This window comes from Streptomyces sp. B8-7, assembly GCF_058833805.1.
Window position 1 is genome coordinate 1,031,964 of record NZ_JBYRRL010000002.1, and the last position, 230,686, is coordinate 1,262,649.

Sequence of the window (230,686 nt, forward strand, 5' to 3'; positions counted from 1 at the left end):
TGTATAATGTCCACGTGCAGGAGCACGGTAAGGCATCCATGCCCGAGGGTCAACGAGGCGGCGGGCTTTCCCGGCTACCCCTCGGTCCGACCCGTACTGCCGAGCCGGCAAGGTCCACCGATGGTGAAGTCCTCCTGCGCCGCACCCATGACCTGGCCGCGGCCCGGGCCCGCGGCATCGTCCAGGCCTGCCCGGCCCGGCGGATCCTCGTCCTGGCGGACCGCGTGTCGTCGGCCGGCGCGATGAAGTCCCGCTCGTTCACGGTGCGGCACTCACCCTTGCCTGCAGGGTAGGTCCGCAGGTGACGGCATGGCCTGGGTCCGGGAATCTGGCCGGCCTGGCGATCAGCCCGGGCGGCGCCCACTCACGGTCACGACACCGGGCCCCTGGATCTTGATCCAGAGGTCTGCGCGTTGGTCCCCAACTGCAGCGGCAGGGTCGCCGCCATCGTCAAACGAACGTCGGGCCGGCACATGGCGGTCGAGCGGCGCGCGGCGTTCGGCGTTCGGCGTTCGGCGTTCGGCGGGCGGCCTACTCGAGGCAAGCGTCTAGTTCATGTACATAAACTTTGTTCGCAGTCTTGTTGTTGTGGAGAGGTTGTGCGTAGGGTCCGGTCACCTTGCCCCGCATGGACTGATCGGAGTCACCCGTGTCGAAGTCAATCCGGAAGTCGAGATGGGGGCGGCGCGTCGCCGTTCTCTTCGCAGCCTTTTCCGTAGCCGCTGCCGCTGGATGCTCCTCCGCTGGCGCAGGCAAGCAGGACGCGTCCAAGCCGCTGGAGATCTGGATCCGTCAGGATGCCGGAAGCCCGTCCGCGGAGTCGGCGGAAGCGCTCACCAAGGCGTTCACCAAGGCGAGCGGTATCAAGGCGAAGCTCGTCGCTGTCGGTGTGACGGACTTTGAGACCAAGCTTCAGCAGCGCGCCGCGCAGAAGGATCTGCCGGACATCGTCATCAACGACACCGGCCAGCTGGGCGGCCTGGTAACGCAGGGGCTGGTCCGTGAGGTCGACCGCAAGGGGGTGGTTGGAGGGACCGATCTCGCCGAGCGTGCCTGGAAGGCAGCGCAGGGCTTCGACGGCAAGTACTACGGCGTGCCCTTCAACTCGCAGGCCTTCGCGCTGCTGGTCCGCAAGGACTGGCGCCAGAAGGTGGGCGCGGGAGTACCCAGGACCTGGGATGACCTCACGAAGCTTGCCGCGAAGTTCACCACGGATGACCCGGACGGCAACGGAAGGGACGACACCGCCGGCATGGTGATCCCGGGCACCACCACCCGCGGCTATCTGGCATGGTGGTTCTCCACCATGCTGTGGGCGGAGGGCGGCGACTTCGTCAAGCAGGAGGGCGACGGCTTCGTCCCTGCCATCGACGAACCGGCGTCGGTCAAGGCCGTCCAGAAGCTGCAGGCGATGTTCTGCGACTCCAAGGTCGCCCAGCCGGGAGCCAGTACTGCCGACACTGCCACCACGCACACGGTCTTCGAGAGCGGCAAGGGCGGTATCTATCTGACAGGCCCGTACATGCTGGCGCGCTTCGACGGCTCGCTCGGCAAGGACAAGTACGAGGTCATCGCCCCACCGTCCGGCGTCGGCGGCAGAGCGGCTCTGGCGGAGGGCGAGAACGTCTACCTGATGGCCGGCTCAACCCATGAGGAGGGCCAGCAGAAGTTCGCCGAGTTCGCCGCCTCCCCGCCCGGCCAGAAGATCGGCATGGGCATCGACAACGGCGGCATCATCGTTCGGCTGCCGGTCAACACCAAGGTCGACGGAGCCGCCGAGCGGAAGGACCCGCGCTGGGACGTCTTCCAGGAGACCTATGACCAGGTCGGCCGCAATGTGCCGAACCTGCCCAACTGGACCAACTTCCGCCAGATCTCCTCTGAGGGCCTCAACGGCGTCATCTCCGACTGCTCACGCAATGCGGGTGAGGCAATGGAGGAGCTGGCGGGCGAGTTCGACACGGAACTCGCGAAGCAGGGAGCCAAGCCGTAATGACGGTGACCGAGGCGAGGATGCCACCCGGTCGGGAGGCCCGCTTCCGGGGACGCCCAGCCCCGCCGAAGCAGCGGCTATGGCGCAGGACCGCGACACCGTGGCTGTTCCTGGCACCTGCCCTGCTGCTCTTCCTCTTCTTCAAGTTCATCCCGATGTTCGACGCCGTGCGGATGAGCTTCCAGGACGTCCAGCCGTTTCTCGGCGACACCTATGCCGGGGGCGCGAACTACGCCGAGATCATCGACAGTCCCGACTTCCGGGCGGCAGTATGGCACACGGTGGCGCTGGCCATCGCGCAGACCGCGGGATCCATCCTGCTCGGGCTAGCGCTGGCTCTACTGCTGGAGGGGCAGACACGGGTCCTGTGGTTCATCCGGTCGGCGATCTTCCTGCCGGTGGTGACGGCCATGGCGGTGGTCGCCGAGGTGTGGCGGGTCATGTACTACCCGGCCGGGGATGGGGCGCTCAACTCCGTGCTCTCCGTCCTCGGGCTGGGGCCGAGCGAGTTCCTGAACTCCCCGGACACCTCGCTGGCGTCCATAGCGGCAGTGGGGATCTGGAGAGGCGCCCCGTACGACATGATGATCTTCCTGGCGGGGCTGGCCAGTGTGGATCGGACGCTGTACGAGGCGTCGGCGGTCGACGGCGCGTCACGGTTCCGCAGGGTCTGGCATGTCACGCTGCCCGGGTTGCGCCCGGTCTTCGCGATCCTGCTGACCCTCGCGGCGATCCGGGGCCTGCGAGTCTTCACCGAGGTGTTCCTGCTCACCAACGGCGGGCCCGACGGCTCGACGGAAGTCCTGCTGACCCTCACCTACAAGCTCGGGCTGGAACGCAACGAACTAGGGGTGGCGGCGGCCGGCACCGTCCTGTTGTTCATGGTGCTGCTGCTCCTGACGGTCACGACGCGGCTGCGACGACGGGAGGTCCGATGAGAAACCAGACGGCGCTCGGCTTGCACGAGGCGCGCGGGCCGTGGGCCCGGGTGCTGCGGTTCACCCTGTACACCGTCCTCTTCGCCACCTTCGCGGGGCCGCTGTTGGCGCTGATGGTCGGCGCCTTCACGCCTACGGTGGACCCGACGCAGTTCACCCTGGTCCCCGACCGCCTGTCCCTGGACAACCTGGAGCGAGCGGTCGATCGCAATGTCCTGGGCTACCTTCTCAACTCCTTCGTCGTCGTCGGCGGAGGACTGATCCTGCAGGTCCTGGTCAGTGTCTTCGCAGGCTATGCCCTAGCCCGCAAACGCTTCCGCGGTTCGGCCACAGTCCTGGTGCTCTTCCTGACGACGATGATGCTGCCGGAGGAGGTGTTGGCCGTGCCGCTGGCTGTGCTGCTGGCAGACCTGCCGGTACTGCACATCAGCCTGGTCGGCTCACTGGCCGGGATGATCGTACCGGTGGCGGCGTGGGGCTTCTCGATCCTGGTGATGACCGAGTTCATGAAGGAGATCCCCAGAGAACTGGAGGAGTCCGCACAGCTGGACGGTGCTGGCGAGCTGCGCATCTTCTGGCAGGTCATCCTCCCGCTCTGCCGCCCGGCCCTCGGTGTGATCGGCATCTTCGGCTTCGTGATGATCTGGGACCAGTACATGCTGCCGCTGCTGGTCGCCACGGACCCCGACCAGTACACCCTGTCACTGGCCCTGCGCACCTTGCGCTCAGACGACCAGGTGGGCATCGGCGTGCTGCTGGCGGGCGCGTTCTTGGCGATGCTGCCGTCGACGCTCGCCTTCCTGGCGCTGCAGCGATCGTTCGTCCGAGGGCTGACCTCGGGGGCGGTCAAGGGATAGAGCAGGAGACACAAGGGCTGTTGATCCAGCCGGTTGCGGACGTCTCGACTCCTGCCGACGGTGTCAGTGGGGTGAAGCCGCACCCGTCTGTGAGCAGGACGGGACTCTTCGACTTCCATCGTGCAAGCCGGACCTGCGGCTACGCATCGCGAGGGGGAGAACCGGAACACTCTTGTCACACGCTGGTCCGATCCACTTGAGGAGAGACCCCAGATGCCCACTCCCCACACCGTCCTGCTTACCGGCGCTGCCGGCGGCCTCGGAACCCTGATGCGCGAGCGCCTTGAGACGTACGGGTATGAGTTGCGCCTGTTCGATCTCACTCCTGTCGAAGGCGAGCCCACCGCGATCACCGCGGACCTGGCGGATACGGACGCCCTTCGGGAGGCCGTGCGCGGCACGGACGCCATCATCCATCTCGCTGCCATCTCCCTGGAATCCACGTTCGACATGATCTTGCGCGCGAACATCCTGGGCACTTACCACCTGTACGAGGCGGCACGATCCGAGGGCGTACGCCGGATTGTCTTCGCCTCCAGCAATCACGCCGTTGGCTTCACTCCGCGGCCCGAGGGCAGCCCCACGCCTCGCGCATCGCTCATTCCGGTCACCACCCCGCACCGCCCCGACACCTTCTACGGCCTCTCCAAGTGCTTCGGTGAGGACTTGGCGTCGCTCTATTGGGACCGCCACGGCCTCGAGACCGTCTCCATCCGCATCGGCTCCTGCAAGCCCGAGCCCACCTCCGTCCGCATGCTGTCGGTCTGGCTGAGCCCCGACGACTGCGCCCGGCTGGTGCACGCCGCGCTTACCGCCGAGAACGTGGGCCACACCGTCGTCTTCGGAAGCTCGGCAAACACCCGGCTGTGGTGGGACCTGTCCGGCGCGTGCGCACTCGGATACCAACCGCTTGACGATTCGGAGCCGTATGCCGCGCGCCTCATCGCGGAGCAGGGCGAGCCGGACCCGGACCACCCCGACCACGCCCACCTTGGAGGTCACTTCTGCACCAGAGCCCCCATGTGGCCACACTGACCCCCAGGCGACGAAGCCACAGAGCAGTGCCGCCCACCGGGAAGGGTGCACCCCAGGACAGCCGTGCCCTCGACCTCGCACCGCGCGCCGATGTGACGAGGCCGAAGCACTCACCCCATAGGTGCACTCGGCGACGACCACGGGCTTCGGCCATCCGAACTCGCCGTGACGGTGACCGCTGAACCGCTTGCCGCATGCACGGCGTATTCCGTATGTTGAATCGCGTCCCTGATGAAATCTCTGAATCCTTTCGGGGGTCTATTTTGGGTCGAATGAAAGGATCAAAAGCGATGCTGGTTGGGGAGTCCGGGGGATCCCAGGTCAAGTCGGCGGTTCGGACCGTGGAGTTGCTGGAGTTCTTCGCAGGGCGGCCGGGCATGCACAGCCTGTCCGCCGTCCAAGAAGCTGTCGGCTACCCGAAATCCAGCCTCTACATGCTGCTGCGCACGCTGGTGGATCTGGGCTGGGTGGAGTGCGACGCGACCGGCACGCGCTACGGCATCGGCGTTCGCGCTCTGCTCGTCGGCACCTCGTACATCGACGGGGACGAGGCCGTGACCGCCGCCCGGGCGACGATGGACCGGCTCTCGGCCGACACTTCGGAGACCATCCACCTCGCCCGCCTCGACGGCACCAACGTCGTCTACCTCGCCACCCGGCAATCGCAGCACTACCTCCGCCCGTTCACCCGCATCGGCCGCCGTCTCCCGGCCCACTCGACCGCCCTGGGCAAGGCGTTGCTGGCGACCCACTCCGACGAGCACGTGCGCACGCTGCTCCCGGAAACGCTCGACTCGCTGACTGAGAACACCTACACCGACCGCGAGAAGCTCATCGAGGAACTGCACGTGATCCGCGAGCGGGGCTACGCGGTGGACCGCGAGGAGAACACTCTCGGCCTGCGTTGCTTCGGCATCGCGATCGGCTACCGGACGCCGGCGCGGGACGCAATCAGCTGCTCGGTGCCGGTGGCCAGGCTGACCCCTGTTCACGAACAGACGATCAAGGACGCATTGTTCGACGCCCGGGACCGGCTCGTGCTGGAGACCCGCCACCTCTGAGCTCGACTCTGTCCGGGAGTGTGTCCTGAACCCCTGTACGCCGTCCTGGACCGGGGCTGGCTGGAGCCGGTGCGGCTGCGCCGCGTGCTGACCGGTCTGCCCGTGCCGAGGGCGGCCGACGGGCGGATCGTGCTCGCCGTGGACGTGTCCCACTGGCTGCGCCCGGACGCGCCGACCAGCGACGCGCGGCTGTTCCGTCACGTCTACGGACGTGGGGACCGCAGCCGTGACCAGTCCGTGCCGGGCTGGCCGTACTCCTTCGTCGCCGCCCCGGAGGCGGGCCGCACCTCCTGGGTCGCTCTCCTGGACGCGGTCCGCCTGGGCCGGGCGGACGACGCCCCCCAGATCACGACCCGCCGACTCCGCGACGTGGTGCACCGGTTGGTGGCGGCCGGACGCTGGCAGCCGGGCGATCCCGAGCTCCTCATAGCTCAGCAGGGACAAACGCCGAGCTCAGCCTGTCGAGCGCAGGTAGGACCGGTATGCGTACCGGCCCAGCGCGGTGCAGCAGGAACCCACCGAAACGGCCGGACGACCGTGGGAGGAATCCCCGGCCTCCAGGCCGGGGAGCGGAAGTCAAAGGACCCCGTCGTCCTCGACGAGCCCCAGTTCCGCCCAGATCGTCTTGCCCTCGGCCGTGTGCCTGCTGCCCCAGCGCTGGGTGAGCTGGGCGACCAGCAGCAGCCCCCGGCCGCCCTCGTCCCAGGTCTTGGCGCGGCGCAGGTGCGGCGCCGTGTGGCTGGTGTCGGAGACCTCGCAGATGAGGGTGCCGGTGTCGTGGATGAGGCGCAGCCGGATCGGCCGGGCGCCGTAGCGGATCGCGTTGGTGACGAGTTCGCTGACGACCAGCTCCGCCGTGAACGAGGCCTCGTCCAGCCGCCAGGTGGCGAGCTGCTCGACGACCTGCTTGCGGATCGGCGCGACCAGCGCCGGATCGGCCGGGATGTCCCAGGTCGCCACCCGGTCCGCGGCCAGCCCCCGGGTGCCGGCCAGCAGCAGGGCCACGTCGTCGGCGATGCCGTCCGGCGGCAGCAGCGAGGCGAGGACCCGGTCGCAGGTGTCCTCCAGCGACCGGCCGTGCCGGTTGAGCGCCTCCCGCAGCGCCCCGCGGGAGTCCTCGGCGTCCCGCTCCCGGGACCAGACCAGGCCGTCCGTGTAGAACGCCAGCACCGTCCCCTCGGGCAGGTACAGTTCGGCCGACTCGAACGGCAGCCCGCCCAGGCCGAGCGGCGGCCCCGCGGGCACCTCCACCTCGTGCGCGGTGCCGCCCGGCGGCAGCATCACCGGCGCGGGGTGCCCGGCGCGGGCCACGGTGCACTTCCGGGAGACCGGGTCGTACACCGCGTACACGCAGGTGGCGCCGACCTCGCCGGGCCGGGCCGCCTCGCTGCCGTTGTCCTCGGAGAGCCGTACGACGAGGTCGTCGAGGTGCGTCAGGAGTTCGTCGGGGGCCAGGTCGATGTCGGCGAGGGTGCGCACGGCGGTGCGCAGCCGGCCCATGGTGGCCGAGGCCTGCACACCGTGCCCGACGACGTCGCCGACCACCATCGCCACCCGCATGCCCGACAGCGGGATCACGTCGAACCAGTCGCCGCCCACCCCCGCCCGGGCCGCCGGGAGATAGCGGGAGGCCGCCGTCACGGCGGCCGTGCGGGGCAGGCGGCGCGGCAGCAGACTGCGCTGCAGGGCCAGGGCGGTCTGCCGTTCGCGGGAGAAGCGGCGGGCGTTGTCGATGCACACCGCGGCGCGCGCGGTGACCTCCTCGGCGAGCAGGACGTCGTCCGCGGTGAACGGGTCGGGCCGCCGGAAACGCGTGAGCACCGCCACGCCCAGGGTGATGCCGCGGGCCCGGATGGGCACCGACATCGTGGCGTGGATGCCGTACTCCACGACCCGCTGGCGGCGCGCCCGGGACTTGGCCAGCCACGGTTCGAGGTCCCCGGAGGCCACCGAGGCCACCGTGGCCCGGCCCGCGACCAGCGAGTCGGCCTGCGGCGACGCGGCCGGGTAGAAGTCGAACTCCCCCGGCTGGACGACCGCCTCGGGGTTGCCCGGGTTGACGGACTGGTGCGCGATGCGGCGCAGACCGACCGGCAGGTCGATCCGCGCGGGCGGGTCGCCGCTCGGCTCGTCCGCCTCCAGCAGGTCGACGCTGACGAAGTCGGCGAGGGCGGGCACACACACGTCGGCCAGTTCCTGGGCGGTGCGCGTGACGTCGAGAGTGGTGCCGATCCGCACGCTCGCCTCGTTGACCAACTGCAGCCGCTCGCGGGCGAGATAGCTGTCGGTGAAGTCGTGGGCCGCCAGGTAGACGCCGCGCGCCCGGCCGTCCGGCCCCGTCACGGGCGTCATCCGGATCAGCCAGGCGTGCGCGCTGTCCTCGCCGCCCGTGCGCAGATACGTCTGCACGTCGCGCGCCCGGCCGCTGGAGAGCACCTCCAGCAGGTTCTCCTCCAGTTGCTCGCTCTGCGGCTTGCCGCCGATCTCCGACAGTCTCAGGCCCCGGATCTGCTCCCGGGGCAGCCCCAGCGTGCGGGCCATCGCGTCGTTGACCGAGTGCAGCCGCAGCCGCTCGTCGTACACGGCCAGCGCACACGGCGTCTGGGCCAGCGCCGACACCTCCAGCGGATCGCCGGGCGGCCGGTCGGCGGGGCGCTCCAGCGGGGAAACCACCAGCCAGTGCCCGGGTCCGCCGCCGGACGGCCACTGGTGGTGGGCGAGCAGCCACACCCCGACCGTACGGCCGTCCCGGTGCCGCAGGGTGAGGGAGCCGTACCAGCGGTCGCCGCGCACCTCGGGCCTGGTGCCCTCGACGAAGTGCGCCGCCGGGCGGCCCAGGACCTCCGCCGCGGTCCAGCCCAGCAGCCGCCGCGCGCCGTCGTTCCACGAGGTCAGTGTGCCGTCCTCGGCGATGACGGCGCGGGCCGTCGCGGCCTCGTCGAAGGGGTAGGCCAGGCTCATTGTCCCTGCTCCATCGCGCACACTCATCGTCAACGGGTGCGTCTCGTCCGTTCCAGACTAGTGGTTCCGCCGGTTCCGGCGAACGGGAGACGGGGCCGCAGGCGCCGGAAACCGCCGGTCAGCCGCGCGACCCCGGGCCGTCCCGGGCCGTCCCGGGGCCCCGGCGCCGGTCTCGCGAGCCCGCCCGGCCGCGGGGCCCGGGCCGGGCGGGCGGAACCGGGGGGCCCGCCCGGCGGGTCGCCGCCGCCCGCCGGGGGCGGCCGGCCGCACCGCACGGCCGGTACCGGAGCCGGTTGCCTGTGACCTGGTGCTATTTACGCTCAAGTACCCGAGCGGTACCGTAGCGTCATGCCAGCCCTCAACGTGGAGTTCAGTGAGCGCGAGCTGGAGGACCTGCGGCAGATCGCCAAGGAGCGCGGTACGTCGATGAAGGCCCTCGTCCGGGAGGCGGCCGCCGCCGACATCGCCCGGCACCGTGCGCTCAAGGAAGGGGCGGAGGCGTTCCGTCGCTTCTTCTCCGCCCACGCCGACGAATTCGCCGCGGCCTTCCCCGAGGACGAGACGCCCGCCAGAGGCGAGAGGCGGGTCGTCTGACACCATGACGCCCGTCGTCCACATCGACGTGCCCTGGCTGCTCCAGCGGCACGAGGAAGTGCTGCCCGGGCAGCCCACGATCAACGACTTCTCCGCGCTGGTCGCCGCCGTCGCCCGGCACCGCGTCGACCTGCCCCGGCTGGGCGTCGACTCCGACCCCGCCTGGCGGGCCGCCGCCCTGCTGCACACCCTCGCCCTGCTGCGGCCGCTGCCGTCGGCCAACGCGCGCTTCGCCTGCGCCACCGCGGTGGCCTACATGTTCGTCAGCGGCGTCGGCATCGACCCGCCGTACGGTGCGCTGGTGGACCTCGCCCGCGACCTGATCGACGGCCGGACGGACGTCTACGGCGTCGCCGACCGGCTGCGGTCCTGGCAGATATAGCTCCCGGCCGGCGACTGCCCGGCCGCGACGGGGGACGGCGTCGACGCGTGCCCTGCGCCGGGGACCGCGGGGCCGCCGGTCCCGCGGCCGACCGCCGTCCGGCCGGACGCTCGGGGCCGCCGGCCGAGGGCGGGAGGAACGGGGCCGGCGGCCGGTTTCGCGCGGGAGAGCCGCCGTCCCGCGCGGGGCCTGCCGAGGAGGCCGGTCCCCAGTCCACTACGCGCCCGCGGACGCCGGGAGCGTGCGGGACGGGCCGGTCGGTGCGCGCCTTTCACACGGGGCGCCCGGCGGGGCGAATAGCCGTGCGAATCACCGGCCCGTGTAAGGCCGGCGTAAGCCGGTGGGAAAACCCCTCTTGACTCACTTTCAGTAACGGCGAGGTTGCCCAAGTGCCTTGTTGGTCTTGAGCACGCTGTGCAAGGGTGAAGCGCCCGGTGCCCCGGGCTCCCCTTTTTATCCGCCGGCCGAACTCCTGTGTGTCGCATACGCGTGGGAAGGAATCCGTTCAGTGCCACCCACCCCCCACCCGTCCCGCCCGCCCTACCCGCCGCCAGGCGCCTTTCCCGGAGAATCCGACGAACTGCTCGCCGCCCGCCTGCGCAGCGGTGCGGACGGCGAGGTGTCCCGTTCCACCGCGCTGCTGCTCATACGTCACTGGCAGTCGGCGCACGAGTACGCGGTCATCTGCCTCGCGGACTCCGGGCCGGCCGCCGCCATGGTCACCGGCGCCGCCGTCCACCAGCTCCTGGACCGCCTGAAGCTCGGCGAACCGGGTGTCGCGCTGCGCCCCCGGCTGCTGGCCGCCGTGCGGGACACCGTGCGCCTGTGGTCCGCCGAGGACCGCCTGGCCGAGGCGGTGCCCGGGCTGCGCAAGCCCGCCGGCGGCCGAGGCATGCGGGCCGCGTCCGCCGAGACACCGGAAAACCGCCGGATCATCGAGCGCGCATTCCTCACCCTGCCCCGGGTCGACCAGTGCCTGCTGTGGCACACCGAGGCCGAGGCGGAACCGGTTTCCGTTCCGGCGGCGCTGCTCGGCATGGACGCCGAACTCGCCGAGGCGGCCGTCGAACAAGCGCGTGAAAAACTCCGGGAAGGCTGCGTCCGCGCCCACCGGGAACTCGCCCCGAGCAGTGAATGCCGTTTCCACAACCGACTTCTGGACATCCCCATCCGGCGTGGCGGGGCGCTGCTTCCCGACGTCCGCCGGCATCTGGCGGAGTGCCGTTACTGTCGTGCCGCGGCCGAACAACTCAGCGATTTCGACCGGAGGTTGGGGGAGTTGCTGGCCGAGGCGGTACTCGGCTGGGGCGCCCGGCGCTATGTCGAGTCCCGGCCGGGGAACACCGAAGGAGCCCGTCCGCGCAGCTCCGCCCGGCAGGGCCCGGGCCGCGGCGGCGGATCCCGCCGCCGCGGCCGGCCGCGCGGCCGGCCCCTCGCCCGCGGGTCCGCCCTGATCCGCGGCTCCGTGCTGGTCCGCCTGGTGCCGGGCGAGGTCCGCCCGCCCCGGGCCCTGCTCACCGGGGCCGGGCTGGTCTTCGTGGGGCTGTTCGCGTTCGTTCTGGGCGCCGGCCTGTGGGACGGCGGCGGCGCGTCCGAACCGATGGCGTCCACGGGCGGCCGGGCGCCCTCGCCCGGGGACGACTCCCAGGGCCCGTCCACGGCGCCGACCGGCAGCGCCGGACTGCGGGCGCCCGGCGGAACCGGGCTGCTCAACGCGGGCGCGGGCCTGTGCCTGGACATCGACGGCGAGCCTCGCCCGGGTGCCGGCACCCTGCTTGCCCGGTGTGCGGACACCGGCACCCGGACGTGGTCGTACGCGGCCGACGGCCTGCTGCGCAGCGTGGCCGCCCCCGGACTGTGCCTGGACTCGCACATGGACGCGGGCGTGGTCGTCCTCGCGACCTGTGCCGCGGCGGACGCGCCGCGCGGGGACGACGTGCGCTACACGCTGACCGACACCGGAGAGCTGCTGCCCCGCTGGGACGAACAGCTGGCCCTGGCGGTCACCGACGGCGGACCGCGCGCTGACATCGTCGTCAAGGTCCGGGACGGCTCGCCGGCCCAGCGCTGGGTGCCGGCACCGCGGCAGAGCGCCCCGGCCGGCGCCTCCGTGCGGTCGGCCCACGTGCCGGGCTGACGCGACGGCCCGGGGCGTGCGGCCGTCCGGCCCTCGGCGGCCGGGCCGCCGCGCGTTCCGGGCGCCCCGTGCCGGGCGGCCCCCGCTCCCGGACCCGTCACGCCCCCCGCTCCCGGACCCGTCACGCCCTGGAGCGCCGGCGCGCCTCGACCGGACGTGCCGGGCCGCGCTCAGCCGGTCCCGGGGCCGCGGTCCCTGACCTCCTGGACGTGCTCCAGGGAGTCCCGCAGCTCGGCGAGCCAGTCGTCGGTGTGCCGGTGCACCAGCCGGACGCACCAGGCGAGGGCCTCGCTGCGGCTGCGGGCGACCCCGGAGGCGACGAGAGTGTCCAGCACCTGCCGCTCGCTCTGCCGCAGCCGTGTCATCACCGGGGCGGCGACATGGGTGAACAGCGCGCGGTCCGTCCCGCACTCGACACCCCAGGACACCTTCCGGCGGAAGCGGTGCTCGGCCTCGCGGGCGACCGCCGTCCGGTCCTGCCTGGTGCGCTCCCGGAACTCCTCGATCCGGCTCCGTACGGCCGCCTCCCGCTCGGCGGGCGGCGCGTCCCGGTCCGCGGCCGGCTCGGCGATGCGGCCGATGACGATGATCTCCTCGCGGTCGGCGGCGACCTCGACCAGCTCCTCGAAGAGGCCGTCGGGCAGCCGTCCGGCGAACCAGCCGCGCAACTCCTCCTGCTGCTGCTTCGTCATCATGTAATGACGATTACGCGCTCCCCTCATGAACACAAGGGGTCGCGCAGGGGCGCCCGGGGCGCTGATTCGGAATGTTTCCGGCCGATTACGCAGCGTGATAAATGCGGCCATTCGGCCACCCCGGATGATCAACGAGCGGACGAATCGGGGTCTGGAACGGTCGCTTCTGTGACTTCACGCCACTGCTTCAATACGCAAGGTTACCGAAACCCGTGGGTTCGATGTGAATTCCGGCGAGGTTCTCGGCAGACTCGCGCTCGCCGGTCCGGCTCCCGAACCCGGGACACCGCCGGCACTCCGGAATCAAGCGGAAGGATGCACACAATGCGGATCACCGCGCGCTGGGCGGCCACCCTCGGCCTCACCGCCGGCGCCCTCTGCGGACCGATGACCGGGGCGGGCCACGCCGCCCCCGGCAGCGCGCCGGCGTCCCTGTACGCCCCGTCCGCCCTGGTACTCACCGTGGGACACGGTGAGACCGCGGCCGACGCCACCCCGGAACGGGCCGTCACGCTGAACTGCGCGCCGACGCCCTCCGGCACCCACCCCGCCGCCTCCTCGGCCTGCGCCGACCTGCGCGCCGTCGACGGCGACATCCGGGTGCTCGACACCCGCTCGGGGATCATGTGCACCCGGCAGTGGGACCCGGTGGTGGTGACCGTCCAGGGCGTCTGGCAGGGGCAGCGACTCTCCTACGAGCGCACGTTCGGCAATGACTGCGAGAAGGCCGCCTACGGCTCGGGCGTCTTCTCGTTCTGAGACGGGGCCGCAGGGAACGCGTGAACGCGGCCGGACCCGCGGATGGGGAGTGCGGGCACGGTCGCGGGGTTCCCCGCGGTACCCCAGCCGGGGACCGGCCGGGCGGAGTGGGGCCGCCCGGCCGGACCCCGGCATCATGCGCCGGGAGCCCGGCGTCACGCTTCGAGGTGGTGTACGTACGACCGCGGCGCGGGAGACATGGGGCATCGCACGGCTCCCAAGGAGTGATCCCGCATGCCCGCCGACCTCACCGGAACCTTCCTCGCCCTGGACGACGGCCGCCCCGCCGTCGTCCTCGACCGCGTCTACGCCCGGCCCGCCGAAGACGTCTGGTCCCTCGTGACCGACCCCGGCCGGCTCGCCCACTGGTTTCCCGCCCGGGCCGAGTTCGACCTCAGTCCGGGCGGCACGGCCCGGTTCAGCGGCGACCCGCACCAGCCCGACTCCACCGGCCTCGTCCTGGCCGTGGACCCGCCCCGCCATCTGGCGTTCGAGTGGGGCGGCGACGAGATCCGTCTGGACGTGGCCGGGGAAGAGGCCGGCCGCACCCGGCTCACCCTCACCGACGTCCTCGCCGACCCGGAGGCCGCCGCGCGCAACGCGGCCGGCTGGGAGGTGTGCCTGACCGCGCTGGACGCCCTGGCCCGCGACGAGACCCGCACCGGACCGCACGACGACGCGGGCGGCGCGCACTGGCGGGACGCCTACGAGGGCTACGTCCAGGCCGGCTTCCCCGCCGGAGCCCCGGTGCCCGGACACCCCTGACCCGCCCGGACGGCGGGCGACGGCCCCGCCGTCCGCCGGTGCCGGTCCGCGCCGGGCGGACGGACCGGCACCGGCCAAGCCGACCCCCTGTCGCCTCCGCCCCGTCCCGGACGCCCTCCTGACCCGTGCCGTGGTCCGTCCCGGCCGGGGTCCTGTCCTGTCCTGTGCCATGGTCCGTCCCGGGCCGGGGCCTTGTCCTGTCCTGTCCTGTGGTGTGGTCCGTCGTGTCCGGTGTGGCGTCCGGGTCCTGTGGTGTGGTCCGTCGTGTCCGGTGTGACCTCCCGGACCTGTGCGGCGGTCCGTCCCGTCCGGGACGCCCTCCCGGCTCGTGCGGCGGTGCGGCGCGGGCGGGCGGCGCGCACCGGCCGCCTGCCCGGCCCTGCGCCAGTGCCCCCGCTCCCGGCCGCCCGGCCCGCTCGTGCGGCCGTCCGTGCGGATCCGCGGCGCTTCCCGACCCGCCCCGGCCGGGTACGCCGTCCGTCCGGCGATCCCGAAGGCGCGCCCGCCCCACCTCGGTGGTGACGACCCGCCGGCCACCTCGTGCCGCTTGCGAGCGCCCTGTGCGGAGTGGGCGCATCGAGAACGGCGGCCTGCACAGGTGGACTTGTGCGCCACCGTCCCGGCGGCCCGCCCGACTCGGCACCCGCCGGGCCCGGTTGGCGCGGGGCCGGCCTCCCGGCCCGCCGCGGAACTGAACGCTCCGGGTGCCCGCCGCGTACCAGAGGCCATCCAGGTGCCCCCGACGCGGCTGCCGGCCGGCGGCCCAGACTTCGTCCCCAGGAGGTCGAGTAGGTTGAGTCACAAGCGAATGCCGAAGCGCAAGGCCGCGATCGCGGCGGGCAGCGTGGCGGCGCTCGGTGCGGCGGTCCTGCTGCTGCCCCACGCCAACGCCTCCCAGGACGGCGCGGCGGACGCGGCAGCTCCCCGGACTCTGAAGGCGGTGGACGCCCCCTCCCTCGCGGAGCAGATCGCCGCCGAGCTCGGCGACGCCTTCGCCGGCTCCTACTACGACGCGGGCCGGCAGCAGCTCGTCGTCAACGTGGCCGGTGACGACAACCAGCTCGTGGCCCGGGCGCAGCGGGCCGGCGCCGCCGTGCGCCAGGTCGACAACAGCACCGCCGAACTGGAGGCCGCCGCACGGACCCTGAGGTCCCAGGCGTCCGTGCCCGGCACCGCCTGGGCCGTCGACCCGCGCACCAACAAGGTCCTCGTCACCGCCGACCGCACCGTCACCGGCGACCGCTGGGACACCGTGGAGGCCACCGTGGAGCGTCTCGGCTCCGGGATGGCCGACCTGCGCCGCTCCAAGGGCACCTTCCGGACCTTCGTCTCCGGCGGCGACGCCATCTTCGGGGGCGGCTCGCGCTGCTCCCTCGGCTTCAACGTGACCGCGGCCGACGGCAGTCCGGCCTTCCTCACGGCCGGGCACTGCGGTGTCGCGGCCGCCCGGTGGTCGGACGCGCAGGGCGGTGCCCCCGTCGCCACCGTCGACCAGGCGGTGTTCCCCGGCGCGGGAGACTTCGCCCTCGTCAAGTACGACGACCCGGCGACCGCGGCGCCCAGCGACGTGAACATAGGCAACGGGCAGACGGTCGCCATCGGCGGGGCGGGGGACGCGACCGTCGGGGCGCAGGTCTTCCGCATGGGCAGCACCACCGGTCTGCGCGACGGCCGCGTCATCGGCCTGAACGCCACGGTCAACTACCCCGAGGGCACCGTCTCCGGCCTCATCCAGACCGACGTCTGCGCCGAACCCGGCGACAGCGGCGGCTCCCTGTTCACCCGCGACGGAACCGCGATCGGCCTCACTTCCGGCGGCAGCGGCGACTGCACCAACGGCGGCGAGACCTTCTTCCAGCCGGTCACCACCGCGCTGCAGGCGGTCGGCGCGTCCCTCGGCGGTGACACCGGCGCCGGAGAGCAGCAGGGCGGAGCGGCCGGTGACGGCGCCGTCGACGGCGCGGACGGCAACGGTGCGCAGGGCGACGGCGGTGCCGCCGACGGAGCCGGAGCCGGTAGCGGTGACGCGGCCGGAGACGGACACGGAGCCGGAGACGGCAACGCCGACGGAAGCGCCGACGGAAGCGCCGACGGAAGCGCCGACGGAGACGGACACGGAGCCGGAGACGGCCTCCGCACCGGCCGTGAGCACTCCTCGTCCGGGACCCGCTGACGGCTCCTCACCCCATCCGACCCCCCTGCCCGTCTCCACCAGCGGGCAGGGGCCGCGGCCCGGTCCCCCGGCGGGAGGACCGGGCCGCTCCGTGTCCGTGGAGCCCCGACCGTTCGTCCGGGGTCCTGCGCCACCGGCCCCGTCGCCACCCCCGCCCCTCCGCCGTCCGGCGGAGCCTCAGCGCCGCATCCGCAGCAGCATCAACGCCACGTCGTCCAGCCGCTCCTCCGCCGTCGCCAGCTGCCCCACCAGCGCGTCGGCGATCCGGTCCAGCGGACGGTCCCGGGCCTGGGCGAGCCGGCGGCTCAGGGAGACCAGCGCGTCCTCGATGTCGACGCCGGGTGATTCGATGAGGCCGTCGGTGTACAGGACGAGCACCGAGCCGGGCGGCAGCGCGACCTCCGTGGAGGGATAGCCGCCCGAGGCCTCGATGCCCAGGAGGGGGCCGCCCGCCAGGTCCAGCACCCTGACCCGTCCGTCCGCGCGCAGCAGCAGCGGAGGCGGGTGCCCGGCCCGGGCCATCACCGCCCGCCCGTGCGCCGGGTCCAGCCGCAGGTACAGGCAGCTGGCGAAGAGTTCGGAGCCGAGGTCGATGAGCAGCTGGTTGGTGCTGGCCATCACCTGCTCCGGCTCCTGGCCGACCGTCGTGTAGGCCCGTACCGCCGTGCGCAGCTGCCCCATCAGCCCGGCCGCCGTCACGTTGTGGCCCTGCACGTCCCCGATCACCGCGGCCGCCCCGCCCGCGGTCGGCACCAGGTCGTAGAAGTCGCCGCCGATGTCCATGCCACGGGTGCCGGGCAGATAGCGGGTCACGGCCGTCACCCCCCGCAGCGGGGGCAGCGAGTGCGGCAGCAGTGCCGCCTGCAGCCCGTGTGCGAGCTGGTGCTTGGCGTCGTACAGCCGGGCCCGTTCCAGGGCCTGCGCGATCAGCCCGCCCAGACTCATCAGCACGGCCCGCTCCTCGGTGGGGAACAGGCGCGCCTCCCCGTAGGCGACGACGCAGGTGCCGACCGGACGGCCGGACGCGATCAGCGGCAGGTACGCCCACGCGGCGAAGCCGTCCGGTGCCTCGTGGCGCGCCGGGTAGAGGCGTTCCAGCTGCTCACGCGACTCGAAGAACGCGGGCACCCCGCGGGTCAGCGCGTGCACGCCCGGAGTCGCCGAGTCGAGCGGTGCCCCGTCGAAGCGCTCCACGGCGTGCGGGTCGGGATAGCCGCGGTGGCCGAGCACGTGCAGCCGGCCGCCGAGCGAGCCGAGCAGGGCGACGGCGTGGCCGCCGACCGCCGGCACCACCTCGTCGGCCACCAGCTGCACCACGTCCTGCACCCCCACCGCCTCGGTGAGCGAACCGGCGAGGCTGAGCACCTGGGAGATCGTCACCAGCCGGGACGGCGCGTCCCCGCCGGCGGCGGTGTCCCCGGTGTCCCCGGTGTCCCCGATGTCCCCGGTGACCACGGCGGCCGCGGTGCCCGGGGCCTGCGGTCCGGCCCGGCCCGTCCGCGCGGCCGCACGGGCCCGGGTGATCCGCACGCTGAGCCCGGACGTGCTCGGGTACATCCGGAACGACAGCCAGTCCCCGGGCGGACGCAGCGCCACGAACGAGGTGACCTGCTGACTGAGCAGCGCGGCACGGTAGCGGTCCTCGTACACCGGGTCGTTGAGCCACGGCACCGACGCCCACGGCTGGGTGCCCAGGAGCCGGCTGACGGGGACGCCGACCAGCTCGGCCGCGGCCGCGTTGGCGAAGACGACCTGGCCGTGCAGATCGAGGGACCACAGTCCGTACGGCAGGCGGGCCACCATGCGCGCCGCCTCCACGGTGCCGAGGGTGGCCGCGGCGCCGCCCACGGGCGCGGTACCCACCAGGTCCGGTTCGGGGGCGAGCGGCAGGCTCAGTTCCGCGGCCCGCTCCAGGCGCACCGCGAGCCGGTGGCAGGCCGCCGTCAGATGCTCGTGCTCGTGCTCCGACAGCTCCGGCGGATGCGTGCCCGGCCAGGTCACGAAGACCGCGCCGTACACCGTGCGCTCCGTGGCCACCGGCAGCGCGGCCAGCGCGAACGGGTACGGCAGCACGACCGCGATGCGCGGAAACAGCCGTGCCATCTCCTCCTCGCCGCCCACCCACACCAGCCGCCGCTCGCGGGCCGCCTCGGCGACCGGGATCGGCGCGCTCAGCCCCACCCGCTCCCACGGCGCCGCGAACGCCCGCGGCAGCCCCGCCATCACCGCCATCTCCAGCACCGTCTGGTCGGGCTGGAGCAGATAGACCGCGCCGGAGTGCGCGTTCACCTCGTCCATCATCGAGGCGAGCGCCAGGGACAGCACCGGCCGGCCGACCGGCGCCCCAGGGGTCGCCGGCGCCTGCCCGTCGGACACGCCGACCACCTCCTCGCCCGACCGCGGAGCCCCGCGTTCCGCGAGGTCCGACACTCAAATCTCCCTCCACCCCGCCCGCGGCGCACGGCGAGCGCCCGCCCCGCCCGGTCCCGCCCGCCCCGCCCGCCCCGCGCCGCCCGGTCCCGCTCGGTCCCGCCCGCCCCGCCCCGCCCCGCCCCGCCCGGTCCCGCCCGGTCCCGTCCGGTCACTGCCCCGGGCCGGAACCTTTCGCCGGGCCGTCCGCCCCCCGTCCCGCCCACGGTGTGGGCCCGGTGCGCCGGATGACGCGCGGGCGCCGGTTTCCGGTAGCCGCGCCGGCCTTCTGCTCCCTCGTGCGACCGGATGCGCCGCACCCCTCCCACCAGCGGCGGGACCCTCCGGACGGCCGGCGCCGCGGAGCCGGCCGCCGGCCCGGGCGCAGCGGCCGCCACTGCGCGCGTTCCGGCCGAGTCGGTGCACGCGCGGGAGCGTGTCCGCCGCATACGCGCCCCCATGCCTCTCCGTGGCCGGTTTCTTCACGCGGCCGAACGGCTGTAATGCCCAAGAATGGGCACGCAATCAACACGTGGCGGCCGGCGGGGCGGTGGGGTGGGCCGAACGGTGAGCCAAGGGGGTGGCAGTGATCCGGGTACTTCTCGTGCACGACGTGTGTCTGGTCCGGTCGGTTCTCGCCGACTGGTTACGTCGGGCCCCCGATCTGCGGGTGGACGACACCGTGTGGCGCGCGGCGCCCGGCCGGGTGCGTGCGGTGCGGCCGGACGTGTGCGCGGTGGACCTGGAGTGCGACACCACCTACGGGCTGCCGCCGCTCGGCGAGCTGTGCCCCCGCGGGGCCGCTCCGGGCGGGCCGCGGCTGCTCGTGCTCGCCGCCGCGAACAGACCGGGCCTGCTGCGCCGCGCGCTGGAGGCGGGAGCGACGGGCTACGTCGACAAGTCGGGCTCACCGCAGCGCCTGATGGACGGCATAAGACGAGTCGCCGAGGGGGAACGATTCGTCGACGACTCCCTGGGTTTCGGCTTCCTCAAGGCCTCCCAGATGCCGCTGACCCGGCGCGAGCTGAGCGTGCTCGCCCTCGCCGCGCAGGGCTCCTCACTCGCCGAGATCGCCGGACGCCTGCACCTGTCCCTCGGCACCGTGCGCAACTACATGGCCGCCATCACCCGCAAGACCGGCGCCCGCAACCGCATCGACGCCATCCGCATCTCACAGGGGGAGGGCTGGCTGTGACGGGCCCCAGCCGTCGACCGGACGCCGGCGGAGCGGCGAGCCGGCCGGCAGTTCCCCGTGCGTGCCGTACGCGGTGCGCGGCCCGTCCACGACTGGCACCCGGTCCGCGCGGCGCGCCGAGCTGATCCGGTGTGCGACCACGACCGGCGTGCCGCCGGACCTCCCGGCGAACGCCCGCTCCGCCCGCTCCTCCGCCGCCGCGTCGAGATGGCAGGTGGCCTCGTCGAGCAGGGCCGGCGGGGCGGGCGACAGACAGGGGTCGTGCCCCGCGAAGTGGTGTAGGGGATCAAGCGCTCCGCGTTCCGGTTCGAGGCCCACGGTGATCTCCGTGGAGACGGCAACCCACGAAGCCCCGCTGAAGCGGGTTGAACGTCCGAGTCACCGTCTCCGACCTGCGGATTCCGCTGCCTTGATCCCCTACACCACCCGGCGGGACACCATCCAGACAGGCCCGGGTGAGCGCCACCGGCCGTCGCCCGCCGACAGCGCGGCCGGATCGACCTCGGCCCGCCCGGCACCTCCAGGAGTCCCGTCATGCCGGCCGCTTCGGCCGCCGCGAGGAGTTCCGCCTCGGGGACCGGCCCGGAGCGCAGCAGACCGAGGTTCTCGGCGAGCGAACCGGTGCGGACGTACGTCTCCTGCGGCACCAGGACCCGCCGGGCGGCCGCCTCCGGGCCGGGTACCGGGTGTCCGCAGACCCGGATGCCGCCTCCGCCCGGCCGGCAGCATCTCGGCGACCACCCGGCGACCACCCGGCGACCAGCGCGGTCAGCGTGGACTTCCCCACCCCGCTGGGACCCACGACTGCGAGGTGCCCGCCCGCCGGGACGACCGGGCCGAAGCGGTCGAGAACGGGCGTGGCGACGGCACCGTGGGCGAAGGAGAGCGTGGTGAGGGCGAGCGCGGGCGGCGGGGCACCGGCCGGCCCGCGCCCGTCGGGCGGGTGTACGGCGGCGTCCACGGCGGTAGGTGGTGGTGCGGCAGGTGGTGGTGCGGATGGTGGTGGTGCGGATGGTGGTGGTGCGGATGGTGCGGCATCCCCTGCAGGGTCCGCCGCGGCGGAGGGCACGGTCGGGCCGGGCGGCGCGGCGGCGGCACCGGGGACCTCCGCCCACCCTCCCGAGCAGGACCGGCCCGCGGCACCGGGCGGCGCCCACGCCGGGACCGCCGCCGCGTCCGGGCCCGGCCCTCCGGCGGACACACCCGCCCGCACACCGTGTGTGCCGGTGCGGCTCGACGCGCGGCTCACGGCCGTCCGCCCAGGGCGGCCGTGAGCCGCGCGTCGAGCCGCAGGTCATTCGGGGCGGCTGAAGCGCCGGGTGGCGTAGAGCAGGGCGAGGACGCCGGCGGTGAGGAGGACTGCGGCTTCCAGGAGGAGCGGGGGCCGGTGGCCGAACCATTCGATGCCGACCGTGGTCGTCTGGTGGGGCACGCACAGGCTGATGGAGCGGCGTAGCAGGTCCACGCCGTAGGCGAGGGGGTTCAGGGCGGCCAGCCCGCGTGCCCAGCCGGGGAGGCTGTCGAGAGGGAAGAAGCCGCCGGAGAGGAAGAGCAGCGGCATCATCACCAGGCCGAGGAGCATGTGGAAGAGCTCGGCGCGGCCGAGGCTGACGGCAAGGGCGAGCGCGAGAGCGGTGATGGTGAAGGAGGCCAGGATCAGGCCGGTGAGGAGCAGGGCCAGCAGCAGCGGGTCGTAGGGCAGGCCGACCGCGCCGGCCAGGGCGAGGAGGACGGCGCCCTGGACGGTGGCGACCACGGTGCCGCCCGCGCAGTTGCCCAGGAGCAGGGTGGCGCGGCTGACCGGGGCCATCAGGAGTTCCCGCAGGTATCCGGTCTGCTTGTCGGTGATGAGGCGGATGCCCACCATGATGGCGGGGCTCTGGACGGTCATCATCAGCATGCCGGGGAAGAGGTACAGCTGGTAGCCCACGCCGAGCGTGGCGGTGGGGATCAGGGCGGCCAGGCCGCCTCCGAGGATGAAGAGGTAGAGCACCGGCTGGATCAGCATCAGTGCGGTGTGGGTGCGCTGCAAGGACAGGCGCATCAGGTCGCGGTGGACCAGGGCATGGACCGCGCGCAGTTCCCGGCGCAGGCGGGCCGGGGGGGCCGGACGCGGGTCGGCGTGGCCGTCGGGGTTTCCCGGTGTGGTGACGGCGGGGGCGGTCACCGGCATTCACCCGCCGTCTGCGGTCCTGCGGTGTGGATGCTGCGGCCGGTGTGGTGGAAGAAGACGTCGTCGAGGGTTGGCGGGGTCGCGGAGGCGGCCCGGACGGGGATGCCCTCCGCGGCGAGAGCCGCGCACAGGCGGGGGATCCAGGAGCTGCCGTCGGGCAGGCGCAGACCGATCCCGTCGGAGCCGAGGGCGGTACGGGTGCCCGGCGGGGCGGCGCGGCGCACGACGCGGTCGGCGGCAGGGTCGTCGTGGGTGCGCAGGACCACCCAGTCGTTGCCGATGGCGGCCTTGAGGGCGACGGGTGCCCCCTGCGCGACCAGACGGCCGCCGTCGATGATGGCGAGGCGGTCGCAGTTCTCGGCCTCGTCCAGGTAGTGGGTGGTGATGAAGAGGGTGGTTCCCTGACGTTCGCGCAACTGGCGCAGGTAGTCCCAGACCTGGGCGCGCGCGTGGGGGTCGAGTCCGGTGGTGGGCTCGTCGAGGAAGAGGACCCGCGGCTCGTGGAGCAGGCCGCGGGCGAGTTCGAGCCGGCGGCGCATGCCGCCGGAGAGGGTGCGGACCGGGGCCCGCCGCCGGTCGCCGAGGCCGATGGCATCGAGGGTCTCGGTGGTACGCCGCCGGGCGTCGCGGCGGCTCATGCCGTACAGCCGGGCGTGGACACGCAGGTTCTGCTGCACCGTCAGTTCCATGTCGAGTGCGCTGTGCTGGAAGAGCATGCCGACCTGGCGGCGGACCTGGCCCGGGTGGGTGAGGACGTCGACGCCTGCCACCGTGGCCGTTCCGGCGGTGGGGCGGGCCAGGGCGCACAGGAGGGAGATCGTGGTGGACTTCCCCGCGCCGTTGGGGCCGAGGAACGCGAAGGTCTCGCCCTGGTGCACGTCGAGGTCGAGGCCGCGCACGGCGCAGGTGACGGTGCCGTCCGGGCCGGGGTAGCTCTTGACTAGACCGCGGGTGCTGATGGCGTACGGCCCCCGCGCTTCGGGCCGGGCGCCGTCCGGGGCCGTGGCGGAGGGCGGCAGGGGCGCCCGTGTGGGGGCATCAGCACCGGCGTGCGGCTGCATGGTCACTCAGGTCCTCGTCTGCTGGGTGTCGTCCACGGACTTGGGCGCGCTAGGGCGTGTTTCGAAAGTAGCGTCGTCTGCCCGAAGGGCAGGCCTGGCGGCGTCTGGTGCGTGCGATCGCAAGGCGGAGGGTCGCCCCGATACTGGATGTATCGGGGCGAGCCCGACAACGCGGCGAGCGTGCGTGCGTGCCAGACGCCGCCAGGCAGGCGGGACTTTCGAAACACGCCCTAGGTCGAAGGGGCGGTGTGGTGCCCGGGGGCGGGTGCTTCGGGCCCCGCGGAGGCGGGGGACGGACGCTCCGGCCGGTGGCTGCCTCGGGGGCGGCCACCGGCCGGAGGTCGGCCGGTTCCCTCGTGCTGCCCTGATCCGCTGCGGACGCGGGTGCACTGGGTGTTGCCGGCCTTACGGGTGTCCGCCGTTCAGTGCCTCGTCAACAGCAGAGCGGTCGACGGGGCCGCCGGCGGTGTCGGATCCGCGTGGGCTGTGGCCTGGTCAGGCGCAGCTGATGCCGATGCAGACGGTGTTGAGGAGGGTGAGCAGGCCGACGCACGCACACGTGTCGGCGAACGCGGCTCCTTCGGCGCCGATCGGGTCGGTCTCCGGAAGGGCGTGCAGGTGAGCCAGCAGTTCGAGGTCGCGGTTCTCCATGGCCATCTCCTTCTCTTGGTGGTGTCGACAGGGGTTCCTGTCAGCCCGGCTGCTGGATCATCCAGAGCCGGGAGTCCGTGTGGCGGGTCCGCAGGAGGAACGCCAGGATTCCTGCGGACCCGTCGCTCCAGCCCGTCGAGACGTCCCCGTACTCGTTGGGGAACACGACGTGGCCGTTGCGGTGGATCTGTTCGGCGGTGATGAGGCGGGCCAGGGCCTCAGCCGACGCGGCGTGGGCGGGAGCCCCCGTGGCGGCGGCCATGTCGAGGAGGAAGTCGCCGTTGCCCGCAAGGCCGTGGCACTGCGCGAGGGGGGCGCGGGAGGCGCGCTCCACGACGGCCCTCGCCGCACCCAGGGCGAGGTCGCCGTACCGGTCGTCGCCGGTGGCCTGCCAGAGCCGGAGCAGGAAGGAGCCGATTCCTGCCGAACCGTGGCACCAGTACGGGGCGGTGGGCACGTCACCGGCCCAGGACGGCCACTGTGCCGCCTCGCCGACCGTCAGGGAGGCGGCCACCAGTGCGTCTCCCGCGGCCAGGGCCAGGTCCCGGTATTCCTGACGGCCCGTGACGGCTGAAGCGGCGAGCAGGAAGCATCCGATGCCGGCCGTCCCGTGGGCGAAGCCGAGATAGCGTTCACCGGCGCTCCCGGTGACCACTTCGGGAGGCGAGGGCCAGCTGACACCGGACGGCTCGGGCGTCGCAGCGGCGGCCAGCGCGTCGGCCGCCTCGATGACGCGTTCGACGAAACGCTGGTCCCCGGTGCGGTACCAGAGGTGGGCGGCGGCCAGTCCGCTTCCCGCCCGGCCGTGGGTGATGTCGTGGTGGGGTGCCGGTTCCTGGGGGGCCAGGGCCAGGGCCGTCGCGTGCTCGATGAGCACGCGGTCGTCGAGGACACGGCCTGCTTCGTACATCGCCCACGCGGTCCCCCGCCCGCCGAAATGCAGGCCGGCCCGCGTGGAGCGGGTGTCCGTCCGCGCCGCCATCCAGTGCCCCGCGGTGGAGAGCACCTCCGGCAGGCGCTGGTCGCCGGTCAACTCGAAGTACCGGGTCAGGACCGCGAGGACACCGGCGGCGCCCTGCTGCACCGTGCAGGGATCGGTCTCCCCCGCCATGGTGGACACCGGCCACAGGCGGCGTTCGTCCTGCGGGGTCATCGAGCCGATGAGGTGGTCCACGATCCCCGCCACCGCGCCCTGCGTCGCGTCGGACTGCAGGGTCGAGTCGGCCGGGACCGCGCCGGACCGGCCCGGAAGTCCCCGCACCGCCCGGCGAAGGGCCGCGCGGGCCCGCGCGGGGTCCCAGCGCTCGGCGGGATCGCCACTCATCAGCCCGAGGATCATCTCGGTCAGGCCCTCGGGCAGCCGCAGTACGCCGTCGCAGGCGGCCAGCCACCCGGCGAGCCGCTCGTGCGGGGTCCTGGTCGCGGGCTCCTCGGCCAGCAGGCTGGGGACCTTTCCGGTGAGGACGAAGCACACGGCGGCACCCAGGCTGTAGTAGTCGGCCGTCGGCGAGACCGGCGCGCCCGTCAACCGCTCGGGGGCACTGAAGCCGGGGGTCCCCACCGTGGTCGGAAGCGGGACGTCGTCCTTGAGGACGGCGAGCTCGAGGTCGATGAGGCGCAGTTCACCGTCGGGCCGGACCATGATGTTGCCGGGCGTGAAGTCCCGCAGGACGCAGCCCTGGGCATGGGCCTCGGCGAGGAGGTCCACCAGACGCCCCGCCTGGGCAAGGGCTTCGGCGCGATAGCGCTCGCCGCCGACGTCGCGGAAGCGCTCGGCGACCCAGTTGCGCAGCGGGACGCCCTGGATCTCCTCCTCGGCCAGGAAGAGGTGTCCGCCGTGCTCGAACATCGCCAGGAGCCGCGGGGCCAGCCCCGTGCCGTCGAGGAACTCCAGTACCCGGGCCTCGACGCGCAACCAGTCCCGCACATCGGATCCGGAGGCGTCGGCTTCCACATGCGGCCGGGCCTCCTTGATGACCACCGGCACGTCCGCAGTGACGTCCGTGCCCCGGTAGACACCGCCCTTGTTCGTGTGGCGGATCGCCTCCCGTACCGAGAAGCGGCCGCCCAGCAGTACCGGGCCCGTCGTGGCCCGCTCCGCGGCCGGCGGGGCCGGCACGGAGGCCGGGAACGGGCTCACCGCCCAGGCCGGCGGGGAGTAGCGGCCGGTGCGGACGTCTTCCACGGGGTTGCCGTCCGGGTCCTCCATGTACCACACCAGCAGGCCGGACTCGGAGAGCCGTTGACGGCCGGCGAACGCCCCGTAGCGGTAGTGCACCAGGCTGTTCACGGCGTAGGGCTGGTCCGACAGGATCCGCGGGCCGGCGAGTCCCTGTGTGGCCCGGTGGAGCTCCTGCGCGATCGCGGCCGCCTCGGCGTCGGAGCGAGGGTAGACGGTGATGAACTTGCCCGAGTTGCCCCTCGGCGTGGCACGGGAGTTGAGCGCGCTCACCTGCTCCAGGGACCGGGCGAACTTGAACACGGATTCCTGGAGCAGCAGCACCTCCAGGGAACGCGCGAGCACCGCGGGAGCGGAAGCGGACGTAGCCGACACGTGCAGCTTCCAGCCCTGCTTGCGCTGCGCCGGGGAGGCGGGTACGAGGCGGCACCACATCGCGTCCGTGTCCACGGTCCACCGCGCGGCCTGTCCCGTGGCCTCCAGCGACCGGCTCAGCAGATCCTGGAGTTCGACTTCGCTTGCCTGGCTCGTCATGCCCATCCCTCTCCACCGCGAGGACCGCAGATTGGACTATGCCTTCGGAACATGTAGACCGTGCGTGCCCGACGTCCCCCGGCGCAGCGAGCGCACGGTGCCGTCAACGGTGCCGAACGGTCTCGGCCGGCGCGGAGAACGGACTGCAAGGGGGCGCATCCGGGCTCGAATCCCAGGTTCTCCGGATGGCCTTGCTCCAGGGCCTGCCGCTCCCGCTCCAGCCGGGCGACCGCGTCCGCGCCGTCGGCCGCCGGCCCGGCGTGCGGGCGGGCCTCCTTCGGCACCACCCGCAGCACCACCCGGCGCCCGTCGCGGGTGCCGGTGCCCGTGTACACCCCGCCGCCGTCGGAGAAGTGCGGCGCCCTGTCGATCCGGCACGGCAGCTCGCCCACGGTCGTGGTGTTGCGGGCGTCGAGGTGGGGCTGCAGGAAGGCGGGCAGGGTCACCGACCTGAACGGGATGCGCCGGGGCACGCAGTGGTCCCACACGAGAGCCGCGATCCGCTCGGTGTTCGCCCAGGTGGCCGAGGAGTGGACCTTCCAGCCCTGTGCGGGGGCCGGCGCCGGCCGGCCGTCCGTGCCGAGCGGCGTCAGCGCCGGCCAGTCGCCGGTCCGCGCGGCCTCCCCGCCCTCCGGCGCCTCCCGGCGCGCCGCCTCGTACAGCGGGGCCGGCCCGGCCGCCGACAGCCGGTCGGGCGTGTCGTAGGAGTGCTCGTCCGCCAGCGCGTACACCTCGTACCGCTTGTCCATTCGCCCCCCTCGGTCGCCGCACGACGACCATGCCAGCGGCCGCGAGGCCCCGGACAGTCGCACCTGTCACGAGACCACCGTGCGGAACCCACGGGTCAAGACCAGTTCGGAGCTTTTCGAGCCCCGCCACCCCCAGCACCCACCCGCAGCACCCACCCGCAGCACCCACCCGCAGCACCCACCCGCAGCACCCACCCGCAGCACCCACCCCCACCGCACCCCCGCCCCGGCCGGGAGGGCGCTCCGGCGGGCCGCCATGTGCGTGCCGGGGCTGCGTCGCCGCGGCATCCGCGCTGTAATACGGACGTGGTCAGTGCGGGCACCCAGGGACGGGGCGGCAGGGCGCAGCGCGTCGCGACCGCCCTGAAAGCGCTCGCCACCGTGCCCGACTCACCCGAACGGCTGCGCCGGCTGCTCGAACAGGCCCTGGTCTTCACCCCCGCGACCTGCGGCGCCGTCTACACCCGGCCGACCGGGCAGGACCTGCTCACGCTGGTGGAGTCGGCGGGCGTCCCGCCCGTGCTGTACGGGCTGCGCGACGCCTACCCGGTCGCCGGGCCGTCCGCCGCGGCCGACGCCCACCGCACGGCCCGTCCGGTCTGGCGCGGCCCCGAACCCCGGACCGGGGCCGCACCCCGCGCGGGCGCCGTGCCCCCCGCAGCGCCCCCCGCAGCGCCCCCCGAAGTGCCCCCCGCAGCGCCCCCCGAAGTGTCCCCCGAAGGCCCCCGGCCGGCCGCGGAGGCCGCACCGCCGGCCGCCCCCGACACGCAGGCCGGGGCGGACGGGGAGCGCGCCACGCCCGCGGGCGCCCTGTGGACGGCGGCGCTGCCCACCGGACACGACCGGCGGGACGGCTGCCTCGTCGCCGTCACCGAGCACCCCGGCGGCTTCGACACCGAGGACCGCGCCTGTCTGGAGCTGATCGCCGACGCCGTGGCCCGCCCCGCTCCGGCCGGGGCCGCCGAGGCCGCCGAGGGCGTCGCCCCCGGCCCCGGGGCGTTCACGCTGTCCACGGACACCGGACGGGTCCAGGTCGGCGCGGGCATCCTGGAACTGTTCGGCCTGGCCCGCGACGACTTCGACGGCACCATGGAGAGCCTGCTCGGCCACACCGTCCCCGAGGACCTGCCCGCGCTGATGAGCGCCACCGAGGCCGGGCACACGTCCGTCGGCGAGCGGGAACTGGAGTTCCGGGTGCTGAGGCCCTCCGGCGCGCCCCGCTGGCTCCGGCTGCGCGGCCGGCTGCTGCCCGGCTCCGGAGGCCGGGCCACCCGTCTGGTCGGGACCGTCGCCGACGCCTCCACCCTGCGGCCCGACGTCACCGACGTCGCCCGGGTGCAGCGGCTGGCCGCCGACCTCGCCACCGCGGGCACGGTCCGCGACGTCAGCCAGGCCGTCGTCGACGCCCTGCGCGCACCGCTGCACGCCGACCGCATCGCCCTGGCCGAACTGGAGGGCGACCGGCTCGTCGTCACCGTCCTCGACCCGCCCGACCCCGCGTCCTGGCCCGCGCTGTGGCGACAGGAGTGGCGCACCGAATGGCCCGACGCGCCCGTGCGGGCGATGCCCACCCTGGCCGCCGCGCTCGACGAGGGCCGGGCCCGCGTCTGGCCCGCCGGCAGCCCCCTGGAGCCGGCGCTCGCCGACGTCGGGCCCGGCGCCCTCGCCGTGCTGCCGCTGCCCGCGGGCACCCGCATGGCCGGTGCCTGCCTGATCGGCTGGGACACCCCGCACGACTTCGGCCCCGACGAGCGCGCCCTGCTCACCGCCTCCGCCGGCCTCGCCGGACAGGCCCTGGCCCGCGCCCGCGCCTTCGACGCCGAGCACGAACTGGTCGGCATGCTCCAGCGCCAGCTGCTGCCCCGACGGCTGCCCAGACTGCCCGGCGCGGAGGCCGTCGCCCGCTACCTGCCCACCACCGCCGGGCTGGAGGTCGGCGGCGACTGGTACGACGTGATCCCGCTGCCCGACCACCACGTCGCCCTCGTCATCGGCGACGTCCAGGGCCACAGCGCGGCCGCCGCCACCCTCATGGGCCAGATGCGCACCGCGCTGCGCGCCTACGCCGTCGAGGGACATCCGCCCGACGTCGTCGTCGCCCATGCCAACCGGCTCCTGGTCGACCTGGAGACCGACCTCTTCGCCACCTGCTGCTACGTCGACGTCGACATCGAGGAGGGCTCCGCCTGGAGCGTGCGCGCCGGACATGTGCCGCCCGTGCTGCGCCGGCCCGACGGCCGGACCGAGATCGCCGAGGCGGAGGGCGGGCCGCCGCTGGGTGTCGACCGGCAGGCCGACTTCCCCATGAGCCCGCTGAGGCTGCTGCCCGGAACCGTGCTCGCCCTCACCACCGACGGCCTGGTGGAGTCCGCCGAGTCCGACATCGACACCGGCCTCGCCCGGTTCGCCGCCGCCCTCGCCGACAGCGACCCCGCCCGCCTCGGCCCGGTCGCCGACGCCCTCCTCGGCGACGCCCACCGCGGCGACGACGTGGCCCTGCTGCTGATGCGCTACGACGGGATGGCGGTGCTCCCGCGCCGGGAGAGCTGGACGGTGTGGCGGCTGCCCGAGGCGGTGCGGCACGCCCGCCGCTTCACCCTGCGCACCCTGCGCGTCTGGGGCGTCGTCGCGGTCGCCGACACCGCCCTGCTGATCGTCTCCGAACTCGTCACCAACGCCCTCGTCCACACCGACGGGCCGGTCCGCCTCGACCTCACCCTGCTCGACGGCCGGCTCCGCATCGCCGTCGCCGACGTCTCGCCCCGTACGCCCGTGAAGCCCACCAGCATCGGCTGGGAGGCCACCGGCGGACGCGGGCTGCTCCTGGTGGAGGCCGTGTCCGACACCTGGGGCACCCTGCCGGTCAGCGGCGGCAAACAGGTCTGGAGCGAGATCGCGACGCCCCGGTGACCCGCACCGCCTCCTTCCGGGTGACACGCCTCAGCCCCTCGCCCGTTCACCCGTACGGGTGGCAGATGCGAACAGTGGGGCGGGCCGGCCGCGGCGGGTCGGCCGGGAGGGGCGCGCCCCGGGGGCCCCGCCTTCCCGTCCGCGCGCCGCCGGCGTGCGGCCGGACGGGGCGGCGAGGCCGTACGCGGGGCGCCGGAACGGCGGCGTCCGCCGCGCCCGCGCCGCTCGTCCGGCGGCTACCGTCACACAGATGAAGGCACTCGTGCTGTCCGGCGGCGCCGGAACCCGGTTGAGGCCGATCACCCACACCTCGGCCAAGCAACTCGTTCCGGTCGCGAACAAGGCCGTGCTGTTCTACGGCCTGGAGTCGATCGCCGAAGCGGGGATCACCGAGGTGGGGGTCGTCGTCGGCGACACCGCCGAGGAGATCCAGGAAGCGGTCGGCGACGGATCCAAGTTCGGCCTCGACATCACCTACATCCCCCAGGAACGGCCGCTCGGCCTCGCCCACGCGGTGCTGATCGCCCGCGACTACCTCGGCGACGACGACTTCGTCATGTATCTCGGCGACAACTTCATCGTCGGCGGCATCACCGGCCTCGTCGACGAGTTCCGCCACCGCCGCCCCGACGCCCAGATCCTGCTCACCCACGTCCCCGACCCGCGTGCCTTCGGCGTCGCCGAGCTCGGGGCCGACGGCCAGGTGGTGAGCCTGGAGGAGAAGCCGGAGCGGCCCAAGAGCGACCTCGCCCTGGTCGGCGTGTACCTGTTCACCCCGGCCGTCCACGGGGCCGTCCGCGCCATCGGCCCGTCCTGGCGCGGCGAACTGGAGATCACCCACGCCATCCAGCACCTGCTCGACGCCGGCGCCGACGTCCGCTCCACCGTCATCCACGGCTACTGGAAGGACACCGGCAACGTCGTCGACATGCTGGAGGTCAACCGCACGGTACTGGAGGGCCTGGACCGACGCATCGACGGCGAGGTCGACGAAGGCTCCGAGGCCGTCGGCCGGGTCGTCGTGGAGGAGGGCGCCCGGGTGGTCAACTCCCGTGTCGTCGGGCCCGCCGTGATCGGCTCGGGCACCGTCGTCACCGACTCCTACGTCGGCCCGTTCACCTCCGTCGCGGAGAACTGCCGCATCAAGGACAGCGAGCTGGAGTTCTCCATCGTGCTGCGCGACTCCTCCATCGACGGGGTCGGCCGCATCGAGAACTCCCTCATCGGACGTCATGTCGAGGTCACCCCGGCGCCCAGCGTGCCGAGCGCCCACCGCCTCGTCCTCGGCGACCACAGCAAGGTCCAGATCCACACCTGAAGGGGCGCGCCGCCCCGCCCGGGGCGCCGCCCGCGGGGGCAGCGCCCGCGACCGGGGCGACACCCCCGCAGGGCACCCGTACCGAGCAACGCAGGCCCTCCGAGCGAAGCGCAGATTGGTCCATGAACCTCCTCGTCACCGGCGCCGCCGGGTTCATCGGCTCGACGTACGTCCGCATGCTGCTGGCGGACGACGGACCGGACACCCCCTCCATCACGGTGCTGGACAAACTCACCTACGCCGGCACCCTCACCAACCTGCCCACCGGCCACCCCCGGCTGCGGTTCGTGCGCGGCGACATCTGCGACGGCCCGCTCGTGGACGAACTGACCGGTGAGAGCGACCAGATCGTCCACTTCGCCGCCGAGTCCCACGTGGACCGCTCCATCGACGGCGCAGCCGAGTTCGTCCGCACCAACGTCCTCGGCACCCAGACCCTGCTGGACGCCGCCCACCGGCACGGCGTCGGCCCGTTCGTGCACATCTCCACCGACGAGGTCTACGGCTCCATCGAGACGGGCTCCTGGCCCGAGACGCACCCCCTCGCCCCCAACTCGCCCTACTCCGCCGCAAAGGCCTCCTCCGACCTGCTGGCCCTGGCCTACCACCGCACCCACGGCCTCGACGTGCGGGTCACCCGCTGCTCCAACAACTACGGCCCGCACCAGTTCCCCGAGAAGGTCGTCCCGCTGTTCGTCACCCACCTCCTCGACGGCCGGAAGGTCCCGCTGTACGGAGAGGGCCTCAACGTCCGCGACTGGCTGCACGTCGAGGACCACTGCCGGGCCGTCGACCTGGTCCGGACCCAGGGCCGCCCCGGCGAGGTCTACAACATCGGCGGCGGCACCGAGCTCACCAACCGGCAGCTCACCGAGCGCCTCCTTCAGGCCTGCGGCGCGGACTGGGACATGGTCGAGCACGTCCCCGACCGCAAGGGCCACGACCTGCGCTACAGCGTCGACTGGACCAAGGCCCGCACGGAGCTCGGCTACACCCCCCGCCACGACTTCGCCGCCGGACTGGCCGCGACCGTCGACTGGTACCGCGAGCACCGCGCCTGGTGGGAACCGCTCAAGGAGCGCCGATGAACTGGCTGGTCACCGGGGCGTCCGGGATGCTCGGCCGGGACACCGTCGACGCCCTGACCCGGCGCGGCCACCAGGTGACGGGCCTGGACCACGCCGCCCTCGACATCACCCGCCCCGGTCCGGTCGCCGAGGCGTTCGCCGCGTACCGCCCCGACATCGTGGTCAACTGCGCCGCCTACACCGCCGTGGACGACGCCGAGGGCGACGAGGAGCGGGCCCGGCGCGTCAACGCGGACGGACCCCGCCGGCTGGCCCACGCCTGCGCCGCCCGCGGCGCGCGTCTGCTGCACGTCTCCACCGACTACGTCTTCTCCGGCGAGGCCCGAACCACCCCCTACCCGGAGGACCACCCGCCCGCCCCGCGCACCGCGTACGGCCGCACCAAGCTCGCCGGCGAGGAAGGCGTCCGCACCGAACTGCCAAGGGCCTCCGCGATCGTGCGCACCGCCTGGCTGTACGGCGTGCACGGCGGCAGCTTCGTCCGTACCCTGCTCGGCCTGGAGGCCTCCCGCGACACCGTCGACGTCGTCGAGGACCAGCGCGGCCAGCCCACCTGGAGCGCCGACGTCGCCGAACGGCTCGCCGACCTCGGGCCCCTCGTCGGGCCCCGCCTGCACGGCGTCTTCCACGCCACCTCGGCCGGCGAGACCACCTGGTACGGGCTGGCCCGCGCGGTCTTCGAGGGCGTCGGGGCCGACCCCGCCAGGGTACGCCCCACCAGCACCGCCGCCTTCCCCCGGCCGGCGCCCCGTCCCGCCTACAGCGTCCTCGCGCACGGCCGCTGGCGGGAGGCCGGCCTCGCCCCGCCGCGCCCCTGGCGCGACGCCCTGCACGAGGCACTTCCCCTGATCCGCAAGGAGTCCCGCCCGTGAAACGCCACGAGTTCCTGCGCGGCCTGCACCAGGCCACCGCGAACCGCAACTACCTGGAGATCGGCGTCAACGACGGCCGCAGCCTGCGGCTGTCGCGGGTGCCCAGCATCGCCGTCGACCCCGCGTTCAAGGTGGTCACCGAGATCCGCTGCGACGTCCACCTGGTGAAGGCCACCAGCGACGACTTCTTCGCCCGTGACAACCCCCTCGCACACCTGAGGGGCGGCCGCCACCCGCTGCGCAACCTGGCCCGCGGCCGGCACCCGTTCGGCCGCTGGCGGCGCACCACGCTCGACCTGGCGTTCATCGACGGCATGCACCTGTTCGAGTACGCGCTGCGCGACTTCGTCAACATCGAGCGGCACTCGGACTGGGCCTCCGTCGTCGTCTTCGACGACATGCTGCCGCGCACCGTCGACGAGGCCGCCCGCGACCGGCACACCGACGCCTGGACCGGCGACGTGTACAAACTCGTCGAGATCCTCCGCCGCCACCGGCCCGACCTGGTCACCGTCCTGGTGGACACCGAGCCGACCGGGCAGCTCGTCGTCTTCGGCGCGGATCCGGCGAGCACCGTCCTCGCCGACCGGTACGACGAGATCGTCGCCGAGTTCGACGTGCCCGACCCGCAGAAGGTGCCCGAGGCGATCCTGGACCGGGTGCAGGCGGTGCGGCCCGAGACGCTGCTGTCGGCCCCGTTCTGGCGGACGCTGGTGCGGGCCCGCAACCTCGGCGCCCGGCGCTCGCGCGGCTGGCCGCCCCTGCGCCGGGCCCTGGAGGAGCTGACCGCCGGGGTCTGATCGCCCGGCCCCGCAGCCGTGTGCCGCCGGGACGGCCGCCGCCGGGCCGCCGCCCGGCCCGGCGGCACACGCCCTGTCAGCCGCCCGGCGGGCGGTCGCCGTCCCGCCGCCGGGCGTACCAGGCCCGGCACGCCGCGTACTCCGGCAGGAGTCCCTCGGCGCGGGCCCGCGCCAGGGTCGGCGCCTCGGCGTCCTTCGGCGACAGCACCGGCTCGATCCCCCGCGGCCACGCGACGGCCAGCTCCGCATCCAGCGGGTGCACGCCGTGTTCCCGCCCCGGGGCGTACCCGGTGGAGCACAGGTACACGACGGTCGCGTCGTCGGACAGGGCCATGAAGGCGTGCCCGAGCCCTTCGCAGAGGAACACCGCGTGCCGGGTGTCCTCGTCCAGCCGCACCGCCTCCCACCGCCCGAACGAGGGCGATCCGACCCGCAGGTCGACGACCACGTCCAGCACCGCACCGCGCACACAGGTGACGTACTTGGCCTGGCCGGGCGGTGTGTCCGCGAAGTGCACCCCGCGCAGCACACCGCGGCGGGAGACCGAGCAGTTGGCCTGGGCGAGGGCCAGGTCGTACCCGGTGGCCTCCCGGAACTCCGCGCCCCGGTACCACTCGTGGAAGCTGCCCCGGTCGTCCGGGAACACCTTGGGTTCGAGCACCCAGGCGCCGTCGATGTCCAGCGGCCGCATGCCGCCTACCTCCCCGCCCGGGACGGCGCGCCCCCGAGCAGCCGCCGCACCCGGCGCACCACGCGCCTGAGCGGACCGGGCCGGGGCGGGCGGACCAGCTCGACCCGGCCGGCGCCGGAGCGCAGGTCCAGCGGCAGCTCGTGCCGGGCGGGCCGGCCCGGCACCGGGGCCAGCGCCGCCCGCCAGGTGCCCGCCGGGAGCCGCCCGCCGGGCAGCTCGGCCGTGAGCAGCGAGCCGGTGCCGGACGGCGCGGGCGCCAGGGTGCCGGGCACCTCGACGGGGGTGGCGGACGCCGGGGAGGTCAGCCGCAGCGCGACCTCGGTGTCGCCCGGCACGTACCAGGGCAGCGGTGCGCTCAGCCGGTCCCGTTCGAGCACGACCCGGTCCCGGGGGACGCGGGAGAGGCCGAGCCGCGGGCCGGCCCTGTCGACGTCGAGGGAGAGGTTGCGGTGCGTGTCCGTCCAGTAGGGCAGCACCATGTGCCCGGCGACCAGTCCGGCGGGCGGCAGCGGGCGGCCGCCGGACGGGGCGGGTCCGAGGCGGACCTCCTTGGTCCAGCCGCCCGTCCTGAGCCGGGCGACGGCGTCCCACAGACCGGCCGTGAGCGGGCCGCCGCCGGCCCCGGCCGCCGGGTCGACGTCCGCCGTGGCCCGCAGCACCAGGCGCACCCGGCCCGGACCGGCCGCCACGGCCTCGCGGGTGACCCGCACCGGCTGGAAGTGCGGGGCGGCGCTGGAGCGCTCCTTGAGCACCAGGTCCAGGGTGGCCCGGTCGAACGCGGCCGCCGTGTGTGCGCGCAGCCAGTCGGCGGCCTCCTCGACGCTCTCCGGTGGCTCGGCCCCCGGCGCGGCGGCGTCGGCGGGGAACGTCATGGGCTCCCCGCGCAGGGCGAGTTCGGCGGTGAAGCCGACCCGCAGGGTGCCGTCCCGCCACTCGGCGTGCTCGAAGCCGGCCGTGACCCCGAGTGCCGCCTCCCACTCGGCGAACCGCAGCGTCTCCTCGTACCGGCCCTGTCCGGCCAGGGCGGCGACGTAGCGCTGGGCCGGGGGGAGTCCCGCCGCGACACCCGGCGCGAACCGCTCGCCGACGACCTTGTGGATCTCCTGGAAGAGGTCCTTGCGGAAGTCCTCGGGCGCGTTCAGGAAGCGTCGGCCGCGCAGCCGTTCGACCATCTCGTTGCGCAGCCAGCGCCGGTGCAGGCGGTCCCGCAGCGGGCCCGGCTCGGTGTACCGGTCGACGACGTCCAGCGCCTCGCGCAGGTTGCCGAAGTAGCCGGCCGGGTCGAAGGCCCGGAACCCGGCGTTGGAGGCGTCGTCGCGGCGCACGTGGTAGTAGCAGACGTAGTCGCTGAGCACCGCGACGCCGTCGGCGCGCAGATACGCCTCGGTGACGAAGACATGGTCCTCCAGGCGGCGCCGGCCCTCCGGGAAGCGCAGACCGGTCCGGTCCAGGAAGTCCTTGCGGACCATCTTGTGCGGGGTGAGGCTGTCGATGAGGGGGGCGTTCTCGACGGTGGCACGCGGGTGACTGCGCCGGAACAGCTCCACCGGCACACCGCGGTTCTTGCCGGCCATCTTCCCCACGACCACGTCCGCCCCGTTGGCGACGCCGTAGTCGTACATCCGCTCCAGCGCCTCGTCGCCGAGGTAGTCGTCGTTGTCGACGAACATCACGTACTCGCCCTTGGCGGCGTCGATGCCGACGTTGCGCGGTCTGCCCGACCAGCCGGAGTTCTCCTGGTGGATGACGCGCACCTGAGGGTGTTCGGCGGCGAGGGCGTCGAGCCGGGCCGGGGTGCCGTCGGTGGAGCCGTCGTCGACGAAGATCACTTCGTAGGCGTCGCGGGGGAGTGACTGGCGCAGAAGCGACTCGACGCAGTCGTCGATGTAGCGTCCGGGGTTGTACACCGGAACGATGACGCTGACCTTCACCGGCTTGGCCTCCTGGCCCTGGGTCTTTAGTCGGTCGTGTGGGGGATTGCTCCGCGTTGCCCGATCCTATGCCCTCACCCGCCTCGCCGGACGCCGCGCGCCCCGGAGGTCCCGGCGGCCCCGCCGCTGCCGCTGTACCGTCAACGTCCTTTCCCGCAAGAGGTGTTGGCGTGCCGGCACCGTGCCGGGGCCGGTGGGCGCCGTCGCCGGGGCGGACGCGGGCACCGGTCCGACGCGCCGTCGGTTCCGCCCGGAGAGCGACCCTTTCGAGTGACGTCCGCACGGTCGTGGTGACGCCCGCACGGTCGTGGCCGCCTCACGCGGGCGCCGGAGGGTGGACGTCCCCTCGCGTGTCCGTCAGGGGCACGCCGCTGCCGCCCCACCGCAGGGCGACGATCTCCGCCGCCACGGACACCGCCACCTCCTCGGGCGTGCGCGCCCCCAGGTCCAGCCCGACCGGGGAACGCAGCCGGGACAGCTCCCGCTCGCCCAGCCCGGCCGCCGCCAGGCGCTCGCGCCGCTGCCGGTGGGTGCGGCGGCTGCCCATGGCACCGATGTAGGCGGCCGGACGGCGCAGCGCCTCCCGCAGCAGCGGTACGTCGAACTTGGGGTCGTGGGTGAGCACGCAGATCACCGTGCGCTCGTCGGTCGCGGTGTCCCGCAGGTAGCGGTGCGGCCAGTCCACGACCACGTCCACGCCCGGCGGGAAGCGGCGCGGCGTGGCGAAGACCGGCCGGGCGTCGCAGACCGTCACCCGGTAGCCGAGGAAGTCGCCCACGCGCGCGACCGCGGCTGCGTAGTCGATCGCCCCGAACACCAGCATCCGCGGCGGCGGCGCGAAGGAGTGCAGGAACACGGAGACGGCGTCCTCGCGGCGCTCCCCACCGGGTCCGTAGTGCCGTACGTCCGTGACGCCCAGGGCCAGTTCGCCGCGGGCGTCGGCGGTGACCGCGGCATCCAGGCCGGGCGCGCCCAGGGTGCCCCGGACCTCGTCCGGCCACACCGCGAGGACGGCGCCGAGCGGCGCGGGACCGCCGGTCACCGAGGCCGTGGCCACGGGGTGGTGCGCCGCCACCGAGGCGGCCACCGCGCCGAACGCGGGGTCCCGCGCGGGGGTCACCGGACGCACCAGCACGGTGATCTCGCCGCCGCAGGTCAGCCCGACCGCGAACGCGTCGTCGTCGCTGTAGCCGAAGGTCTCCAGACGGGCCTCGCCGCTCGCCACGGCCTCCCGGGCGAGTTCCAGCACGGCGCCCTCCACGCAGCCGCCGGACACGCTGCCGACCACCTCGTCGTCCGGGCCGACGGCCATCGCCGCACCCGGGCCGCGCGGCGCGCTGCGGGTCACCGCGACCACGGTGGCCAGTCCGAACGGCCGGCCCGCGGACCACCATCCGCCGAGCACCGGCAGGATCTCACGCACCGCGGGCTCCTCTGTTCCGCGGCCGCCGCCTGCCGCGCTTCCTCCCGGCTTCCTGTGCTGCCTGCACTGCCTGTACTGCCTGTACTGCCTGTACTGCCTGCACAGAGTCCATCCTGCCCCCGTCGCGCCGGGGCGCATCCCCGGCGCCGGGCGGCGCGGGACGGCGGCCGGGGCGAGCGGGGACCGCGGAGGCCGCCGGGTCAGCCGCCGAGCCGTGCCAGCGCCGCCGGCACCGGAGCCACCCCGTCCTCGGCGCGCACCCGCGCCGAGCGTCCGGGCGCGGTCCCGGTACGACGGCTCCGTCACGGCCTGCACCAGCGCCTCGAAGCGCCCGTGCGTCACCAGGGTCACCTCGTGTCCGGCCCGCACGAGCCCGTGCCCGAGGCCGGCGAAGGGGGCCACGTCCGCCCGTGACCCCGCCGCGCCCGTGACCCCGCCGTCATGATCGTGACGCGCACACCCCGAGTGTCCCGCGCTGACGCGCCCCCAGGGGGCGCGGGGAGCGCGCGGCCGGCCACGACGGTGCCGAGGCCGAGGTCCGTTCCGGCGCGGGCGGGGCCTGCCGCCCTTGCGTTCGCGGCCGGCCCGGGCATGCCTGACGGGGGCGCGGGAGCCGCGTGATCAGCGACGACGGTGCAGCCGGGGCCGGGCCTCCCGCAGCAGAGACCGCACGGCGGCCACCGCCACCTGCTGCCGCGCCACCGCCACCGGCCCGGCCCGCCGGGACCACCCGGTCCGGCCGACCCGGCCGGACCGCAGCCCCGCGCGGACCGAGAACCTCCAGTTCATCCGGGTGTCCACCCGGACGAACGGCCGCCGCTTCGCTACTCGTCCCATGCCTGGATCATGGTCTGCTCGACGATCTTTCCGTCCCGCAGCGTCACCATCGACTCGGACAGGACCCGTACCCCGTCCGAGTACAGACAGGACTCGCTGAACGCGGCCCGGTCGCCCTCCACGATGCAGCCCTCCATCGTGTGGGTCATGTCCCGGTTGTAGACGTCCTGGAGCAGCGTCCCGATCTGGTCGCGGCCGTGCATGACCAGGGGACTGCTGGGCTGGGTGTTGCGGTCGACGATCCGCAGCTCCGCGTCGTCGGCGTAGAGCGACAGAAGTCCGTCCGCCGACTCGGCCTCCAGACCCCGGCGCAGGGTGTCGGCGCTGAAGGCGGGGCTCGTACTGGTGCCCATGATGACCTCCTCCTCCTGCGAGGCACGGTCGCCCGGCGGTCGGCGGCGGGTCACCGAGGCCTCCCTACGAGCGTCCTCCGCCCGGGCGGGCACGGCAAGCGCGGGGGCGGCTCTCCGCCTGACGGGTGAGTGGCGGCCCGGGGCCGTGTCCGCCGCGGGCCGGGCGGCGTTGCTGAGGGCATGATCTCCACTCGTCGTATCCTCGCCGCCGCGTGTCTCGCCGCCGGGGTCACCGCCATCGCCGCGCCCGCGGCGAGCGCGGCGGACGCGGTCGCCCAGCCCGACGGCAAGCTGAGCCCGCTCGCCACCCTGGACTCGCTCGCCGCCGGCGACGTCCCGCAGCCGTACCGGGAGGCCCTGCCGCGGCCGTCCGACCAGCTGCGCCAGCTCAGCCGGCTCAACGACCTCGGCCAGCTGCACCAGCTGACCGACCTGGCCGCGCCGGTCGCCGGGCTGCTCCCCGCCATCGAGACCTGACCCGGCCCGGCTCCTGCCCCTGTGCCCGGCCCGTCCCCGTCCCGGACGCGGCCGGGCGCGCTCGTGTCCGAGGCTCCGAGGGGCCGCGGGTTGGAAGGTCCGCGCCCGGCGCGGGTGATCGCGCGTAGGGTCGGCACAGGGACACAACTGCCGCCGACGGAAGGGATCCAGCAGCCATGGCGCAGGAAGTACGCGGCGTGATCGCGCCCGGCAGGGACGAGCCGGTGCGGGTCGAGACGATCGTCGTACCCGATCCGGGTCCGGGGGAGGCCGTGGTGCGGATCCAGGCCTGCGGCGTCTGCCACACGGACCTGCACTACCAACAGGGCGGCATCGGCGACGACTTCCCGTACCTGCTCGGCCACGAGGCCGCCGGAGTGGTGGAGTCGGTGGGCGAGGGCGTCGACGAGGTGGCGCCGGGCGACTTCGTCGTCCTCAACTGGCGTGCCGTGTGCGGGCGGTGCCGGGCCTGTCGGCGCGGCCGCCCCTGGTACTGCTTCGACACCCACAACGCGCGACAGCCCCTGACGCTCGCCGGCAGCGGCCGTGAGCTGTCCCCGGCACTCGGCATCGGCGCGTTCGCCGAGAAGACCCTGGTCGCCGCGGGCCAGTGCACCAAGGTCGACCCGGACGTCTCCCCGGCGGTCGCCGGACTGCTGGGCTGCGGGGTGATGGCGGGCCTCGGCGCCGCCCTGAACACCGGCGGTGTGGGCCGCGGCGACTCCGTCGCGGTGATCGGCTGCGGCGGGGTCGGCTGCGCGGCCGTCGCGGGCGCGCAGCTGGCCGGGGCGACCCGGATCATCGCCGTCGACATCGACGACCGCAAGCTGGACAAGGCCCGTGCCCTGGGCGCCACCCACACCGTCGACTCCCGTACGGCCGACCCGGTCGAGGCGGTCCGGGAACTGACCGGAGGGTTCGGCGCCGACGTGGTGATCGACGCGGTGGGCCGCCCGGAGACCTACCGGCAGGCCTTCTACGCCCGCGACCTCGCGGGCACGCTCGTCCTGGTCGGGGTGCCCACCCCCGAGATGCGGCTCGAACTGCCGTTGCTGGACGTCTTCGGCCGGGGCGGAGCCCTGAAGTCCTCCTGGTACGGCGACTGCCTGCCCTCCCGCGACTTCCCCATGCTGATCGAACTGCACCGGCGGGGACGCCTGGACCTGGGCGCGTTCGTGTCCGAGACGATCCGGCTCGACGAGGTGGAGGAGGCCTTCGCGCGGATGGGCCGGGGCGACGTGCTGCGCTCGGTGGTGGTGCTGTGACGAGCGGCCCGCGCATCGAACGCCTCGTCACCTCGGGCCGGTTCACGCTGGACGGCGGCACCTGGGAGGTGGACAACAACGTGTGGCTGGTCGGCGACGACCACGAGGTCCTCGTCGTCGACGCCGCGCACGACGCCGACGCCGTCCTCGAAGCGGTCGGTCCGCGCCGCCTGACGGCCGTCGTGTGCACCCACGCCCACAACGACCACATCGACGCGGCGCCCGCCCTCGCCGACCGCACCGGCGCCACGGTGTGGCTGCACCCGGACGACCTGCCGCTGTGGAAGCAGACCCACCCCGACCGCGACCCGGACGCCTGGCTGCGCGACGGCCAGGTCATCGAGGCCGCCGGCGCCGGTCTCAGGGTGCTGCACACGCCGGGGCACGCGCCGGGCGCGGTGTGTCTGTACGCCCCCGGCCTCGGGGTGGTGTTCACCGGCGACACCCTGTTCTCCGGCGGGCCGGGCGCCACCGGGCGGTCCTGGTCCCACTTCCCCACGATCATCGGCTCCATCCGGGACCGGCTGCTCACCCTGCCGCCGGAGACCAGGGTGCTCACCGGTCACGGCGACCCGACGACCATCGGTGCCGAGGCCCCGCACCTGCAGGAGTGGATCGACCGCGGTCACTGACGGCGCCGGCCCCGCCGCCGTCCCGGCGCGACCGGGTGGAACCGGACGTGCCGCAGGCGTCGCGCCGGACCCTGCCGTCGGGCCGGCCGCGGCGGGACGCGTCCCGCCGGTCCGCCGCCGTGGGGCGCGTCCCGCCGGAAAAGGCGACAGGAGGTGTCCGGAACGGCAGGCATGCTCAAGGGCACCGGGAGAACGCACGAGCAGGAGAGGCCGGACAGCATGGACAAGCCGTTGCAGGGCAGGGTGGCGCTGGTCGCGGGCGCGACCCGCGGCGCGGGCCGCGGGATCGCCGTCGAACTGGGGGCGGCGGGCGCCACGGTGTACGTCACCGGGCGCAGCACCCGCGGACACCGCTCCGAGTACGACCGTCCCGAGACCATCGAGGACACGGCCGACCTGGTCACCGAGGCGGGCGGCGAGGGGATCGCCGTACCCGCCGACCACCTCGACCCCGAGCAGGTGCGCGCCCTCGTCGCGCGGATCGACGCCGGGCACGGCCGCCTGGACGTCCTGGTCAACGACATCTGGGGCGGCGAGCACCTCTTCGCCTGGGAGTCACCGGTCTGGGAGCACGACCTCGACGACGGGCTCAGGCTGCTCCGGCTGGCCGTGGACACCCACGCGATCACCAGCCACCACGCGCTGCCCCTGCTGCTGCGCCGGCCGGGCGGGCTGGTCGTGGAGATGACCGACGGCACGGCGGAGTACAACGGCCGGACCTACCGCAACTCGTTCTTCTACGACCTGGCGAAGACGGCCGTCCTGCGCATGGGCTTCGTGCTCGGGCACGAGCTGGGCCCGCGCGGCGCCACCGCGGTCGCCCTCACCCCGGGATTCATGCGCTCGGAGATGATGCTGGACCACTTCGGGGTGCGTGAGGACAACTGGCGCGACGCGGTCGCCGAGGACCCGCACTTCGCGATCTCCGAGACCCCGCGCTACGTCGGCCGGGCCGTCGCCGCGCTGGCCGCCGACCCGGAGGTGGCCCGGCACAACGGCAGGTCCCTGTCCAGCGGCGGCCTGGCGGCGGAGTACGGCTTCACCGACCTCGACGGCAGCCGCCCGGACGCATGGCGCTACCTGACCGAGGTCGTCGCCGCGGGCCGGCCCGCGGACACCGACGGCTACCGCTGACCGGCCCGGGAGCCCGGCCGGGACGCCCTGACTCCGCCCCGGTGCCGCGCTCCTTGGGCGGGCGCGTGTCACCGTTCTGTCGCGAAGCGGCCGACCGGACAACCCCGGCCCGCGCGAGCCGGTCTACTGCTGTGGCCACAAGGGCGCACCGGGCCTCGCGGGCCGGTGACCCCTGCCGGCCGCAGGACCGGTGGACAGACGTCGCACGGCTCGCGTGCGCGGGAGACGGGAAGGTCGGGACCACTCATGGGGGACATCCGCAGGAGAGGGGCCGCCGTCGTGGGGGCGGGCGCGCTGCTGGCACCGCTCGCCCTCGGCGTAGGTGCCGCACCGGCACAGGCGGCCGGCTGCACCACACAGGCCGGCCCCTACCAGAAGAAGGTCGAGAAGTTCCTCGGCCGTCCGGTCGACGGCAGGCAGTCGGCGGCCGACTGCCAGAAGATCAAGGCCTTCCAGGACCGGCACGGCATCCGGCCGGACGTCGGCTACGCCGGCCCGGTCACCTGGGGCGTGATGGATCTCATGCTCAAGCAGCGGGCCGTGGGCAAGAAGCCGAACAAGGCGGGCAAGTGCCCCACGGACAAGGGCCGGATCGCCTGCGTCGACCTCACCCTGCAGCTCAGCTGGATCCAGGACGGCGGCCGGCTGGTGTACGGCCCGGTGCCGGTGCGCACCGGCCGCGACGGCTACGAGACCCGGACCGGCCTGAAGAAGATCTACTGGCGGCACATCGACCACGTCTCGACCATCTACGACGTGCCGATGCCCTACAGCCAGTTCTTCGACGGCGGACAGGCCTTCCACTCGGTGAACGTGAGCATGTGGAACCCGCCGGGCTCGCACGGGTGCGTCAATATGACACCCGCCACAGCCAAGAAGTACTGGTCGCTGCTGAAGAAGGGCGACGAGGTGTTCGTGTACGGCCGCAAGCCCGGCACCTGAGCGGCGAACCGGCAGGCCGGAGCCCCGAACAGGGGCTTCGGCAGGCCCGGTCCGGCCTTCCGGGACCCGAACTGCGCCTGCGTCGCGGGCGGATGGCACGTGATCAGCAACACGGTCCGATATGTCCGATTTGCACGTCTTTACTCACGCGGCCCTCACCCCCCGCGCCGTATGCTTGACGGCATGTCCACCACTGTTGAACCCGTCACCGAGCGATCGGCCGCGGAGGTCAACGAGGAGATCCGGGAGCTGTGGCGCCGGTCCGGCGGGACACTGACCATCGAGCAGCGCGAGGAGTACCAGCGGCTCGTGATGGAGTGGGCCGCCGCCACCCCGCAGCAGGCGCGGGCGGCCTGAGCGCCGCCCGGCCGCTCAGTTCCAGGTCGCCGAGTAGAACCTGCGATAGGCCTGCCGGTCCTGTTCCACGCGGATGAACCGCGTGGCGACCAGTGCCACCAGGCTTCCCGCGACGATCAGCAGCCCCGGCCCCACGTTCCGCGGGTCCGCCAGCCGCGACAGCAGCGTCGCGACCTGCTCCCCGTTCACCGGGGCCGACGCGCCCGGCGAGGTGTCGCCCGGTGCGGCCCCGCCCGCGGACCCCGTCGCGGACGGCTGCGGCGCCGCCGCGCCGGCCGGCTGCCCCGCCGTGATCAGTTTCACCCCGAGCGCCCTGAGCGCCCCGGTCACCGGTTCGAAGTACGTCGTACCGCCCGACGTACAGTCGCCGCTGCCGCCCGAGGTGATCCCCAGCGCGATGCCCTCGGAGAACAACGGCCCGCCGCTGTCCCCGGGTTCGGCGCACACGTCGGTCTCGATGAGGCCGCTCACACTGCCCTCGGGATAGTTCACCGTCATGTCCACCGCCCGCACCACGCCGTCGCGCAGCCCGCTCGTGCTGCCGCTGCGGAACACCCGCTGACCGACGGAGGGTTCGGACACGCCCGTGATCCGCACACCGCGTCCGCCGCCCACGTCCACCACGTCGGCGCCCTCGCCCGCCCGGCCGCCCGCATAGCTCACCAGCGCGTAGTCGTCCCCCGGGAAGCTGCCGCGCACCGTGCGGCCGAGCTCCCGGCCGCCCCCGGAGCCGGTGAACCACACCGTCCCGGCCGGCCCGCAGTGCCCGGCCGTCAGAATGAAGTCGGAGCGGCCGTCCGTGACGTTGAACCCGGCCGAGCAGCGCCCCGCCGTCGACAGGATCGGCCGCGCCCCGTTGAGCCGGGTGGTGAACGCGTCCCGGGTGCGCTCCATGCGGACCGGCGCGCCCAGACCGGCCGCCAGTTCCTTCAGACCGGCCCACCGCGCCGCGGAGACCGTGGGATCGCCCCGCAGCACCACCTCGTTGGCGCGGTAGTCCACGCCCCACGCCGTTCCCGCCACGCGCGGCGCCGCCCGCAGGGCCGCGGTGGCCGACCTGAGGTCGTCCAGACTGTGCTCCACGACCTTCGCCGTGGCCCCCGCCCGCCGCACCTCGGCCGCGGCCCGTCCGTCGGTGACCGCGACCACCGGCCGCCCCTCACCGTCGATCCAGCTGCCCGCCGTGCGCGCGGCACCGAGCCGCTCCACGAGGCCGGCGCCGGCCGACCCGGCCGCCGCGGCGGGACGGGGCGCGGCACCGGCCGGCCCGGCCGGCTCGCCGGCCACCGCCCGGCCGACCAGGGTGCTGCCCAGCAGCAGACCGCCGACGGCAGCCAGCCGTGTCACCCGCCGGGTGATCCGTCGTCGTGCGTGCCCCATGCATGGCTCCCCAACCCCGTAGGCCGCGGCACCGACACCACGGGGGCGCCCCCGCAGCCGAGCGCCCGACCCTCCATACGCGCCCCGCCCGCGGGGCGTTCAGCCCGCCCCCCGCCCGGCCCCCGCCGAGCCCCTACACTTCCGCCATGGACACCACCGCACTGGCCCGGCTCGCCGCGGGCAAGTACCTGCTGCTGACCAGTTTCCGCAAGAACGGCACACCGGTCGCCACCCCGGTGTGGGTGGTGCGCGACGGCGACGCGCTCGGCGTGTGGACCGCCGCCGACTCCTACAAGGTCAAGCGCATCCGCAACCGCGCCGACGTCCTGGCCGGACCCTGCGACATGCGGGGCAACCCCACCGGAGAGCAGGTACCCGCCACTGCGGTGATCTGCGACGAGGCCACCAGCGACCGCTACCGCACGCTCGTCGCCCGCAAGTACGGCGTCCTCGGCCGGCTCACTCTGCTCGGCAGCCGGCTGCGCCGCGGCACCGGAGGCACCGTCGGCATCCGCGTGACCCTCACCTCCGGCACGTCCGCCGCGTCCGGCTGAGGCGCCGCCCCGTCACGTCCAGGCGCGGAAGGGCTCGTCGACGAGCTGGAACACCGGTTCCCCGCGCACCGGGTCCTCGGCCGCCGAGAGCCGGACGCGGTCGCCGCTGTGGATGCCGATCGGCGGTCCCGTCACGCGGCCGCGGACCACGAACCCCTCGGCCATCTCGATCAGCGACACATTGCGCGCCACGGGCGTGTTGCGGTGCACCACCGTGCAGTGGCGGACCGTGCCCACACCCGCGCTGCGCTCCGTCCTGAGGTCGCTGCCCTGGCACACCGGGCACAGCAGCCGGTGGTACATCGCCGTGCCGCACCAGGTGCAGCGCTGGAAGACCAGGGCCTGGGGCGCCGCCTCCGCGGTCCGGTCGGCGGGCCGGTCGCCCAGCACACCCGGCCCGGCCCCCTGCTGCGCGGTGCTTCCTGAGTGGTGGTACACGCTGGTCAACTCCCTGCGCTCGGCCGGAATCCCGCGTGCGACAGGCCGCGCACGCCCGTGCGCGGCGGGCGTGCCACCGTGCACGGCCTCAGCGTATGGCACTGAGTGCCAGCGGTAAAGGTACTGGGTTCCCCTCAGTTCCCGGGACCGGCGGCCGGGGGCTGCCCGGGCCGGGGCCCGGTACCCGCGGACAGGGTCGTCTCGATCTCCTGCACGACCCGCCACAGCGGCGCACCGCGCCGGGACACGACCACCACGACGTCCTCGGGCTGCTCCGGCGGCGGTGCGGCGGACTGCGGCCCGGCCGGGCCGAACGCCGAGCTCACCAGGCCGAGGGCGTGGCCGACCGCGGCCTCCGGATCGCTCTCGCCGTCCGAACGCAGCCAGGAGCGCAGCGCGTTGTTGTGCGCGGCGACCACCGCGGCGGCGATCACGTCGGCCCGCAGCCCGCCGTCCGGCCGGTCCGACAGCCGGCGGCGCAGGTAGTCGGCGAGCGCCCGCTCGTAGCGCCACACGACCGACAGCTCGTAGGCGCGCAGGCCGGGCACCTGCCGGGTGAGCCGGTAGCGCTGCACCGAGAAGTCCGGGTTCTCCGCGTACATCAGCAGCACCAGCCGGGCCGCGTCGCACACCCGGCGCACCGGCTCCTCCGTGCCGTCGCCGGAGGCGAGGAAGGCCGTCATGTCGGCCAGGCAGCGCTCGTGGTCGGGGAAGACCACGTCCTCCTTGGACGGGAAGTAGCGGAAGAAGGACCGGCGTCCGACGCCGGCGAGCGCCACGATGTCGTCGACCGTGGTCTGTTCGTACCCCCGCTCCACGAACAGCCGGAACGCCGCGGCCACCAGCGCCTGGCGCATGGGCGGCCTCCCGGCGGCGCCGGGCCTGTTCTCGCGCCGGGGCGCCGTACTGCTGGGGCTCATGAACCGGAACGTAGCACCCGGAGGCACCTCATGGCACTCAGTGCTCTCATGAGAGGGAACTGAGTTCCCTGAAACGAGGGGGAGCCGCTCCACCTGCGTGAACGCGCCGGAAGGACCGGAAGGACCGGAAGGACCGGAAGGACCGGAAGGAGAGGAGGGGACCCGCTGTCCGGTCCGGGGCCGGTGACCTCCGGGGCCCGCACCCGCGCGGAGCCGGGCGGCCGGGGCCCGGCCGCCCGGCCGGTCAGCGTCCGGCGGTGCGGTCGGCGAGCGCCTCGCTCACGGCCCGTACACTGCGCGCGATGTGCTGCAACTGCAGCACCTCGGCGGCGTACAGCTTGATGGTGTGCTCGATGACCGACTCCGGCATGCCGAGCCGCGGCAGGTCGGCGCGGGCGGTCTGCAGCGCGGTACGGGCCACCCGGACCTCCTGCTGGACCTGGATCTGGGCGTGCCGGGCCAGCAGTACGGGGTGACGCATCAGGGCGGGATAGCTCGCGTAGCGCGCCGGCACCAGCTCGCGCAGCCACCTGGCCGCCGAGCGTTCCCAGTCGTAGCTGCCGGGAGTCTTGACCTGGCACGGCCAGTCGGGACCTGTGCGCGTCGTCGTCAGAGGCATGATCATCGCTTCCGGGTCGTGCGGCGTCGTGGGGACTCGACGGGTCGTGGGCGGCTCCGGCCTAGGGGATGACCGGGGCCGCCCACGGGGGCTCGCCAAGGCGATGCCCGACCGACAACCGGATGCCGACGCGGGTAGGTGACGGCCGGTCCGGGTGTCCGCGACAGTATTTATATATACCCCCCGGTATGCAACAAGCATGAAAAAATTCATGCGGCGCCAGGGGTGCACAGACCGGGAGAACCCTTCTGCGGACTCAGTCCTTGAGGAAAAACTGATGCTGCTCGGAGATCTGCTCGTACTCCTCCAGCCGTCCGTGCGTCCGCTCGGGGTCGGCGTCCGTCATCGCCTGCAGCAGCGCCGAGGCCATCAGCCCGGGGGCCGCGTAGGAGTCGAACACCAGCCGGGAACCGGTTCCGGTGGCGAACACGACGTCCGCCTCGTCGGCCAGCGGCCCGAGCGCCAGGTCGGTGACCAGCGCCACCCGCAGACCGGCACCGCGTGCCACCCGCACCGCCGACAGCGTCTCCTGGGCGTGCCGCGGCATCGAGAACGCCAGCACCCAGGCCCCGCCGGCCTCGCGGGACTGCAGCAGCGCGTCGTAGGCGGTGCTGCCGCCGCGCGTCACCAGCCGCACGTCGGGGTGGATACGGCGCGCGGCGTAGGCGAAGTACTCGGCGAGCGCGCCCGAGATGCGCAGCCCCAGGACCGTCAGCGGGTTCGACTCCGACAGCCGGCGGCCGACGTCGACCACCTGACCGGGGTCGGCGAAGTCGCGCCGCAGGTTCTCCAGGTTCTCGATCTCCGCGTCGACGGCCGCCTGCAGTTCGTTGCCGCTCTCCTCCGAGACGCCGGGCCCTCCGATGGTGCCCAGGGCGATCGCCTGGAGCTTCTCGCGGAGCGCCGGATACCCGCTGAAGCCCAGCGCCGCCGCGAACCGCGTCACCGACGGCTGGCTCACCCCCGCCCGGTCCGCGAGGTCGGTGATCGACAGGAAGGCGGCCTCGGTGAGATGGTCGATCAGGTACTGGGCGATGCGGCGCTGACCGGGCGACAGGCGCGGCCGGTCGAAGAGGGTTCTGAGCTGGGAGGCCGGCGCGGCCTCCGCCTCCGGTGCGGCCTTCCCCGAGGCGGCCGCCCGGCCCGAGGTGATCGCGGACGCCTGTGCGCGTGCCTGCTGTTGCGATGGCACCGGTGCGCCTCCTTCACTGCCCACGGGGGTTCAACATAGCTCACCGGTCGCTCTGACCAGGCCAGGTCCGGTGCGGGCCAGGTGAAACCCGCCTCGGTCCGGACGGGCTCCGCCCCGGGCCGAGGCGGCCCGCCGCCTCGGGTCCGGGCCCGCCCGGCGCTCCGCAGCGCCCCACCGCGCGCGGCGGCGGAGGCGGTGCCGCTGCCGTCGTCCGGCCGACAGCACCGGGTGACCACCCGCCGGGCGGGCCCGTCGCGTCCGTCCCCGCCCGGTCCGTTCCTGTCACGTCTCGCCCCGTCGCGTCCGTCCCCGTCACGTCTCGCCCCGTCGCGTCCCGCCCCGCCGCGTCCGTGCCGGTCGCCGAGCCGCGGGGTCGCCGGCCCCGCCCGCCCCCGGACGTCAGGCGGCGGGGCCCGGGCCCGCAGGCCCGCCAGCGGTGCCGCTCGCGGCGCGGCGGGAGCACGGCGGCGCCGTGAGGCGGCGCAGCCACGCCGTCTCGGTCACGCCGTCTCGGTCACGCCGTCTCGGTCACGCCGTCTCGGTCACGCCGTCTCGGGTACGCCGTCTCGGCCGCGGCGGCGCGGGGCGACGGCCCGGTGCCGGCAGCGCGGTACCGGTGGCACGGCAGCGTCAGCGCGGAACCGGCGCCCCTGTGCCGACCGCTCGAAACCGGCCACGGCGCCCCGGCGGCGCGGAGGAGACGGTGGGGCGGCGGCGTCAGGCCGGTGGCATCGCCGTCAACGGCACCACCAGGTCGGCCCGCTGACGGGTCGTCGCCACCAGGTCCGCGTTGCGCAGGTCGGTGCCCCGCACCCAGGCCTCCGCCGCCGCGCGTGCCTTGCCGAACCGCATGTGCCGGGCCACCAGCCGGCGCGTCCGCTCGGCCTCCGGCAGTTCGCAGAACCACACCTCGTCCAGCTCGGCCCGCACCCGTGCCCAGGCCCCCGACTCCACCAGCAGGTAGTTGCCCTCCGTGACCACCAGCCGGGCCCCGGGCGGCACCGGCACCGCGCCCGCCAGCGGCTGCTCCAGGACCCGCTCGAACCCCGGCGCGTACACCGTGTCGGGGCCGTCCGCCTCCACCCGCAGCCGGTGCAGCAGCGCGGCGTAACCGGCCGCGTCGAAGGTGTCGGGGGCGCCCTTGCGGTCCCGTCGGCCCAGCCGGTCGAGTTCGGCGTCGGCGAGGTGGAAACCGTCCATCGGCACCTGAGCCGCCCACGGCACGCCGTCCGCGTTCAACGCGCCGACCAGCCGTGCGGCCAGCGTCGTCTTGCCGGCGCCGGGTGCCCCCGCGATGCCCAGCAGGGCCCGCCGGCCGCCCGCGGTCAGGGCGCGGGCCCGGGTGAGGAGGTCGTCGAAGGTCACTGCCACACCGAGGAGTGTGGCAGCCGCCCCGTGCCGTCCGGAACGCGTGTCCCGGCGCCCGTCCGGCCGTGTGCTCCACCCGCGCCCGCCCCGCCGCAGGCCCGCGCGCACGCAGTCGGCCCCGCGCGGACGCAGCCGGCCGGCCCCGCATCCCGGTGAGTCCCGTACCGCCGTACTCCCTTACGTCGAAAAGTCGTTCACAAGGATCGCGCCGATCGGGGAAGGATCACCCCTATGAAGGATCTCGGTCTCCCCGAAGGAATCCGCGCCTGCCTGTTCGACCTCGACGGGGTCGTGACGAAGACGGCCGTGGTGCACGCGGCGGCCTGGAAGGAGATGTTCGACGCCTTCCTGCACGACCGTGAAGGCCCCGGCTTCCGTCCGTTCGACGCCCACGCGTACGACGAGTACGTCGACGGGCGCCCGCGCGCCGACGGCGTGCGCACCTTCCTCGCCGCCCGCGGCATCCGCCTGCCCGAAGGCGACCCGGACGACCCGCCCGAGGCGCAGACCGTGCACGGCCTCGGCAACCGCAAGAACCTGCTCCTCCTGGAGCGCATCCGCGCCGGCGGCGTCGAGGCCTACGACGGAACCCTGGCCTACCTGGAGGCCGTGCGTGCCCGGGGTCTCGGCACGGCGGTCGTCTCCGCCAGCGCCAACTGCCGCGACGTGCTGCGCGCCGTGCAAGCCGAGCACCTGTTCGACGTCCGGATCGACGGGCTCGTGGCCGCCGAGCGGGGGCTGCCCGGCAAACCCCGCCCGGACACCTTCCTCGCCGCCGCCCGCGAGCTGGGCGTGACGGCCCGGCAGGCGGCGGTGTTCGAGGACGCGCTGGCCGGGATGGACGCCGGCCGCTCCGGCGGGTTCGGCTACGTCGTCGGCGTCGACCGCGCCGGCCGCCGCGACGCGCTCCACGCGCACGGCGCGGACGTCGTCGTGTCCGACCTGGCAGACCTGGCAGACCTGGCAGACCTGGCGGACCTGGGCGAGCCGGCCGACCTGGGAGGCGGGCAGTGATCAACCAGCGGGCCTACAGCGTCGAGCCCTGGGCCGTGCGCGAGACGTCGCTCGACCTCGACGTGCTGGCGCAGAGCGAGTCCGTGTTCGCCCTGTCCAACGGCCATGTCGGCTGGCGCGGAAACCTCGACGAGGGCGAACCCCACGGACTGCCCGGCTCCTACCTCAACGGCGTCCACGAAGTGCACCCGCTGCCCTACGCCGAGGCGGGCTACGGCTATCCCGAGAGCGGGCAGACCGTCCTCAACGTCACCAACGGCAAGGTGCTGCGCCTCCTCGTCGACGACGAGCCCTTCGACCTGCGCCACGGCCGCGTCGTCCGCCACGAGCGCACCCTGGACCTGCGCCGCGGCGTCCTGGAGCGGGACTGCGAGTGGACGTCCCCGGCCGGAACGACCGTACGGGTGCGCTCCACCCGGCTGGTCTCCCTCACCCAGCGGGCCGTGGCCGCCGTCGCCTACGAGGTGGAGCCGGTCGGCCGCGAGGCCCGGGTGGTGATCCAGTCCGAGCTGGTCGCCAACGAGTCCCTGCCGGACCCCGACGGCGACCCGCGCGCGGCCGCGGCCCTGAAGTCGCCGCTGGAGCCCGAGGAGCCGTTCGCCGACGGCTGCCGGCTGCGCCTGGTGCACCGCACCCGTCGCAGCGGCCTGCGGGTCGCGGTCGCCGCCGATCACACCGTCGTCGGACCGGACGGCACACTGACCGGGGCCGGCAGCGACCCGGACGTGGCCAGGCTGACCGTCACCTCCGTGCTGCGGCCCGGACAGCGGCTGCGGGTGGAGAAGTTCGTCGCGCACGGCTGGTCCGGCAACCGCTCCCGGCCGGCGATGAGCGACCAGGTCGACGCGGCCCTGGCCGCCGCGGCACACAGCGGCTGGGCCGGTCTGCTCCGCGAGCAGCGAGCTCACCTGGACGACTTCTGGGCCCGCGCCGACGTGGAGGTGGGCGGCGACGAGGAGATCCAGCAGGCGGTGCGCTTCGCCCTGTTCCACGTGCTGCAGGCCGGGGCCCGCGCCGAACAGCGCGCCATCCCCGCCAAGGGCCTGACCGGCTCGGGCTACGACGGGCACGCCTTCTGGGACTCCGAGACGTTCGTGCTGCCGCTGCTCACCTACACCTCGCCCGACGCCGTGGCCGAGGCGCTGCGCTGGCGGCAGAGCACCCTGCCCGCCGCCCGCGCCCGCGCCGTCCAGCTCGGCCTGCGGGGCGCGGCCTTCCCGTGGCGGACCATCGACGGCTCCGAGGGCTCGGCGTACTGGCCCGCCGGCACCGCGGCCTTCCACGTCAACGCCGCCATCGCGCAGGCCGTACGCCGGTACGTCGCCGCCACCGGCGACACCCGCTTCGAGCGGGACACCGGGGTGGAACTGCTGGTGGAGACGGCCCGGCTGTGGCGTTCCCTCGGCCACCACGACCCGCACGGCACCTTCCACATCGACGGCGTCACCGGCCCCGACGAGTACAGCGCGGTCGCGGACGACAACACGTACACCAACCTCATGGCCCGCGCGAACCTGCTCGCCGCCGCCGACGCCGCCGAACGCCACCCGGAGCAGGCCGCGCGGCTCGGAGTGGACGAGGAGGAGAGCGCCGGCTGGCGGGACGCCGCCGAGTCCGTGCACATCCCCTACAACCGCGAACTCGGGGTCCACGAGCAGCACGCCGGCTTCACCCGCTACCAGCGCTGGGACTTCGCGGGCACCCGCCCCGAGCAGTACCCGCTGCTGCTGAACTTCCCGTACTTCGACCTGTACCGGAAACAGGTCGTCAAACAGGCCGACCTCGTGCTCGCCATGTACACCTGCGCCGAGCACTTCGACGACGAGCACATCGCCCGCAACTTCGCCTACTACGAGCCGCTCACGGTGCGGGACTCCTCGCTGTCGGCCTGCTGCCAGGCCGTCATCGCCGCCCAGGCGGGCCATCTCGGGCTGGCCCTCGACTACACCGCCGAGACCGCCCTGATGGACCTGGCGGACCTGGAGCACAACACCCGCGACGGCCTGCACATCGCGTCCCTGGCCGGCACCTGGACGGCCCTGGTCGCCGGGTTCGGCGGCATGCGCCAGGACGCCGACGGGCTGCGTTTCGCGCCCCGCCTGCCCGAACGGCTCAACCGGCTCGCGTTCAGCGTGCAGTTCCGGGGCCGTCGGCTCCAGGTGGAGATCACCCAGGACAAGGCCGTGTACACGCTGCTCGCCGGGCGGCCGCTGCGGATCCGCCACCACGGTGCGGCCTGCACCGTCACCGCGGACGGCCCGGCCGTCCGCACGGTGCCCGCCGCGCGGGCCCGGCCCGCCCCGCAGCAGCCCCCGCACCGCGAGCCGAAGACCCGCTGACCGCACCGCGCACCGGACACCGCGCACCGGACACCCGCCGACCGCGGAGCCGGGGAAGCCGCCGACCGCGGAGCCGCTGCCCGCCCTGCCCGGAGAGACCCGCCGACCGCACCCCCCGAGGCCCCGCGGGCCCTCCCCACTGGGGGCCGCGGGGCCTCGTCGGGCCCGGCGGCCCGGCCGGGTCAGGCAGTTGGCCGTACGGGGCGCTGCACCCCCGGACACAGTGGGTTAGTTTTTCCTTGTTTTCCCCGACATCGGCCGGCCGTCCGGCCGCGTGTGCCGGCGCCCCGCCCGGACGACGGTCTCCGGCCGGGCGACGCGTCCGGCCGGTGCGGGGACTCACGGTGCGGGAGGGCAGGGCCGTATGACGTCACCTCAGTCCACCGCCGCCGTCCCCGCCCGCAGACGGGCCTGCCGGCACACCCTCGTCCCGCTCGGCGTGCTGGCGGCCGCCGGGTACCTCGCCCACCGGCACTGGCGGGTGCTGGAGAACGGGGCGCTGCGGCTGGCCGCCGCCGACCGGGGCTGGCTCCTGGCGGGGGCCGCGGCGACGCTGCTGACCTGGGGCTGCGCGGCGCTCGCCCAGCAGGGCGCGGTGGTCCGGCCGCTGCCCGGACGGCGGCTGGTGGCCGCGCAGTTCGCCGCCTCCGCCGCCAACCACTTCCTTCCCGCGGGCCTCGGGGCGGGCGCCGTCAACCTGCGCTTCCTGGTGCGCTGCGGGATGCCGGCCGCGCGGGCGGCGACCGCGCTCGGGGTGAAGGCCGCCGCGAGCGTCCTGGTGCGCGGCACCCTCATCGCGCTGCTCGTCCTCGGCTGCCCGGGGGTGATCCGGGCGCCGGGCCTCCCGCCGGCCGGGCCGCTCGCCGTCCTCGCGGTGGCCGTCGCCGGACTGCTGCTGGGCGGTCTGCTCGGCCCCCGGTGCAGGCGGGCCCTCGCCGGGGTGCGCGCCGACATCCGGCAGGTGCACGCCCGGCCCTCGCGGGCGGCCGCGCTGTGGGGCGGCTCGCTGGCCTTCGCCCTGCTGCACGCGGCGGTCCTGTACTCGGTCACGCGGGCCGTCGCCCTGCCGCTGCCGCCCGCCCGGGTCGCGCTGCTGTACCTCGCCGCCAGCAGCGCGGCCGCCCTGCTGCCCACCCCCGGCGGCCTCGGTTCGCTGGACGCCGCGCTGGCCCTCGCCCTCACCGCGGCCGGCGCCCCCGCCCCCGCGGCCGCCTCCGCGGTACTGGGCTACCGCCTGCTCACCGTCTGGCTGCCGCTGGTGCCGGGCCTGCTGGTGCTCGGCCTGCTGGTGCGCCGCCGGATGCTGTGAGCGGCTGCCCGCCGGCCCCGCTGCCGCACCCCCGCCCCCGCCCCCCGCCGCCGTCGCCGCCCCGCGCGGCGTCGGCGGCGGGGGCGGCACTCCTCCGCCCGGGCGGCCGTGCCGCCGCGGCAAGGGGGCCTCCCGGCATCCGCCGCGGGCGTGCGGCAGCGGCTCACGCCTCGGACCCGGGCGGCGCCGCCGGCGCGGTCCGGGCCCGTCGTCGTGCGGCCGCGGTCTCAGGGAAGCAGCTTGTCGAGGGCCGCGGGGCCCTCCTGCGCCAGCTTCCGCCTGGCCCACTCCAGTGCGCCCGGAGTGAGGTCCTTGCCCGAGGCGAGGACGATGTCTTCCGGCGACACCTCGCCGCCGGTGCGGGTGTGGAGAAGGCTGTCCGGAGTGGCGCGGTCCGGATGCCAGTGCGCCTCGGGCCGGGACGCTTCGGGCTGGGAGTTGGACATGATCGGTGCTCCTCCGGTGAGGGAGTGTGCCGCGGCCCCGCAGAGCTCTCCGGGTCCACTAACACCATTCAACGCCTCGGCGCGGAGTGCATCCGGAGAGGCCGGCCGGAGGGGCCCGGTACGCCGCCCGCACGGGGGCGCCCGGTTTCCCGCGATGCGCCCGGTCAGCCCTCCTGGGCGGTCAGCAGGTCCTCCGCCTCGGCCAGGATCTCCGTCACCCGCAGCCCGAACCCCGCGTCGCAGGGGTGCGGACGGCCGGTGCGGGCCGCGGCCAGCAGCGCGTCCGCGGCCCGCACCAGCGCGGGCACCGCGGCCTCGCCGCCGGTCATCGGCAGCCGGGCGACCCCGGCCGTGCCCCGCAGTTCCACATCGGTGCCCGCCGCCTGCGGCGGAGCGGTCAGACTGAGGGTGAGCGCGCTGAACGCGCCGCCCTCGTGCTCGACCACCAGGTGCGCCGTGTCCTCGGGGCCGTGGGCCGCGGCGGCCACCCGCACCGCGTCGCCGAGCACCGGAAGCAGCACCGACAGGGCGTGCGGGCCGACGTCCCACAGCGCGCCCTTCTCCCGCCGCCACGGGGACTGGGCGAAGGGACTGCCGCCTGGGCCGAAGACCGACCCGAGCCACTGCGCCCGCGCGGTGAACCAGCCGTCCTCGGCGGCCTGCTCGGTGATCCAGGCCTCCGCCTCCGGCTGGAACCGGGTGGTGAAGAAGACGACCGAGGCGACCTGAGCCTCCCGGACGGCCTCGGCCACGGCCCGCGCCTGCGGGACCGTCACCGCGACCGGCTTGTCCAGCAGCAGGTGCCGGCCCGCGCGTGCGGCGCGCACCGCGAGGTCCGCCTGCACCCCCGGCGGCAGGGCGACCGCGACGGCGTCCACGTCCGCGATCAGGGCGTCGGCGTCGTCGTAGGCGCGGGTGCCGTGGCGGACCGCCAGCTCCTTGGCGGCCTCCGGACGCCGCCCCCACACGCCGACGAGCTCCAGCCCCGGATGGGCCTCGAGAGCGGGCCCGTGGGCCATCCGGGCCCACGGGCCTGTACCGAGCAGTCCGATGCGCATACCGCCGCCTCTCCACGGTGCCGAACCCGGTACCGGGCGCTGGGGCCGGTACCCGTGCCGAACCCGGTACCGGTGCCGAACCCGGTACCGCCGGCGGCCGGGCGGGCCACCGGTTCGCGGTGAGCGTGCCACACGCCCCGGGCGGCCGCGCAACCCCCGCGGCGCGGGCGTCCGGGGGCGCAACGACGCACGACCGGTGATTTCGCCGGTTGCGGCGGGCGCCACCGCCCGGAGAGTGGCTGTCGCCGGCCGCCCGGCGCAGGAGCCGGGCGGCCGGCGCCCCCGTGCCGGGTGCGTGCCGCACAGGCCGCACACGGCCGGGACCCGACCCACTCGCGCCCCGCAGGGCCCGGCCCGCGCCCGCAAGGGCGGACCGGCGCGCCCCTTGCGGGCAGACCCCGTGCGCCATACGGCAGAGAGGACGACTCGTCGTGCAGCAGCACCCCCACACCCCCGTCACCCCCGAGGTCACCCCCGAGGTCACCCCCGAGGTCACCCCCGAGGTCACCCCCGAGGGCACCCCCGAGGCCGCCCGCCCGGCCCCCGCCCGGCACCGCCGTCCGCGGCGGGCGGCCGGAGCGCTCGCCGCCCTGACCGCGTTCGTCGGCCTGGGCACCCTGTCCGGGCCCGGCGCCCACGCCGCGGCCAACCCCTACGAGCGCGGGCCCGCACCGACCACCGCGAGCATCGAGGCCCTGCGCGGCCCTTACACGGTCTCCGAGACGTCGGTGTCCCCGCTCCTGGTCACCGGCTTCGGCGGCGGCACGATCTACTACCCGACCAGCACCGCCGACGGCACCTTCGGCGCGGTCGCCGTGTCGCCGGGGTACACCGGCACCCAGTCCTCGATCGCCTGGCTGGGCCCGCGGCTGGCCTCGCAGGGCTTCGTGGTGTTCACCATCGACACGATCACCACGCTGGACCAGCCCGCCTCACGCGGCCGGCAGCTCCTCGCCGCCCTGGACTACCTCACCGGACGCAGCTCCGTGCGCTCCCGGATCGACAGCAGCCGGCTCGGCGTGATGGGGCACTCGATGGGCGGCGGCGGCAGCCTGGAGGCCGTCGCCTCACGGCCCTCGCTCCAGGCCGCGATCCCGCTGACCCCGTGGAACCTCGACAAGACCTGGCCCGAGGTCAGCACCCCCACCCTGATCTTCGGTGCCGACGGCGACACGGTCGCCCCGGTGGCCACACACGCCCAGCCCTTCTACAGCAGCCTCCCGTCCAGCACCGACCGCGCCTACCTGGAGCTGAACCACGCGACCCATCTCACGCCGATCACCTCCAACACCACCATCGCCAAGTACAGCGTCTCCTGGCTCAAACGGTTCATCGACGACGACACCCGCTACGAGCGGTTCCTGTGCCCGCTGCCGTCGCCGAGCCTGACCGTCGAGGAGTCCCGGGGGAACTGCCCGCACGGCTCCTGACCGGCCCGGCCGACTGTGCCGGCGCCCGACCACGGGTCCACCCCGCTGGGCGCCGGCCCAGAGCGCGGCGGTGCCCCCGGCCGAAACGGCAGGTCGCGCGGGACATCCCCGCCCGACGGCGCGGGGGTACGGCTGTCGGGAGCGGTTACCCGTGCGTAACCTCGCGGGAATGACCGGATCGACGCTCCTGACGACACGGCCACGCCTGCACGGCCGCGGCCCGCAGCTGCGTGCCCTGGCCGCACTGCTGGACCGGCTGCCCGACGGACCGCAGGACGGACCGCAGGACGGAGCGCGGGGCGGACCGCACGCGCAGGCGGGTGCGCTCGTCCTGGCCGGCGAGCCCGGGATCGGCCGCACCGCTCTGCTGGAGCACGCGGCTCACGCGTTCACCGCCGGCCCGGTCCTGCGGGTGCGCGCCGAGACCTCGTGCGGGCACGCCCCGTACGGGGGACTGCACGCGACGGCCCGTGCCCTGGCCGGGGCGGTGGGCACAGGGGACGGGCCCTTACCGCCGGCGCCGCCGGAGTGCGGCAGCGGCCCCGCCCGGCCGGCCGGGGCGGACCCGGAGGCCGGGGCCGCGTGGCCGGCGGCGCTGCAGGCGGCGGCCGGGGCCGGGCCGCTCCTGCTCTGCGTGGACGACGCCCACCTGTGGGACGCTCCGTCCCGGAGGGCACTGGCCCGCTTCGCGCGGTCCACGCCCCGCACGGGGCCGGGCGGCGTCCCGCAGGCGGGACGGGTGGGACTGCTGCTGGCCGTCGCCGGACACCCGCCCGCCGACCTCGCCGGACTGCCCGTACTGCACGTCCCGCCCCTGCCCGCGGAGGCCGCGGCCGCCCTGCTGGACGAACTGGCCGGCCCCGCCCTCGACGCCGCCGTACGGGCGGAGCTGCTGGCGGAGGCCGTGGGGAACCCCGCCCTGCTGCGGGGCCTCGCGGAGCGCCTGTCCCCGGCCGAGCTGAACGGAACACACCCCCTGCCGCGGCCGCTCGCCGACGCCGCGATCCTCACCCGCCTGGCACGGCACCGGCCGGACCGCCTCCCGCCGTCCGTCGCCGACCTGCTCCTGGTCACCGCGGCGGCGCTGTGCGACGGCGACGACCCGGCAGCGGACGGACGGCGCGACGCCGCCGCGGACGCGGCCCTGGTCGGTGCCGCCCTCACCCGCCTCCCCCCGGCACCCGGCGCGTCCGACCGGGCCGTCCCGCAGCCCGGCCCCGCCGCCCCCGCGGGCGCCGGCCCGGGCGGTGGTGCGCCCCGTGATGCGGCCGACGCCGCGGTGCGGGCCGCGGACGGTGGCGCGGTGCGGCCGGAACGCGGCTCGGAGGGGTTCCCGGGGAGCCGCCGGGGCGGTGGCGAGGGGGCCGCCCTCGACGACCTCCCCGCCGCCGCCCGGGCCGCACTCGCGCTGACCGACGGGCGGCTCCGCTTCTCCGGTGCCGTCCTCCGCCGCGCCGTCTACGCCGGGGCCCGCCCGGAGCGGCGCCGCGCCGCGCACCTGGCGCTCGCCCTGGTGCACGACGACCGGGGCGACCGGCTGCGGGCGCTGCTGCACCGGGGCCGGGCCACCACCGGCCCGGCCGCGCCGCACGCCGCGGGCCTGGCTGCGGACCTGGCCGCGGCGGCGTCCGACCCGCGCTCGGCCGCCCCACCCCGGCTGCGGGCCCTGGCCCACGCGCGCGCCGCCGAGCTGACCGCCGACCCGGCCGGGCGGGCCCGCCGCCGCACCGTCGCGGCCGAGCAGGCCCTGCGCGCCGGGCTGCCGCACCGCGCCCTCACCCTCCTGGACGCCGCCGCGCAGGACCCGCTCCCGGACGACGTGCGCGGCCGCGCCGAACTGCTGTACGGCACGGCCCAGTTGTCCGACGGTCCCACCGCCACCGCCCGCGAGTCGCTGCTGACCGCCGCCGCGCTCCTGGCCGGCCCGGACCGGGCGCTCTCGGCGACCGCCGCCCTGCGTGCCTCGGACGCGGCCTGGGCCTCCGGTGACCTGGAGGGCTGCCTGGAGGCCCTGGCCTTCGACCACCGGGCCGCCACCCCGTCCACCGGACGCCCGGGCCGCCTGCCGGACGGGGGTCCCGCGCACGGCCCCGAGCCCCGGCGCGGCCCCGGGGAGGCCCCTCCCCGGACCGCGGCCCCCGCAGCTTCCGCGGCCCCCGCAGCTTCCGCGGCCCCCGCAGCTTCCGCGGCCCCCGCAGTTTCCGCGGGTGCCGCTGCCAGCGGTTCGGTGCTCCCCGCCCGCCGCGCACCCGGCCCCGGCCCCGGCCCCGGACATGGCCCCGGCCCCGGCCACCGCCCAGGCCTGCATACCGTGCTGGAGCTGGCGCGCGAGCAGGCCGCGGAGCCGCTCGAGCGGCTCCGCGCCGCGGCGCGGGAGCACGGCGAGGCCGAGGACGTGCTGCGGGCCGCCGTCGCCGCGCTGGTGTTCGGCGACCTGCCCGCCGCCGCCCGTACGGCGGCGCGTGCCCGGTCCGTGGCCAGGGCCGGCGGCGACCGGGCCGTCGAACCGCGGGCCCTGGAGTTCCTCGCCTACGCCGAACTGCGCAGCGGCCACCACGCGCGGGCCCGCGCCCACGCGGAGGACGGCCTGCGGGCGGCGACCCGGTCCGGGCAGAGCAACACGGCGGCCGGCCACCACGCCGTGCTCGCGCTGGCGGCGTCGATCGAGGGGGAGACGGCCGTCGTCACCCGGCACGCGGCCGCCGCGCTGGCCACCGCCCGCCGGCACGGTCTGGCGCAGACCGCGACGCTCGCCCAGTGGGCCCTGGGCCGCGCCGACCTGGGCCGCGGGCGCCCCCTGGAGGCGGCCGACCGGCTGGGCCCCCTGGTCCGGCCGGGCCCGCGGCGCGGCCACTTCGCGGTGTGGATGCTCGCCCTGCCCTGCTGCGTGGAGGCCGCCGTCCTGGCCGGCCGGCCGGGCGACGCGCACGGTCCCGTCGAGGACCTCGCCGCCTGGGCCGCGTTCGGCGCCGACCCGCAGGCCCCCGCCCAACTGCTGCGCTGCCGTGCCCTGCTCGCCCCGCCGGACGCCGCCGACGAGCTGTACCGGCAGGCCCTGGCCGCGCACGAGCGCACCCCCGGCGGCTTCGAACAGGCCCGTACGGAGCTGCTGTACGGCAAGTGGCTGCGGCGCCGTCGGCGGCTGCGCGAGGCCCGCGACCGCCTCGGCGCGGCCCTCGTCGGCTTCGAGGCGTGCGGCGCCCGGGTGTGGGCCGGGCAGGCGCGCGGCGAGCTGCGGACCTACGGGACGGCACAGGACAGCCCGCCGGAGACGGCCCGGGACACGGCTCCGGGCGCCGCACACGGCACGGCCCCGGGCGCCGGGCGCGGCGCGGCGCTGGCCCGGCTGACGCCCCAGCAGCGCCGGATCGCCCGCCATGTCGCCGACGGCGCCACCAACCGCGAGATCGCCCGCATCCTCGCCGTCAGCACCCGGACCGTGGACTACCACCTGCGCAACGTCTTCGCGTCCCTCGGCGTCCGTTCCCGCGTCGACCTCGCCCGCCTGGTCGAACGGGCCGGACCCGCCGACGGCAACCGGCAGGGCCGGTGAACGCGCGGCCACGGGGCTCCCGCCCGCGGACCGCGGCGCCGCGACCGCAGCGGTTCACCGGCTCGGGACGCCCGGCACGGCAGGTCTCCGCGCGGTCGCACCACCCGCGTGCGTCCCGTGCGCGGGTCACGCCGCGCCTGGCGGCACGCCGCACCCGACGCCGCGGGTCCCGGCAAACCTTTCCGGTCGCAGCACTAGGGACCGACTGGACGGTATGTCATCCTTCCGGCAGTAGTCGGGTCGCACACCCCTGGGGGAGGACCGAGATGCAGCGCGCCGTACGCTACCGAACGCCGCACCGTCCCGGACCGGCCGTCGTACCGCGATCGCGGACGAGGCCCGTCCGGTCGCTGATCGACGCCGAGGCCGTCACCGTCCTGCACCGCGCGGCCCGCGTCCTGCTCGACGACCTGCCCGGGCTGACGGACCGCCTGCTGGCCGTCGTGCAGGACCAGGAGCCCTCCTACCGCGCCGCCGTCGCCGCCGACCCGACCGCCATCTGGCAGGAGATGCACCGCTCCCTGCGGCACAGCGTGGCCTCACTGCTCGACCCGCGCGGCACCCGGGACGCCGCCCGCCGCTGCTCGTGGATGCTCGGTGCCACCCGCGCCGAGCAGGGACTGCCGCTGGACGCGATCCTGCACGCCTTCCGGCTCGGCGGATCCCTGGTCTGGCAGCGGCTGGTGGAGGAGACCTCCCGGACCGCGGCGGAGGACGTGCGCCTGCTCGTGCACGTGGCGACCGACGTCTGGAACTTCGTCGACGAGCACTGCACCCTCGTCGCCGACGCCTACCACCAGGTCGAGCGGCAACTGGCCTGGCAGCGGGAGAACCGGCTGCGCGTCCTGGTCACCGCCCTGCTGGACGGCACCAGCCGCATCGCCGACCTCCCCGAGACGGCGCAGGCCCTCGGCCTGCCCGAGCACGGGCGGTACGCCGTCCTCGCCGTCGCCGTCGCCGACGACCCGCTCTCCGGCGGCACCGGGCCGCGCGGCGAGCACCTCGTGCCGGGTGGGCGGGTGCACTGGCACTTCGGCGCCGAGGTGGACTACGGCATCGTCCCCGCCGACGCCGGGATCCCCGGCCCCGACGCCGCCGGCGCCCGGATCGGCGTCAGCGGCGAGGTCGAGGGGCTCGCCAAGGTCGGCGACGCCCGCTCCCAGGCGGACCTCGCGCTGAGCCTGTGCCCCGAGGACGGCGGCACGGTCCGGCTCACCGAGCAGCTGCCCGCCGCGCTCGTCGTCTCCCGCCCCGCTCTCGGAGGCGCCCTCGCCGACCAGGTCCTCGGCCCCCTGACCGGACTCGATCCCGCCGACCGCGAGGTCCTCCTCGACACCGTCGCCACCTGGCTCGCCTGCGACGGCTCGGCGCGCCGGGCGGGGGAGCGGCTGTACTGCCACCGCAACACCGTCCTCAACCGGCTGCGCCGCTTCGAGCAGCTGACCGGCCGCTCCCTCGCCCGGCCCTCCGACGTCGTCGAGGTCAGCCTCGCCCTCACCGCGCGCCGTCTGCTGCGCGGCTGACCGCGGCCCGGTGCGCGGGCCGCGGCCGCTGTCGCGCGGCCCGGCCCCGGGCGGCGGACACCCCGAGCCCGGCCCCGTCCGTCCCGGACCGGCCCGTCGTTCGCCGGCGTCCGGCGCGCGCGGGCGGGCCCGCCCCGGCGCCCGCCCGCCGTGCGCGGCGCCCGCCTGAGTCCGCGCGCCCGCGGCTGCCGCACGCCCGTCACGCGTCCGCACGCCCTCGGCCGGGCCGGCCGGTACACCCGCGGCCGCGTACACCCGTGGCCGCGTACACCCCTCACCGCCGCCGCCCGCCGGGACGCGGTCCCGCGCGCCGGACCCGTGCGGTCCGCGGCCCCCTGGGCAGCGGCACAACGACCGGGGCCCCGCTCTGTAGCGCCGCAGCCCTCGTGCTGATCGCCCTGTACCGCCCCGTCGGGCCCGTGCTGTCGTGAGCACCCCTTTCCGTATGACCCGTGCCCCTCGCAGGGCGCGGACCCGAGGAGCCGCGATGCCCGAAGCACCACCGGACGACGCGCCCGCGCTGCATGTCGAGGACGTCGACGTGACCTACGGCCGGGCCCTGTCCGCACTGCGTTCCGTGTCCCTGACCGTGCCGCCCGGCGCCGTCGTGGCCCTGCTCGGCGCCAACGGCGCCGGGAAGACCACGCTGCTGCGCGCGGTGTCCGGCACCCTGCGGCTGCACCGCGGCGCGGTCACGGCCGGCCGCCTCCGGTACGGCGACACCGCACTCGACGGGCGCGACCCCCTCGCCGCGGTCCGCGCCGGAGTGGTCCAGGTCCCGGAGGGCAGGCGCGTGTTCGCCGGGCTCTCGGTCGACGAGAACCTCCGCGCCGGCGGCCTCGGCCTCGGCCGGCGTGCCCCGGCCCGGGTCCGCGAGGCGCGGGAGCGGGTGTTCACCCTGTTCCCGCGCCTCGCGGAACGCACCCGCAGGCCGGCGGGCCTGCTCTCCGGCGGCGAGCAGCAGATGCTCGCCATCGGCCGCGCCCTGATGGCCGCGCCCCGGCTGCTGCTGCTCGACGAGCCCTCCCTCGGACTCGCCCCGCGGATGGTGGCCCGGATCGCCGAGGTCGTCCGTGAGATCAACACCCAGGGCACGGCCGTCCTGCTGGTCGAGCAGAACGCGGGCATGGCCCTGTCGCTCGCGGGACACGCCCACGTCCTGGAGGTCGGCGAGGTCCGGCTGTCCGGCCCGGCAGCCGAACTCGCCCGCACGGACGCCGTACGCCGCCTCTACCTCGGTGAGAGCACCGACGCCACCCCCCGCCCCTGCGAGGACGCCGGCGCACAGGGGGCCGCGTGAGCCACGGCACCGCGCCACCCGTCCTCGACGTCCGGGACGTCACCGTCCGGTTCGCCGGGCTCACCGCGCTCGACGGCGTCTCCTTCACCGTCGCCCCCGGCTCCGTGCACGCCCTCATCGGGCCCAACGGGGCCGGCAAGTCCACCTGCTTCAACGTGCTGTCCGGTCTGTACCGGCCCGTCGCCGGCACCGTCCGGCTCGGCGACGCCGATCTGACCCGGCTGGCACCGCACCGCGTCGCCGCGCTCGGTGTCGCCCGCACCTTCCAGAACATCGTCACCACCGAGGGCACCGTCGCCGACAACCTCATGCTCGGCCGGCACGCCCTGACCCGCGCCGGGTTCGCCTCCACCGCGCTGCGCCTGCCCGGGGCCCGCCGGGAGCAGCGCGAACAGCTGGCCAGGGTCCGCGACATCGCCGAACTCACCGGGCTCGGAGCCCACTTCGACGCGCCGGTGGCCACGCTGTCGTACGGCGACCGCAAGCGCGTGGAGTTCGCCCGCGCCCTCTGCCTGGAGCCGCGCGTGCTGCTGCTGGACGAACCGGTGGCCGGGATGAACGCCGCCGAACGCGCCCGCACCGCCGCGACCGTGCGGGAGGTGCGAGAGCGGCTCGGCCTGTCCGTCCTGCTGGTGGAGCACGACATGGGCCTGGTGATGCGGCTGGCCGACGAGGTGACCGTGCTCGACTTCGGCCGCGCCATCGCCCACGGCACCCCTGACCAGGTCCAGCGCGACCCGGAGGTCCTGCGCGCCTACCTCGGCGACGGCGACGACCACGGCGACCACAGCGGCGACGGCAACGGCGACGACAGCGGCGACGGCAACGGCGACGACAGCGGCGACGGCAACGGCGACGGCAACGGCGACGACAGCAGCGACGGCAACGGCGACGGCCAGAGCCCGGGCGGGGACGGCGGTCCCGGCAGCGGCGGCCCCGGCAGCGAGGAGAACGCGGCATGACCGGCCTGCTCGACCACACCCTCAACGGCCTCGCGCTCGGCGCCGTCTACGCCCTGGTGGCCCTCGGCTTCGTCGTCGTGTTCAAGGCCTCCGGAGTCATCAACTTCGCCCACGGCTCCCTGCTGCTGCTCGGCGGCTACCTCGTCGCCGTGCTCCACGACGACCTCGGCTTCGCGGGCGCGCTCGCGGTGGCCGTCCTGGCCACCGCGGCCGTGGCCGGCGCCCTCGACCGGCTGCTGCTGCGCGGCGGCGACCGCGATCCGCAGGCCGCGCACGTGCAGACGATCGTCACCATCGGCGTCGACATCGTGCTCTTCACCGACCTGGCCCGGCGCATCGGCGGCGACCTGCTCACCCTCGGCGACCCCTGGGGCGACTCCGTGGCCCGGCTCGGGCCGCTCACCGTCGCCGACAGCCGGCTCGCCGCGATCGCCGTGTCCGCCGTCGTGATCGGAGCGGTGTTCGCGCTGTTCCGGTTCACCCCCTGGGGGCTGTCCCTGCGGGCGTCCGCGGAGGACCTGGAGGCGGCCGCACTGATGGGCGTACGCCTGGTGCGCGTGCGGACCCTGGCCTGGTGCCTGGCGGGCGCCCTGGCCGCGCTGGCCGCGGTGTTCCTCGCCGCGTTCCCCGCGCCGGGCCTGGAGCGCACCACCGGGCAGATCGCCCTGAAGGCCTTCCCGGCCGCCATCCTCGGCGGTATGGCCTCGCCGCCCGGGGCGCTGGCCGGCAGTCTGCTGATCGGCCTCACCGAGTCGCTGGTGGCCGGCTACCAGTCCGAACTGCACGTGCTGGGCGAGGGGTTCGGCGACGTCGCCCCCTACGCCGTGATGGTGCTCGTGCTGCTGGTACGGCCCACCGGGCTGTTCGGCGCGAAGGGAGCGGCCCGTGTCTGACCCCACTGACCCCACTGACCTGTCTGGCCCCACTGACCCCGCTGCCGCCCCCGCGACCGCGGCCGCCGCGACCAGTCCGCCACCGCGCCGCACCGCGGCCGGACTCGCCCGCGGCGTACGGCACCTGCCGGCCCCGCTGCTGCCCGTGCTGCTGCTGTGTGCGCTGCCGTTCTACCTGGACGCCTTCTGGCTGCGGGTCGGCCTGTTCGCGATGGCCGCCGCCATCGGCGCCGTCGGGCTCGGCCTGCTCTCCGGCACCGCGGGCCAGCTCTCCCTCGGCCATGCCTTCTTCCTCGCCGTCGGCGCCTACGGCTACGCATGGCTGGCCGGCGAACCGGGCCCCGGCCTCCCGCCGCTGCTGGCCCTCGTCCTCGCGGTGCTGCTGGCCGGAGCCGCGGGGGGCCTGTTCAGCCCCGTCGCCGGCCGGGTCCGGGGCATCTACCTGGGCGTGGCGACCCTCGCACTGGTCTTCCTCGGCCACCATGTGCTGCTCACCGCGGACTCCGTGACCGGGGGCTTCAACGGGCGCTCGGTACCGCCGCTGACCGTGGGCGGCTTCTCCTTCGCCGACACCGACCCCGAACTCGTCCTGCTCGGCGTGCCGTTCGGCGCCGAGGAGCGCCTGTGGTACCTGGGCCTGGCGCTGCTCGCGCTGACCTGGTTCACCGCCCGCGGTATCCTCGCCGGCCGCCCCGGGCGGGCCCTGGCGGCGGTGCGCGACAGCGAGACCGCTGCCGCCGTCCTCGGCGTGCACGTGGCCCGCCACCGCTCGGCGGCCTTCGTCGTCTCCTCGATGTACGCCGGCCTCGCCGGGGCCCTGCTCGCACTCGCCTTCCGCCGCATCGTCCCCGACTACTTCGGCCTGGCCCTCTCCATCGACTACCTCGCCATGATCGTCATCGGCGGGCTCGGCTCGGTGGCCGGCGCCACCGCGGGCGCCGTCTTCGTCACGGCCCTGCCCCTGCTGATGAGCCGCTACGCCGGCCAACTGCCACTGGTGGCGGCGCCCGGCACCACCAACGGCGCGGTGGGCCCGACCGAGGCGGCCCGCTACCTCTACGGCGCCGCCATCGTCGTCATCCTCCTGTACGCCCCCGACGGACTGGCCGGCCTGGTCCGCCGACTGCGCTCACACCTGCTGCGCCGTCGCCCCGCCGCGGATTCGGCCGGGGCGACGGCGCAGGCCCCCTCCCCGGACGCCCCCACCCCAGGCCCTGCCTCCTCCTCTTCTTCTTCTTCCCCCGCCTCTTCCCCTTCCTCTTCCCCTTCTTCCTCCAGCACCGCACGAGCCAAGGAGCACTCGCCGTGAACGTCAGCCGCCCCCGCCCCGCCCGCATCCTCCTCGCCTCGGCCCTCGCGGCGCTCCTGCTCACCTCCACCGCATGCAGCTCCAAGGCGGGCGGCGACGGCAAGGGCGACGCCGCCGACGGCGCCGACGGCGCCGACGGCGTCAAGTCCGGGCCCGGTGTCACCGACACGACGCTCCGTCTCGGCGCACTGACCGATCTGACGGGCCCCTACGCCACCCTCGGCAAGAGCATCGTGCAGGCCCAGCAGATGTGGGCCGACGAGACCAACGCGGCCGGCGGCATCTGCGATCGCAAAGTCGAGATCGTCGTCGAGGACCACGGCTACGACGTGCAGAAGGCGGTCACGGCCTATGCCGACATCGCCCCCGACGTCGTCGCCCTGCCCCAGGTGATCGGCTCGCCGGTGGTCGCCGCGCTCCTCGACGACATCGAGCGCGACCACATGCTGACCTTCCCGCAGGCCTGGGCCGCCTCCCTGCTGGGCAAGGAGTCCGTGCAGGTCGTCGGTACCACCTACGACCTGGACATGATCGCCGCCGTCGACTTCCTCACCCGGACCAAGGGACTGCGGAAAGGCGACTCGATCGGCCACGTCTACTTCGAGGGCGACTACGGCGCGAACGCGCTGGAGGGCTCGCGCTGGGCGGCCGAGCGGGCCGGGGTGAAGGTGGTGGCACAGAAGATCAAGGCGACGGACACCGACCTGTCCGCACAGGTGTCGGCGCTCCGCAAGGCCGGGGTGAAGGCGGTCCTGATCAGCGCGGGGCCCGCCCAGACGGCCTCCCTCGCCGGTGTCGCCGCCTCCCGCGGGCTGACGGTGCCCATCGTCAGCAACGCCCCGGGATTCGCACCGCAGTTGATGGAGACTCCCGCGGCCAAGGCGCTCGCGGCCATGCTGCACGTGGTCAGCGCCGCCCCGGCCGTCAGCTCGGACCTGCCCGGCGTCCGGAAGATGGTCGCGGCCTACGAGAAGGCCTACCCCGGCTCCCCGGTCGACTCCGGCGTGCTGTCCGGCTACAACGCCGCCCAGCTGATGGGGGCCGACCTGAAGAAGGCCTGCGAAGGCGGCAGCCTCGACCGCGCCGACGTGGTCGAGGCGCACCGGTCCCAGCAGAACGCCGACACCGGGCTGGGCACCCCGCTGGACTTCTCCGACGTCTCCCGCCCCGCCGGCTTGAAGACGTACGTGCTGCGGCCGGACGCGAAGGCGGTCGGCGGGCTGGCCGGCGTCGAGGACGCGCACGCGGCGCCGGGCGTCGAGGACTACCTCCAGGCCCACACCTCCTGACCAGGCCCACACCCCCTGACCAGGACCGTCCCTCCTGACCAGGACCGTCTCTCCCGACCCGGCCGTGGACGGGCACACCGCCGCCGTGGACGCCGTCCGTGCGGCGGCACCCACGGCGGGCGCCGCCGGGCGCTGCCCGCCGTGCCGGGTGGTGCGGCAGGCACGGGCGGTTGCGGTGGGGCCGGGTCCGGCGGTGGCCGGGTCCGGCCACCGTCCCGGAGCCCGGCTCCGCCGCCGACAGCGTTGTCGAGGACCGGTCCGGCTCGGCCCACGCCGGCGCGGGCCTCCCCACCGCGCGCTCCGCACCGGCGTCCGCCCGGCCGGAGCGCACCCGGACCGCCCCTGTCCGGCCTGCCCGCTTGTGACACATCTCACGCCGTCGCGCTCCCGTCTCACGGCACCACCGCGCTGGTCCCGCCCCTGCCGCGCTGACGGGGCAGTGACGGCGGCGTCACCGCCAGCCACTCGGCGATCGTGCGGGCGATCGGCTGGCCCGTCTCCACCTCGATGAAGCCGAACTGCCCCGACTGGTTGCACTCCAGGAACCACCACGTCCCGTCCGCGTCCTCCGCGAAGTCGAAGGCGCCGTAGGCGAGTTCCGCCTCGCGCAGGTAGGTGTGCACGCTGTCCGCGATCCGGGGCGGCACCTCGGCCGGCAGCCAGGGCACGCCGGACTCGCTGAAGCGGACGTCCACGTCGTCGGGGTCCGTGTCCGGCGGCGTGGCCTTGCGCGCCGCGAGCAGCCGGTCGCCGACCGCGGTGAGCCGGACGTCCGCGGCCTTGGCGACCCGGCGCTGCAGCAGCGTCGGACCGTACGCCACGGCCGAGAAGTCCGTGCCGGGGGCCACCCGGCTGGTCGGCACCGCGCGCGGCGGCTCCTGCGGATGCGCCCCGGACACCGGCTTGACCACCAGGTCCGGGAAGCGTTCGGCGAACTCCCGCGCGGCCTGCGGGAAGGTCGTGATCAGTGTGGCCGGCACGGGCAGCCCGCTCTGCTGCGCCAGCCGCAGCTGCCACGGCTTGTGGCGGGCCCGGCGGGCGGCGTCGGGGTGGTTCATCCAGCGGGCGGTGCTGCCGCGCAGCATGCCGTAGAGCGCCTGTGAGGACTCCTCGGTCAGCCATGCGGACGGCTCGGCCACCCGGGCGGCCGGCGTCCCCGGTCTGCGCACCCAGACGGACCGCAGCCCCTCGATGCCCACCAGGCGCCCCGCGGACCACAGATGGCCGCGGAAGGAGCCGTGCACGTACTCGCCCGAGAGCGCGACCTGGCCGGTCAGATCGGCCGGGTCCAGGCGCAGCACGGGCACTCCGGCCGCGTGCAGGTGCACGACCACCATGTCCGCCGTCACATCCTGCTCGGATGTCAGGATCAGCACGGTCATCGACGTTCCGTGTTCAGTCGTCGAAGTGCGTCTTGGAACCGGCCGTCGACGTCGTGGTCCCCAACTCTCTCAACAGGGCGAGATCGGTGGCGGCGATCCTCCCGTCGAGGAGCACGTTCAACTGCAGTCCGGAGTCATAGGTGTACGCAGCGGTAACATCCAACTCCACTGCCGCGCGTGCATAGTTGAGCGCGAACGGTTGCATGGTCTCTCCCTCGTCGGTGCTGCCCCGGACAAGTCCCGGCGCAGGCCGCTGTCTTGCGTCGCCCCGTGGATCTTGCGGGACTTCCATTCTTTATACGATTCGAACGAGTGAATGGTTTCGTCACACTCCGTAGTCACGGGCGTGTCGGTCGCTCTGAACCTGAGACGGCCGAGGTCGCCGGTCGGTTGACTTTTTTCTCGGAGCAGGGGTCTACCTGTGCAGCCGCGTGTGCGGGGCCGCCGCTGGGTCGGACGGTCCCGCGTCGTTCTCCGGTTCCCTCAGACGGGCCCGACCGTGAGTCCGACGGCCCGGCGCGGGCTCGTCGGCGGCACCGGGGTGACGGTGGCGAGCGCGAGACTGGTCGGTTCCACGGAGCCCTCCTGTGTCCGGTGCGTGCGGTGCGGTGCGGTGCCGTGCGATGCGATGCGATGCGGTGCGAGTGCGAACGTGTGCGCGTGAACGTGTGCTCGGTGAACGGCGCGTGCGGCGGCCGTGCGCCCCGCAGCACGACGCGCACGCGCAAGGTGAGGATTCCCCGCTACGGCCGCTGTATTGCCGCTACCGAGGGCGGCCACACCCCGTCCGGCACGATGTGCTCCCGTGCGCCCCTCGTTTCAGACCGTCGGCCCGCCGGTGCCGTCGCCCGGGTCGCCCGTGTCGCGGGGGCTGTCCGTCCCGCGCGTACCGTCGGGGGCCTGCGGGCCGGGAGTGTCCGGCGCCGCGGGAGTGCCGTGCGGGTGCACCGGGTCCGGTGCGGGCGCCGCACGCGTACGGGCGGCGGGGATGAACCGCTCGAACGTGCGCGACAAGTGGCGCAGCGGGGACGGGGCCGCCGGCCGGGTCGCCGCCGCCTGCCCCCCGGCCGCCTCCCGGTACGCGGCCAGCGCCTCGTTGGCGCGTTCCGCGGCCTCCCGGTACAGGTCCCGCGACCGCGTCATCGCCTCCAGCGCCTCCGCGTACAGCCTCACGAGCCCGCGCTGCCGGTCGAGTTCCTCCTCCAGGGTCAGCAGGCCCCACTCCTCCCGCAGGGCCGTCAGCACGCTTCCGGCGCCCTCGGGCAGCGGACGCGGCAGCGCGGCGAGACGGGTCACCGCGTCGAGGAGCTCGGCCGGCTCCGAACCGTCGAGGAAGACGCTGCGCACGGTGAAGTCCCCGGCGCCGTAGTCCGCCGGCGCGGGGTCTCCCGGCAGGACGAGGGCCCCGCCGCGCGGCAGTTGCACCCCGAGGTCGCGCAGTGCGTAGTTCACCGCGCGCAACTGCTGGGGCGCCGCGCGGTGCTCCACCACGCGATGCCGCAGACCGGCCGGCAGCCATCTGGCCAGCGGTGTGCGTCCGCCCTCGCCGGGAGTCATCGCCTCGTGCACGACGACGTGGACCTCCCAGCCGGACTGCGCGGCGCCCCTGAGCAGCCGCCGCAGGTCCCTCTCGTCCCCGGGCAGCGGGTTGAGCCCGCCGAGGAGGAGATCCGCGTCGGCCGTCCGGCCCCACTCCGGCTCGGTGTCCTGCGGCCAGAACATGTCGGCCGGTGACGGCCAGGACGGATCCCAGGCCCGCTCGGCCTCGGCGGCCAGCGTCCATCGGCGGTCGCCGTCCCCGCCGGGCACGAGCGTCAGGCGGGCCCGGACGGTCACCCCGGGCACGGGACGCCACCGCGCCTCGAACACCCGGTCGGAGGAACCTTCGGGGGCGGGGACCTCGTGCTGGTCGTCGATCGCCCCGGCCGTCTTCAGCCGGCGCAGCCGCGCGCGTACGGCGCCCTCCGCGCCGGGGCCGACGTGGCGGCCGCGGGCCAGCCACACCGTGGGAGGAGTCATCGGGCGGTCGCTCGGAGAGGTCGGCATGGGTCCATCGGGGTGAGGAGGTGCGGTCCACCGGCCAGTATCCCCGCCGGACGGCGCCACGATCACCCGGGGCGGACCGCGGGGCGCCCGGACCCGGCGCCGCGCGCCCCGCGGGCCCGTGCGTGCCGTGCGGGGCGGTGGAGCCGCAGGGGACGCGCGGGGCACGTGCGCCGCGGGCGGGGTGCGCGGGGCGCTGGCGGGGTGCGGAGCGCGCACCCGACGCCGGGGCGCCCACTCCTGTCCCGGTGCGCCCCCGGAGGCGAGAATCCCGGGGCGGACAGGGCGCGCCCGCCATCCGCCTCGGGGCGGGCCCTGTCCGCGCGGCGGCGTCCGCACCCGCCGCCGCGGCCCCGTCCGGCGGACGGGGCCGGTGCGACGGGAGGCGGCTCGTACGGCAGTTCGGCGGGTGTGGCGGCCGCGGCCCGTCGACGCACGGAGGTCGCACGGAGACCGCACGGAGACCGCACAGAGACCGCACGGAGGCCGCCGGGGCCCGTACCGCAGCGGACGCCGTCCGCTGCGGTACGGGCCCCGGCCGGGTCGCTCGCCGGCGGGCGGAGCCGGCTACGCGCCGCTGGCCCGCAGCATGTCCTCACGCTCGACGATCTTCACCCGCTCGCGGCCCTGCGGCTCGCCCAGCGCCTTCTCCGCGGCGTCGAGCCGGTACCAGCCCTCCCAGGTGGTGAAGCGCAGGTTCCGCTCGGCGAGGAACGCGTCCACGGCCTCCGGGGCGGGCGACTGGGGTGTGTGCAGGCGCTCGTGGGCGAAGTCGTCCAGGAGGTTGGCCACGGTCTCGTTCGCATCGCCCTTGGTGTGGCCGATCAGGCCGACCGGACCGCGCCGGATCCAGCCGGTGACGTACACCGACGACAGGTGCGCCCCGCTCTCCTCGATGACCCGGCCGCCCTCGTCCGGGACGGTGCCGGACGCGATGTCCCAGGGCAGCTTGGGGAGTTTGTCCGACAGGTAGCCGACCGCGCGGTAGACGGCGTCCACGTCCCAGTCGGTGAACCGGCCGGTGCCCCTGACGTTGCCGGTGCCGTCCAGCTCGGTGCGCTCGGTGCGCAGGCCGACGACCCTGCCGTCCTCGCCGAGGATCTCCACCGGCGACTCGAAGAAGTGCAGGAACAGCTTGTGCGGCCGGTCGCCGACGTCGCGGATCGCCCAGTTCTCCAGGGTCTTGGCGACCATGTCGGTCTGCTTGTTGCCGCGCCGGTCGGCGATCGAACCCTCGTCGTAGTCGATGTCCTCGGGGTTGACGACGACCTCGATGGAGGGGGAGTGGTCCAGCTCGCGCAGCTCCATCGGGCTGAACTTGGCCTGGGCGGGGCCGCGCCGGCCGAACACGTGGATCTCGACGGCCCTGTTGGCCTTCAGGCACGCGTGGACGTTCGGCGGGATCTCCGTCGGGAGCAGCTCGTCGGCGGTCTTGGCGAGGATGCGGGACACGTCGAGCGCCACGTTGCCCACACCCAGCACGGCTACCTTCTCCGCCTCCAGCGGCCAGCTGCGCGGCACGTCCGGGTGACCGTCGTACCAGGACGCGAAGTCGGCGGCACCGTAGCTGCCGTCCAGTTCGACCCCGGGGATGCCGAGTTCGCGGTCGGCCACGGCCCCCGTGGAGAAGATCACCGCGTCGTAGAACGCCCGCAGGTCGTCCAGGTGGATGTCCGTGCCGTAGTTCACATTGCCGAACAGGCGCACCTGCGGCTTGTCGAGCACCTGGTGCAGCGCCGTGACGATGCCCTTGATGCGGGGGTGGTCCGGCGCGACCCCGTAGCGGATCAGGCCGAACGGGGCGGGCATGCGCTCGAAGAGGTCGATGGACACGCCGGGTCCGGCGGCCACGTCGGACTTCAGAAGGGCGTCGGCGGCGTAGATGCCGGCGGGCCCGGCTCCGACGATGGCTACGCGCAGGGGGCGCGACATGATCAGGTTCCCTTCGAGCGGTGACGAGTGATCTCGGAGGAAGCCTAAGTTAAGGCAAGCCTAAGTTGGTACGCGGGTCCGTTCTATGGGCTCATAAGCGGGATTTATGAAGGGGGAAACCCATCCTTGGGGTCCTGCCTCCGGGTCCCGTCCGCCCGCCGGTGCGCCCGTCCGCCTGTCCCGGCCGGCATCTCACCCTCGTCCCGTGACCCCGCGCCGGAGTGATCGTTCCTGCTCTGCGGCGAAGACGGCGGGTGACGACGGTGTACGGGGCGACGGGTGCGCCGCGGCCCGGCCGTGGTCAAGCATGACAGGGGGCCGCGGGGCCGCGGGGCCGCGAGGCCGCGGGGCCGCGGGGCCGTGAGGGCCCTGGGCGGGCGTGGCGGGGCGAGGTGGGCCGAGGCCGGGCGTGGCGGGGAGCGGTGCTCCGGTGAGTGAGCGCTGCTCTGTTTGCGGAACGTTGCTCTGTTTGTGGAGCGGTGCTCTCGTTGTGGAGCGGTGCTCGCTTCCCAGCGCGGTGCTCCGGTGAGTGAGCGCTGCTCTGTTTGCGGAACGTTGCTCTGCTTGTGGAGCGGTGCTCTGTTTGTGGAGCGGTGCTCGCTTCCCGGCGCGGTGCTCTGCTCGCGGAGCGCTGCTCTCTTTGCGGAGCGGCGCTCCCATCTCAGGCCGCGCCCCGCGCCCCGCGCCCCGCGAGCTGCGAGCCCCAAGCCGCGAGCCGCGCGCCGGGGGGCCGGGCTTGCGTCCGTGAGCAGAGAGCACCGGTCCGTTCGGCTCAGTGCACCGACAGGCCGCCGTCGACGAAGAGCGACTGTCCGGTGATGTACGCGGCGGCACGGCCGGAGAGGAAGACGGCCGCGCCGGCGAGGTCCTCGGGCAGACCGTTGCGGCCGGCCATCGTGCGGGCGGCCAGCGCCGCCATGGTGTCGGGGTCGGACTGCAGACGGGCGTTGAGCGGGGTCGGCACGAAGCCGGGCACGAGCGTGTTGCAGGTGACGCCGTGCGGTGACCAGGCCTCGGCCTGGGACCGGGCCAGGGACTCCAGCGCGCCCTTCGACACCCCGTAGGCGCCGCTCTGGACGAACGCCCGGTGCGCCTGCTGCGAGCTGATGTGGATGATCCGCCCGTAGCCCCGCTCGGCCATCCCCGGGCCGAAGCGCCGGCCGAGGAGGAAGGGCGCCTCCAGGTTGACCGCCATGGTCGCGTCCCACACGTCGTCGCCGAGTTCGCTCAGGGGCGGCCGCAGGTTGATGCCCGCGGAGTTGACCAGGATGTCCGGTTCGCCGAAGTGCGTCACCGACTCCTCGGCGGCGGCCCGGACTCCGTCCCGGCTGCCCAGGTCGGCGCTGACCCAGGCCGCGTGGCAGCCGTCGGCGGCCAGTTCGGCGACGGTGGCCGCCAGTTCCGGCTCCCGTCTGGCCACCACGACCACGCTCGCCCCGGCGCGGGCGAGGGCGCCCGCGACGGCCCGGCCGATCCCCGAGCTGCCGCCGGTGACGAGGGCGACACGCCCCCGCAGGGAGAACAGTGCGGTGAGATACCCGTCGTTCGTGATCATGCGCTCACCCTAGAGCGTCGGCGGGGGACGGCCCGCTCGGTGCCAGGTCCTCGGTCACCGGTGCCGGCGTGGACCCCGGTGGGCACGCCGGCCAGGCAGGCCCGCCGGCGCGACTTCGGCGACTTCCGCGACTTCCGCAACTTCCGCGGCATCTGCGGCATCCGCGGCCCCGCGCCCCGGCCGGCCGGGCCGCGGGGCGGCTCAGCCGAGAACCGTCTCCCAGGTGTCGACGGCGTAGTGCACGGTCATGCCGTTGCGGTGGTAGAGGCGGGGCGCGCCGGTGGAGTTGGAGGTGTCCACGCCCAGACCCACGGTGTCCCGGCCCAGCCCGGCGAACACGGCGAAGGCCTGCCGCAGCAGCAGTCCGCCCAGGCCCGTGCCGCGGGCCCGGGACAGGACTCCGATGCTGCGTATCCAGCCCATGGCCTCGCGGTCGTTGCGCGCCACGAGGAAACCGACGTCGCCGAGGTCGTCGGTGGCGGCGATCCACACCAGCGACCAGTCCATCGCGGCGGCGTCCATGTCCTGCAGCCACTGCGCGTAGGCGCGCGGCTGGAAGTCGAAGTGCTCGGCGAACGACTCCTGGTACAGCCGGTGGACGAGTTCCCTGTCCGCCTCCGTTGCGCAGGGGCGGATGTGCACCCCCTCGGGAAGCTCCGGCACCCGGTCCGCGGCCGGGTCCAGGGGGCGGCGCAGCACGTGGTAGCGGCGCACGTCCCGCCAGCCCCGGTCCCGCAGCCTGGCGAGGTCGGTCGTGGGCCGCACGTTCAGATGCAGGTGGACCACCGCCCGCTCCGCCCCGTTGGCGCGCGCCTTCTGCAGCGCCCGGGCCTCCATGGCGGCGAGAACCTCGAACGCGGCGTCCTGGTGGTCGGGCAGCGCGTAGTGGTCGATGTCGATGCGCTCGCCCTCCGACTCGTCCCACAGCAGCCCGTACGCCACCAGCGCGTCCCCCTCGAACGCCAGCCAGGTGTCCCGCTCCAGGTCGGTCTCGGGGTGCTTGAGATCCGCCTCCACGGTGTGCAGGTCGGTCTCGGCCCGGCCGATCTCGATCAGGTCGACGGCGTTGAGCAGGTCGGTCACGGCAGGGGCGTCGGCGAGTGTGGCCGGACGGAGAGAGGACGGCATGAGGTGAAGCGTCCGTCGTGCGGGTGACCGGCCGCAACGGGTTTTCGCCCCGCACCCGTTGCAGCCGCCCTGCCGTTCGCCTCGACGGTCCGCCGAGCCGCGTTCGAGCGCAGCCGCCGTGCGGCGCTCCGGGCGCGGGTCAGCGAGGCCGGGCGGGTACGGAGCCGGGCTGGGAGGGAGCCGCCGTGCGGGCCGGTCCGGGTGCGGGCTCGGCCAGGTCGGCGCGCTCGAGCAGCCGGCGGGCCAGTTCGCGGGCCTCGGTGGCGGTCAGCGACGCCCAGACGCCGGGGGCCCCGTCCCGGTAGCCGCCCACGTCGAGGGTGACCCGGCTGATCGGCCGGTCGTCAGGCGCCAGCCTGAGGCACTTCACCGTGATCCGGCGACCACATCCGGTCACCAGCGGAGTGGCACCGGCCACCTCCGGCCCGGTCGACGCCATCGGTCTCACACCCCTTCTGCTGCTGCGATGTCCGCTGCCCTGTCTGCTGCGACGTGCGGGGCCGGCTCCGGTCCGGGCCCCTGTCCGTCGCCTCGCACAACGCGCCCGGGGCCCGTGTCATTCCGGCCGGGGGAGGCCGCGGGCACGCCGCAGAGCCCCGGCCGCGGAGCGGCGGGGTGTCCCGCGCCGCGCTCAGCGGTGGTACATGCCCACCAGCGTGCCGCTGGCGAGTTCCCTGTCCGCCACCGCCCGGTGCACCTGCTCCGCGGAGGGCGCCTCGGGCAGGACGCAGGGCTCGCGGAGGGCGTAGAGCCGGAAGCGGTAGTGGTGCGCCTCGTCGCCGGGCGGGGGGTGGGGGCCGCCCCAGCCGCGCAGTCCGTAGCCGTTGACGAGGCCGGTGCCGCCACGCGGCTGCTCGCCGCTGCGGGCCCCGTCGCTGTGCGGGTCGATGCCCACGACGACCCAGTGCACGAAGGTGCCCGACGGCGCGTCGGGGTCCTCGCAGACGAGGACCAGCTCGGCGGCGCCGTCCGGGACGCCGGACCAGGCCAGCGGAGGAGAGACGTTCTCGCCCTCCAGCGCGTACCGGCGCGGGATGGCGGCCCGGTCGTCGAAGGCGGTGCTGTGCAGATCCATACCGGTCATGCGCCACGGGTTCCCCCCAAGCGGCAGCCCAAGCGGTCTCGCCGGGGCGGGCCCACGGCCTGCCGGGTTCCGCCGACGGGGCCGGTGCTAGCTTGCTGCCATGGCACTGCGACACGCGCTCATGGCGGCTCTGCTGCAGGGCGAGGCGTCCGGCTACGACCTCGCGAAGGAGTTCGACGCCTCGGTCGCCAACTTCTGGACGGCCTCACCGCAGCAGCTCTACCGGGAGCTGGAGCGCATGGAGCGCGACGGCCTGATCGCCGCCCGGGTCGTGCAGCAGGAGCGCCGCCCCAACAAGCGGGTGTTCTCCCTCACCGAGGCCGGGCAGCGGGCGGTGCGCGCGTACGTCGCCGAGCCGCCCGCCAAGCCGACCGCGATCCGTGACGAGCTGATGGTGAAGGTGCAGTGCGCGGACGACGGCGATCTCGGCGCGGTGCGGGCCGCGGTCGCCGCGCGGATGGAACGGGCCGCCGCCAAGCTCGACCGCTACGAACGGCTGCGGCAGCGGCTGCTGGACGGCCGCACCGAGGACGAGTACTTCGCCGAGGCCGAACGCATCGGCCCCTACCTCACCCTCCTGCGGGGCATGGCCTTCGAGCAGGAGAACATCCGTTGGGGTGAAACAGCCCTCCACCGCCTACGGCAGCGATCCCCCCGCACCCCCGCCACGCCGTCCCCGACGCCCCCCTGACCCTCCCCGCCCTCCCCGCCCCACCGGCCGGCCCGAGGCCCCGCGACGGCGCCGTACTCCTCGACGGCGGGCCGCCCCGGAAGGACGGCGGGCCGCCCCGGAAGTGCACGCGGAACGGCGCGAAGACCCGTGACGGCGCCGCACCCGTCGACGGCGGGCCCGTAGCGGAGGGGGCGCGGGGAACGGCGCGAGCCCCCAGGACGGCGCCGCACCCGCTCACGACGGGCACCGCTTCGGGAAGCGGGCGCGCAAAGCGGCGCGAGACCTCGACGACGCCGGCGCCCCGCCCCGGGCAGCCGGGCCCCGCCCCACGCGGCGCCACGCTCCCCCACTGCTCACCGTCCCCGGCCCCGCCGGCGGAGCGCCTACGCTGCGGAGGCACGACCAGGGCCCATCCCGCGCCCCGGCGGCCGACCAGCCAGGAACCTCGTATGGACTACTACGACCTCGGCAGCCACACCCGCCCCGTGACGACCTCCTCACCCACCGCCCAGACGTGGTTCGACCGCGGTCTGGTGTGGACGTACGCCTTCCACCACGAGGAGGCCGTCGCCTGCTTCGAGCGGGCCCTCGCCGCAGACCCCGACTGCGCCATGGCCCACTGGGGCATCGCCTACGCCCTGGGCCCCAACTACAACAAGCCCTGGGAGGCCTTCGACGGCGACGACCTGACCCGCAGCGTCCGGCGCACGCACGCCGCCGTCGAGCGCGCCCGCGAACTGGCCGCCGGGGCGACCCCGGTCGAGCGCGCCCTGATCGAGGCGCTGCGCGCCCGCTACCCGCAGGACCGGCCCGCCGAGGACTGCTCGGTGTGGAACGCGCCGTACGCCGACCGCATGGCCGCCGTCCACGCCCTCGCGCCCGGCGACCTCGACGTGGCCGCCCTGTGCGCCGACGCGCTGATGAACCTGACGCCCTGGCAGCTGTGGGACCTGCGGTCGGGAGAGCCCGCCGAGGGAGCCCGGACGCTGGAGGCGAAGGACGTCCTCGACCGGGCGCTCGCCGCGCCGGGCGGTCTGTCCCACCCGGGGCTGCTGCACCTGTACATCCATCTGATGGAGATGTCCCCGGTCCCGGAGGCGGCCCTGCCCGTGGCGGACCGGCTGCGCGACCTGGTCCCGGACGCCGGGCACCTGCAGCACATGCCCTCGCACCTGGAGGTGCTCTGCGGCGACTACCGGCAGGTGGTCGCGGACAACACCAGGGCGATCGCGGCCGACGACAGGTACTTCGCCCGCTCCGGCGCGACCGGCTTCTACACCCTCTACCGCGCGCACAACCTCCACTTCAGGATCTACGGCGCCATGTTCCTGGGCCGGTCCCAGGTGGCGCTGGAGACCGCGGCGCGCCTGGAGGAGGCCGTCCCGGAGGAGCTGCTGCGGGTGCAGAGCCCGCCGATGGCGGACTGGCTGGAGGGGTTCTGGGCGATGCGCGTGCACGTCCTCATCCGGTTCGGCCGCTGGGAGGACATCCTCGCCCTGCCGTTCCCCGCCGACCCGGAGCTGTACTGCGTGAGCACGGCGATGCTCCACTACGCCCGTGGCGTGGCGCTGGCGGCCACCGGCCGCGTCCCGGAGGCGGAGGCCGAGCGCGAGCTGTTCCGTGCGGCACTCACCCGGGTGCCGGACTCGCGGATGCTCTTCAACAACACCTGCGCCGACGTCCTCGCCGTCGCGTCCGCCCTGCTCGACGGCGAACTCGCCTACCGCAAGGGTGACTTCGACGAGGCGTTCGCCGTGCTGGAGCGGTCCGTGGAACTGGACGACACGCTCCCCTACGACGAGCCCTGGGGATGGATGCAGCCCGCCCGTCACGCCCTGGGCGCCCTCCTGCTGGAGCAGGGCCACGTCGAGCGGGCGGAGGCGGTCTACCGTGCCGACCTCGGGCTCGACGACACGCTGCCGCGCGCCTGCCGGCACCCCGGGAACGTGTGGGCGCTCCACGGCCTCCACGAGTGCCTCCTGCGGCTCGGCAAGGAGGGCGAGGCGGCGATCGTGGGCCAGCAGCTGACCTTCGCCGCGGCGCTGGCGGACGTGCCCGTGGAGTCCTCCTGCTTCTGCCGCCTGACCGCCGGAGCCGTCGACTCCGCGGCGGATGACGGGTGTGGTGGCGGGCCGCACGGAAGCAGAAGCTGAAACTTTCTCACGTTCAACGTCTTCCCAACGCTGCTACCCGCTAGTAGGACCGTGGGTATCACCTGCATCGGGGAGGCGTCATGAAGCGCACGGTACCCAGAATCAGATGCACGGCCGCCGCCCTCGCCGCGGCGGCCGCGACCGTGCTGGCGGGGCTGTCCGCCCCGGCGGCCGGCGCCGCGGCCGGACCGGCGGCGACCACCGCGGCCCCGCTCCCGGCCGCACTGGAGCAGATCCGCGCCGCCGAGGCCACCGCCCTGTACGGCGATCCGGCCGAACGCCCGCTCGCCGAGCGCAAGTCGTCCCTGATCTCGCTGGGCGACAGCGAGATCTCCGGCGAGGGCGTCGGCACCTACGAGCCGGGCACCAACGGCCCCGACAACTGGTGCCACCGGTCGCCCGACGCGGCCGTCCACCGCACCGGCATCCCCGCCGACGTCACCTACAACGTGGCCTGCTCGGGTGCCTCCACGGTCAACATCCGCATCGGCGGCACCAAGCAGTACGCCGACGAACTCGTCCAGAGCGACAACCTGGCCGTCAAGGCCCGCAACACGCGCGTGAAGATGGTGCTGCTCGTCGCGGGCGCCAACGACGACCTCCAGTTCGGCCCGGTGATCACCGACTGCGTCACCCGATGGGTGCTCAGCCAGGGCACCTGCGAGCCCAAGTACGCCCCCGGCTGGCAGGCCCGAGTCGACCAACTGCGCCCCAAGGTCGAGCAGACCGTCCGCGACCTGCGCACGGTGATGCGCGACGCCGGGTACGCCGACGGGGACTACCGACTCGTCGTCATGGGCTACCCCAGCCCCATCGGACCCGACATCCACGACAACCCCGCCTTCCCCGGCAAGCTGCCCGGCGGCTGCGCCGGCTACGACTCCGACGCCCAGTGGGGCCGCGACCAGGCCGTACCCGCCTTCGAGCGCGGCATCCGGCAGGCGGCCCGCGCGGCCGGCGCGGTCTACCTGGACAACTCCCGTCTCTTCCACGGGCACGAGGTCTGCATGGAGCAGACCTGGGCGCGCGGCCTCTACCTCGACCTCGGCGACCACTTCCCCTGGGACGAGAACACCGCCCGCCAGTCCTTCCACCCCAACCAGCGCGGTCACGCCGCCTTCGCCACCTGCCTCACCGAGCTGTACGACTCGGGCCTCGGCGAGGCGGGTTGCGCCGACCCGGCGAGCACCGGCACTCCCCGGCTGTACCCGCTCGCCTGGGACGACGCGTTCCGCCCGCTGACCAACGAGGCCACCGGGTCCTGCCTGGACGCCAAGGGCGGCTCCAGCGCCAACGGCACCGCGGTCATCGGCTGGGACTGCCACGGCGGCCGCAACCAGGGCTGGTGGTACGACGGCACCCGGCGCTCCCTGCACACCGAACTCACCCACGACCGCTGCCTGGACGTGCCCGACTCCGGCTACACCGCGGGCCGCGCCCTCATCGTGTGGAACTGCCACGGCGGCGCCAACCAGCAGTTCGTCCGCCAGTCCGGCACGATCCGCCCCGCCGCCGCGACCGGCCTGTGCCTGACCCTGGCCTCGGCGAAGGACCCGCTGCGGCTGCAGCCCTGCGACGGCTCGGCCCGCCAGCGCTTCGCGTAGCCCCGCTCGTCCCGCCCGTCCCGCTCGTCCCGCCCGTCCCGGCACCGCCCGGCCGTACGCCCGTACGCCCGTTGTGCGGTGGGGGTCACGCCCGCAGCCGGGCGTGACCCCGCCCTCGGAGGCCGCACCCGCGCCGGGTGCGGCCTCCCGTGTCGCTGGCTCCGGCCGGGCGGGCATGAGATCGTCGACTGCACGGCCGACGCGGACGGGTCCGTACCGCGCCACCGGTGCACGTCCCTCCTCGCGCCCGAGGCGGGACGGGGTGCGACGACCGAAGGCTGGGTGAGGGATGGCCATCGCTGCGGGACCGGGCTCCGGCCCGGACGGCGCCGCGTCCGGCGAGAGCCGCGCCCACGTCTGGGCGCGGCTGTCGGTGCTGTGCGGCCTGGGCGCCTTCGCGTTCCTGGCCGCCGCGACCGGCTCCGGCGGCTGGCTGCTGCTCGTCGCCGGCGCCGCCGGATTCGCCCTCACCGCCGCCGGTGTGTGGTGGGCCCTCGCGTACCGGGGCGTGGCGCGCCTGGCGGGCGCCCTGCTCGCGCTGGGCACGCCGGTGGCCGTGCTGGTGCTGTTCGCCGCGACCGGCGTGTGGGTCCTCGCCGTCGTCGTGATCCTGCTGTGGGGCGGCGCGCTGGCCTTCGCCCGTGCCGCACTGCGCCGGCTGCGGCAGCCGTACGGCATGCACGCGCGCAAGGCGTCCCCGCCGCGCCGCCCGGTGCTCATCATGAACCCGCGTTCGGGGGAGGGGAAGGTGGAGCGTTTCGGACTCGTCGAACGCGCCGAGGCACTCGGCGCCCGGGTGCTCCTCCTCGAACCCGACGGGCCCGACGCCGAGACCCTGGCCCGGCAGGCGATCGCCGGGGGCGCCGACCTGATCGGCGCCGCCGGCGGCGACGGCACCCTCGCCACGGTGGCGGCCGTCGCCGCCGGGCACCGCCTGCCCTTCCTCGTGGTCTCCGCCGGCACCCGCAACCACTTCGCGATGGACCTGGGCCTCGACCGCACCGACCCGTCCACCTGTCTCGACGCGCTCACGGACGGCGTCGAGCTGCGTGTCGACCTCGGCGACGTCGCCGGCCGGCCCTTCGTCAACACCGTGTCCTTCGGGGCGTACGCGCACATCGTGCAGAACCCCGAGTACCGCGACGCCAAGGCCGCCACCGCCCTCGAACACCTCCCGGACCTCCTCCAGGGCGAGGCCGGACCCCGTCTGGAGGCGGAGGCCGACGGCACCCGGCTCTCCGCCCCGCAGGCGCTCCTCGTCAGCAACAACGCCTACGCCCGTGCCGACCCCTTCGGCGCCGGGCGCAGGCCCCGGCTGGACCGCGGCCGGCTCGGCGTGATCTCCGTGCGGGTGGAGGGCGCGGCCCAGGCCGCCGAGGTGGCGCTGCTCGGGGAACGGGCGGGCGGCATCCGGACGCTGACCGCCAGACGGGTGGAGGTGCGCGCCGACGCCGACCGGATCCCGGTGGCGGTGGACGGAGAGGCGCTCACCCTGTCCGTGCCGGTCGTGTGCACCGTACGCCCGAGGATGCTGCGGGTCCGGGTGCCCCGGCACCGGCCGGGCGCCACCTACGCGACACCTCCGGTGGACTGGCGGCGCATCGTCCGGCTGGCCCTGACCTCCCGCAGCACGGGGACCTCCCGCAGCACGGAGGCCTCCCGCAGTACAGCGCAAGGAGCCGACTGATGCCCGACCGTCCGCCGCACGACCGTCCGCCGCACGACCATCCGCCGCACGACCGCCCTCCCCACGACCGCCCTCCCCACGGAGGCCCTCCCCACGGAAGCCCGCCCCATGACGACGTCCCTCCGGGCGACGTGTCCCCCGTCGCGGTGCCGCACGACGAGCCGGTCCGCGACGCTCTGCCCCGGTGGCGTCTGGTGCACGATCTCGGCGCGCTCGACCAGGCGCTGTACGAGGCGGTGAAGGTGACCGAGACGCCGGCGCTGGACGTGGCCCTGCGGCGGCTGTCCGCGGCCGCCGACCACTCCAAGATCTCCCTGACCGCCGCGGGGCTGCTCGCGCTGCTGCCCGGCCGCCCCCGGCGCGCGGCCGTGCTGGGCATGGCCGCCGTGGGGGTCGCCTCGGCGACCGCCAACCTGGTCGGCAAGAAACTGGTGCGCCGCCGCCGGCCGCACCGGGCCGAGGACTCGCCGTTCCCCGGCCGGCACGTGCCGATGCCCGACTCCGCGTCCTTCCCCTCCGGCCACACCGCCTCCGCCGTGGCCTTCGCCGCCGCGGTCGGCCCCGCCCTGCCCGTCACCACCGTGCCGCTGGGCCTGCTCGCAGCGGCGGTCGGCTACTCCAGGGTGCACACCGGGGTCCACTACCCGGGCGACGTGGTCGCCGGAGCGCTGCTCGGCACGGGAGCGGCCGCGCTCGTCCTGGCCGCCGCCGGACCGCCCCGGTTCTGACCCCTCCCGTCGGCCCGCCCCGTCCGCTTCACGGCGCACGGGCCGCCCCGCTGTCCCCGTCGCCCCCGTCGCGCCGCCGCCCCGTCCGCCCACTGCGCACCGCCGGGCGGACGGGGCGGACGGCGTGCGCGGCGTGCCCCGCGTGCCCCGCGTGCCGACCGGGGCGAGGCCCCGTCCAGGGTGAATCCGCGGTGACCGGCACCCCCGGCAGCACCGGATATCCATCGGGTTAGCATATGAGCGCCGACTAGCTCGAAAGTGAAGACTGTGACTGTCAACGACGACTCGTTCACCAACTGGAAGAACCGCGAGGAGATCGCGGAGTCGATGATCCCGCTCATCGGGAAGCTGCACCGCGAGCGGGACGTGACCGTCCTGCTGCACAGCCGCTCCTTGGTGAACAAGTCGGTGGTCAGCATCCTCAAGACCCACCGCTTCGCCCGCCAGATCGACGGCGAGGAGCTCTCGGTCACCGACACGATGCCGTTCCTCGCGGCCCTCACCGCACTGGACCTCGGCCCCTCCCAGATCGACATCGGCATGCTCGCCGCGACCTACAAGGCCGACGACCGCGGCCTGACCGTCGCCGAGTTCACCGCCGAGGCCGTCGCCGGCGCCACCGGTGCCCACAAGATCGAGCGCGGCGAGGGCCGCGACGTCGTGCTGTACGGCTTCGGCCGCATCGGCCGCCTCGTCGCCCGCCTGCTGATCGAGAAGGCCGGCTCCGGCAACGGACTGCGCCTGCGCGCCATCGTCGTGCGCGGCGGCAGCTCCGGCGAGGACCTCGTCAAGCGCGCCTCCCTGCTGCGCCGCGACTCCATCCACGGCCAGTTCCAGGGCACCATCACCGTCGACGAGGCGAACAGCACGATCATCGCCAACGGCAACGCCGTCAAGGTGATCCACGCCGACAGCCCCGGCGAGGTCGACTACACGGCGTACGGCATCCGGGACGCCATCCTCATCGACAACACCGGCAAGTGGCGCGACCGCGAGGGCCTCTCCCAGCACCTGCGCCCCGGCATCGACAAGGTCGTCCTGACGGCGCCCGGCAAGGGCGACGTCCCGAACATCGTCCACGGCGTCAACCACGACACCATCAAGCCGGACGAGCAGATCCTGTCCTGCGCCTCCTGCACGACCAACGCGATCGTCCCGCCGCTGAAGGCCATGGACGACGCCTACGGTGTGCGGCGCGGACACGTGGAGACCGTCCACTCCTTCACCAACGACCAGAACCTCCTGGACAACTACCACAAGTCCGAGCGCCGCGGCCGCTCCGCGCCGCTGAACATGGTCATCACCGAGACGGGCGCCGCCTCCGCCGTCGCCAAGGCGCTGCCCGACCTGAAGGCCAGGATCACCGGCAGCTCCATCCGCGTCCCCGTCCCGGACGTCTCCATCGCGATCCTCAACCTCCAGCTCGCCCGCGAGACCACCCGCGAGGAGGTCCTCGACCACCTGCGCGAGGTGTCGCTGACCTCGCCGCTGCGCCGTCAGATCGACTTCATCAGCGCCCCGGACGCGGTCTCCAGCGACTTCATCGGCTCCCGCCACGCCTCGATCGTCGACGCCGGCGCCACCAAGGTCGAGGGCGACAACGCGATCCTCTACCTGTGGTACGACAACGAGTTCGGCTACTCCTGCCAGGTCGTGCGTGTCGTGCAGCACGTCTCCGGGGTGGAGTACCCGACCTACCCGGCCGCCCAGGCCTGACCCGGCCGCGGCCGCCCCGCCCGGACTGTGCGGCGGGCGGGGCGGCCGCGGGACCGGTCCCGGCACCGCGGGCCGACGGGCGCGTCCCTCCCGCGCCGTCGGCCCCCGCGCCACCCGGCCCGCCCGGAACGACACCTTCCGGGCGGGCCGCCGCGCCGGAGGTGACGCGGCGCCACCCGCCGGCTTGCCCCGTGCCGTGCGGATCACCAAGGTGGAGGGCATGACCGACCAACTCACCGTCACCGTCCTCGGCACCGGCATCATGGGTGCCGCCATGGCCCGCAACCTCGCCCGCGCCGGTCACACCGTCCGAGCCTGGAACCGCAGCCGGCCCAAGGCGGAGCCGCTGGCCGCCGACGGCGTACACGTGGTGGACTCTCCCGCGGACGCGGTCGAGGGCGCCGACGTCGTCCTCACCATGCTGTTCGACGGGCCCGTGACCCTGGACGTCATGCGGCAGGCCGCCGACGGGCTGCGCCCCGGGGCCGCCTGGGTGCAGTCCACCACGGCCGGGCTCGAATCCCTCGCCGACCTCGCCGCCTTCGCCCAGCGCCACGACCTGGTCTTCTACGACGCCCCCGTGCTCGGCACCCGGCAACCCGCCGAGGCCGGACAGCTCCTGGTGCTGGCCGCCGGACCGGCGCAGGGCCGCGATCTGGTCACGCCCGTCTTCGAGGCGGTCGGCGCCCGCACCGTGTGGACCGGCGAGGACGGCGCGGAGGGCGCCGCGACCCGGCTGAAGCTCGTCGCCAACAGCTGGGTCCTGGCCGCCACCAACGCGGCCGGCGAGACGCTGGCCCTCTCCAAGGCCCTGGACGTCGACCCCGAGGACTTCTTCGGCCTCATCGCGGGCGGCCCCCTGGACATGGGCTACCTGCGGGCCAAGGCGGACCTCATCCGGCAGGACCGGCTCACCCCGGCGCAGTTCGCCGTGACGACGGCGGCGAAGGACGCCCGGCTGATCGCCGAGGCCGGGCGGCGGCGCGGCGTGCGCCTGGACATCGCCGAGGCGGGCGCCGCCCGCTTCGAGCGCGCAGCCGCCGGAGGCCACGGCGACGAGGACATGGCCGCCGCCTACTACGCCAGCTTCGACGACGAGTCCGGCGCCTGAGCCGCGGGCCGCCGCCCCGCGGCCGTCGCCCGCGGTCCGTCCGCCCGGCGGTCCCCCGGCGGGTACCGCGGTCCGTCCGCCGGCCCGGCCGTCTCCCGGCGGGCGCCGTCTCCGCACGTCATCCGCCGCGCAGCACGACGCGGGCCCCGGCGTCCCGGCACGGACGGCGACAGCCGGGCGGCCGCCCGGTCCGCGTCGTACGCTCCCGGCTCGGCCACCGGCCGGCGGGCACGGGCCGGCGGGCGCGGTCGGCGTCGGCGTGCGGAGCGCGCCCTCGCCGCCGCGGCCACCGTGCCGGCCCGCGACGCCGCCCGCCCGCGGACCGGGGCCCGGAACGCCGGCCGCCCGCCAGCGGTGACCGTCACCGTCCCGCCCGGGCTTCCCGCCCGGGCTTCCCGCCCGGGCTTCCCGCCCGGGCTTCCCGCCCGGGCTTCCCGCCCGGGCTTCCCGCCCGGGCTTCCCGCCCGGGCTTCCCGCCCGGGCTTCACGCCTGCGGCCGGGCCCCCGGACCCGGGCGGGCCACGACCTCCCTCGGGGTCAGCGCGGTGTGCTCGGTGCAGCACTCCACCACGATCCGGACCGGGGACCCGCAGGAGGCGTGGCGGATGTCCAGGACGGACCCCTCGGGTTCGCCTTCGTGCTGCTCGCCCCACTGGCGCAGTGCCATCAGCACCGGCCAGAGGTCCCAGCCCTTGCGGGTGAGCCGGTAGCCGTTGCGGGAGCGGCTGCCCGGCTCCTGGTACGGGACGGTGGCGAGGATCCCGGCGGCGGTCAGCTTGCGCAGCCGGTCGCTCAGCACCGCCTCGGACATGCCGATGTGGCGGCGGAAGTCGTCGAACCGCCGCACACCGTTCGCGGCGTCCCGCAGGATCTGCAGCGTCCACTTCTCGCCCACCACGTCGAGCGTGCGCTGGACGGGGCAGTTCTCGGTGCTCGTCTCAAGCCACTCCATGCGGCCATCGTAGACGGCTGGCTTCGCTGTTGACAGTCAGCTGGCGGCCCAGCTAGCTTCGCTGTGTGAAGTCAGCCGAGGAGGGGCAGCGCAGCATGCGACGGACTCGCACGTACGAGTGGCAGGATCCCGCGATCACGGCCGGTGCCGTCGGGCAGGGCACCGGGCTGGACATGATGCGGAGCATGCTGGCGGGCCGGCTGCCGCCACCCCCGATCATGGCGACGCTCGGCTTCACGCTCGACGAGGTCGAGCACGGCCGCGCGGTCTTCTCCCTGAAACCGGGGGAGGAGCACTACAACCCCATCGGCAGCGTGCACGGCGGTGTCTTCGCCACCCTGCTCGACTCGGCGGCCGGCTGCGCCGTGCAGTCCGTGCTGCCCGAGGCCACGGGCTACACCTCGCTCGACCTCAGCGTGAAGTTCCTGCGCCGGGTGACCGTGGACACCGGGCCGGTGCGGGCCGTCGGCCGGGTCGTCACCAGCGGTCGGCGCACGGCACTCGCCGAGGCCACGCTGGTGGACGACGCCGAGCGTCTGCTCGCCCACGCCACCAGCAGCTGCCTGCTGTTCCCGGTGCCCCCGGCCGGGTCCTGACCGCACCGCGGCCCTTCGGTGACGGGACTGCGGGGCGGCCGCTCCGACGCACCGTCAGCGGCGGTCGGCCGGGGGCGGATCCGGCCAGTTCCGCAGCAGCGCGTCCAGGGCGTCGATGATCCTGGTCCACGTCTCCTGGGTGTCAGGGGCGCTGTGGCTGAAGCCGCCGCCCATCTCCAGGCTGACGTAGCCGTGGAAGACGCTGCCGAGGAGCCGGACGGCATGCGTCCGGTCCGGTTCGGCCAGGTCGTAGCCGCGCAGGATCGCCCGGGTGAGCTGTGCGTGCCGCACGCCCGCGCCGGCCGCCGCCGTCCGCGGGTCCAGCCGGAACTGGGCCGCCGCGTAGCGGCCCGGGTGCTCGCGGGCGTAGTCGCGGTAGACGTCGGCGAGGGCTCGCAGGGCGTCCTTGCCCGTCCGGCCGGCGAGTGCGTCCGCCGCCCGGTCGGCGAGCTCCTCCAGGGCGAGCAGCGCGATCCGGGTCTTGAGGTCGTGCGAGCTCCTGACGTGCGAGTAGAGGCTGGCGACCCGGACGTCGAACCGCCGGGCCACCGCGGACACGGTCACCTGCTCGAAGCCGACCTCGTCGGCCAGCTCCGCGCCGGCCCGGGTCACACGCTCCGCGCTGAGTCCGGCCCTCGCCACGGCGGCCCCTTCCCTCGCCCCGCCCGCCCGGGGTGTCCGGGCAGGTCGTCGCCACTCTAGGGCGTGTTTCGAAAGTCCCGCCTGCCTGGCGGCGTCTGGCACGCACGCTCGCCGCGTTGTCGGGCTCGCCCCGATACATCCAGTATCGGGGCGACCCTCCGCCTTGCGATCGCACGCACCAGACGCCGCCAGGCCTGCCCTTCGGGCAGACGACGCTACTTTCGAAACACGCCCTGGTGCCGCGGCAGGCGACGGTTGCCCGTCGAGGAGCGGCGTCCGGCGCGTGCTCCCGGCGGGCCGGCCGGACGCCCCGTACGGGACGTGCCCGGGCTTGCGGACGGTGCGGCGCGAGTGCGTGCCGCGCGTCGCGACGGGGCGCATGTCGCCTGCCGCGGCACCAGGGCGTGCCGCCGGCGGCCCGTCGCGCCCGCGACGCCCGGCACGGCGCCTCGCCGCGCCGCGCCGCGCCGACGGACCGTCCGTGGAGGCCGGGTGCGTGAGCGCGGACGACCCCGCTGCCTCGCGAGGCGGCGCCCCGGAGTCACGGGCCCCGCCCCGGGCGGACGACCCTCCCGCCGAGGCGCCCCCGGGCCGGCCGCCCCGGGATCCGGCCCCGCAGCGCCGCGGGGTTCCCCGCACCCGGCGAGGGGTGCGGGGAACCGTGCCCGGTCAGTGCCGGCGGCCGCCCGCCGGGACGGCGAGCAGGACCAGCGCGCCCGCCAGTACGGCCAGGCCGCACCACGAGAGCGGGCTCAGGCGCTCTCCGAGCACGCCGACGCCCAGTACCGCGGCGACGGCCGGCTCGGCGAGGGTCAGGGACGTCGCCACCGACACCGGGGTGCGGCGCAGACCGTGACCGAACAGGCGGTACGCCACGCACACGGTGAACACGGCGAGATAGCCTGCCGTGCCCGCCCCGCGCCGGTCGGCGAGCCAGGCCGTGCCGGTGGACAGCACGAGCGGGACGACGAGCAGCCCCGCCGCGCCGAACAGGACGCCCAGCACCGCGTCCGAGGCGTGGCCGCGCGCGATGAGTGCGCCGCCGACCAGCGCGTAGACGGCGTACGACAGTCCCGCGCACGCGGCGAGGCCCAGACCCGCCGCGTCCGCCGACGTGCCGCCCCCGGTCAGGGCCGGGCCCAGGACCAGCAGGGCGCAGCCGAGGACGGCGGCGGCCGTGGCGGCGGTCCAGCGTGCGGTCGGCCGGGCCCGGCCGGTGGCCCAGGCCAGCAGCCCGGCGAACACGGGCGCGCCGCCCAGCGCGATCACCGTGGCCACGGCCACGCCGGAACGGGCCACCGCCGGATAGAAGGTGACCGGATATCCGGCCACGGCCACCGCACCGAGAGCGAGCAGGCGCCGCTCACCCCGGGTGCAGCGGCGGGGCAGCGAACGCGCCCCGCGAGAGGTGAGGAACAGCAGCAGGCCGCCGAGGGCGAGTCCGGCGCTGCCGATCGCCGCGGCGGGCGCGTCGGCCGGAGCCAGGGAACTCACGGTTCCGGTCGTGCCCCACAGCACGGACGCGAGGAGGATCGGGGCGGGTCCGCCGAGGAGCCGGTGGCGGGAGGCGTGCGCGGCGGTGCGCGTCGGGCGCACGCCGGTCGTGACAGAGGTGCGGTTCGGCACAGTCGTGGTCTTCCGTCGTCGAAGGCGTCAGAGGAATCGATCCGCGACGAGCGCACGACGACCGCCCCGGGCCGCCCTCGGAGGGCCGGCCGGGGCACGGAGGGGTTCTTCCGCCGGAGTCCGCGCGCCCGTCAGGTGCGGGGCGGCGGCGGAAGGACGACGTGCCAGTGGGTGTTCACGCCGAGATGATAGCCACCCCGGAGCGGCCGAGGGGCGGCCACGGCCCGGAGCGGGCCGGCCCGGCCGGCTGCGCATCCGGGGTTCGGTCCTCTGGCCGTCCCGAGGACGGGCCGGGGCCGGTCCGGAGACCCTCTCACCACCGCGTCCGCGGAAAGGACTTGACGCCGCCGGGGCGGCCGGGTCGGATGAACCCCCGTGAACACAGCGAACCGGCCGGGAACACGAGGACCGCGGAGAGCCCCTTGAACCCGGAGAGACCGGAGAGACCGGAAGCAGGGGAAGCAGGGGAAGCCGCCGTACCCATGCACCCCGGCCAGTTCCCCGTCGACGACGACCTCGTACAAAGGCTCGTGGCCGGCCGGTTTCCGGGATGGGCCGGCCTGCCGGTCGAGCGCGTCCCGTCCGGCGGGACCGTCAACGCGATGTACCGGCTGGGCGACGGCATGGCCGTCCGGCTGCCGCTGACGGCGGGCGGCGTCCCGGACGTGGAGCGGGAGCAGACGTGGCTCCCCCGGCTCGGGCCGGTGCTGCCCGTGGCCGTGCCCGAGGTGCTGGGAGCGGGACGGCCCGCCGAGGGCTATCCCTGGCCGTGGTCGGTCCACCGCTGGCTCGCCGGGGAGCCTCCGCGGGCCGGAGCCCTCGACGAGCCGCTCGCCCTCGCGGCGGACCTGGCGGGGTTCGTGGCGGCCCTGCGCGCGGTCCGCCTGCCGGGCGCGCCGCGCGCGCACCGGGGCGGTCCGCTCGCCGGGCTGGACCGGGAGACCCGGGCGGCCGTCGGGCGGCTCCGCGGTCTGCCCGAGGAGGGCGTCGACTGCGACGCCGTGTCCGCGGTCTGGGCGGAGGCGCTGGGCGGCCCCGCCTGGGAGGGCCCGCCGGTGTGGCTGCACGCGGATCTGATGCCGGGCAACGTCCTCGTCGCCGGCGGCCGGCTCACCGCGGTGATCGACTTCGGCTGCGCGGGCGCCGGCGACCCGGCCTGCGACCTGATTCCGGCGTGGAACCTGCTCCCGGCGCACGCCCGCGGCACCTTCCGCGACGCCCTCGGCGTCGACGACGCCACCTGGCGGCGCGGCCGGGCCCGTGCCCTGTCGCAGGCGCTGATCGCCCTGCCGTACTACCGGAACACGAACCCGGCGATGGCCGCGGGCGCCCGCCATGTCATCCGGGCCGTGCTGGACGAGGTGCGCTGACCGCAGGTCCCCGCCCCGTCGCCCCGTCGCCCCGTCGCTGCGCCGCCCCGTCGCTGCGCCGCGCCGTCGCGTCGCGCCGCGCCGTCACCGTGCCGCCCCGTCGCCGCGTCACGACTGGTCCGCGCGCGCGGCGGTGTGGGGGGGACCGGCGGTGGCCCGCCGGACGCCGCGGCCGCCTTTCCGGCGCCACGCCGGGCGTGATACTCCTCGACGGATGACGTCCGCGCAGCCCGCCCGGGGCACCGACGATCCGCAGGTGGCCGAGGCGATGGCCGCCGAGTACGAGACGCTCTCCCCGGCGTGCCGGGCGGACGCCGGCCGGCTGAGGAGCTTCCTCGCGCCGGACTTCCACGAGTTCGGTGCCTCGGGCGGGGAGATCCGCTTCGAGGGGACCGCGGAGCGGGTGGCCGCGTACACCGATCCCGACGGCGACCCCATCGAGGTCGAGCGGATGTGGGGCGTGCGGCTGGCCGACGGGCTGGTGATGCTCAAGTACACGGCGCACATCGAGGGCCGGAGCTCCCACCGGACCTCCCTGTGGCGCCGGGTCGGGCCGGCCCGCTGGCAGATGTTCCACAACCAGGGCACGCCCACGGGCCGTTGACCGCGCTCCCGGACCACGGCCCGGACGCCGAGCGCCCGCGGGGGAGGCGCCGCCACGCCCCCACGTCGTCCCGAACCGCTCCCCGTGCCGCTTCCCGAACCGCTCCCGGGGCCGCTCCCCGTGCCGCTCCGGGGCCGGGTGCGTGGGCCCGCCCCGGTGCAGGGCGGGCCGGCCCGCCCTGCCGGGTGCCGCACGAGTATTGACTCCCCAGGGTCCCCTCGCGATCCTCGTCGGTAACTTTCACTGGGCATGACAAAAGTCATCTTCCGATCGGGGGACGTCGCCATGCTTCGACGCCCGTACACCGTCGTCGTCTCGCTCCTGCTGCTCGTGCTGGCCATGGCCCTGGGCCCGGCGCCCGGCTCCGCCGCCGCGGCCGAGGCGTGGTGGGACCCGGTCGCCCGGCCCGCCCCGGACTCGGGGATCGGCGTCACCGGCGAACCCTTCCGCGGCACCGACGCGCAGGGCGACGTGCGCGGCTTCGTCGACGCCCACGACCACCTGTTCTCCAACGAGGCGTTCGGCGGACGCCTCATCTGCGGCAAGGTGTTCTCCGAGGCGGGCGTCGCCGACGCGCTCAAGGACTGCCCCGAGCACTACCCCGACGGCACGCTGGCCGTCTTCGACTTCATCACCAACGGCGGCGACGGCCGCCACGACCCCGTCGGCTGGCCCACCTTCAAGGACTGGCCCGCCCACGACTCGCGCACCCACCAGCAGAACTACTACGCGTGGATCGAGCGGGCCTGGCGCGGCGGACAGCGCGTGCTCGTCAACGACCTCGTCACCAACGGGGTGATCTGCTCGGTCTACTTCTTCAAGGACCGCTCCTGCGACGAGATGACCTCCATCCGCCTCCAGGCGAAACTGACCTACGACCTCCAGGCGTACATCGACCGGATGTACGGCGGCCCCGGCAAGGGCTGGTTCCGGGTCGTCACCGACACCGCGCAGGCCCGGCAGGTGATCGAACAGGGCAGACTCGCCGTCGTCCTGGGCGTGGAGACCTCCGAGCCGTTCGGCTGCAAGCAGATCCTCGACGTGCCGCAGTGCAGCAAGGCGGACATCGACAAGGGCCTCGACGAGCTGTACGCCCTCGGTGTGCGCAGCATGTTCCTCTGCCACAAGTTCGACAACGCCCTGTGCGGCGTCCGCTTCGACTCGGGCACGCTCGGAACGGCCATCAACGTGGGCCAGTTCCTCTCCACCGGCACCTTCTGGCGCACCGAGAAGTGCACCGGCCCCCAGCACGACAACCCCATCGGCCTGGCCGCGTCGGCGGCCGAGCAGAAGCTCCCGGCGGGCGTCGAGGTGCCCGCCTACGACAGCGATGCCCGGTGCAACGTGCGCGGGCTCACCGACCTCGGCGAGTACGCCGTACGCGGCATGATGCAGCGCAAGATGATGGTCGAGATCGACCACATGAGCGTCAAGGCCGCCGGGCGGGTCCTGGACCTGTTCGACTCCGCCTCCTACCCGGGCGTGCTCTCCTCCCACAGCTGGATGGACCTCAACTGGACCGAGCGCGTCTACGGTCTCGGCGGCTTCATCGCCCAGTACATGCACGGTTCGGGAAGCTTCACCGCGGAGGCGCGCCGGACCGAGGCGCTGCGCGACAAGTACGGCGTCGGCTACGGCTATGGCACCGACATGAACGGCGTCGGCGGCTGGCCCGGCCCGCGCGGCGCCGACGCCCCCCACCCGGTGACGTACCCCTTCCGCAGCACCGACGGCGGCTCCGTCATCGACCGGCAGACCGCCGGTGAGCGCACCTGGGACCTGAACACCGACGGGGCCGCGCACTACGGGCTCGTACCGGACTGGATCGAGGACATCCGGGTGACCGGCGGACAGGACGTGGTCGACGACCTGTTCCGGGGCGCCGAGTCCTATCTGCGCACCTGGGGCGCCACCGAACGGCACCAGGCCCTGGCCGACCTCGCCGCGGGCGCCGGCGCGACCGCCAGCTCCACCGAGTGGTGGAACCCCTTCACCAGCTATGCGCCCGGCCGGGCCGTGGACGGCCGCCGTGACACCCGGTGGGCCAGCGTCTGGAGCGACGCGCAGTGGCTGCGCCTGGACCTCGGCGCCACCCACCGGGTCGGCAGGGTCACCCTCGACTGGGAGCGTGCCTACGGCCGTGCGTACCGCATCGAGCTCTCCACGGACGGCACCGACTGGCGCACCGTGTGGTCCACGACCTCCGGGGACGGCGGCCTCGACACCGCACGCTTCGCCGGAACGCCGGCCCGCTACGTCCGCCTGCAGTTCCTCGACCGGGGCACGGACTGGGGGTACTCGCTGTACGAGGTGAGCGTCCACAGCGACTGACGGTCCGCCCCGGCCGCACCTCAGCCGATCTCCACCAGCAGGTCGCCGCCCTCCACCTGCTGCACCCGGTTCACCGCGAGCCGGGTCACCCGGCCCGCCCGGGGCGCGGTGATGGACGCCTCCATCTTCATCGCCTCGATGGTGGCCAGCGTGGCCCCCGCCGCCACCTCGTCGCCCTCGCCGACCACGACCGTCACCACCCCCGCGAACGGCGCCGGGACATGCCCCGGGTTGCCCCGGTCGGCCTTCTCCGTCACGGGGACGTCGGAGGCGGCGGCCCGGTCGCGGACCTGGATCGGGCGCAACTGGCCGTTCAGCGTGGACATCACCGTGCGCATCCCGCGCTCGTCGGCCTCGCCGACGGCCTGCAGCTCGATCAGCAGCCGCACACCGGGCTCCAGGTCGATGGCGTACTCCTGGCCCGGCCGCAGCCCGTAGAAGTAGTCCTTGCTGTCGAGCACGCTGGTGTCGCCGAACGCCTGCCGGTGCGTGTCGAACTCCCGCGTCGGGCCCGGGAAGAGCAGCCGGTTCAGCGTCGCCCGCGGCTCCTTCTCCAGCCCCTCGCGGTCCTCCGCGCCCAGCTCCGTCGCCGGCCCGGCCTCCGCGCGGCCCCGCAGCGCCCTGCTGCGGAACGGCTCGGGCCAGCCGCCGGGCGGGGTGCCCAGCTCACCGCGGAGGAAGCCCACCACCGAGTCCGGGATGTCGAACCGGGACGGCTCCGCCTCGAAGTCCGCCGGGTCCACCCCGGCACCCACCAGGTGCAGCGCCAGGTCGCCCACCACCTTCGACGACGGCGTGACCTTCACCAGACGGCCCAGCATCCGGTCGGCGGCCGCGTACATCGCCTCGATCTGCTCGAACCGGTCGCCCAGCCCCAGCGCGACCGCCTGCGTGCGCAGGTTGGACAGCTGCCCGCCGGGGATCTCGTGGTGGTAGACGCGGCCGGTCGGCGCCGACAGGCCCGCCTCGAACGGCGCGTAGACGTGCCGGACGCTCTCCCAGTACGGCTCCAGGTCGCACACCGCGGCCAGGTCCAGGCCGGTCGTCCGCTCGGAGTGGTCCGTCGCGGCCACGATCGACGACAGCGACGGCTGCGAGGTGGTGCCCGCCAGCGACGCCACCGCCCCGTCCACCGCGTCCGCGCCCGCCCGCACCGCCGCCAGATAGGTGGCCAGCTGCCCGCCCGCGGTGTCGTGCGTGTGCACGTGCACCGGCAGCCCGAACTCCCGGCGCAGCGCCGACACCAGCGTCGCCGCGGCCGGCGCGCGCAGCAGCCCCGCCATGTCCTTCACGGCCAGCACGTGCGCGCCCGCCTCGACGATCCGCTCCGCCAGCCGCAGGTAGTAGTCCAGCGTGTACAGCCGCTCGGCCGGGTCCGACAGGTCCGCGGTGTAGCACAGCGCCACCTCCGCGACCGCCGTGCCGGTCTCCCGCACGGCGTCGATCGCGGGGCGCATCTGGTCCACGTCGTTGAGCGCGTCGAAGATGCGGAAGATGTCGATGCCGGTGGCGGCGGCCTCCCGGACGAACGCGTCGGTCACCTCCGTCGGATACGGCGTGTAGCCGACGGTGTTGCGGCCGCGCAGCAGCATCTGCAGGCAGATGTTCGGCACCGCCTCGCGCAGCGCGGCCAGCCGCTCCCACGGGTCCTCCGCGAGGAACCGCAGCGCCACGTCGTACGTCGCACCGCCCCAGCACTCCAGCGACAGCAGCTGCGGCAGCGTACGCGCCACCACCGGGGCCACCGTCAGCATGTCCCTGGTGCGCACCCGGGTCGCCAGCAGCGACTGGTGCGCGTCGCGGAACGTGGTGTCGGTGACGCCGAGAGAGGGCGAGTCGCGCAGCCAGCTCGCGAAGCCCTGCGGGCCCAGCTCGGCCAGCCGCTGCCGGGAACCGGCCGGCGGCTCGCCCGCGGGCAGCGGCGGCAGCTTGCCCGCCGGGTCGGCCAGCACGGGCCGCTCACCGTGCGGCTTGTTCACCGTCACGTCCGCCAGATAGGTCAGCAGCTTGGTGCCGCGGTCCGCGGAGTGCCGCGAGGTCAGCAGGTGCGGGCGCTGCTCGATGAACGAGGTGGTGACCCGGCCCGCCTGGAAGTCCGGGTCGTCCAGCACCGCCTGCAGGAACGGGATGTTCGTGGCCACGCCGCGGATACGGAACTCGGCCACCGCCCGCCGCGCCCGGTTCACGGCCGTGGTGAAGTCCCGGCCCCGGCAGGAGAGCTTCACCAGCATCGAGTCGAAGTGCGCGCTGATCTCCGAACCGGCGTGCGTCGTCCCGCCGTCCAGCCGGATGCCGGAGCCGCCGGGGGAGCGGTAGGCGCTGATCCGGCCGGTGTCGGGGCGGAAGCCGTTCGCCGGGTCCTCGGTGGTGATCCGGCACTGCAGGGCCGCACCGCGCAGGGTGATGTTCTCCTGCGCGAGACCGAGGTCGGCCAGGGTCTCCCCGGCGGCGATCCGCAGCTGCGCCTGCACCAGGTCGACGTCCGTGACCTCCTCGGTCACCGTGTGCTCGACCTGGATCCGCGGGTTCATCTCGATGAAGACGTGCCTGCCGTCCGGGTCCACGAGGAACTCCACCGTGCCCGCGTTGCGGTAGCCGATCTGCCGCGCGAACCGCACCGCGTCCGCGCAGATCCGGTCCCTGAGCTCCGGGTCGAGGCCGGGTGCGGGCGCCAGCTCGATCACCTTCTGGTGGCGCCGCTGCACCGAGCAGTCGCGCTCGAACAGGTGGATGACGTCGCCGTTCCCGTCCGCGAGGATCTGCACCTCGATGTGCCGGGGGTCGACGACCGCCTTCTCCAGGAACACCGTCGCGTCACCGAACGCGGAGGCCGCCTCCCGCGACGCCGCCTCGACCGCCTCGCGCAGCTGGTCCGGCTGCTCCACCCGGCGCATGCCGCGCCCGCCGCCGCCCGCGACGGCCTTCACGAACACCGGGAAGCCGATCTCCCCGGCCGCACGCACCAACTCGTCGACGTCCGTGGAGGGCGCCGACGAACCCAGCACCGGCACTCCGGCCGCCCGCGCCGCAGCCACCGCCCTCGCCTTGTTGCCCGTCAGCTCCAGGATCTCCGCGTCCGGCCCGACGAAGGCGATGCCCGCCTCCCGGCACGCCCGCGCCAGCTCGGGGTTCTCGGAGAGGAAGCCGTAGCCCGGGTACACGGCGTCGGCGCCTGCGCGCCGGGCGGCGCCGACGATCTCCTCCACCGAGAGGTACGCCCGCACCGGGTGCCCCGGTTCGCCGATCTCGTAGGCCTCGTCGGCCTTCAACCGGTGCAGCGAGTTGCGGTCCTCGTGCGGGAAGACGGCAACCGTCCGCGCCCCCAGCTCGTAGCCGGCGCGGAACGCGCGAATCGCGATCTCGCCACGGTTGGCGACCAGCACCTTGCGGAACATTCTCGATCCCTTCAGCCTGCCGGTGAGGAGCCCATGGTGTCGGCCCCACCGCCCCGACGCCATGTGACCCGGCCCACTGGCACCATTCCTGACACACGCCTGAACGGACCCTGTCCACCGCAACCGCGATGGCCGAAAATGTGTCTCAGAACGCGTGCCCGCCGTACAGGAACCTATGCGGTGGCCGCGGTCACGGCCTGGGGGGTCGGAGATGAGTGTGTGGACGGTGCCCGGATACGCCGAGTCGCAGGAACTCGGGTCGGGGGCGAGCGGGCGGGTCGTGATGGCCGTGCACCGCGACAGCGGCCTGCCGGTGGCGGTGAAGTACCTCAGCGACTCGCTGCGCACCCGGCCCGGCTTCGTGCGCGACTTCCGCGCCGAGGCGCGCCTGCTCGGCGGACTCGACAGCCCGCACGTGGCCGGCCTGTACGAGTACGTGGAGAGCCCCGACGGCGCCGCCATCGTGATGGAGCTGGTCGAGGGGGTCTCGCTGCGCGCCCTGCTGGCCCGTCGGGGTCCGCTCGGACCGGAGGCCGCGCTCACCGTCCTCAAGGGCTCCCTGCTGGGCCTGGCCGACGCCCACCGGCTCGGCGTGGTGCACCGCGACTACAAGCCCGAGAACGTGCTCGTCACCCCGGACGGTGTCTCCCGCCTGGTCGACTTCGGCATCGCGGTGGACTCCGGCATCAGCGCGGGCATCGCGGGCACGCCCTCCTACATGGCCCCGGAGCAGTGGACCGGCGCCCCGGCCTCTCCGGCGGCCGACGTGTACGCGGCCACCGCCACGTTCTTCGAGTGTCTGACCCGCCGCAAGCCCTATGCGGGCGACAACCTCGCCGAACTGGCGGTGCGGCACACGGACGCGCCGATCCCGGCCGAGGAGGTGCCCGAGCCGGTCCGGGGTCTGGTCCGGCGCGGCCTGGCCAAGGAGCCGGCCGGGCGTCCGGCGACCGCCGAGGACTTCGTCCGCGAGCTGGAGGCGGCCGCGGGCGCCGCCTACGGGCCCGACTGGGAGGAGCGGGGACGGGGCCGGCTCGCCGCCCTCGTGGCGCTGCTGCCCCTGCTGCTGCCCTCGGCGCGCCCGGCGCCGCGCACCGCGGTGGACACCGCGCGCACGGTCCTGGCCCCGGCACCGGTCCGCGGCGGGCTCCGCCCGTGGCTGCCGGACCGTACGGGCCTGCTCGTGTCGGGGGCGCTCGTGGTGCTCGCCGTGCTGCTCGCCCTCGGTGTCCGGTCCGCACAGGGCGGGGGGCCGGGTGAGGCGGCGGCCCAGGCGCTGGCGACCACGAGCACCGGGCCGGGCACGGCGGAGCCGCCCGCCGCGGCGGAGACCGCGGCGGAGACCGGGACCGCCACGCCCACCGCCACGGCGAGCGGCTCCGCCTCCCCGAGCGCGTCCGCCGACGAGCCGCCCGCCCCACCGGACACGCCGTCGGCCACCCCCTCGGACCCGGCCGTCCCGCCGGACCCGGCCACGGACCCGGCGACCCCGGCCGAGGGGACCCCGCCGAGCGGTGCCACACCTCCGCCGGGCGGCGGCACCGGGTCGCCCGTCACGACCCCGCCGCCGGTCTCCCCGCGGCCCGTGGCGGTCAAGGACGTACGGGTGGCGGAGTTCCGGCAGACCGGCCCGGCCACCGCGACGGCCACCTTCACCGTCACCACCGACGGAACCGGTCCGGTGTCCGTCACCGTGTCCTGGTCCACGAGCGCCGCGGCCGGTCCCGGAGTCCCGGACAGCGGCCGTGACACCTTCACCCGCAGCGGCGCCACCAGCTACAAGGTGACCGCCGAGCACACCTTCACCGGGAAGGGCTGCTACTGGGCCGTGCAGGCCGCCACCGATCCGGCCGCGGCCGGCGGGCCCGCCTCGCAGCAGCTGCTGACCCGGCAGTGTGACCTCCGGTGAGCGCCCCGGAGAACCCCGCCGAGCGCGCCGACCCGGCCGGGCTCGCCGGCCGGGCGCCCGAGCCGCGGGACGCCGTGCCCGCCGCCGACGACGGCCCCGCGACCGACGGCCCGGCCCAGGACGGCCCCGCGACCGGCCGTCCCACGACCGGCCGTCCCACGACCGACGGGCCCGCGCACGAGGACCGCGGGTACGACGACCCCGAGTACAGCGCCACCGTCCTGGCCAGCCACTGGATCCAGCGCCCCGGGCCCGAGGACGACGACCCCGGGCCAGGCGGGGCGGACGCCGGCCCGGAGGACGCCGTGCCGGCCTGGCCGGAGACCGGCCCGGACGGCGCCGTGCCGACGCTCCTGGACACCGGCCCGGAACCGGCCGTGCCGGCCTGGCCGGAGACCGGCCTGGAGGGCGCCGTGCCGACGCTCCTGGACACTGGCCCGGACGGCGCCGTGCCGACGCTCCTGGACACCGGCCCGGAACCGGCCGTGCCGGCCCGCCGCGACGAGGGGCCGGACGGCACGCCGCCGGCCCGCCCCGACGCCGGGCCCGGCGGACCCGCGGTGACGCTGCGGGAAGCCGCGCCGGACGGCGCGGCTGTGACGCGGCGGGAGACCGGGCCGGGGGACGGCGGCGAGGTCCGCCCGGACCGGCGGGAGGGCACGGTGCTGCGGTTCGGCCCCGGGGTCACCGCGGTGCTCGCCCACCGCACCCACCGCCCGCCGCCGCTCCCGGCCCCGCCACCCGCCCCACCGCGCCGCCGACTGCGCCGGTACACGCTGCCGGTGCTGGTCTTCGCGTGCGTGCTGGCGTTCCTGGCCTGGCAGCGGCTCGGCCCGCAGGTCGCGGTGCGCGCGGTGGCGGTGACCGCCGAACCGGCGGTGCTGGGCTGTGGCCGGACGGCGCTGGTGACCGCCCGCGTCACCACCGACGGCCGGCCGGGCACCCTCACCTACCGCTGGGTGCGCAGCGACGGCACGTCCTCCCCTGTGCTGCGCGAGCGTCTGGAGCGCGGCAGGCGGCTGGCGGAGCTGCGGCTGCGGTGGACCTTCGAGGGCCGGGGCCGCTACGAGGCCCGTGCCGAAGTGCACCTCCTCACGCCCGCCCGGCACACGGCGGGCACCCGGCTGACGTACGCCTGCCCGTGAGCCGCGGCGCCCCGGCCGGGTGCGGTGCCGGGGCGCCGGGCGGCGGGCCTCAGTCCGTCGGACCGCCCTGCTCCGAGCGGCGTACGGCCTGCTGCACATCGCCCTCGACCTGGTTGCGGGCGGTGCCCTGCTCCTTGGCGTACTCGGTGACGGCGTGCTGGACGTCGCGGGCCAGCTCCCGCCAGGCACGCCAGGCGGTCTCGTAGATCTCGGTCTGATGACCGGGCCACGACTGCTGCGCGGGCGGTCCGTACCGGTCGCGCAGCTTCTCCACGCGCGCCTGCGCCTGGTCGGCCGCGCGCTGCTTCTCGATCAGCTCTTCGAACGTGTGCGCCACTTTGTGATCGTAAGGAGCCGCGGCCGATCCCGCGCGGCGGCCTCCGAGAGGTTTGCGTGAGGTTTGCATGATCATGCATAACCATGCATACTCTTCCTATGTCCAAGGTCCTCACTTCCCTTCCGGCCGGCGAGCGCGTCGGTATCGCCTTCTCCGGCGGCCTCGACACCTCGGTCGCCGTCGCGTGGATGCGCGACAAGGGTGCCGTCCCCTGCACCTACACCGCCGACATCGGCCAGTACGACGAGCCCGACATCGCGTCGGTGCCGGGCCGCGCGAAGACCTACGGGGCCGAGATCGCACGCCTGGTCGACTGCCGTGCGGCGCTGGTCGAGGAGGGCCTTGCCGCCCTGGCCTGCGGGGCGTTCCACATCCGCTCCGGCGGCCGCGCGTACTTCAACACCACGCCGCTCGGCCGCGCCGTCACCGGCACCCTGCTGGTGCGGGCGATGCTGGAGGACGACGTGCAGATCTGGGGCGACGGCTCCACCTACAAGGGCAACGACATCGAGCGGTTCTACCGCTACGGGCTGCTCGCCAACCCGCACCTCAGGATCTACAAGCCGTGGCTGGACGCGGACTTCGTGACCGAGCTGGGCGGCCGCAGGGAGATGTCCCAGTGGCTGCTCGCCCACGAGCTGCCCTACCGCGACAGCCCGGAGAAGGCCTACTCCACCGACGCCAACATCTGGGGCGCCACCCACGAGGCCAAGACCCTGGAGCACCTGGACACCGGCGTCGAGACCGTCCAGCCCATCATGGGCGTGCGGTTCTGGGACCCGTCGGTCGAGATCGCCCCCGAGGACGTGACGATCGGCTTCGAGCAGGGCCGGCCGGTGACGATCAACGGCAAGGAGTTCGCCACCCCGGTCGATCTCGTCCTGGAGGCCAACGCCGTCGGCGGCCGGCACGGACTGGGCATGTCCGACCAGATCGAGAACCGGATCATCGAGGCCAAGAGCCGCGGCATCTACGAGGCCCCGGGTATGGCCCTGCTGCACGCCGCCTACGAGCGCCTGGTCAACGCGATCCACAACGAGGACACCCTCGCCACGTACCACAGCGAGGGCCGTCGCCTGGGCCGCCTGATGTACGAGGGCCGCTGGCTGGACCCGCAGGCCCTGATGATCCGGGAGTCGCTCCAGCGCTGGGTCGGCGCGGGCGTCACGGGTGAGGTGACGCTGCGGCTGCGGCGCGGCGAGGACTACTCGGTCCTGGACACGGCCGGCCCGGCCTTCAGCTACCACCCCGACAAGCTGTCGATGGAGCGGACCGAGGACTCCGCGTTCGGCCCGTCCGACCGCATCGGCCAGCTCACCATGCGCAACCTCGACATCGCCGACTCGCGGGCCCGGCTGGAGCAGTACGCGGGCCTCGGCCTGATCGGCACCGCGGGCCCGGCCGTCGGAGCCGCCCAGGCCGCTTCGACCGGTCTGATCGGCGCGATGCAGGAGGGCGGAGCCGAGGCGATCGCCTCCCGGGGCGAGGTCTCCGAGGAGGACGAGGTCCTGGACCGCGCGGCGATCGAGTCCGGAACGGACTGACCGCCCGCGCACGGGGACGCGTACGGGCGCCCGCCCGCGTCCCGGTGCGGTGCGGGCGGACACCCGCGGGAGGGGCCCGGCGGGTGCGGCACGCGGCGGGGCGGCCGGGCACCACGGGTGCCCGGCCGCCCTAGTGGGGTCAGCTCACAGGCGCTGCCACAGCGCCGGCACGATCGGCGGCTCCCAGCCCGTCTGCGCCTGGTGGCCCTGGATGCAGCGGTAGGTCGCCCCGCCGTACGTCACCGTGTCGCCCGCCCGGTAGACGGTGCCGGCCGCCCAGGTGCCGCCCGGGTCACCGGGGTCACCGGGGTCGCCCGGGTCGCCGGGGCCGCTGCCGGCGGTCTTCAGGGTCAGGCCGTACGACTGGAGGATCGGGTTGACCGGCTGGAAGAACGTGGTCCCGCCGGACGTGCAGTTGCCCGACCCGCCCGAGGTGACACCCTGCGCCTGGCTGCCGGAGATGTAGGAGCCGCCCGAGTCGCCCGGCTCGGCGCACACCGTCGTCCGGGTGACACCGCTGATCGTGCCCTCCGGGTAGGTGACGCTCGTGTTGTGCTGCTGGATCGTGCCGCAGTGCCAGCCGGTGGTCGAACCGGAGCGGCACACCGAGGAGCCCACGGCGGCCTGGGCGGACCCGGCGACCTGGACCGAGGAGCCGTTGACGTTCGGCGTCGCCGTCCAGTTGCCGTTGGTGGCCACCCACGCCATGTCGTTGCCCGGGAACACCGACGCCTGGAAGGTGCCCTGCGCGACCCGGTTGGAGCCGCTGGTGGTGTTGCCCGCCCGGCCGCAGTGGCCGGCCGTGGCGAAGCCCTGCTGGGTGCCGCGGGTCACCGGGAAGCCGATCGAGCAGCGGCTGCTGCTGCCGATGTAGTACGCGTCACCGCCGCGCAGGTCGTACAGCGGACGCGGCCGCAGGGACGAGACGTCGATCCGGGCGAGCGCGGCGTCGACGCCCGCGGCGCGGAGGACCCGGCGGCCGGCGTCGGCCCGCACCGCCTGCACCACCAGCGCGTTGGTGCGCACGTCGACGTACCAGACGGGGGTGTCGGCGGTGCTGTGCCGGGCCGCGTAGCGGTCCAGGCGGGCCTTGGCCGCGTCCAGGGCGGACAGGGAGCGGCGCACCACGGTGGCGTCGGCGCCCTGCGCCTCGATGGCGGCCACGTCGGCGGCGTCCGCCGTCGCCACGGTCAGGCGTGCGGAGTCCGCGCCGCGCACCCAGGCGCCGGCGAAGTCCGCGCCGAGCGCGGCCCGCAGCCGGCCCGCGGTGGCGCCGGCCTCGGCCTCGTTGACGAGCCGGCGCTCGGCCTGGGCGCGGTCCAGGCCGAGGTCGCGCTGCATGGCGCGGAGCAGGGCGGGCGGGGCGTCCGCGGTCCGCAGGGTGTCGGCCGCGGACCGCACCTCGGCGGCGGGTCCGGCGCCCGCGCTCGCGGTGCCGCTGAGCCCGGCCACGAGCAGGGCACCGGCCGCCGCGGTGGCGGCGCACAGGGCCCTGGCATGTCGTCGGAGCATGGGGAGGTCTCCTCGGATTCGGGTGGGGAAGTGCCGAAACCGTAAGGAGCGCCCGACCGTCCGCAGAAGACGTCGGCCGACCCCCTGCCCCGGTGTTATGGAAGGTGCTCGCCGTGCGCCGCACGCCAGTTGGCGTAGCTGACGCTGCGTGCGGCCGCTCCCGCGTGTGCCGCGCGGGCCTGGGCCAGCACCGTCGCCGCCAGCTCCGGGCGCCGGGTGGCCGGACACCAGCCCAGCAGGTGCCGCCAGCGCAGGGGCGTGCCCGCGAGCGGGCGGGTGGTGATGCCCGGCGTCGGCGGGAAGGTGGCCCGGCACAGCCCCACCGCCCGGCCCACCTCCACCAGGTGGACACACGAGGCGGTGTCCGTCTCGTACATGCGGCGCGGGGCGAACCCGGCCCGCGTGCAGGCCGCGGTGAAGCAGTCCCCGAAGCAGCCGTCGCCGGGCACGCACGCCCACTCCTCGCCGGCCAGCTCGGCCAGTTCGAGCTCCTCGCGGCCCCGGCCCGACCGGTGGCCCTCGGCGAGCATCACGAACACCGGGTCCACCGCGATCTCCTGCCACACCAGCTGCGGCCCGCCCGGCGGGGGAGCCGACCCGCAGGTGCCGGCCAGGGCGAAGTCCAGCCGCCCCTCGGCGAGCTGCCGCGCCAGCTCCCGCTCCGACCAGGACGCGCACGTGGTCACCGTGGCGTCCGGTACCGCGTCCGCCAGCCGGTCCACCAGCCCGCCCAGCAGCGGGCCGTGCGTGCCGCCCAGGCGCAACCGCCGGCTCTCGCGCCGCGTCCGGACGAACTGGGCTGCCTCGTGCTGGAGTTCGCTCACCGCCGGCAGCACGATCCGGGTGCGCTCCAGCACCAGCTCACCGAGCTCGGTCGCCCGCACCCCGTGCCGTCCGCGCTCGAAGAGCTCCCCGCCCAGCGCGCGTTCGATCCGCCGCAACTGCGCGCTGAGTGCGGGCTGGGCGAGGCCGAGGACCGATGCGGCCCTGGTGAGGCTGCCCGCCTCGGCGATCGTCCGGATGGTCTTCAGATGGCGCAACTCCAGCTCCATGCTGGGAGCTTGCGCGGCGGAGGCGACAACGGCAAGGGGTTGGTACGGACCATACGGGGCGGGTGCGGCGGCCGCGCCGTGCCCGCGCGGCCCTCAGCGCACCAGCTCCGCGGCCAGCAGGTCCATGAGCAGGCCGTCGTGCCAGGTCCCGTCGGCGCCGCGCTCGTACTGGCGCAGCACGCCGACCGGCCGGAAGCCCACCTTGGTGTAGCAGCGGATCGCCGGGGCGTTGTCGGCCGCCGGGTCGATCACCAGGCGGTGGTAGCCCCGGTCGTCCACGAGATGGCGGGCCAGGGTGCGGACCGCGTCGGTGCCCAGGCCCCGGCCGTGCACGGCCGGGTCGAGGAACAGGTCGATGCCGGCGTGCCGGTAGTCGGGCTCCTCCTCCGCGTACCACTGGATCATTCCGACGATCCGCCCTCCGGCCTCGACGGTCAGGGTCCGGGTGGCGGGATCGGCCAGGTCCTCCGCGACCTCGGCCGCGAGGTCCGGGCCGCCGCGCCAGCGGGCGCGCACCTCGGGGGTGGCCCGGATCGCCGCCAGGTCCGGCACGTCCGCGGGGACGGAGGGACGCAGGACGACGCGGGTGCCGCGCAGCACGCTCATGCCCCGGACCCTACCGGCCGGTCCGGCCGGCGGGGCGTACGGACCGTTGGTCCGGGCCGGGCCGGCCGTCCGTGCCGGGCCGGTGGGACGGGCGGCCGGCCCGGAAGGGCCCGTCCGTGCCGGACCGTGGCGGAGCATCCCAGGCCGGACGGCCTGCCCCGGGACGGCCTGCCCCGGGACGGGCCGGCAGCGGGGCAGGCCGTCCCGGCGCCGCCGGCCCGCCGCTGGTTACCGGAGTCTTACGAAGCGGCGGCGGCGCTGTCGTCCGGGCGCGGGACCGTGTTGGCTGGTCTCTCGAAGGGGGCGGCCGGCACGGTCGCTCCGTCCGGTCGAGCAGGAGGTCCCTGGTGTCCCGCGTGTCCCGCCGTATCGCCGTCCCGATCGCCCTGGTGGCGGCGGTCGCCGTCGCCCTCGGGCTGTATCTCTTCCAGCCCTGGAAGGCGTTCACCGACACCCGGGTCGACGAGGCGCTGCCGGCCGCCGCGGCCCCGGCGGCCGCCCCGACGGCCGACGCCGCCGGGCCGGCCGGCGAGCGGTCCCCGCAGCCGGACGCCTCCCCCCGGGAGGGCGCGCCCGCCGGGGACCTCGCCCGGGGCAGCTTCGTCACGCACGAGCACGACACGACGGGAACGGCCCGCACCGTGCGGCTCGCCGACGGCGGCCAGCTGCTGCGGCTGGAGGACCTCGACACCTCCGACGGTCCGGACGTGCGGGTCTACCTCTCGCCCCGCGGCGCCGACGCGGTCGAGTCGGGCCTCGGCGACGGGGCGGTCGAACTCGGCCGGCTCAAGGGCAACCTGGGCAACCAGAACTACACCGTGCCGGCCGGCACCGACCTGTCGCGGTTCCGCAGCGCGGTGCTCTGGTGCGAGCGCTTCTCGGTGTCGTTCGGGGCCGCCGACCTGACCCCCGTCGCGAGCTGACCCCGCGCGTCCGGGCGCGGCGACCCGCGGCGCGGACCGCGTCGGTGCCCGGGCCCCGGCGGCCGGTGTCGCAGATCACCGTGTGAGGGTGCTGGCGGCCGGGCAGGGATCCTGCCTGCGGACCATCGACACCTGTGGGGGACCTCTTGAGCGTGTGTGTGATCGGCGCGGGCTTGTCGGGGCTGGCGGCCGCACACGCCCTCGCGGTACGGGGCATCGACCACGTCTGCCTGGAGAAGGCGCCCGACGTGGGCGGCATCTGGCGCCAGCCGCAGGCGGGGGAGCGCGGTCCGGGATACCTGGCCCTGCACCTCAACTCCGTCAAGGACCTGACCGGTTACGCCGCCCGTCCGATGCCGGAGTCGTACCCGCTCTACCCCCGCCACAGCGAGATGGCCGCCTATCTGAGGTCGTTCGCCGAGTGGGCCGGGCTGTACCGGACGACGGAGCTGAACACCGAGGTGCTGTCGGTGCGTCAGGCGCCCGACGGGCTGTGGACGGTGGTGAGCCGGGACGCCGGGGGAACCGCGCGGACACGGACGTTCACGCAGGTCGTCGTCGCCTCGGGGCATCACACGCTGCCGCGCCTGCCGGACCCGCTGCCGCCCGGCGCGGACTCCTTCGGCGGCAAGATCCTGCACGCGCTCGACTACCACGACGGCCGGGACTTCGACGGGCAGCGGGTGGTCGTGGTGGGACTCGGCGCGTCGGCCGTCGACATCGCCGCCGACCTCTCCCGGCACGCGGCCCGCACCGTGCTCTCGGTCCGCCGGGGCCTGCACATCCTGCCGAAGCAGCTGTACGGGGTGGCGCTGGACCACATCGCGCACGCTCCCTGGTGGACCCGGATGTCGCTGCCCGAGCAGCGGCGGTTCCTGGAGCAGGCGCTGCTGGTCGCGCGGGGCCGGCTGACCGACTACGGCCTTCCCGAGCCCGACCATCCGGTGTTCGCCTCGGCCGTGACCATCTCCGACGACATCCTCAGCCGGATCCGGCACGGCGGGGTGACGCCCCGGACGGCGATCGCGTCGCTGTCCGGGAACGAGGTCCGCTTCGCCGACGGCAGCACCGAGGAGGCGGACGCGATCGTCTACTGCACGGGCTACCGCATGGCCTTCCCCTTCCTCCCGGCCGGCGGGCCGACCGGGTCGCACGGCTCGGTGGAGCTGTACAAGCGGGTCGCCGACCCCGCCCGGCCCGGCCTCTACCACGTCGGTCTGGTCCGGCCGGTGGGGACCATCACCCGGCTGCTGGAGGCGCAGAGCGACTGGGTCGCCCGCATCGTGACGGGTGAGGTGACGCTGCCGTCCGCCGACGCGATGCGGGGAGAGATCGCCGCCCATCTCCGCGTCGTCGCCGAGCGGTACGGCCAGAGCGAGGGAGCCTCCCTCCAGGTCGACGTGGTGCCGTACCTGCGGCAACTGGCCGCGGACGACTGAGGGCGGTCGGGGACGGCCCACCAGGGGCGGCGGCCCGCGGCGGCCGGCGAGGCCTCGGGACGGACGAGGACGACGGCGGACGGCTCAGGACCGCCGAGCGCGGACGGGGCCGTCCCGCGGGCCGGTACGCAGGGTGCGGGCGGCGCCCGCCGCACCCTGGTGGACGTGCTCCTGACAGTTCAGGAACCGGGTGGAGTCCGCTGGCCGGGCACGCCGGACGCGGCGAGCGGAGGCCGCACCGCGTACGCCTCCGACGACAGGTAGACCGTCACCCGCGGGGGTCTGCCGTGCTGGTGGGCCAGCGCGAGATACGCGATGAGGCCCACGCCGTCCTCGGGGCGCCGGCCGGTGACCGCGGGCAGCGCCCGCAGCAGCGGGCCGGGATCCGCGCCGTAACGGTTCAGCACGGTGACGGCGCGTTCCAGGGACTCCCCGTCGTGCCGGGCGTAGTCGCGCACCGGGACGTACAGGGTGAAGCCGTCGGGCGCGCCGGACCCGGCGTCGGTGAGGACGTGGCAGGTCTGGCCGGGCCGCCGGACCAGCCGCACCTCCTCGCCGGGCGCGCATCCCGCCGCGGTGCGGAAGAACTCCTCCAGTTCCGCCCGCTCCGGGCCCGGTGCCATCCGCGACAGCCCGGCCGCCTCCCGGGCCGACAGGTCCTGGTGGGCGAGGTAGACCTTGACCCGGGGAACCTCCCAGTCGCCGAGGTCCAGGGCGAAGAACAGATGCCGGCCGGACTCGGGCAGTGCCGCGAACGCGTCGCGGTGGCCGAGCCGTCGCAGCGCCTCCCGCACCGTCGCCGCGGCCCGTTCCGGCCCGGACGCGGCCGGGTTGAGGTAGATCTTGACCTTCGGGACACCGCCCGCGCGCAGTTCCAGCGCGCACCACAGCGCGAGCGGGCCCTCGGCGCGGGCCGGCAGGAAGAGGTCCGCCAGTTCGTCCAGCGGCCGGGTGCTGAAGCCCCAGCGCCGCCCCATGCCGCGTACCGCCTCCAGGCCCGCGCGGCCGCTCAGTGCCGTGCTGGGCGCCCCGCAGCCGGGCTCCAGCAGCACCCGCAGCTCGGGTGCCGAGCCCGCGGTGAACGACAGGGAGTACTCCACCGGCGTGTGGTCGTCGGAGAGGAAGCTGCGGTCCGGCGGCGGCTCGGTCAGCGACCGCCGGGCCACGGGGCCGAGGGCGTCGGTGAGGACCTGTGCGTAGCCGACGGCGTCGGCGGGCCGCAGTCCGGCGGTCTCGCACAGCCGCAGCAGCTGACGGGCCGTGAACTCGCCCAGGGCCGGAGCCTTCAGGGTGTTGCGGACGCCGGTCACCGGTGCCTCCGGCGGCCGGCGGGATGCCCGGCGGGGACCGGCGCGGCGGTGTGTGCGGCCCGCCGGGCGGCGGACGCCCCCGGCGGGGTGGTGGACGCTGCCGGCGGGGCGGCGCGCCCGTCCGGCGGGGCGGTGGACGCAAGAAGATACCCGCCGCTGGCGGCGGGTATCGTCCGCTGTCTGTCCGGGTGTCTGTCCGGGCCTGTCACGCGCTCGTGGTGCGCCGGCCGCCCGGGTGGTTCGGGGCGGTGGTGCAAAGCGCGGGTGGGTATGCGGTACACGGACCGTCCTTTGGCTGGAACCGTCACGGAAACGCGTTGATCAGTACCCGGGCGCTCGGAGCTTCATGCGACGGTGCGGGACGGACGGGTGTTGCGAGCGTCACCTCGCCAGCCAGTTGAGGAACGAGCTCCACAGGCCCGAGCGTTCGGGCTGCCGCTCGGCCCCGGCCTGCGGTGTCCGGTCGGCCGCGGCGGCCGGGCCCGGCGCGGCCGGCTGCCGTACGGGCCGGGTGGGGGTGAACCGGGCGGGCAGCGCGGCGAGGCCCCGGTTGAACGGCCCCGGACGCCACGTCAGGCTGTCCTCGGGCACGGCGAGTTCGATGTCCGGCAGCCGGTTGAGCAGGTGCTCGACGGCGGTGACGGTGATCTGCCGGGCGGTCTCCTTGGACGGGCAGGCGTGCGGTCCCGCGCTCCACGCCAGATGGGCCCGGTTGCTGCCGGCCGTGCGTGCGGCGGTCAGGGCGGGGCCGGTGTTGGCGGCCGCGAAGCTGACCAGCATGAGATCCCCGGCGTGCAGCTTCTCGCCGGCGAACTCCATGTCGGTGGCCGGATAGTGCGCGGCGAGGTTCTGCATCGGCGGGTTCTCCCACAGCGTGTCGTCGATCGCCTCGTCGATCAGACCGCCGCGGTGGGCGTACGCGTCGTGGGTGAGGAGCCGGTGCAGGGTGTTGCCGATCAGGTTGCGCAGCGGCTCGTTGCCGGCCACCAGCAGCAGCGCCAGCTGGTGCATCATCTCCTCGTCGGTGAGGGCCGACTGGTGCTGCATCAGCCAGGACGTGACGTCCTCGCCCGGCCGGGCCCGCTTGAGGGCGATGAGCTCGCCGATGGCACCGAACATCACCTCGGCCGCCTTCTCGGCGTTGACCCCGTCGAACATGCCGGTCGCGCCGAACAGCACCCGGTCGCCGATCTCGGCCGGGCAGCCGAAGAGTTCGTTGAAGACGAACAGCGGCAGCTGCTTGGCGTAGTCGCCCAGCAGGTCGACCGAGCCGCGTGCGGAGAACTGGCCGATCAGGTACTCGGCGACGCGCTCGGTGTTCTGGCTCAGCCTGCGGGTGTCGACCCGGGCCATGCTGTCGGTGACCGCCTGCCGCAGCCGCAGGTGCTCGGCGCCGTCGGTGAACATGCAGTTCTGCCGGTACGCCAGCACCGGCAGGACCGGGCTGTCGGGGCTGATCCGGCCCTCGACCAGGTCCCGCCACCGCCGGGAGTCCTTGCGGAAGGACCCGGAGTCCTGCAGCAGGTGCAGGGCGGTGGCGTAGTCGGTGACCAGGGTCGCCTCCACACCGGGCGCGATCTCGACCGGTGCGGTGGGCCCGTAGTGGCGCAGGTAGGCGTAGTAGGCCTGCGGGTCGGTGGCGAACTCCGGCCCGTACAGGGGGACTCGGCCGCCGGAGCCGTGCGCCGGGCACCCGGGCGGGGGCACGGGGGAGGAGGAAGGGTCGTCCATGTCTGAAGGCTCCTAGGTGGCGCGGCGGTCCAGCAGAAAGCGGACCAGGGTGATCAGTGCTTGGGCCGACGACTGCTCGTCGCGGGCGTCGCAGGTGACGACCGGGGTGTCGTCGAGCAGGTCCAGCGCCTCGCGCAGGGCGTGCTCGTCCCGCAGCGGGGTGTGGTCGAAGCGGTTGACGGCGATGGCGTAGTCGAGGCCGTACTGCTCGATCAGGTCGATCACCGGGAAGGAGTCGGCGAGCCGCTCGGGGTCGACCAGCACGAGCGCGCCGAGCGCGCCGCGCGCCATGTCCTCCCACATCTGTACGAAGCGCTGCTGGCCGGGCGTGCCGAACAGGTACAGCACCACCCGGTCGCTGATGGTGAGACGGCCGAAGTCCATGGCGACCGTGGTGGTGGTCTTGCCGTTGACGCCCTTGAGGTCGTCGACGTCCTCGGCGGCCCGCGTCATGGTCTCCTCGGTCGTCAGCGGGACGATCTCCGAGATGGAGCCGATGAACGTGGTCTTGCCGACCGCGAAGTGCCCGACGACCAGGATCTTCACGGCCGTCTGGTGCTCTCCGCCGCGGACGTAGTCGCGCTCATCCAAACTTGGCCCTGAGCCCATGCAGCACCTCCTCAAGGATGCGCAGGTCGGCGACGGGTGCCCGCTCCACCGGCGGGCGGGTGACGAGGTAGCCGCCTTCGACGAGTGCGGACAGGACGATCTTGACGACGCCCAGCGGGAGCCGGGTGTGCCCCGCGACCTCGGCGACCGAGAGGTAGCCGGCCGAGCAGATCTCCAGCAGGCTCTGCTCCTCGGGCGACAGCCGGGTCGGCCGCTGCCGGGTGTCCTCGACCGCGGTGACCAGGGTGATCAGCGACAGTTGCGCCTCGTCGGGTAAACCGCGGCCCCGGGTGATCACATAGGGCCTGACCAGCTCCGCGGCCTCCCGCTCCCCCTCGTCGGCGGCGCTCATGACGAGGCGCCCAGGTTCTCGCGGGGCGGCGTCATGAGGACCTTGCCCAGCTGGCCGACCAGTTGCTGCATCCGGAAGGTGATGTCGGCCATGTCGACGTCAGGAGCGGCCGAGACGCCGAGGTAGGCGCCCTGGCCGGCGGATATCAGGAACACCCAGCCGCCGTCGAACTCCACCAGTGTCTGCCGCCACTGCTGGTTGTCGCCCTCGCAGAAGAAGCCCAGCGAGCGGCTGAGCGACTGCACGCCGCTCATCGCCGCGGCGACCCGGTCGGCGTTGTCCTTGTCGAAGTCCTTCGTCCGGGCCATCAGCAGACCGTCGGCCGAGATCAGGACCGCGTGCAGGGCTCCCGGAATCTCCAGCGCACTGTCGAGCATCCATGCCAGATCGTCGTTCACGAGACCTCATGTCCTTCATTGCCTGCACCAGGGGTGCGGTTCGTCTCATCCGCGGGGGCCGCCGGATCCGGGGCCTCGGAGCGACCGGACTGCGTTCCCCGCTGGAACGCCCCCATGATCGCTGCCGTCTCCGCGCCTGAACGGGCCGGGGTGGGGCCCGTGGACGTGCTGCCCGGCACGATGGCCATCGGCCGCTTGCGGCGACGCCGGGGCAGGCCGTCGGCCGTCGGGGAGACGGCGCCCGAGGCCTCGGGGCCGCCGCGGCCCGGCCCGGCGGCGGGTGCGCCGGGCACGCCGGGCGCCGGGGTGCGCTGCTCCGGCATGCTCGTCAGCAGGTCGTGGGGGAGGAGCAGGACGGCCCGTACGCCGCCGTAGGGGGAGCTGGAGTCCACCGACACCTCGAATCCGAACCGCTCGGCGAGCACACCGACCACCGCGAAGCCGAACTGCGGCGGATTGCCGAGCGCGGAGACGCCCGCGACCCGCTCGGTCGACAGCAGCCGGGTCGCCCTCGCGCGCTCCTCGTCGTTCATGCCGACACCCGCGTCGTCGACCACGATGCAGATGCCCTTGGGCACCGTACGGATATTGATTTCGACGACCGTGTCCGGGCTGGAATAGCTCGTGGCGTTGTCGAGGAGCTCCGCCAGCGCCAGCGCGACCGGTTCCACGGCACGGCTGGTCACGGCGAAGTCGACCTGCGACAGAATTTCCACCCGCCGGAAATGCCGGACGCGTCCCTGGGCGCTGCGTACGACGTCGTATACCGACGCGACTTCACGCTGCCGGCCCAGCCAGCCGTCGCACAGAACGGCGATCGACTGCGCCCGCCGGCCGAACTGCGAATTGGTGTGGTCGATTTCCAGGAGGTCGTGCAGAATGGGCGACTCGCCGTACTTGCTCTGCATCCCGGAGATGACCAGCTGCTGCTCCGCGGCGAGACCCTGAAGAGTCCGCATCGCGGACTTCAGCACCGTCCTGGTCGCTTCTTCGGCCTGCTCCTGAGCTGCCTGGACGGACTTCGCGTAGTCGTTCTCCAACTCGGCGTAATGTGCCCTCAGCCCGTCGGCGTCCGTGCGCAGGGACCGCGTCGTTCTGCGTTGGCGAACAAGGGCGGCGACCGCGACGAGGGTGGCGACGAGGAGAGCCCACACCAGTGGGTTCTGTATGTACGTCATAAGACTCTCTTCAGGCGACTGACGGATCGGATAGTTGAACGTCCGTCAATGCGGGGGTGAACCAGCGGTGCGCCTATCTGTCCGCACTCCGCAACCGCGCCGTGATCCTAGCACCAAGCGGAACATGTGATGATCCGTCAGTAAGACGTCAGGCCTGCGGAATTGGAGTGTAGGGCGAGGTATGCCGCGACTGCGGCGCTCGGGGGCGATTCGGGCATTCCCTTGCCTGTAAGGCGAGTTGACGCGCAGATATCCGGTGCGCCGCGGTGTGCTGACGTCAACTGGCGTGCGCGGCAGGCCGGAAGACGTGACGAGGATCATGGTGAAGCCGCGGCGGGGCGAGTGGAACCGGCGGCGTCCGTCGGGCAGGGGGAACGGCGGCCGGCGGCCGCCGGACCGTGTGGCGGGCGCCTGCCGCGGCCCTAGGGTGTGTTTCGAAAGTAGCGTCGTCTGCCCGAAGGGCAGGTCTGGCGGCGTCTGGTGCGTGCGATCGCAAGGCGGAGGGTCGCCCCGATACTGGATGTATCGGGGCGAGCCCGACAACGCGGCGAGCGTGCGTGCCAGACGCCGCCAGGCAGGCGGGACTTTCGAAACACGCCCTAGGTCAGATAGGCGAGTCCGGCGTGTTCGGCCCGGTAGGCGTCGACCAGCCGGCGGGCGACTTGGACCGAGTCGACCAGCGGGTGCAGGGCGAACGCCTTGACGGCGGTGGCACGGGACCCGGACGCGGCGGCCGCCATCGTCTCGCGCTCCACCGCCTTGACCGCGCACACCAGGCCCGCCGCGTGGGCGGGCAGCGGTGACACGGTCAGGGGGCGGGCGCCGTCCGCGCCCACCGTGCAGGGCACCTCCACCACGGCGTCGTCGTCGAGGACGGGCAGGGCACCCCGGTTGCGGACGTCGAGGATCAAGGTGGTGCGCTCGCCGCGGGCGATGGCCCGCATCAGGGCCAGGGCGACCTTCTCGTAGCCGCCGGACTCCGCCAGGGAGGCCGCGTCGCGCTCCCCGGCGCCCGACGCCTCCCGGTTCTCCGCCATGTAGGTCGCCTCGCGCTCGGCCCGGGTACGGTCCCAGGTGCGCAGCGCCGGCGCGTGCGGGTCGCGCATCCGCTCGTAGAACCCGGCCTGCTGGTCGTGCAGGAAGGCGCCGCGGGTGCGCTCGGCCGCCTGGTACGCCTGGACCGCCTCGCGGTTGAAGTAGTAGTAGTGCAGGTACTCGTTGGGGACCGCGCCCAGCGACTGGATCCACTCCGGGCCGAACAGCCGGCCCTCCTCGAATCCGGTCAGCAGGTCACGGTCGGCGAGCAGCCGGGGGAGCTCGTCGCGGCCGTCGATCCTCAGGCCGCGCAGCCAGCCCAGATGGTTCAGCCCGGCGTAGTCCGGCTCGGCCTCCTCCGGCCGGGCGGCGCCGAGCGCGCGGGCCACCCGGCGGCCGAGCCCGACGGGGGAGTCGCAGATCCCGATCACGCGGTCGCCCAGGCGCCGGGACATGGCCTCGGTGATCAGCCCGGCCGGGTTGGTGAAGTTGATGCACCACGCGTCGGGTGCGAGCAGGGCCATCCGCCGGGCGATGTGGTCCACGACGGGCAGGGTGCGCAGCCCGTAGGCGAGGCCGCCCGCCCCGACCGTCTCCTGCCCGAGCACCCCCTCCGCGAGCGCCACCCGCTCGTCCACCGCCCGGCCCCGCAGCCCGCCCACCCGGATCGCCGAGAAGACGAAGTCGGCTCCGCGCAGGGCCTCGTCCAGGTCCGTCGTCACCGACACCCGCGGCGCGTCCGGACGGGCGCCGGCCTGCTCCGCCAGCACCCGTGCGATCGCCGCCAGCCGCCCGGCGTCGAGGTCGTACAGGGTGACGTCGGTGACCCCGCCCTCGGCTCGGTCGTCGAGGAGCGCGCCGTACACCAGCGGCACGCGGAAGCCCCCGCCGCCCAGAATGGTCAGTCTCACGATCGCCCTCACACCGCCGTGCCCGCAGGGCGGCACCGTCCCCACCGCCCGCGCCGAACGCTACGCGGCCCCCGCGTCCGGCGCCATGCGTCTCCCGCGTCTCCCGCGTCTCCCGCGTCTTCCGTGCACGCCGCCGTGTGCACCCGCCCGTGCGCTCCGCCGCGCGCGCCGCGGCGGGAACGCCGGTCCACCGCAGCGCCGTCCCGGCCGGCCGCGCCTGTCCCCGTGTCCCTTCGGGGCGCTGCCGGCCCGTGGTGGACTCCGCCCGGCCTGCCGAGCGCGGCGGGCGGCAGGCCGGACGCAGGACCGCCCGGACCGGGGCCCAGGCGCCCGGACCGGGCGCCCGCGCGGTCCCGGACCGGTCAGGAACGGAGAAGCGCCCAGCGCGGGCCCGCGTCTAGGGTGGACGCCGTACGCACGCCCGGCACGGCCCGCCTCCGCCGCGCCGCCGCCCGCCGGGAACCGCCGCCCACACCGACCCGCCGGACGCCGCGGACCGGTGCACGCGACGGCCGTCCGGTCTGCCGGTACGCCGGTCTGCCGTCCGGCCGGCCCGGTCCGGTCTGCCGGCCCGGTCCGTCCGGCCCGGTCGGCTCGGCACCGGCCGGTGGAGCGGCCCGCGCCGCCGCGGGCCGGGACTCGCGCAACGAAACGAGAGGGAGACAGAACACGATGAGCAGGGCCCCGAAGGCGGATCCGCAGCGCGACCCGCGGCCGGCGCCGCACGCCGCCGACAGTCATGAGCTGATCCGGGTGATCGGCGCGCGCGAGAACAACCTCAAGGACGTCAGCGTCGAGATCCCCAAGCGCCGCCTCACCGTCTTCACCGGCGTGTCCGGCTCGGGCAAGAGCTCCCTGGTGTTCGACACGATCGCCGCCGAGTCGCAGCGGCTGATCAACGAGACGTACAGCGCGTTCGTGCAGGGCTTCATGCCCTCGCTGGCCCGGCCCGAGGTCGACGTCCTCGACGGTCTCACCACCGCGATCATCGTCGACCAGAAGCGGATGGGCGCCGACCCGCGCTCCACCGTCGGCACCGCGACCGACGCCCACGCGATGCTGCGCATCCTCTTCAGCCGCCTCGGCGACCCGCACATCGGCCCGCCCAGCGCGTACGCCTTCAACGTGCCCTCGGTACGCGGCAGCGGCGCGATCGCCGTCGGCGACAAGAAGGCCGTCAAGGCCACCTACAGCCGGACCGGCGGCATGTGCCCGCGCTGCGAGGGCCGCGGAACGGTCTCCGAGATCGACCTGACCCAGCTCTACGACGACTCCAAGTCCCTCAACGAGGGCGCCCTGACCATCCCCGGCTACACCATGGACGGCTGGTACGGCCGGATCTTCCGCGGCTGCGGCTTCTTCGACCCGGACAAGCCGATCCGCAGGTTCACCCGGAGGGAACTGCACGACCTGCTCCACAAGGAGCCGACGAAGATCAAGGTCGAGGGCATCAACCTCACGTACGAGGGCCTGATCCCGAAGATCCAGAAGTCGATGCTCTCCAAGGACCCCGACGCGCTCCAGCCCCATGTACGGGCCTTCGTCGAACGGGCCACCACCTTCATGACCTGCCCCGAGTGCGACGGCACCCGGCTCGCCGAGGGAGCCCGCGCCTCGAAGATCAAGGGCATCAGCATCGCCGACGCCTGCGCGATGCAGATCAGCGACCTGGCCGCATGGGTCGGCACGCTCAAGGAGCCCTCGGTGGCGCCGCTGCTGCAGTCGCTGCGGCACACGCTGGAGTCCTTCGCGGAGATCGGCCTCGGCTACCTCTCCCTGGACCGGCCGGCCGGCACCCTGTCGGGTGGTGAGGCGCAGCGGGTGAAGATGATCCGCCACCTCGGTTCCTCCCTCACCGACGTCACCTACGTCTTCGACGAGCCCACCACCGGCCTGCACCCGCACGACATCCAGCGGATGAACGACCTGCTGCTGCGCCTGCGGGACAAGGGCAACACCGTCCTCGTCGTGGAGCACAAGCCGCAGACCATCGCGATCGCCGACCACGTCGTCGATCTCGGCCCCGGCGCCGGTACCGCGGGCGGCACGGTCTGCTTCGAGGGCACCGTCGAGGGCCTGCGCTCCGGCGGGACGGTCACCGGCCGCCATCTCGACGACCGGGCCGCGGTGAAGGCGTCCGTGCGCCGTCCCGGCGGAGCGCTCGAGGTCCGCGGGGCGAACGAGCACAACCTCCGGGACGTCGACGTGGACATCCCGCTGGGCGTCCTGACCGTGGTCACGGGCGTCGCGGGCTCCGGCAAGAGCTCCCTGGTGCACGGCTCGATCCCCCGCGGCGAGGGCGTGGTGTTCGTCGACCAGGGCCCGATCCGCGGCTCCCGGCGCAGCAACCCGGCCACGTACACCGGGCTGCTGGAGCCGGTCCGGAAGGCCTTCGCCAAGGCCAACGGCGTCAGGCCCGCCCTGTTCAGCGCCAACTCCGAAGGCGCCTGCCCCACCTGCAACGGCGCGGGCGTCGTCTACACCGACCTGGCGATGATGGCGGACGTGTCCACCGTCTGCGAGGACTGCGAGGGCAGGCGCTACGACGCCTCGGTCCTGGAGTACCGCCTCGGCGGCCGCGACATCAGCGAGGTGCTCGCCATGCCGGTGGCGGAGGCGGAGGAGTTCCTCGGCTCCGGCGAGGCCCGCGTTCCCGCCGCCCACAAGGTCCTCCAGCGCCTCGCCGACGTCGGCCTCGGCTACCTCACCCTCGGCCAGCCGCTCACCACGCTCTCCGGCGGCGAGCGCCAGCGGCTGAAGCTGGCCACGCACATGGCGGACAAGGGCGGTGTCTACGTCCTCGACGAGCCGACGACCGGCCTCCACCTGGCCGATGTCGCCCAACTCCTCGGCCTGCTCGACCGGCTGGTCGACTCCGGCAAGTCGGTCGTCGTCATCGAGCACCACCCGGCGGTGATGGCCCACGCCGACTGGATCATCGATCTCGGCCCCGGCGCCGGCCACGACGGCGGCCGCGTCGTGTTCGAGGGCACGCCCGCCGACCTGGTCGCGGCCCGCTCCACCCTGACCGGCGAACACCTCGCGCGGTACACCGGCGCCTGACCGTCCCGGCCGCCTGACCGTCCCGGCCGCCTGACCGTCCCGGCCCCCGGACGGCCCCGGCCCCCGGCGCGGGCCGCCGGGTGTGCGCGGGGCCGGGGGGCCGGGGCGAGCGCCTCGTATGCGCCGGTTCACTCCCCCGGGGGAGGGTACGCACCGGTCCGCTGGGCAGACATCAGCGCCGTGAGGCACATCGATTCCGCTCCGGTCCGCGGCGTCCGCGGGGTGACCCGTCGGCCTGCCGAAACGTTCATCCGGCGGGAGGGGCGGGCGTGCCCGGGATGACCTCGCACGGTGACGACCCGTCCGGCGCCCGGCCCCCGCGCACGGACACCCCGGAGCCCTCGCCGACGCCGGTCTACGACGCACTCGTGGAACTGTGGCGCGCGCAGGGCCGCGAGGTGCCCCGTCCGCAGCAGGCCGAGCCGTCCCGGCCGCCGGCCCCGGCGCCGGACTTCTTCGACCGCGGCTGACCACCGGGCCGGGCCCGCCGGTGACGGGCCGCGGTGCGCCCTCCCGCGCGGGCCGCGCCCCCGGCGGTGCGGACGGCCCGGTGCGGACGGCCCGGTGCGGACGGCCCGGTGCGGACGGCCCGGTGCGGACGGCCCGGGGCGACGCCCGGAGGCGGAAGCGGAACCGCCGGGCCGCGTTCCCCTTCACGGTGCGTTCACACCGCTGGATGGCGCTGTTTCTCGGCCGAGAGCACGCCGGGACGGCGGCTCCTGTGCAAGGATGATCCAAGCCTTAGCCCAAGGGAGACGCAGCGTGAGCGGTGCCGGTGAGGGAGTCGACTACGACGGCCTGAAGGTCGACCGAACGGGTCAGGCGGAGGCCTTCGACGCCATAGGCGACCGCTACGACGAGGCCTTCCCCCACAAGGAGGGCCAGGTCCAGTCCGCCGAGTGGCTGACCCGGAGCCTGCCGTCCGGTGCCCGGGTGCTCGACCTCGGGTGCGGGACGGGCCTGCCGACCGCCCTGCAACTCGCCGACGCGGGGTGCGAGGTCGTCGGACTCGACCTGTCGGACGGCATGGTCGAACTGGCCCGGCGCAATGTGCCCGGCGCGCAGTTCCACCGCGCGGACATCGCCGACCTGCGCCCGGGCGGCCCGCTCGACCTGGGCCGCTTCGACGGGGTCGCGGCCTTCTTCTCGCTGCTCATGCTGCCGCGGGCCGAGATCCCCCTGGCCCTCGGCACCATCCGCCGTCTGCTGAAGCCGGGCGGACTCCTCGCCCTGTCGATGGTCGAGGCCGATCTGGACGACTTCAGCATCCCCTTCCTCGGCAGCTCCATCCGCGTCACCGGCTACCTCCGCGACACGCTGCGCGAGGTCGTCGAGGCGGCGGGCTTCACCATCGAGGAGGAGTCGTCCTACACGTACGCCCCGGAGAGCTCCGACGTCCCACCGGAGGAGCAGATCTTCCTGCGGTGCGTGCGGCGCGACTGACCGAGTGGACCGGGGTGCGGGAGAGCACGGACCGATGCCAGGACAAGCGGCCGGGGGCGGACGGAGAGCCCCTCGCGGACCGGCGGGCGGCCGCCCGCGCACCCTGTCGCGCCCGGCGGTGACGTGGTGATCGGCGCACGGTACGGCTCCAGCCGGGGCCGCAGGGAGCGCGGTGGGCGCCCGGTGACCGGCGCCGGGACCGCACGGCTGCGCTTCCTGGACACGGCGACCCGGCGGATCGCCCGCGGGCTGAGCGTCGACGAGACGGTCGCCGAACTCTGCCGGGCGGTCGTCCCCGTCTTCGCCGACCTGGCGGCCGTCCACCTGTACGAGCCGCCGCCGGTCGGCGACGCGGCGCTCGTGGCCCCGGCCCGGCTCACCCGGCACACCGTGCACGGAACCCCGCCGGCCACGACCGGGTCCGGAGCCGGGACCGGGACCGGGCCCCCACCTGGGACCACGCCCGAGGCCGGCGCCCAGGCCCCGTCTCCGGCCGGCCGGGGCACCCTGGCCGGGCTGCTGCGCGCGGGGCACCCGGTGTTCGGCAACAGCCCGGCACACGCCGGTGCGGCCGCCGAACTGCTGGAGTCCGCGGGCGTCCCCGGTCAACCGCCGCCCGGCCGCCGGGTGATCGTCGCCCCGCTGCGCGGCCGCGACCACGTGCTGGGCAGCGTCACCCTCGTCCGCGGCCGGGAACGCCACGCCTTCGGCGCCGACGACCTGCTGGTCGCCTCCCAGCTCGCCACGCACGCCGCCCTCGCCGTCGACAAGGCCCTGCTGCACGGACACGACGCGACCGTCGCCGACACCCTCCAGCGCACCATGCTGCCGCCCTCCCTGCCCCGGCTCGTGGGCGTGCGCCTCGCCAGCCGCTATCTGCCGGCCTCCCGCACCGCCGAGGTCGGCGGCGACTGGTACGACGCCATCCCGCTGCCCGGCAACCGGGTGGCCCTCGTCATCGGCGACGTGATGGGCCACTCACTGACCTCCGCCGCGATCATGGGTCAGCTGCGCACGGTCGTGCAGACCCTCGCCGGCCTGGACCTGCCGCCCCACGAGGTCCTGCACCACCTCGACGAACAGGCCGGACGCCTCGGCAGCCAGCACCTCGCCACCTGCCTCTACGCCGTCTACGATCCGGTCTCCCGGCGCCTGCTCATGGCCAACGCCGGCCATCCGCCGCCCCTGTTGCTGCACCGTGAGGGCACCGCCGAGACCCTCGACCTGCCCTCGGGCGTCCCCATCGGCGTCGGCGGCGGCGAGTTCGAGACCACCGAACTGCCCGCCCCCGTCGGTGCCACCCTGCTGCTCTACACCGACGGCCTCGTCGAGTGCCGCGGCGCGGACATCCAGACCGGCATGCTCCGGCTGCGGCACCGGCTGCGTGCCCTCGCCACCGGCGGTCCGCCCGCGCTGGAGCCCCTGTGCGAGGTCGCGCTGAGCACCCTGGAGGAGGACGAGCGGGAGGACGACATCGCCCTGCTCGCCGCCCGCTTCGAGGGGCTGCGGCCGGAGACCGCGGCGAACTGGTACCTCACCCCGCACCCGCGCACCGCCAGCCAGGCCCGCCGGCTCGCCCGCCGCACGCTGCGGCGCTGGGACCTCGCCGACCTCACCGACACCACCGAACTGCTGGTCACCGAAGTGGTCGCCAACGCCGTGCGCGTCACCACCCGCCCGCTCACGCTGCGCCTGCTGCGCACGGACGTGCTGCGCGTGGAGGTCCGCGACGACTCCTCGCAGCTGCCCCGGCTGGGCCACGCCCGGCCCGACGACGAGGGCGGCCGAGGCCTGTTCCTGGTCGACCAGCTCGCCCTGCGCTGGGGCGTCACCCGGGTCAGCGGCGGCAAGATCGTCTGGTTCGAGCAGCGCCTGCCCTGACCTCGCGGGCCGCCCGCCGGCCCCGGCGCACCGCCCGGCCCGCGGCGGTACCCTGCCGGGCCCCGCCGTTCGGGTGGCAGGGCGGGGACTCCTGCCGGAACCGCTGCCGCGGCCCGGCGCGGCCGGTTCACTGGGAGCATGCCCTTCGACCAGTACGGCGTGCTGTGCGGGACGCTGCACCGCCACTACCGCGACGAGCCCGACACCCAGGGCCGCTGGTTCCACGTCAACCTGGAGGTGGACGCCCCCGCCGGCCGCTACCACTGCGCCGTGGACGTCGACAGCCACAAGTCCAACGTGGGCGTGCAGTTCAAGACGGTCACCCTGGACGCCCCGGCGCTCGGCCCGGTGGCCGCGCTGCCGCCCGGCTACCACGGCCTGGTGTCCGCCCCCGGCTCCGGAGCCCTGGACTTCCAGCGCCATCCCGCCCTGGTGGACCGGTCGGGCGTGCTGTTCCGCCGCCGTCCCCCGTCCTGGCTGCAGGACCTGCTCGACCTGTTCGGCGTGCTGCCCTGGCACACGGGGTCCAACCTCGACGCGGCCACCGCGCTGGAGCCGGTCCTGGTGCCGGGGCGGCGCGTGCTCGTCTTCGGCGAGCCGTTCACCGACGACCCCGAGGGAGACCTCGGCATGCACAACGTCCACCAGAACCAGGGCGACCCGCAGGGATCCCAGTGGTGGGACCAGAACGGCGTCTGGCAGGACGGGGCCACCCTCGCCCTGCGCCCCGACGGCCGCTACGACGCCTTCCTCAGCAAGTTCTCCAGTCAGGCCGACCACACGGACCAGGCCGGCCACCCGCCGCCCTGAACCCGCCGTACGGATCCCCAGGGCCCCGCATCACCTCACCCTACGACCCCGACGCCCGGAGTTCCGTCAAGCGCGGCTCTGCCTGGGACGGTTACAAGGTCCACTTCACCGAGACCTGCGACGCCCAGGAGAGCGGTCGACCCCACTTGATCACCCATGGGGTGACCACGGACGCGACGGTCGGCGACCCGGTCGTCGTCGACGAGATCCACGGCCGGCTCGGTGCCGGGGGCCTGCTGCCGGACGAACACCTGACGGACGCCGGCTGCATTTCTGCGGAACTCCTGCTGACGGCGCCCGGCCGACACGGTGTCCGTGTCATCGGCCCGGTCCGGCCCATGACCCGTCGCACCGTCCAGACCACCGGCTACGACAAGGCGTCCTTCACCATCGACCGGGACGCCCGTCGGGCAACCCCGACGGCGCCCACAGCCGCTACGGGACCGAAGGACTCGACAACCACCACCGGCCCGCGGGGAAGATTCGACATCGCTGACGGTCTGGGAGCGGACGCCGCGCCGGCTTCCGCTCGCTGCGCCGCCTGCACGTGACCAGCTACCCGACGCTCCTGCTGCACACCGCGCACGGCGCGGGCCGGCCGGGCGGTGTGGCGTCGACCGCCGCATCACGGACCGCGGCGCTCGACCGGTGTCTTGCCGCAGCGTTCCCCCCCCGACCTTCCACCCCATCCCCTGTTCCGCAAGGAGAATTGTCATGAGTGACGCCAAGAACACCGTCCTGGCCGCCGTCGGCGAGCTGTTCGGCAAGAAGGACCCGGCCGCGGTCGACCGCTGGGCCGCTGCCGACTACACCCAGCACAGTGCACTGGTCGCCGACGGCCCCGAGGCTCTGCGCGCGCTGGTCGCCTCTCTCGGTGACGACTTCCGCTACGAGAATGCCCGGGTCATCGCCGATGGTGACCTGGTCGCCCTGCACGGCACCTACCACGGGCTCGGCCCGGACCCGCTGGTCGGTTTCGACATCTTCCGGGTCGACGCCGACGGCAAGCTCGCCGAGCACTGGGACACCCTGACCCCGGTGGTCTCCCCGACCGCCTCCGGCCGCTCGCAGACCGACGGCCCCACCGAGGTGACCGAGCCCGCCAGGACCGAGGCCAACCGCGCCCTGGTCACCGAGTTCGCGCAGAAGGTCCTGGTCGGTGCCGACTACTCGGTCCTCGCGGACTACATCTCCACGGCGACGTACGACCAGCACAACCCGGAGGCCGCCGACGGCCTGGACGGGTTCGGGGCCGCCGCCGCGCAGTGGGCCGAGCAGGGCAGGAACCTCGTCTACACGAAGGTCCACAAGATCATCGCCGAGGGCGACTTCGTCCTGACCCAGTCCGAGGGCGAGTTCGGTGTCCCGGTCGCCTCCTACGACCTGTTCCGCGTCGCCGACGGAAAGATCGTCGAGCACTGGGACGTCATCGCCCCGATCCCGGCCGAACTTCCTCACACCAACGGCCTGTTCTGACCATCCCTCCCCCCCGGTGCGGCCTCGCCCTCTGTACCGCAGCGTCGTCGACCACAGCGGCCGAGCCCTCGGCCGCCGCCTGCCGCGGCCCGGCGCCCCGGTGCCGGTTTGCGGCAGGTCCGCGGCCGGCGATGCCGGCTTCCGGCTGCGGTGGTGGCGGCCGCCGGTGCGGGCGCAGACTGGGCACATGGGGCAGCGTCCCGATGACGTCAGCGCGCCCGCGCGCGTGGCCGGCCCGGCGGAAGGGATCAGCCGGGAGGAACTGGCCCTGGCCGCCCGCAACCACGGCCTGCCCCTGGAGGCCCTGCGCTACGACGTCACCCCGCCGGGACTGCACTACGTCCTGACCCACTACGACATCCCGGCCGCCGACGAGCGGGAGTGGCGGCTGTCCGTCACCGGCCGGGTCGGACGCCCCCTGTCGCTCACCGTCACGGACCTGCGCGCGCGCCCCGCCGTGACCCGCCGCGTCACCCTGGAGTGCGCCGGGAACGGGCGGGCCCTGCTCACGCCCCGGCCGGTCAGCCAGCCCTGGCTGACCGAGGCGGTCGGCACGGCCGACTGGACCGGGGTGCCGCTGCGCGATCTGCTCGCCGAGGCGGGCGCGGACCCCGGCGCCGCGGACGTGGTCTTCACCGGCGCCGACCACGGCGTGGAACGCGGCGTCGAACAGGACTACGAGCGCGCCCTGCCGCTCGCGCACGCCCTGAGCGAGGACGGCGACGTGCTCGTCGCCCACACCATGAACGGGCACCCGCTGCCGCCCCAGCACGGCCGCCCGCTGCGGCTGGTCGTGCCCGGCTGGTACGGCATGGCGCACGTGAAGTGGCTGCGCGCCGTCACCGTCGCCGCCGCGCCCTTCACCGGCTTCCAGCAGAGCGTCGCCTACGTCCTGCGGCAGGACCCCGACGACGAGGGCGAGCCCGTGACCCGGATCGCGCCCCGCGCCCTGCTGCTGCCGCCCGGCTTCCCCGACTTCATGTCCCGCACCCGGATCGTACGGCCCGGCCCCGTGCGCCTGGAGGGGCGAGCCTGGTCCGGGCGGGGCCCGGTCACCGCGGTGGAGGTGACCACGGACGACGGCGCCACCTGGCAGCGCGCCGAACTCGCGCAGGAGCCGCCCGGCGCCGCCCACCGCTGGGCCTGGCGCCGGTGGCGGCTGGGCTGGACCGCCGCGCCCGGCGCGTACGTGCTCGCCGTGCGGGCGACCGACGCGGACGGCGAGCGGCAGCCGGACACACCGCGCTGGAACCGGGGCGGCTTCGCCAACAACGCGGTCCAGCGGGTACCGGTGCTGTGCGCCGAGGAGCCCTGAGCGGGGCCCGGCCCGTCGGCCGGTCCCGCCCTCGGACCCGTCGGACCGTGGCCCGCTCCACCGGCTCCGCGATCCGCTGCTCCGTCTGCGGGCATCTGCGGGCATCTGCGGGCTGACCCCGGCCGGTGCGGACCGCCGTGGCCCACGCCGTCCGCCTCCGGGGCGTGGTACCGGCCCGGAGGCCGATCGGGGCGCTCAGGGCGGAGACCCCGCTCGGCGTGCCGTGACCTGCGGCGCGGGAGGCGTGGCGGCGCTGTCCAGCGGTTGTGTCCCGGCGGGTCCCCGAGAGGCCCGGCCCCGGTCCCGCCCTCGGACCCTGCTGCGCGGGCCGCTCCTGGCCGGTGCGCGCAGCCAGGCCGTATAATACCCCTTGGGGTATTCTGGGCGGGGTGACGGTGAAGGAGTGATCGTGGAGCTTGAACTTGAGGGCGCCGCGCTGCGGGCCGTGTTGAACCGGCTGCGCCGGGCCCAGGGACAGATCTCCGGCGTCATCCGGATGATCGAGGAAGGGCGTGACTGCGAGGACGTCGTCACCCAGCTCGCCGCCGCTTCCAGCGCGCTGGACCGGGCCGGGTTCGCGATCATCGCCACCGGTCTCCAGCAGTGTGTGACGGACATCGAGTCGGGCCGTGTCGACGGCGAGGAACCGGAGGCCATGCGGGCCCGCCTGGAGAAACTGTTCCTGTCCCTGGCCTGAACGTGCCGGGCCCGGGCCGGGGGCCGGCGTGCGGACCGCGCGGACGGTTCCCGGCCCGGCGCGGCCGGGCGTCCGGTACGGGACCGTCGCCCCGGCGGCCCCGGGGCCCGGGGCACGGCTCCTCAGCCGGGCGGCAGGAGTCGTACGCGCCGTTCGCCAGGTCCCGGAACGACCGGTGGCGGATCACCCGTCCGCCCGGTGGGCGACGTACCACGCCTCCCGCTCCCCGCCGGGTCTCATGACCGGCGGGTTGAGCAGGCACGTGGGCGCGTGGCCGTCGGGTGCGCGGTGCGGCCGACGGCGAGGACGGCGCCCTCGTTCCGGGGGGTTCCGGGCCGAGGCTGCGGGGTCGGCCGACCCCACGCGGCGGTGGCACCGGTCGGTCTCCGGTGCCGTGCTGCGCCATCCGTCGCCGGTCCGGAGGAACCCCCGGCAGCCGGGCGGGAGTCCACGGCCCAGCCGCTCCGCGGGCAGGGTGATCACCCCACCGCCGGCCCCGGCACCGCGCGGCCGGCGCGCCGCCCGTGCCTCCGCCGGGAACGGCTCCGTACGCCGGTGCCGGTGCCGGTCCGGGCCGAGGCGGTCGTCGCTCCCCGCCGGAGCAGGCCACGTCACCCGTGGGCCGGCTCTGGCATCGGCTCGGACGCATACCCCACACCGGGCGGGCACCGACGCGCGGAACGGTGGAGCCGCACCGGGGCCGGATCGCGCCCGCACCGCCGTCGGGCCCGGGCCGACCGTGTGCGGCCGGGGCCCGTTCCGCGGCCGGAGACGTCTCGGCGCCCGGCCCGCCGACGCCCGCCGCGACGTCCCGCGGGCCTTGAGGGTTGAGCGGTTGACGAAGCCTTGGTGAAGCGAGGCGTCCGCCCGGCCTCCGCGTCAGACCGTGTCAGACGGTGAGCCTTCGCGGACGGTACGCGACTAGCGTTCCGGTTGCCGAGAAGCTCCAGCAGCGCGCCCCGGCCCCGCGGGCCCCGCCCTCCGGCGTGCGCCGCATCGGCAAGTCGACGTCCCGTTGCACCCGTTCGAGTCGCACCCGTTCGAGTCGCACGCGTTCAAGTCGCACGCGTTCGAGTCGCACCCGTCCGAGCACGCCGGAACCGCGCCGGCATCGCGCCGCCACCCCTCCGGTGCCGCCGGCGGCGCCCGCGCCCGGCCGGGGTGCCCGGCCGCCCGCACTGCCCACCCCTCGCCCCGGTACCCCGCGGTACCGGAGAAACCTGGAGAACCAAGGTGACCACGGTCCCCGAAACGCTCGCCACGGGCGAGACCGCCGTCGGCGCCGTCGGTGCGGCGACAGCCCTGCTCGACGCGTACCGGCCCGGCACCGACCGCTTCCTGGCGTCGCCGACGCGCACCCTGCTCGGCCGCGGCGTCCACACCCGCGTGGCCGACGACGCACGGCCGCCGGCCGACCGCGTCCGGGAGGCGCTGGCGGCCGCCCGGACCGCGGGCGCGCCCGACCCCGTCGTCCTCGGCGCGCTCCCCTTCGACCCCTCCGGGCCCGCCGCGCTCGTCGTGCCCGCCGCCGTGCACCGGGCCCCCGCCCTGGCCGCGGACCCGCTGATCACACTGCCCGCCCCGCCGCCCGAGCCGGTCGCCTGGACGGTGCGCCCCGCACCCGCCCCCGAGCGGTACGCGTCCGCCGTCGCCGAGGCGGTGGCCCGGATGGAGGCGGGGGAGTTCCGCAAGGTCGTCCTCGCCCGCGCCCTCGACCTGACCGGCGACCGCGAACCCGACCTGGCGGCGATGCTGCAGCGCCTGGCCCGCCGCGACCCGCACGGCTACACCTTCGCGACCCCCACGGCAGGCGGCGGCACGCTGCTCGGCGCCAGCCCCGAACTCCTGGTCTCCCGGCACGGGACCACCCTGGCGGCCAACCCGCTGGCGGGCTCGGCCCCTCGCAGCGACGACCTCGGCGAGGACGTCCGGCGGGCCGCCGCGCTGCTGGAGTCCGCCAAGGACCTGCAGGAGCACGCCGTCGTCGTGGACGCCCTGCGGTCCGCGCTCGCCCCGTTCTGCACCGAGCTCCACGTGCCCGCGCGGCCCACCCTGGTCAGGACCGCCGCGATGTGGCACCTGTCCACCACTGTCCGCGGCACCCTCGCCGCGCCGTCGGTCACCGCCCTCGACCTCGCCTCGGCCGTGCACCCGACACCCGCCGTCTGCGGTGCGCCCACCCCGCTCGCCCGCCGCGCCATCGGGCAACTGGAGCCCTTCGAACGCGGTCTGTACACCGGCACGGTCGGCTGGCAGGACGCCTCCGGCGACGGCGAGTGGGTGGTCACCATCCGCTGCGCCGAGGCCTCCGGGCGCACCCTGCGCCTGTTCGCCGGAGCGGGCGTCGTCACCGCCTCCGACCCGGCTGCCGAGACCGCCGAGACCGGGGCCAAGTTCCGCACGTTCCTCGACGCGGTGGGAGCCGGGCTGTGACCGCCCCCGCACCCCGCCGCGACCGGCCCGCCACCGGGAACCCCGCCGACGGGTCCGCCCAGGGCCCTGCCGGCGAGTCCGCCGGGAAGCCCGCCGAGGCCGCCCCGCAGCCCTCCCCGCCCGACGCCCCCACCTGGCCCGAGTCATTCGCCCGCCGCTACCGGGCCGCCGGCCACTGGCGGGGCGAGACGTTCGGGCAGGTGCTGCGCGCCCGGGCCGCCCGGCACCCCGACCGCGTCGCGATCGTCGACCCGGCCGGACCGGGACGCCGCTGGACCTACGCCGAACTCGACGCCCGGGCCGACCGGACGGCCGCCGCCCTGCACGCCGCCGGCGTCCACCGCGGCGACCGGGTCGTCGTCCAGCTGCCCAACGTCGCCGAGTTCTTCGAGACCGTGTTCGCCCTCTTCCGGATCGGCGCCCTCCCGGTCTTCGCCCTCCCCGCCCACCGGGACGCGGAGATCACCTACTTCTGCACCTTCAGCGAGGCCGTCGCCTACGTCGTCGCCGATGTACGGGACGGCTGCGACTACCGCGAACTGGCCACCCGCGTCCGGCGGCAGGCCCCCGCGCTCCGGCACGTCCTGGTCGTCGGCGACCCCGGACCGCACACCGCGCTCGCCGGCCTGCCCGTCCCCGAGGAGCCCGCCCCCCAGGACGGCCCCGCCCCCGGCGACCTCGCCTTCCTCCAGCTGTCCGGCGGCAGCACGGGCGTACCCAAACTGATCCCGCGCACCCACGACGACTACCTCTACTCGGTGCGCGCCTCCAACGAGGTCTGCGCGGTCGACGAGGAGAGCGTCCACCTCGTCGTCCTGCCCGCCGCCCACAACTTCCCGCTCAGCTCCCCGGGTTCGCTGGGCACGCTCGCCGCGGGCGGCCGCGTGGTGCTCTGCCCCGCCCCCGACCCGGACACCGCCTTCCCGCTGATCGAGCGCGAGCAGGTGACCCTGACCGGCCTCGTCCCGCCGCTGGCCCTCGCCTGGACCGAGGCCGCGCGGACCACGCCGTACGACCTGAGCAGCCTGCGGTCGCTGCTGGTCGGCGGAGCCAAGCTCAGCGAGACGGCCGCCCGGCGGGTCGGGCCCGCCCTGGGCTGCACCCTCCAGCAGGTCTTCGGCATGGCCGAGGGACTGGTGAACTACACCCGGCTCGACGACGACGAGGAGACCGTCGTCACCACCCAGGGGCGGCCCCTCTCCCCGGACGACGAGATCCGCGTCGTCGACGACGAGGACCGCGACGTCCCGCCCGGCCGCACCGGGCACCTCCTCACCCGCGGCCCCTACACGATCCGCGGCTACTGGCGGGCCCCCGAGCACAACCGGCGCTCCTTCACCGAGGACGGCTACTACCGCACCGGAGACCTGGTCCGCCGCACCGACAGCGGCCACCTCGTCGTCGAGGGCCGCGCCAAGGACCAGATCAACCGCGGCGGGGAGAAGATCGCGGCGGAGGAGGTCGAGAACGTCATCCTCGGCCACCCGGCCGTGCACGACGTGTCCGTGGTGGCCGTCCCCGACGAGTACCTCGGTGAGCGCACCTGCGCCTACGTCGTCCTCCGCCCCGGCACGGCCCTGCGCGCCCCCGCGCTCAGGCGGTTCGTCCGCGAGCGCGGACTGGCCGCCTACAAGGTGCCCGACCTCGTCGAGTTCGTCGACGCCTTCCCGCACACCGGGGTCGGCAAGGTCAGCAAGAAGGACCTGCGGGCCACCGCCGCCACCCCCCACCACGAGACGGCCTGACACCATGGCGCTTCCCTCCGTCCCCCCGTACCCGATGCCGGCCGGCGCCGACCTGCCCGCGTCCCGCGTCGACTGGGAGGCCGACCCGTCCCGGGCCGTCCTGCTCGTCCACGACCTGCAGAACCACTTCCTGTCCGCGTTCGCCCCGGACACCTCGCCGCTGACCGACCTCCTCGCCGCCGTCGCCCGGCTGACCGGCCGGGCCCGCCGCCTCGGCGTCCCCGTCGTCTACTCCGCCCAGCCCGGCGGCCAGAGTCCGTCCGAGCGGGGCCTGCAGACGGACTTCTGGGGCCCGGGGCTGCCCGCCGACGGGCACGCCCCCGCCATCGCCGCCGCCGTCGCCCCGCAGGACGGCGACACCGTGCTGACCAAGTGGAAGTACAGCGCGTTCGCCCGCACCGACCTGGCCGGCCTCCTCGCCGGCCAGGGACGCGACCAGCTGGTCGTCACCGGCGTCTACGCCCACCTCGGCGTCGTCGCCACGGCCTGCGACGCCTGGATGCGCGACATCCAGCCGTTCGTCGTCGCGGACGCGGTCGCCGACTTCGGACCCCGCGAACACCTCCAGGCCCTGCACTGGGCGGCGCGCGCCTGCGCCCGGGTCCTGACCGCCGACGCCGTCTTCCCTCCGGAGCGCCCCCCGACCCCGACCGCCGACGCCGTCCCCCCAGGAGCCCGGCCCGTGACCCTGACCGTGCAGCGCATCCGTGCCGACGTCGCCGACGTCCTCGGAGAGGACCCCGCTGACATCCCCGACGACGAGAACCTCGTCGACCACGGCCTCGACTCCGTCCGGATCATGAGCCTGGTCGAACGGTGGCGGCGCGAGCACGGCGCCGACGTCTCCTTCGTCGCCCTCGCCGAACGGCCCGCGATCGACGCGTGGGCCCCGCTGCTGGGAGCCCGGCCGTGACCGCACCCGCCACCGAGGGCAGCGGCCCCCGCACGACGGACCCCGCCGCGGCCGCCCGCCCCGCACCGCACCCGGCGGAACCGGACACTCCCGTGCCCACCGGCCCGCACACCACGGCCCCGGCCCCCGCCACGGCCCCGGCCCCCGCCACGGACCCGGCCCCGGCCCCCGCCACGGACGCGCCCGCCGCCAAGGGCTCGGCCCCCGCCACGGCCCCCGGGCCGCACCCGGTGGACCCGGCCCCTATCGGGCTGCCGCTGACCGCCGCCCAGACCGGCATGTGGTACGCCCAGGCCCTCGACCCGGACAGCCCCGCCCTCAACACGGCCGAATACCTGGAGATCCACGGCCCCCTCGACCCCGGCCTGTTCACCCGCGCGCTGGCCCGCACCGCCGACGAGGCCGAGGCGCTGCGCATGCGGGTGACCGACACCCCCGACGGGCCCCGGCAGTCCGTGTGCGCGCACCCCCTGCCGCTGCACACCGCGGACCTGCGCACCGACCCCGACCCCGACGCCGCCGCCCGCGCCTGGATGGACGCCGACCTCGCCCGGCCCTGCGACCTGGCCGCCGGGCCCCTCTACCAGCACGCCCTGCTGCGCGTCGGCGACCGCCGCTGGCTCTGGTACCAGCGGGTCCACCACCTCGTCATGGACGGCTTCGGCTACTCGCTGCTCGCCCGGCGCACCGCCGAGATCTACACCGCGCTCGCCGCCGGCCGGGAACCCGCCGCCGACCCCTTCGGCACCGTCGCCGACCTGGTGGCCGACGACGCCGCCTACCGCGCCGGCGAGCAGTACCCGGCCGACCGCGACCACTGGAGGCGGACCCTCGCCGACCGCCCCGAGGCCCCCACCCCCTCCGGCCGCACCGCCCTGCCCTCCCGGACCTTCCTGCGCACCACCGCCCACCTGCCCCAGGACACCACCGCCCGGCTGCGCGCCCGCGCCGACGCGCTGGGCGCCACCTGGCCCGAACTCGTCCTCGCCGCCCAGGCCCTGTACGTCTCCCGGCTCACCGCGCGCTCCGACGTCGTCCTCGGCCTGCCCCTCATGGGCCGCCTCGGCACCGTCGCGCTGCGCGTGCCCGGCATGGTGATGAACGTCCTGCCGCTGCGCCTCGCGGTGCACCCCGCCACCACCCTCGCCGAGCTGACCCGGCAGACCGTGCGCGCGGTGCGGGCCGCGCGCCGCCACCAGCGCTACCGCTACGAGGACATCCGGCGCGACCTCGGCCTGCTGGCGGAGGGCCGGCCCCTGGTCGGACCGCTCGTCAACATCATGCCCTTCGACTACGGACTCGCCTTCGCGGGCGCGCCCGCCGTCGCGCACAACCTGTCCGCCGGCCCCGTCGACGACCTCACGGTCAACGTGTACGACCGCGCCGACGGCCGCGGTCTGCGCATCGACCACGACGCGAACCCCGCCCTGCACAGCCATGAGGACGTCACCGCCCACCAGGAGCGCTTCCTCGGGCTGCTGGCCGCCGTCGCCGACTGCGACCCCGCCGCGCCCCTGGCCGGCCTGGGCATCGCCACCGACGCCGAACGGCACCTGGTCCTCACCGAGTTCAACACCACCGGACACGAGGTCCCGCCCACCACCCTCATCGGCCCGATCGAGGCGCGCGCCCGCCGCACCCCGGACGCCCCCGCCCTGCGGCACGGCGCCCGCACCCTCACCTACGCCGAACTCAACACGCAGGCCAACCGGCTGGCGCACCACCTCGCGGCCCGGGGAGTCCGGCCGGGCACCCTCGTCGCGATCGCGCTGCCCCGCTCCGCAGCCCTGATCACCGCCCTGCTCGCGGTCCTGAAGGCGGGCGGCGCCTACCTGCCCCTGGACCCCGGCTACCCCGCCGAACGGCTCGCCCTCATGCTCGACGACGCGGCACCGGTCTGCGTGGTCACCGACACCGGCACCGCCGCGCACCTGCCGCACACCGGTCTCCCCCGGATCCTGCTCGACCGCACCGACCTCAGCGGGCACCTGCCCGTCGACCCGCCCCGCGCCCTGACCCCCGCCCACCCCGCGTACGTCATCTACACCTCCGGATCGACCGGCCGCCCCAAGGGCGTCGTCGTCCCGCACGCGGCGATCGACAACCGGCTGCGCTGGATGCAGCACACCTACCCGCTCACCGCCGGCGACCGGGTGCTGCAGAAGACCCCGTCCGGGTTCGACGTCTCCGTCTGGGAGTTCTTCTGGCCTCTCAGAGAGGGCGCCGCTCTCGTCCTCGCCGACCCCGAAGGGCACAAGGACCCCGCCTACCTGGCCCGGACGATCCGCGAACAGCACGTCACCGTCTGCCACTTCGTGCCGTCCATGCTCCAGGTGTTCCTCACCGAGCCGGAGGCCGCCCGCTGCACGGGCCTGCGGCACGTCTTCTGCAGCGGGGAGGCGCTGTCCCGCGAGACGGCCGACCACTTCCACCGCACCCTGCCCGGCGTGCCGCTGCACAACCTGTACGGGCCCACCGAGGCCGCCGTCGACGTCAGCCACCACACCTGCGTCCCCGGCGGCAGCGGCCCCGTCCCGATCGGCCGCCCGGTCTGGAACACCCGCCTGTACGTGCTGGACGACGCCCTCCAGCCGTGCCCGCCCGGCGTACCGGGCGAGCTCTACCTCGCGGGCGTCCAGCTCGCCGACGGCTACCTGGGCCGGCCCGACCTCACCGCGTCCCGCTTCCTCCCCGACCCCTACGGGCCGCCCGGCAGCCGCATGTACCGCACCGGCGACCTGGCCCGCTGGACCCCCGACGGCGAGGCCGTCCATCTCGGCCGCACCGACCACCAGGTCAAACTCCGCGGACAGCGCCTCGAACCCGGCGAGATCGAGGCCCTGCTGGGCGCGGTGGACGGCGTCACCGCGGCCGCGGTCCTGCTGCGCGAGGACCGGCCCGGCGACCAGCGCCTCGTCGCCTACACCACCGGCACCGCGCCGCCCGCGGACGAACTGCGCGCCCGGCTCGCCGCGGCCCTGCCCGACTACATGGTCCCGTCGGCGTTCGTCGCCCTGGACGGCTTCCCGCTCAGCCCCAACGGCAAGCTGGACCGCCGCGCCCTGCCGGCCCCGCCCGCCGCGGCCGGCCGCGGCGGGCGCGCTCCGCGCACCCCTGCCGAGGAGACCCTCACCCGCCTGTTCGCGGAGGTGCTCGGCACCGACCGGGCCGGCGTCGACGACGGCTTCTTCGACCTCGGCGGCACCTCGCTGCTCGCCGCCCGCCTGATGTCCCGCATCCGCGACACCCTCGGCGTCCGGGTCCCGCTGGGCGCCCTCTTCCGCGCACCCACCCCCGCCGCGCTCGCCGGCCGCCTCCGCGACGGCGACGGCGGCACCGCGGACGGCTCCTTCGGCGTGCTACTGCCGCTGCGCGCCACCGGCACCCGTACACCGCTGTTCGTGTTCCACCCGGCGGGCGGCCTCGGCTGGTGCTACTCGGGGCTGCTGGCCCGCCTGGGCCCCGACCAGCCCGTCCACGCCGTGCAGGCCCGCGGCCTCGCCACGGCCGGACCCCTGCCCGCCACCATGGACGAGATGGCCGCCGACTACGCCGCCCAGGTGCGCGCCGTCCAGCCGCACGGCCCGTACCGGCTTCTCGGCTGGTCCGTCGGCGGGGTCATCGCGCACACCGTCGCCGTCCACCTCCAGCGGCAGGGCCTGCCGGTGGAACTGCTGGCCCTCATGGACGCCTACCCCTCCGACCAGTGGCGCGACCTGGCCGGACCCACCGAGGCCGACGCCCTCAACGCCCTGCTGCGCATGGCGGGCTACGAGGGCGGCACGGACCTCACCCGGGACGGCGTGCTGGAGGTGCTGCGCCGCGAGGGCAGCGCGCTGGCGGCCCTGCCCGGGCACGTCGTGGACGCCGTGGTCGGGATCGTCACCAACAACGCCCGCCTGATGCGCACCCAGCGGCATCAGCTGTTCGACGGCGACGTGCTCTTCTTCACCGCCGCCGCTCCCCGCGCCGAGCACTGGCTGACCCCGCACGCCTGGAAGCCGTACCTGAGCGGCGTCCTCGACGAGCACGAACTGGACTGCGCGCACCCGGAGATGACCCGGCCCGGCCCCATCGACCGGATCGCCGGCGTGCTCGCGGACCGGCTGAAGGACCTCGACGCGTGACCGGGCCCGCCGCGGACCGGCCGCCGCCCGCCGAGTCCCCGCCCGCCGGGCCCGCTCCCCGCCGGCCCGGGCCCGCACGGTCCTCGCCGACCGCGGCGCCGGACGGCGCACACCTCTCCGGCGAACCCCTCGCCGGTGAGCCGTCGGGCACCCAACCGTCCACCCCCTGCCCGGAAACCCCCCTCGACCCGGAAGGAACCACCATGTCCGGCACCCGCGACCCCATCGGCCGCCGCGCCGTCCTCGGCGCCGCACTCGCCACCTCGGGCGCGCTCGCCGCGGCCGGCCCGGCGGCCGCCGCCTCCGCGCCGCGCCGCCGCGGCCGTGCGACGTCGTACACCGTCACCTCGGCCGAACTCGCCCAGGGCCTGTACCAGGTCGCCCACTCGGCCCGCAACGACGTGCTCTGGGTGACCAGTTCGGTCGGCTTTCCGCCGGTCACCCGGTCGCGTCTGCTGAAGGTGGACCCGCGCACGCTGAGACTCCTGGACGCCTTCACGCCCCCGGTCACCGACCAGGCCACCGGGACGCTCCAGGCGGTCTACGGCGTGGCGGTGGACGACGTCCACAACACCGTGTGGGTCACCGCCACCCTCGACAACGCCCTCGCGGTGTACAGCCAGCGCTCCGGCAGCCACCTGGCCACCCTCCCCGGAGTGCGGCACCCCCGCGACGTGGCCGTCGACCTCCCGCGCGGCCTGGTGTGGTGCACCGCCCTGGAGGAGGGCAGCGTCGTCGCCTTCGACCTGCGCACCCACCGGGAACGCGGGCGCGTCACGGTCGAGGGCTCCTGGCCCGCCGGCCTGGCCGTCAACCCGTACTCCGGGCACGTCTACGCCGCCGACCTCGCGCAGAGCCGCATCATCGAGGTGGTCCCCGGCTCCGGCCGGCCGCGGCTGCTGCCCGCCGGAGCGGGCAGCATCGACGTGTGCCTGTCCGCGGACGGCCGTACCGCCTACACCGCCGACCAGGCGGCCGGCACCGTCTCCGTCGTCGACCTCGCGGCCGCCCGGATCAGCCGCGCCGTCGCCACCGGCGCCGGCACCCTCGCCGTCGCGGCGGACCCCTGCACCGGTCACGTGTACGCGGTCAACAAGGACGCCGGCACGACCACCGTCGTCGAGCCCCGCACCGGCAGCATCGTGGCCGACCTCGCCACCGGCGCGAACACCGACCACGTCGCCCTCGTCCACGGCACGGCGTACGTCGTGGACAAGGCGACGGCCGGACCCGGCGCCCTGGACTCCGTGCACCGGATCCGCCCGGCCCGCTGACCCGCGCGGGGGCGGCCCGCCCGGTCCGGCCGCCCCCGCCCGCCGCTCGTCCGGCGGCCCGCCCGGCGTCGCGCGCACCGGGCGGCGCCCCGCCTTGCGAGCGGCCGCGGGACGGTGCTTCCATCGACGCATGCGGCGCACCGCACGGGCCGGACCCCCGGCCCCGGGCCGGCGCCGCGGCCGGGTACGGACGAGATCCACGGTGCGGAGGCGACGTGTCCGAGAGCGCGGCCGGTCCCGCCGACGCCTGGTGGAGCGACGCGGTGGTCTACCAGGTCTACCCCCGCAGCTTCGCCGACTCTGACGCGGACGGCGTCGGAGACCTCCGCGGGATCACCGAGCGTCTCGACCACCTGTCCGCGCTCGGCGTCGACGTGCTCTGGCTCTCCCCGGTCTACCCCTCGCCGCACGACGACAACGGCTACGACATCAGCGACTACCAGGACATCGACCCGCTGTTCGGCACCCTCGCGGACTTCGACCGGCTGCTGGCGAGCGTCCACGCCCGCGGGATGAAGCTGGTGATGGACCTCGTGGTCAACCACACCAGCGACGAGCACCCCTGGTTCACCGCCTCCCGCGACGGCGGCCCCGGCGGCCCCCGCCGCGACTGGTACGTCTGGCGTCCGCCGCGCCCCGGCCGCGAGCCCGGCACCCCCGGCGCCGAGCCCAACAACTGGGGCTCCTTCTTCTCCGGCCCGGCCTGGGAGTACGACCCCCCGAGCGGCGAGTACTACCTGCACCTGTTCTCCCGCAAGCAGCCCGATCTCAACTGGGAGAACCCGCAGGTCCGGCAGGCCGTCCACGCGATGATGCGCTGGTGGCTGGACCGGGGGGTGGACGGCTTCCGGATGGACGTCGTCAACCTCCTGTCCAAGGCTCCCGGCCTGCCCGACGGTCCGGTCCCGCCGGGCGGGCGGCACGGCGACGGCAGCGCCCACTACGTGTGCGGGCCGCGCATCCACGACCACCTGGCCGAGATGCACCGCGAGGTCTTCGCCGGGCACCCGCGCCGGCTGCTCACCGTCGGCGAGATGCCCGGCGTCACCGTCGAGCAGGCCCGGCTCTTCACCGACCCCGCGCGACGCGAGGTCGACATGGTCTTCCAGTTCGAGCACGTGAGCCTGGACCAGGGGCCGGGCGGCAAGTTCGACGCCCGGCCGCTGCACCTGCCCGACCTCAAGGCGAGTCTCGCCCGCTGGCAGACGGGCCTCGGCACCACCGGCTGGAACAGCCTCTACCTCGGCAACCACGACCAGCCCCGCGCCGTCTCCCGCTTCGGCGACGACAGCCCCGCCCACCGGGTGCGCTCCGCGAAGCTGCTGGCCACCGTCCTGCACCTGCACCGCGGCACCCCGTACGTCTACCAGGGCGAGGAACTGGGCATGGCCAACGCCCCGTTCGCCGCGATCGGGGACTTCCGCGACATCGAGTCCCTCAACCACCACCGCGACCAGCTCGCCCTCGGCGCCGACGAGGACGCGGTCCTGGACGGTCTGCGCCGACGCGGCCGCGACAACGCCCGCACCCCCATGCAGTGGGACGCCGGGGAGCACGCCGGGTTCACCACCGGCACCCCGTGGATCCCCGTCAACCCCGACCACCGGGACGTCAACGCCGCGGCACAACGCGCCGACCCCGACTCGGTGTTCCACCACTACCGGCGCCTGATCGCCCTGCGGCACTCCGAACCCGCCGTCACCCACGGCGACTTCCGGCTGCTGCACCCGGACCACGAACAGCTCTACATGTTCACCCGCCGTCATGCCCGGACCGGCACCGAACTGCTCGTCCTGGCCAACCTCGGCCCCCGCGACCTCACCGTCGGCCTCCCGGACGGCTGGGAGGGCAGCGAGACCCTCATCGCCGACGTCCCCGACCCCCCGCCCCTGACCGATCCGTACACCCTGCGGCCGTGGGAGGCCCGCGTGCACCGCCGCCGCGGCGGCTGACAGCGGGCCCGGCCGGGCGGACAATGGGGGAGGAGAGGCAGGCAGCGACGTGCCGTACACAGCCGTGACCGCCCTGAGTCACAGCGGACTGGTCCGCGACCACAACGAGGACAGCCTCGTCGTCGGCCCGTGGACCCTGTGCGGAACCGTGACGGAGAGCCCGCAGACCCTCGTCTTCCCCGGCTCCCGGCCGCTGCTGGCGGCAGTCGCCGACGGCCTCGGCGGCCAGCCCGGCGGCGACATCGCCAGCGGCCTCGTCGCGAACCGGCTCGCCGCCCTCGGCCCCACCCTGAGCGACCCGGAGAGCCTCGACGGGGCACTGCGGGGATGCAACCGCGAGCTGGCCGAGGCCGGCGAGGCACACCCCGCCCTGGCCACCATGGGCACCACCGTCGCGGGCGTCCTGGTGCACCCCGACGGCCTGATCGCCTTCAACGTCGGCGACAGCCGGGTCTACGTGCAGGACGCGGACGGCCTGCGCCAGGTCAGCGTCGACGACAGCCCCGCCCCGCCGCCCGGCCGGCGCACCACCTCCCAGGTCACCCAGACCCTCGGCGGCACCGTGACCCACACACCCGTCACCCCGCACCTTCAGACCCGCCCGCTCACCCCCGGCGACCGCTATCTGATCTGCAGCGACGGCCTGACCGACCCGGTCCCCGACGAGACCCTCGCGGACCTCCTGCGGGAACCGGAGGACGGCCCTGCCGCCTACGCGCTGTGGCAGGCCGCGATCGATGCGGGCGGCCCCGACAACATCACCGTGGCCCCGCTGCGCCTGCACGACGCGTGACGGGCGGGGCGGCGTACCGCGCCGTGGGGGCCGGTCCCGGCGGTTCTGGCCGACCCGCCGGTCCCCGCCGCCGTTGTGTACGGTTCCAACCCGTCCAGGGCCGTCCCGTCCGACTGCATGCCGTCCCACAGCATGCTGTCCGTGCCCGTGCCCGTGCCCGTGTCCGTGTCCGTGTCCGTGTCCGTGTCCGTGCCCGTGCCCGTGTACCTGCCGTCCGGCTGCGGCCCTCCCGGGCCCCCGACAACCTACGGAGTTCCCCGTGCCCGAGCCTCGTTTCGCCGTCCTCGGCGCCGGCAGCATCGGCTGCCACCTCGGCGGTCGTCTCGCCGCCGCCGGACACGACGTCACACTGATCGGCCGCCCGTCCGCCATGGACGTGCTGCGCGAGCGGGGACTCACCCTGAGCACCTCCGGCCGCCCGCCCGTCCACCTGCCTCCGGAGCGGCTGCGCACCGCGACCGGCGCCGAGGCCGCCGCCGAGGCCGACTACGTGCTCGTCACCGTCAAGAGCGCCGGGACCGGGCCCGCCGGCAGGGCCCTCGCCGCGCATCTCGCACCCGGCGCGGTCGTGGTCAGCTTCCAGAACGGACTGCACAACCCGGACACGCTGCGGGCCGCGCTCCCCGGCCGGACCGTGCTCGCCGGAATGGTGCCGTACAACGTGGTCCAGTCCGGCCCGGGCACCGTGCACCAGGGCATGCCGGGCACCCTCATGACGGAGCCCGACGCCCCGCTGGTCGCCGCGCTCCGCGCGTCCGGCCTGCCCGTCGAGGCGCGCCCCGACATGGCCGCCGTGCAGCACGCCAAGCTGCTGATGAACCTCAACAACGCGGTCAACGCCCTGTCCGGGCTGCCGCTGCGCGAGGAACTCGGCCGGCGCGCCTTCCGACGCTGCCTCGCCCTGTGCCAGCGGGAAGCCCTGGCCGCCTACCGCGCCGCCGGCGTCGTCCCCGCCCGTCTGGGCCCCACCGCACCCGCCGTCACCCCCTACGTGCTGAGTCTGCCCGACGCCGTCTTCCGCCGGGTCGCGGCCGCCTCCCTGCGCATCGACGCCCAGGCGCGCTCCTCGATGTGGGAGGACCTGCAACGCGGCCGCGCCACCGAGATCGACTCGCTCCAGGGGGAGATCGTCGCCCTCGCCGCCGCGCACGGGCTCACCGCTCCCGCCAACGCACGCCTGGCCGCCCTGGTGCGCGAGGCGGAGTCCACACCCCGCACCTGGACCGGGCCGGCCCTGTACGCGGAGTTGCGCGCGGCGCGCTGAACCGCGGCCGTTCCGCCCTGCCCGCTGGGGCGCCCGCCCGGTTCGGTGCCGGTCGCGGCGCCCCGGCAGGGCGGGTCGGCAGGGCGGGTCGGCCGGGCGCGCCGCGCCCGCCCCGACGGGGCGCCGCCGGTCTCACAGGGGGTGGCCCACCGGCGCTCCGCGCCCGCTCCGGATTCGTTCATTCGGCCGTCGAACACAGGTCTTTGCGCGCCGCGACAAGTCAACTTCCGTCAGGAAAGGACAGCTGAGGACAGACTCACCCGGAACAGGCGGAACGGCTGATACACATACCCCCTCAGTGCGACGCATCAGGCGTGTGTGCGACAGGGCGAGGGGCGTGATGGCGGGCGTTCGGGACTCCCTCGGCCGGGTCGGCCACGACCTTCTGGCCCAGGCTCTGGGCGCGTGCGGGCGTGACGGCTTCACCGGGGAGCTGCGGGTGACCGGCGTGCCCGGCGGCACGTTCCACCTGCGCGGCGGTCTGGTCGTCGCGGTCGAGAGCGCCGGCGCGCCCGGTGCCGAGGCGCTGCTGCTGCGCACCGGCCGGGTCGCCGGGGAGCAGTGGGCCGAACTCGTCCGGGAGGCCGGCGGCGAACGCTGGCCGGCCGCGGGACTCATCGCCCGCGGCTGCGCGGGCGCCGCCGAACTGCGGGTGCTGTGCGTGATGGCGTTGCAGGACGCCGCGTTCGCGATCAGCGCCGGCTGGATCGACGGCTGCGAACGCGCCGAGGCCGCCGGGACGCCGCCCGCCGCGATCGCCGTCGGGGAGCAGCCGACCCGGCTGCTGCAGGAGGCGGCGCGGAAACTGGCCGCGCTCGACACCCTGCCGTTCCCGGTGCGTCCCGACCGGGAGCGCCCCGCCCCCGTCGCCCGCCCCGCGGGCCGGCTCAGCGCCCTCCAGGAGGAGTTGCTGCTGCACGCCGACGGCCGGCGCACCGCGCGCGACCTCGCGTTCCGCACCGGGCGCGGCGTCTACACCGTCACCGTGGAGATCGCCCGGATGCTCGGCGAGGGCGTCGTGGAGTGCGCCGACCGGCCCGTCCCGATCCCCGTCCGGCTCCCGCCCGGCGACGCGGCCGTACGCCGCCGCCGGCCGGTGCCGCGGACGTCGGAGCCTGCGACGCCCGCGGCGACGGCGGCGGCGACGGCGGCGGTCACGGCGGCGGAGCGGTCGCGGTCCGGCGGGAGTCCGGCGCCGGGGCCCGGCACGGCTTCGGACGCCGGGGCGGCGACCGGGCACGGCCGGTCGGCCTCGACGGCGCCCGCGCCGGCGTTGCTCACGTCCCCGACGCCCTCGCCGGCACCGGCGAGGGCGTCGGAGCCGACGACGGTGCCCCGCCCCCTGCCGGCACTGTCCCGGGGGCCGGGCCGGTCGTCCGGGCCGGCGACCCCGCACCCCCCGCCCGCCCCGGCGCCCCCGGCCGACGTGGACGGGTGGGGGAGGGGCGGGTCGTCGGCCGGGGGCGGCACGGACCCCGGCGCCGCGTCCCCGGCCGGCCCGCCCAGGCCGGAGGCCTCGGCCGGCGCGGGGCGGCCGGCCGTGCGCGAGGCGGCCACGCGCTCCGAGGCGCCCGACGCCGGCTCCCTGCCGCGCCGGACGCCCGGCGCGAGCGGCATCACCGAAGCCCTCACCCCGCAGCAGAACGGGGCGAGTTGGAAAGGGTTCTTCCGCCTGTGGGCCGCGGACCGCCGCGTGCCGAAGCAGCCGGAGCACCGCGATCAGCAAATGGAGAGTTGAGCACATGAACCAGGAAGCGCTGGCGCTGGAGATGCGCGGGCTGCGCGAACAGGTCACCGGCATCACCGATACCGCCGTCGCGGCCGCCGACGGACTGCTCATCGCGGCCGACACCGCCGAGGCCATCGACCCGGACGGACTCGCGGCCCTCGCCGCGGCGGGTCTCGGCCTCGCCCGCCGCACCGCCGTGGCGAGCGCCCGCGGCACCCTGCGCCAGACGGTGACGTACGGCAGCCAGGGCTGCGCCGCGGTGTACGCGGTCGGTGAGACCGCCCTGATGATCGTCCTCGGTGACGAGGGCATGGACGTGGACCGGCTGCACCGGGCCTCGCAGCCGACCCTCGACCGGATCGGCACCATCCTGACCGCGCAGCACCCCGAGGGAGTCTGACCGATGGCGACCAAGCGCATGAGTGCCGGCTTCTCGGACCAGGTCCTCGGCCTGGTCAAGACACTGCGGTCCGACGCACCCGACTGCGTGGCGGCCGGTGTGGTCGACATGGGGACCGGGATGCTGCTCTCCTACGAGACCGTCGACAACCACCCGCCGGAGGTGCTGGACCTCCTGGCGGGCGCGACGCTCGACCTGTTCCAGGGCCGTACGGTCGTGATGATCGAGGACGTGTTCAAGGAGCGCCGCGGCATCACCAGCGACAGCCACTTCTTCCAGGAGATCCTCGTCAACAGCGACAACCTCACCCACCTGTTCGTGCGGATGAGCGAGCAGCAGGACGTCGTGGCGGTGGTCGTCTGCCGCAAGACGGTGAACGTCGGCATGCTGTTCGCCCAGGTGCGGCGGGTGGTGCGGGAGTACGGCCTCTGACCGGGCCGGGGCGGCCGACGCCGGCCGCCCCGGTGAACGGAGCCGCCGGCGGGACACCCCGGCCGGGACCGTGCCGGGGCGGCCGGCGGGCCGGGCCGGCGGGCGCCGTACCCGCCGGCCCTCCGCGGTGCCGGGTGTCCGGGCGGGTCAGAACGCCTGCACGTAGTACGGCTCCACGGTCATCCAGCCGTTGCCGCGGGCGCCGTGGAGGGTGCCGCTGCTCTGCCGGGCGAGGGTGTACCAGGAGTCGACGTAGTCCGGGTCGTCGGTCCACCAGTTGTCGGGCATGGCGTCCAGGACGGCGCTGACCAGGGGGATGTAGGCGCCCTGGTCGGCGATGGTCAGGAGCACGGCTGCGATCGCCTTGGCGAGGTCGCGGTAGTTGGTGCTGCCGTCCTCCTCCATCATGACCGCGTCGGCCAGGTTGTACTTGTAGTTCGACCAGTTGACGAGGATCTGGTTCGGCCGGTACGTCTTGTCGGCATAGTCCAGGTAGGGCATGTCGACCGCGTCGACGCGCACCTTGCCGTCGTGGCCGAAACCGGTGACGAGGGTGTAGATCTCCGCGGCGCCCTTGATCCAGGGTTCCTCGTCGTCGGAGAGCCGGACCGCGGTGATGCGGGTGGTCCAGAAGCCCGCGGCGGCGGCGCTCGCCTGCGCCCGCGCGCCCGCGGCCCCGGACTTGGCCGGGGCTTCGGGACCGGCGGGGACACCGCGCCGGCCGAGCTCCTCGTCGAGCACCTCCAGGCCCGCGGCGAGTGCCTTGGAGGCGTCGATGTCGACGACGTACACCGGGTGCGCGGGGGCGTGGCCGGCGTCGAGGACATGGGTCCGGCCGCGGCTGTCGTACGCCGTGACGGCGGCGTCCTCGCCGGAGGAGGCCGCGGCCACCCACGGGGTGGTGCCCGCGGTGAGCGCCCCGCGCATGGAGGCGTCCCCGAGACGGAGCCGGAGCAGCGAACCGACCTCGGCGGCGTCCAGCCCCTTGGCGGCGGCGATCCTGCGGTCGGCGGCGGCGAGGGTGCTCCCGAGGCCGCCGTGCGTCCTGCCGGCGAGCGAGGTGAGGTCCACCTCGTCCGAGTGCAGCGTCGCGCGGCGCAGCCGGGCGCGCCAGGCGGAGTCGGTGAGGGAGGCGGCGACCGCGCGGGCGGCGCGGTCCTGCGCCGCGACCACGGCGGAGTCCCGGGCGGCGGGGGCGGAGGCCGCGGCGGCGGAGGCGGTGGCGGTGGGGGCCGTGGGGGTGGGGGCCGCCGACGCGGGCAGCGCGCCGACGGTCTGACCGGCGCAGAACGCGGCCAGGCATGCCGCGACGGCGGTGAGGCCGTGGCGGCGGGGGAGACGAGGTCTCACGGAGATCGATCCTCCTGGGGGAGAGTGGTCGGTGTCGTCCGGTGTCGTCCGGTGTAGTCCGGTGTCGTCCGATGTCGTGCAGTGCGGTGCGGATGCCGGGATCTATGCGAGTAGAGCCCCGGCGGGACATGAGCATGACGCTGCCATGACAATCAGGCAAGAGGGGTTTGCGCCGCTCCGTGCGCCCGGCTCGGCTCGGCTCCGCGCGTCCGCGTCCGCGTCCGCGTCCGCAGCCGCAGCCGCAGCCGCAGCCGCAGCCGCAGCCGCAGCCGTGGGCGCGGGCGTGGGCGTGGCTCTCCGCGGTCACGTGGATCAGGTCGGGTGCCGCCGTCGGCCCCGGGCCCGTCGCACGGCCGTCGCGGGGCGGTCCCGGACCGGCCGCCGCCGCACCGGCCTCGTCCCGCCGCGGCCCCGGCCGGGCCGGCCCTCAGTACCCGGTCTCCGCCGGCCCCGACTCTCCCCGGACCGGCCGCTGCCGGGCCGTACCGCTCGGCGGCACCACCGTCGAGCCCGCTCCCGCCCCCGTCCCGGCCCCCGTCCCCGCCCCCGTCCCGGCCCCCGGCTCGGGCCCGGCGCCGGTGATCCGCAGCAGGTCGGCCGCCAGTGAGTCCAGCCAGGCCACGGTCTCGTAGTACAGCCGGGGCGCCCCCGGCGGTTCGGCGGCGGAGCCCCCGAACGGCGGCCCGGACCGCGGCGCCGGCGCGGCCGGTGTGTCCGCGCCGGGATCGAGCGCCGCCGACAGCAGCAGCATCCGCGCCGCCACCCGGTCGCCCAGCGTGCCGACCTCGTCGGCCGCCGTGGACAGCCCGGCCGGCGGCGCCTCCAGCAGCCGCTGGCAGCCCCACAGCGTGTGGTGGCCGGTGAGCAGCGTCGCCTGCCAGTCCACGCGCGCCGGTCCCGCGGTGCGGAGGGGGGTGTCGAAGCGCGCCGGCTCGCTCTGGTACTGCGCGTACGCCGACTCCGCCAGGACTAGCGACCGGTGCAGCGACCGCCGGCCCGGCAGCCCCGGCCGCGGCCCCGCCGGCGCGCCGCGGGTCAGCGCCGCCGTGGTCACCACCACCATCTCGGCGGCCCGCCGCAGGAGGTCGGCCGCGGCGTAGTGCAGCTCCTCATGGGCGCCCCGCGGCCAGGCCAGCACCCCGAGGGCGGCACCGATCGCGCTGCCGACCAGCACGTCGAGCATCCGCACCCCGGCCAGCTGCCAGGTGGGCGGCGCGAGCTGGGCGAACACCAGGGACACGAGCACGGTGAACATGCCCTGCGCCCAGCCGACTCCGCGCACCGGCCCCACGCTGAAGGCCACCAGCATCCACACCGGCAGCACCAGCGCGTAGACCGCGGTGTCGGTGCCCACCAGGGTCAGGATCCCGGCGCTGAGCAGCGCCCCGGCCAGGGTGCCGGTGAGGGCGAGGCGCACGGACCGCCAGGTCTCGTCCAGGGTGGTCCTGGTCAGGGTGAGGGTGGCGAGCATGGCCCAGAAGCCGTGCGGGAGGGTGTCCAGCCCTGCCACGAGCCGGGCCGCGGTGAGGGCCAGCGCGATGCGCACGGCGTTCTGGAAGAGCACCGAGCGGCTCCGGGCGTGCCCGTGCACCCGGAACCACCACAGCATCGGGCCCGGGACCGTGGCGTACCAGAACCGCTCGGGCGACGCCTTCGTCTCGGCGTGCCGGCCGCGTACGGACCGGTCGGCCGCCGCGCCCATCGCCAGCGCGGCGTCGGCGGCCTCCAGCACCGCCGCGTGCTCGCGCAGCACCGGGGCGGGCAGGCCGGGTCCGGCGGGGGAGGAGCCGCCGGATCCGGCGGCCGCGGACGGTGCGGCGGGTGTGCCCGCCGACAGCGCCGACAGCGCCGACAGCCGGGCCCGGGCCGCGACCAGCGCCTCGTACGGCGCCACCGGTGACGGCCCCTGCCGCAGGCCCACAGCGGTCGCGGTCGCCAGGTCGGCCACCGCGAGCAGCACGGCGGCCACCTCCGGTTCCGGTGTGCGCCGCAGAGGCGGCAGCCGTGCCAGGCGGGACAGCAGGGTGCGGGTGGCGAGCCCGGTGTGCGCGAGGGCGCGCTCGTGCACTCCGGGCCCGGCGGGCCGTTCGGCCTCGGGCACGGTCAGAGGCCGCAGCGCCGTCGCGGACTCCCACGCCGCGCGGCGGTCCGCCTCGGGCAGGGCGTACGGGGCCGTCGCGACGAGCCGCGCGCAGCGGGCCGCGGTCCGTGCCGCGCGGGCGGTCCGTTCCCGGTACGTCGGCGGGGACGGCTCGGGGAACAGCAGCGCCTCGGCGGCGATGAGCAGTACCAGCCCCGTGGTCGTCCCGACCAGCCGCTCGGCGAGCGAGCCCGGATCGTACGGCGGGAAGGACGGCAGGATGTAGAGCAGTTGGAGGCCCGGTGCGACGCCCGCCGGGCGGGGTCCGCCCACGGCCGCGAAGGCCACGGCGAAGCCGACGACGAGCATGCCGGCCACCGCGCTCCAGGTGCGGACCGACAGATAGGTGCCGGCGACCACCAGCGCCCAGCACACCGGCAGCACCCGCAGCACGATCGCGGCCCGCTGCCGCCCGGTGCCCGGAATCCGGGACAGTCCGGCCAGCGCGACCGCGGCGAACAGCGCGTACGTGGCCGTGACGGGCTGGTCCAGGCCGTACCGGAAGAAGAGGAAGCCGGCCGAAGCCACGAGCGACACGCGCGCGGCCCGGCGGCCGGAAGCGGCGTAGGCCGCCGGGATCCACCTGGCTGGGGCACCCCGCACCCCTACAGGATCACCCACCCCCGCCGTCCGGGCCTCCCGGCGGCGCGCGAACCGGAGGCGCGGCGCGGCAGTGCGGTCACCGGTGGATCCGGGCGGCGTCCGTCAGCCGTCCGCGCCCACCGGACGACCCCAGCCCCCGCCCCCGGCGCCTCTGCCCAGGACCGCCTGGCCCAGGTGTCGCCGGATCGATCCCCGGCCGTGCCCGGCCCCGGCGACGCCCGGCCACCCTGTGACGCCCGGTCACCGGGCGATGCCCGGCCACCCGGCGTCCCGCCCCGCCGGACGGTCCTCATCCCGCGGCTCTCCGCCCCACCCGCTGCCCCGCCGCACCGCGACCGCCCCACCCGTCACCGGACGTCACCGGACGTCACCGGGCATGACGGGCCTTGACCGGGCATGACCGGCCGGGCCGGGGCGCCGGCGCGCAGGGCCGTGGCCCGGACGCAGCGGGGCCCCGCACCGACGGCCCGGGTTGCGGGGGCCGTCGGCGCGGGGCCCTCGGGCGGCAGGCCCCCTCACATCTTCCTGCGGGCCTTCCCCTTGAGTTCCTCCGCGGTGCCACGGGCCGTCTGCTCGGCGTCCGCGGCCTTCGACCTGGTCCTGCCCGCCGCGCGGTCGGAGGTTCCCTTCGCCCGGAGCCTGTCGTTGCCCATGACCTCGCCGGCCTTCTGCCTGATCCGGCCGACGGCCTCCTGGGCCTTGCCCCGCATCTTCTTCTCCTGAGCAGCCATGTACGTCAGTCCCTCGGACATCGTCGATCGTTCCGGTGTTGCGGCTACCCTCCTGCGGCTACCTCGGACGACTCCCCCCAAACATCGGCGGCGGCCCCGCACCCGGCGGCCCCGCACCCGGCGGCCCCGCACCCGGCGGCCCCGCACCCGGCGGCCCGGGGCCGCCCGGAGGCAGCCGGGCCGCCCCCTTCCGGGATTCTCCCGCCCGCGCCCGGACACCTCCGCAAGGCCCCCGGACACCCTCCGAACGGCCTGGCCCGGGACCCCGCGCGACGGCGGCCGCGCCGGTCAACTTGACCGTTCCACAAGCGAGTTTCATGTGCCACGGGTATGGATCGCGCCCGTTGCCGGGTAGGTTCCGGCGCGTACCCGACGGGCCGGGCGGTCGCCGTGTCCCGTATCCCGGATGACACGCGGAGGACAGCTCCATGCGGACGTTCGTGCACACATCCCGTCCCTCGCGGGTCGTCTTCGGCGACGGCACGGTGGACCGGGTCCGGGACGAGGCCGAGCGGCTCGGCTGTTCCCGGGTGCTGCTGCTGACCGCCCCCGCCGTGCCGGAGGCCGCGGCGCGGGTCCGCGCGGCGCTCGGCGGCCTGCCGGCGGCGGAGTTCGACGGCGCCGCCATGCACACGCCCACCGAGGTGACGGAGCGGGCGCTCGCGGTGCTCCGCGAGGCGTCCGCCGACGGCATCGTCGCGGTCGGCGGCGGCTCCACCACGGGCCTGGCGAAGGCGCTCGCGGTCCGCACCGGCCTGCCCCAGGTCGTCCTGCCGACCACCTACGCGGGCTCCGAGGTCACCCCCGTGCTGGGGGAGACCGAGAACGGCCGCAAGGTCACCCGGTCCTCCCCGGCGATCCTGCCCGAGACAGTCGTCTACGACGTCGGCCTCACTCTCACCCTGCCCTACTCCCTCACCCTCACCAGCGGGATCAACGCCCTCGCGCACGCCGTCGAGGCGCTGTACTCGGCCGACGCCAACCCGGTCACCGACCGGCAGGCCCTCGACGCGATCACCCGCATCACCCGGGCCCTGCCCCGCCTGGCGGACGACCCGGCCGACCGGGAGGCCCGCGCCGGGATGCTCCAGGCGGCCTGGCTGGCCGGCACCTGCCTCGCCACGGTCGGCATGGGCCTGCACCACAAGCTGTGCCACACCCTCGGCGGCGCCTTCGGCCTGCCGCACGCCGAGACCCACACCGTCGTCCTGCCGCACGCCATGGCCCACAACGCGCCCGCCGTACCCGACGTGATGCGCCGCATCGCCACCGCGATGGGCGTGCCCGACGCCCCGGGCGGCGTGCACGACCTCGTCGCCGCGCTCGGCGGACCCGCCTCGCTGCGCGAACTCGGTCTGCCCGCGACCGAGCTGGGCCGCGCGGCCGAGGCGGCCGTGGCCACGCCCTACCCCAACCCGCGCGAGGTGACCGCCGACGGTGTCGCCCGGCTCCTCGCCGACGCCTGGCACGGCAGCCGGCCGCAGGGCCCGCCGTCCACCGGGGCCGCTCTGGCCCGCCTCGCCGACCAGGTGGTGGCCGGCTTCGCCCGCACCCCCGACCCCCGCGTCCGCGCCCTGATGAGCGACCTCGTCCGGCACCTGCACACCTTCGTCGCCGAGAACGACGTCACCGAGGCCGAATGGCAGTACGGCATCGACTTCCTGACCCGCACCGGCCGGCTGTGCGGACCCACCCGGCAGGAGTTCGTGCTGCTGTCCGACACCCTGGGCGTCTCCAGCGCCGTGGACCTGCTCACCAACTCCCGTACCCCCGACACCACTCCGTCGGCGGTCCTCGGCCCGTTCTACGTCGAGGGACCGCCCGAGGCAGCGCACGGCAGCGACATCTCCCAGGGCCTGGACGGCACCCCGCTCTGGGTGGACGTGACGGTCACGGACACCGGTGGCACGCCGCTGAAGGACGCCGCCGTCGACGTGTGGCAGTCCGACGAGGACGGCTTCTACGACGTCCAACTGCCCGACCTCGAAGGCCCGGTGCTCCGGGCCCGGCTGCGCACCGACACCGAAGGGCGCCTCACCTTCTGGTCCATCCTGCCCTCGGAGTACCCCATTCCCGAGGACGGGCCGGTCGGGCAGATGCTCGCCGCGACCGGACGGCACCCCTACCGGGCACCCCACCTGCACTTCATGTGCGACGCACCGGGACACCGCCGACTGGTCACCCAGCTGTTCGTGGCCGGCGGCGCCTACCTGGACAGCGACACCGTCTTCGGCGTCAAGGACGAACTCGTCGTCGACTTCACGCCGCAGAGCGGCCCCACCCCCGACGGCCGCCCGGTCGACGGGGAGTGGCGCCGTCTCGACTACACCTTCCGTCTCGCCCCCCTGGCCGGATGACCGAGGAGCGTCAGCCCATGACACCCACCGACACGTACGACACCGATGTCCTCGTCGTCGGCAGCGGCCCCGCCGGCGGCTCCGCCGCCCTGCTGCTGGCCACCTACGGCATCCGCACCCTGCTGGTCACCAAGTACGGCTGGCTGGCCAACACCCCGCGGGCGCACATCACCAACCAGCGCACCATGGAGGTGCTGCGCGACCTCGGCGTCGAGTCCGAGGCGCTCGCCTCCGGCAGCCCCTCCCACCTGATGGGCGACACCGTGCTGTGCACGGCGCTGGCCGGTGAGGAGATCGGCCGGATCCGCAGCTGGGGCACCGGCCCCGACGCGGCCGCCGAGTACGGCGCCAAGAGCCCCAGCCGGATGATCGACCTGCCGCAGACCTACCTGGAGCCGATCCTGGTCGGCAACGCCGCGGCCCGCGGCGCCAAGGTCCGCTTCGACACCGAGTTCCTCGACTTCGCACAGGACGAGGACGGCGTCACCGCCCGGCTCCGCGACCGCGTCCGCGGCGACGAGTTCACCGTACGGGCCCGGTACCTGGTCGGCGCCGACGGCGGACGCAGCGTGATCGCCGAGCAGCTCGGCCTGCCCTTCGACGGCCGCATGGCCAAGGCCGGCAGCATGAACATCGTCTTCAAGGCCGATCTCACCCGCTACGTCGCCCACCGGCCCAGCGTCCTGTACTGGGTGCTCCAGCCCGGCGCCGAGACCGGCGGCATCGGCATGGGGCTGGTCCGCATGGTGCGCCCGTGGAACGAGTGGCTGCTGGTGTGGGGCTACGACATCGAGCAGCCGCCGCCCCAGGTCGACGAGGAGGCCGCGCGCCGGATCGTGCGCGACCTCGTCGGCGACGCCGGCCTCCCGGTGGAGATCACCTCCACCTCGCTGTGGACCGTCAACCACGCCTACGCCACCCGCTACTCCTGCGGACGGGTCTTCTGCGCCGGGGACGCCGTGCACCGCCACCCGCCGTCCAACGGGCTCGGCTCCAACACCTCCGTCCAGGACGCCTACAACCTCGCCTGGAAACTCGCCATGGTCGTCCGCGGCGAGGCCGGACCGGCACTGCTCGACACCTACAGCGACGAACGCGCCCCCGTCGGCCGGCAGATCGTCGAGCGCGCCAACCTCAGCCGCGACCAGTTCGGCCCGATCTTCGAGGTGCTCGGCGTCGCCGGCGGCGGTGACGCCGACGCCATCGCCGACGGCCTCGCCGGCCTGCGCGCCCGCACCCCCGAGGGCGCCAAGAAACGGCGGCAGCTGGAGGAGGCCGTCCAGCTCAAGAACTACGAGTTCAACGCGCACGGCGTCGAGATGAACCAGCGCTACGCCTCCGCCGCGGTCCTGGCCGACGGCAGCGCCCCCGAGGTGTGGGAGCAGGACCCCGAGCTGGTGCACCAGCCGACCACCCGGCCCGGCGCGAAACTCCCGCACGCCTGGCTGGCCGACGCGCGCGGCGAGAAGGTGTCCACCCTGGACGTGGTCGGCGGCGGCGTCCTCACCGTGCTGACCGGGCTGTCCGGAACCGTCTGGGACGCGGCGGCCGAGGCCTGCCGGGACGCCCTGGGCATACCCCTGCGCCTGGTCCGGATCGGCGGTGACGACGCCCGGGACGCCTACGGCGAGTGGAGCCGCCTCAGCGGCATCGCCGAGGACGGGGTGCTGCTCGTGCGGCCCGACGGCCACATCGCCTGGCGCCGCGCCGCCGCCCCCGACGGCGAGCAGACGGCCCGCGCCGAACTCCTCGCCGCGCTGCGCCGGGTACTGGCGCGCTAGGGGACGGGCGGATGGACAAGTGCGTGGCCACGGCCGAGGAGGCCCTGGCGGACGTGACGGACGGACAGTCGTTCGCCGTGGGCGGCTTCGGCCTGAGCGGGGTCCCGGAGGTCCTGATCGGCGCCCTGTACACGACCGGCGCGCGCCGCCTCGCCGTCGTGTCGAACAACTGCGGCGTCGACGGCCGCGGTCTCGGCGTCCTGCTCGCCGCGGGCCGCATCGCCCGCGTCACCGGCTCCTACATCGGGGAGAACAAGGAGTTCGCCCGCCAGTACCTGGCGGGCGAACTGGAGGTCGAGCTCACCCCGCAGGGAACGCTCGCCGAACGGCTGCGGGCGGGCGGCTGCGGCATCCCCGCCTTCTACACCACGGCGGGCGTCGGCACCCAGGTCGCCGACGGCGGCCTGCCGTGGCGGTACGCGGGCGACGGGTCCGTCGCGGTGGCCTCCCCGCCCAAGGAGACCCGCGCCTTCGACGGCGTCGACCACATCCTGGAGCACGCCATCACCACCGACTACGCGCTGGTCAGGGCGGCCCGCGGCGACCGGCACGGCAACCTCGCCTTCCACGGCGCGGCCCGCAACTTCAACCCCGCCGCGGCCATGGCCGGGCGGATCACCGTCGCCGAGGTCGAGGAACTCGTCGAGCCGGGCGCGCTCGGCCCGGACGAGGTCCACCTGCCGGGCGTCTTCGTGCAGCGTGTGGTCGCCCTGACCCCGCGGCAGGCGGCCGACAAGGGGATCGAGAAGAGAACGGTGCGCGAGCGATGAGCCGGGGGCCTTGGACCACGACCGGGAGCCGTGAGGGATGAGCTGGAGCAGGGACCGGATGGCCGCACGCGCCGCGGGCGAGCTGCACGACGGCGACTACGTCAACCTGGGCATCGGGCTGCCCACCCGGGTGGCGGACTTCCTGCCCCCGGGCGTCGACGTCGTCCTGCACTCCGAGAACGGGCTGCTCGGCGTCGGACCGTACCCCGCGCCCGACGAGGTCGACCCCGACCTGATCAACGCGGGCAAGGAGACCGTGACCGTACGGGACGGGGCGTCCTTCTTCGACTCCTCCCTCTCCTTCGGCATGATCCGCGGCGGCCACATCGACACCGCCGTCCTCGGCGCCCTTCAGGTGTCCGTCCGCGGCGACCTCGCCAACTGGGCGGTCCCCGGAAAGATGATCAAGGGGATGGGCGGAGCGATGGACCTCGTGCACGGCGCCCGGCGCGTCGTGGTGCTGATGGAGCACCGGGCGAAGGACGGCAGCCCCAAGATCGTCCCGGAGTGCACGCTGCCGCTCACCGGCCGCGGCTGCGTGGACCGCATCATCACGGACCTCTGCGTGCTCGACGTCACCCCCGACGGGCTGCGCCTCGTCGAGTGCGCGCCGGGCGTGACCCCCGCCGAGGTGGCGGCCCTCACCCCCCTGCCCTGACCGGCCGCCCCGCCCCCGCCCTCCGGGGCCGGGGCCGGCCGGCCACGGCCGTCGGCGGCCTCCCCACCAGGCCCGGAACCGGCCGCCGGCACCGCCGCCCGCCCCGCCCTCCGACGGGCGCCCCCCGGACGGCGGCACTACCATCGGCTCAGGGGTACGCGCGGCGATGCCCTCCGCACCGGGCGCGTCCCCGCCCGCGAGAGACCGCACACCCCGGCCCGGGAGGACGGGTGTCCCTCAGCCGGGCGGGCGGTCCGTGCGCGGACGCCCACGGCCAGCGCCCCTCGGAGGTCCATGTCCCCGCACCGCTGGCGTCGGCAGAAGAACGCCGACGCCCTGCTGTCCCGGCTCGACCGGCTCACCGCGCAGGCGCTGGAGCGGACGGAACTCCACCGGGCCCGCATCGAGCTCGCCGAGGCGCTCCAGCGCGGGATGCTGCCCGACTACCTCCCCGAACTGCCCGGACTGCGGGCGGCCGCCCGCTACGCGCCCGCCCGCTCCGGTCTGGCCATCGGCGGCGACTGGTACGACGGCTTCCGGCTGCCGGACGGCTCACTCGTGTTCTCCGTCGGCGACGTCCAGGGCCACGACGTCGAAGCCGCCGCCTTCATGGGGCAGGTGCGCATCTGCCTGCGCGCGGTGGCCGCCTTCACCGACGACCCCGGCGAGATCCTCGGCCGCACCAACGACCTGCTCGTGTCCATGGACTGCGACCTCTTCGCCACCTGCACCCTGCTGCGCTTCGACCCGGCCGCCGGGGACCTGCTCGCCGCCCGCGCCGGGCACGTGCCCTCGGTCTGGGCTGCCGTCGGCGGACACGACGGCGTCGTCCAGGACGAGGGAGGCGCCCCGCTCGGCGTCGTGGCCGGCACCCGCTACCCCGTCACCCGGCACCGGCCGCCGCGGCCCGGTGTGATCGTCCTCGTCACGGACGGAGTGCTGGAGGGCCCCGCCTTCCCCATCGAGGCCGGTCTGGAGCACGTACTGCGCATCGCCCGGGCCGGGGCCGGCAGCGATCCGGACGGGCTCGCGGCCCGGATCATCGAGGTGGCCGACCTGACCGGGCACACGGACGACGCCGCCGTCATGGTGCTCGCCACGGGGGCAGCCGAGTGACACCGGGACGGACCATGGCGTGTCAGCGGACCCGACCGGCCCGGCAGGACATGTGATGGCGGGCGTGGTGCGTTTCGGGAGCCTGCGACGTCCGGCCGCGACGGGGTTCACGATCCTCGCCGTGGCGTTGGCCTACGCCGTCACCGGAAAGCTCGGCCTGCTGGCGCAGGTCACCGTGGGGGGCTCACGGATCACTCCGCTGTGGCCGCCCACCGGTGTGGCCCTGGCCTGCCTGCTGCTCGCCGGTCTCCGGGTCTGGCCGGGCATCGCGCTCGGCTCCCTGCTGGTCATCGCGACCCTCGGCCCGCTCACCCCGGCCTCCCTCGTGATCGCCGCCGGCAGCGCGGCGGGCCCCGTCTTCTCCTGGTGGCTGCTGCGCCGGGTCGGATTCCGCGTCGAACTCGACCGTCTCAAGGACGGTCTGGCGCTGGTCTTCGGCGGCGCCTTCGCCGGGATGCTGATCAGTTCCGGGGTGGGCAGCACGACACTGACGGTCACCGGCGGGCACACCGTGGGCGAGTTCTGGTCCATCTGGACCGCCTGGTGGACCGGCGACGCCATGGGCGTCCTGGTGATCACCCCGCTGCTGCTCGGCGTGCGCGCCGCGCTGCCACTGCGTGGCGAAGGCCCGCGGGAGTGGACCGAGCCGGCCCTGCTGCTGCTCGCCACGGCCGCCGTCACGTTCACCGTCACCGAGACCGGGCTCCACCTGCTGTTCCTGGTCTTCCCGCTGCTGGTCTGGGCGGCGCTGCGCACCCGCCTGGTCGGCGCGGCGCCCTGTGTGCTCGCGCTCTCCGTGCTGACCGTGGTGGCGGCCGTCCAGCGCCGCGGCCCCTTCGCGGACCGCAGCATCGTCGAGAACATGGTCGTGCTGCAGGCGCTCAACGGCGCGGCCGCGCTGACCACCCTGCTCCTGGTGGTCATCGTCGCCGAGCGCGAGACCACGTACCGCAAGATCGAGCACGCCTGCGCCGTGCTCACCGAGGTGGTCGCCGGGCTCACCCCCGCCCGGGGCCGGGACGAGCCGCCCCTGCCCGGCGGCGCACCGGGGCCGGGCCGCGCCGCGAGGCCCCCGCACGGCTCCGGTGGCCTCGGCGGTGCCGGCGGTCCCGGTGGTCCCGGTGACGCCGACGGTCCCCGCGGCCGTCATGATCCCGGTGACCCCAGTGGCTCCGGTGACCTTGGCGGCACCCGTGGCACCGGTTGACGGCGGGTGCCCCGCGTGCCGCGGGTGACGGGAGGGAACGCGGTCGACTTCCGGGCCGGTTGAACACACCGGCCGTCTCCTGCGTACAGGACCGAGGGGAACGATGCCCGGGTCCACCGATCGTAGGAGTACAACGTGGGACGCAGCACGCGTAGACGCCCGACCGGCGCGAAGCGCGCGACCCTGACAGCCATGGCGCTCATGTTGGGAGGTGGAGGCCTCGTCGCGGTCAACGTGTACGCCTCCGCCACCGACGGCGGCAACGCCGGTGCGACGACGAAGGCGTGGGGGGCCGTCACCATCGACTGCCCCGATGTCGGCGACGAACTCACCGCCGTGCCGGACCAGGCCCGGGAGGAGGTCGACAAGGAACTCGCCCGTCTGGACCAGCAGATCGCCGACGCCTACCGCCAACTGCAGGCACAGGGAGACAAGTCCGCGCCCGGATCGCCCGACGCGATCGTGGGCCCGCTGTCGGAGCAGCGGACGGAGACGATCGGCCGAATCACCGCCGCGCTCGGTGCGGCGGGCGAAACCCCCGACGGCCTGGACCAGCTCGCCGCATGCACCGTACGCACGGCCGAGCCGACGGCAGGCGAGGACGCACAGGGCGGCGGCGCCGAGGGCGCCGGCGGTCAGGAACAGCAGGAGCAGCAGGGCAACGGCGGCCAGGCCGGCAACGGCCCCGTCGCCGCCGACTACGCCGACATCACCAGCGTGCAGCCGGCGGCCGTCGCCCCGCCCCAGCGCAAGGGCGCCTCCCGCGGCACCTTCTCCAGCAGCTGCGGCGAGGGCGACCCGGGCCTGCGCAACTCGGACAACATCATCGTCGCCCCCGGCGTGACCAACGGCGCCCACCACTTCCACGACTACATCGGCAACCAGTCCAACAACGCCTTCGCCAGCGACACCGACCTCGCCGCGGCCGAGACCAGCTGTGCCGACCAGGGCGACCGGTCGTCCTACTACTGGCCGGTGCTGCGTCTGCAGAACGGCACCGAGGAGAAGGACGCCCAGGCGCCCGGCGGCGGCATCGAGGGCAACGCCGGTGAGATCGTCACCGCGAAGGAGGTCACCCTCGACTTCGTCGGCAGCCCGGTCGGCGAGGTCACCGCGATGCCCCGCCTCCTGCGCATCATCACCGGCGACGCCAAGTCCTTCGTCAACGGCCCCGCCAACGCCAACGCCTCGTGGAGCTGCACCGGCTTCGAGGACCGTCAGCTGAAGGACAAGTACCCGCTCTGCCCCTCCGGCAGCGACGTCGTCCGCACCTTCCGCTTCCAGAGCTGCTGGGACGGCCGCAACATCGACAGCGCCAACCACCGCACCCACGTGGTCTTCGCCGACGCCTCCGGTACCTGCCCCGACGGGTTCCGTGCGATCCCGCAGCTGGTGCAGCGCCTCGTCTACGACGTGGACGCGCCCAGCCTCGACGACGGCGGGCGCACCAGGCCGCTGTTCGCCGTCGACTCCTTCCCCGAGCAGCTCCACAAGCCGCAGACCGACCACGGCGACTTCGTCAACGTCTTCGACGAGGACCTGATGGCGGAGATGGTCGACTGCATCAACAGCGGCCGGAAGTGCGGCGCGCGGGCCGGGAACGACGGCGGCGGGAACGGCGGCGGCGGGAACGGCGGCGGCGGGAACGACGGCGGTGCGCAGGAGCCGACCGCCGAGCCGCAGGACCCGCAGGACGGCGGCGGGCAGCAGCCGCAGCAGCCGGGCGACGGCAAGAACCAGACCGCCGCGCCCGGAAAGGGCGAAGAGCCCCCGGCCGGGGGCGGCGGCGGAGACCAGCCCCCCGCCGGCCGGCCCGGTGCCGGCGACGGCGACGGCGACGGCGCGGACAACGGTGCTGGAGGCGGCGGCGGTGCCGGTGACGGCCAGGACGGCAACCCGTCCGAGGCCCCGCGCGACGAGGCGCCCCCCGCCCCGGCCGAGCCCAAGTCCGCCGGCACGGCGACGACCGCGGCACCGGCCGCCACCGCCCAGGCCCCGGACGACGCGGCCGACGACGGTGCCGCCGACGGCGGTGCCGGTGACGGCGGTGCCGGTGACGGCGGTGCCGGTGACGGCGGTGCCGACACCGGGGACGGCAACGGCACCGGGGACGGCAACGGCTCGGGTGCGGACGAGCCGGCCGGTCAGCAGGTGGCCGCCCCGCAGGGCGAGCGTGGCGGACTCGCCGAGACCGGCGCCCGGCTCTGGCCGGCGGCCGCGGGTTCGGTGCTCCTGGTCGCGGGAGGCCTGATGCTGATGCGCACCAGGAGGCGGGCGCTGCGGGGCTGACCCGTACCGCGACGCCCCTGGGCGGTGGATGCCGCCGGTCCGTGCGACGGACCGGCGGCATCGCCGTCGTCAGCGGTCCGGAACGTGGGCGTCGTACCCGTCCGCCCGCAGGCGCGGATCCCCTGAGGGACGGCGTGGCCGCGAAGCGCGGCGAGGGGCGGCGAAGGGCGCGGCCGAGCGCAACGAGGCGGGGCGGGTGCGCAGCTGCGCGCCGGGCCGCGGAGCGCCCGGGCGCCGCCCCTGGACGGCCGGGTCCCCGCTCAGGCCGCCGCCCGGCAGCGGTGGAGGGGTGAAAGGCCGGGAGATACGGTGTTCATGCTGGCATCTTGATATCGCGATATGACGGCCTGTCGGTCAAGCCGGTGCACCGGTCGGCAGGTACGCCGGTCCGTCCCGGTACGACGCCCGATCCGGCCCGATCCGGCCCGGGCGCGCAGGGCCGGCCGGTGCGCGGGTCCCGTCGACAGTTCAGGAGGTTCCCATGTCCTCGAAGCGACGCCGGAAGAAGAAGTCCCGCCGCAAGCACGCCGCGAACCACGGGCGCCGCCCGCAGTGCTGAACCCGGGCCGGGCCGGCCACGGGCGGACCCTTCCGTCCCACCCGTGACCGGCCCGCACCTGTCCGTGCGGGGCCGACGGCCGGTCGGCCGAACCCCCTCGTGCCGAGCGGCCGGCCCGTGCCCGCAGGCCGGAGCCCGCGACGGCGGGCGCCCCCTCCGCCCGGGGACCGGGCCACGGAGGGCGGGCCCGCGCGGGATCAGCGGTGCTCGGGGTTGTCCGCGTCCGCACGGCAGCCGGCGTCCCACTCCGAGCGCTGGTTGCCGTGCGCCGGGATGCCGCCGGACCGCTTGAGCAGAGCCGCCAGATGCATCAGGTTCCACGTCATGAACGTCGTGTTGCGGTTGGTGAAGTCGTTCTCCGGCCCGCCCGACCCGGGGTCCAGGTAGGAAGGTCCGGGCCCCGCGGGGCCCACCCAGCCGGCGTCCGCCTGCGGAGGCACGGTGTAGCCGAGGTGCTGGAGGCTGTACAGCACGTTCATCGCGCAGTGCTTCGCCCCGTCCTCGTTCCCCGTGACGAGGCAGCCCCCCACCCGGCCGTAGTAGGCGTACTGCCCCTGCTCGTTGAGCAGCCCGGAACAGCTGTACAGCCGCTCGACGACACGCTTCATGACCGAGCTGTTGTCGCCCAGCCAGACCGGCCCGCACAGCACCAGGACGTCGGCGGCCAGCACCCGCCGGTACAGGTCCGGCCAGGCGTCCCCGGCCGCGCCGTGCTCCCGCATGTCCGGGTACACGCCCGGCGCGAGGTCGAGGTCCACGGCCCGTACGAGCTCGGTGGCCACCCCGCGCGACTCCATCAGCGCCCGGCTCCTGTCGATCAGCCCCTGGGTGTGGCTCAACTCCGGCGACGGCTTGAGCGTGCAGTTGACGAACAGGGCCCGCAGGTCGTCGAAGCGGTACGGGGCGGTGGTGGCCGAACCGTCCGGCACGGTCATGGCGTCCTCCTCGGCAGCGGTGTCGGATGCCGGCCAGCCTGCCCACCGCACCGCCGGCCGGCCCGGACCGCCGCGCCCACGGCGCCGGCGGACACCCGATCAGCCGCTCCCCGCCACCCGCCGCGGCGGCACCCGCGGGCGCCGGGCCACCCCACCGCCAGCGGTTGAGCCCCCCGGCGGTCGCATGGACAGTGGTTGCTATGAACCGGCACCGACGTCCACCCCGGCGGGCACCCTGGATCGCGGGAGCCGCCGCCGTGCTGGCTCTGGCCGGCGTCGGCACCTGGGTGCTGGTCTCCCAGGACGACGGCGCGCCGAGCCCCGGACCGTCCCCCTCCGCCGACCTGTCGCTGCCCACCGGGACCCCGCTGCCGACCCTGACGACCGGGCCCGGCACCCCGACCGCGCCGCCCACGACCCCGACGGCACCGTCCTCGGCCGCCACCACGCCCTCCGAGGGGAACGCGACGACAGCGGCACCGACGGGCACGGACCGTACCCCCGCACCGCGGGAGTCGGCCGCCTCCCCCCGGCCCACGGCCCCCGGCGACCGGCCCGCACCCCGCACCACCGCCGCCACCCCGTCGTCCGCGCGGACCCCGGCGGCGCCCGCGACCTCCGCCCGGCCCAGCGGGCAGCAGACGACCGCGCCGTCCACGCCGACCGCCCCGTCCACGCCGGCCGAGTCGCCGGCGTCCACCGCCCCGGCCTCCCCGTCCGCGGTGAAGCCGGCACCGTCCGCGGCGCCCCGCGGCGGCGACGGAGCGGTGACCACCACCTGGTACACGTCCCCGGTCGCGGTGGCCGCCGCCGAACGGATGGCCGCCGCGGGAGCCGTCGGCGACCCCGCCTGCTCGCTGGCCGCGGTGGGCCGCCCCGACCCCGCCCTGGTCCCGCAGGTCGGCTCCATCGGCATCGGCAGCCACGACGGGTACTGGTGCCTGATCTGGTGAACCACGGCCCCCGGCGGACGGGCACCACTGCGGCCCGCCGGTTTCCCCGCCCGCCGGGCAGCCCCGCCGCCCCGGCCTCCGCTCAGCGGCGGATGAGACCCAGGCCCGTGGCAGCGGCCACGGCCGCGGTCCGCGAGTCCACGCCGAGCTTGGCGTACGAGCGGGCCAGGTGCGACTTGACGGTGCCCTCGGTGAGGTGCAGCCGCGCGGCCACGGCCTGGTTGGACAGGCCCTCGGCGACCAGCGCCAGAACCTCCGTCTCCCGCCGGGTCAGGGCGGTCGCGGGGTCGCGCAGCCGGTGCAGGAGCCGGTCGGCCACCGCGGGCGCCAGCGCGGTGCGCCCCGCGGCGGCCGACCGCACGGCGGCGGCCAGTTCCTCGGGCGGGGCGTCCTTGAGCAGGTAGCCGGTGGCGCCCGCCTCGATGGCCGGGAGGGTGTCGGCGTCGGTGTCGTACGTCGTGACGACCAGGACCCGCGGGGCGCCCGGCCGGGCGGTGATGGCGGCGGTGGCCTCCGCCCCGTTCATGCCGCCCTTGAACTGGAGGTCCATCAGCACGACGTCGACTCCGCCGGCCGCGGCCCGCTCGACCGCCTCCTCCGCGGTGGCGGCCTCCGCCACCACCGCCATGCCCGGCTCGGTCTCCAGGACGGCCCGCAGTCCGGCCCGTACCACCGGATGGTCGTCGGCCAGCAGCAGACGGATGGGCGAGTCGGTCACGGGCGGGCCTCACGGTCGGATGCGGTGAACGGGCCGGTTGCGGCGGAGGCGTCGGACGGACGGCTCAGATCCCGCGGGCGGGACGGGCTGCTCAGGTCCGACGCGGCGGACGGCGCCGGTGCGCCGGGCGGGGGGAGCGGCAACCGGGCCGTCAGGGCGGTGCCGCGGCCGGGAGCGGAGTCGACGGTGAGGGTGCCGCCCAGGGCCTGCACCCGGGCGCGCATCGCGGCCAGGCCGAAACCGCCCTCCCCGGGGTCCGGGGCCCGGAACCGGCCGGGCTCGAAGCCCCGGCCGTCGTCGCGCACGCCGAGGCGGACCCGGCCGTCCAGGTGGTCGAGGGTGATCTCGGCCGTCCCCGCCCGCGCGTGCCGGACCGTGTTGGACAGGGCGGACTGGGCGACGCGCAGCAGGGCGACCTCGTACGAGGTCGGCAGCGGCGCGGGATCGCCCGTCAGCCGGAACCGGACGTCGAGGTGGTGCCGGGCGGCCGTGGCCGCGCACAGCCGCTCCAGGGCACCGGCCAGGGTGGTGCCGTCCAGCGCGGGCGGTGCGAGGGCGGCGACGAACCGGCGGGCCTCGGCGAGGTTGTCCACGGCGGCCTGCCGTGCCTGGCCGACGTGCCGGGCGGCCACGTCCGGGGCACCGGGCAGAGCCCGCCCGGCGGCGCTGAGCAGCAGCTGGATGCTGCTGAGCCCCTGCGCGAGGGTGTCGTGGATCTCTCGGGCGAGCCGCTCCCGCTCGGCCAGCACACCGGCCGTGTGCTGCGCCTCGTCGAGGTCGGCGCGGGTGGCCGTCAGCTCCTCGATCAGTGCCCGGCGCTGCTCGCTCTCCCGGTACAGCGCCCCGTACCCCCACACCACCGCGACCGCCACCCCGGCACCCAGCGCCGGACCGATCGCCATGGCCGGGCTGAAGGAGCCCTGGTGCGCCGCGTACGCCGCGATCGCCGCCGCGGCCGTCACCGCCACGGCGGCCGGCCCGGCGCGCCCCGGCAGCAGATGTAGCTGGAGGAAGTACAGCGGGAACGCCAGCCACACCCCGTCGGCCGACAGCACCAGCAGTACCAGCCACAGGGCGCACAGGACGGCGAGCCACCCCGGTGCGGTCCGGCCGGAGCCGCTCCGACGGGCCAGCGCCGGGCCCGCCGCGTACCCCAGGCCGCACGCCGCGGCCGCCGCGACGGTGGCGGCGGCGTGCGGTGCGCCCCCGGTCACCGCCCGGACCGCGGCCAGCACGAGCAGGGCGGCGACCAGCAGGTGCAGACACCAGGCCAGCACCCGGGCGGGCGGGGTCGGTGTGGGGGCGGTGATGTTCACAGTGTCCCCAGCGTAGAAGGAACGCGCCGGTGCGGCCTCTGTCGAAAGGTGGAGAGGACATCTGTCCCTCCGGCCCGCGAAGTGCTCTCCCGCGCCGGATGCCCCGGCAGGGCCCGCGCCGCGAGGCTGGAGCCGTTCCGCACCGCCCTTTGCCGAGAGGAAGTCCGCACCGTGTTCGTGGCCTGGAGAGACGTCAGGTTCGCCCGAGGGCGCTTCGCTCTGATGGGGACGGTGATCGTGCTGATCGCCCTCCTGGTCGGGCTGCTGTCCGGGCTGACCGCCGGGCTCGCACAGCAGAACGTCTCCGCGGTCACCGGCCTGCCCGCCGACCGGATCGCCTTCGCCGCGCCCGCCGCCGGGCAGCAGCCGTCGTACGCCGACTCCGCGGTCACCGAGCGGCAGTGGCGGCGCTGGGCCGGGGTGCCCGGTGTGACCCGCGCCGAGCCCCTGGGCATCACCCCCACCAGGGCCACGGCGGGGGACCGCAGCGCCGGGGTGTCCCTGTTCGGCGTCGCTCCGGGCTCCCGTCTGGTACCCGGGGGCGCCCGCGTCACGGACACCTCGGTGGTGCTGTCCGCCCCGGCCGCGGAGGAACTCGGTGCCCGACCCGGGGACACCGTCGGCCTGGCCGGGCTGCGTCTGACCGTGGCCGCCGTGCGCGGCGAGGCCTCCTTCAGCCACACCCCCGTCGTCTGGACCTCCCTGGCCACCTGGCGCAGGGCCGCACCCCCCGCGGGAGCCGCCGCGACGGGCGGCGGCGAGGCCGAGGGCGGCGACGGCACCGGCGCCGGCCGCGACGGGACGGAGGCCGACGCCGCCGCGGGCGGCGGCGGCAGCACCCCGGACAGCGGCAGCCCCGGGGCGGGCGGCGACGCCGGTACGGCCTTCGCGACCGTCATCGCCCTCACCACCGCCTCCGGCACCGACATCGCGGCGGGCGACGCCGCGGCGGGCACCAGCACGCTCCGCCGCGACGACTCGCTGACGGCGATCGGCTCCTACCGCTCGGAGAACGCCTCCCTGCAGCTGATGCGCGGCTTCCTGCTGGTGATCTCCGCTCTGGTGATCGGCGCGTTCTTCAGCGTCTGGACCATCCAGCGCAGCGGCGACGTGGCGGTGCTGAAGGCGCTCGGCGCGTCGACCGGCCACCTGCTGAAGGACGCCCTGGGCCAGGCCGCCGTCCTGCTCGCCTGCGGCATCCTCGCCGGAACCGGAACGGCGGCCGCCCTCGGCGCGCTCCTCTCCGGCTCCGACGTGCCGTTCGTCCTCACCCCGGCGACCGTGCTCGCCCCCGCCGCCGTGATGACCCTGCTCGGCACGCTCGGCGCCGCGCTGGCCGTGCGCCGCATCACCTCCGTCGACCCGCTGACCGCCCTGGGGAACGCCCGATGAGCCTGCGCCTGACCGACATCACCCTCACCTACCCCGACGGCGACGCCCGGCTGACCGCGCTCGACCGGGTCACCCTGGACGTGCCCGGCGGCTGCCTGACCGTGCTGATCGGCCCGTCCGGCTCCGGGAAGTCCAGCCTTCTCGCGGTCGCCGCCACCCTCGTCACCCCCGACTCGGGCACCGTCACGGTGGCCGGCACCGACACCCGGGGGCTCAGCCGGCGGGCCCTCACCGCGCTGCGCCGCCGCGAGATCGGCATCGTCTTCCAGCAGCCCAACCTGCTGCCCTCGCTCACCGCCGTGGAGCAGCTTGAGGTGATGGCCCACATCGCGGGCCGCCGCCCCGCCCGCGCCCGCGAGCGCGCCATGGACCTCCTGGACGCCGTCGGCCTCGCCGACCGGGCCCGGCGGCGGCCGCACCAGCTGTCCGGAGGCCAGCGCCAGCGCGTGAACATCGCCCGTGCCCTGATGAACGACCCGCACGTCCTGCTGGTCGACGAGCCCACCAGCGCCCTCGACCACGAGCGGGGCGCCGCCGTCGTCGACCTGGTGGCCGGGCTCACCCGGCGGCAGGGCACCGCCACCGTCCTGGTCACCCACGACCGCAGCCACCTCGCCGCCGCCGACCGGACCGCGGAGATCCACGACGGCCGCCTCCGCCTCCCGGACCCCGCCCCCGGTCCTCCCGCCGCCTGACGGACCGGCATGCCGCTCCACCGCCCGGAAGGCCGCCTACGGCGAGCCGGGCGGGCCGGCGTGGGCCGGCCGCGCGCCGGGGGAGGGGCCGCGGCGCCCTCGGACCGCGGTCACCGGTTGGGGCGGTCGGCGTCGGCCGGGTGCTCCAGCTGGGAGGCGAGGACCGCGGCCTGCACGCGACGCTGCACACCGAGCTTGGCCAGCAGCCGGGAGATGTGGTTCTTGACGGTCTTCTCGGACAGATAGAGCTTCTTGCCGATCTCGCGGTTGGTCAGACCGTCGCCGATCAGCGCGAGGATGTCCCGCTCCCGCGGCGACAGGCTCGCCAGCTCGGGCGCCACGGCCGGCGTCTCGGCGGGGCCGGAGCGCAGCGAGCGCATCAGCCGGGCCGTGGTCGCGGGGTCCAGCATGGACTGGCCCGAGGCGACGGTGCGCACGGCCGAGATCAGGTCGGAGCCCTTGATCTGCTTCAGGACGTAGCCCGAGGCGCCCGCCAGGATGGCGTCCAGCAGGGCGTCCTCGTCGTCGAAGGAGGTCAGCATCAGACAGGCCAGTTCCGGCATCTGGCTGCGCAGCTCGCGGCAGACCGAGATGCCGTCGCCGTCCGGCAGCCGTACGTCGAGCACGGCCACGTGCGGGCGCAGCGCCGGACCGCGGACCAGGGCGTGCGCGACCGTGTCCGCGTCGCCGACCACCGAGATGTCCGGTTCGGCGTCCAGCAGGTCGGTGAGGCCGCGCCGCACGACCTCGTGGTCGTCGAGCAGGAACACCCGGATCGGATCCTGCTCGGTGAACGCGCGCGTCTCGGTCATCGACAACCCCCTGGTCCCAGCGGCGAAACGGGCTGCGGGCCGCCCGTGACGACGATCATCGCGCGGCGGGTCCGGATGCACTAGGGCCGTCCGGCCCCAGTCGGCACGGGACCGCGCCACCTCTCCGTGGGCCGCCTCTCCACGGGCCGCCTCTCCACGGGCCGCCGGGACGGCGGGTACCGGGTGTTCCCCGGGCCGGGGGCCGGCGGCGTCCGGCCGGCCGCACCACGCGGTGCTCCGCTGGCCGGCGCTCCGCCGGACGTGCCGCGGCGGGAAGCGCCGAGGCGGGCCGTGGGCCGCCGCGGCGCCGTCGTGGCGGGCCGCGGATTCGCCCCCGCCTCTTCGGGGCGCTGCCGAACCGCAGTGGACCGCGCCCGCCTCCCCGTGGCGGGCGCGGGTCCCCGGTGCGGCCGCCTGGGCCCCGCCGTGTACGGGTGCCGCCGCCGTCGCCTTCCCCGCCGCCGCCGCGGCCCCCGGAGGCGGCCGCCGCCTCCGGGGACCGGGGCGGCGGCGGGGAAGGAGGTCAGACGACGCTTCCGGCGCCGTGCGGGGCGTACAGGTCGAGCAGCCGGATCCGGGCGGCGCGCAGGCGGTGGGAGAGCACGTCCCCGACCCACCGGGTGACCGCGTGCCCCATCGCCTGGTCCTCCTCGCACATCGCGCGGACGGCCGCCGCGTCGAACTCGTAGGCGCGCACCGGCGTCGTCGTCCCGGCGCCCAGGTGCCACACGTGCGGGGTGAACAGCCAGGACCAGCCGACGAGCTCGTTGTGCCGGAGCACCTCGATCACCGCCGGGCGTCGGCCGGGCACCCGCATGTCGAGCTCGACCGTGCCCGTCCGGATGATCCAGAACCGGTCGGCCCGGCCGCCCTCCTCGAACAGCCGCGTCCCCTCGGGGAAGGACACCTCGCGGGCGATGTCCATGAGCCGCTGCCGGTACTCGGGGGGCAGGACGCGCATCATGCTCGGCGTGGGTGTGGTCGTCATGGCGTGACTCCTGACGGGCGCAGGGACTTCCACCGCCAGCGTGCGTCCGCCGCGGGCAGCGGGGACAGGGGCCACCCGGCCCCTCGGCCGGGGCCGTCCGGTCCTCGCCGGACCCGCCCGCGGGCCGGACCGCCGGCGAGCGGCCGCCGCGACCCCGACGGGCCCTTGGGGCAGGGCCGTTCAGCCCTGCGGTCGCGGACCTTCGGCAGCCTCCGTCCGGCGCCGGGCGCCGGGAGAGTGAACGCCGTCGCACACCGACGGACCTCCCCACCCCCCCGAAGGGATCACTGCCATGGCCGTGCACGAGCACCTCCACCGCACCGGTTTCCGTCTGCCGTCCTTCCGCGGACACCGTGCCGCTCCGGCCCCCGGGTCCGACGCCGAGGCGTCGGCGCGCACCGACGCCCACCCGGCCCGGGCCTACGTCCTCGCGTCCCTGCGGCTGCTCACCGGGTTCGTGTTCCTGTGGGCGTTCCTCGACAAGACCTTCGGCCTCGGCTACGCCACCGGCTCGGGCAAGGGCTGGATCGACGGCGGTTCGCCGACCAGGGGCTTCCTGAGCGGGGTGGCCGCCGGGCCGATGGAGTCCACCTTCCACGCCTGGGCCGGGGACGCCTGGGCGGACTGGCTGTTCATGCTCGGGCTGCTCGGCATCGGCGTCGCACTGGTCGCCGGAGTGGCGCTGCGGCTCGCCGCCCTCGCGGGCACCCTGATGATGGCGCTGATGTGGGTCGCGGAGTGGCCGCCCGCCCAGCACCTCTCGGACGGTTCGCCGAGCATGTCGACGAACCCGCTCGTGGAGTACCACGTCGTCTACGCCGCCGTGCTGATCGCGCTCGCCGCCGTGTCCGCGGGCGACACCCTGGGCGCCGGCCGGTTCTGGGCCGGGCTGCCCTTCGTCCGCCGCAGCCGCTGGCTGCGCTGACCCGAGAGGGGGGAGAGGTGCGCCGGGCGGGGAACCCGCCGTACGGCGCACCCACGGGACCGGCGAGGGCCGGTCGGCCCCCGGCAGGGACCAGCGGCCCCTGCCGGGGGCCTGCTCCGAGGACGACGCTCGAACCGGGAAACCCGCACCTGGAGGTGGAGATCATGACCCGCACTGTGACCGCCGGTCTCGACGGCTCGCGCGAGAGCCGTGCGGCGGCCGAATGGGCGGCCCGGGAAGCCGGGTTGCTCGGCCTGCCGCTGAGGCTGGTGCACGTCTGGGAGCCGGTGCCGGAGCCGATGGCCCAGGCGCCGCTCCTCGGTGCGGAGATCCGGCAGCACTGGACGGAGCGGATCCCCCGCGACGCCGCCGAGGGCATCCGCGCCCGCCACCCCGGCCTGGACGTGACCACCGAGCCGCTGTCCGGCCGGGCCGCCGACCTCCTGGTGAGCGCGTCGAAGGAGGCCGAGCTGCTCGTTCTCGGCAGCCGCGGCCTCAGCGGCATCGGCGGATTCCTGGTCGGCTCGGTCGGACTCGCGGTCGTCGCCCACGCCGATCGGCCCGTCGTCCTGGTCCGCGCCGGTCAGGAGGCCGCCGACGAGCACCGGACCGACCCGGCCGGCATCCCGTCCGCGGCCACCCCGTTCCGGCCCGTCGTCCTCGGCGTCGACCTCGGCAGCCCCGACGAGGAGCTGATCCGGTTCGCGTGCGACGCCGCCGTACGGCGGCGCACCTCGCTCCGGGTCGTGCACGGCTGGACCCCGCCCCCGTACTACGCGTACGGCATGACCACCGACATCGAGGTGCAGGAGGCCCTGGCGCGGCAGCAGGAGACCGCGCTGGAAGAGGTGCTGCGGCCGTGGCGCGCGGAGTACCCCGCCCTGGAGATCGCCGGGGAGTCGCGGTACGGCACGGCCGGCGACCACCTCGTCGACGCCTCCCGCGACGCCTCCCTGGTCGTGGTCGGCAGGAAGGTGCGCCGCAGCCCGTTCGGGGCCCACATCGGGCCCGTCGCCCACGCGGTGCTCCACCACTCCGTCGCGCCGGTCGCCGTCGTCCCGCACGACTGAGCCCCGTACCGCCGCCCCCGGACGGCGGTACCGGTGCGGCCCACCGGTACGACCGGACGCGTAGGGCCCGGCCCGTGCGGCCGTCCCGTGCACGCTGAGCCGCACGGCCGCCGGGTTCCGTGCGGCCGGGCGGGCCGCGGCCCGCGGTCCGGTTGCGGCCGGACCCGCCGCCGGGGGACCGTGGTGGACGGCTCCCGCGGTTCCCCGGCCCGCGTCGCCCGCCGGCCCACGGACACCGCCCGCACCCCGGTCCGCTCCGCTCCGCCCCCGCCTCCCGCTGACCCCCCGTCGAAGACTTCCGGAGTCATTCATGCCCCAGGTCGAACGGAAGACCGGCCAAGCCCTCTCCGACGACGAACTGCGCACCCTGGACGCCCACTGGCGCGCCGCCAACTACCTCGCCGCGGGACAGATCTACCTGATGGCGAACCCCCTGCTGACCGAGCCCCTGAGGCCCGAGCACATCAAGCCGCGGCTGCTCGGCCACTGGGGCACCTCGCCCGGACTGAACCTGGTGTACACGCACCTGAACCGGGTGATCAAGGCGCGTGGGCTGGACGCCCTGTGCGTATGGGGGCCGGGCCACGGCGGGCCGTCGGTGCTCGCCAACTCCTGGCTGGAGGGCAGCTACAGCGAGACCTACCCGGACGTGCCGCGTGACGCGGAGGGGATGGCGAGGCTCTTCCGGCAGTTCTCCTTCCCCGGGGGCGTGCCCAGTCATGTCGCCCCCGAGACGCCCGGCTCCATCCACGAGGGCGGAGAGCTCGGCTACTCCCTCGCCCACGCCTACGGCGCCGCCTTCGACCACCCGGACCTCCTCGTCACCTGCGTGATCGGCGACGGCGAGGCCGAGACCGGGCCGCTGGCCGCCTCCTGGCACTCCAACAAGCTTCTCGACCCCGTCCACGACGGCGCCGTCCTGCCGGTCCTGCACCTCAACGGCTACAAGATCGCCAACCCGACGGTGCTGTCCCGGATCCCGGAGCCCGAACTCGACGCGCTGCTGCGCGGCTACGGCCACGAGCCCCTGCACGTCACCGGCGACGACCCCGCCACCGTCCACCGCGCCATGGCCGCGGCCCTCGACGACGCGCTGGACCGCATCAGCGTGATCCAGCGCTCGGCCCGCGAGGAGGGGGTCGGCGAACGCGCGCACTGGCCGGTGATCGTGCTGCGCACCCCGAAGGGCTGGACCGGCCCCGCAGAGGTCGACGGCCTGCCCGTCGAAGGCACCTGGCGCGCCCACCAGGTCCCGCTCGCGGGAGTGCGGGAGAACCCCGAGCACCTGCGGCAGCTGGAGTCCTGGCTGCGCTCCTACCGCCCCGAGGAGCTGTTCCGGCCGGACGGCCGGCCCGTCCCCGACGTCCTGGCCTGCGTCCCCGACGGGGCGCGCCGTCTGGGCGCCACCCCGTACGCCAACGGCGGCCTCCTCGTCCGCGATCTGCCCATCCGCTCCCTGGACTCCTTCGCCGTGCCCGTCGAGAAGCCGGGCACCACCCTGCACGAGCCGACCCGGGTCCTCGGCGGCCTGCTCGAACAGGTCATGAACGACACCCGCGTGCGCCGCGACTTCCGCGTCGTCGGCCCGGACGAGACCGCCTCGAACCGCCTCCAGGCCGTCTTCGACGCCAGCGGCAAGGCCTGGCAGGCCGGCACCCTCCCCGTCGACGAGCACCTGGACCGGCACGGCCGCGTCATGGAGATCCTCTCCGAGCACCTCTGCCAGGGCTGGCTGGAGGGCTACCTCCTCACCGGCCGGCACGGACTGTTCTCCTGCTACGAGGCCTTCGTGCACATCGTCGACTCGATGGTGAACCAGCACGTCAAGTGGCTCAAGACCGCGCGGCAACTGCCCTGGCGCGCGCCGGTCGCCTCCCTCAACTACCTGCTGACCTCGCACGTCTGGCGGCAGGACCACAACGGCTTCTCCCACCAGGACCCCGGCTTCGTCGACCACGTCCTCAACAAGGCCCCCGAGGTCGTACGGGTCTACCTGCCGCCGGACGCCAACACGCTGCTCTCGGTCGCCGACCACGCCCTGCGCAGCCGCGACTACGTCAACGTGATCGTGGCCGGCAAACAGCCCTGCTTCGACTGGCTGTCCATGGACGAGGCCCGCGCCCACTGCGCGCGCGGAGCGGGCATCTGGGACTGGGCGGGCAGCGAGAACGGCGGTGAGCCCGACGTGGTCCTCGCCTGCGCCGGCGACGTGCCCACCCAGGAGGTGCTGGCCGCCGCCCAGCTGCTCCGCCGGCACCTGCCCGGACTGGCCGTACGCGTCGTCAACGTCGTCGACATGGCCCGGCTCATGCCGCGTGAGGAGCATCCGCACGGCATGACCGACTTCGAGTACGACGGCCTGTTCACCACCGACAAGCCGGTGATCTTCGCCTACCACGGCTACCCGTGGCTGATCCACCGCCTCGCCTACCGCCGCACCGGCCACCCGAACCTGCACGTGCGCGGCTACAAGGAGTCCGGCACCACGACCACGCCGTTCGACATGGTGGTCCGCAACGACCTCGACCGCTACCGCCTGGTCATGGACGTCGTCGACCGCGTGCCCGGCCTCGCGGTGCGCGGCGCGTCCGTGCGCCGGCAGATGGCGGACCAGCGCACCCGCCACCAGGCCTGGATCCGCGAGCACGGCACCGACCTGCCCGAGGTCGCGGAGTGGACCTGGTCCGCCTGACCGCCGACGGAGGGGGACCGGCCCCCGGTGCCGGTCCTCGGTGCCGGTCCCCCTCGGCGTGCCCGCGGCGGCGAGGGCCGTCCGGCCCGAGGTCCACCCCGGACAGCCGATGCCGGGCCCGCCCGGCCCGCCCGGCCCGCCCGGCCCGCCGGATGCTCGCTCGACGCGATCGAGGCGTGGGCCGGGCGCGTGGCGGCGGACCTGGGCACGGGGAACCGAGGCTCCCGGGACACGGGGGACCGGGACCTGGACGCGGGACCTGGACGGCGGGAACGGACCGGGACCGGCAAGGCCGGCTTGGACCGGCAGGAACCGGCAGGGGCCGGCAGGGGCCGGCAGGGGCCGGCAGGGGCCGGCGTGGAGTGCGCGACGCCGGGACAGCGGGACCGCGCGCCACCTGATGCGGGTGTCGGCGGCCCCGCGTGACCTGATGCGGGCGCTCAGCCGCCGACGCGTGCCGCAGCCGTCGCGCCGGTGGACCCGTCGCGGGCCGGCCCGCCCGCCGGCTCCCGGGGCAGGTCGGGATGCACGTCGAACACCCCGCGCAGTCCGGTGGCGCGCAGCAGCCACAGGAAGCGCCTGCTGCCGGTGACCAGGCGGAGGCGCCCGCGCCGGGCGCGTACGCGGTTGCGGACGCGGCACAGCTCGGCGAGGCCCGCGCAGTCGATGAACGACACGGACCGCAGGTCGAGGACCAGGTCGGGCCGGGGGGCCGCGCTGAGCGCGTCTAGGCGCCTCCGCAGCGGGGCCGCGCTGAGCACGTCGATCTCGCCGTGGAGTGTCACGGTGGTCGTCCCCGCCGCGTCGCGCACCGGATGCGGCGCGGTGATCCTCGTCTGGTCGTCGGACATAGGGGAATGAAAGCCCCGGGGACGGGTCCCGCGACAGGGCCGAACGTCCTTCGTCCCCCGGGTCCGACGGCCCGGGCCCTGGCCGTCCGCCCTGCCCGACCGCCCTGCCCGACGGCCCCTGCCCGTCCGCCCCTGCCCGTCCGCCGCGAGCCGTGCTCCTGCCCGTCCGGCCCGGCCAGGGGGCCGGACGGCCCAAGCGGAAGGCCGCGTGGACGGGCGAGGCTGGAGGTGCGGGGCGGTGTCGCGGTGCGGGGGTGGCTCCGTTGGGTCCCCCCCCGGGGCCGGACCCCGCGCCGCGGCGACCGGGCGCCACACCGACCGGGCGCCACACAGACCGGACACCACACAGACCGGGAGAGGAGCGGCATGAAAGCGTACGTGTTCCACGGCCCCGGACAGTCCGCCTGGGAGGAGGTCCCCGACCCGTCGGTCAAGGAACCCACCGACGCCGTCGTGCGCGTCGGGACCGTCACCATCTGCGGCACCGACCTGCACATCCTCAAGGGCGACGTGCCCGGGGTGCGCCCCGGCACCGTCCTCGGACACGAGGCGGTCGGCGAGATCGTCGAGGTGGGCGGCGACGTACGGACCGTCCGGCCCGGCGACCGCGTCCTCGTCTCCTGCATCAGCGCCTGCGGACGGTGCTCCTACTGCCGCGAGAGCACCTACGGCCAGTGCCGGGGCGGGGGCGGCTGGATCCTCGGCCACCGCATCGACGGCACCCAGGCCGAGTACGTCCGCGTCCCCTATGCGGACCTGTCCGTCTACCCGCTGCCCGGCGGCATGGACAGCGCGGACGCCGTCCTGCTGGCCGACATCTTCCCCACCGCCTACGAGGTCGGCGTGCTCAACGGGACGGTCCGTCCGGGTGACACGGTGGTCGTCGTCGGCGCCGGGCCGGTCGGGCTGGCGGCGATCGGCACGGCCCGGCTGCTGTCCCCCGAGCGGATCGTCGCCGTGGACCTCGCCGCCTCGCGCCTGGAGGCCGCCCGCGCGCTGGGCGCCGACGCCGTGGCCGACGCGGGGGAGAACCCGGAGCAGCTGGTCGCCGACCTGACCGACGGGCTCGGCGCGGACGTGGTGATCGAGGCGGTCGGTGTGCCGGAGAGCTTCGAGCTGTGCACCCGCATGGTGCGGCCGGGCGGGCATGTGGCCAACATCGGCGTGCACGGCGCGCCCGCCACGCTGCACCTCGAAGACCTGTGGATCAAGAACGTCACCCTCACCACCGGCCTGGTCGACACCTCCTCCACACCCGTCCTGCTGCGGATGGCGGCCGCCGGCCGGCTGCCCACCTCCCGGCTGGTCACCCACACCTTCCCGCTGGAACGGATGGCGGAGGCCTACGACGTCTTCGGTGGCGCCGCCGACACCGGCGCCCTGAAGGTGGTACTGGGCGGAGAACAGCACGAGGTCGTGCCGGTGGGCACGGTCTGACGAAGGGACGTGACGGCCATGACCGGACAGACTCGCGCCGAGCCGGCGGTGGAGCGCCCGCTGGGCGATCTCGGACGCCGGCTCGCCTCCCGGCGGGCCCAGCTGGGCCTGAGCCGCGCCGAGGCCGCGACCAGGGCGGGCGTGGCCCCCGCGTATCTGCGGCATCTGGAGGAGCACCCCGGTGCCGCGCCCGGCAGGGGAGCGCTGCAGAGCCTCGCCGCGGCCCTGGAGACCACCGTCACGGACCTCACCGGCGGGGCCGCCGACCTGCCGCCCGGCCGCGAACAGGCTTCCCGTGCCCCGGTGTTCAAGAAGCTGGGCGTCGAGGAGTGCGGACGCCTGCTCGGCACCCATGGGGTGGGCCGGCTCGCGGTGACCACGTCCTCGGGGCCGGTCGTGGTGCCCGTCAACTACAGCGTCGTCGACGGCACGATCGTGTTCCGCACGGCCGCGGGCGCGACGCCGTCGCTGGCCGCCGGCCGGCAGGTGGCCTTCGAGGTCGACCGGATCGACGACGCGTTCAGCCGCGGCTGGAGCGTGCTCGTCCGCGGGCGGGCGCGGGCGGTGACGGACACCGACGAGGCGGACCGGCTCACCCGTGCGGCGCACAGCAGGCCCTGGGCGGGAGACGGCCGCGACGTGTGGGTGCGGCTGGAGCCGGGCCAGGTCACCGGCCGCCGGATCGAGGTCTGACCGGCGGTCACCCCGGGTCCCGCACCTGCCCGAACGCCGAACCGGCCGTTCGGCCTCTGCGATCCGGCCCACCGGGTACCGCGTCCGACCGGGCCCCGCCGTCGCGGCGACGGCGGGGCCCGGTCGCACGACACCGGACGACACCGGCGACACCGGCGACGCCGGCGCGGACAACCGACTGACAGACTGACAGACTGACAGGGGGCCACCGGACAGGAGGCCGCCGCATCCGGCCGCATCCGGGTGCTGACATCACCCGGGCGGTGCCGGCGGTGCTGATGCCGTCCGGGTGCCCGCAGGGCCGCGGGCCCGGACGCGTCCGGGCGGTCAGATCCGGGTGTCGTCGTCCTCGGTGAGCAGGACGCCCGTGACGAGGTCCGGCCGGATGCGGACGGCCTGGTCCATGAACTGCCCCACCCAGGGCTGTACCAGGGACCGGCAGCGGGCCAGGTCGTCCGGGTCGGTCACCAGCCGGGCGTACCCGGTCACCACCACGCTCCAGCCGAGGCAGGTGCGCGGGTCGATGGCGTCCGCCTCGTAGGCGACGACGACGCCGGGGCCGTCGGCCGACCGGCTCTGCGTGGCCAGGGCGGCACCGTCGTGGGTGCGGATCACGATGTCCCCGCCGTCCAGGACGTGGTTGACCGGCCGGACCGTCGGCAGGGCGTGCTGGGTGAAGACGATCCTGCCCAGCGGCACGGTGCCCAGCAGCCGCAGGGCCTCGGTGCCGTCGAGTTCTACGCGGCGGCGGGGGCGGGCGGGGGGCGCCGCCTGGACGGGGGTGTGGTCGTCGGGGAGCATCGCGGGTTTCCGTACCGGTGGGTGACTGCCGTGGAGGATCGCTGGAACGAGGGCGGAGCGACACCGCGGGGGACCGGTGCCGCTCCTGGCCCCACTGTCGCGCGGACCGGTGCCGGGGCCAAGGGCCGACCGGCCCGGACCGCCGGCCGCACGGCCCTGGTCCGCGGCAGGCACGGCCGCGCCCGCCGTGGGCGGGACCGCAGGACCATGTGCCGTGGCCCCCTCGGGCCTAGCGGTGCCGTCCGCCGGAACTCCGGCCGCTGCGGCATCGGCCTCCGCAGCCCCGGCGGGCGGGACGCCGGCCGCCCGGGCCGGTGCCGTGGGAGCGGGCCGGGCCGGGCCGGCCGGTCGCGGTGCGCAGGCCGGCTGCGTCGTCCCGGCCCCCGGCCCCCGCGCGGCGTCGGACGGAGCGGGGTGTGCCGTGCCGGCGGAGCGGGGGGCGTTCATCCCGCGCCCCCGTCACCGGCGAGTGCCGCCCGCCCCGCCTCCAGCCGGGCCACCGGCACCCGGAACGGCGAGCAGGAGACGTAGTCCAGTCCCGCCGTGTGGAAGAAGTGGACGGAGTCGGGGTCGCCGCCGTGTTCGCCGCACACGCCGATCGCCAGCCCGGGCCGGGCGGCACGGCCCTCCTCGACCGCGATGCGGACCAGCCGTCCCACACCGTCGCGGTCGATCGTCTCGAACGGCGAGGTGGGGAAGACGCCCTTGTCGAGATAGGCGGAGAAGAAGGCCGCCTCGACGTCGTCCCGGGAGAAGCCCCAGGTGGTCTGCGTGAGGTCGTTCGTGCCGAAGGAGAAGAACTCGGCCTCCCCGGCGATCCGGCCCGCGGTGAGCGCGGCGCGGGGCAGCTCGATCATCGTGCCGACCGGGCAGTGCACCGCGGTCCCCGTCTCCGCGGACACCTCGGCGAGCACCCGCTCCACCTCCGCCCGCTCGATGCGCAGTTCCTCGACGGCGCCCACCAGCGGCACCATGATCTCGGCGCGCGGCGCGCCGCCGGCCCGGGTGCGGGCCACGACGGCCTCGGCGACCGCCCGTACCTGCATGGCGACCAGGCCCGGTACGACCAGGCCGAGCCGCACCCCGCGCAGCCCCAGCATGGGGTTCTCCTCGTGCATCCGGCCCACCGCCGCCAGCAGCGCCTTCTCGTGCGGGTCGGGTCGCTCGCCGCGGGCCTCGGCGGCGGCCACCCGGACGGCGAGTTCGGTGCGGTCGGGCAGGAACTCGTGCAGCGGCGGGTCGAGCAGGCGGATGGTGACCGGCAGGCCGTCCATCGCCTCCAGGATGTCGGTGAAGTCATCCCGCTGGAGCGGGAGGAGGGCCGCCAGCGCCTGTGCGCGCTCGGCGTCGTCACGCGCCAGGATCATCTCCTCCACCAGCTTGCGGCGCTCGCCGAGGAACATGTGCTCGGTGCGGCACAGCCCGATGCCCTGCGCGCCGAACCTGCGGGCGCGGGCCGCGTCCTCGGGGGTGTCCGCGTTGGCCCGTACCTCCAGCCGGCGCACGGAGTCCGCGTGGTCCAGGGCGCGGGCCACGGCGCCCACCACGCCCGGTGTGCGCTCACCGGTCTCCAGGTAGCGCATGACGGCGGAGTCGGCGAGCGGCACCGGTCCCGGGTACACGGTCCCGGCGGAGCCGTCCACGGACAGCACGGTGCCCTCCTCGACCACGGTGCCGGACCGGGTGGTGAACCGTCGGGCGCCGGTGTCCACGGCGAGTTCCTCCGCGCCGCAGACGCACACCTTGCCCATGCCGCGCGCCACCACGGCGGCGTGGCTGGTCTTGCCGCCGCGGCTGGTCAGCACGGCCTGCGCGGCGATCATGCCGGGCAGGTCGTCGGGGGTGGTCTCCTGGCGCACCAGGACGACCTGCTCCCCGGCCGCGGCACGCCGGACCGCCTCGGCGGAGTCGAAGACCGCTGAGCCGACGGCCGCGCCCGGCGAGGCGGGCACCCCGCGGGCGAGCGGCTCGCCGGTCGCGGCGGTGTCGAAGGCCGGGAACATCAGCCGGGCCAGCCCGTCACCGCCGACCCGGGCGAGTGCCTCGTCAGAGGTGACGAGCCCTTCGTCGGTCAGCTCGGCGGCGATGGTGAACGCGGCCTCGGCGGTGCGCTTGCCGACGCGGGTCTGCAGCATCCACAGGGTGCCGCGCTCGATGGTGAACTCGATGTCGCACAGGTCGCGGTAGTGCCGCTCCAGGGTCCGGGTGTGGGCGCGCAGCTGCGCGTACGAGGCCGGGTCGAGGCGCTCCAGCTCGGTCAGCGGGACGGTGTTGCGGATGCCGGCGACGACGTCCTCGCCCTGGGCGTCGGGCAGGTAGTCGCCGTAGAGCCCGCCGCGGCCGGTGGCCGGGTCGCGGGTGAAGGCGACCCCGCTGCCGGAGTCGGCGCCCAGGTTGCCGAACACCATGCGCTGCACGGTGACCGCGGTGCCCAGATCGTCGGGGATGTGCTCGCGACGGCGGTAGACGCGGGCGCGTTCGCCGTTCCAGGAGCGGAAGACGGCGAGGATCGCCCGGCGCAGCTGCCCGGCCGGGGACTGCGGGAAGTCGTCCCCGGTCCGCTCGCGGATCACCGCCTTGTACGTGTCCACCAGCGCAGCCAGGTCGCGGGCGTCCAGGTGCAGGTCGTCGGGGGCGCCGCGCCGGGCCTTCAGCGCCGTCAGGGCGTCCTCGAAGAGGGCCGCGTCGACGCCCATCACCGTGCTGCCGAACATCTGCACGAGGCGGCGGTAGGAGTCCCAGGCGAAGCGTTCGCTGCCCGAGACCGCGGCGAGCCCGAGGACGGAGTCGTCGTTGAGCCCGATGTCGAGCACGGTCTCCATCATGCCGGGCATCGAGAAACGCGCCCCGGACCGCACCGACAGCAGCAGCGGGTCGTCCGGCTGCCCCAGCCGCCGCCCCGCCTGCCGTTCCAGCGCCTCCAGATGCCGCGAGACCTCCTCGGCCATGCCGTCCGGTTCCGCGCCCGTGGCGAGGAAGGCCCGGCAGGCGTCGGTGGTGACGGTGAAGCCCGGCGGGACGGGCAGACCCAGCCGGTTCATCTCGGCCAGGTTCGCGCCCTTGCCGCCGAGGAGGTCCGCCATGTCCCGGCGGCCCTCGGGGAAGTCGTACACGTAGCGGCCCATGAGGTGAGCTCCTCGGCTCGGCGGACGCGCAGCGGCTCCGCGGCCACGACGCCTCTCCAGCGTCGGCCGCCTGCAGGGCGGTGCGGCAGGTGCTGTCCGTCCCCACGGCAGGGCCGACCGGCCCAACCCCCTCCCGCGAGTCCGGCCCCCGTGTCCGCCGGAGGCCCGGCGCCGGCCCGCGGCGGGCCCGGGCCCGGCGGCGACGGCGGAGCCGGGCGGCCGGGCCCTCGCCGGCGTGCGGCGGGCCTGCCGGGCCCGATCGCGCGCTCCACCGGCCGGGACCCGCTGCCGCCGCGTCCCCGGCACCGGTACCGTGTGCGTGACGGGCGTGGCCGGTGCCGGCCGGCCCACCGGACTTGAGGAGACGCAGGTGGGAAGCCCCGAGGACCCCCGGGAGGCCCGAGTGCGGCTGCCGCAGTTGCGGCTGGACGAACTGCTGGAGGAGCTCCAGGCGCGGCTGGACGCCGCCCGCGGCACCCGGGACCGGGTGCACAGCCTGCTGGAGGCGGTGCTGTCGGTCGGCCGTGAGCTGGATCTGGAGCAGGCGCTGCGCAGCATCGTGGAGGCCGCCGCGGTGCTCGTCGACGCCGAGTACGCCGCCCTCGGGGTGATCGGCCCCGACGGGGAGCGGCTGTCCGCGTTCCACACCGTCGGGATCGGCGAGGACGAGATCGCCCGGATCGGCCGGTACCCGGAGGGGCACGGCATCCTCGGGGAACTCATCCGCCACCCCGAGCCGCTGCGGCTGGCGAAGATCTCCGAGCACCCCGCCTCCTACGGCTTCCCGGCGAACCACCCGTCGATGAACACCTTCCTCGGCGTCCCCATCCGCGTGCGCGACCAGGTCTTCGGCAATCTGTACCTCACGGAGAAGCGGGGCGGGGCCCAGTTCGACGACGACGACGTCTCGGTCATCTCCACGCTCGCCGTCGCGGCCGGCGTCGCCATCGACAACGCCCGCCTCTACGAGGAGTCCCGGCTGCGGGAACGCCTGCTGGAGGCGAACGCGGAGATCACGCACAGCCTGATGTCGGGCAGCGCGCGCGGCGAGGTGCTCGGCCTGATCGCCGGCCGCGCCCGGGAGATCACCTGTGCGGCCCTGGCGGTGGTCGCGATGCGGATGGAGGACACCGGCTCGTTCAGCGTCGAACTCGCCCTCGGCCCGGACGCCGAGCGGCTGGGCGGGCTGGTGCTGCCCCTGGACGGCACCCTGATCGGCGAGGCCTTCGCCACGGCCGCGCCCGTCACCAGCGCGGACGTCTCCCTCGACGAGCGGATCGCCCCGAGCCCGCTGGGGATGCCCGGCCTCGGGCCCGCCGTCGCGGTCCCGGTCGGCACGGGCCGGGAAGGCGTGCGCGGTGTCGTCCTGCTGGTCCGGGCGGAGGGGGACACGGTGTTCACCGCCAAGGAGATCGAGCCGCTGCAGGGCTTCGCCGCGCAGGCGGCCGTCGCGATGGAGCTGGCGGAGCGCCGCCAGGACGCCGAGCAGATGGCGGTGCTGGAGGACCGCGACCGGATCGCCCGCGACCTGCACGACCTCGCCATCCAGCGGCTGTTCGCCACCGGGATGACCCTGCAGAGTGCGGGCCGCTTCATCGAGCACCCCGAGGCCGCCGAGCGGGTGGCGCGCGCGGTGGACGACCTGGACGACACGATCAAGATCATCAGATCGACGATCTTCGCCCTGCGCTCCCGCGAGAACGGCGGCGGGTCGGGCCTGCGGGCCCGTGTGGTACGGGTCGCCGGGGACACGGCGCCGGTGCTCGGGTTCATGCCCGGCGTACGGATCGAGGGCCTGGTCGACACGCAGGTGCCGCGCGAGACGGCGGACCACGTGGTCGCCGTGCTGTCCGAGGCGCTCACCAACATCGCCCGGCACGCCCGCGCCGACCGCGCCGACGTGGCCCTCACCGCGGCCGCCGACCGGGTCCGCCTCACCGTCACCGACAACGGCGTCGGGATACCGGCCGGTGGCCGGCGCAGCGGGCTGGACAACATGGCGGAGCGCGCCCGGCAGTTGGGCGGGGAGATGGAGCTGAGCAGTCCGGAGGGCGGCGGCACCGCTCTGGTGTGGTGGGCGCCGATCACGGCCCAGTAGCCGGCGGGGCGCGGCCGCCGGCCTGCGGGGTCCGTGCCGGGCGGGGCGTCCCCGCCTGACACCGGTCCGGGACGCCCGGCGTACGGTTCCGCCGGGCGGGACCGCGCGGCGGGGACGGCCCCGACGAGACGCCCGGTCCGGGACCGGGCTGACGGGGCGTCGGCCCACCCCCGGCGGGACGCCGGAGCCCCGGGTGCCCCGGCCACCGTCGGCGGTCGGCGGTCGTCAGGGGCGGCTCGGGGTCGGACCGGCCGGGACGGCCCCGCGGCAGCCGACGGCACGTCAACTGCGGCCGCCGTCGGCCGCCGTCGGCCGGAGAGCCCGCCGGGCGCACCGCCGCAGCCGTCGGCGGGCCGCGCTCTCGCGGCAGCCCCGGCGGCGTGCCCGGTGCCGGCGGCGCCCCTGGCGCCATGCCGCCCGGGCGGCGCCCGGCACGGCCCACGGCGGCCCGCGCACCCCGGCCGCCGCGGGAAGCGGCCACGAGCCCCCGAGCCGGGGCCGGTCGGCCCAAGCGCCGCGCGGCCCGGCGGAGCAGGGTGGAGATGTCGACCGCACCCGGCACCCGCCTCGCGGCCCGAGCACCGGAGGGCGCAGCCATGACGACCACGACCGCGACCACGTCCACGTCCATGCCCGTGTCCGTGCCCGTGTCCACGGATACGCCCCGCTCCACCAGGACGCTGCCCGCCGAGGTCCGCGGCAGGCTGATGGACGCCGCCCAGCACGTCTCCTTCCCGCAGGGGCTGAGGCTCCTCCACGAGGGCGGCCGCGCCGACCGCTTCTGGATCGTGCGGTCCGGTGCGATCGCCCTCGACGTGCACGTGCCCGGCCGCCGCCCCGCCGTCCTCGACACCCTGGGCTTCGGCGGGCTCGTCGGCTGTTCGTGGCTGTTCGCCCCGTACCGGTGGCAGTTCGGCGCGGTCACCGTCAGTCCGGTGCGGGCCTACGAGTTCGACGCGGCAGCCGTCCGCGAGATGTGCCGGCAGGACCCCGGGACGGGCGGTGCGGTCGGCCGGTGGGTGGGCGGGGTGCTGGCTCACCGGATGGCGGTGGCCCGCACCCGGCTGCTCGACCTGTACGCCCCCTACGGCAGCGGCGTGGCCGGCTGACCGGACCGCTGACCCGCCGCCAGGGAGGACACCATGAACGGCAGCACCCCCACCGTGGGTGACGTCATGACACGCTCGGTCGTCGCGCTGGCGGCCGGAGCGGCCTTCAAGGACATCGTGCGCACCATCCAGCGGTTCAAGGTCAGCGCGCTGCCCGTGGTCGACCCCGGCAACCGTGTCGTCGGCGTCGTGTCCGAGGCCGACCTGCTGCTCAAGGAGGAGTTCCGGGCCGGTGGCCCGGACCCGGCGCCGCGCGGGTACCGTGCCGACGGTCCCGGAAAGGCCGCCGCGGTGAACGCCGGGGAGCTCATGACCGCGCCCGCGGTGACCGTCAGCGCCGACGCGACCGTGCCCAACGCCGCCCGTCTGATGGCGCGCCACCAGGTCAAGCGGCTGCCGGTGGTGGACCGGGCGGGCCGCCTGACGGGCATCGTCAGCCGGTCCGACCTGCTGAAGGTGTTCCTGCGGGACGACGAGGACATCGCCGCCGAGATCGGCCGCGAGGTCGTGGGCCGGCTGTTCCCGCGCCCGCTCGCTCCGGTCCGCGTCGAGGTCCGCGAGGGCGTGGTGACGCTCACCGGCCGGGTCGCCGACACCGCCCTGATACCCGTGGCGGCCCGGCTGGCCCGCACCGTGGAAGGCGTGGTCGACGTCCGCATCGCCCTCCTGGGCCCGCCCCGCCGGCCGGACCTGGACCCCGACCTGCCGGACGACCCGGACGGAGCGGACCTGCCGCACGGCCTGCGCGGCGGGCCGCCCCACTGAGACGCAGCGCGGCGGGCCGCCGCGCTGCGAGGCCCCCGGCCGCAGCCCCCGGTCCCCGGCGCGAGCACCCGTGCCGGGGACCTCGCGCGGCAGCCGCTCGTGCGGCAGCCGGGAACCTTGCCGCGGACGACGGACCCGCCCCGCCCCGTCCACGGGCGGGGCGGGGCGGGTCCGTCGTCCGCGGCCTTCGGGGCCAGGCGGCTTCGGCGGCTTCGGCGGCTTCGGAGGCTTCCGGACCGTGTCAGAACAGCGCGTCCGGCCACTGCGCCAGTACGGCCGCCACCACGCCCGCGTCGAGCAGGGCGGCCGGCGACAGCCACGGGCTGAACCACAGGCCCTTGAGCAGCAGCCCGCAGCAGGCGGCGAGGAGCGCCGCGGCGGGCCAGTTGGTGGCGTGCGTGGCGGCGGCCGCGCCGGCGATGACATAGAGGATCGCCGTCACCGACGCGAGCCCCGTCGCCGCCCGCGGCAGCGCCGGGGTCTGCGGCACCCCGTGCGCGGCGGGCAGCGGACGGCGCGGGTCCCACGGCCGGACCTGGACCGTGTGGGGGAGCCAGACGGCCAGATGGAGCAGTCCGTGCACGAAGAGGAACACCGGGACGAGCACGGAGATCATGGAGTGGACTCCGGTTCCCCGCCGCCCTGGTCGAGCCGGAACGGCGGATAGACGTCGGTGAGCAGGCTGGCGTAGGCGGCCACCCGCAGCACCCAGCGGTTGAGGCCCACGACGAGGTCGAAGATGCCCCGCGGGTAGCGCCCGGTGGCGGCGAGCGAGACTCCGGCGTACAGCGCGAGCAGTCCGATCAGCCCGCCCGAGAAGTACGCCATGCGGCCCCCGCCCACCAGGAAGCCCAGCACCAGGTACTGCGGGATCGCCAGCAGCCACCACTTCACCAGCACCAGCCCGCGCGAGAGCTCCTGCGGGTAGGCGATCTCCCACCGGGCCGGGTAGTCGGGCACGTCGGCGAGGGTGAACGGCGGATAGCGGTCGGTGCCGAGTGCGCCGTACGCGTAGTAGGCGACCCGCCAGTTCCAGCGCAGCACGCCCGCGTTGAAGTCGAACAGCGCCCGGGGATAGCGGCCGGTGAACAGGATCGCGAAGAACGCCACGATGCTCACCAGGACGAACGCCACCCACAGGAACACCAAGGCGATGTAGTGCGGGATCGCCAGCAGCCACTTGACCAGCCACAGCCAGCGCGACAGCGGTGTGTCGAGCACGGCGGTCAGCCGGGCCGGGTGGGCGGGCCCGTGCGCCTGGGGATGCAGGACTTTCTCGGTGCTCATGGGGACCAGTCCCTTCGCTGGCCCGCGCGGCCGGGCGGAGCTCGCCCGCGGCCCGCGCGGTGGTCGTCACGCCGCCCGCCCCCCGTGGTGCTCGCCGTCGACGGCTTCCGGTAGATGTCGTATATGTCCCCGATTGTCTTTCTGGCGTACCAGTCGGGTCCGTGTACCGCCCCGGCCCGCCCGGGCCGGGGCGGTACACGGACCCGACCCGCGCCCCGGCCGCCGCGGCTCGGTCGCTGCCCCGGCGCCCCGCCCGGACGGGCGCCCCTGCCGGAGGCGATGCCCCCTTCTGTACGGCGCGCCTGCACGGCGCGGGTGCGCCGCCCGCGGCGCCACTCCCTCCGGTGCCTCCCCCAGCGTCCGCCGTGCCGGCGGGCGGAACGAGGGGCTGAGCGGGCACCGGACGGGGCCGAGTGGCCCTGGCCCCGCACGCGGTTGCCGCCCGCGTGCGGGGCGGCTGCGGGGCGCTGTGACCCGGGCCCCCGGGTGTACCTCCCCCGCGCCCGCGCGCCGCGCGTGCGCCCGTGCCGGCCCGCCCCGTGCCGGCCCGCCCCGTGCCGGCCGCCGGTCCCGGCCCGGCACGTGCGCACCGCCGGATGACCCCTCCCGTGCCGGTCGCGGCCCGCTGTGACTTACCCCACCTGCCCTTGCCTTTGCAAAGAAGGCTTACCTAAGTTCAACGGTATGTCCTCCGAGCACACCGGTCCGGTCGAGTTCGACGTCGATCTGACCGCCCACGAAATGCACCGGCGGGCCCATGTCCTGGAGGCTCTCGGCCCCGACTGGGATCCCGGCGAGGCGCTGCGCGGTGAGCAGGAGGCGTACGCGCTGCTCTACTCCGGGCTCGACGCCGAGCAGCGGCGCGTGTACGACGAACTGGTGGCGGCCGGCGTGCTCCCGCGGCAAGGGGACGGGCATGCTGCCCCGTGACCCGCAGGCGGACGTCGGCCGCCGCGCCTGGGTGGCCTGCCCGAACTGCGACGACCGCCGGGGGTGCGGCGACTGCGCGGAGAACCGGTCCTGCCCCGCGCACTGGCGTTTCCTGCTCTCCCACACGGGCAGTCTGCTGCACCTCCAGTGCCGCTCGTGCGCACACGTGTGGACGCACGAGTCGGGCTTCGGCGCCACCCGTTCCGCCTGGCCCCGCCCGGCCGACGGCGTCTGAGGCCGGACGGCGCAGTAAGACGCCGGACGGCGACGCGTGAGGCCGGACGGCGGAGCGCACCCCGCTTTCGGATGACCTCGCCGCCTGCCACCGCGGACATCGCCGCCGGGTGACCGAGGATCGCCGACGGCGGTCACGTCCGGCCGCCGCCGGTCGTCCGCCGGGAGGCAGTCGTGCGGATCCTGCTCCTCGCCAGCGCCTTCAACAGCCTGACCCAGCGCGTCCACGCCGAACTGCGCGACCACGGCCACGACGTCGCCGTCGAACTCGCCCTGCCCGAGGTGCCGGCCGAGGCCGTGCGCCGGCACGCTCCGGACCTCGTCCTCGCGCCGATGCTGAAGGCGGCGATCCCCGAGGAGATCTGGTCGGCCCGGCCCTGCCTCGTCGTCCATCCCGGCCCCGTCGGCGACCGGGGGCCGTCCTCCCTGGACTGGGCGATCCACGACGGAGTGGAGCAGTGGGGCGTCACCGTCTTCCAGGCCGACGCCGCCATGGACGCCGGCGACGTGTGGGCCGAGGTGCCCTGCCGCGTCCCGGCCGTCGCCAAGAGCGACCTGTACCGGGGTGAGATCGCCGACGCCGCGCTCGAAGCCGTCCTGCTGGCGGTGGAGCGCTTCGCCGGCGGAACCCACCGGCCGCGCCCGCAGGACCCGGCCGGCCCGGACGGCGTGCCCGTACGCGTCCGGCCGTACCACGGCCAGAACGTCCGGCGGATCGACTGGGCCGCGGACGCCACCGCGACCGTGCTGCGCAAGCTGCGCGCCGCCGACTCCCAGCCCGGGGTGCTGGACGAGCTGCTCGGCGGCGAGTGGTACCTGCACGGCGGGCACCCCGAGGACACGCTGCGCGGCCGGCCGGGCGAACTGCTGGCCACCCGGGCGGGCGCGGTCTGCCGGGCGACCGCCGACGGTGCCGTGTGGATCCCCGAGCTGCGGCCGCGGCGGGCGCCCGGCCGGCCGCCCACGTTCCGGCTGCCCGCGGTGCTCGCGCTCGGCGACCGGCTGCCACCGCTGCCGGACCTCGCGCCGCCCACGCTGCCCGACACCCGGGAGGAGCGGTGGACGGACATCCGCTACCGGGAGGAGGGCGGCGCCGGCTTCCTGTCGTTCTCCTTCCCGGGCGGCGCACCGGCCACCGGGCAGTGCCGGCGCCTGCTGGCCGCCTACCGACGGGCCTGCGAGCGCCCCACCGACGTGCTGGTGCTGGGCGGCGGACGGGACTTCTTCTGCAACGGCATCCACCTGGGCGTCATCGAGGCCGCCCCCGACCCCGCCGCCGAGTCCTGGGCCAACATCAACGCCCTCGACGACCTGGTCGAAGCGGTGCTGACCACCACCGACCGGCTCGTCGTCGCCGCCGTCGCCGGGAACGCCGCGGCCGGCGGGGTGATGCTCGCCCTGGCGGCCGACGAGGTGTGGTGCCGCTCCGGGGCCGTGCTGAACCCGCACTACCGGCTGATGGGGCTGTACGGCTCGGAGTACTGGACCTACACCCTGCCCCGCCGGGTGGGGTCCGCCGCGGCCGCCCGGCTGACAAGCGAGGCGCTGCCGGTGAGCGCGGCGGCGGCCCTTCGCCTCGGCCTGGCCGACCGGGTCGTCGACTGCCCGCCCGAGCGGTTCGCCGCCGAGACCGGCGCCCTGGCGGTGCGGCTCGCGGGCCGGCCGGCGACCGCGGCCCGGATCGCGGCGAAGAAGGCCGAGCGGGACCTGGAGGAGGGCCGGATGCCGCTGGCCGCCTTCCGGGAGCGGGAGCTGGCCCGCATGCGCCGCACCTTCGACGACCCGGACGCCCCCTACCACGCCCTGCGCCGGGCCTTCGTCCGCAAGGAGCGGCCGCGGCACACCCCGCCCCACCTCGGCCACCGGGGTCCGGGCGCCCCGGACGGCGCCACCGGCCCCGGGACCGCTCCGGCACGCGTCACGCGAACGGCCCCCTCAGAGCTCTCACCTCGGCCGACCGGCTGATAGCAAGAAGCGAAGGCCGGAACGAGGCTTTCACCCGATACCTCCCGGAAGGCGGTCCCATGACTGAGGCGACGCCGGACACGGTCGGCGCTGCGGACGCCACAGGCGCGCCCGCCGACGAGACACCCACGATCCACATCCTCTGGATCAACGCGGGGCTGAGCTGCGACGGCGACTCGGTCGCCCTCACGGCGGCCATGCAGCCGAGCATCGAGGAGATCGTCCTCGGCGCGCTGCCCGGTCTGCCGAAGATCGAGGTGCACTGGCCGCTCATCGACTTCGAGTGCGGTCCGGTCGGTGGGGCGGACACGTTCATCGAGTGGTTCTTCAAGGGGGAGCGGGGCGAGATCGACCCGTTCGTGCTGGTCGTCGAAGGGTCCATCCCCAACGAGGCGATCAAGCCGGAGGGCTACTGGTGCGGCTTCGGCGACAATCCCGAGACCGGCCAGCCCATCACCACCAGCGAGTGGATCGACCGGCTCGCGCCGAAGGCCCTCGCCGTGGTCGCCATCGGCACCTGCGCCACGTACGGCGGCATCCACGCCATGGCCGGCAACCCCACGGGCGCCATGGGCGTCCCCGACTACCTCGGCTGGGACTGGAAGTCCCAGGCCGGCATCCCCATCGTGTGCGTCCCCGGCTGCCCCATCCAGCCGGACAACTTCGCCGAGACGCTCACCTACCTGCTCTACCAGGCGACCGGCGCAGCGCCGATGATCCCGCTGGACGACAAGCTCCGCCCGGCCTGGCTGTTCGGGGCCACCGTGCACGAGGGCTGCGACCGGGCCGGCTACTACGAGCAGGGCGAGTTCGCCGAGACGTACGACTCGCCCAAGTGCCTGGTGAAGGTCGGCTGCTGGGGTCCGGTCGTCAAGTGCAACGTGCCCAAGCGCGGCTGGATGAACGGCATCGGCGGCTGCCCGAACGTCGGCGGCATCTGCATCGCGTGCACCATGCCCGGCTTCCCCGACAAGTTCATGCCGTTCATGGACGAACCCCCCGGAGCCAAGGTGTCCAGTGCGGGCAGCACCGTCTACGGCGCCGTCGTCCGCCGCCTGCGGGACATCACGGCCCGCACCGTCGACAAGGAGCCCAGGTGGCGGCGCACCGGGGAGAAGGTCACCACCGGCTACCGCCCGCCGTGGTGACGTCCCGCCGCCCTCTGCGGCGCTGACGCCCACGCCCGCAGGGGGCGGCATCCGGCCCCTGCGGGCGGCGGGGCGTCCCGCGTCCGGACGGCCGACGCCGCGTGCATCCCTCCCGACACATCCCTGACCCACCGCAACGAAGGGCACGACGAAGACGATGGCAGCGAAGACAAGCACGGCCGGCGACGGCAGCGGCCTGGTGGAGATGTCCTGGGACCCGATCACCCGGATCGTCGGCAGCCTGGGCATCCACACGAAGATCGACTTCAAGCAGAAGCGGGTCGCCGAGTGCTACAGCACCTCGTCGGTCTTCCGCGGCTACAGCGTCTTCATGCGCGGCAAGGACCCCCGCGACGCGCACTTCATCACCAGCCGCATCTGCGGCATCTGCGGCGACAACCACGCCACCTGCTCGGTGTACGCGCAGAACATGGCGTACGGCGTGAAGCCCCCGCACCTCGGCGAGTGGATCATCAACCTCGGCGAGTCCGCGGAGTACATGTTCGACCACAACATCTTCCAGGAGAACCTGGTCGGGGTCGACTACTGCGAGAAGATGGTCAGGGAGACCAACCCCGGAGTCCTCGAACTCGCCGAGCGCACCGAGGCCCCGCACGCCGCCGAGCACGGCTACCGCACCATCGCCGACATCATGCGCTCGCTGAACCCGCTGGAGGGCGAGTTCTACCGCGAGGCCCTCCAGGTCAGCCGGTACACCCGCGAGATGTTCTGCCTCATGGAGGGCCGCCACGTGCACCCCTCCACCCTGTACCCGGGCGGCGTCGGCACGGTGGCCTCGGTGCAGCTGTTCACGGACTACATGAGCCGCCTCATGCGGTACGTGGAGTTCATGAAGCGGGTCGTGCCCCTGCACGACGACCTGTTCGACTTCTTCTACGAGGCACTGCCCGGCTACGAGGAGGTCGGCCGGCGCCGCGTCCTGCTCGGCTGCTGGGGCGCCCTCAACGACCCCGACCACTGCGACTTCACGTACGCGAACATGACCGACTGGGGCCGGCGCATGTTCGTCACCCCGGGCGTCATCGTCGACGGCAAACTCGTCACCAACGACCTCACCGAGATCAACCTCGGCATCCGCATCCTGCTGGGCAGCTCCTACTACGAGGACTGGCAGGGCCAGGAGCAGTTCGTCACCCACGACCCGCTCGGCAACCCGGTCGACCCGCGCCACCCGTGGAACCAGCACACCATCCCCGCCCCGCAGAAGCGGAACTTCGACGACAAGTACAGCTGGGTGATGTCCCCGCGCTGGTTCGACGGCAAGGACCACCTCGCCCTCGACACCGGCGGCGGCCCCATCGCCCGCCTGTGGTCCACCGCCCTGTCCGGACTGGTCGACATCGGCTACGCCAAGGCCACCGGGCACAGCGTCGTCATCAACCTGCCGCGCACCATGACCAAGCCGGAGACCACCTTCGAGTGGAAGATCCCGCAGTGGTCCAACGCCCTGGAGCGCAACCGCGCCCGCACCTACTTCCAGGCCTACGCCGCCGCCGTCGCCCTGCACTGCGCGGAGAAGGGCCTGGAGGAGGTCCGGGCCGGACGCACCCAGACCTGGGAGAAGTTCGAGGTGCCCGACGAGAGCATCGGCTGCGGCTTCACCGAGGCCGTCCGCGGCGTCCTCTCCCACCACATGGTGATCCGCGACGGGAAGATCGCCAACTACCACCCGTACCCGCCCACCCCGTGGAACGCCAGCGTCCGCGACAGCTACGGCACCCCGGGCCCGTACGAGGACGCCGTGCAGAACACGCCGATCTTCGAGGAGAACTCCCCGGAGAACTTCAAGGGCATCGACATCATGCGCGCCGTCCGCAGCTTCGACCCCTGCCTGCCCTGCGGCGTCCACATGTACGTCGGCGGCGGCAAGACCGTCAAGACGCTGCACGTGCCCACCGGCCTGAGCGGACTGGGCGGATGAGCGCCGCCCCGGCGACGCGGCCGGCCACCGCGGAGGAGACCGGCCGCCGGGTCGAGGAGATCCTCGCCCGGCTGGCCGCGAACGGCGAGGGCGCCGCCGCGGCCGAGGAGCTCGTCCGGTCCCTGATGGACTTCTACGGCTGCGGACTCGCCCGCATCCTGACCCTGCTGGCCGCCGCCCCCGGCGAACCGGCGGCCCGCCTCCTCGGCGACGAACTCGTCGCGAGCCTGCTCGTCCTGCACGACCTGCACCCCGAGGACCGCGACACCCGCATCCGCCGGGCCCTGGACAGCGTGCGCGACCACGACCTGGACATCGAGCGGTTCGACGAGGCGACCGGCACCCTCACCCTGCACGCCGCGGCGCGCGGAGGCTGCGGCTCCGGCCCCGACGCCCGCGAGGCCGCTTCTGCTGCCCTGGCCTGCTTCGCACCCGAGGTCCGGGCCGTCGAGGTGACGCAGGCCCCCGCCGAGCCGCCGCTGCTCCAGATCGGCACCGCCCCGGCGGGAGCCCGGTGAGCGCGCCCGCCGCCGGCCTGCGCAGGTTCCTCACCGACCGCCCCCCGCGGCGCGAACGCTGCGAACTGTGCGCGGACGCGGTGCCCGGGGAGCACCGCCACCTGGTCGACACCGAGGCCCGCGCCCTGGTCTGCGCCTGCACCGCCTGCGCGGTGCTCATGGAGCAGCCGGGCGCGGCCGCGGGCCGCTTCCGCACCGTTCCCGCCCGCTACCTCACCGACCCCGGCCACCGCCTCGACGCGCGGGCCTGGGAAGCGCTCCAGATCCCGGTCGGTGTCGCCTTCGTGCTGCGCAACACCGCCCTCGACCGGCTCGCCGTCCTCTACCCGAGCCCCGCGGGCGCCACCGAGAGCGAACTCGAACCGGCCGTCTTCGACGAGGTCCTCGGCGCCACCCGGCTGGCCGCACTCCTCGAACCCGACACCGAGGCGCTGCTGCTGCGCCGCACCGGCGACCACTGCGAGGTCCACCTCGTCCCCGTCGACGTCGCCTACGGACTCGTCGGCCGGATGCGCCTGCTGTGGCAGGGCTTCGACGGCGGGGCCGAGGCACGCACCGCCCTGGACGACTTCTTCGACGGTGTCCGCCGCCGCGCCACCCCCCTGGACGAGGCGGAGCGGCCATGACCGGATCCTCGCAGTTCTCCTTCACCTGCGTCGGCGTGCGCGCCGACCGGTACGCCGCCGGGCCCACCCTGGTCTTCCGGCTGCGGATCAGCGCCGCCGGAGGCACGCCCGTGCACGCCGTGGCGCTGCGCTGCCAGATCCGCATCGAACCCGCCCGCCGCGGCTACTCGGGCCCCGAGGCCGACGGCCTCACCGACCTGTTCGGCGAGCGCTCCCGCTGGGGCAGCACGCTGCAGCCGGTGCAGTTCGCACAGGTCCCGCTGATGGTGCCGGCGTTCACCGGGCAGACCGAGGCCGACCTCGTCGTGCCCTGCACCTACGACATGGACATCGCCGCGACCCGCTACCTGGACGCCCTCGCCGACGGGGAGGTCCCGCTGCTGATGCTGTTCTCCGGCACGGCGTTCACCGGCAGCGGCGGCTTCCGGGTCGAGCCGGTCCCCTGGGACCGCGAGGCGTCGTTCCGGATGCCCGTCGCCGTGTGGCGGGAGATGGTCGAGCAGCACTTCCCCGGCTGCGGCTGGATCCGGCTGCCCCGCGAGACCATGGACGCCCTGCTCGCCTACCGGTCCCGGAACGCGCTGCCCTCCTGGGAGGCCACCCTTGAGGCGCTGCTCGACGACCGCGCCGCAGCGGCGCGGCCGACCCGCGGCGACCCGCTGAGCGCACTCACCCAGGTGGCCCGAGCGACCGGAGCACCCACAGCGACCGGAGCACCCACAGCGCCCCGAGCACCCACAGCGACCGGAGCACCCACAGCGACCCGAGCGACCGCGACCACCGGCATCAGTGGAAGGACCGACGCGTGACCGCGACCGCGTTCGCCCCCGAGTTCGAGGAGCGGTTCGCCCTCGCCCGGCAGGTGGCCGACGCCGTCCTCTTCGAGGGCTACGTGCTCTACCCGTACCGGGCGTCCGCCGCGAAGAACCGGCTGCGCTGGCAGTTCGGCGTCCTCGTGCCGCCCGCCTGGGGCGCCGTCAGCGAGGAGCACGACTTCCAGCACACCGAGTGCCTGATGGAGCCCCGCCCCGGCGCCGCCCTCGCCGTCGAGGCGCGGTTCCTGCGCGCCCGCCGCCGCGAGGTGCAGCGCTCCCGGCCCGACGGCGGCTACGACACCGTGGCCGAACTCCGTCTCGACGACCGTGTCCTGGTGCCCTGGGACGAGGGCGCCGAGGAGCGCGTCGAGATCGCCGTGCCGGTGGCCGATCTCCACGGCGACGGCCTCACCCGCTCCTTCCGCCTGCCCGCCCGGGAGGACACCGAGCCGGTCCTGGACGCGGACGGCCGCACCGTCGGACGGCTGATCCGAAGGAGCGCCCCGGTCAGCGGCCGGATCACGCTCCGGGCCGCCGAACTCGACGGCCCCTGCCGCACGCTCCGGCTGACCGCCGTCGTCGAGAACACCAGCGACTGGAGCCCGGTCGGCGACGACGCCGCCGACCGGGAGGCCGCGCTGCCGTACTGCCTGGTCGCCACCCATCTGCTGATGGCCCTCGGGGACGGCTCGTTCCTGTCGATGACCGATCCCCCCGAGTGGGCCAGGAGCGCCGTCGCCTCCTGCCGCAACCTGCACACCTGGCCCGTCCTGGCCGGCGAACCCGGCCGCGCGGACCTGGTGCTGTCCTCGCCGATCATCCTGGAGGACCACCCCGCCATCGCCCCCGAGAGCCTCGGCACGCTCTACGACGCCACCGAGATCGACGAGATCCTCGCGCTGCGCACGGCCGCCCTGACCGACGAGGAGAAGCGCGAGGCCCGCGGCACCGACGAGCGGGCCGCGGCGGTCATCGAACTCGCCGACTCGATGCCGGCGGAGGTCCTGGAGCGGCTGCACGGCGCGGTGCGCGGGCTGCGCGAGATCACCGGAGTCGCCGATGCCGCCGGAGTCGCCGGCGTCGCCGGGGCGGCCGGGCTCACCGGGGCCGGCCGGGCCACCGGCCTCGCCACGCACAGCGGGCCCGGCTTCCCCGACGAGCACGGTGTCAGCCGCCCCGACACCCCCTGGTGGGACCCGGCGAGCGACGCCGGCTTCGACCCGGCGAACGACCGTGTCGAGGTCGACGGCCGTCCGCTGGGCGCGGGCAGCCGTGTCGAACTCCGCCCCGGCCTGCGCCACACCGACGCCCAGGACCTGTTCCTCAAGGGCCGTACCGCCACCGTCGAGGCCGTCCTGCACGACGTGGACGGCGCCGTCCATCTCGCGGTCACCGTCGACGGCGACCCCGGCGCCGACATCCGCCGCGAACAGGGCCGCTTCCTGTACTTCCAGCCCGACGAAGTCATCCCGCTGGAGGACGGCGCATGACACCCGCCCCGCGGCACGGGAACCGGACCCTCGTCGCCGGCATCGGCAACGTCTTCCTCGGCGACGACGCCTTCGGCGTGGAGACCGCACGCCGCCTCGCCGCACGCACCCTGCCCCCGCACGTCGAGGTCCAGGACGTGGGCGTCCGCGGCGTGCACCTCGCCTACCAGCTGCTCGACGGATACGACACCCTCGTCCTCGTCGACGCCACGGCCCGCGGCGAGCGGCCCGGCACGCTGTACGTCATCGAGCACGAGGGCCCGGCCGGCCAGGACGGCGTGCCTCCCGTCGACGGACACCGCATGACCCCCGACTCCGTCCTGGCGCTGCTGGACACCCTCTGCGACGGCACCGGCGGGCAGCCACCGGGGCGCGTCCTGGTCGTCGGCTGCGAACCGGCCTGCCTGGACGAGGGCATCGGGCTGAGCCCGCCCGTGGCCGGCGCCGTGCCCGAGGCGGTTCGGCTGATCGAGGAACTGCTGCGCACGGGCACGCCCGCGTACGCGCGGACACCAGCCGGACCCGCTGAAGCTGCCCCACCTGCCCCACCTGTCCGACCTGTCCCACCTGCCCCACCTGCCCCACCTGTCCCCCAGGCACCGACAAGAGGAGAGACGGCATGAAGAAGATCATCGCTGCCGGTGCGGCCGTGGCCGCGGTCGCCGCGGTCGCCGCGCAGGTCCTGCCCGACGTCCGCCGCTATCTGCGGATCCGCCGCATGTGAACCCGGCCCTCCCGCCGGGTGCGCCGCCGTCCTGCCTCGAACGGCGTACCCGGCGGCCCGGCCACGGCGCGCCGGGCGTCGGCCCGCGGCACGCTCCCCTGTAATGGAGGCCGACCCTGGGAGACCGGGCCCTGCGGGCCGCTCGTGACAGACCGGTTGCGGACGGCCGGTTGCGGACAGCCGTTCGCGGACGGCCGGCCCGGGAGACGAGCCTGGGAGGACGAGGACGCATGCACGAGATGTCCGTCGCGCTGGCCGTGATCGACCAGGTGGAGACGGCCGTCGCGCAGACCGCGCAGACCGGCGCGGTGCACACCGTACGGCTCCGGATCGGCGAACTCGCCGGTGTCGTCCCCGACTCCCTCACCTTCTGCTTCGAACTCGCCTGCGCCAAAACCCTGCTGGAGGGCGCCCGCCTCGTCACCGAGACGGTGCCCGGCCGGGCCCGCTGCGCACCCTGCGCACACGAGTGGCCCGTCGGCATGCCGCCCCGGCTGACCTGCCCCGCCTGCCGGGGGGCCGACGTCGAACTGCTCTCGGGCCGCGAACTGCAGATCGCCGAGGTGCACTGGACGGGCCCCGGCCCCGCCGCGGCGGCCCTCCGCGAACCGATCCCCGAGGAGTCCTGAGACCATGTGCCGTGTCGTCGACCTGCAACAGGCCGTGCTCGCGAAGAACGACGCCACCGCGAACCTCCTGCGCGCCCACCTCGCGGACCGCGGCACCACCGTCGTCAACCTGCTGTCCAGCCCCGGCAGCGGAAAGACCGCGCTCCTGGAACGCGAACTGCTGCTGGCCCGCGAACGGTCCGTGCCCGTCGCCGCGCTCACCGCCGACCTCGCCACCGAGAACGACGCGGAGCGGCTCGCCCGCTCCGGAGCCCCGGTCAAGCAGGTCCTCACCGACGGGCTCTGCCATCTCGAAGCGGCCATGCTCGCCGGGCATCTGGACGGCTGGCTGCCCGACGGCACCCGGCTGCTGTTCGTGGAGAACGTCGGCAATCTCGTCTGCCCCGCCTCCTACGACCTGGGGGAGACCCTCCGGGTCGCCCTCGCGTCCGTCACCGAGGGCGAGGACAAGCCGCTGAAGTACCCCACCGCCTTCGGCCTGGCCCATCTGGTCCTGGTCACGAAGGCGGACATCGCCGAGGCGGTGGACTTCGACGAGGACGCCTTCCGCGTCAACGTCGAACGCGTCAACCCCGGCGTGGACGTCGTACTGACCTCCGTACGACGCGAACAGGGACTCGGCATCCTCCTGGACCGGGCCCTCGCCGCCGCCGCGGGCGGACCCGTGCACACGCCCGTCATGGCCGGGCGGCCGGACCCCGGCCGCAGCGACGCCGCTGCCGAGCCCCGCCCCGCGCACGACCCGCACCCGCACCCGCACGACGGCCACCCCCACTCCCACTCCCACCCGCACCCGCACCCGCACCCGCACCCGCACGAGGCTCACCCCCACCCCACGCCCACCCGCGCGGGCGGGGCCACGGACGCCGCCCACCCGGCATCCCTTCGCCGGTGAGCGCACCGGCCCGGTCCGCCACAGGCGCGGCGGACCCGCCCCTGCGCCGACGGGTCGTCGTGCGGGGCGTGGTGCAGGGCGTCGGCTTCCGCCCGTACGTCTACGCCCTCGCCACCGAACTCGCCCTGGCCGGGCACGTCACCAACACCTCCGAGGGCGTGGTCGCCGAGGTCGAGGGCACCGCGGCGGCCGTGGCCCGGTTCTGCGACAGCCTCACCCGCCAGGCACCCCCGCTGGCCCGGGTGGAGTCCGTCGAGCACCGGGAACTGCCCGCCACCGGAGGGGACGGCTTCACCATCCTCGCCTCCCACCGCGGCGGCCCCGCCCGCACCCTGGTCTCCCCGGACACCGCCACCTGCGACGCCTGCCTCGCCGAACTCGCCGCCCCGGCCGACCGCCGCCACCGTCACCCCTTCGTCAACTGCACCCACTGCGGACCGCGTTTCACCATCGTCACCGGCGTGCCGTACGACCGGGCGAACACCACCATGGCCGGCTTCCCCCTGTGCGCCGACTGCGCCCGCGAGTACGACGACCCTGCCGACCGCCGCTTCCACGCGCAGCCCGTCGCCTGCCCGGCCTGCGGGCCCCGGCTGCGGCTGGTCCTGCCGTCGCGGGCGCCGTCGGGGCACCGCCCCGCCGGCACCGGCTCCGGCTCCGGCACCGGCTCCGGGCTCGACGGCGCCGACCCGGTCGCGGGGGCCCGCGCCCTGCTCGCCCGGGGCGCGATCCTCGCCGTGAAGGGGCTCGGCGGGTACCACCTCGCCTGCGACGCCGCGAACGAGACCGCCGTCCGGCTGCTGCGGCACCGCAAGGCCCGTGGCGACAAGCCCTTCGCCCTCATGGCCGCTGGCCTCCGGGACGTCGAGCACCTGGTGCGGCTGGAACCCGCGGAACGCGACCTGCTGCACAGCGCGGCCCGGCCGATCGTGCTGCTCCGCCGGCGCCCCGACGCGGCGCACCCGCCGGGAGCGGCGCGTCTCGCCGCGTCCGTGGCGCCCGGCAGCCCGGACCTGGGTGTGCTGCTGCCCTACACCCCGCTGCACCACCTCCTGCTGGGCCTGCCCGGTGACCCCGAAGGCCCTCGGCTGCTCGTCATGACCAGCGGGAACGTCTCGGGCGAGCCCATCGTCACCGACGACACCGAGGCCCTGGACCGCCTCGCGCACCTCGCGGACGCCTGGCTCGTGCACGACCGGCCGATCCATGTGCCCTGCGACGACTCGGTGGTCCGCGTCCTGGACGGCGAGCCGCTGCCGATCCGCCGCTCCCGCGGCTACGCCCCGCTGCCGGTCCGGCTCCCGCTGCCGGTCCGGCCCGCCCTGGCCGTCGGCGGCGACCTGAAGAACGTCTTCTGCCTCGGTGCGGGGCGCCAGGCCTGGCTCTCGGCGCACATCGGCGACATGGACGACCTCGCCACCCAGGCCGCCTTCGCCCACGCCGTGGCCCAGCTCGGGTCCATCACCGGCGTCCGGCCGGAACGGCTGGCCGCCGACCGGCATCCCGGCTACCGCTCCGCCCGCTGGGCCCACCGCAACGCGGCCGGCCGGCCGGTCGCCGGCGTCCAGCACCATCACGCCCACGTCGCCGCCGCGATGGCCGAGCACGGACTGGACGGTACCCGGCCGGTGATCGGCGTCGCCTTCGACGGCACCGGTCACGGCGACGACGGTGCCGTGTGGGGCGGGGAGTTCCTGCTGGCGGACTACGACGGCTTCACCCGGTTCGGGCACCTGGCCTACGTGCCGCTGCCCGGCGGCGACACCGCGGTCCGCCGCCCCTACCGCACGGCCCTGGCCCACCTGCGCGCGGCAGGCCTCGACTGGTCCGCCCGCCTGCCCTGCACCGCCGCCTGCCCGCCCGACGAACTGAGGCTGCTGCGCACGCAGTTGGAGCGCGGCATCAACTGCGTCCCCACCTCCAGCATGGGCCGGCTCTTCGACGCCGTGTCCTCGCTGGCCGGGGTCTGCCACCGCTCCGGCTACGAGGCGCAGGCCGCCGTGGAACTGGAGGGCGCCGCTCTGCGGGCGCCCGAGGGCGACACCGCCGCCTACACCTTCGCGCTGCACGGCGAGGCCCCGGTGCGCGCCGACCCGGCCCCCCTCGTCGCGGCGGTCGCCGCGGACCTCGGGGCGGGCGTCGCGCCGGAGGCGGTCGCGGCCCGCTTCCACCGTGCCGTGACCGCGCTGGTGCACGCCGTGTGCCGTCGCGCGCGGGCCCGGCACGGCCTGGACACGGTGGCCCTCACCGGCGGCGTGTTCGCCAACGCGCTGCTGTCCGCGTCCTGTTCGACCCTGCTGCGGGAGGACGGCTTCACGGTGCTGCGGCACCGCACCGTACCGCCGGGCGACGGGGGGCTGGCCCTGGGCCAGCTGATGGTGGCCGCCCGCGCGACGGCCCACGACTGACCGAACCGTAGACCCACAGCGAGGAGAGGCCCATGTGCCTGGCGGTACCCGGCAGAGTGCTGGACATCGAGGAACGCGACGGCACGCGCATGGCCAGCGTCGACTTCGGCGGGGTGGTCAAGGAGGTGTGCCTGGAGTACCTGCCGGACCTCCGGGTCGGCGAGTACGCCGTCGTCCACGTCGGGTTCGCGCTCCAGCGGCTGGACGAGGAGTCGGCGCAGCGGACCCTGGAACTCTTCGCCGAACTCGGCATGCTCCAGGAGGAGTTCGGCGACCCCTGGGAGACGGCCGCGGCGGAGGCCGGTCTGCGGCCCGCAGACCCGGGGGCGACCGGGGCGCCGGGCGGGACCGTGCGGGTGCCTCGGACGGAGACGGCGCAGACGGCGCAGACGGCGGAAGGAGTGCGCAACCCGTGAAGTACATCGACGAGTTCCAGGACCCGGAGCTGGCCCGTCGGCTCCTCGACGACATCCATGCCTCGGTGACCCGGCCGTGGGCGCTGATGGAGGTGTGCGGCGGCCAGACCCACAGCATCATCCGGCACGGTCTCGACCAGCTCCTGCCGGACCAGGTCGAGTTGATCCACGGGCCGGGCTGCCCGGTCTGCGTGACCCCGCTGGAGGTCATCGACAAGGCCCTGGAGATCGCCTCCCGGCCGGAGGTGATCTTCTGTTCGTTCGGCGACATGCTGCGCGTGCCCGGCACCGGACGGGACCTGTTCCAGGTGCGGGGAGAGGGCGGCGACGTACGCGTGGTGTACTCCCCGCTCGACGCGCTGCGGATCGCCCGGCAGAACCCCGGCCGCGAGGTCGTGTTCTTCGGGATCGGCTTCGAGACCACCGCGCCCCCCAACGCCATGACGGTCCATCAGGCACGGCGGCTGGGCATCCGCAACTTCAGCATGCTCGTCTCCCACGTCCGGGTCCCGCCCGCCATCGAGGCCGTCATGTCGTCGCCGCGCTGCCGGGTGCAGGGCTTCCTCGCGGCCGGTCACGTCTGCAGCGTGATGGGCGTCGCGGAGTACCCGCGGCTCGCCGAACGGTTCGGCGTGCCGATCGTGGTGACCGGATTCGAGCCGCTCGACATCCTGGAGGGCGTCCGCCGGACCGTGCGCCAGCTGGAACGCGGAGAGCACACCGTCGACAACGCCTACGCCCGTGCGGTCCGGCCCGAGGGCAACCCGGCCGCCCGCGCCATGCTGGAGGACGTCTTCGAGGTCACCGACCGCGCCTGGCGCGGCATCGGCGTGATCCCCGACAGCGGCTGGCGCCTGTCGCCGAAGTACCGCGACCACGACGCCGAGCACCGCTTCTCCGTCGACGGCATCCGCACCGAGGAGCCCGCCGCCTGCCGCAGCGGCGAGGTCCTGCAGGGTCTGCTCAAGCCGCACGAGTGCGAGGCGTTCGGCACCCTGTGCACCCCGCGCACCCCGCTGGGCGCCACCATGGTCTCCAGCGAGGGCGCCTGCGCGGCGTACTACCTGTACCGGCGGCTGGACCTCCAGGCCGCCACGTCCCGGGAGGCGGCCCCCGTTGTCTGACACCACCGAACTGCCCCCGGCGGCCCTGGACGTCGAGGGCTGGACCTGCCCGGCCCCGCTGCGCGACCGGCCCCGCGTCGTCATGGGCCACGGCGGCGGCGGAGCCCTCTCCGCCGAACTGGTCGAGCAGGTCTTCGCCCCCGCCTACGGCGGCGAGCTGCTCGCCGGCCTCGGCGACGCGGCCGTCCTCACCCTGGGCGGGGCGCGCCTGGCGTTCTCCACCGACTCCTACGTCGTGCGGCCGCTGTTCTTCCCCGGCGGCAGCATCGGCGACCTCGCGGTCAACGGCACGGTCAACGACCTCGCGATGAGCGGGGCCCGCGCCGCCTACCTCTCCTGCGGGTTCATCCTGGAGGAAGGGGTCGAGCTGGAGACCGTCGGCCGGGTCGCCGAGGCGCTCGGGGCGGCCGCGCGCACCGCCGGTGTGGAGGTGGCGACCGGGGACACCAAGGTCGTGGAGGCCGGCCACGGCGACGGGATCTACCTCAACACCGCGGGTGTCGGGCTGGTTCCGGCGGGTGTCGACCTGCGCCCGCAGCGGGTCGTGCCCGGCGACGTGGTGATCGTCAGCGGTGCCGTCGGGGTGCACGGGGTGGCGGTCATGAGCGTGCGGGAGGGCCTGGAGTTCGACGTGCGGATCGAGAGCGACTGCGCGGCGCTGGGCGGCCTCGTGGAGGCCATGCTCGCGGTCACACCGGACCTGCACGTACTGCGCGACCCCACCCGCGGCGGCCTGGCGGCCTCCCTCAACGAGATCGCGGCCGCCTCCGGGACGGGTGTGGTGATCCGGGAGCGCGACGTCCCCGTCCCGCCCGCCGTGGCGAACGCCTGTGCCATCCTCGGCCTGGACCCCATGTACATCGCCAACGAGGGCAAGCTGGTGGCGTTCGTCCCGCGCGAGCACGCCGACGCGGTCCTGGCGGCGATGCGGGCCCACCCGCTGGGGGCGGACGCCGCCGTCATCGGCGAGGCCGTCGAGGACCACCCCGGCATGGTCGTGGCCCGGACCGGGCTGGGCGGCACCCGGGTGGTCGACCTCCCGGTCGGGGAGCAGCTGCCGAGGATCTGCTGAGGAGCGGCCCCGGATCTCCCGGGGCGCGCGGCCCGGCGCCCGAGGTGCCGGGCGGCCGCAGCCCGGACGCGGCGAGGCCCGCCGCCTGCCCGGACCGGTCGGGCAGGCCGGTCCGTCCGGCGAGGTGGTCGGTGGGGAAGGGGCGCAGGAGCGCGGACACGGCGGCCCCCGGGCCGGCGTCCTCGCGGACCTCGCCCCGGCCCCGGGCCCGCCGCAGCACCTCCCGCAGCAGTGCGCGGCGGAGCCGGCCCGTCGTCAGGCACCGGCGCGGGCGTTCTGGATGTGGAAGTTGAAGTCGGTGTGGCCGAGGGCGCCCCACAGGCGCAGCCAGACGGGCAGCAGCATCTCGGTGCCGCGTGCGGTGCTGATGTCCCCGAGGTCGATCACGCTGCCCTCGGGCCAGCCGAACGAGCCCAGCAGTCCGGCCACCAGCCTCCTGGCGCCGTCGTCGTCGCCGGAGACGAACACGTTGTGCGGACCGGGGACGCGGGACGGCTCCACCATGATCGCGGCGTTCATGGTGTTGAGCGTCTTGACGACCTTGGTGTCGGGGAAGGCACGCTGGATCTGCTCGGCGAGGCTGTCGGTGTTGACCGGGTCCAGCGACGGCGGCAGGCCGGCGGAGAAGTCCAGCGGGTTGGCGATGTCGATGAGCACCTTGCCGGCCAGGTGGTCGCGGCCGGCCGCCTCCAGCGCCCGGAGGGAGGCGCCGCCCGCCGTCGCGTTCACCACCACCTCGCCGTGGGCGGCTGCCTGCGCGTACGGCAGCAGCCGCACCTGCGGGTGCCGCTCCAGCCAGCGGACGTAGGGCGGCCGGCCCTGCGCGCCGGGCTCGGTGCGCGCCAGGGTGGCCTCGGGGTCGCGGGTGCCGGTGGCGACGTCGTGGCCGAGGGAGACGAGCTTGGCGGCGATGGTCTCGCCGACGGTTCCGGTGCCGAGGACTGCATAGCGCATGGGAGGGCGAGGTCCTTTCGGGTGGGCGGGTGCGGGTGCGGGTGCGGGTGCGGGTGCGGGGCGATCGGCGCGGGGCCGTGCCTCACCGGAACCGAACCGGGCGGTTCGGTGTCTGTGCCACGGGCCGCCCGGAGGCGGTCGTCGCGGGAGGGACCGCGGTCCCGCTCCGTGCACCCGGCGGCCCGTGGACGCGGGGGTCCACGGGCCGCCGGAGGGGGAGGCGCGGTCACCGGAGAGCGGATCGCGCTCCCCGGGCGGCCGCGGTCACAGGTGCTGGGGCGGTCCCAGCAGGGGGGTGCGCACCGGGGCCGCGAGGCCGACGAACACGACCATCTCGTGGCCGCCGGGGTTGGTCTGCACCGGCACGTCCCGCCAGTTGTTGGCCAGCCACACATTGCCGGACGGGTCGATCTGCACGCCGGTGTTCCGCTCCAGCCCGTCACTGGGGTAGCCGGTGCCGGCGGGGGAGATGGGGTCGCCCGTGCGGAGTCCGGGCGGGCAGGCGGACAGCCGGGCGCCGCACAGGTTGGCCACCCGGTGGCCGCCGAAGTTGGCCACCCACACGGTGTCGTTGCCGTCCACGGCGACACCCCAGGGCAGGAACAGACCGTCGTTGACGAAGGGTTCGGCGGGGGTGCTGCCGTCGGGCCGCACCATCGTCACCGAGGCGTCGACGTGCCGGGTGACGATGTCGGCGACGGCCTCGGCGACCATGGCGGGCGTGGTGCCCTCGCACGGAGCGACGACCGCGCCCCCGTTGGCGACCCAGACGTTGCCCAGGCTGTCCGAGGCGACGCCCATGGGGCGCTTGATGCCGCCGCCGCTCACCGTGCGCAGGGGCCGGCCCTGCGGGGACAGCATCATGACGTTGTCGCTGCCGTTGCCGGTCACCCAGGCCCGGCCCCGGGTGTCCACGGTGACGTCGAAGGGCTTCACCAGGGAGTCCTTGCCGGGGGCGATGTTGCGGGCCCGGCGCGGGTCGCCGTCCGGGATGCGGGTCACGCTGCGGCCGCCGCAGTTGGCGACCCAGACGTTGCCCTCGCGGTCGGAGAGGGCGCCCTGCGGCTGGACGATGTCGCCGTAGCGCCAGCCGGCGGGCGGGGAGAGGGGCCGGCCCTCGGGTGTGAACTCCGAGACGCTGCGGTACAGGCGGCTGGCGTCGAGCGGGCAACCGATGCCCTGGAAGCCGAAGTTGGCCGCCCAGACGTGGCCCCTGGGGTCGATGGCGGTGCCGAAGCCCACCCCGTACAGGCCGCCGCCGCGGTACGGGGCGCCGGGCACGTCCCGGCCGTCGGGGGTCAGCCGGGACAGCAGGCGCGATCCGCAGACGGACTGCCGGGGGTCGTCGTTGAACCGGTAGTTGTTGCCGATCCAGGCGGTGCCCTCCTTGTCGAAGGCGACGTTGCCCGGCCCGTCCAGCTCGTGTCCGTTGCCCACGTAGCGCAGGGCGAGCGTCCAGGCGTCGGGGGCCTCGGCCAGCCGCGGCCGGTACAGGGTGCGCCCGTCGGCGAGGCCGAACAGTCCGGCGGCGTTGTTGCCGGGCAGCCTGGCGATGTCGGCGACGGCCTGGAAGGTCTCGCGGGGGGCCGGCCGGCCGGGGTGCCCGGCCAGCTCGAACAGGGAGCCGCAGGTCTGCCCGGCGGTGCAGCCCGACAGCACGTCGGCGAGCGTGTTGAAGGCGCGCAGGGTGGACGTCCGGTCCCCGTTGGGCGCGGTGGCGAGCAGCTTCGCCACTCGGCCGGTCTCGACGTCCGCGAGGTTGTGCGAGACGGCCGCGGCGTTCTGCAGGCCGGGCCGGCGGCCGGACACCTCCCCGCCCTTGGTGAACTGCGCCATCGCGAAGCCCGCGGCGACCGTGGTCCGCTCGTTCAGCACCACCTTGCCGGGCCGGTCGCCGGTGCCGAGCATCGCGACGAGCCGTACCGGCCGCACCCGGTGCCCGGCCCGGGAGTGCCCGTGGCCGTGCGGCCCGGTGTCCGCGGTGACGTACAGCACGGCGTCCGGGTCGTCGGGGGCGTGGTAGGCGAGGTCGAACCGGCCGTCGGCGTCGGCGCGGGTGCGGGCCAGTGGACGGGCCCCGGTCTCCTTGCCGTCCCCGGCCTGGAGCAGGGTGACCTCGGCTCCGCCGAGTGGGCGGCTGCCGCTGCGTACGACGCCGCGCTGGTGCTGCTGGTCGTGACCGGGCGGCGACGCCCCGGTCGCCTGCGGATACGAGGCGCCCACGGCCAGGGAGGCCATCACGGCGGTGAGCAGGGCAGCGCTACGACGACGCACGGGAACTCCGTTTTCTGTGGCGTGAGAGGCAGGACGCCGACCGGGCCGCTCACCCGGCGTGTCCTGCCCTGGAGCGACGCGCCACACGATGCCACCGGGCCCGCGCCGGGGGATTCCGCCGGGCTGACGTGGCGTCACCGTCACTCGTTCAGACGGCCGAAAACCCACGCCCGTACGCTGCCGGTCGGCGACGTGCGGTCAGCGCGGGGCAGCCCGCCGCCGTGCCCGTGCCGTGCCCGTGCCGTGCCGTGCCGTGCCCGTGCCGTGCCGTGCCCGTGCCGTGCCCGTGCCGTGCCCGTGCCGTGCCCGTGCCGTGCCCGTGCCCGTGGGGCAGGAGGGGCACGGTCACGAAGCCGGGCCGGGGAGCCGGGTCAGGGGGGCGTGGGCCAGGGCGCCGGGAAGGACCCCTCGGGTCTGCGTCCTCAGGGAGAGCCGGAGCCGGATCAGGGTGCCCCCGCCGTCGGCGCGGTGCACGTCCAGTTGCCCGCAGCCCGTTCCCGGGGCCTCCCTCAGGTCCGCCGGAGGCACGGCGGGCCGGAGCCGGGCGTGGCCGGGCTCCAGGACGGCCGCGCAGCCCAACGGCCCGTCGCTGACGGCGATCGTGCAGTCGGCTCCGCGTACGGCGACGAGGATGTGGTGGTGCGGACCGCGCGGCGCCTGCGCGAGCAGGTGGGAGGCGGCGGCGTGCACCAGGTGGGACGCCTCGCCGACGGCGGCGGGCGGGGCGCCGAGCGCGGCCAGCGCGGCCCGCACCAGCCCCGCGCCGAGCACGGCGCCGGTCCGCCGGGCGGGCAGCTCCGCGGTCCAGGTGAGGTCCATGTCTGTCACCGTCCGCGGCGCGGCGACGAGGGGTGCGCCCCGGGCGGACCGAGCCCGGCGGCTGGGCGGCGGCCGGGGGAGGGGGCCGTCCGGTGCGGAGCGGAGTTCGCCGGGGAACACGGCTGCATGGCACGTCCTGGTGCTCGGCACTGCACGTCCGCCGGGGTCTGGGGCGGTCCTTGAGTCCGTACGGAGAGGAACTGGTGCCGCGGCCGGCGGGTCATGGCGGCGGGCCCGGCACGGGGCAGCGTACCCACCCGGCGTCCACGTCCAAGCGGGAGCGGGGACGAAGGAACGGGCGTTCGAACACTTCGAGCAGCGGGCGGCGTGCCGGCCGGCCCTACTCCGTGCCGGGGGAGAAGTCGAGGGTGCCGTCCAGCACCTGACGGGCGACATCGCTGAGCGGCCGGGCGGTGGCGAAGGCGTGCGCGCGCAGGCGGGCGAAGGCGTCGTCGAGGCTGGTGCCGGTCTGGGCGGCGGCCATCCCGGTGGCCTGGTGGATGTGCAGGCTGTCCGGCGGGAGGGGCATGGTCTGCGGGGCGGTCAGGAGCTGGTCCGCGGCAAAGGAGGCGAGGAGCAGGGCGTCGGCGTCCTGCGGCGGTGTCAGCGGGCCGGGAGTGCGGCGGTAGAGGGCGAGGGTGCCGAGGCGGACGGCACCGACGTGCAGGGGGTGGACGGTGACGGCGGCGAGTCCGGCGCTGTGGGCGAGCGGGGTGAACAGCGGCCAGCGCCGGGCGTGGACGGGGTGGGCGAGGTCGGTGGCGGCGACGGCGGCGCGGGTGTGCAGGGCGTCGGCGCAGGGGCCCTCGCCGGTGGTGGTCTGGAGGTCCTCGGCCGCGGTGGCGAGCGGGCCGGTGGTGTGGAGGGCCGCGCGGTGCAGGCCGTGCGCGAGCTGGAGCGCCGCCTCGTCGACGCCGCAGACGAGTGCGGCCACGTGGCAGACGGCGGCGGGGCCGGGCCGGTGGGGCGCGGCGTGTTCGGCGAGCAGCCGCTCCAGCCGGGCCGCTCTGGGGGTCATGGGGATGCCGCCGTTCCTGCCTACAGGTTCCGTGCCGCGTGTACCGAGCGCGACGGTCCGGCCCGGGGCGCGATGCACCGGCCCGGGGTGCCGTCCGTTCACTGTGCCAGGAACACGGTCGTGACACGTGGGACTTGCGGGCCCGAAGAAGGGGCCGAACGGCCCTCGTGCGGGCCCGGGCGCGGGAGGCGAAGCCCGCGGGAGCGTCCCGGGCCGTCCTCATGTCGTCTGCGCGCGCGCCGTGACAGCGTCCACCACCTCTCGTTGAGAGGCGTGTGAAGGTGATGAGTGCCGGAGGACGGGGCGGGGAACCGCCGGCCGCGGTCGACGGCCCGGCGGCCGCAGCGGCAGCCGCCTCCCGCCTCGTCACGCCGTCGGATCGACAGCGAAGGCTCAACGCATGGCATCCAACCCCCCGTCCGGGGCGTCCTCGGCCATCCGGCACGACAGGGTCCGCAGGGTCGGTGCTCACCCGGCGGCAGGCCAGAGACACAGAAGGAGAGCGAACCTCATGGAGCACCTGGTGGAGGCGGAGGTCCTCATGGACCTCCTGGCACCCGACGACCACGCCCGCCGCATCCCGGTACGGTTGCGCTACGACGGCTGCGACCCGCTGGCGGTGCAGCTCACGTTCACCCTTCCCGGCGACACGCCCGTCAGCTGGTACGTGGCACGCGACCTGCTCCTCGCGGGAGCGGAACGCCCGTGCGGCGAAGGCGACGTACGGGTGTACCCGGTGGGAACGGGCGAGCACGCCGCGGTCGCCGTCCATGTCCGCGTGTGCCAGGACGAGGCGGTGTTCCGGTGTTCCGCACCCGCCCTCCTCGCCTTCCTCGACCGGACCGGCAGGATCGTCGAGGTCGGCCGCGAACACCTCCACTCCTGTTTCGAGCGGCACCTGGACGACGAACTGGGGGACATCGTCCGGAGCCATCTGTGATCAGGCGGCCGTACCCGCGAGGGACGGTTCCCCGGCGACCCGCCGGACACCCGCCCCACCCCGCTGACCTCTGACGCCCACCCCCTCGCTGTCGGACCTCCAGACCCCGGGCGCGACAGCGTCCCCTCGCCCATGCCTGAAGGTGTCCGGCGCCCTGACGCGTCAGTCCACTTTGCCCGTCGCGCGGCGCCGTGCCGCCGCGTCCCCGCCGGGACCCGTGCCGTTGCCTCCCGCCTCCCGCCCGCTCCACCCGTGTGCCCGGCCCGCCGGGGATCCGCCCGCACGCGGCCCGGTCCGGCCCCCGCCCGTGCCGCACCGCCCCAGGGACGCCGCAGGCAGGTCGAACTGACGGCCCGACAACCGTTCGGTACCGTTCGGTCTGTGCGCAGGGGGACCTCCGGACCCGGCGCCGGGCCCCGGTCGGCCCCAGTGCCGAAACCTTCCGCCCGGCCACTCTGGTACGGGAGGTCGAACGACATGAACCCGCGTACCAGATCGAACAACACCCCCCTCACCGGAGCCTCCGGGCGCGACGCGGCGAGGGCGGCCGAGGCGTTCCCGCACGCGCTGGCCGACGCCTCCTGCGAGGAACAGGAGCAACTCGCCCTGCGCTCGGCGCACCTGCGGCACCTCGTCACCGAGCTCGCGGCACCCCGGGAGCCCGGGATCGATGCGCTGTGCCGGGTCGCCGTGAACGTCTGCGAGGTGGACTGCAGCGCGGTCCTCGTCGGCCGCGGCGAGACCCGGGGGGCCCTGCACACGACGGACGACATGGCGTCGTCGATGGAGGACCTCCAGGTCACCGTCGGCGAGGGGCCCTGTGTCGACGCCTGGGAGACCCGGGGGCCGGTGTTCACCCCGGACCTCGACGAACCGGAGCTGCTCGACCGGTGGCCGGGTTTCGCCCCGCTCGCCCGGAGCGCCGGCGTGCGCGCCGTGTTCGCGTTTCCGCTCCAGGTGGGCGCCGTACGGCTGGGCACCTTCTCCCTGTACCGCCGGCAGCCCGGCGGCCTGGGACAGGACGAGGCACGGGACGCGCTGCTGCTCACCGCCGTGGCGGTGGACCGGCTGCTCGCCCTTTCCGAGGACACCGACGCCCACGAAGGGCGGGCGCTCGGCCTGGGAGAGGACAGCCTGAAGATCTACCAGGCCACCGGGATGGTGGCGGCCCAGCTCGGGAGGGGGGTGGAGGAGGCCTTCGCGCGCCTGCGCGGCGTCGCCTTCAGCGAAGGACTGCCCCTGTCCACGGTGGCCGCCCAGGTCCTGGACGGCACGGTGGAACTGACGCCGCCGCGAGGACCCGAGGGCAGCTGTCCGGCCGTCGGCGACGAACTCGGGGAGCGGTGAGGAGGGTTCGTCATGTCCCACGAAGAAGCACTCATCAACGCGTTCGTAGAACTGGCCGACACCCTCGTGGAGGACTTCGACGTCATCGAGTTCCTCAACCGGCTCGCCGGGCACAGCGTGGACCTGCTGGACGTGGACGCGGCCGGCATCCTGCTGACCAACCCCCAGGGCAGGCTCCACCTGATCGCCGCCTCCAGCGAACAGGCCAGACTCCTGGAGCTTCTGCAACTGCAGGGCTATCAGGGGCCGTGCGTGGCCTGCTACACGGAGCGGCGGCGGGTCGACTACGACGACGCCGACCCCGCAGCACCGGTCGACGACCTGCCCTGGCCGAGATTCGCCAAAGCGGCCCGGCAGGAGGGGTTCCACAGCGTGTGCGCCCTGCCGATGCGACACAAGGGGCAGGTCATCGGCGCACTGAACCTGTTCCGTGCCGAGCCCGGCATCCTCGACGACCGCAACGCCATGCTGGGCCAGGCCCTGGCCGACATCGCCACCATCGGCATCCTCCAGGAACGGGCCTCCCGCCAGCGCGAGATCCTCGCTCAGCAGCTCCAGCACGCGCTGGACAGCCGCGTCATCATCGAACAGGCCAAGGGGTTCCTCGCGCACCGGCTCCAGGTGTCCCTCGACGACGCGTTCAACGCCCTGCGCGCCCTGGCCCGCAACAGCAACCGCAAGCTGGTCGACGTGGCCCTCCAGGTGGTCACCACACCGGGGGCGATCGTGCCCGGGCACTCGATAGCAGACCGGGCGAGGAAGGAGAAATGAACGGACGCCGGTTCACCCGAACCGGCGCCCGCCGCGTTTCGGGCAGAGATCACCCGCAAGGCGGAGAAACGTACACCCTTCCTGTTGCGGCCGTTCCTCCCGTACGGCGGACCGGCCAGGGGTAACGTGACCGGAGAGACGGGCTTCACCCAGGTGACCAGCCCGTCAGGTGCCGCTCCAGACCCCGGCGGACGTACAGCGACAGGCAGTGCCGCGGCAGGAAGCGCCATGCACCTTCACACCGTACGAACCGTCCACCCCGACCACACCCTCGTCTCCCTCTACGGCGAGGCCGACGTCCTCACCGCCCCGCTCGTGCGCCGGGCTCTGGGCCAGGCACTGCGCGGCGCCGACGGCCGCCGGGTCGTGGCCGACCTGTGCGGCATCGGCTTCATCGACAGCAGCGGTGCCGCGCCGCTGGTCCAGGCCGACCAGGTCCTGCACGCGCAGGGCAAGCGTCTGTGGCTCGCCTGTCTCTCCCCGCGGACCGGGCGCATGCTGCGCGGCATCAGACTCGCGGGCTTCTTTCCCGTCCTGCCCGCGACCGTCCCGCTCCCGCGCTGCGCGGCCTACGACGGTCATGCGGCTTGGGCCCTCCGCCCCGCGGGAGCGGCGCCGGGCCGGACGGCCGGCTCCGGGCCGTCGGCACGCGGAGGTCCGCCCCGTCCACCCGGGGTGGCGGTGACGGACGCCGACACGGGGTAGCCGCGACGGAAGCGCTGCCTCCGGCCGAGCCCGGAACCGGTCCCGGCCCGTCGCCGATGCGGGCCGGGACGGCCTCTCAGCCGGCCGCCGTGACTCCGTCACCCGGCGGAGCCGGCTTCGGTCCGCGCCGGGGGCCCACGCGGCGGTGCCGTCACCGGGACCGGGCGGAGCCGATGCCGATCCGCGCCGGACTCCCGGGCGCGGTCCGGGGCCGGGGCACCCGCCGGCGGGCGAGGAACCGCACGCGCGGCGGTGGCGCGGGGAGCGGGCGCACCGAACTGCCCGGTCCTCGGTCCTCGGGCCCGGCGCCCCGGTGTGAGCGCTCCGCTCAGTGCGAGCGCTCCGCCGCGCGGCACACCGGGCAGGTCAGACGGCGGGCCGGACGGTCGTGGACGACCTTGCCGGGGTTGACGGCGTCGCGGAGCTGGACGTGTTCGGCGCGGACGTGGTCGGTGCAGACGCCGGCGCCGCACAGGTGGCACACGGCCACGGCGGGCGCCTCCTTGCCGGCCTCGGCGCATTCGTAGCAGTTCATCGCACGGACCTCCCGGCGGGCGGGGCCGCCCGCACGGGGCCGCCCCGCTGGTCATGGGCGGGGGCGGCGCGGGCGGGCCCGGTGCCGCTCCCTGGGCTGCGGTCCGGGTCTCCATGCGGGGGCCGGGCAAACCCGGGGCCCGCCGGGCCGGACCGGCCCGGTGCGCCCGTGCCGGGGCCCGCCGGGCCCCGACCGGCACGGGTGCGGTCCTGCCGGATCAGCCGTCGTCCTCGGACTCCCCGCGGGCCTTCGCCGCCCGCCGCAGCCGGTGGTGGCGCACCGGGGTCTGTTCGGTGACGGCGTCGCCGACCATCGTGCGTACGACGTCCTGGAGCCGGTGCAGCGCGTGGTGCCGGGGCGGGCCCGCGCTGGGATCCTGCCGCAGTTCCTTCACCAGCGACCAGCACAGCACGAGCATGACGACCACGAACGGCAGCGCCACCAGGATGGTCGCCGTCTGCAGCGAGTCCAGGCCGCCGACCACCAGCAGCGCGGCCGCCACCGAGGCCATCAGCACGCCCCACATCACGACCAGCCAGGACGGCGGATGCAGCGAGCCGCGGCTGGTGAGCGAGCCCATCACCAGCGAGGCGGAGTCGGCGCTGGTCACGAAGTAGGTCATGACCAGGATCATCGCGACGTACGAGGTGGCGGTGCTGATCGGCAGCGCGTCCAGCATGCCGAACAGCGAGGCCTCGGCGCCGTCCTCGATGGCCGCCGCCAGGTCGGCCTCCCCGGTCGACTCCAGCCGCAGGGCCGAACCGCCCATGACGCAGAACCAGACGACGGTCGCGCCGCTCGGCACCAGCAGCACGCCGAAGAGGAACCCGCGGATGGAGCGGCCGTGCGAGATGCGGGCGATGAACGTGCCCACGAACGGCGCCCACGACAGCCACCACGCCCAGTAGAAGATGGTCCAGGCGCCGAGCCACTCCTGGTCGGTGAAGGCGCCGGTGCGGGTGGCCATCGGCAGCAGGTTCTGCAGGTAGCCGCCGACGGACGCCGGGATCGTGTCGAGGATGTAGACGGTGGGGCCGAGCAGGAACACGAACACCATCAGACACGCGGCGAGAATGATGTTCAGGGTCGACAGCCACTTGACGCCCCGGTGCAGTCCGGAGAACGCCGAGACCACGAACGCCGCCGACAGCGCGGCGATGATCACCAGTTCGGAGGTGCGGGTGGCGTTGATGCCCGAGGTGATGTCGAGTCCCTCGGCCACCTGCAGCGCGCCCAGGCCGAGGCTCGTCGCGGTGCCGAAGACGGTGGCGAACACGGCGAGCAGGTCGATGACCCTGCCCTGCCACGAGGCGGCCCGCCGGGCTCCGATGAGCGGCACGAACGCGGAACTCAGCCGGTTGCCGCGCCCCTTGCGGTAGCCGGCGTAGGCGAGCGCGAGCCCGGCGATGCCGTAGATCGCCCACGGGGTCAGGGTCCAGTGGAAGAAGGAGTACTCCATGGCCGTGCGGGCCGCATCGGGGGTGCCGGGCTGCGCCCCGCTCGCCGGAGGGGGCGCCAGGAAGTGCGTGAGCGGCTCCCCGACGCCGTAGAACATCAGCCCGATGCCCATGCCCGCGCTGAACATCATCGCGATCCAGGCGAGGTTGCCGAACTCCGGCTCCGAGTCGTCCTTGCCGAGCCTGATCCGGCCGAACCGGCTGAGCGCGATCACCAGGCACAGGACCAGGAACACGTCCGCCGCGACCACGAACAGCCAGCCGAAGTTGTTGAGGACCCAGGTCAGGCTGGTGGAGGAGACGCTGTCGAAGGACTCGTCGCCGAGCCAGGCCCACAGGACCACCGCGGCGACGGCGACCATGCCGATGGTGACGAGGACCCGGTCGGGCGTCTCGGGCGCCTTGGTGCCCGGCGGCCCCGGCTGCTGAATCGGTTCCGTGCTCATGATGCCCCACTATGGTGGGAAAGCTCGCCGCGGCCGCAGTGGCGCGCCGCCCGCCGGGCGCGGATCGGCCTCCGTCCCGGCGGAGTTCGGCCCGCCGGCCGGCTCAGACGCCGTGGTCGGCGGCGTGGGCGAGGGCGCTCGGAGTGAGGCGGCCGACGATCGCCGGAGCCTCCTGGACGAGCGTGTCGTCGGTCAGCGCCTCCACCATGAACAGCGCGAAGTCCACCCGCCGGGTCAGGTTCCCGGCCAGGACCGGGTCGCCCACGTGCCGGCTCCACACGGGCAGGCCCTGGCTCTCGCCCTCCTCCAGGTCGCTGCCGCGCACCACGGTCCACCGGGTGTCGCTGGCGAACACCCTGCGGCAGGCCTCCACCTGGTCGTCGATGTCGACGGCGCGCACCAGCCGGGCCAGCACGGTGACGATCCGCACCGTCGCCCGGAATCTCCGGGAGTACCGGTCCTTGCCGTCGCGGGTGATGTGCCAGCCGCACGAGAACACCAGCCGCGCCCCCGGCGGCGCGTGGTCGAGCACCGCCTGGGCCGTGCCCGACGCGTACCCCCGCACGCCCCAGGGCACCAGCACCGTCAGGACGCCGTCGCACCCCTCGACCGCCCGCCGGATCACCTCCGGGTCGTCGGTGGGGCCGGGAACGACGGTCATCCGGCCCTCGAACTCGGCGAGTTTCGGCACGCTGGCCTCCCGGCACACGCCGACCACCTCGTATCCCCGGTCCAGGGCGTGCCGGACCATGTACCGGCCGAGCTTGCCCGATGCGCCGATGACGCAGACCTTCCGCATGTGCTTCCCGCTCACGGCGTCGCCCTTTCTCCGAATGTCGACCTTACGCTGTAAGGACGCTAACCTTATGCCGTAAGGCAGTCAAGTGCGGCAGATGAGGAGACCGGATGCGCGAGGCAGGCAGAGGCCGCCGTTCGGGCCCGGCGCGTACCCCGCTGAGCCGGGAGCGCGTCATCCGTACGGCGGTGGAGCTGGCGGACGAGAAGGGGTCGTCCGCGCTCACCATGCGGGCCATCGCCGGCCCGCTCGGCGTGGAGGCGATGTCCCTGTACCACCACGTCGCCGGGCGCGACGACATCCTCGACGGCATGGTGGACGCGGTGTTCGGCGAGATCGACCTGCCGCCGCGCGGCACCGACTGGAAGAGCGCCCTGCGCCACCGCACGGTCTCCGCCCGCGAGGTGCTGCGGCGGCACCCCTGGGCCGTGGGCCTCATGGACTCCCGGTCCCGGCCCGGCCCGGCCACTCTGCGCCACCACGACGCCGTGCTCGGCACCCTGCGCGCCGGCGGGTTCTCGGTCCGGATGACCGCGCACGCCGTCTCGCTGATCGACAGCTATCTGTACGGCTTCGTCCTGCAGGAGTTGAGCCTGCCGTTCACGGGCGCGCAGGAGAGCGGCGACGTCGCCGGTGCCATCCTGGCCGGTATGCCCGCCGACACGTACCCGCACCTGACCGAGCTGGCCACCGAGCACGTCCTCAGGCCCGGCTACGACTACGGCGACGAGTTCGCCCACGGCCTCGCCCTCGTCCTCGACGCCCTGCACCCGGACGAGGACACCGGGGAGGACACCCGGGAGGACACCGGCGACACCGGCGAGCCCACCGGCAGGTGAACGGCGGCCCCGGGGCCGGCACCCGCCCCGGCCGTCCCCTCGTCCCGGCCCGGCCGACTGCCGCCCGACTGCCGCCCGGCCGACTGCCGCCCGACTGCCGCCCGGCAGCCGATCGTCCGACCGCCGACCGCCGACCGCCGTCTGTCGCCTGCGTCGACCGTGGTCTTCGTCGGCCGTCCGCCGACCCGTGCGGGGGACGCCGTCACCCGACCGACCCACGCACCGGGCGCATCCGGCCGGGAGACGCGCAGGGTAGTGAGCGAGGAGAGCGTCAAGGGCACGGGGCCGCCGACGGACGCAGGGACGGCCGCCGGCGGCGGGCGACCGACCGGGCGGACCCGGCAGGGCTCCGCGGCAGGACCCCGACGAGGAGCCCCGCTCCGGCCCGTCCGGAGTCCGACCGGCAGGCGGCGCAGGCACAGACAGGGCGGCGCAGGCAGCGACGGACATCAACAGGCATCAACAGGCATCAACGGGCGTCAACGGGCATGGACAGGCATCAACGGGCATGGACAGGCAGCGATGGGCAGCGACAGGCAGCGACGGGCAGCGACAGGCTGAGGCGGCACCATGAGCGACGAGCAGACCACCGGGCGGGGCAGCACCGCGCCGGAGCCGGACGGTACCCCGGCGTGCCTGGTGACCGGCGCGAGCGGCTACATCGGAGGCCGCCTCGTACCGGAACTCCTGGCCTCCGGCCACCGTGTGCGCTGCCTGGTCCGCACGCCGGGCAAGCTGCGCGACCAGCCCTGGGCCGACCGGGTCGAGATCGTCCGGGGCGACGTGACCGACGGGGGCTCGGTCGGGCGTGCCATGCAGGGCATCGACGTGGCCTACTACCTGGTGCACGCGCTCGGCACGGGCCACGACTTCGAGCAGACCGACCGCGACGCCGCCCGTGTCTTCGGCGAGCAGGCCCGCCGGGCGGGTGTCCGCCGCCTGGTCTACCTCGGCGGGCTCACGCCCTCCGGCGTCCCCGAGTCCCGGCTCTCCCCGCACCTGCGCTCCCGCGCCGAGGTCGGCCGCATCCTCATGGACTCCGGCGTGCCGACCGCGGTGCTGCGCGCCGCCGTCATCATCGGCTCCGGCTCGGCCAGCTTCGAGATGCTCCGCTACCTCACCGAGCGGCTGCCCGTCATGGTCACCCCCCGCTGGGTGCACACCCGCATCCAGCCGATCGCCGTACGGGACGTGCTGCGCGCCCTGGTGGGCTGCGCCGGCCTGCCTCCGGAGGTCAGCCGCGCCTTCGACATCGGCGGCCCCGAGGTGCTCACCTACCTCGACATGATGCGCCGCTACGCCGCCGTGGCCGGACTGCCCCGGCGGCTCATCCTCCCGGTGCCGGTCCTCACCCCCGGCCTGTCCAGCCACTGGGTGGGCCTGGTCACCCCCGTGCCCGCCTCCATCGCCCGTCCCCTCACGGAGTCCCTGCGCCACGAGGTGGTGTGCCGGGAGCACGACATCGAACGGTACGTGCCCAGCCCGCCGGGCCACCCCCTCGGCTTCGACCGCGCCGTCGCTCTGGCGCTGCAACGCGTCCGGGAGGCCCAGGTCACCACCCGCTGGTCGTCCGCGTCCGTGCCCGGTGCCCCCAGCGACCCGCTGCCCACCGACCCCGACTGGGCCGGCGGGAGCCTCTACACCGACCTGCGCGAACGTGAGGCGGACGCGCCACCGGACGTGCTGTGGGAGGTCATCGAGGGCATCGGCGGGGAGAACGGCTGGTACTCCTTCCCGCTGGCCTGGGCCGTGCGCGGCCGCCTCGACCGCCTCGTCGGCGGCGTGGGACTGCGCCGGGGCCGCCGTGACGCCCGGCGGCTGCGCGCCGGTGACTCACTGGACTTCTGGCGGGTCGAGGAGATCCGGCGCGGACGGCTGCTGCGGCTGCGCGCCGAGATGCGGCTGCCCGGACTGGCCTGGCTGGAGATGCGGGTCGACGGCGGCGACGACGGCGGGCCCGTCCGTTACCGGCAGCGGGCCCTGTTCCACCCCCACGGACTGCTCGGACACCTGTACTGGTGGAGCATCGTGCCGTTCCACGCGATCGTCTTCGGCGGCATGGCCCGCAACATCGTCCGCACCGCGGAGCGCACCCACGCCGAGGAGCAGGCGAGCCCCGCGGCGCCACGCCGGGCGCCGCAGTCCGGGACGTCGGGGCGGGCGGCGCATCCGGACGCCCCCTGACTGCGGAAGCACCGACGCACCCGCCGTCCGCACCGGCCGGCGCCGGCCACCGGAGAGAAGCTGAAGCCCATGCACGTCTCGGTCGTCCTGTTCACCTCGGACCTGCGCCTGCACGACCACCCGCCGCTGCGCGCGGCGCTGGACTCCGCGGACGCGGTCGTCCCGCTGTTCGTCCGCGACCGCGCCGTGACGAGCGCGGGGTTCGACGCCCCGAACCGGGCCGCGTTCCTCGCCGACTGCCTGGCCGACCTCGACGCCTCGCTGCGCGAGCGCGGCGGCCGCCTCGTGGTGCGCTCCGGCGACCTGGTGGCGGAGGTGTGCCGCACGGTGGCCGAGGCGGACGCCGACGAGGTGCACCTGTCGGCCGCGCACAGCGCGTTCGCCGTGCGCCGCGAGGACCGGCTGCGGCGCGCCCTGGAGGCCGACGGACGGCGGCTGTTCGTGCACGACGCCGCCACCGTGGCCGTCCCGCCCGGTGCGGTGACCCCGTCCTCTTCGGACCACTTCGCCGTCTTCACGCCGTACTACCGGCAGTGGTCGCAGGTGCAGCTGCGGGCGGTCGGCGCCGCCCCGCGCGGGGTGCGGGTGCCCGACGACGTGAAGGGCGAGCCGCTGCCCGCCCGGCAGGACGTCGCGGGCGTCTCGCCCGCCCTGCCTCCGGGCGGTGAGAGCGAGGCCCGCAGCCGGGTCACGGCCTACTGGCGGAGCGGCCTGGACTCCTACGACGACCTGCGCGACGACCTCGCCGCGGACGCCACCTCCCGCTTCTCCGCCCACCTGCACTTCGGCACCCTGTCGCCGGTGGAGCTGGTGCAGCGCGCCCGGCGGCACGGCGGACCGGGCGCCGAGTCGTTCGTACGGCAGCTCGCCTGGCGGGACTTCCACCGCCAGGTGCTCGCCGCCCGCCCCGCCGCGGCCCGCGCCGACTACCGCACCCAGCACGACCACTGGCGCTCCGAGCGCACCGCGCGGGCCGACATCGAGGCATGGCGGGAGGGCCGCACCGGCTATCCGGTGATCGACGCGGCGATGCGCCAACTGCGCCACGAGGGCTGGATGCACAACCGGGCCCGGCTGCTGACGGCGAGCTTCCTGTGCAAGACCCTCTACGTCGACTGGCGGGTCGGCGCCGCGCACTTCCTGCACTGGCTGGTCGACGGGGACGTGGCCAACAACCAGCTGAACTGGCAGTGGATGGCCGGAACCGGCACCGACAGCCGCCCCAACCGGGTCCTCAACCCGCTCACCCAGGCCAAGCGGTACGACCCCGAGGGCAGCTACGTCCGCCGCTGGGTGCCGGAACTCGGCGCCGTCGACGGGCGGGCGGTGCACGAGCCGTGGAGGCTGACCGGGCCGGCCCGGCCCGCGGCCGGCTACCCCGATCCGATCGTGGAGCTGTCCGAGGGCCTGCAGCGCTTCCGGCGGGCCCGCGGCCGGGAGGACTGAGCGGCCCGGCCCGCACCCGGCCGAGGGGTTCGCTCCTCGCTCACGGGGCCGCGGCGCGCCGGTCGTCCTGCGCGTAGAGCCGTACCAGCGTCTCCACCGCGTCGCGCAGTCCCGAGCAGCGCGGGAAGCCGGTCGCCGACCGCCGGTCCCAGCCCGGCCCCACGGGCAGCACCAGCGGACGGGTGCGCGCGCCGGCCGCGCCCCACTCCAGGCCCGCGACATGCCGGGCCAGCGGCACCGACGCCGTGGAGCGGGCCTGCGCCCACAGGACGACCGCGGCCGGACCGGTCCGCCGCACACACGCCAGCAGGGCCTCCGCCGGGACGGCCGCACCCAGCATCCGGGTCGGCACGGCCCGTTCGCCGAGGGCGGCCGTCAGCGCCTCCAGCGGCAGCGAATGCTGCTCGCCGGGGGTGCAGGCCAGCACCACGGGCGCCACCCCGGTCCGCGGCCCGGTGTGCCCCAGCAGCAGCGGTATGCCGCGCAGCGTGCTGGAGACGTGCCAGGACAGCAGGTGCTCGACCTCGACGTAACGGTCCCCGGAGGACTCCCACTTGCGGCCGACGGCGTGCAGGGTGGGCACCATCACCTCCTCCCACGCGACGGTCAGGCCGTGCCGCCGGACGGTCGTCAGCAACTGCTGCTGCAGCTCCGGCGCGTCCAGCCGGACCGCCGCCCGGGCCAGGCCCCGGCACTCCTGCCGCACCGCGCCGAGCGGGAGCCCGCTGGCCGGTCCGCCGCGGTGCGCGGCGGCCGGGGCCCCGGACTCCGGGCCCGCCGGGACGTGTCCGGCGCCGGAGGGGGCGAAGCGCAGCCGGGCCACCCGGGCGGCCTCGGCCGGCGGGGTACCGCCGGACGTCAGCCGGCACATCTCCTCCAGCATGGCGACGTCCCGGGGGGCCCACCGGCGGTGCCTTCCCTCGTCCCGCAGGGCGGGGCCGATGCCGTAGCGGCGGTCCCAGGAACGCAGGGTGGTGGGCGACACGCCCAGCCGGCGGGCCAGTGCGCCCGTCGTGACGCCCGCCTCGGACCGGTCACGAGAGCCGTCGCCGGCCGCCGTCCCGCCGTCCGTCCGCGCACCGCCGTCGGGGGCCGCCGCGTGCCGCACCGGCTCCGCTTCGTCCCCGCCGGGACGTCCGGCGGCGGGGGACTGCTCGTCGTGGGGGGCGTGCATGGGGCGTACGGCTCCGCTCTCTCCGTCCGCCGAAGCCGGTGGGGTCCGAGGCCTCCGGCCCACTTCGACGCGGTAACGATGCGAGATGGCTCCATGGTCCTCCCCTCCGCGGCAGGAGGCAAGGCGGTCGGGGGCCGCTCGCGGCGGGCCGGTCGCCGCGCCCCGCCCGGGCGGCGTGCCCCGGGCGGGGCGGAGGGGACGCCGGGCCGGGGGCGCGGCTGCCTTGGATACGCTGGTCAGGTGGTGAGGGGACAGGAGAACGAGGCCGGTGGCGGCGGTCCCGGCGGTCCCGGCGGTACGGCGCCGGGCGATCCGCAGAGCTTCGCGGTGGCGCTGCGCCGCACGATCGGCGAGGTCAACCGGCTGGTGCACGGCTTCGCCCTCGCGCAGGGGCTGCACCCCACCGACGTACAGGCGCTGTCGTTCGTGCTGGACAGCCCCGAGCCGCCGACGCCGGGTCTGCTCCGCGAGCATCTGGGGCTGACCTCCGGGGCGGTGACGGCCTGCCTCGACCGGCTGGAACGGGCCGGGCACATCCGGCGCACCCGGGAGAGTCCGGACCGGCGGGTGGTCCACGTGCACTACGTGGCGGGTGCCCGGGCTGCCGCCCGCACCTACTTCAGGCCGCTCGCGCAGGCCGCGGAACGGGCCAGGGGACAGTTCAGCGAGGCCGAACTCGTGCTCGTACTGCGTTACCTGGACGCCCTGAACGCCGAACTCGGCGAGGTGCGCGTGCCGCGCCGCTGACCGTCGCACCCGGTGCGCCGGAACGCGTCCGCGACGGGGTGCATCCGCGGCCGCGCCCCGGCCCGAATACCGGGTGCTCCGGGGAACCGGGGCCGCCGGCCGTTCGACCCACCCCCGAGTGAACGGCCGGCGCTCGCTCCTGCTTGGATGACGTTCGGCATTCATCTTGATCGTTGAGATTCTTCACAGCTGAGAGACGGCGGGGGATCCCCAAGGATGCCGGGAGACGCTGCCGAGAGATGCCAACAGGCGCCAACAGGTGCAAACAGACGCCGACAGACCCGACAGACGCCCGTTCCTGTGGAGTTCACATGTCCCGACGCCCGCGGTGGCCCGTCCGGCTGCTGCCGCTTCTCCTGCTCGTCGGCTGGCTGGCCGTCGGCGGCGGTCTCGGCCCGTTCGCGGGCCGGCTCGGCGAGGTGTCCACCAACGACCAGGCGGCCTTCCTGCCCCGGAGCGCGGAGTCGACCCAGGTCGCCGACGCCCAGCAGGCCTTCCGCCAGGAGGAGACGCTGCCCGCGGTCGTCGTCTGGACCGCCGCCGACGGCGGGCGCCTCGACCGCGACGCAGGTCCGCAGGCGACGGCGGCCCTGGCCGCGCTGAAGGGGCGATCCGCCGTCGCCGGCGCCCCCTCCCCGGCCCTCGCCTCGCAGGACGGCGAGGCCTTGCAGGCCGTGGTGCCGCTCCGCCCCGACCTCGGCGACGAGCTGCCCGCGGAGCTCGACGCGGTGCGCGCGGCCGCCTCCGCCGTCCCGGGCACGGCGGTGTGGATCGCGGGCCCCGCCGCCACCCAGTCCGACCTGGGCGACGCCTTCTCCGGCATCGACGGACTCCTGCTGGGGGTCGCCCTCGCCACCGTGCTGGTCATCCTGCTGCTGGTGTACCGCAGCGTGCTGCTCCCACTGGTGATCATCGCCGGGGCCGTGTTCGCCCTCGGACTGGCCTCCGCGGTGGTGTACGTACTCGCGGACCACGGCGTCGTCCGTGTCGACGGCCAGGTGCAGGGCATCCTGTCCATCCTCGTGATCGGCGCCGCCACCGACTACGCGCTGCTGCTGTCCGCCCGCTACCGCGAGGAGCTGACCGCCCGCGAAGGCGACCGCACCGCGGCGATGCGCGCCGCCCTGCGGCAGTCCGCGGGGCCCGTGACCGCCAGCGCCGCGACCGTGGCACTCGGACTGCTCGCCCTGCTGCTGAGCGACCTCACCAACAACCGGGCGCTCGGGCCGGTCGGCGCCATCGGCATCGCCTGCGCCCTGCTGAGCGTCCTGACCTTTCTGCCCGCCGTCCTCGTCCTGCTCGGCCGCGCCGCCTACTGGCCTGCCCGCCCCGCCGCGGCGCGCGGTGACGCCCCCCGCACGGACGCCGCGCCCGGCGAGGCCGCCGCGCCCGAGACGGCCGCGCACACCGGCGGGCACACCGGCGGGCACACGGTCTGGCGGCGGATCGCCGCGCTGGTCGACCGGGCACCCCGCAAGGTGTGGACGGTGACCCTCGCCGGGCTGATCGCCTGCGCCGCGTTCTGGCCGGCCCTCGACTCCAAGGGCGTGCCCCTCGACGAGATCTTCGTCGACGACGCCCCCTCCGTCGCCGCCCAGCAGACGCTCGGCCGGCACTTCCCCGGTGGCGCCGGCAACCCGGCCGTCGTCGTCGCGGACGCCTCCTCCGCCGACGCGGTGCGGTCCGTGGCCGCGGCGACCGGCGGTGTCGACTCCGCCACCGTGTACACGGCCCCCGGACGCCCCGGCCCGGGTGAGCCGCTGGTGGCCGACGGACGGGTCAGGGTCGACGTCACCCTCGCCGACGCCGCCGACTCGGACGCCGCCAAGGCCACCGTGGCCCGGCTGCGCACCGCACTGCACGCCGTGCCCGGCGCCGACGCCCTCGTCGGCGGCTACACCGCCCAGCAGTACGACACCCAGCGCACCGCCGAGCGCGACCGGGGACTCATCGTGCCCGTGGTCCTCGTGATCATCCTGATCGTCCTGGTGGCGCTGCTGCGCTCGCTGCTGCTGCCGCTGCTGCTCGTCGCGACCGTGGCGCTGAACTTCCTCGCCACCCTCGGCGTCTCCGCCCTGGTCTTCGAGCACCTGCTCGGGTTCAGCGGGACCGATGCCTCCGTACCGCTGTACGGCTTCGTGTTCCTCGTCGCGCTCGGCGTGGACTACAACATCTTCCTCATGTCCCGTGTACGGGAGGAGGCGCTCGTGCACGGCACCCGGGAGGGAGTGCGCCGAGGTCTGGTCGCGACCGGCGGGGTCATCACCTCGGCGGGCGTCGTCCTCGCCGCCACGTTCGCCGCGCTGGGCGTGATCCCGCTGGCCTTCCTGGTGCAGATCGCGTTCATCGTGGCCTTCGGCGTCCTGCTCGACACCCTCGTCGTGCGCTCGCTGCTGGTGCCCGCGCTCGTCCGCGACATCGGCCCGACCGTGTGGTGGCCCGGGGCGCTCGGCCGACGCCCGGCGGCCCGGGCCGCCGGGCACCCCCGCCCCACCGTGCCGAGCCGCTGAGCCGCCGCCACGCCGCCGCGTCACGGTGTCGCGGAGGCGCCGGGTCGCCGGGCCGACCGGCTGCCGCCCCGGAGCCCCGGAGCCCCGGAGCTGCGAAGCCCCGGAGCCCCGGAGCTGCGAAGCCCCGGAGCCCCGGAGCCGCGAAGCCCCGGTCCCGCCAGGGCGGTCCTGCCGTCAGCCCGGAAAGCGTCCGGTGGACCGCAGCTGCCAGCGGCGTTCGGCATAGGCGAGGTCGTCGCGCCACAGCCGGCCCGCCGCGTGGCGCACCAGCGGACGCAGCAGCGGCGCCGCGCGACGTGCCACGGCGAAGCCGCGGCGGTCGGAGGCGGCCACCACGGCCTCGACGACCGCCGTGCGCGGGCGGCCCCGCTCGTCCGGCCCCAGCGGGGTGGCGTGGGTCTCCACGACGGACCCCGCGCCCTCCCCCTCGGTGATGTGCATGACGACCGTGCGCGGTTCCGGAGCGGTGAACACCGCCCGCACCGGCACCACCAGACGCCCCGCGACCTTGAAGGAGACGTCGACGGTGAAGCGGTCGCCGGCGGGGCCGGACACCTCCGAGCCGCCCGGCGCGTCGACGACGGTCAGGTCGACGAACGAGTACGCGTGGTACCAGGCCCCGTGCCAGGGGTCGAGGCGGTTGGCCACAACATCCTCGGGCTCGCACACCCCCGTCCCCGCGTAGACGGACGCCAGCGCGTCGCCGGGGGAGGGGCGGGCCGGGACGACCGGTGCGTCCAGCGGGTCCTCCCCGCCCACCTCGTCCAGCCGCACCCACAGCAGTACCCCGTCGTCGTGCGCGGGCAGCGGCTCCCAGCCCGCGAACGGGCCGCCGTCCAGGGCGAGTCCGTGCCAGTGGCAGACCAGGGTGCCGCAGCGGACGGGACTGTCGCCGAGCGGCGCCCCCAGGTGCGGGCAGATGCCGGGCCCGGCGACCGGGCGGCCGTCCGCGCCGCGCCAGACGACGACCTCCCGGCCGGCGACGGTCCGGGCCAACGGCCGGTCGCGGCGCAGCGTCCGGGTGGCGCCCACCACGTACCAGTTGCCGGACGGCCGGGCCCGGGCCCGCTTCAGCGCCGCGTCGATGACGGCGGGCCTGGCCTCACGCCAGGTGGGGCGCTGCCGGTGCCAGGCCACGGGCCGCCGCCGCAGGGACAGCGGGAGACGTCCGCGGCGGGCGGGCGGTACGGGGTTCACACGACCTCCTCGGAGACCGGCCGGGCGGGGTCGGCGGACGGAGTCCCGGCCGGCCGGGACACGGGCGGCGCGGGGGCGGGCGGCGGTGTGACGGCGCGCCGACCGCGATGGCGCAGCCGCGCGGCGGCCACCCGGGCCAGGCCGTCGGCGGCGACGGCGGCGCGGGTGCGGCGCGACACCGCGGCGCGGCGGTGCAGCACGGCGTAGCCGTCGCGGGCCACGGCGTCCAGGATGCCGCCGTAGAGCACGAACGCGGTGCGGATGCAGGGCCGGGCGACCGGGTCGAGCAGGGCCAGGCCCGGCTCGGCCCGCCGGTACACGGCGCGGGTCAGCGCCTCGAACTCCCTGAGGGCGTCGGTCACCCGGCCGTCGCGGCGGCCGGTGTCCCGGCAGCGGCGCAGCAGCTCCCGGTCGACGCCGTGCCCGGCGAGCAGGTCGGCCGGCACGTACACCCGGCCGCGGTCGAGGTCCTCACCCACGTCCCGGAGGAAGTTCGTCAGCTGGAACGCCACCCCGAGGTCCGCCGCGTACGGCGCGGCCTCGGCGCGCGGCACGACGGTGCCCAGCACGGGCAGCATCTGCAGTCCGATCACGGCCGCCGACCCGTGCATGTAGCCCCGCAGGTCGGCGTAGGAGGGGTAGTCGGTCACCACCAGGTCGGCGCGCATGGCGCTCATGAAGTCCCGGAAGTGGGCGTGGTCGATGGCGTAGCGGCGGGCGGTGTCCGCGACCGCGGCGACCACCGGCTCGTCGCTGCGCCCCTGCCGGAGCCCCTGCTCAAGGCGCCGCTGCAGCGCCGTCAGTGCCGCCACCCGCTCGGCGCCGCCGACGCCGGGGTCCAGGGAGTCGACGATGTCGTCGGCCCAGCGGGCGAAGCCGTACAGGGCGTGCACGGCCGGCCGCCGCTCGACGGGCAGCAGGCGGGTGGCGAGGAAGTAGGTGCGTCCGTGCGCCGCGTTCAGCGCCCGGCAGCGCCGGTAGGCGGCCCGCAGCCCCGGGTCGGTGATGCCCGCCGCGTCCAGTTCGCGCCCGGTCATGCGGAGGTCTCCTCGACCGTCGCCGGCGGCACCGCCGGCCGGGCCGTGCGACGGGCCGGCCGGCGGCGCGGTCCGCCCGTGATCCGGGCCGCCGCGAGCTTCCCCGACACCAGCGTGGTCGGCACACCGACGCCCGGGGTCGTACCGCAGCCCGCCAGGACGGCGTTCGCCGTGCCCCGCACCAGGTTGCGCGGGCGGAACGGCCCGGTCTGCAGGAGGGTGTGGGCCGCCGAGAACGGGGTGCCGGCGGCATGCCCCTGCGCCTGCCAGTCCGCCGGGGTCACCAGGCACTCCTCCTCGATCGCCGCCCCGATGCCGTCGAGGCCGCGCCGCTCCAGCTCCCGCAGCACCGACTCCCGGTAGCGGGGCGCGAGTTCGCCCCAGGCGGCCGCTTTGGGCCCGAGGTCGGTGTTGGGGCAGGGCGCGAGGACGTAGTGCAGGTGCCGGCCCGGCGGGGCGAGCCCGGGGTCGGTGGCCGTGGGGCGGCTGACGAGCAGCGACGGGTCGCTCATCAGCCGCCCGTCGCGGGTCAGTTCGTCGAACGTGCCGGCCCAGGCCGCGCCGAAGGAGATCGTGTGGTGCGCGAGGTGCGGCCAGGTGCGGTCCGTGCCGGCGTGCAGCACGACCGCGGAGGGGGAGTGCCGCAGCCGCACCGGGCGGCGCGGCCGGCGGCCCAGCAGGCGGTAGGCGACGGGCAGGTCCGGCGTGAGGACGACCGCGTCGCAGGCGATGCGGTCGCGGTCGGTGACGACGGCCGTGACACGGTCGCCCGACCGCTCCAGCCCCGTCACGTCCTCGCCGTAGCGCAGTTCGCCGCCCGCGTCCGCCGCCGCGTCGGCCATCGCCTGCGGCAGGGCGTGCATGCCGCCGCGCGGGAAGTACACGCCGGCGACCGTGTCCATGTAGGCGATGACGGCGTAGGCGGCGAGCGCGCGGGCCGGCGGGACCCCGGCGTACAGCGCCTGGAAGGAGAACACCCGTCGCAGCCGCTCGTCCCCGAGGAAGCGGCCGATCCGGCGGTCCAGGCGGCCGAAGCCGCCGATCGCGGCGAGCCGGGCGAGGTCGCCGGTCAGCAGGTCCAGCGGGGAGTCGAAGTTCGCGTCGATGAAGTGCCGCAGCTGCGTGCGGTACAGGGCCTGAAGCCACGAGCGCAGCCGCAGGTAGCCGGCCGCCTCGGCGGGCCCGGCGAAGCGTTCCACCTCGGCGGCCATCGCGTCCGCGCCGGTGTGCACGTCGAGGCTGCTGCCGTCCGCGAAGCACGCCCGGTAGGCGGGGTGCAGCGGGATCAGGTCCACGCGCCGGTACAGGCTGTCGCCCACCGCGGCGAACGCCTCCTGAGCGAGGTCGGGCATGGTCAGCACGGTCGGGCCGGTGTCGATCCGGTAGCCGCCCCGGTCCAGACGCCCGGCCCGGCCGCCGGGCAGGGCCGCGCGCTCCACGACGGTGACCCGGCGCCCGGCACCCAGCAGATGCAGCGCCGCCGACAGCCCGGCCAGACCGGCACCGACGACCACCACACGGTCGGTACGGCCGCTCAGCGCGCGCGTCATCGGCGCACCTCCGCTCCGCGGGGCCCGGCCGGAGCGGCCGTACGCGGGGGATCGCCGCGGCCGGCGGACGGGCCGGGCCGCTCGGGGCCGGGGGACGCGCCGGGGTTTCCCGGGCCGCCCGCGCGGGCGCCCGTACCGCCGCGCGAGCCGCCGCTGCCGCCGGCGGCGGACGGTCCGGTGCCGTGCGGGCCGGTGCCGCCCGGTCCGCTTCCGGCGGCCTGCGCGCCACGGCCGCCGGAGGCCGGGTGCCGCGCCGGGGCCCCGGGCCCGCCGGGTGCCGCGGCCGCGCCGTCGGCACCGGGCGCGCCCGGTGCCGCGGTGCCCTCCGCGCCCCCGCGGCACAGAGACGCCGCGGACGGGCCGGCGACCCCCGACGGGGAGCGGCCGGCCGCGGCGGCCAGCAGCCGCCGCAGCCGGGCCCCCGCCTCCGCGTCGAGCCGGGCGCGGTCGAGGTGGCGGAACCCCTGCGCGGCCAGCCGGCCGATCCTCCCCTCCACCGTCGCCCGCGCCCCCGTGCGCACCAGGATCTCCCGCACCTCCTCCAGCCCTCGGGCGGTGAGCCGTCCGTCGCCGAGCGCCCGCTCCAGCACGGCCGCCGCGTGCCGGTCGCCGGACTCCTCCGCCCGGGCCAGCGCGAGCGCCACCAGGTAGGTGGGCTTGCCCTCGCGGATGTCGCCGCCCGGTGCCTTGCCGGTCCGCACCGGATCGCCGAACACGTCGTCGAGGTCGTCCCGCAGCTGGAACGCCATCCCCACGCAGCGCCCCGCCGAGCACAGCGCCCGCATCGTGGCCGGGTCCGCGCCCGCCACGGCTGCGCCGAGCGCCAGCGGCCGCTCCACGGAGTACAGCGCGCTCTTCAGACAGGCCACCCGCAGCGCCCGCGGCAGCGAACGCACGGACGTGACCTGCCCCTGGACGTCCAGGTACTGACCCGCCACCATCTCCATCCGCAGGTCGCTCCACAGGCGCCGCACCACCGTCGCGGTCCACGGGTCCAGCGGCGTCTCCGCCACCACGTCGTCCGCCCACGCCAGCGCCAGGTCCCCGGCCAGGATCGCCGCCGCCTCCCCGAACCTGGCCGCCCGCCCGGGTGCCGCGGCTCCCGCGTAGCGGTCCCGGACGTCGGTGTGCAGGGCCGGCCGGCCGCGCCGCAGCGCCGATCCGTCCATCACGTCGTCATGGACCAGCGCGCAGGTCTGCAGCAGTTCCAGCGCCGCCCCGACACGCAGCGCCGCGGCGCCCGACGCCTCGTCGGAGCCTCCGCAGGCGCGCAGCGACCACCACACCAGCTGGGACCGGGTCCGCTTGCCGCCCTCCCGGGTGAACCGCCCGACCCGTGCGGCCAGCTCCCGCGCGAACAAGGGGTCCATGGCGCGGGCCCGGTCCAGCCGTCCGGCCAGCACCCCCTGGAGCACCCGTCCGACGGCCGCGGGCACGTCCGCGTCGACGGCACGCAGCCGCGCCGGAACGCCGCGGGCGTCCGCCGGACCGTTCCGCCCGTCCGCCGGACCGTCCTGCCCGTCCGCCGGACCGTCCCGTCCGTCCCCGTCGCCGGTCCGCACCCCGGGCGCGGCGGGCCGCACGCCGAGTCCGCCGCCGGGCGCTCCGGCACACCCGGACCGCGCCTCGCCGCTCCCCTGCGCGCCGGCGTGCGGCCGGGGGTCGCGTACCGCCTCGGCCGCCGCCCGGTCCGGCCGCCCCCGCCGGGGCGGTCCGGACGGGGGGACCAGGCGGGGGCCAGGCGACGGCGCGGCCGCGGTGTGGTCCTTCGCCTGAATGGGGCGCATCCCGGTTCCTCTCGTCGTGGTGGACCGCTCCTGTACGCCCATGCTTCGACCCTCGGAGCCGATACGGATGCGTTCCGCGCCGCGCGGCGCGCAGGAGACGCCCAATCAGGACCCGTACGGGTGCGCGGCGGGAGACTGCATCCGACCGCGCATCCGCGCCGGAACAAGCGGACGGTGCCGGGGGACGGATACGTGAGAGAAGTGCGCGAGACGGACGAGGAGCGCGGTCGGCGGGTGCGGCCACGTGCCGCGGACGCCGGGCGACGCCCGGGCCGCGGGAGAACGCCCCTCGGGCCGCGCGGCCGCAACAGGCCGCTACAGGCCGCAACAGGCCGCTACAGGTCACCGACAGGTCACCGACAGGACGGAGGGAGGCGCCGTGCCGGACGCGGACGCGGACGTGGTCGTGGTCGGGGCGGGAGCCGCCGGGCTCTCCCTCGCCCACCGGCTCAGCGGGCCGGTGCCCGGGGCGCGGACACCGTCCGTGCTGCTGGTGGACGCACCGCCCGGACCGCTGCGGCCCGCGCCCCGCACCTGGTGCTTCTGGGAGGAGGGCGCCGGCCGCTTCGACCCGGCCGTCCGCGCCGACTGGCGGCACCTGCGGGTGCGCCCCCCGACGGGCGCGCCCGTCGAGGGGGACATCGCGCCGCTGCGCTACAAGATGATCCGCTCCGACGACTTCGAGCGCCTGGTCGGCCGGGACCTGGCCCGCGGCGGCAACGTACGGCGCCTGGCCGGGACCGTGGAGACGGTGGAGGAGACGCCCGACGGGGCCCGGATCCGCCTCACGGGCGACGACGGCCGGCCCGCCGCGCTCACCGCCCGGTGGGTGTTCGACTCCCGCCCCCTGGGCAGCCTGCCCGCCGCCCGCACCACGCTGCTCCAGCACTTCTGCGGATGGTTCGTGCGCACCGCACGCCCCGTCTTCGACCCGCGCGCCGCCGAACTGATGGACTTCCGCGCCCCGCAGCCCGCCGACGGCCTGTCCTTCGGCTACGTCCTGCCCACCGGAACGCACGAGGCGCTGGTGGAGTACACGGAGTTCGGGCCGAGCCCGCTGACCGCGGACGGCTACCGGGCGGCGCTCGGCCACTACACCGGCGACGTGCTGCGCCTCGGCGACTTCGAGGTCGTCGCCACCGAGAGCGGCGCGATCCCGATGACGGACGCCCCGCTGCCCCGGCGCGTCGGCAGCAGCGTCTTCCGGATCGGCGCCGCGGGCGGCGCCACCCGTCCCTCCACCGGCTACACCTTCGCCGGACTGCAGCGCCAGACCCGGGCCGTGGCCGCGGCCCTGCGCCGCGGCCGCCGCCCCGAGCCGCCTCCCGCGCACTCGGCCCGCTCCCGCGCCATGGACGCCGTGCTCCTGCGCGCCCTGGACAGCGGCCGGGTCGACGGACCCGCCCTGTTCGCCCGGCTGTTCGCCCGCGTCCCCATGGGGAGGCTGCTGCGCTTCCTCGACGGTGACACCTCTCTGTACGAGGACCTCACGATCGGCCTGCGCACACCCGTCGGCCCGATGCTGCGCAGCGCGGCCGAACTGCCCCGCCTGCCCCGCCGTCCCTTCGGCGGTCCCGACCCGTTCCCGCCGGCCCTGGAGCCCCTATGACCCTGATGCGCGACGAGGACCTCGCCGCCGCGTTCGACCACGCCTCCCGCAGCTACGACGCGCTCGTGGCCGCCAACCCCGGCTACCACGCGCACCTGCGACGCTCGG

Annotated in this window: 186 protein-coding genes and 5 pseudogenes (2 of these 191 only partly in view); 121 read left to right on the forward strand and 70 right to left on the reverse strand. The window is 75.2% G+C overall.

Translation table 11 applies throughout. From position 1 onward, the window contains the following. From AC5K6T_RS13130 to AC5K6T_RS13160, 7 genes and pseudogenes are all read left to right on the forward strand, one after another. Positions 1-293: the 3' portion of a hypothetical protein gene (locus tag AC5K6T_RS13130; protein ID WP_493208655.1), read on the forward strand. It extends 13 nt beyond the left edge of the window; only the last 293 of its 306 coding nucleotides appear in the window; its start codon lies off the left edge, out of view; it ends in the stop codon at positions 291-293. 494 nt (positions 294-787) lie between these two features. Continuing rightward, entirely contained in the window at positions 788-1,993 is a 1,206-nt protein-coding gene (locus AC5K6T_RS13135) for a sugar ABC transporter substrate-binding protein (RefSeq protein WP_493209336.1), read from the forward strand. After that, complete coding sequence (locus tag AC5K6T_RS13140) at positions 1,993-2,931, forward strand: carbohydrate ABC transporter permease (protein ID WP_493208657.1); 939 nt, start codon at positions 1,993-1,995, stop codon at positions 2,929-2,931. The genes AC5K6T_RS13135 and AC5K6T_RS13140 overlap by 1 nt, the downstream gene beginning before the upstream one ends. Continuing rightward, a complete protein-coding gene (locus tag AC5K6T_RS13145; RefSeq protein ID WP_493208658.1) occupies positions 2,928-3,788 on the forward strand; it encodes a carbohydrate ABC transporter permease in 861 nt (286 codons plus the stop codon). Before AC5K6T_RS13140 ends, AC5K6T_RS13145 begins: the two co-directional genes overlap by 4 nt. A 213-nt stretch (positions 3,789-4,001) precedes the next feature. Next, positions 4,002-4,823: an NAD-dependent epimerase/dehydratase family protein gene (locus AC5K6T_RS13150; protein ID WP_493208660.1), complete on the forward strand. Its 822-nt coding sequence runs from the start codon at positions 4,002-4,004 to the stop codon at positions 4,821-4,823. Between the two features lie 290 nt (positions 4,824-5,113). Then, entirely contained in the window at positions 5,114-5,884 is a 771-nt protein-coding gene (locus AC5K6T_RS13155; protein ID WP_493208662.1) for an IclR family transcriptional regulator, read from the forward strand. A 33-nt stretch (positions 5,885-5,917) separates the two neighbouring features. After that, positions 5,918-6,313 (forward strand): annotated as a pseudogene (locus AC5K6T_RS13160) (transposase); the annotation flags it as partial. A gap of 147 nt (positions 6,314-6,460) precedes the next feature. Here AC5K6T_RS13160 and AC5K6T_RS13165 read toward each other — a convergent pair. Beyond that, on the reverse strand, positions 6,461-8,845 hold the full coding sequence (locus tag AC5K6T_RS13165) for a SpoIIE family protein phosphatase (protein WP_493208664.1): 2,385 nt from the start codon (positions 8,843-8,845) through the stop codon (positions 6,461-6,463). Positions 8,846-9,193: 348 nt separating this feature from the next. Here AC5K6T_RS13165 and AC5K6T_RS13170 point away from each other — a divergent pair, with 348 nt between their 5' ends. The 3 genes from AC5K6T_RS13170 (at position 9,194) to AC5K6T_RS13180 (ending at position 11,958) form a co-directional block, all read left to right on the forward strand. Beyond that, positions 9,194-9,439, forward strand: coding sequence for a hypothetical protein (locus tag AC5K6T_RS13170; RefSeq protein ID WP_493208665.1), 246 nt, complete (start codon positions 9,194-9,196; stop codon positions 9,437-9,439). 4 nt (positions 9,440-9,443) lie between these two features. Next, the gene (locus tag AC5K6T_RS13175; RefSeq protein ID WP_493208666.1) at positions 9,444-9,821 is read left to right on the forward strand and encodes a toxin Doc; all 378 of its coding nucleotides are present in this window, start codon (positions 9,444-9,446) and stop codon (positions 9,819-9,821) included. A 508-nt stretch (positions 9,822-10,329) separates the two neighbouring features. Beyond that, complete coding sequence (locus tag AC5K6T_RS13180; RefSeq protein ID WP_493208667.1) at positions 10,330-11,958, forward strand: RICIN domain-containing protein; 1,629 nt, start codon at positions 10,330-10,332, stop codon at positions 11,956-11,958. 170 nt (positions 11,959-12,128) lie between these two features. On the opposite strand, the gene abmR is transcribed toward AC5K6T_RS13180, so the two are convergent. After that, positions 12,129-12,653 (reverse strand): ATP-binding transcription factor AbmR, encoded by a 525-nt coding sequence (gene abmR / locus AC5K6T_RS13185; protein ID WP_493208669.1) that lies wholly within the window; start codon positions 12,651-12,653, stop codon positions 12,129-12,131. Between the two features lie 324 nt (positions 12,654-12,977). On the opposite strand from abmR, the gene AC5K6T_RS13190 reads away from it, so the two are divergent. The 3 genes from AC5K6T_RS13190 to AC5K6T_RS13200 all read left to right on the forward strand — a co-directional run bounded on the left by AC5K6T_RS13190 (position 12,978) and on the right by AC5K6T_RS13200 (position 16,350). Next, a complete protein-coding gene (locus tag AC5K6T_RS13190; RefSeq protein WP_493208670.1) occupies positions 12,978-13,412 on the forward strand; it encodes a subtilase-type protease inhibitor in 435 nt (144 codons plus the stop codon). A 234-nt stretch (positions 13,413-13,646) separates the two neighbouring features. Then, positions 13,647-14,177 carry an SRPBCC family protein gene (locus AC5K6T_RS13195; RefSeq protein WP_493208672.1) on the forward strand — a complete coding sequence of 177 codons (531 nt, stop codon included), beginning with the start codon at positions 13,647-13,649 and terminating at the stop codon, positions 14,175-14,177. Between the two features lie 793 nt (positions 14,178-14,970). Next, complete coding sequence (locus tag AC5K6T_RS13200) at positions 14,971-16,350, forward strand: S1 family peptidase (RefSeq protein ID WP_493208673.1); 1,380 nt, start codon at positions 14,971-14,973, stop codon at positions 16,348-16,350. A gap of 177 nt (positions 16,351-16,527) precedes the next feature. Here AC5K6T_RS13200 and AC5K6T_RS13205 read toward each other — a convergent pair whose 3' ends face one another. Further along, complete coding sequence (locus tag AC5K6T_RS13205; RefSeq protein ID WP_493209338.1) at positions 16,528-18,735, reverse strand: SpoIIE family protein phosphatase; 2,208 nt, start codon at positions 18,733-18,735, stop codon at positions 16,528-16,530. 610 nt (positions 18,736-19,345) lie between these two features. On the opposite strand from AC5K6T_RS13205, the gene AC5K6T_RS13210 reads away from it, so the two are divergent. Then, the gene (locus AC5K6T_RS13210) at positions 19,346-19,954 is read left to right on the forward strand and encodes a LuxR C-terminal-related transcriptional regulator (protein WP_493208674.1); all 609 of its coding nucleotides are present in this window, start codon (positions 19,346-19,348) and stop codon (positions 19,952-19,954) included. Here the strand turns inward: AC5K6T_RS13210 and AC5K6T_RS13215 are convergent. The 6 genes and pseudogenes from AC5K6T_RS13215 to AC5K6T_RS13240 all read right to left on the reverse strand — a co-directional run. Beyond that, a pseudogene (locus tag AC5K6T_RS13215) lies at positions 19,952-20,673 on the reverse strand (hypothetical protein); the annotation flags it as partial. The gene AC5K6T_RS13210 and the pseudogene AC5K6T_RS13215 overlap by 3 nt on opposite strands. Before the next feature lie 575 nt (positions 20,674-21,248). Continuing rightward, positions 21,249-22,046 carry an ABC transporter permease gene (locus AC5K6T_RS13220; protein WP_493209340.1) on the reverse strand — a complete coding sequence of 266 codons (798 nt, stop codon included), beginning with the start codon at positions 22,044-22,046 and terminating at the stop codon, positions 21,249-21,251. A 71-nt stretch (positions 22,047-22,117) separates the two neighbouring features. Next, on the reverse strand, positions 22,118-23,188 hold the full coding sequence (locus tag AC5K6T_RS13225) for an ABC transporter ATP-binding protein (RefSeq protein WP_493209342.1): 1,071 nt from the start codon (positions 23,186-23,188) through the stop codon (positions 22,118-22,120). A gap of 495 nt (positions 23,189-23,683) precedes the next feature. Continuing rightward, positions 23,684-23,839 (reverse strand): VenA family class IV lanthipeptide, encoded by a 156-nt coding sequence (locus tag AC5K6T_RS13230; protein WP_493208675.1) that lies wholly within the window; start codon positions 23,837-23,839, stop codon positions 23,684-23,686. A 40-nt stretch (positions 23,840-23,879) separates the two neighbouring features. Then, positions 23,880-26,552 carry a class IV lanthionine synthetase LanL gene (gene lanL, locus AC5K6T_RS13235; RefSeq protein WP_493208676.1) on the reverse strand — a complete coding sequence of 891 codons (2,673 nt, stop codon included), beginning with the start codon at positions 26,550-26,552 and terminating at the stop codon, positions 23,880-23,882. Between the two features lie 191 nt (positions 26,553-26,743). Continuing rightward, positions 26,744-27,301, reverse strand: a pseudogene (locus AC5K6T_RS13240) (class III lanthionine synthetase LanKC N-terminal domain-containing protein); the annotation flags it as partial. Positions 27,302-27,607: 306 nt separating this feature from the next. On the opposite strand from AC5K6T_RS13240, the gene AC5K6T_RS13245 reads away from it, so the two are divergent. The 5 genes from AC5K6T_RS13245 (at position 27,608) to AC5K6T_RS13265 (ending at position 34,289) form a co-directional block, all read left to right on the forward strand. Continuing rightward, a complete protein-coding gene (locus tag AC5K6T_RS13245) occupies positions 27,608-30,211 on the forward strand; it encodes a SpoIIE family protein phosphatase (RefSeq protein WP_493208677.1) in 2,604 nt (867 codons plus the stop codon). A gap of 250 nt (positions 30,212-30,461) precedes the next feature. Beyond that, entirely contained in the window at positions 30,462-31,529 is a 1,068-nt protein-coding gene (locus tag AC5K6T_RS13250; protein ID WP_493208678.1) for a glucose-1-phosphate thymidylyltransferase, read from the forward strand. A 122-nt stretch (positions 31,530-31,651) separates the two neighbouring features. Continuing rightward, positions 31,652-32,617, forward strand: a complete 966-nt coding sequence (gene rfbB / locus AC5K6T_RS13255; protein ID WP_493208679.1) for a dTDP-glucose 4,6-dehydratase — start codon at positions 31,652-31,654, stop codon at positions 32,615-32,617. Further along, a complete protein-coding gene (gene rfbD / locus AC5K6T_RS13260) occupies positions 32,614-33,489 on the forward strand; it encodes a dTDP-4-dehydrorhamnose reductase (RefSeq protein ID WP_493208680.1) in 876 nt (291 codons plus the stop codon). The genes rfbB and rfbD overlap by 4 nt, the downstream gene beginning before the upstream one ends. After that, positions 33,486-34,289 carry a class I SAM-dependent methyltransferase gene (locus tag AC5K6T_RS13265; RefSeq protein WP_493208682.1) on the forward strand — a complete coding sequence of 268 codons (804 nt, stop codon included), beginning with the start codon at positions 33,486-33,488 and terminating at the stop codon, positions 34,287-34,289. The genes rfbD and AC5K6T_RS13265 overlap by 4 nt, the downstream gene beginning before the upstream one ends. A 76-nt stretch (positions 34,290-34,365) precedes the next feature. Here AC5K6T_RS13265 and rfbC read toward each other — a convergent pair whose 3' ends face one another. From rfbC to AC5K6T_RS13290, 5 genes are all read right to left on the reverse strand, one after another. Next, positions 34,366-34,980 carry a dTDP-4-dehydrorhamnose 3,5-epimerase gene (gene rfbC / locus AC5K6T_RS13270; protein ID WP_493208683.1) on the reverse strand — a complete coding sequence of 205 codons (615 nt, stop codon included), beginning with the start codon at positions 34,978-34,980 and terminating at the stop codon, positions 34,366-34,368. A gap of 5 nt (positions 34,981-34,985) precedes the next feature. Continuing rightward, on the reverse strand, positions 34,986-36,911 hold the full coding sequence (locus AC5K6T_RS13275) for a glycosyltransferase (protein ID WP_493208684.1): 1,926 nt from the start codon (positions 36,909-36,911) through the stop codon (positions 34,986-34,988). Positions 36,912-37,227: 316 nt separating this feature from the next. Beyond that, positions 37,228-38,334 (reverse strand): XdhC family protein, encoded by a 1,107-nt coding sequence (locus AC5K6T_RS13280; protein ID WP_493208685.1) that lies wholly within the window; start codon positions 38,332-38,334, stop codon positions 37,228-37,230. 621 nt (positions 38,335-38,955) lie between these two features. After that, positions 38,956-39,171 (reverse strand): hypothetical protein, encoded by a 216-nt coding sequence (locus tag AC5K6T_RS13285; protein WP_493208686.1) that lies wholly within the window; start codon positions 39,169-39,171, stop codon positions 38,956-38,958. Then, entirely contained in the window at positions 39,159-39,524 is a 366-nt protein-coding gene (locus AC5K6T_RS13290) for a nuclear transport factor 2 family protein (protein ID WP_493209343.1), read from the reverse strand. Before AC5K6T_RS13290 ends, AC5K6T_RS13285 begins: the two co-directional genes overlap by 13 nt. A 180-nt stretch (positions 39,525-39,704) precedes the next feature. On the opposite strand from AC5K6T_RS13290, the gene AC5K6T_RS13295 reads away from it, so the two are divergent. The 6 genes from AC5K6T_RS13295 (at position 39,705) to AC5K6T_RS13320 (ending at position 44,331) form a co-directional block, all read left to right on the forward strand. Then, complete coding sequence (locus tag AC5K6T_RS13295; protein WP_493208688.1) at positions 39,705-40,001, forward strand: hypothetical protein; 297 nt, start codon at positions 39,705-39,707, stop codon at positions 39,999-40,001. 176 nt (positions 40,002-40,177) lie between these two features. Beyond that, entirely contained in the window at positions 40,178-41,266 is a 1,089-nt protein-coding gene (locus AC5K6T_RS13300; RefSeq protein ID WP_493208689.1) for an S-(hydroxymethyl)mycothiol dehydrogenase, read from the forward strand. Next, positions 41,263-41,898, forward strand: a complete 636-nt coding sequence (locus AC5K6T_RS13305; RefSeq protein WP_493208690.1) for an MBL fold metallo-hydrolase — start codon at positions 41,263-41,265, stop codon at positions 41,896-41,898. The genes AC5K6T_RS13300 and AC5K6T_RS13305 overlap by 4 nt, the downstream gene beginning before the upstream one ends. Positions 41,899-42,117: 219 nt before the next feature. Next, on the forward strand, positions 42,118-43,032 hold the full coding sequence (locus AC5K6T_RS13310) for an SDR family oxidoreductase (protein ID WP_493208691.1): 915 nt from the start codon (positions 42,118-42,120) through the stop codon (positions 43,030-43,032). 246 nt (positions 43,033-43,278) lie between these two features. After that, complete coding sequence (locus AC5K6T_RS13315; protein ID WP_493208692.1) at positions 43,279-43,974, forward strand: L,D-transpeptidase family protein; 696 nt, start codon at positions 43,279-43,281, stop codon at positions 43,972-43,974. Positions 43,975-44,145: 171 nt separating this feature from the next. Then, entirely contained in the window at positions 44,146-44,331 is a 186-nt protein-coding gene (locus tag AC5K6T_RS13320; protein WP_493208693.1) for a hypothetical protein, read from the forward strand. Between the two features lie 15 nt (positions 44,332-44,346). On the opposite strand, the gene AC5K6T_RS13325 is transcribed toward AC5K6T_RS13320, so the two are convergent. Then, positions 44,347-45,711 (reverse strand): S1 family peptidase, encoded by a 1,365-nt coding sequence (locus AC5K6T_RS13325; RefSeq protein WP_493208694.1) that lies wholly within the window; start codon positions 45,709-45,711, stop codon positions 44,347-44,349. Positions 45,712-45,857: 146 nt separating this feature from the next. Between AC5K6T_RS13325 and AC5K6T_RS13330 the strand changes: the two genes are divergently transcribed. Next, positions 45,858-46,265 (forward strand): PPOX class F420-dependent oxidoreductase, encoded by a 408-nt coding sequence (locus AC5K6T_RS13330; protein ID WP_493208695.1) that lies wholly within the window; start codon positions 45,858-45,860, stop codon positions 46,263-46,265. 12 nt (positions 46,266-46,277) lie between these two features. Here the strand turns inward: AC5K6T_RS13330 and AC5K6T_RS13335 are convergent, their stop codons facing one another. From AC5K6T_RS13335 to AC5K6T_RS13355, 5 genes are all read right to left on the reverse strand, one after another. Beyond that, positions 46,278-46,703: a Zn-ribbon domain-containing OB-fold protein gene (locus AC5K6T_RS13335; RefSeq protein WP_493208696.1), complete on the reverse strand. Its 426-nt coding sequence runs from the start codon at positions 46,701-46,703 to the stop codon at positions 46,278-46,280. A gap of 134 nt (positions 46,704-46,837) precedes the next feature. Then, positions 46,838-47,623 carry a TetR family transcriptional regulator gene (locus tag AC5K6T_RS13340; RefSeq protein WP_493208697.1) on the reverse strand — a complete coding sequence of 262 codons (786 nt, stop codon included), beginning with the start codon at positions 47,621-47,623 and terminating at the stop codon, positions 46,838-46,840. A gap of 244 nt (positions 47,624-47,867) precedes the next feature. After that, positions 47,868-48,248, reverse strand: coding sequence for a hypothetical protein (locus tag AC5K6T_RS13345; RefSeq protein WP_493208698.1), 381 nt, complete (start codon positions 48,246-48,248; stop codon positions 47,868-47,870). A gap of 250 nt (positions 48,249-48,498) precedes the next feature. After that, a complete protein-coding gene (locus tag AC5K6T_RS13350) occupies positions 48,499-49,434 on the reverse strand; it encodes a MurR/RpiR family transcriptional regulator (RefSeq protein ID WP_493208700.1) in 936 nt (311 codons plus the stop codon). A 717-nt stretch (positions 49,435-50,151) separates the two neighbouring features. Continuing rightward, positions 50,152-50,805 carry a nucleoside/nucleotide kinase family protein gene (locus AC5K6T_RS13355; protein ID WP_493208701.1) on the reverse strand — a complete coding sequence of 218 codons (654 nt, stop codon included), beginning with the start codon at positions 50,803-50,805 and terminating at the stop codon, positions 50,152-50,154. Positions 50,806-51,033: 228 nt separating this feature from the next. On the opposite strand from AC5K6T_RS13355, the gene AC5K6T_RS13360 reads away from it, so the two are divergent. From AC5K6T_RS13360 to AC5K6T_RS13370, 3 genes are all read left to right on the forward strand, one after another. Continuing rightward, positions 51,034-51,816 (forward strand): beta-phosphoglucomutase family hydrolase, encoded by a 783-nt coding sequence (locus tag AC5K6T_RS13360; RefSeq protein WP_493208702.1) that lies wholly within the window; start codon positions 51,034-51,036, stop codon positions 51,814-51,816. Continuing rightward, positions 51,813-54,155 carry a glycoside hydrolase family 65 protein gene (locus tag AC5K6T_RS13365; RefSeq protein ID WP_493208704.1) on the forward strand — a complete coding sequence of 781 codons (2,343 nt, stop codon included), beginning with the start codon at positions 51,813-51,815 and terminating at the stop codon, positions 54,153-54,155. The genes AC5K6T_RS13360 and AC5K6T_RS13365 overlap by 4 nt, the downstream gene beginning before the upstream one ends. A gap of 364 nt (positions 54,156-54,519) precedes the next feature. Continuing rightward, positions 54,520-55,464 carry a lysylphosphatidylglycerol synthase domain-containing protein gene (locus AC5K6T_RS13370; protein WP_493208705.1) on the forward strand — a complete coding sequence of 315 codons (945 nt, stop codon included), beginning with the start codon at positions 54,520-54,522 and terminating at the stop codon, positions 55,462-55,464. Positions 55,465-55,691: 227 nt separating this feature from the next. Here the strand turns inward: AC5K6T_RS13370 and AC5K6T_RS13375 are convergent, their stop codons facing one another. Beyond that, complete coding sequence (locus tag AC5K6T_RS13375) at positions 55,692-55,910, reverse strand: hypothetical protein (RefSeq protein WP_493208707.1); 219 nt, start codon at positions 55,908-55,910, stop codon at positions 55,692-55,694. 164 nt (positions 55,911-56,074) lie between these two features. Further along, entirely contained in the window at positions 56,075-56,968 is an 894-nt protein-coding gene (locus AC5K6T_RS13380) for a Gfo/Idh/MocA family protein (RefSeq protein WP_493208709.1), read from the reverse strand. Between the two features lie 431 nt (positions 56,969-57,399). Here AC5K6T_RS13380 and bdeA point away from each other — a divergent pair, with 431 nt between their 5' ends. The 8 genes from bdeA to AC5K6T_RS13420 all read left to right on the forward strand — a co-directional run bounded on the left by bdeA (position 57,400) and on the right by AC5K6T_RS13420 (position 69,227). Continuing rightward, the gene (gene bdeA / locus AC5K6T_RS13385) at positions 57,400-58,398 is read left to right on the forward strand and encodes a bis(hydroxyethyl) terephthalate hydrolase (protein WP_493208710.1); all 999 of its coding nucleotides are present in this window, start codon (positions 57,400-57,402) and stop codon (positions 58,396-58,398) included. Between the two features lie 169 nt (positions 58,399-58,567). After that, complete coding sequence (locus AC5K6T_RS13390) at positions 58,568-61,951, forward strand: helix-turn-helix transcriptional regulator (RefSeq protein ID WP_493208711.1); 3,384 nt, start codon at positions 58,568-58,570, stop codon at positions 61,949-61,951. A gap of 266 nt (positions 61,952-62,217) precedes the next feature. After that, positions 62,218-63,474, forward strand: a complete 1,257-nt coding sequence (locus AC5K6T_RS13395) for a PucR family transcriptional regulator (RefSeq protein WP_493208712.1) — start codon at positions 62,218-62,220, stop codon at positions 63,472-63,474. Positions 63,475-63,961: 487 nt separating this feature from the next. After that, positions 63,962-64,774 carry an ABC transporter ATP-binding protein gene (locus AC5K6T_RS13400; RefSeq protein WP_493208713.1) on the forward strand — a complete coding sequence of 271 codons (813 nt, stop codon included), beginning with the start codon at positions 63,962-63,964 and terminating at the stop codon, positions 64,772-64,774. Then, the gene (locus tag AC5K6T_RS13405; protein ID WP_493208715.1) at positions 64,771-65,736 is read left to right on the forward strand and encodes an ABC transporter ATP-binding protein; all 966 of its coding nucleotides are present in this window, start codon (positions 64,771-64,773) and stop codon (positions 65,734-65,736) included. The genes AC5K6T_RS13400 and AC5K6T_RS13405 overlap by 4 nt, the downstream gene beginning before the upstream one ends. After that, positions 65,733-66,629, forward strand: a complete 897-nt coding sequence (locus AC5K6T_RS13410; RefSeq protein ID WP_493208716.1) for a branched-chain amino acid ABC transporter permease — start codon at positions 65,733-65,735, stop codon at positions 66,627-66,629. The genes AC5K6T_RS13405 and AC5K6T_RS13410 overlap by 4 nt, the downstream gene beginning before the upstream one ends. A 124-nt stretch (positions 66,630-66,753) precedes the next feature. Continuing rightward, on the forward strand, positions 66,754-67,938 hold the full coding sequence (locus tag AC5K6T_RS13415) for a branched-chain amino acid ABC transporter permease (RefSeq protein WP_493209345.1): 1,185 nt from the start codon (positions 66,754-66,756) through the stop codon (positions 67,936-67,938). After that, complete coding sequence (locus tag AC5K6T_RS13420; RefSeq protein WP_493208718.1) at positions 67,935-69,227, forward strand: ABC transporter substrate-binding protein; 1,293 nt, start codon at positions 67,935-67,937, stop codon at positions 69,225-69,227. Before AC5K6T_RS13415 ends, AC5K6T_RS13420 begins: the two co-directional genes overlap by 4 nt. Positions 69,228-69,619: 392 nt before the next feature. On the opposite strand, the gene tgmB is transcribed toward AC5K6T_RS13420, so the two are convergent. The 8 genes from tgmB to AC5K6T_RS13460 all read right to left on the reverse strand — a co-directional run bounded on the left by tgmB (position 69,620) and on the right by AC5K6T_RS13460 (position 78,351). Beyond that, a complete protein-coding gene (gene tgmB / locus AC5K6T_RS13425) occupies positions 69,620-70,609 on the reverse strand; it encodes an ATP-grasp ribosomal peptide maturase (RefSeq protein WP_493208719.1) in 990 nt (329 codons plus the stop codon). Between the two features lie 13 nt (positions 70,610-70,622). Then, complete coding sequence (gene tgmA, locus AC5K6T_RS13430) at positions 70,623-70,814, reverse strand: putative ATP-grasp-modified RiPP (protein WP_493208720.1); 192 nt, start codon at positions 70,812-70,814, stop codon at positions 70,623-70,625. A 614-nt stretch (positions 70,815-71,428) separates the two neighbouring features. Next, positions 71,429-72,655: a hypothetical protein gene (locus AC5K6T_RS13435; protein WP_493208722.1), complete on the reverse strand. Its 1,227-nt coding sequence runs from the start codon at positions 72,653-72,655 to the stop codon at positions 71,429-71,431. A 564-nt stretch (positions 72,656-73,219) separates the two neighbouring features. Next, positions 73,220-74,584: an FAD-dependent oxidoreductase gene (locus tag AC5K6T_RS13440; protein WP_493208724.1), complete on the reverse strand. Its 1,365-nt coding sequence runs from the start codon at positions 74,582-74,584 to the stop codon at positions 73,220-73,222. Between the two features lie 772 nt (positions 74,585-75,356). Further along, positions 75,357-76,139: an SDR family NAD(P)-dependent oxidoreductase gene (locus AC5K6T_RS13445; protein WP_493208725.1), complete on the reverse strand. Its 783-nt coding sequence runs from the start codon at positions 76,137-76,139 to the stop codon at positions 75,357-75,359. Positions 76,140-76,340: 201 nt separating this feature from the next. Further along, positions 76,341-77,267 (reverse strand): GNAT family N-acetyltransferase, encoded by a 927-nt coding sequence (locus tag AC5K6T_RS13450; protein WP_493208726.1) that lies wholly within the window; start codon positions 77,265-77,267, stop codon positions 76,341-76,343. 139 nt (positions 77,268-77,406) lie between these two features. After that, positions 77,407-77,706: a hypothetical protein gene (locus AC5K6T_RS13455; protein ID WP_493208727.1), complete on the reverse strand. Its 300-nt coding sequence runs from the start codon at positions 77,704-77,706 to the stop codon at positions 77,407-77,409. A gap of 192 nt (positions 77,707-77,898) precedes the next feature. Beyond that, the gene (locus AC5K6T_RS13460; protein ID WP_493208729.1) at positions 77,899-78,351 is read right to left on the reverse strand and encodes a YbhB/YbcL family Raf kinase inhibitor-like protein; all 453 of its coding nucleotides are present in this window, start codon (positions 78,349-78,351) and stop codon (positions 77,899-77,901) included. Positions 78,352-78,451: 100 nt separating this feature from the next. Between AC5K6T_RS13460 and AC5K6T_RS13465 the strand changes: the two genes are divergently transcribed. The 7 genes from AC5K6T_RS13465 to AC5K6T_RS13495 all read left to right on the forward strand — a co-directional run bounded on the left by AC5K6T_RS13465 (position 78,452) and on the right by AC5K6T_RS13495 (position 88,023). Then, on the forward strand, positions 78,452-79,042 hold the full coding sequence (locus tag AC5K6T_RS13465; RefSeq protein WP_493208731.1) for a PadR family transcriptional regulator: 591 nt from the start codon (positions 78,452-78,454) through the stop codon (positions 79,040-79,042). Positions 79,043-79,473: 431 nt separating this feature from the next. Then, complete coding sequence (locus tag AC5K6T_RS13470) at positions 79,474-81,177, forward strand: tetratricopeptide repeat protein (RefSeq protein ID WP_493208732.1); 1,704 nt, start codon at positions 79,474-79,476, stop codon at positions 81,175-81,177. 80 nt (positions 81,178-81,257) lie between these two features. Further along, complete coding sequence (locus AC5K6T_RS13475; protein WP_493208734.1) at positions 81,258-82,781, forward strand: ricin-type beta-trefoil lectin domain protein; 1,524 nt, start codon at positions 81,258-81,260, stop codon at positions 82,779-82,781. A 289-nt stretch (positions 82,782-83,070) separates the two neighbouring features. Next, positions 83,071-84,468 (forward strand): diacylglycerol/lipid kinase family protein, encoded by a 1,398-nt coding sequence (locus AC5K6T_RS13480; protein WP_493208736.1) that lies wholly within the window; start codon positions 83,071-83,073, stop codon positions 84,466-84,468. Between the two features lie 131 nt (positions 84,469-84,599). Further along, a complete protein-coding gene (locus tag AC5K6T_RS13485; protein ID WP_493208737.1) occupies positions 84,600-85,196 on the forward strand; it encodes a phosphatase PAP2 family protein in 597 nt (198 codons plus the stop codon). A 267-nt stretch (positions 85,197-85,463) separates the two neighbouring features. Next, positions 85,464-86,912, forward strand: a complete 1,449-nt coding sequence (locus tag AC5K6T_RS13490; RefSeq protein ID WP_493209346.1) for a glyceraldehyde-3-phosphate dehydrogenase — start codon at positions 85,464-85,466, stop codon at positions 86,910-86,912. A gap of 220 nt (positions 86,913-87,132) precedes the next feature. After that, complete coding sequence (locus tag AC5K6T_RS13495) at positions 87,133-88,023, forward strand: NAD(P)-dependent oxidoreductase (RefSeq protein ID WP_493208739.1); 891 nt, start codon at positions 87,133-87,135, stop codon at positions 88,021-88,023. 484 nt (positions 88,024-88,507) lie between these two features. On the opposite strand, the gene AC5K6T_RS13500 is transcribed toward AC5K6T_RS13495, so the two are convergent. Then, positions 88,508-88,975, reverse strand: coding sequence for a winged helix-turn-helix transcriptional regulator (locus tag AC5K6T_RS13500; protein ID WP_493208740.1), 468 nt, complete (start codon positions 88,973-88,975; stop codon positions 88,508-88,510). 95 nt (positions 88,976-89,070) lie between these two features. Between AC5K6T_RS13500 and AC5K6T_RS13505 the strand changes: the two genes are divergently transcribed. Further along, entirely contained in the window at positions 89,071-89,571 is a 501-nt protein-coding gene (locus AC5K6T_RS13505) for a PaaI family thioesterase (protein WP_493208742.1), read from the forward strand. 54 nt (positions 89,572-89,625) lie between these two features. Here the strand turns inward: AC5K6T_RS13505 and AC5K6T_RS13510 are convergent, their stop codons facing one another. Next, positions 89,626-90,213, reverse strand: a complete 588-nt coding sequence (locus AC5K6T_RS13510; protein ID WP_493208743.1) for a TetR/AcrR family transcriptional regulator — start codon at positions 90,211-90,213, stop codon at positions 89,626-89,628. Positions 90,214-90,882: 669 nt separating this feature from the next. Beyond that, a complete protein-coding gene (locus AC5K6T_RS13515; RefSeq protein WP_493208745.1) occupies positions 90,883-91,809 on the reverse strand; it encodes an EamA family transporter in 927 nt (308 codons plus the stop codon). A gap of 512 nt (positions 91,810-92,321) precedes the next feature. Between AC5K6T_RS13515 and AC5K6T_RS13520 the strand changes: the two genes are divergently transcribed. The 3 genes from AC5K6T_RS13520 to AC5K6T_RS13530 all read left to right on the forward strand — a co-directional run bounded on the left by AC5K6T_RS13520 (position 92,322) and on the right by AC5K6T_RS13530 (position 96,144). Next, entirely contained in the window at positions 92,322-93,209 is an 888-nt protein-coding gene (locus tag AC5K6T_RS13520; protein ID WP_493208747.1) for an aminoglycoside phosphotransferase family protein, read from the forward strand. A gap of 214 nt (positions 93,210-93,423) precedes the next feature. Continuing rightward, the gene (locus AC5K6T_RS13525) at positions 93,424-93,813 is read left to right on the forward strand and encodes a DUF4440 domain-containing protein (protein ID WP_493208748.1); all 390 of its coding nucleotides are present in this window, start codon (positions 93,424-93,426) and stop codon (positions 93,811-93,813) included. Positions 93,814-94,062: 249 nt separating this feature from the next. Further along, positions 94,063-96,144, forward strand: a complete 2,082-nt coding sequence (locus AC5K6T_RS13530; protein WP_493208749.1) for a galactose-binding domain-containing protein — start codon at positions 94,063-94,065, stop codon at positions 96,142-96,144. Between the two features lie 20 nt (positions 96,145-96,164). On the opposite strand, the gene AC5K6T_RS13535 is transcribed toward AC5K6T_RS13530, so the two are convergent. Beyond that, the gene (locus AC5K6T_RS13535) at positions 96,165-99,539 is read right to left on the reverse strand and encodes a pyruvate carboxylase (protein ID WP_493208750.1); all 3,375 of its coding nucleotides are present in this window, start codon (positions 99,537-99,539) and stop codon (positions 96,165-96,167) included. A 211-nt stretch (positions 99,540-99,750) separates the two neighbouring features. Between AC5K6T_RS13535 and AC5K6T_RS13540 the strand changes: the two genes are divergently transcribed. Both AC5K6T_RS13540 and AC5K6T_RS13545 read left to right on the forward strand, forming a co-directional pair. Beyond that, positions 99,751-101,448 carry a serine/threonine-protein kinase gene (locus AC5K6T_RS13540; RefSeq protein WP_493208751.1) on the forward strand — a complete coding sequence of 566 codons (1,698 nt, stop codon included), beginning with the start codon at positions 99,751-99,753 and terminating at the stop codon, positions 101,446-101,448. Then, complete coding sequence (locus AC5K6T_RS13545; protein ID WP_493208752.1) at positions 101,445-102,593, forward strand: hypothetical protein; 1,149 nt, start codon at positions 101,445-101,447, stop codon at positions 102,591-102,593. Before AC5K6T_RS13540 ends, AC5K6T_RS13545 begins: the two co-directional genes overlap by 4 nt. 49 nt (positions 102,594-102,642) lie before the next feature. On the opposite strand, the gene AC5K6T_RS13550 is transcribed toward AC5K6T_RS13545, so the two are convergent. After that, positions 102,643-102,930: a hypothetical protein gene (locus AC5K6T_RS13550; protein WP_493208753.1), complete on the reverse strand. Its 288-nt coding sequence runs from the start codon at positions 102,928-102,930 to the stop codon at positions 102,643-102,645. 98 nt (positions 102,931-103,028) lie between these two features. Here AC5K6T_RS13550 and argG point away from each other — a divergent pair, with 98 nt between their 5' ends. After that, on the forward strand, positions 103,029-104,474 hold the full coding sequence (gene argG / locus AC5K6T_RS13555) for an argininosuccinate synthase (protein WP_493209348.1): 1,446 nt from the start codon (positions 103,029-103,031) through the stop codon (positions 104,472-104,474). 144 nt (positions 104,475-104,618) lie between these two features. Here the strand turns inward: argG and AC5K6T_RS13560 are convergent, their stop codons facing one another. The 3 genes from AC5K6T_RS13560 to AC5K6T_RS13570 all read right to left on the reverse strand — a co-directional run bounded on the left by AC5K6T_RS13560 (position 104,619) and on the right by AC5K6T_RS13570 (position 107,644). Continuing rightward, on the reverse strand, positions 104,619-105,986 hold the full coding sequence (locus tag AC5K6T_RS13560; protein WP_493208754.1) for a carbohydrate-binding protein: 1,368 nt from the start codon (positions 105,984-105,986) through the stop codon (positions 104,619-104,621). A gap of 95 nt (positions 105,987-106,081) precedes the next feature. Then, positions 106,082-107,038 carry a LysR family transcriptional regulator gene (locus AC5K6T_RS13565; protein ID WP_493208755.1) on the reverse strand — a complete coding sequence of 319 codons (957 nt, stop codon included), beginning with the start codon at positions 107,036-107,038 and terminating at the stop codon, positions 106,082-106,084. Positions 107,039-107,131: 93 nt separating this feature from the next. Next, positions 107,132-107,644 (reverse strand): GNAT family N-acetyltransferase, encoded by a 513-nt coding sequence (locus AC5K6T_RS13570; protein WP_493208756.1) that lies wholly within the window; start codon positions 107,642-107,644, stop codon positions 107,132-107,134. Positions 107,645-107,991: 347 nt separating this feature from the next. Between AC5K6T_RS13570 and AC5K6T_RS13575 the strand changes: the two genes are divergently transcribed. Beyond that, entirely contained in the window at positions 107,992-108,567 is a 576-nt protein-coding gene (locus tag AC5K6T_RS13575; RefSeq protein ID WP_493208757.1) for a DM13 domain-containing protein, read from the forward strand. Positions 108,568-108,701: 134 nt separating this feature from the next. Beyond that, positions 108,702-110,006, forward strand: a complete 1,305-nt coding sequence (locus tag AC5K6T_RS13580; RefSeq protein ID WP_493208758.1) for a flavin-containing monooxygenase — start codon at positions 108,702-108,704, stop codon at positions 110,004-110,006. A gap of 179 nt (positions 110,007-110,185) precedes the next feature. On the opposite strand, the gene AC5K6T_RS13585 is transcribed toward AC5K6T_RS13580, so the two are convergent. From AC5K6T_RS13585 to AC5K6T_RS13615, 7 genes are all read right to left on the reverse strand, one after another. After that, entirely contained in the window at positions 110,186-111,316 is a 1,131-nt protein-coding gene (locus AC5K6T_RS13585) for a tryptophan dimethylallyltransferase family protein (RefSeq protein ID WP_493208759.1), read from the reverse strand. A gap of 381 nt (positions 111,317-111,697) precedes the next feature. Next, complete coding sequence (locus tag AC5K6T_RS13590) at positions 111,698-113,047, reverse strand: cytochrome P450 (RefSeq protein WP_493208760.1); 1,350 nt, start codon at positions 113,045-113,047, stop codon at positions 111,698-111,700. Between the two features lie 12 nt (positions 113,048-113,059). Beyond that, positions 113,060-113,656, reverse strand: coding sequence for a GTP-binding protein (locus AC5K6T_RS13595; protein ID WP_493208761.1), 597 nt, complete (start codon positions 113,654-113,656; stop codon positions 113,060-113,062). Next, positions 113,631-114,008: a DUF742 domain-containing protein gene (locus AC5K6T_RS13600; RefSeq protein ID WP_493208762.1), complete on the reverse strand. Its 378-nt coding sequence runs from the start codon at positions 114,006-114,008 to the stop codon at positions 113,631-113,633. Before AC5K6T_RS13600 ends, AC5K6T_RS13595 begins: the two co-directional genes overlap by 26 nt. Then, on the reverse strand, positions 114,005-114,406 hold the full coding sequence (locus tag AC5K6T_RS13605; RefSeq protein WP_493208763.1) for a roadblock/LC7 domain-containing protein: 402 nt from the start codon (positions 114,404-114,406) through the stop codon (positions 114,005-114,007). Before AC5K6T_RS13605 ends, AC5K6T_RS13600 begins: the two co-directional genes overlap by 4 nt. Continuing rightward, positions 114,403-115,584, reverse strand: coding sequence for an ATP-binding protein (locus AC5K6T_RS13610; RefSeq protein ID WP_493208764.1), 1,182 nt, complete (start codon positions 115,582-115,584; stop codon positions 114,403-114,405). The genes AC5K6T_RS13605 and AC5K6T_RS13610 overlap by 4 nt, the downstream gene beginning before the upstream one ends. A gap of 599 nt (positions 115,585-116,183) precedes the next feature. Further along, positions 116,184-117,530 (reverse strand): 6-phospho-beta-glucosidase, encoded by a 1,347-nt coding sequence (locus AC5K6T_RS13615; protein WP_493208765.1) that lies wholly within the window; start codon positions 117,528-117,530, stop codon positions 116,184-116,186. Positions 117,531-118,202: 672 nt separating this feature from the next. On the opposite strand from AC5K6T_RS13615, the gene AC5K6T_RS13620 reads away from it, so the two are divergent. The 21 genes and pseudogenes from AC5K6T_RS13620 (at position 118,203) to AC5K6T_RS13720 (ending at position 145,277) form a co-directional block, all read left to right on the forward strand. Then, the gene (locus AC5K6T_RS13620) at positions 118,203-120,593 is read left to right on the forward strand and encodes an ATP-binding cassette domain-containing protein (protein ID WP_493208766.1); all 2,391 of its coding nucleotides are present in this window, start codon (positions 118,203-118,205) and stop codon (positions 120,591-120,593) included. A gap of 269 nt (positions 120,594-120,862) precedes the next feature. Beyond that, complete coding sequence (locus AC5K6T_RS13625) at positions 120,863-121,063, forward strand: hypothetical protein (RefSeq protein WP_493208767.1); 201 nt, start codon at positions 120,863-120,865, stop codon at positions 121,061-121,063. 292 nt (positions 121,064-121,355) lie between these two features. Beyond that, a complete protein-coding gene (locus AC5K6T_RS13630) occupies positions 121,356-122,036 on the forward strand; it encodes a class I SAM-dependent DNA methyltransferase (protein ID WP_493208768.1) in 681 nt (226 codons plus the stop codon). Between the two features lie 183 nt (positions 122,037-122,219). Next, complete coding sequence (locus AC5K6T_RS13635; protein ID WP_493208770.1) at positions 122,220-123,917, forward strand: SpoIIE family protein phosphatase; 1,698 nt, start codon at positions 122,220-122,222, stop codon at positions 123,915-123,917. 138 nt (positions 123,918-124,055) lie between these two features. Beyond that, the gene (locus AC5K6T_RS13640; protein ID WP_493208771.1) at positions 124,056-124,727 is read left to right on the forward strand and encodes a DUF2278 family protein; all 672 of its coding nucleotides are present in this window, start codon (positions 124,056-124,058) and stop codon (positions 124,725-124,727) included. A 161-nt stretch (positions 124,728-124,888) separates the two neighbouring features. Further along, on the forward strand, positions 124,889-125,278 hold the full coding sequence (locus tag AC5K6T_RS13645; protein WP_493208772.1) for a hypothetical protein: 390 nt from the start codon (positions 124,889-124,891) through the stop codon (positions 125,276-125,278). A gap of 163 nt (positions 125,279-125,441) precedes the next feature. Further along, positions 125,442-126,203 (forward strand): nuclear transport factor 2 family protein, encoded by a 762-nt coding sequence (locus tag AC5K6T_RS13650; RefSeq protein WP_493208774.1) that lies wholly within the window; start codon positions 125,442-125,444, stop codon positions 126,201-126,203. Positions 126,204-126,390: 187 nt separating this feature from the next. Beyond that, positions 126,391-127,518 carry a sulfite oxidase gene (locus tag AC5K6T_RS13655; RefSeq protein ID WP_493208775.1) on the forward strand — a complete coding sequence of 376 codons (1,128 nt, stop codon included), beginning with the start codon at positions 126,391-126,393 and terminating at the stop codon, positions 127,516-127,518. Positions 127,519-127,927: 409 nt separating this feature from the next. Next, the gene (locus tag AC5K6T_RS13660) at positions 127,928-128,215 is read left to right on the forward strand and encodes a metal-sensitive transcriptional regulator (RefSeq protein WP_493208776.1); all 288 of its coding nucleotides are present in this window, start codon (positions 127,928-127,930) and stop codon (positions 128,213-128,215) included. A 1,233-nt stretch (positions 128,216-129,448) separates the two neighbouring features. Then, a complete protein-coding gene (locus AC5K6T_RS13665; RefSeq protein ID WP_493208778.1) occupies positions 129,449-130,648 on the forward strand; it encodes an isochorismate synthase in 1,200 nt (399 codons plus the stop codon). Next, complete coding sequence (locus AC5K6T_RS13670) at positions 130,645-132,393, forward strand: (2,3-dihydroxybenzoyl)adenylate synthase (RefSeq protein ID WP_493208779.1); 1,749 nt, start codon at positions 130,645-130,647, stop codon at positions 132,391-132,393. Before AC5K6T_RS13665 ends, AC5K6T_RS13670 begins: the two co-directional genes overlap by 4 nt. Positions 132,394-132,397: 4 nt before the next feature. Further along, a pseudogene (locus tag AC5K6T_RS13675) lies at positions 132,398-133,018 on the forward strand (isochorismatase family protein); the annotation flags it as partial. A gap of 69 nt (positions 133,019-133,087) precedes the next feature. Then, a complete protein-coding gene (locus tag AC5K6T_RS13680; RefSeq protein ID WP_493209350.1) occupies positions 133,088-133,306 on the forward strand; it encodes a phosphopantetheine-binding protein in 219 nt (72 codons plus the stop codon). A 230-nt stretch (positions 133,307-133,536) separates the two neighbouring features. Next, positions 133,537-137,433 (forward strand): amino acid adenylation domain-containing protein, encoded by a 3,897-nt coding sequence (locus tag AC5K6T_RS13685; protein ID WP_493209351.1) that lies wholly within the window; start codon positions 133,537-133,539, stop codon positions 137,431-137,433. Between the two features lie 203 nt (positions 137,434-137,636). Then, on the forward strand, positions 137,637-138,707 hold the full coding sequence (locus tag AC5K6T_RS13690; RefSeq protein ID WP_493208781.1) for a YncE family protein: 1,071 nt from the start codon (positions 137,637-137,639) through the stop codon (positions 138,705-138,707). 215 nt (positions 138,708-138,922) lie between these two features. After that, on the forward strand, positions 138,923-140,659 hold the full coding sequence (locus tag AC5K6T_RS13695) for an alpha-glucosidase (protein ID WP_493208782.1): 1,737 nt from the start codon (positions 138,923-138,925) through the stop codon (positions 140,657-140,659). A gap of 49 nt (positions 140,660-140,708) precedes the next feature. Next, entirely contained in the window at positions 140,709-141,452 is a 744-nt protein-coding gene (locus AC5K6T_RS13700; protein ID WP_493208783.1) for a PP2C family protein-serine/threonine phosphatase, read from the forward strand. Between the two features lie 259 nt (positions 141,453-141,711). Beyond that, on the forward strand, positions 141,712-142,716 hold the full coding sequence (locus AC5K6T_RS13705; protein ID WP_493208784.1) for a 2-dehydropantoate 2-reductase: 1,005 nt from the start codon (positions 141,712-141,714) through the stop codon (positions 142,714-142,716). Between the two features lie 340 nt (positions 142,717-143,056). Next, the gene (locus AC5K6T_RS13710; RefSeq protein WP_493208785.1) at positions 143,057-144,454 is read left to right on the forward strand and encodes a hypothetical protein; all 1,398 of its coding nucleotides are present in this window, start codon (positions 143,057-143,059) and stop codon (positions 144,452-144,454) included. A 4-nt stretch (positions 144,455-144,458) separates the two neighbouring features. Then, a complete protein-coding gene (locus AC5K6T_RS13715; protein WP_493208786.1) occupies positions 144,459-144,845 on the forward strand; it encodes a roadblock/LC7 domain-containing protein in 387 nt (128 codons plus the stop codon). Between the two features lie 3 nt (positions 144,846-144,848). Then, entirely contained in the window at positions 144,849-145,277 is a 429-nt protein-coding gene (locus AC5K6T_RS13720; protein ID WP_493208787.1) for a hypothetical protein, read from the forward strand. A 147-nt stretch (positions 145,278-145,424) separates the two neighbouring features. On the opposite strand, the gene AC5K6T_RS13725 is transcribed toward AC5K6T_RS13720, so the two are convergent. The 3 genes from AC5K6T_RS13725 to AC5K6T_RS13735 all read right to left on the reverse strand — a co-directional run bounded on the left by AC5K6T_RS13725 (position 145,425) and on the right by AC5K6T_RS13735 (position 150,122). Next, positions 145,425-146,627, reverse strand: coding sequence for a DUF3103 family protein (locus AC5K6T_RS13725; protein WP_493208788.1), 1,203 nt, complete (start codon positions 146,625-146,627; stop codon positions 145,425-145,427). 427 nt (positions 146,628-147,054) lie between these two features. Further along, positions 147,055-149,295 carry an FUSC family protein gene (locus AC5K6T_RS13730; RefSeq protein ID WP_493208789.1) on the reverse strand — a complete coding sequence of 747 codons (2,241 nt, stop codon included), beginning with the start codon at positions 149,293-149,295 and terminating at the stop codon, positions 147,055-147,057. Positions 149,296-149,885: 590 nt separating this feature from the next. Beyond that, on the reverse strand, positions 149,886-150,122 hold the full coding sequence (locus tag AC5K6T_RS13735; RefSeq protein WP_493208790.1) for a CsbD family protein: 237 nt from the start codon (positions 150,120-150,122) through the stop codon (positions 149,886-149,888). Between the two features lie 407 nt (positions 150,123-150,529). Here AC5K6T_RS13735 and AC5K6T_RS13740 point away from each other — a divergent pair, with 407 nt between their 5' ends. The 8 genes from AC5K6T_RS13740 to AC5K6T_RS13775 all read left to right on the forward strand — a co-directional run bounded on the left by AC5K6T_RS13740 (position 150,530) and on the right by AC5K6T_RS13775 (position 160,838). Next, positions 150,530-152,458 (forward strand): maleylacetate reductase and hydroxyquinol 1,2-dioxygenase domain-containing protein, encoded by a 1,929-nt coding sequence (locus AC5K6T_RS13740; RefSeq protein WP_493208791.1) that lies wholly within the window; start codon positions 150,530-150,532, stop codon positions 152,456-152,458. A gap of 17 nt (positions 152,459-152,475) precedes the next feature. After that, a complete protein-coding gene (locus AC5K6T_RS13745; protein ID WP_493208792.1) occupies positions 152,476-154,239 on the forward strand; it encodes an FAD-dependent oxidoreductase in 1,764 nt (587 codons plus the stop codon). 11 nt (positions 154,240-154,250) lie between these two features. After that, positions 154,251-155,009 carry a CoA transferase subunit A gene (locus tag AC5K6T_RS13750; protein ID WP_493208793.1) on the forward strand — a complete coding sequence of 253 codons (759 nt, stop codon included), beginning with the start codon at positions 154,251-154,253 and terminating at the stop codon, positions 155,007-155,009. A gap of 37 nt (positions 155,010-155,046) precedes the next feature. Continuing rightward, positions 155,047-155,667: a CoA transferase subunit B gene (locus AC5K6T_RS13755; protein ID WP_493208794.1), complete on the forward strand. Its 621-nt coding sequence runs from the start codon at positions 155,047-155,049 to the stop codon at positions 155,665-155,667. 294 nt (positions 155,668-155,961) lie between these two features. Beyond that, positions 155,962-156,783: a PP2C family protein-serine/threonine phosphatase gene (locus AC5K6T_RS13760; protein WP_493208795.1), complete on the forward strand. Its 822-nt coding sequence runs from the start codon at positions 155,962-155,964 to the stop codon at positions 156,781-156,783. A gap of 121 nt (positions 156,784-156,904) precedes the next feature. Continuing rightward, positions 156,905-157,990 carry an MASE1 domain-containing protein gene (locus AC5K6T_RS13765; protein WP_493208796.1) on the forward strand — a complete coding sequence of 362 codons (1,086 nt, stop codon included), beginning with the start codon at positions 156,905-156,907 and terminating at the stop codon, positions 157,988-157,990. Between the two features lie 192 nt (positions 157,991-158,182). Then, positions 158,183-160,279 (forward strand): DUF1996 domain-containing protein, encoded by a 2,097-nt coding sequence (locus AC5K6T_RS13770; protein WP_493208797.1) that lies wholly within the window; start codon positions 158,183-158,185, stop codon positions 160,277-160,279. Positions 160,280-160,760: 481 nt separating this feature from the next. After that, the gene (locus AC5K6T_RS13775) at positions 160,761-160,838 is read left to right on the forward strand and encodes a hypothetical protein (RefSeq protein WP_466330927.1); all 78 of its coding nucleotides are present in this window, start codon (positions 160,761-160,763) and stop codon (positions 160,836-160,838) included. Positions 160,839-161,035: 197 nt separating this feature from the next. Here the strand turns inward: AC5K6T_RS13775 and AC5K6T_RS13780 are convergent, their stop codons facing one another. Next, positions 161,036-161,773 (reverse strand): flavodoxin family protein, encoded by a 738-nt coding sequence (locus AC5K6T_RS13780; RefSeq protein ID WP_493208798.1) that lies wholly within the window; start codon positions 161,771-161,773, stop codon positions 161,036-161,038. Between the two features lie 200 nt (positions 161,774-161,973). Here AC5K6T_RS13780 and AC5K6T_RS13785 point away from each other — a divergent pair, with 200 nt between their 5' ends. After that, positions 161,974-162,726: a hypothetical protein gene (locus AC5K6T_RS13785; RefSeq protein WP_493208799.1), complete on the forward strand. Its 753-nt coding sequence runs from the start codon at positions 161,974-161,976 to the stop codon at positions 162,724-162,726. An 82-nt stretch (positions 162,727-162,808) separates the two neighbouring features. Here AC5K6T_RS13785 and AC5K6T_RS13790 read toward each other — a convergent pair whose 3' ends face one another. Then, the gene (locus AC5K6T_RS13790) at positions 162,809-163,444 is read right to left on the reverse strand and encodes a response regulator (protein WP_493208801.1); all 636 of its coding nucleotides are present in this window, start codon (positions 163,442-163,444) and stop codon (positions 162,809-162,811) included. Then, entirely contained in the window at positions 163,441-164,760 is a 1,320-nt protein-coding gene (locus AC5K6T_RS13795; RefSeq protein WP_493208802.1) for a sensor histidine kinase, read from the reverse strand. Before AC5K6T_RS13795 ends, AC5K6T_RS13790 begins: the two co-directional genes overlap by 4 nt. Positions 164,761-164,931: 171 nt before the next feature. Between AC5K6T_RS13795 and AC5K6T_RS13800 the strand changes: the two genes are divergently transcribed. Together AC5K6T_RS13800 and AC5K6T_RS13805 are read left to right on the forward strand one after the other, a co-directional pair. Further along, on the forward strand, positions 164,932-166,152 hold the full coding sequence (locus AC5K6T_RS13800) for an ABC transporter permease (protein WP_493208804.1): 1,221 nt from the start codon (positions 164,932-164,934) through the stop codon (positions 166,150-166,152). Then, the gene (locus AC5K6T_RS13805) at positions 166,149-166,847 is read left to right on the forward strand and encodes an ABC transporter ATP-binding protein (protein WP_493208805.1); all 699 of its coding nucleotides are present in this window, start codon (positions 166,149-166,151) and stop codon (positions 166,845-166,847) included. Before AC5K6T_RS13800 ends, AC5K6T_RS13805 begins: the two co-directional genes overlap by 4 nt. Positions 166,848-166,957: 110 nt before the next feature. Here the strand turns inward: AC5K6T_RS13805 and AC5K6T_RS13810 are convergent, their stop codons facing one another. Continuing rightward, complete coding sequence (locus AC5K6T_RS13810; protein WP_493208806.1) at positions 166,958-167,659, reverse strand: response regulator; 702 nt, start codon at positions 167,657-167,659, stop codon at positions 166,958-166,960. A 523-nt stretch (positions 167,660-168,182) separates the two neighbouring features. Then, positions 168,183-168,647, reverse strand: a complete 465-nt coding sequence (locus tag AC5K6T_RS13815) for a Crp/Fnr family transcriptional regulator (protein WP_493208807.1) — start codon at positions 168,645-168,647, stop codon at positions 168,183-168,185. A 292-nt stretch (positions 168,648-168,939) separates the two neighbouring features. Here AC5K6T_RS13815 and AC5K6T_RS13820 point away from each other — a divergent pair, with 292 nt between their 5' ends. From AC5K6T_RS13820 to AC5K6T_RS13830, 3 genes are all read left to right on the forward strand, one after another. Continuing rightward, positions 168,940-169,572 carry a hypothetical protein gene (locus AC5K6T_RS13820; RefSeq protein ID WP_493208808.1) on the forward strand — a complete coding sequence of 211 codons (633 nt, stop codon included), beginning with the start codon at positions 168,940-168,942 and terminating at the stop codon, positions 169,570-169,572. Between the two features lie 164 nt (positions 169,573-169,736). Beyond that, positions 169,737-170,642, forward strand: coding sequence for a universal stress protein (locus tag AC5K6T_RS13825; protein ID WP_493208810.1), 906 nt, complete (start codon positions 169,737-169,739; stop codon positions 170,640-170,642). 310 nt (positions 170,643-170,952) lie between these two features. Further along, positions 170,953-173,334 carry a phosphoketolase family protein gene (locus tag AC5K6T_RS13830; protein WP_493208812.1) on the forward strand — a complete coding sequence of 794 codons (2,382 nt, stop codon included), beginning with the start codon at positions 170,953-170,955 and terminating at the stop codon, positions 173,332-173,334. A 440-nt stretch (positions 173,335-173,774) separates the two neighbouring features. On the opposite strand, the gene AC5K6T_RS13835 is transcribed toward AC5K6T_RS13830, so the two are convergent. Then, positions 173,775-174,185, reverse strand: a complete 411-nt coding sequence (locus AC5K6T_RS13835) for an STAS domain-containing protein (protein ID WP_493208814.1) — start codon at positions 174,183-174,185, stop codon at positions 173,775-173,777. A 366-nt stretch (positions 174,186-174,551) separates the two neighbouring features. Between AC5K6T_RS13835 and AC5K6T_RS13840 the strand changes: the two genes are divergently transcribed. Then, positions 174,552-175,622 carry an alcohol dehydrogenase catalytic domain-containing protein gene (locus AC5K6T_RS13840; RefSeq protein ID WP_493208816.1) on the forward strand — a complete coding sequence of 357 codons (1,071 nt, stop codon included), beginning with the start codon at positions 174,552-174,554 and terminating at the stop codon, positions 175,620-175,622. Between the two features lie 18 nt (positions 175,623-175,640). After that, positions 175,641-176,315 carry a helix-turn-helix domain-containing protein gene (locus AC5K6T_RS13845; RefSeq protein WP_493208817.1) on the forward strand — a complete coding sequence of 225 codons (675 nt, stop codon included), beginning with the start codon at positions 175,641-175,643 and terminating at the stop codon, positions 176,313-176,315. A 327-nt stretch (positions 176,316-176,642) separates the two neighbouring features. Here the strand turns inward: AC5K6T_RS13845 and AC5K6T_RS13850 are convergent, their stop codons facing one another. Both AC5K6T_RS13850 and ppdK read right to left on the reverse strand, forming a co-directional pair. Further along, positions 176,643-177,116, reverse strand: coding sequence for a pyridoxamine 5'-phosphate oxidase family protein (locus AC5K6T_RS13850; RefSeq protein WP_493208818.1), 474 nt, complete (start codon positions 177,114-177,116; stop codon positions 176,643-176,645). 443 nt (positions 177,117-177,559) lie between these two features. Continuing rightward, complete coding sequence (gene ppdK / locus AC5K6T_RS13855) at positions 177,560-180,241, reverse strand: pyruvate, phosphate dikinase (RefSeq protein WP_493208819.1); 2,682 nt, start codon at positions 180,239-180,241, stop codon at positions 177,560-177,562. Between the two features lie 370 nt (positions 180,242-180,611). On the opposite strand from ppdK, the gene AC5K6T_RS13860 reads away from it, so the two are divergent. The 3 genes from AC5K6T_RS13860 (at position 180,612) to AC5K6T_RS13870 (ending at position 184,213) form a co-directional block, all read left to right on the forward strand. Then, a complete protein-coding gene (locus AC5K6T_RS13860) occupies positions 180,612-182,339 on the forward strand; it encodes a sensor histidine kinase (RefSeq protein ID WP_493208820.1) in 1,728 nt (575 codons plus the stop codon). A 596-nt stretch (positions 182,340-182,935) separates the two neighbouring features. Further along, complete coding sequence (locus tag AC5K6T_RS13865) at positions 182,936-183,448, forward strand: Crp/Fnr family transcriptional regulator (RefSeq protein WP_493208821.1); 513 nt, start codon at positions 182,936-182,938, stop codon at positions 183,446-183,448. A gap of 33 nt (positions 183,449-183,481) precedes the next feature. Continuing rightward, on the forward strand, positions 183,482-184,213 hold the full coding sequence (locus AC5K6T_RS13870; protein WP_493208822.1) for a CBS domain-containing protein: 732 nt from the start codon (positions 183,482-183,484) through the stop codon (positions 184,211-184,213). A 241-nt stretch (positions 184,214-184,454) separates the two neighbouring features. Here AC5K6T_RS13870 and AC5K6T_RS13875 read toward each other — a convergent pair whose 3' ends face one another. Continuing rightward, entirely contained in the window at positions 184,455-184,829 is a 375-nt protein-coding gene (locus AC5K6T_RS13875; protein ID WP_493208823.1) for a hypothetical protein, read from the reverse strand. Next, positions 184,826-185,500 (reverse strand): DUF4389 domain-containing protein, encoded by a 675-nt coding sequence (locus tag AC5K6T_RS13880; RefSeq protein WP_493208824.1) that lies wholly within the window; start codon positions 185,498-185,500, stop codon positions 184,826-184,828. The genes AC5K6T_RS13875 and AC5K6T_RS13880 overlap by 4 nt, the downstream gene beginning before the upstream one ends. 684 nt (positions 185,501-186,184) lie before the next feature. Between AC5K6T_RS13880 and AC5K6T_RS13885 the strand changes: the two genes are divergently transcribed. The 17 genes from AC5K6T_RS13885 to hypE all read left to right on the forward strand — a co-directional run bounded on the left by AC5K6T_RS13885 (position 186,185) and on the right by hypE (position 202,436). Continuing rightward, positions 186,185-186,430, forward strand: coding sequence for a DUF6400 family protein (locus AC5K6T_RS13885; RefSeq protein ID WP_493208825.1), 246 nt, complete (start codon positions 186,185-186,187; stop codon positions 186,428-186,430). Next, positions 186,417-186,665: a hypothetical protein gene (locus AC5K6T_RS13890; RefSeq protein ID WP_493208826.1), complete on the forward strand. Its 249-nt coding sequence runs from the start codon at positions 186,417-186,419 to the stop codon at positions 186,663-186,665. The genes AC5K6T_RS13885 and AC5K6T_RS13890 overlap by 14 nt, the downstream gene beginning before the upstream one ends. A 173-nt stretch (positions 186,666-186,838) precedes the next feature. Continuing rightward, positions 186,839-188,629, forward strand: a complete 1,791-nt coding sequence (locus tag AC5K6T_RS13895) for an enoyl-CoA hydratase-related protein (RefSeq protein WP_493208828.1) — start codon at positions 186,839-186,841, stop codon at positions 188,627-188,629. 59 nt (positions 188,630-188,688) lie between these two features. Continuing rightward, complete coding sequence (locus AC5K6T_RS13900) at positions 188,689-189,777, forward strand: NADH-quinone oxidoreductase subunit B family protein (protein WP_493208829.1); 1,089 nt, start codon at positions 188,689-188,691, stop codon at positions 189,775-189,777. 157 nt (positions 189,778-189,934) lie between these two features. After that, positions 189,935-191,719, forward strand: coding sequence for a nickel-dependent hydrogenase large subunit (locus AC5K6T_RS13905; RefSeq protein WP_493208830.1), 1,785 nt, complete (start codon positions 189,935-189,937; stop codon positions 191,717-191,719). Beyond that, complete coding sequence (locus AC5K6T_RS13910; protein WP_493208832.1) at positions 191,716-192,237, forward strand: NifU-related iron-sulfur-binding protein; 522 nt, start codon at positions 191,716-191,718, stop codon at positions 192,235-192,237. The genes AC5K6T_RS13905 and AC5K6T_RS13910 overlap by 4 nt, the downstream gene beginning before the upstream one ends. Continuing rightward, entirely contained in the window at positions 192,234-192,863 is a 630-nt protein-coding gene (locus AC5K6T_RS13915; protein WP_493208834.1) for a DUF5947 family protein, read from the forward strand. The genes AC5K6T_RS13910 and AC5K6T_RS13915 overlap by 4 nt, the downstream gene beginning before the upstream one ends. Continuing rightward, a complete protein-coding gene (locus AC5K6T_RS13920) occupies positions 192,860-193,672 on the forward strand; it encodes a DUF6084 family protein (RefSeq protein ID WP_493208835.1) in 813 nt (270 codons plus the stop codon). Before AC5K6T_RS13915 ends, AC5K6T_RS13920 begins: the two co-directional genes overlap by 4 nt. Beyond that, complete coding sequence (locus tag AC5K6T_RS13925) at positions 193,669-195,168, forward strand: hypothetical protein (RefSeq protein ID WP_493208836.1); 1,500 nt, start codon at positions 193,669-193,671, stop codon at positions 195,166-195,168. Before AC5K6T_RS13920 ends, AC5K6T_RS13925 begins: the two co-directional genes overlap by 4 nt. After that, positions 195,165-195,791, forward strand: a complete 627-nt coding sequence (locus tag AC5K6T_RS13930) for a hydrogenase maturation protease (protein ID WP_493208837.1) — start codon at positions 195,165-195,167, stop codon at positions 195,789-195,791. The genes AC5K6T_RS13925 and AC5K6T_RS13930 overlap by 4 nt, the downstream gene beginning before the upstream one ends. Next, the gene (locus tag AC5K6T_RS13935; RefSeq protein ID WP_493208838.1) at positions 195,788-195,892 is read left to right on the forward strand and encodes a DUF6893 family small protein; all 105 of its coding nucleotides are present in this window, start codon (positions 195,788-195,790) and stop codon (positions 195,890-195,892) included. Before AC5K6T_RS13930 ends, AC5K6T_RS13935 begins: the two co-directional genes overlap by 4 nt. A gap of 230 nt (positions 195,893-196,122) precedes the next feature. Then, entirely contained in the window at positions 196,123-196,521 is a 399-nt protein-coding gene (locus AC5K6T_RS13940) for a hydrogenase maturation nickel metallochaperone HypA/HybF (RefSeq protein ID WP_493208839.1), read from the forward strand. A 4-nt stretch (positions 196,522-196,525) separates the two neighbouring features. Next, a complete protein-coding gene (gene hypB / locus AC5K6T_RS13945; protein WP_493208840.1) occupies positions 196,526-197,416 on the forward strand; it encodes a hydrogenase nickel incorporation protein HypB in 891 nt (296 codons plus the stop codon). Then, positions 197,413-199,824, forward strand: a complete 2,412-nt coding sequence (hypF, locus tag AC5K6T_RS13950) for a carbamoyltransferase HypF (protein WP_493208842.1) — start codon at positions 197,413-197,415, stop codon at positions 199,822-199,824. The genes hypB and hypF overlap by 4 nt, the downstream gene beginning before the upstream one ends. Positions 199,825-199,856: 32 nt before the next feature. Next, positions 199,857-200,240 (forward strand): HypC/HybG/HupF family hydrogenase formation chaperone, encoded by a 384-nt coding sequence (locus AC5K6T_RS13955; protein ID WP_493208844.1) that lies wholly within the window; start codon positions 199,857-199,859, stop codon positions 200,238-200,240. Next, positions 200,237-201,364, forward strand: coding sequence for a hydrogenase formation protein HypD (hypD, locus tag AC5K6T_RS13960; protein WP_493208845.1), 1,128 nt, complete (start codon positions 200,237-200,239; stop codon positions 201,362-201,364). Before AC5K6T_RS13955 ends, hypD begins: the two co-directional genes overlap by 4 nt. Beyond that, on the forward strand, positions 201,357-202,436 hold the full coding sequence (gene hypE / locus AC5K6T_RS13965) for a hydrogenase expression/formation protein HypE (RefSeq protein ID WP_493208847.1): 1,080 nt from the start codon (positions 201,357-201,359) through the stop codon (positions 202,434-202,436). Before hypD ends, hypE begins: the two co-directional genes overlap by 8 nt. A 255-nt stretch (positions 202,437-202,691) precedes the next feature. Here the strand turns inward: hypE and AC5K6T_RS13970 are convergent, their stop codons facing one another. From AC5K6T_RS13970 to AC5K6T_RS13985, 4 genes are all read right to left on the reverse strand, one after another. Further along, a complete protein-coding gene (locus tag AC5K6T_RS13970) occupies positions 202,692-203,390 on the reverse strand; it encodes an NADPH-dependent F420 reductase (RefSeq protein WP_493208849.1) in 699 nt (232 codons plus the stop codon). 264 nt (positions 203,391-203,654) lie between these two features. Then, positions 203,655-205,664 carry an NHL repeat-containing protein gene (locus AC5K6T_RS13975; RefSeq protein WP_493208851.1) on the reverse strand — a complete coding sequence of 670 codons (2,010 nt, stop codon included), beginning with the start codon at positions 205,662-205,664 and terminating at the stop codon, positions 203,655-203,657. Positions 205,665-206,009: 345 nt separating this feature from the next. Next, positions 206,010-206,483 (reverse strand): hypothetical protein, encoded by a 474-nt coding sequence (locus AC5K6T_RS13980; protein ID WP_493208852.1) that lies wholly within the window; start codon positions 206,481-206,483, stop codon positions 206,010-206,012. Between the two features lie 340 nt (positions 206,484-206,823). Next, positions 206,824-207,501: a GAF and ANTAR domain-containing protein gene (locus tag AC5K6T_RS13985; RefSeq protein WP_493208854.1), complete on the reverse strand. Its 678-nt coding sequence runs from the start codon at positions 207,499-207,501 to the stop codon at positions 206,824-206,826. Between the two features lie 511 nt (positions 207,502-208,012). Between AC5K6T_RS13985 and AC5K6T_RS13990 the strand changes: the two genes are divergently transcribed. The 4 genes from AC5K6T_RS13990 to AC5K6T_RS14005 all read left to right on the forward strand — a co-directional run bounded on the left by AC5K6T_RS13990 (position 208,013) and on the right by AC5K6T_RS14005 (position 211,264). Next, positions 208,013-208,441, forward strand: coding sequence for an SsgA family sporulation/cell division regulator (locus AC5K6T_RS13990; protein ID WP_493208856.1), 429 nt, complete (start codon positions 208,013-208,015; stop codon positions 208,439-208,441). A gap of 477 nt (positions 208,442-208,918) precedes the next feature. Continuing rightward, positions 208,919-209,788, forward strand: a complete 870-nt coding sequence (locus AC5K6T_RS13995) for a GAF and ANTAR domain-containing protein (protein WP_493208857.1) — start codon at positions 208,919-208,921, stop codon at positions 209,786-209,788. 12 nt (positions 209,789-209,800) lie between these two features. Continuing rightward, the gene (locus AC5K6T_RS14000; protein ID WP_493208859.1) at positions 209,801-210,559 is read left to right on the forward strand and encodes an ANTAR domain-containing protein; all 759 of its coding nucleotides are present in this window, start codon (positions 209,801-209,803) and stop codon (positions 210,557-210,559) included. Between the two features lie 228 nt (positions 210,560-210,787). Beyond that, on the forward strand, positions 210,788-211,264 hold the full coding sequence (locus tag AC5K6T_RS14005) for an STAS domain-containing protein (RefSeq protein ID WP_493208860.1): 477 nt from the start codon (positions 210,788-210,790) through the stop codon (positions 211,262-211,264). A gap of 328 nt (positions 211,265-211,592) precedes the next feature. On the opposite strand, the gene AC5K6T_RS14010 is transcribed toward AC5K6T_RS14005, so the two are convergent. The 3 genes from AC5K6T_RS14010 to AC5K6T_RS14020 all read right to left on the reverse strand — a co-directional run bounded on the left by AC5K6T_RS14010 (position 211,593) and on the right by AC5K6T_RS14020 (position 214,501). Next, positions 211,593-211,799: a DUF2180 family protein gene (locus AC5K6T_RS14010; RefSeq protein ID WP_493208862.1), complete on the reverse strand. Its 207-nt coding sequence runs from the start codon at positions 211,797-211,799 to the stop codon at positions 211,593-211,595. 217 nt (positions 211,800-212,016) lie between these two features. After that, positions 212,017-213,702 (reverse strand): BCCT family transporter, encoded by a 1,686-nt coding sequence (locus AC5K6T_RS14015; RefSeq protein WP_493208864.1) that lies wholly within the window; start codon positions 213,700-213,702, stop codon positions 212,017-212,019. A 103-nt stretch (positions 213,703-213,805) separates the two neighbouring features. Next, complete coding sequence (locus AC5K6T_RS14020; RefSeq protein WP_493209352.1) at positions 213,806-214,501, reverse strand: NAD(P)-dependent oxidoreductase; 696 nt, start codon at positions 214,499-214,501, stop codon at positions 213,806-213,808. Positions 214,502-214,608: 107 nt separating this feature from the next. Between AC5K6T_RS14020 and AC5K6T_RS14025 the strand changes: the two genes are divergently transcribed. The 3 genes from AC5K6T_RS14025 (at position 214,609) to AC5K6T_RS14035 (ending at position 218,967) form a co-directional block, all read left to right on the forward strand. Further along, a complete protein-coding gene (locus AC5K6T_RS14025; protein ID WP_493208865.1) occupies positions 214,609-215,337 on the forward strand; it encodes a TetR/AcrR family transcriptional regulator in 729 nt (242 codons plus the stop codon). A 570-nt stretch (positions 215,338-215,907) separates the two neighbouring features. Continuing rightward, complete coding sequence (locus AC5K6T_RS14030; protein ID WP_493208867.1) at positions 215,908-217,521, forward strand: SDR family oxidoreductase; 1,614 nt, start codon at positions 215,908-215,910, stop codon at positions 217,519-217,521. A gap of 69 nt (positions 217,522-217,590) precedes the next feature. After that, complete coding sequence (locus AC5K6T_RS14035) at positions 217,591-218,967, forward strand: cryptochrome/photolyase family protein (protein ID WP_493208869.1); 1,377 nt, start codon at positions 217,591-217,593, stop codon at positions 218,965-218,967. A gap of 40 nt (positions 218,968-219,007) precedes the next feature. Here AC5K6T_RS14035 and AC5K6T_RS14040 read toward each other — a convergent pair whose 3' ends face one another. Continuing rightward, positions 219,008-220,141: a MerR family transcriptional regulator gene (locus AC5K6T_RS14040; RefSeq protein ID WP_493208871.1), complete on the reverse strand. Its 1,134-nt coding sequence runs from the start codon at positions 220,139-220,141 to the stop codon at positions 219,008-219,010. Between the two features lie 240 nt (positions 220,142-220,381). Between AC5K6T_RS14040 and AC5K6T_RS14045 the strand changes: the two genes are divergently transcribed. After that, positions 220,382-220,888: a MarR family winged helix-turn-helix transcriptional regulator gene (locus tag AC5K6T_RS14045; protein ID WP_493208873.1), complete on the forward strand. Its 507-nt coding sequence runs from the start codon at positions 220,382-220,384 to the stop codon at positions 220,886-220,888. A gap of 311 nt (positions 220,889-221,199) precedes the next feature. Beyond that, a complete protein-coding gene (locus AC5K6T_RS14050) occupies positions 221,200-223,398 on the forward strand; it encodes an MMPL family transporter (protein WP_493208875.1) in 2,199 nt (732 codons plus the stop codon). A gap of 174 nt (positions 223,399-223,572) precedes the next feature. On the opposite strand, the gene AC5K6T_RS14055 is transcribed toward AC5K6T_RS14050, so the two are convergent. The 4 genes and pseudogenes from AC5K6T_RS14055 to AC5K6T_RS14070 form a co-directional block, all read right to left on the reverse strand. Next, on the reverse strand, positions 223,573-224,595 hold the full coding sequence (locus tag AC5K6T_RS14055) for a Rieske (2Fe-2S) protein (protein ID WP_493208877.1): 1,023 nt from the start codon (positions 224,593-224,595) through the stop codon (positions 223,573-223,575). After that, positions 224,592-225,632 (reverse strand): phytoene/squalene synthase family protein, encoded by a 1,041-nt coding sequence (locus AC5K6T_RS14060; RefSeq protein WP_493208879.1) that lies wholly within the window; start codon positions 225,630-225,632, stop codon positions 224,592-224,594. The genes AC5K6T_RS14055 and AC5K6T_RS14060 overlap by 4 nt, the downstream gene beginning before the upstream one ends. Then, positions 225,629-227,182 carry a phytoene desaturase family protein gene (gene crtI, locus AC5K6T_RS14065; protein ID WP_493208880.1) on the reverse strand — a complete coding sequence of 518 codons (1,554 nt, stop codon included), beginning with the start codon at positions 227,180-227,182 and terminating at the stop codon, positions 225,629-225,631. The genes AC5K6T_RS14060 and crtI overlap by 4 nt, the downstream gene beginning before the upstream one ends. A 305-nt stretch (positions 227,183-227,487) precedes the next feature. Further along, a pseudogene (locus tag AC5K6T_RS14070) lies at positions 227,488-229,011 on the reverse strand (polyprenyl synthetase family protein); the annotation flags it as partial. A 337-nt stretch (positions 229,012-229,348) separates the two neighbouring features. Here AC5K6T_RS14070 and AC5K6T_RS14075 point away from each other — a divergent pair. Both AC5K6T_RS14075 and AC5K6T_RS14080 read left to right on the forward strand, forming a co-directional pair. Continuing rightward, positions 229,349-230,578, forward strand: a complete 1,230-nt coding sequence (locus AC5K6T_RS14075; protein WP_493208882.1) for a lycopene cyclase family protein — start codon at positions 229,349-229,351, stop codon at positions 230,576-230,578. Beyond that, on the forward strand, positions 230,575-230,686 hold the beginning of the coding sequence (locus AC5K6T_RS14080) for a methyltransferase domain-containing protein (RefSeq protein ID WP_493208883.1). The gene runs 608 nt beyond the window's last position; 112 of the gene's 720 nt are visible here — the first part of the coding sequence; its start codon is at positions 230,575-230,577; the stop codon falls past the right edge of the window. Before AC5K6T_RS14075 ends, AC5K6T_RS14080 begins: the two co-directional genes overlap by 4 nt.

Bases quoted from the DNA above. Each gene is read 5' to 3' on its own strand.
- AC5K6T_RS14035 (WP_493208869.1), top strand. From the start codon at position 217,591: ATGCACGTCTCGGTCGTCCTGTTCACCTCGGACCTGCGCCTGCACGAC.
- AC5K6T_RS13560 (WP_493208754.1), bottom strand. From the start codon at position 105,986: ATGCTCCGACGACATGCCAGGGCCCTGTGCGCCGCCACCGCGGCGGCC.
- AC5K6T_RS13845 (WP_493208817.1), top strand. From the start codon at position 175,641: ATGACCGGACAGACTCGCGCCGAGCCGGCGGTGGAGCGCCCGCTGGGC.
- tgmA (WP_493208720.1), bottom strand. From the start codon at position 70,814: ATGCAACCGTTCGCGCTCAACTATGCACGCGCGGCAGTGGAGTTGGAT.
- AC5K6T_RS14000 (WP_493208859.1), top strand. From the start codon at position 209,801: ATGTCCCACGAAGAAGCACTCATCAACGCGTTCGTAGAACTGGCCGAC.
- AC5K6T_RS13885 (WP_493208825.1), top strand. From the start codon at position 186,185: ATGTCCTCCGAGCACACCGGTCCGGTCGAGTTCGACGTCGATCTGACC.
- AC5K6T_RS13850 (WP_493208818.1), bottom strand. From the start codon at position 177,116: ATGCTCCCCGACGACCACACCCCCGTCCAGGCGGCGCCCCCCGCCCGC.
- AC5K6T_RS13840 (WP_493208816.1), top strand. From the start codon at position 174,552: ATGAAAGCGTACGTGTTCCACGGCCCCGGACAGTCCGCCTGGGAGGAG.
- AC5K6T_RS13595 (WP_493208761.1), bottom strand. From the start codon at position 113,656: ATGGGCTCAGGGCCAAGTTTGGATGAGCGCGACTACGTCCGCGGCGGA.
- AC5K6T_RS13380 (WP_493208709.1), bottom strand. From the start codon at position 56,968: ATGCGCATCGGACTGCTCGGTACAGGCCCGTGGGCCCGGATGGCCCAC.
- AC5K6T_RS13650 (WP_493208774.1), top strand. From the start codon at position 125,442: ATGAGTGACGCCAAGAACACCGTCCTGGCCGCCGTCGGCGAGCTGTTC.
- AC5K6T_RS13610 (WP_493208764.1), bottom strand. From the start codon at position 115,584: ATGACGTACATACAGAACCCACTGGTGTGGGCTCTCCTCGTCGCCACC.
- AC5K6T_RS13570 (WP_493208756.1), bottom strand. From the start codon at position 107,644: ATGAGCGTGCTGCGCGGCACCCGCGTCGTCCTGCGTCCCTCCGTCCCC.
- abmR (WP_493208669.1), bottom strand. From the start codon at position 12,653: ATGATGACGAAGCAGCAGCAGGAGGAGTTGCGCGGCTGGTTCGCCGGA.
- AC5K6T_RS14015 (WP_493208864.1), bottom strand. From the start codon at position 213,702: ATGAGCACGGAACCGATTCAGCAGCCGGGGCCGCCGGGCACCAAGGCG.
- AC5K6T_RS13520 (WP_493208747.1), top strand. From the start codon at position 92,322: ATGCACCCCGGCCAGTTCCCCGTCGACGACGACCTCGTACAAAGGCTC.
- AC5K6T_RS13390 (WP_493208711.1), top strand. From the start codon at position 58,568: ATGACCGGATCGACGCTCCTGACGACACGGCCACGCCTGCACGGCCGC.
- AC5K6T_RS13155 (WP_493208662.1), top strand. From the start codon at position 5,114: ATGCTGGTTGGGGAGTCCGGGGGATCCCAGGTCAAGTCGGCGGTTCGG.
- AC5K6T_RS13815 (WP_493208807.1), bottom strand. From the start codon at position 168,647: ATGACGACCACACCCACGCCGAGCATGATGCGCGTCCTGCCCCCCGAG.
- AC5K6T_RS13830 (WP_493208812.1), top strand. From the start codon at position 170,953: ATGCCCCAGGTCGAACGGAAGACCGGCCAAGCCCTCTCCGACGACGAA.
- AC5K6T_RS13540 (WP_493208751.1), top strand. From the start codon at position 99,751: ATGAGTGTGTGGACGGTGCCCGGATACGCCGAGTCGCAGGAACTCGGG.
- AC5K6T_RS13590 (WP_493208760.1), bottom strand. From the start codon at position 113,047: ATGGACGACCCTTCCTCCTCCCCCGTGCCCCCGCCCGGGTGCCCGGCG.
- AC5K6T_RS13995 (WP_493208857.1), top strand. From the start codon at position 208,919: ATGAACCCGCGTACCAGATCGAACAACACCCCCCTCACCGGAGCCTCC.
- AC5K6T_RS13805 (WP_493208805.1), top strand. From the start codon at position 166,149: ATGAGCCTGCGCCTGACCGACATCACCCTCACCTACCCCGACGGCGAC.
- AC5K6T_RS13225 (WP_493209342.1), bottom strand. From the start codon at position 23,188: ATGCAGCCGCACGCCGGTGCTGATGCCCCCACACGGGCGCCCCTGCCG.
- AC5K6T_RS13325 (WP_493208694.1), bottom strand. From the start codon at position 45,711: ATGGGGCACGCACGACGACGGATCACCCGGCGGGTGACACGGCTGGCT.
- AC5K6T_RS13195 (WP_493208672.1), top strand. From the start codon at position 13,647: ATGCCCGCCGACCTCACCGGAACCTTCCTCGCCCTGGACGACGGCCGC.
- AC5K6T_RS13755 (WP_493208794.1), top strand. From the start codon at position 155,047: ATGAGCTGGAGCAGGGACCGGATGGCCGCACGCGCCGCGGGCGAGCTG.
- AC5K6T_RS13315 (WP_493208692.1), top strand. From the start codon at position 43,279: ATGGGGGACATCCGCAGGAGAGGGGCCGCCGTCGTGGGGGCGGGCGCG.
- AC5K6T_RS14050 (WP_493208875.1), top strand. From the start codon at position 221,200: ATGTCCCGACGCCCGCGGTGGCCCGTCCGGCTGCTGCCGCTTCTCCTG.
- AC5K6T_RS13340 (WP_493208697.1), bottom strand. From the start codon at position 47,623: ATGAGCCCCAGCAGTACGGCGCCCCGGCGCGAGAACAGGCCCGGCGCC.
- AC5K6T_RS13330 (WP_493208695.1), top strand. From the start codon at position 45,858: ATGGACACCACCGCACTGGCCCGGCTCGCCGCGGGCAAGTACCTGCTG.
- AC5K6T_RS13480 (WP_493208736.1), top strand. From the start codon at position 83,071: ATGGCCATCGCTGCGGGACCGGGCTCCGGCCCGGACGGCGCCGCGTCC.
- AC5K6T_RS13890 (WP_493208826.1), top strand. From the start codon at position 186,417: ATGCTGCCCCGTGACCCGCAGGCGGACGTCGGCCGCCGCGCCTGGGTG.
- ppdK (WP_493208819.1), bottom strand. From the start codon at position 180,241: ATGGGCCGCTACGTGTACGACTTCCCCGAGGGCCGCCGGGACATGGCG.
- hypB (WP_493208840.1), top strand. From the start codon at position 196,526: ATGTGCCGTGTCGTCGACCTGCAACAGGCCGTGCTCGCGAAGAACGAC.
- AC5K6T_RS13865 (WP_493208821.1), top strand. From the start codon at position 182,936: ATGACGACCACGACCGCGACCACGTCCACGTCCATGCCCGTGTCCGTG.
- AC5K6T_RS13655 (WP_493208775.1), top strand. From the start codon at position 126,391: ATGGGGCAGCGTCCCGATGACGTCAGCGCGCCCGCGCGCGTGGCCGGC.
- AC5K6T_RS13370 (WP_493208705.1), top strand. From the start codon at position 54,520: ATGACGTCACCTCAGTCCACCGCCGCCGTCCCCGCCCGCAGACGGGCC.
- AC5K6T_RS13535 (WP_493208750.1), bottom strand. From the start codon at position 99,539: ATGTTCCGCAAGGTGCTGGTCGCCAACCGTGGCGAGATCGCGATTCGC.
- AC5K6T_RS13530 (WP_493208749.1), top strand. From the start codon at position 94,063: ATGACAAAAGTCATCTTCCGATCGGGGGACGTCGCCATGCTTCGACGC.
- AC5K6T_RS13500 (WP_493208740.1), bottom strand. From the start codon at position 88,975: ATGGAGTGGCTTGAGACGAGCACCGAGAACTGCCCCGTCCAGCGCACG.
- AC5K6T_RS13175 (WP_493208666.1), top strand. From the start codon at position 9,444: ATGACGCCCGTCGTCCACATCGACGTGCCCTGGCTGCTCCAGCGGCAC.
- AC5K6T_RS13905 (WP_493208830.1), top strand. From the start codon at position 189,935: ATGGCAGCGAAGACAAGCACGGCCGGCGACGGCAGCGGCCTGGTGGAG.
- AC5K6T_RS13250 (WP_493208678.1), top strand. From the start codon at position 30,462: ATGAAGGCACTCGTGCTGTCCGGCGGCGCCGGAACCCGGTTGAGGCCG.
- rfbC (WP_493208683.1), bottom strand. From the start codon at position 34,980: ATGCGGCCGCTGGACATCGACGGCGCCTGGGTGCTCGAACCCAAGGTG.
- AC5K6T_RS14060 (WP_493208879.1), bottom strand. From the start codon at position 225,632: ATGACCGGGCGCGAACTGGACGCGGCGGGCATCACCGACCCGGGGCTG.
- AC5K6T_RS13930 (WP_493208837.1), top strand. From the start codon at position 195,165: ATGACACCCGCCCCGCGGCACGGGAACCGGACCCTCGTCGCCGGCATC.
- AC5K6T_RS13990 (WP_493208856.1), top strand. From the start codon at position 208,013: ATGGAGCACCTGGTGGAGGCGGAGGTCCTCATGGACCTCCTGGCACCC.
- AC5K6T_RS13770 (WP_493208797.1), top strand. From the start codon at position 158,183: ATGGCGCTCATGTTGGGAGGTGGAGGCCTCGTCGCGGTCAACGTGTAC.
- AC5K6T_RS13715 (WP_493208786.1), top strand. From the start codon at position 144,459: ATGAACCAGGAAGCGCTGGCGCTGGAGATGCGCGGGCTGCGCGAACAG.
- AC5K6T_RS13785 (WP_493208799.1), top strand. From the start codon at position 161,974: ATGAACCGGCACCGACGTCCACCCCGGCGGGCACCCTGGATCGCGGGA.
- AC5K6T_RS13745 (WP_493208792.1), top strand. From the start codon at position 152,476: ATGACACCCACCGACACGTACGACACCGATGTCCTCGTCGTCGGCAGC.
- AC5K6T_RS13835 (WP_493208814.1), bottom strand. From the start codon at position 174,185: ATGTCCGACGACCAGACGAGGATCACCGCGCCGCATCCGGTGCGCGAC.
- argG (WP_493209348.1), top strand. From the start codon at position 103,029: ATGTCCAAGGTCCTCACTTCCCTTCCGGCCGGCGAGCGCGTCGGTATC.
- AC5K6T_RS13640 (WP_493208771.1), top strand. From the start codon at position 124,056: ATGCCCTTCGACCAGTACGGCGTGCTGTGCGGGACGCTGCACCGCCAC.
- AC5K6T_RS13475 (WP_493208734.1), top strand. From the start codon at position 81,258: ATGAAGCGCACGGTACCCAGAATCAGATGCACGGCCGCCGCCCTCGCC.
- AC5K6T_RS13935 (WP_493208838.1), top strand. From the start codon at position 195,788: ATGAAGAAGATCATCGCTGCCGGTGCGGCCGTGGCCGCGGTCGCCGCG.
- AC5K6T_RS13495 (WP_493208739.1), top strand. From the start codon at position 87,133: ATGACCGACCAACTCACCGTCACCGTCCTCGGCACCGGCATCATGGGT.
- rfbB (WP_493208679.1), top strand. From the start codon at position 31,652: ATGAACCTCCTCGTCACCGGCGCCGCCGGGTTCATCGGCTCGACGTAC.
- AC5K6T_RS13140 (WP_493208657.1), top strand. From the start codon at position 1,993: ATGACGGTGACCGAGGCGAGGATGCCACCCGGTCGGGAGGCCCGCTTC.
- AC5K6T_RS13170 (WP_493208665.1), top strand. From the start codon at position 9,194: ATGCCAGCCCTCAACGTGGAGTTCAGTGAGCGCGAGCTGGAGGACCTG.
- lanL (WP_493208676.1), bottom strand. From the start codon at position 26,552: ATGACGAGCCAGGCAAGCGAAGTCGAACTCCAGGATCTGCTGAGCCGG.
- AC5K6T_RS13345 (WP_493208698.1), bottom strand. From the start codon at position 48,248: ATGATCATGCCTCTGACGACGACGCGCACAGGTCCCGACTGGCCGTGC.
- AC5K6T_RS13190 (WP_493208670.1), top strand. From the start codon at position 12,978: ATGCGGATCACCGCGCGCTGGGCGGCCACCCTCGGCCTCACCGCCGGC.
- AC5K6T_RS13900 (WP_493208829.1), top strand. From the start codon at position 188,689: ATGACTGAGGCGACGCCGGACACGGTCGGCGCTGCGGACGCCACAGGC.
- AC5K6T_RS13760 (WP_493208795.1), top strand. From the start codon at position 155,962: ATGTCCCCGCACCGCTGGCGTCGGCAGAAGAACGCCGACGCCCTGCTG.
- AC5K6T_RS13820 (WP_493208808.1), top strand. From the start codon at position 168,940: ATGGCCGTGCACGAGCACCTCCACCGCACCGGTTTCCGTCTGCCGTCC.
- AC5K6T_RS13600 (WP_493208762.1), bottom strand. From the start codon at position 114,008: ATGAGCGCCGCCGACGAGGGGGAGCGGGAGGCCGCGGAGCTGGTCAGG.
- AC5K6T_RS13470 (WP_493208732.1), top strand. From the start codon at position 79,474: ATGGACTACTACGACCTCGGCAGCCACACCCGCCCCGTGACGACCTCC.
- AC5K6T_RS13360 (WP_493208702.1), top strand. From the start codon at position 51,034: ATGAAGGATCTCGGTCTCCCCGAAGGAATCCGCGCCTGCCTGTTCGAC.
- AC5K6T_RS13735 (WP_493208790.1), bottom strand. From the start codon at position 150,122: ATGTCCGAGGGACTGACGTACATGGCTGCTCAGGAGAAGAAGATGCGG.
- AC5K6T_RS13565 (WP_493208755.1), bottom strand. From the start codon at position 107,038: ATGGAGCTGGAGTTGCGCCATCTGAAGACCATCCGGACGATCGCCGAG.
- AC5K6T_RS14030 (WP_493208867.1), top strand. From the start codon at position 215,908: ATGAGCGACGAGCAGACCACCGGGCGGGGCAGCACCGCGCCGGAGCCG.
- AC5K6T_RS13825 (WP_493208810.1), top strand. From the start codon at position 169,737: ATGACCCGCACTGTGACCGCCGGTCTCGACGGCTCGCGCGAGAGCCGT.
- AC5K6T_RS13810 (WP_493208806.1), bottom strand. From the start codon at position 167,659: ATGACCGAGACGCGCGCGTTCACCGAGCAGGATCCGATCCGGGTGTTC.
- AC5K6T_RS13970 (WP_493208849.1), bottom strand. From the start codon at position 203,390: ATGCGCTATGCAGTCCTCGGCACCGGAACCGTCGGCGAGACCATCGCC.
- AC5K6T_RS13310 (WP_493208691.1), top strand. From the start codon at position 42,118: ATGGACAAGCCGTTGCAGGGCAGGGTGGCGCTGGTCGCGGGCGCGACC.
- AC5K6T_RS13300 (WP_493208689.1), top strand. From the start codon at position 40,178: ATGGCGCAGGAAGTACGCGGCGTGATCGCGCCCGGCAGGGACGAGCCG.
- AC5K6T_RS13955 (WP_493208844.1), top strand. From the start codon at position 199,857: ATGTGCCTGGCGGTACCCGGCAGAGTGCTGGACATCGAGGAACGCGAC.
- AC5K6T_RS14005 (WP_493208860.1), top strand. From the start codon at position 210,788: ATGCACCTTCACACCGTACGAACCGTCCACCCCGACCACACCCTCGTC.
- AC5K6T_RS14010 (WP_493208862.1), bottom strand. From the start codon at position 211,799: ATGAACTGCTACGAATGCGCCGAGGCCGGCAAGGAGGCGCCCGCCGTG.
- AC5K6T_RS13710 (WP_493208785.1), top strand. From the start codon at position 143,057: ATGGCGGGCGTTCGGGACTCCCTCGGCCGGGTCGGCCACGACCTTCTG.
- crtI (WP_493208880.1), bottom strand. From the start codon at position 227,182: ATGACGCGCGCGCTGAGCGGCCGTACCGACCGTGTGGTGGTCGTCGGT.
- AC5K6T_RS13920 (WP_493208835.1), top strand. From the start codon at position 192,860: ATGACCGGATCCTCGCAGTTCTCCTTCACCTGCGTCGGCGTGCGCGCC.
- AC5K6T_RS13295 (WP_493208688.1), top strand. From the start codon at position 39,705: ATGATCTCCACTCGTCGTATCCTCGCCGCCGCGTGTCTCGCCGCCGGG.
- AC5K6T_RS13875 (WP_493208823.1), bottom strand. From the start codon at position 184,829: ATGATCTCCGTGCTCGTCCCGGTGTTCCTCTTCGTGCACGGACTGCTC.
- AC5K6T_RS13985 (WP_493208854.1), bottom strand. From the start codon at position 207,501: ATGACCCCCAGAGCGGCCCGGCTGGAGCGGCTGCTCGCCGAACACGCC.
- AC5K6T_RS13505 (WP_493208742.1), top strand. From the start codon at position 89,071: ATGCGACGGACTCGCACGTACGAGTGGCAGGATCCCGCGATCACGGCC.
- AC5K6T_RS13465 (WP_493208731.1), top strand. From the start codon at position 78,452: ATGGCACTGCGACACGCGCTCATGGCGGCTCTGCTGCAGGGCGAGGCG.
- AC5K6T_RS13440 (WP_493208724.1), bottom strand. From the start codon at position 74,584: ATGTCGCGCCCCCTGCGCGTAGCCATCGTCGGAGCCGGGCCCGCCGGC.
- AC5K6T_RS13410 (WP_493208716.1), top strand. From the start codon at position 65,733: ATGACCGGCCTGCTCGACCACACCCTCAACGGCCTCGCGCTCGGCGCC.
- AC5K6T_RS13450 (WP_493208726.1), bottom strand. From the start codon at position 77,267: ATGCCGTCCTCTCTCCGTCCGGCCACACTCGCCGACGCCCCTGCCGTG.
- AC5K6T_RS13940 (WP_493208839.1), top strand. From the start codon at position 196,123: ATGCACGAGATGTCCGTCGCGCTGGCCGTGATCGACCAGGTGGAGACG.
- AC5K6T_RS13395 (WP_493208712.1), top strand. From the start codon at position 62,218: ATGCAGCGCGCCGTACGCTACCGAACGCCGCACCGTCCCGGACCGGCC.
- AC5K6T_RS13320 (WP_493208693.1), top strand. From the start codon at position 44,146: ATGCTTGACGGCATGTCCACCACTGTTGAACCCGTCACCGAGCGATCG.
- AC5K6T_RS14040 (WP_493208871.1), bottom strand. From the start codon at position 220,141: ATGCACGCCCCCCACGACGAGCAGTCCCCCGCCGCCGGACGTCCCGGC.
- AC5K6T_RS13870 (WP_493208822.1), top strand. From the start codon at position 183,482: ATGAACGGCAGCACCCCCACCGTGGGTGACGTCATGACACGCTCGGTC.
- AC5K6T_RS13690 (WP_493208781.1), top strand. From the start codon at position 137,637: ATGTCCGGCACCCGCGACCCCATCGGCCGCCGCGCCGTCCTCGGCGCC.
- AC5K6T_RS13620 (WP_493208766.1), top strand. From the start codon at position 118,203: ATGAGCAGGGCCCCGAAGGCGGATCCGCAGCGCGACCCGCGGCCGGCG.
- AC5K6T_RS13750 (WP_493208793.1), top strand. From the start codon at position 154,251: ATGGACAAGTGCGTGGCCACGGCCGAGGAGGCCCTGGCGGACGTGACG.
- AC5K6T_RS13230 (WP_493208675.1), bottom strand. From the start codon at position 23,839: ATGGAGAACCGCGACCTCGAACTGCTGGCTCACCTGCACGCCCTTCCG.
- AC5K6T_RS13435 (WP_493208722.1), bottom strand. From the start codon at position 72,655: ATGCCGACCTCTCCGAGCGACCGCCCGATGACTCCTCCCACGGTGTGG.
- AC5K6T_RS13400 (WP_493208713.1), top strand. From the start codon at position 63,962: ATGCCCGAAGCACCACCGGACGACGCGCCCGCGCTGCATGTCGAGGAC.
- AC5K6T_RS13740 (WP_493208791.1), top strand. From the start codon at position 150,530: ATGCGGACGTTCGTGCACACATCCCGTCCCTCGCGGGTCGTCTTCGGC.
- AC5K6T_RS13720 (WP_493208787.1), top strand. From the start codon at position 144,849: ATGGCGACCAAGCGCATGAGTGCCGGCTTCTCGGACCAGGTCCTCGGC.
- tgmB (WP_493208719.1), bottom strand. From the start codon at position 70,609: ATGACCGTGCTGATCCTGACATCCGAGCAGGATGTGACGGCGGACATG.
- AC5K6T_RS13980 (WP_493208852.1), bottom strand. From the start codon at position 206,483: ATGGACCTCACCTGGACCGCGGAGCTGCCCGCCCGGCGGACCGGCGCC.
- AC5K6T_RS14025 (WP_493208865.1), top strand. From the start codon at position 214,609: ATGCGCGAGGCAGGCAGAGGCCGCCGTTCGGGCCCGGCGCGTACCCCG.
- AC5K6T_RS13290 (WP_493209343.1), bottom strand. From the start codon at position 39,524: ATGGGCACCAGTACGAGCCCCGCCTTCAGCGCCGACACCCTGCGCCGG.
- AC5K6T_RS13455 (WP_493208727.1), bottom strand. From the start codon at position 77,706: ATGGCGTCGACCGGGCCGGAGGTGGCCGGTGCCACTCCGCTGGTGACC.
- AC5K6T_RS13145 (WP_493208658.1), top strand. From the start codon at position 2,928: ATGAGAAACCAGACGGCGCTCGGCTTGCACGAGGCGCGCGGGCCGTGG.
- AC5K6T_RS13880 (WP_493208824.1), bottom strand. From the start codon at position 185,500: ATGAGCACCGAGAAAGTCCTGCATCCCCAGGCGCACGGGCCCGCCCAC.
- rfbD (WP_493208680.1), top strand. From the start codon at position 32,614: ATGAACTGGCTGGTCACCGGGGCGTCCGGGATGCTCGGCCGGGACACC.
- AC5K6T_RS13150 (WP_493208660.1), top strand. From the start codon at position 4,002: ATGCCCACTCCCCACACCGTCCTGCTTACCGGCGCTGCCGGCGGCCTC.
- AC5K6T_RS13780 (WP_493208798.1), bottom strand. From the start codon at position 161,773: ATGACCGTGCCGGACGGTTCGGCCACCACCGCCCCGTACCGCTTCGAC.
- AC5K6T_RS13285 (WP_493208686.1), bottom strand. From the start codon at position 39,171: ATGGGACGAGTAGCGAAGCGGCGGCCGTTCGTCCGGGTGGACACCCGG.
- AC5K6T_RS13910 (WP_493208832.1), top strand. From the start codon at position 191,716: ATGAGCGCCGCCCCGGCGACGCGGCCGGCCACCGCGGAGGAGACCGGC.
- AC5K6T_RS13460 (WP_493208729.1), bottom strand. From the start codon at position 78,351: ATGACCGGTATGGATCTGCACAGCACCGCCTTCGACGACCGGGCCGCC.
- AC5K6T_RS13775 (WP_466330927.1), top strand. From the start codon at position 160,761: ATGTCCTCGAAGCGACGCCGGAAGAAGAAGTCCCGCCGCAAGCACGCC.
- AC5K6T_RS13165 (WP_493208664.1), bottom strand. From the start codon at position 8,845: ATGAGCCTGGCCTACCCCTTCGACGAGGCCGCGACGGCCCGCGCCGTC.
- AC5K6T_RS13525 (WP_493208748.1), top strand. From the start codon at position 93,424: ATGACGTCCGCGCAGCCCGCCCGGGGCACCGACGATCCGCAGGTGGCC.
- AC5K6T_RS13375 (WP_493208707.1), bottom strand. From the start codon at position 55,910: ATGTCCAACTCCCAGCCCGAAGCGTCCCGGCCCGAGGCGCACTGGCAT.
- AC5K6T_RS14020 (WP_493209352.1), bottom strand. From the start codon at position 214,501: ATGCGGAAGGTCTGCGTCATCGGCGCATCGGGCAAGCTCGGCCGGTAC.
- AC5K6T_RS13445 (WP_493208725.1), bottom strand. From the start codon at position 76,139: ATGATCACGAACGACGGGTATCTCACCGCACTGTTCTCCCTGCGGGGG.